227 protein-coding genes, 3 tRNA genes and 1 pseudogene (2 of these 231 running past the window's edge) are annotated in these 222762 nt (G+C 65.7%); 82 read left to right on the top strand and 149 right to left on the bottom strand.

Translation table 11 applies throughout. The features are described from left to right. From HPS01S_RS07595 to HPS01S_RS07545, 11 genes are all read right to left on the bottom strand, one after another. Positions 1-510: the 5' portion of a sigma-E factor negative regulatory protein gene (locus HPS01S_RS07595; protein WP_255284177.1), read on the bottom strand. It extends 141 nt beyond the left edge of the window; the window shows 510 of its 651 coding nt (coding positions 1-510); the start codon lies at positions 508-510; its stop codon lies off the left edge, out of view. 42 nt (positions 511-552) lie between these two features. Beyond that, entirely contained in the window at positions 553-1197 is a 645-nt protein-coding gene (rpoE, locus tag HPS01S_RS07590; protein WP_066153370.1) for an RNA polymerase sigma factor RpoE, read from the bottom strand. Positions 1198-1254: 57 nt separating this feature from the next. After that, on the bottom strand, positions 1255-1710 hold the full coding sequence (locus HPS01S_RS07585) for a hypothetical protein (RefSeq protein ID WP_066153367.1): 456 nt from the start codon (positions 1708-1710) through the stop codon (positions 1255-1257). Between the two features lie 32 nt (positions 1711-1742). Further along, positions 1743-2987: a beta-ketoacyl-ACP synthase II gene (fabF, locus tag HPS01S_RS07580; protein ID WP_066153365.1), complete on the bottom strand. Its 1245-nt coding sequence runs from the start codon at positions 2985-2987 to the stop codon at positions 1743-1745. A gap of 7 nt (positions 2988-2994) precedes the next feature. Next, positions 2995-3234, bottom strand: coding sequence for an acyl carrier protein (gene acpP, locus HPS01S_RS07575; RefSeq protein WP_066153362.1), 240 nt, complete (start codon positions 3232-3234; stop codon positions 2995-2997). 102 nt (positions 3235-3336) lie between these two features. After that, a complete protein-coding gene (gene fabG / locus HPS01S_RS07570) occupies positions 3337-4098 on the bottom strand; it encodes a 3-oxoacyl-ACP reductase FabG (RefSeq protein WP_066153359.1) in 762 nt (253 codons plus the stop codon). A 14-nt stretch (positions 4099-4112) separates the two neighbouring features. Then, positions 4113-5063 (bottom strand): ACP S-malonyltransferase, encoded by a 951-nt coding sequence (fabD, locus tag HPS01S_RS07565; RefSeq protein WP_066153354.1) that lies wholly within the window; start codon positions 5061-5063, stop codon positions 4113-4115. Between the two features lie 59 nt (positions 5064-5122). Beyond that, complete coding sequence (locus HPS01S_RS07560) at positions 5123-6100, bottom strand: beta-ketoacyl-ACP synthase III (RefSeq protein WP_066153351.1); 978 nt, start codon at positions 6098-6100, stop codon at positions 5123-5125. 19 nt (positions 6101-6119) lie between these two features. Further along, positions 6120-7181, bottom strand: coding sequence for a phosphate acyltransferase PlsX (gene plsX / locus HPS01S_RS07555; RefSeq protein WP_066153348.1), 1062 nt, complete (start codon positions 7179-7181; stop codon positions 6120-6122). A 149-nt stretch (positions 7182-7330) separates the two neighbouring features. Next, a complete protein-coding gene (gene rpmF / locus HPS01S_RS07550) occupies positions 7331-7513 on the bottom strand; it encodes a 50S ribosomal protein L32 (RefSeq protein ID WP_011794326.1) in 183 nt (60 codons plus the stop codon). 130 nt (positions 7514-7643) lie between these two features. Next, the gene (locus HPS01S_RS07545) at positions 7644-8198 is read right to left on the bottom strand and encodes a YceD family protein (RefSeq protein WP_066153345.1); all 555 of its coding nucleotides are present in this window, start codon (positions 8196-8198) and stop codon (positions 7644-7646) included. A 47-nt stretch (positions 8199-8245) separates the two neighbouring features. Here HPS01S_RS07545 and HPS01S_RS07540 point away from each other — a divergent pair, with 47 nt between their 5' ends. Together HPS01S_RS07540 and HPS01S_RS07535 are read left to right on the top strand one after the other, a co-directional pair. After that, a complete protein-coding gene (locus HPS01S_RS07540) occupies positions 8246-8860 on the top strand; it encodes a Maf family protein (protein ID WP_066153343.1) in 615 nt (204 codons plus the stop codon). Further along, positions 8857-9654 (top strand): SAM-dependent methyltransferase, encoded by a 798-nt coding sequence (locus HPS01S_RS07535; RefSeq protein WP_066153340.1) that lies wholly within the window; start codon positions 8857-8859, stop codon positions 9652-9654. The genes HPS01S_RS07540 and HPS01S_RS07535 overlap by 4 nt, the downstream gene beginning before the upstream one ends. A 12-nt stretch (positions 9655-9666) precedes the next feature. Here the strand turns inward: HPS01S_RS07535 and galU are convergent, their stop codons facing one another. The 7 genes from galU to HPS01S_RS07500 form a co-directional block, all read right to left on the bottom strand. Further along, positions 9667-10554, bottom strand: coding sequence for a UTP--glucose-1-phosphate uridylyltransferase GalU (gene galU / locus HPS01S_RS07530; RefSeq protein WP_066153337.1), 888 nt, complete (start codon positions 10552-10554; stop codon positions 9667-9669). 26 nt (positions 10555-10580) lie between these two features. After that, positions 10581-11564, bottom strand: coding sequence for a S49 family peptidase (locus HPS01S_RS07525; RefSeq protein ID WP_079365469.1), 984 nt, complete (start codon positions 11562-11564; stop codon positions 10581-10583). Positions 11565-11575: 11 nt separating this feature from the next. Next, positions 11576-11950, bottom strand: coding sequence for a Rieske (2Fe-2S) protein (locus tag HPS01S_RS07520; RefSeq protein ID WP_371836591.1), 375 nt, complete (start codon positions 11948-11950; stop codon positions 11576-11578). A 9-nt stretch (positions 11951-11959) separates the two neighbouring features. Then, complete coding sequence (locus tag HPS01S_RS07515) at positions 11960-12619, bottom strand: HAD family hydrolase (protein WP_066153328.1); 660 nt, start codon at positions 12617-12619, stop codon at positions 11960-11962. Positions 12620-12709: 90 nt separating this feature from the next. After that, positions 12710-13060 carry an H-NS histone family protein gene (locus HPS01S_RS07510; RefSeq protein WP_255284176.1) on the bottom strand — a complete coding sequence of 117 codons (351 nt, stop codon included), beginning with the start codon at positions 13058-13060 and terminating at the stop codon, positions 12710-12712. A 34-nt stretch (positions 13061-13094) separates the two neighbouring features. Further along, positions 13095-14081 carry an RluA family pseudouridine synthase gene (locus HPS01S_RS07505; RefSeq protein WP_066153323.1) on the bottom strand — a complete coding sequence of 329 codons (987 nt, stop codon included), beginning with the start codon at positions 14079-14081 and terminating at the stop codon, positions 13095-13097. Between the two features lie 276 nt (positions 14082-14357). Next, the gene (locus HPS01S_RS07500) at positions 14358-14714 is read right to left on the bottom strand and encodes a hypothetical protein (protein ID WP_066153320.1); all 357 of its coding nucleotides are present in this window, start codon (positions 14712-14714) and stop codon (positions 14358-14360) included. Here HPS01S_RS07500 and HPS01S_RS07495 point away from each other — a divergent pair. Then, positions 14713-17616, top strand: coding sequence for an Rne/Rng family ribonuclease (locus HPS01S_RS07495; protein ID WP_066153317.1), 2904 nt, complete (start codon positions 14713-14715; stop codon positions 17614-17616). The two genes, HPS01S_RS07500 and HPS01S_RS07495, sit on opposite strands and share 2 nt — an antisense overlap. 103 nt (positions 17617-17719) lie before the next feature. Here HPS01S_RS07495 and HPS01S_RS07490 read toward each other — a convergent pair whose 3' ends face one another. The 4 genes from HPS01S_RS07490 to hemC are packed head-to-tail and all read right to left on the bottom strand — an operon-like array spanning position 17720 to position 21977. Next, positions 17720-19033: a heme biosynthesis protein HemY gene (locus HPS01S_RS07490; protein ID WP_307173347.1), complete on the bottom strand. Its 1314-nt coding sequence runs from the start codon at positions 19031-19033 to the stop codon at positions 17720-17722. Continuing rightward, positions 19033-20175 (bottom strand): uroporphyrinogen-III C-methyltransferase, encoded by a 1143-nt coding sequence (locus HPS01S_RS07485; RefSeq protein ID WP_066153311.1) that lies wholly within the window; start codon positions 20173-20175, stop codon positions 19033-19035. Before HPS01S_RS07485 ends, HPS01S_RS07490 begins: the two co-directional genes overlap by 1 nt. Beyond that, positions 20172-21017 (bottom strand): uroporphyrinogen-III synthase, encoded by an 846-nt coding sequence (locus HPS01S_RS07480; RefSeq protein WP_255284175.1) that lies wholly within the window; start codon positions 21015-21017, stop codon positions 20172-20174. The genes HPS01S_RS07485 and HPS01S_RS07480 overlap by 4 nt, the downstream gene beginning before the upstream one ends. Positions 21018-21020: 3 nt before the next feature. Beyond that, positions 21021-21977, bottom strand: a complete 957-nt coding sequence (gene hemC / locus HPS01S_RS07475) for a hydroxymethylbilane synthase (protein WP_084397154.1) — start codon at positions 21975-21977, stop codon at positions 21021-21023. Positions 21978-22126: 149 nt separating this feature from the next. Between hemC and ppc the strand changes: the two genes are divergently transcribed. The 6 genes from ppc (at position 22127) to HPS01S_RS07445 (ending at position 29402) form a co-directional block, all read left to right on the top strand. Beyond that, positions 22127-24958 carry a phosphoenolpyruvate carboxylase gene (gene ppc, locus HPS01S_RS07470; RefSeq protein ID WP_066153305.1) on the top strand — a complete coding sequence of 944 codons (2832 nt, stop codon included), beginning with the start codon at positions 22127-22129 and terminating at the stop codon, positions 24956-24958. 52 nt (positions 24959-25010) lie between these two features. Beyond that, positions 25011-25865, top strand: a complete 855-nt coding sequence (locus HPS01S_RS07465; RefSeq protein WP_066153302.1) for a 3',5'-nucleoside bisphosphate phosphatase — start codon at positions 25011-25013, stop codon at positions 25863-25865. 102 nt (positions 25866-25967) lie between these two features. Further along, the gene (locus tag HPS01S_RS07460) at positions 25968-26609 is read left to right on the top strand and encodes an L-threonylcarbamoyladenylate synthase (protein WP_066153299.1); all 642 of its coding nucleotides are present in this window, start codon (positions 25968-25970) and stop codon (positions 26607-26609) included. Positions 26610-26613: 4 nt separating this feature from the next. Further along, positions 26614-27282 (top strand): site-2 protease family protein, encoded by a 669-nt coding sequence (locus HPS01S_RS07455; protein WP_066153294.1) that lies wholly within the window; start codon positions 26614-26616, stop codon positions 27280-27282. Positions 27283-27300: 18 nt separating this feature from the next. Next, a complete protein-coding gene (locus HPS01S_RS07450) occupies positions 27301-28596 on the top strand; it encodes a tryptophan--tRNA ligase (RefSeq protein ID WP_066153291.1) in 1296 nt (431 codons plus the stop codon). Between the two features lie 212 nt (positions 28597-28808). Next, on the top strand, positions 28809-29402 hold the full coding sequence (locus tag HPS01S_RS07445; RefSeq protein ID WP_079365478.1) for a response regulator transcription factor: 594 nt from the start codon (positions 28809-28811) through the stop codon (positions 29400-29402). 1 nt (position 29403) lies between these two features. Here the strand turns inward: HPS01S_RS07445 and HPS01S_RS07440 are convergent, their stop codons facing one another. Then, a complete protein-coding gene (locus tag HPS01S_RS07440; RefSeq protein ID WP_066153289.1) occupies positions 29404-30822 on the bottom strand; it encodes a sensor histidine kinase in 1419 nt (472 codons plus the stop codon). 102 nt (positions 30823-30924) lie between these two features. Here HPS01S_RS07440 and HPS01S_RS07435 point away from each other — a divergent pair. Further along, a tRNA-Ser gene (locus HPS01S_RS07435) sits at positions 30925-31016 on the top strand. 59 nt (positions 31017-31075) lie between these two features. Here the strand turns inward: HPS01S_RS07435 and HPS01S_RS07430 are convergent. The 3 genes from HPS01S_RS07430 to HPS01S_RS07420 all read right to left on the bottom strand — a co-directional run bounded on the left by HPS01S_RS07430 (position 31076) and on the right by HPS01S_RS07420 (position 33708). After that, positions 31076-31858, bottom strand: a complete 783-nt coding sequence (locus HPS01S_RS07430) for an NUDIX hydrolase (protein WP_066153286.1) — start codon at positions 31856-31858, stop codon at positions 31076-31078. Positions 31859-31863: 5 nt separating this feature from the next. Beyond that, the gene (locus HPS01S_RS07425) at positions 31864-32388 is read right to left on the bottom strand and encodes a DUF2889 domain-containing protein (RefSeq protein ID WP_255284174.1); all 525 of its coding nucleotides are present in this window, start codon (positions 32386-32388) and stop codon (positions 31864-31866) included. Positions 32389-32487: 99 nt separating this feature from the next. After that, positions 32488-33708, bottom strand: a complete 1221-nt coding sequence (locus HPS01S_RS07420) for a multidrug effflux MFS transporter (protein ID WP_066153280.1) — start codon at positions 33706-33708, stop codon at positions 32488-32490. Positions 33709-33780: 72 nt separating this feature from the next. Between HPS01S_RS07420 and HPS01S_RS07415 the strand changes: the two genes are divergently transcribed. Beyond that, entirely contained in the window at positions 33781-34251 is a 471-nt protein-coding gene (locus HPS01S_RS07415) for an EVE domain-containing protein (RefSeq protein ID WP_066153277.1), read from the top strand. Here HPS01S_RS07415 and HPS01S_RS07410 read toward each other — a convergent pair. Then, a complete protein-coding gene (locus HPS01S_RS07410; RefSeq protein ID WP_066153274.1) occupies positions 34226-34759 on the bottom strand; it encodes an Mpo1 family 2-hydroxy fatty acid dioxygenase in 534 nt (177 codons plus the stop codon). The two genes, HPS01S_RS07415 and HPS01S_RS07410, sit on opposite strands and share 26 nt — an antisense overlap. A 125-nt stretch (positions 34760-34884) precedes the next feature. Between HPS01S_RS07410 and HPS01S_RS07405 the strand changes: the two genes are divergently transcribed. After that, the gene (locus HPS01S_RS07405) at positions 34885-35604 is read left to right on the top strand and encodes a Crp/Fnr family transcriptional regulator (protein ID WP_066153272.1); all 720 of its coding nucleotides are present in this window, start codon (positions 34885-34887) and stop codon (positions 35602-35604) included. On the opposite strand, the gene HPS01S_RS07400 is transcribed toward HPS01S_RS07405, so the two are convergent. The 3 genes from HPS01S_RS07400 to imuA are packed head-to-tail and all read right to left on the bottom strand — an operon-like array spanning position 35555 to position 40727. Further along, positions 35555-38677: an error-prone DNA polymerase gene (locus HPS01S_RS07400; RefSeq protein WP_066153269.1), complete on the bottom strand. Its 3123-nt coding sequence runs from the start codon at positions 38675-38677 to the stop codon at positions 35555-35557. The two genes, HPS01S_RS07405 and HPS01S_RS07400, sit on opposite strands and share 50 nt — an antisense overlap. Positions 38678-38686: 9 nt before the next feature. Further along, a complete protein-coding gene (locus HPS01S_RS07395) occupies positions 38687-39994 on the bottom strand; it encodes a Y-family DNA polymerase (protein ID WP_066153266.1) in 1308 nt (435 codons plus the stop codon). Next, positions 39939-40727, bottom strand: a complete 789-nt coding sequence (imuA, locus tag HPS01S_RS07390) for a translesion DNA synthesis-associated protein ImuA (protein ID WP_066153262.1) — start codon at positions 40725-40727, stop codon at positions 39939-39941. Before imuA ends, HPS01S_RS07395 begins: the two co-directional genes overlap by 56 nt. A 155-nt stretch (positions 40728-40882) precedes the next feature. Here imuA and rpoH point away from each other — a divergent pair, with 155 nt between their 5' ends. Beyond that, complete coding sequence (rpoH, locus tag HPS01S_RS07385; protein WP_066153259.1) at positions 40883-41839, top strand: RNA polymerase sigma factor RpoH; 957 nt, start codon at positions 40883-40885, stop codon at positions 41837-41839. Positions 41840-41849: 10 nt separating this feature from the next. Here rpoH and HPS01S_RS07380 read toward each other — a convergent pair whose 3' ends face one another. The 10 genes from HPS01S_RS07380 to HPS01S_RS07335 form a co-directional block, all read right to left on the bottom strand. Continuing rightward, positions 41850-42881 (bottom strand): metallophosphoesterase, encoded by a 1032-nt coding sequence (locus HPS01S_RS07380; protein ID WP_066153256.1) that lies wholly within the window; start codon positions 42879-42881, stop codon positions 41850-41852. 7 nt (positions 42882-42888) lie between these two features. After that, positions 42889-44436, bottom strand: coding sequence for a lysine--tRNA ligase (gene lysS / locus HPS01S_RS07375; RefSeq protein WP_066153435.1), 1548 nt, complete (start codon positions 44434-44436; stop codon positions 42889-42891). A gap of 70 nt (positions 44437-44506) precedes the next feature. Continuing rightward, positions 44507-45223 carry an ABC transporter ATP-binding protein gene (locus HPS01S_RS07370; protein WP_066153253.1) on the bottom strand — a complete coding sequence of 239 codons (717 nt, stop codon included), beginning with the start codon at positions 45221-45223 and terminating at the stop codon, positions 44507-44509. A 19-nt stretch (positions 45224-45242) separates the two neighbouring features. Next, entirely contained in the window at positions 45243-46013 is a 771-nt protein-coding gene (locus tag HPS01S_RS07365) for an ABC transporter ATP-binding protein (RefSeq protein ID WP_066153250.1), read from the bottom strand. A gap of 16 nt (positions 46014-46029) precedes the next feature. Next, positions 46030-47127, bottom strand: coding sequence for a branched-chain amino acid ABC transporter permease (locus tag HPS01S_RS07360; RefSeq protein ID WP_066153246.1), 1098 nt, complete (start codon positions 47125-47127; stop codon positions 46030-46032). Between the two features lie 16 nt (positions 47128-47143). Continuing rightward, a complete protein-coding gene (locus HPS01S_RS07355) occupies positions 47144-48073 on the bottom strand; it encodes a branched-chain amino acid ABC transporter permease (protein ID WP_066153243.1) in 930 nt (309 codons plus the stop codon). A gap of 271 nt (positions 48074-48344) precedes the next feature. After that, on the bottom strand, positions 48345-49637 hold the full coding sequence (locus HPS01S_RS07350; RefSeq protein ID WP_066153240.1) for a replication-associated recombination protein A: 1293 nt from the start codon (positions 49635-49637) through the stop codon (positions 48345-48347). Between the two features lie 10 nt (positions 49638-49647). Beyond that, positions 49648-50286, bottom strand: a complete 639-nt coding sequence (gene lolA, locus HPS01S_RS07345; protein ID WP_066153237.1) for an outer membrane lipoprotein periplasmic chaperone LolA — start codon at positions 50284-50286, stop codon at positions 49648-49650. A 45-nt stretch (positions 50287-50331) separates the two neighbouring features. Then, positions 50332-52686, bottom strand: a complete 2355-nt coding sequence (locus HPS01S_RS07340) for a DNA translocase FtsK (RefSeq protein WP_066153233.1) — start codon at positions 52684-52686, stop codon at positions 50332-50334. A gap of 114 nt (positions 52687-52800) precedes the next feature. Then, entirely contained in the window at positions 52801-53475 is a 675-nt protein-coding gene (locus HPS01S_RS07335) for a Crp/Fnr family transcriptional regulator (protein ID WP_066153230.1), read from the bottom strand. A 150-nt stretch (positions 53476-53625) separates the two neighbouring features. On the opposite strand from HPS01S_RS07335, the gene trxB reads away from it, so the two are divergent. From trxB to rpmG, 3 genes are all read left to right on the top strand, one after another. Next, positions 53626-54573 (top strand): thioredoxin-disulfide reductase, encoded by a 948-nt coding sequence (trxB, locus tag HPS01S_RS07330; protein WP_066153227.1) that lies wholly within the window; start codon positions 53626-53628, stop codon positions 54571-54573. Positions 54574-54808: 235 nt separating this feature from the next. Beyond that, the gene (gene rpmB / locus HPS01S_RS07325; protein WP_056269541.1) at positions 54809-55042 is read left to right on the top strand and encodes a 50S ribosomal protein L28; all 234 of its coding nucleotides are present in this window, start codon (positions 54809-54811) and stop codon (positions 55040-55042) included. Positions 55043-55053: 11 nt separating this feature from the next. Continuing rightward, on the top strand, positions 55054-55224 hold the full coding sequence (gene rpmG, locus HPS01S_RS07320; RefSeq protein WP_056269543.1) for a 50S ribosomal protein L33: 171 nt from the start codon (positions 55054-55056) through the stop codon (positions 55222-55224). Positions 55225-55324: 100 nt separating this feature from the next. Here rpmG and HPS01S_RS07315 read toward each other — a convergent pair whose 3' ends face one another. Further along, positions 55325-56551, bottom strand: coding sequence for a DesA family fatty acid desaturase (locus tag HPS01S_RS07315; RefSeq protein WP_066153224.1), 1227 nt, complete (start codon positions 56549-56551; stop codon positions 55325-55327). 136 nt (positions 56552-56687) lie between these two features. Then, positions 56688-57953 (bottom strand): RsmB/NOP family class I SAM-dependent RNA methyltransferase, encoded by a 1266-nt coding sequence (locus HPS01S_RS07310; RefSeq protein WP_066153222.1) that lies wholly within the window; start codon positions 57951-57953, stop codon positions 56688-56690. 34 nt (positions 57954-57987) lie between these two features. On the opposite strand from HPS01S_RS07310, the gene HPS01S_RS07305 reads away from it, so the two are divergent. Then, positions 57988-59607: a peptide chain release factor 3 gene (locus HPS01S_RS07305; protein ID WP_066153220.1), complete on the top strand. Its 1620-nt coding sequence runs from the start codon at positions 57988-57990 to the stop codon at positions 59605-59607. Here the strand turns inward: HPS01S_RS07305 and purN are convergent, their stop codons facing one another. Continuing rightward, positions 59608-60186, bottom strand: coding sequence for a phosphoribosylglycinamide formyltransferase (purN, locus tag HPS01S_RS07300; RefSeq protein ID WP_084397140.1), 579 nt, complete (start codon positions 60184-60186; stop codon positions 59608-59610). 48 nt (positions 60187-60234) lie between these two features. Here purN and HPS01S_RS07295 point away from each other — a divergent pair, with 48 nt between their 5' ends. The 3 genes from HPS01S_RS07295 to HPS01S_RS07285 all read left to right on the top strand — a co-directional run bounded on the left by HPS01S_RS07295 (position 60235) and on the right by HPS01S_RS07285 (position 63292). Continuing rightward, entirely contained in the window at positions 60235-60906 is a 672-nt protein-coding gene (locus HPS01S_RS07295; RefSeq protein WP_066153218.1) for a YceH family protein, read from the top strand. 78 nt (positions 60907-60984) lie between these two features. Continuing rightward, positions 60985-62166, top strand: coding sequence for an acyl-CoA dehydrogenase family protein (locus tag HPS01S_RS07290; RefSeq protein ID WP_066153215.1), 1182 nt, complete (start codon positions 60985-60987; stop codon positions 62164-62166). A 10-nt stretch (positions 62167-62176) separates the two neighbouring features. Beyond that, entirely contained in the window at positions 62177-63292 is a 1116-nt protein-coding gene (locus HPS01S_RS07285; RefSeq protein ID WP_066153213.1) for an acyl-CoA dehydrogenase family protein, read from the top strand. A 53-nt stretch (positions 63293-63345) separates the two neighbouring features. On the opposite strand, the gene HPS01S_RS07280 is transcribed toward HPS01S_RS07285, so the two are convergent. Beyond that, a complete protein-coding gene (locus HPS01S_RS07280; protein WP_066153207.1) occupies positions 63346-63903 on the bottom strand; it encodes an HNH endonuclease in 558 nt (185 codons plus the stop codon). Between the two features lie 139 nt (positions 63904-64042). Between HPS01S_RS07280 and HPS01S_RS07275 the strand changes: the two genes are divergently transcribed. The 7 genes from HPS01S_RS07275 to HPS01S_RS07245 all read left to right on the top strand — a co-directional run bounded on the left by HPS01S_RS07275 (position 64043) and on the right by HPS01S_RS07245 (position 73078). Then, complete coding sequence (locus HPS01S_RS07275) at positions 64043-65110, top strand: bifunctional riboflavin kinase/FAD synthetase (protein WP_066153204.1); 1068 nt, start codon at positions 64043-64045, stop codon at positions 65108-65110. Positions 65111-65219: 109 nt separating this feature from the next. Continuing rightward, the gene (gene ileS / locus HPS01S_RS07270) at positions 65220-68123 is read left to right on the top strand and encodes an isoleucine--tRNA ligase (RefSeq protein WP_066153196.1); all 2904 of its coding nucleotides are present in this window, start codon (positions 65220-65222) and stop codon (positions 68121-68123) included. Beyond that, positions 68123-68629, top strand: coding sequence for a signal peptidase II (lspA, locus tag HPS01S_RS07265; protein WP_066153194.1), 507 nt, complete (start codon positions 68123-68125; stop codon positions 68627-68629). Before ileS ends, lspA begins: the two co-directional genes overlap by 1 nt. Positions 68630-68662: 33 nt before the next feature. Further along, positions 68663-70336 (top strand): Na/Pi cotransporter family protein, encoded by a 1674-nt coding sequence (locus HPS01S_RS07260; RefSeq protein WP_066153192.1) that lies wholly within the window; start codon positions 68663-68665, stop codon positions 70334-70336. Between the two features lie 134 nt (positions 70337-70470). Then, positions 70471-71607 (top strand): aminotransferase class V-fold PLP-dependent enzyme, encoded by a 1137-nt coding sequence (locus tag HPS01S_RS07255; RefSeq protein WP_066153189.1) that lies wholly within the window; start codon positions 70471-70473, stop codon positions 71605-71607. 116 nt (positions 71608-71723) lie between these two features. Then, positions 71724-72356: a putative outer membrane beta-barrel protein gene (locus HPS01S_RS07250; RefSeq protein ID WP_157576137.1), complete on the top strand. Its 633-nt coding sequence runs from the start codon at positions 71724-71726 to the stop codon at positions 72354-72356. Between the two features lie 182 nt (positions 72357-72538). After that, positions 72539-73078: a porin family protein gene (locus HPS01S_RS07245; RefSeq protein WP_084397138.1), complete on the top strand. Its 540-nt coding sequence runs from the start codon at positions 72539-72541 to the stop codon at positions 73076-73078. A gap of 70 nt (positions 73079-73148) precedes the next feature. On the opposite strand, the gene HPS01S_RS07240 is transcribed toward HPS01S_RS07245, so the two are convergent. Beyond that, complete coding sequence (locus tag HPS01S_RS07240) at positions 73149-74141, bottom strand: quinone oxidoreductase family protein (protein WP_066153181.1); 993 nt, start codon at positions 74139-74141, stop codon at positions 73149-73151. Between the two features lie 119 nt (positions 74142-74260). On the opposite strand from HPS01S_RS07240, the gene HPS01S_RS07235 reads away from it, so the two are divergent. Then, a complete protein-coding gene (locus HPS01S_RS07235; protein ID WP_066153180.1) occupies positions 74261-75196 on the top strand; it encodes a DMT family transporter in 936 nt (311 codons plus the stop codon). Here the strand turns inward: HPS01S_RS07235 and HPS01S_RS07230 are convergent, their stop codons facing one another. The 5 genes from HPS01S_RS07230 to HPS01S_RS07210 form a co-directional block, all read right to left on the bottom strand. Further along, the gene (locus tag HPS01S_RS07230; protein ID WP_066153177.1) at positions 75197-75994 is read right to left on the bottom strand and encodes an SDR family oxidoreductase; all 798 of its coding nucleotides are present in this window, start codon (positions 75992-75994) and stop codon (positions 75197-75199) included. It lies immediately after the preceding gene. Positions 75995-76006: 12 nt separating this feature from the next. Continuing rightward, positions 76007-76948, bottom strand: a complete 942-nt coding sequence (locus HPS01S_RS07225; RefSeq protein ID WP_066153174.1) for a DMT family transporter — start codon at positions 76946-76948, stop codon at positions 76007-76009. 63 nt (positions 76949-77011) lie between these two features. Beyond that, positions 77012-77722 carry a Crp/Fnr family transcriptional regulator gene (locus HPS01S_RS07220; RefSeq protein WP_066153171.1) on the bottom strand — a complete coding sequence of 237 codons (711 nt, stop codon included), beginning with the start codon at positions 77720-77722 and terminating at the stop codon, positions 77012-77014. A 13-nt stretch (positions 77723-77735) separates the two neighbouring features. Then, entirely contained in the window at positions 77736-79550 is a 1815-nt protein-coding gene (tfpB, locus tag HPS01S_RS07215; RefSeq protein WP_157576135.1) for a type IV pilus assembly ATPase TfpB, read from the bottom strand. A gap of 7 nt (positions 79551-79557) precedes the next feature. Beyond that, positions 79558-80322: a class I SAM-dependent methyltransferase gene (locus HPS01S_RS07210; protein ID WP_066153165.1), complete on the bottom strand. Its 765-nt coding sequence runs from the start codon at positions 80320-80322 to the stop codon at positions 79558-79560. A gap of 146 nt (positions 80323-80468) precedes the next feature. Here HPS01S_RS07210 and HPS01S_RS07205 point away from each other — a divergent pair, with 146 nt between their 5' ends. Then, entirely contained in the window at positions 80469-81278 is an 810-nt protein-coding gene (locus tag HPS01S_RS07205; protein ID WP_066153162.1) for a mechanosensitive ion channel family protein, read from the top strand. Positions 81279-81282: 4 nt separating this feature from the next. On the opposite strand, the gene HPS01S_RS07200 is transcribed toward HPS01S_RS07205, so the two are convergent. Both HPS01S_RS07200 and HPS01S_RS07195 read right to left on the bottom strand, forming a co-directional pair. Beyond that, entirely contained in the window at positions 81283-81780 is a 498-nt protein-coding gene (locus tag HPS01S_RS07200; RefSeq protein ID WP_066153161.1) for a DNA-deoxyinosine glycosylase, read from the bottom strand. Continuing rightward, a complete protein-coding gene (locus tag HPS01S_RS07195) occupies positions 81777-82625 on the bottom strand; it encodes a TatD family hydrolase (RefSeq protein ID WP_066153159.1) in 849 nt (282 codons plus the stop codon). Before HPS01S_RS07195 ends, HPS01S_RS07200 begins: the two co-directional genes overlap by 4 nt. 69 nt (positions 82626-82694) lie before the next feature. Between HPS01S_RS07195 and HPS01S_RS07190 the strand changes: the two genes are divergently transcribed. Beyond that, the gene (locus tag HPS01S_RS07190) at positions 82695-83135 is read left to right on the top strand and encodes an META domain-containing protein (RefSeq protein ID WP_066153156.1); all 441 of its coding nucleotides are present in this window, start codon (positions 82695-82697) and stop codon (positions 83133-83135) included. Here HPS01S_RS07190 and lolD read toward each other — a convergent pair. Both lolD and HPS01S_RS07180 read right to left on the bottom strand, forming a co-directional pair. Continuing rightward, positions 83113-83787: a lipoprotein-releasing ABC transporter ATP-binding protein LolD gene (gene lolD / locus HPS01S_RS07185; RefSeq protein WP_066153153.1), complete on the bottom strand. Its 675-nt coding sequence runs from the start codon at positions 83785-83787 to the stop codon at positions 83113-83115. The genes HPS01S_RS07190 and lolD overlap by 23 nt on opposite strands. Continuing rightward, positions 83780-85036, bottom strand: coding sequence for a lipoprotein-releasing ABC transporter permease subunit (locus tag HPS01S_RS07180; RefSeq protein WP_066153150.1), 1257 nt, complete (start codon positions 85034-85036; stop codon positions 83780-83782). Before HPS01S_RS07180 ends, lolD begins: the two co-directional genes overlap by 8 nt. 69 nt (positions 85037-85105) lie before the next feature. On the opposite strand from HPS01S_RS07180, the gene HPS01S_RS07175 reads away from it, so the two are divergent. Then, a complete protein-coding gene (locus HPS01S_RS07175; protein WP_255284180.1) occupies positions 85106-86056 on the top strand; it encodes a phosphoglycerate mutase in 951 nt (316 codons plus the stop codon). Beyond that, positions 86053-87789, top strand: a complete 1737-nt coding sequence (recJ, locus tag HPS01S_RS07170; RefSeq protein WP_066153141.1) for a single-stranded-DNA-specific exonuclease RecJ — start codon at positions 86053-86055, stop codon at positions 87787-87789. Before HPS01S_RS07175 ends, recJ begins: the two co-directional genes overlap by 4 nt. A gap of 315 nt (positions 87790-88104) precedes the next feature. On the opposite strand, the gene HPS01S_RS07165 is transcribed toward recJ, so the two are convergent. Further along, complete coding sequence (locus HPS01S_RS07165) at positions 88105-88842, bottom strand: LytR/AlgR family response regulator transcription factor (protein WP_066153140.1); 738 nt, start codon at positions 88840-88842, stop codon at positions 88105-88107. Between the two features lie 34 nt (positions 88843-88876). Beyond that, complete coding sequence (locus tag HPS01S_RS07160) at positions 88877-89938, bottom strand: histidine kinase (RefSeq protein ID WP_066153137.1); 1062 nt, start codon at positions 89936-89938, stop codon at positions 88877-88879. A gap of 111 nt (positions 89939-90049) precedes the next feature. On the opposite strand from HPS01S_RS07160, the gene argH reads away from it, so the two are divergent. The 5 genes from argH to HPS01S_RS07135 all read left to right on the top strand — a co-directional run bounded on the left by argH (position 90050) and on the right by HPS01S_RS07135 (position 95159). After that, on the top strand, positions 90050-91483 hold the full coding sequence (argH, locus tag HPS01S_RS07155; RefSeq protein ID WP_066153134.1) for an argininosuccinate lyase: 1434 nt from the start codon (positions 90050-90052) through the stop codon (positions 91481-91483). Between the two features lie 106 nt (positions 91484-91589). Continuing rightward, on the top strand, positions 91590-92729 hold the full coding sequence (locus tag HPS01S_RS07150; protein WP_157576133.1) for an HDOD domain-containing protein: 1140 nt from the start codon (positions 91590-91592) through the stop codon (positions 92727-92729). A gap of 47 nt (positions 92730-92776) precedes the next feature. Further along, positions 92777-93286, top strand: coding sequence for a hemerythrin domain-containing protein (locus HPS01S_RS07145; RefSeq protein WP_066153128.1), 510 nt, complete (start codon positions 92777-92779; stop codon positions 93284-93286). Positions 93287-93313: 27 nt separating this feature from the next. Continuing rightward, positions 93314-93829 (top strand): DUF2867 domain-containing protein, encoded by a 516-nt coding sequence (locus HPS01S_RS07140; protein ID WP_066153124.1) that lies wholly within the window; start codon positions 93314-93316, stop codon positions 93827-93829. Between the two features lie 127 nt (positions 93830-93956). Continuing rightward, positions 93957-95159: an ammonium transporter gene (locus HPS01S_RS07135; protein WP_066153121.1), complete on the top strand. Its 1203-nt coding sequence runs from the start codon at positions 93957-93959 to the stop codon at positions 95157-95159. Between the two features lie 25 nt (positions 95160-95184). Here HPS01S_RS07135 and HPS01S_RS07130 read toward each other — a convergent pair whose 3' ends face one another. Next, a complete protein-coding gene (locus HPS01S_RS07130; protein ID WP_066153118.1) occupies positions 95185-95520 on the bottom strand; it encodes an SMR family transporter in 336 nt (111 codons plus the stop codon). 91 nt (positions 95521-95611) lie between these two features. Here HPS01S_RS07130 and HPS01S_RS07125 point away from each other — a divergent pair, with 91 nt between their 5' ends. Both HPS01S_RS07125 and HPS01S_RS07120 read left to right on the top strand, forming a co-directional pair. After that, positions 95612-95953: a low molecular weight protein tyrosine phosphatase family protein gene (locus HPS01S_RS07125; protein WP_066153115.1), complete on the top strand. Its 342-nt coding sequence runs from the start codon at positions 95612-95614 to the stop codon at positions 95951-95953. After that, entirely contained in the window at positions 95950-97443 is a 1494-nt protein-coding gene (locus HPS01S_RS07120; protein ID WP_066153114.1) for an MFS transporter, read from the top strand. The genes HPS01S_RS07125 and HPS01S_RS07120 overlap by 4 nt, the downstream gene beginning before the upstream one ends. A gap of 12 nt (positions 97444-97455) precedes the next feature. Here HPS01S_RS07120 and HPS01S_RS21950 read toward each other — a convergent pair whose 3' ends face one another. Next, a complete protein-coding gene (locus HPS01S_RS21950; RefSeq protein WP_066153112.1) occupies positions 97456-97665 on the bottom strand; it encodes a putative motility protein in 210 nt (69 codons plus the stop codon). 169 nt (positions 97666-97834) lie between these two features. Here HPS01S_RS21950 and HPS01S_RS07110 point away from each other — a divergent pair, with 169 nt between their 5' ends. Both HPS01S_RS07110 and HPS01S_RS21750 read left to right on the top strand, forming a co-directional pair. Further along, complete coding sequence (locus HPS01S_RS07110) at positions 97835-98368, top strand: GNAT family N-acetyltransferase (protein ID WP_066153109.1); 534 nt, start codon at positions 97835-97837, stop codon at positions 98366-98368. Between the two features lie 46 nt (positions 98369-98414). Next, positions 98415-99179, top strand: coding sequence for a hypothetical protein (locus HPS01S_RS21750; protein ID WP_157576129.1), 765 nt, complete (start codon positions 98415-98417; stop codon positions 99177-99179). 111 nt (positions 99180-99290) lie between these two features. Here the strand turns inward: HPS01S_RS21750 and HPS01S_RS07105 are convergent, their stop codons facing one another. Then, positions 99291-100826, bottom strand: a complete 1536-nt coding sequence (locus HPS01S_RS07105; RefSeq protein ID WP_066153106.1) for an AMP-binding protein — start codon at positions 100824-100826, stop codon at positions 99291-99293. 85 nt (positions 100827-100911) lie between these two features. Here HPS01S_RS07105 and HPS01S_RS22355 point away from each other — a divergent pair, with 85 nt between their 5' ends. After that, positions 100912-102456, top strand: coding sequence for a bifunctional aminoglycoside phosphotransferase/ATP-binding protein (locus HPS01S_RS22355; RefSeq protein ID WP_066153105.1), 1545 nt, complete (start codon positions 100912-100914; stop codon positions 102454-102456). 40 nt (positions 102457-102496) lie between these two features. On the opposite strand, the gene HPS01S_RS07095 is transcribed toward HPS01S_RS22355, so the two are convergent. After that, positions 102497-103783, bottom strand: coding sequence for a hypothetical protein (locus tag HPS01S_RS07095; RefSeq protein ID WP_066153431.1), 1287 nt, complete (start codon positions 103781-103783; stop codon positions 102497-102499). A gap of 238 nt (positions 103784-104021) precedes the next feature. On the opposite strand from HPS01S_RS07095, the gene HPS01S_RS07090 reads away from it, so the two are divergent. The 5 genes from HPS01S_RS07090 to HPS01S_RS07075 all read left to right on the top strand — a co-directional run bounded on the left by HPS01S_RS07090 (position 104022) and on the right by HPS01S_RS07075 (position 106944). Further along, positions 104022-105209 (top strand): AI-2E family transporter, encoded by a 1188-nt coding sequence (locus tag HPS01S_RS07090; RefSeq protein ID WP_066153102.1) that lies wholly within the window; start codon positions 104022-104024, stop codon positions 105207-105209. A gap of 86 nt (positions 105210-105295) precedes the next feature. After that, on the top strand, positions 105296-105457 hold the full coding sequence (locus HPS01S_RS21485; RefSeq protein ID WP_084397135.1) for a DUF1328 domain-containing protein: 162 nt from the start codon (positions 105296-105298) through the stop codon (positions 105455-105457). Positions 105458-105512: 55 nt separating this feature from the next. Then, the gene (locus HPS01S_RS07085) at positions 105513-105935 is read left to right on the top strand and encodes a hypothetical protein (protein ID WP_066153099.1); all 423 of its coding nucleotides are present in this window, start codon (positions 105513-105515) and stop codon (positions 105933-105935) included. Positions 105936-105973: 38 nt separating this feature from the next. Further along, positions 105974-106339, top strand: coding sequence for a phage holin family protein (locus HPS01S_RS07080; RefSeq protein ID WP_066153096.1), 366 nt, complete (start codon positions 105974-105976; stop codon positions 106337-106339). Next, a complete protein-coding gene (locus HPS01S_RS07075) occupies positions 106336-106944 on the top strand; it encodes a hypothetical protein (protein ID WP_066153093.1) in 609 nt (202 codons plus the stop codon). Before HPS01S_RS07080 ends, HPS01S_RS07075 begins: the two co-directional genes overlap by 4 nt. Before the next feature lie 21 nt (positions 106945-106965). Here the strand turns inward: HPS01S_RS07075 and HPS01S_RS07070 are convergent, their stop codons facing one another. Beyond that, positions 106966-107598, bottom strand: a complete 633-nt coding sequence (locus HPS01S_RS07070) for a response regulator (RefSeq protein WP_066153090.1) — start codon at positions 107596-107598, stop codon at positions 106966-106968. A 276-nt stretch (positions 107599-107874) separates the two neighbouring features. On the opposite strand from HPS01S_RS07070, the gene HPS01S_RS07065 reads away from it, so the two are divergent. The 5 genes from HPS01S_RS07065 (at position 107875) to HPS01S_RS07045 (ending at position 111778) form a co-directional block, all read left to right on the top strand. Next, positions 107875-108306, top strand: a complete 432-nt coding sequence (locus tag HPS01S_RS07065; protein ID WP_066153088.1) for a BON domain-containing protein — start codon at positions 107875-107877, stop codon at positions 108304-108306. Between the two features lie 53 nt (positions 108307-108359). Beyond that, a complete protein-coding gene (locus tag HPS01S_RS07060) occupies positions 108360-108668 on the top strand; it encodes a BON domain-containing protein (RefSeq protein ID WP_066153086.1) in 309 nt (102 codons plus the stop codon). 75 nt (positions 108669-108743) lie between these two features. Further along, entirely contained in the window at positions 108744-109121 is a 378-nt protein-coding gene (locus tag HPS01S_RS07055) for a response regulator transcription factor (RefSeq protein WP_066153083.1), read from the top strand. Positions 109122-109130: 9 nt separating this feature from the next. Continuing rightward, on the top strand, positions 109131-110513 hold the full coding sequence (locus HPS01S_RS07050; protein WP_066153080.1) for a sensor histidine kinase: 1383 nt from the start codon (positions 109131-109133) through the stop codon (positions 110511-110513). Positions 110514-110623: 110 nt separating this feature from the next. Then, entirely contained in the window at positions 110624-111778 is a 1155-nt protein-coding gene (locus tag HPS01S_RS07045) for an alpha-hydroxy acid oxidase (RefSeq protein WP_066153078.1), read from the top strand. 1 nt (position 111779) lies between these two features. Here the strand turns inward: HPS01S_RS07045 and HPS01S_RS07040 are convergent, their stop codons facing one another. Together HPS01S_RS07040 and HPS01S_RS07035 are read right to left on the bottom strand one after the other, a co-directional pair. Further along, positions 111780-112793, bottom strand: coding sequence for a BLUF domain-containing protein (locus HPS01S_RS07040; protein ID WP_066153075.1), 1014 nt, complete (start codon positions 112791-112793; stop codon positions 111780-111782). Positions 112794-112895: 102 nt separating this feature from the next. Then, on the bottom strand, positions 112896-114152 hold the full coding sequence (locus HPS01S_RS07035; protein ID WP_143434345.1) for a hypothetical protein: 1257 nt from the start codon (positions 114150-114152) through the stop codon (positions 112896-112898). Between the two features lie 151 nt (positions 114153-114303). On the opposite strand from HPS01S_RS07035, the gene HPS01S_RS07030 reads away from it, so the two are divergent. From HPS01S_RS07030 to HPS01S_RS07020, 3 genes are all read left to right on the top strand, one after another. Next, a complete protein-coding gene (locus tag HPS01S_RS07030; RefSeq protein ID WP_066153069.1) occupies positions 114304-114840 on the top strand; it encodes an anti-sigma factor domain-containing protein in 537 nt (178 codons plus the stop codon). 99 nt (positions 114841-114939) lie between these two features. Next, the gene (locus HPS01S_RS07025; protein ID WP_066153426.1) at positions 114940-116178 is read left to right on the top strand and encodes a Y-family DNA polymerase; all 1239 of its coding nucleotides are present in this window, start codon (positions 114940-114942) and stop codon (positions 116176-116178) included. Next, the gene (locus tag HPS01S_RS07020; protein WP_066153066.1) at positions 116141-116986 is read left to right on the top strand and encodes an enoyl-CoA hydratase-related protein; all 846 of its coding nucleotides are present in this window, start codon (positions 116141-116143) and stop codon (positions 116984-116986) included. Before HPS01S_RS07025 ends, HPS01S_RS07020 begins: the two co-directional genes overlap by 38 nt. Before the next feature lie 18 nt (positions 116987-117004). On the opposite strand, the gene HPS01S_RS07015 is transcribed toward HPS01S_RS07020, so the two are convergent. The 19 genes and pseudogenes from HPS01S_RS07015 to HPS01S_RS06930 all read right to left on the bottom strand — a co-directional run bounded on the left by HPS01S_RS07015 (position 117005) and on the right by HPS01S_RS06930 (position 134754). Then, entirely contained in the window at positions 117005-117358 is a 354-nt protein-coding gene (locus HPS01S_RS07015; protein ID WP_066153064.1) for a DUF1161 domain-containing protein, read from the bottom strand. 11 nt (positions 117359-117369) lie between these two features. Next, positions 117370-117870, bottom strand: a complete 501-nt coding sequence (locus HPS01S_RS07010; RefSeq protein ID WP_066153062.1) for a 6,7-dimethyl-8-ribityllumazine synthase — start codon at positions 117868-117870, stop codon at positions 117370-117372. A gap of 23 nt (positions 117871-117893) precedes the next feature. Beyond that, complete coding sequence (locus tag HPS01S_RS07005; RefSeq protein ID WP_066153060.1) at positions 117894-118742, bottom strand: DUF429 domain-containing protein; 849 nt, start codon at positions 118740-118742, stop codon at positions 117894-117896. A gap of 5 nt (positions 118743-118747) precedes the next feature. Continuing rightward, the gene (locus HPS01S_RS07000) at positions 118748-119629 is read right to left on the bottom strand and encodes an EamA family transporter (protein ID WP_066153057.1); all 882 of its coding nucleotides are present in this window, start codon (positions 119627-119629) and stop codon (positions 118748-118750) included. 62 nt (positions 119630-119691) lie between these two features. After that, positions 119692-120117, bottom strand: coding sequence for a BLUF domain-containing protein (locus tag HPS01S_RS06995; RefSeq protein ID WP_066153054.1), 426 nt, complete (start codon positions 120115-120117; stop codon positions 119692-119694). Positions 120118-120127: 10 nt separating this feature from the next. Further along, positions 120128-120862 carry a GTP cyclohydrolase I gene (folE, locus tag HPS01S_RS06990; RefSeq protein ID WP_066153051.1) on the bottom strand — a complete coding sequence of 245 codons (735 nt, stop codon included), beginning with the start codon at positions 120860-120862 and terminating at the stop codon, positions 120128-120130. Between the two features lie 46 nt (positions 120863-120908). Next, entirely contained in the window at positions 120909-122192 is a 1284-nt protein-coding gene (clsB, locus tag HPS01S_RS06985; RefSeq protein WP_066153423.1) for a cardiolipin synthase ClsB, read from the bottom strand. Between the two features lie 44 nt (positions 122193-122236). Continuing rightward, positions 122237-122965, bottom strand: a complete 729-nt coding sequence (locus tag HPS01S_RS06980; RefSeq protein WP_066153048.1) for an endonuclease/exonuclease/phosphatase family protein — start codon at positions 122963-122965, stop codon at positions 122237-122239. Positions 122966-123016: 51 nt separating this feature from the next. Further along, positions 123017-123160, bottom strand: coding sequence for a hypothetical protein (locus HPS01S_RS21745; RefSeq protein WP_157576127.1), 144 nt, complete (start codon positions 123158-123160; stop codon positions 123017-123019). A gap of 166 nt (positions 123161-123326) precedes the next feature. Continuing rightward, entirely contained in the window at positions 123327-123797 is a 471-nt protein-coding gene (gene nudB, locus HPS01S_RS06975; RefSeq protein WP_066153045.1) for a dihydroneopterin triphosphate diphosphatase, read from the bottom strand. A gap of 67 nt (positions 123798-123864) precedes the next feature. Beyond that, positions 123865-125667, bottom strand: coding sequence for an aspartate--tRNA ligase (aspS, locus tag HPS01S_RS06970; protein WP_066153043.1), 1803 nt, complete (start codon positions 125665-125667; stop codon positions 123865-123867). Positions 125668-125715: 48 nt separating this feature from the next. Beyond that, positions 125716-126381: a DUF502 domain-containing protein gene (locus HPS01S_RS06965; protein WP_066153040.1), complete on the bottom strand. Its 666-nt coding sequence runs from the start codon at positions 126379-126381 to the stop codon at positions 125716-125718. Positions 126382-126403: 22 nt separating this feature from the next. Then, positions 126404-126709 (bottom strand): FmdB family zinc ribbon protein, encoded by a 306-nt coding sequence (locus HPS01S_RS06960; RefSeq protein ID WP_066153037.1) that lies wholly within the window; start codon positions 126707-126709, stop codon positions 126404-126406. Positions 126710-126868: 159 nt separating this feature from the next. Beyond that, complete coding sequence (gene ubiB / locus HPS01S_RS06955; protein WP_066153034.1) at positions 126869-128434, bottom strand: ubiquinone biosynthesis regulatory protein kinase UbiB; 1566 nt, start codon at positions 128432-128434, stop codon at positions 126869-126871. After that, positions 128431-128952, bottom strand: a complete 522-nt coding sequence (locus HPS01S_RS06950; protein WP_066153031.1) for a ubiquinone biosynthesis accessory factor UbiJ — start codon at positions 128950-128952, stop codon at positions 128431-128433. The genes ubiB and HPS01S_RS06950 overlap by 4 nt, the downstream gene beginning before the upstream one ends. A gap of 86 nt (positions 128953-129038) precedes the next feature. Further along, positions 129039-129572, bottom strand: a pseudogene (locus HPS01S_RS06945) (Tim44 domain-containing protein); the annotation flags it as partial. A 108-nt stretch (positions 129573-129680) separates the two neighbouring features. Further along, positions 129681-130412 (bottom strand): bifunctional demethylmenaquinone methyltransferase/2-methoxy-6-polyprenyl-1,4-benzoquinol methylase UbiE, encoded by a 732-nt coding sequence (ubiE, locus tag HPS01S_RS06940; RefSeq protein ID WP_066153025.1) that lies wholly within the window; start codon positions 130410-130412, stop codon positions 129681-129683. 20 nt (positions 130413-130432) lie between these two features. Beyond that, the gene (locus tag HPS01S_RS06935) at positions 130433-130846 is read right to left on the bottom strand and encodes a gamma-butyrobetaine hydroxylase family protein (RefSeq protein WP_066153022.1); all 414 of its coding nucleotides are present in this window, start codon (positions 130844-130846) and stop codon (positions 130433-130435) included. Positions 130847-130863: 17 nt separating this feature from the next. Next, on the bottom strand, positions 130864-134754 hold the full coding sequence (locus HPS01S_RS06930; protein WP_066153019.1) for a DUF3683 domain-containing protein: 3891 nt from the start codon (positions 134752-134754) through the stop codon (positions 130864-130866). 196 nt (positions 134755-134950) lie between these two features. On the opposite strand from HPS01S_RS06930, the gene ugpB reads away from it, so the two are divergent. From ugpB to ugpQ, 5 genes are all read left to right on the top strand, one after another. Beyond that, entirely contained in the window at positions 134951-136261 is a 1311-nt protein-coding gene (ugpB, locus tag HPS01S_RS06925; RefSeq protein ID WP_255284178.1) for a sn-glycerol-3-phosphate ABC transporter substrate-binding protein UgpB, read from the top strand. Between the two features lie 102 nt (positions 136262-136363). After that, the gene (gene ugpA, locus HPS01S_RS06920; RefSeq protein ID WP_066153014.1) at positions 136364-137251 is read left to right on the top strand and encodes a sn-glycerol-3-phosphate ABC transporter permease UgpA; all 888 of its coding nucleotides are present in this window, start codon (positions 136364-136366) and stop codon (positions 137249-137251) included. 1 nt (position 137252) lies between these two features. Next, on the top strand, positions 137253-138104 hold the full coding sequence (gene ugpE / locus HPS01S_RS06915) for a sn-glycerol-3-phosphate ABC transporter permease UgpE (protein ID WP_066153011.1): 852 nt from the start codon (positions 137253-137255) through the stop codon (positions 138102-138104). 8 nt (positions 138105-138112) lie between these two features. Beyond that, a complete protein-coding gene (locus HPS01S_RS06910) occupies positions 138113-139117 on the top strand; it encodes a sn-glycerol-3-phosphate import ATP-binding protein UgpC (protein ID WP_066153008.1) in 1005 nt (334 codons plus the stop codon). Then, entirely contained in the window at positions 139114-139860 is a 747-nt protein-coding gene (gene ugpQ / locus HPS01S_RS06905; protein ID WP_066153005.1) for a glycerophosphodiester phosphodiesterase, read from the top strand. Before HPS01S_RS06910 ends, ugpQ begins: the two co-directional genes overlap by 4 nt. A 15-nt stretch (positions 139861-139875) precedes the next feature. On the opposite strand, the gene HPS01S_RS06900 is transcribed toward ugpQ, so the two are convergent. Beyond that, positions 139876-140145 carry a hypothetical protein gene (locus HPS01S_RS06900; protein WP_066153002.1) on the bottom strand — a complete coding sequence of 90 codons (270 nt, stop codon included), beginning with the start codon at positions 140143-140145 and terminating at the stop codon, positions 139876-139878. 50 nt (positions 140146-140195) lie between these two features. Here HPS01S_RS06900 and hemA point away from each other — a divergent pair, with 50 nt between their 5' ends. The 5 genes from hemA (at position 140196) to HPS01S_RS06875 (ending at position 145038) form a co-directional block, all read left to right on the top strand. Next, positions 140196-141470: a glutamyl-tRNA reductase gene (gene hemA, locus HPS01S_RS06895; protein ID WP_066152999.1), complete on the top strand. Its 1275-nt coding sequence runs from the start codon at positions 140196-140198 to the stop codon at positions 141468-141470. Positions 141471-141556: 86 nt separating this feature from the next. Continuing rightward, a complete protein-coding gene (prfA, locus tag HPS01S_RS06890; RefSeq protein ID WP_066152996.1) occupies positions 141557-142657 on the top strand; it encodes a peptide chain release factor 1 in 1101 nt (366 codons plus the stop codon). Further along, on the top strand, positions 142654-143496 hold the full coding sequence (gene prmC, locus HPS01S_RS06885) for a peptide chain release factor N(5)-glutamine methyltransferase (RefSeq protein WP_066152994.1): 843 nt from the start codon (positions 142654-142656) through the stop codon (positions 143494-143496). Before prfA ends, prmC begins: the two co-directional genes overlap by 4 nt. 56 nt (positions 143497-143552) lie before the next feature. Beyond that, a complete protein-coding gene (gene grxD, locus HPS01S_RS06880) occupies positions 143553-143876 on the top strand; it encodes a Grx4 family monothiol glutaredoxin (protein ID WP_066152991.1) in 324 nt (107 codons plus the stop codon). Between the two features lie 157 nt (positions 143877-144033). Then, positions 144034-145038, top strand: a complete 1005-nt coding sequence (locus tag HPS01S_RS06875) for an AAA family ATPase (protein ID WP_066152988.1) — start codon at positions 144034-144036, stop codon at positions 145036-145038. A 12-nt stretch (positions 145039-145050) separates the two neighbouring features. Here HPS01S_RS06875 and HPS01S_RS06870 read toward each other — a convergent pair whose 3' ends face one another. Together HPS01S_RS06870 and HPS01S_RS06865 are read right to left on the bottom strand one after the other, a co-directional pair. Then, complete coding sequence (locus tag HPS01S_RS06870) at positions 145051-145680, bottom strand: lytic transglycosylase domain-containing protein (RefSeq protein ID WP_306292804.1); 630 nt, start codon at positions 145678-145680, stop codon at positions 145051-145053. Positions 145681-145753: 73 nt separating this feature from the next. Beyond that, entirely contained in the window at positions 145754-147499 is a 1746-nt protein-coding gene (locus HPS01S_RS06865; RefSeq protein ID WP_066152981.1) for a proline--tRNA ligase, read from the bottom strand. A gap of 176 nt (positions 147500-147675) precedes the next feature. On the opposite strand from HPS01S_RS06865, the gene HPS01S_RS06860 reads away from it, so the two are divergent. After that, the gene (locus HPS01S_RS06860) at positions 147676-148314 is read left to right on the top strand and encodes an RNA pyrophosphohydrolase (RefSeq protein WP_066152978.1); all 639 of its coding nucleotides are present in this window, start codon (positions 147676-147678) and stop codon (positions 148312-148314) included. Between the two features lie 27 nt (positions 148315-148341). On the opposite strand, the gene proB is transcribed toward HPS01S_RS06860, so the two are convergent. The 4 genes from proB to rplU all read right to left on the bottom strand — a co-directional run bounded on the left by proB (position 148342) and on the right by rplU (position 151294). After that, positions 148342-149517 carry a glutamate 5-kinase gene (gene proB, locus HPS01S_RS06855; RefSeq protein WP_066152970.1) on the bottom strand — a complete coding sequence of 392 codons (1176 nt, stop codon included), beginning with the start codon at positions 149515-149517 and terminating at the stop codon, positions 148342-148344. A gap of 18 nt (positions 149518-149535) precedes the next feature. After that, complete coding sequence (gene cgtA / locus HPS01S_RS06850) at positions 149536-150612, bottom strand: Obg family GTPase CgtA (protein WP_066153420.1); 1077 nt, start codon at positions 150610-150612, stop codon at positions 149536-149538. Positions 150613-150711: 99 nt separating this feature from the next. Continuing rightward, on the bottom strand, positions 150712-150969 hold the full coding sequence (gene rpmA, locus HPS01S_RS06845) for a 50S ribosomal protein L27 (RefSeq protein WP_066152967.1): 258 nt from the start codon (positions 150967-150969) through the stop codon (positions 150712-150714). Between the two features lie 13 nt (positions 150970-150982). After that, the gene (rplU, locus tag HPS01S_RS06840; RefSeq protein WP_066152961.1) at positions 150983-151294 is read right to left on the bottom strand and encodes a 50S ribosomal protein L21; all 312 of its coding nucleotides are present in this window, start codon (positions 151292-151294) and stop codon (positions 150983-150985) included. 282 nt (positions 151295-151576) lie between these two features. Between rplU and HPS01S_RS06835 the strand changes: the two genes are divergently transcribed. From HPS01S_RS06835 to HPS01S_RS06800, 8 genes are all read left to right on the top strand, one after another. After that, positions 151577-152506 (top strand): polyprenyl synthetase family protein, encoded by a 930-nt coding sequence (locus tag HPS01S_RS06835; RefSeq protein ID WP_066152960.1) that lies wholly within the window; start codon positions 151577-151579, stop codon positions 152504-152506. 48 nt (positions 152507-152554) lie between these two features. Next, positions 152555-152631 (top strand) — tRNA-Pro (locus HPS01S_RS06830). A 153-nt stretch (positions 152632-152784) separates the two neighbouring features. Continuing rightward, complete coding sequence (gene pilB / locus HPS01S_RS06825) at positions 152785-154521, top strand: type IV-A pilus assembly ATPase PilB (RefSeq protein WP_066152957.1); 1737 nt, start codon at positions 152785-152787, stop codon at positions 154519-154521. 30 nt (positions 154522-154551) lie between these two features. Further along, the gene (locus HPS01S_RS06820; RefSeq protein WP_066152952.1) at positions 154552-155769 is read left to right on the top strand and encodes a type II secretion system F family protein; all 1218 of its coding nucleotides are present in this window, start codon (positions 154552-154554) and stop codon (positions 155767-155769) included. A 5-nt stretch (positions 155770-155774) separates the two neighbouring features. Continuing rightward, a complete protein-coding gene (locus tag HPS01S_RS06815) occupies positions 155775-156617 on the top strand; it encodes a prepilin peptidase (RefSeq protein WP_066152946.1) in 843 nt (280 codons plus the stop codon). 14 nt (positions 156618-156631) lie between these two features. After that, positions 156632-157222 carry a dephospho-CoA kinase gene (gene coaE / locus HPS01S_RS06810; protein ID WP_066152942.1) on the top strand — a complete coding sequence of 197 codons (591 nt, stop codon included), beginning with the start codon at positions 156632-156634 and terminating at the stop codon, positions 157220-157222. A gap of 40 nt (positions 157223-157262) precedes the next feature. After that, entirely contained in the window at positions 157263-158018 is a 756-nt protein-coding gene (gene zapD, locus HPS01S_RS06805) for a cell division protein ZapD (RefSeq protein ID WP_066152938.1), read from the top strand. Positions 158019-158026: 8 nt separating this feature from the next. Further along, complete coding sequence (locus HPS01S_RS06800) at positions 158027-158215, top strand: DNA gyrase inhibitor YacG (protein ID WP_066152933.1); 189 nt, start codon at positions 158027-158029, stop codon at positions 158213-158215. A gap of 6 nt (positions 158216-158221) precedes the next feature. On the opposite strand, the gene HPS01S_RS06795 is transcribed toward HPS01S_RS06800, so the two are convergent. The 5 genes from HPS01S_RS06795 to HPS01S_RS06775 form a co-directional block, all read right to left on the bottom strand. After that, on the bottom strand, positions 158222-158692 hold the full coding sequence (locus HPS01S_RS06795; RefSeq protein WP_066152930.1) for an NUDIX domain-containing protein: 471 nt from the start codon (positions 158690-158692) through the stop codon (positions 158222-158224). After that, positions 158689-159567 (bottom strand): ATP-binding protein, encoded by an 879-nt coding sequence (locus HPS01S_RS06790; RefSeq protein WP_066152927.1) that lies wholly within the window; start codon positions 159565-159567, stop codon positions 158689-158691. The genes HPS01S_RS06795 and HPS01S_RS06790 overlap by 4 nt, the downstream gene beginning before the upstream one ends. A gap of 16 nt (positions 159568-159583) precedes the next feature. Next, positions 159584-160831 (bottom strand): bifunctional glutamate N-acetyltransferase/amino-acid acetyltransferase ArgJ, encoded by a 1248-nt coding sequence (gene argJ, locus HPS01S_RS06785; protein ID WP_066152924.1) that lies wholly within the window; start codon positions 160829-160831, stop codon positions 159584-159586. Between the two features lie 26 nt (positions 160832-160857). After that, the gene (gene secA, locus HPS01S_RS06780) at positions 160858-163602 is read right to left on the bottom strand and encodes a preprotein translocase subunit SecA (protein ID WP_066152919.1); all 2745 of its coding nucleotides are present in this window, start codon (positions 163600-163602) and stop codon (positions 160858-160860) included. 159 nt (positions 163603-163761) lie between these two features. After that, positions 163762-164712, bottom strand: a complete 951-nt coding sequence (locus HPS01S_RS06775; protein WP_066152916.1) for a M23 family metallopeptidase — start codon at positions 164710-164712, stop codon at positions 163762-163764. A 51-nt stretch (positions 164713-164763) separates the two neighbouring features. Between HPS01S_RS06775 and HPS01S_RS21480 the strand changes: the two genes are divergently transcribed. Beyond that, positions 164764-165084 (top strand): DciA family protein, encoded by a 321-nt coding sequence (locus HPS01S_RS21480; RefSeq protein ID WP_084397131.1) that lies wholly within the window; start codon positions 164764-164766, stop codon positions 165082-165084. 10 nt (positions 165085-165094) lie between these two features. On the opposite strand, the gene HPS01S_RS06770 is transcribed toward HPS01S_RS21480, so the two are convergent. The 6 genes from HPS01S_RS06770 to petA all read right to left on the bottom strand — a co-directional run bounded on the left by HPS01S_RS06770 (position 165095) and on the right by petA (position 169329). Further along, positions 165095-165170: transfer RNA gene (locus HPS01S_RS06770), tRNA-Thr, on the bottom strand. Positions 165171-165185: 15 nt separating this feature from the next. Beyond that, a complete protein-coding gene (locus HPS01S_RS06765) occupies positions 165186-165701 on the bottom strand; it encodes a ClpXP protease specificity-enhancing factor (RefSeq protein ID WP_174545233.1) in 516 nt (171 codons plus the stop codon). Positions 165702-165736: 35 nt separating this feature from the next. Continuing rightward, the gene (locus HPS01S_RS06760) at positions 165737-166348 is read right to left on the bottom strand and encodes a glutathione S-transferase N-terminal domain-containing protein (protein ID WP_066152914.1); all 612 of its coding nucleotides are present in this window, start codon (positions 166346-166348) and stop codon (positions 165737-165739) included. Between the two features lie 117 nt (positions 166349-166465). Then, complete coding sequence (locus tag HPS01S_RS06755) at positions 166466-167221, bottom strand: cytochrome c1 (RefSeq protein ID WP_066152911.1); 756 nt, start codon at positions 167219-167221, stop codon at positions 166466-166468. A 23-nt stretch (positions 167222-167244) separates the two neighbouring features. Beyond that, on the bottom strand, positions 167245-168681 hold the full coding sequence (locus tag HPS01S_RS06750) for a cytochrome b (protein WP_066152905.1): 1437 nt from the start codon (positions 168679-168681) through the stop codon (positions 167245-167247). A 39-nt stretch (positions 168682-168720) separates the two neighbouring features. Beyond that, positions 168721-169329 (bottom strand): ubiquinol-cytochrome c reductase iron-sulfur subunit, encoded by a 609-nt coding sequence (gene petA / locus HPS01S_RS06745; protein WP_066152901.1) that lies wholly within the window; start codon positions 169327-169329, stop codon positions 168721-168723. A 236-nt stretch (positions 169330-169565) separates the two neighbouring features. Between petA and mscL the strand changes: the two genes are divergently transcribed. Next, positions 169566-169979, top strand: a complete 414-nt coding sequence (gene mscL, locus HPS01S_RS06740) for a large conductance mechanosensitive channel protein MscL (protein ID WP_066152898.1) — start codon at positions 169566-169568, stop codon at positions 169977-169979. Positions 169980-170034: 55 nt separating this feature from the next. Here mscL and pdxA read toward each other — a convergent pair whose 3' ends face one another. The 3 genes from pdxA to HPS01S_RS21475 all read right to left on the bottom strand — a co-directional run bounded on the left by pdxA (position 170035) and on the right by HPS01S_RS21475 (position 172134). Further along, positions 170035-171096 (bottom strand): 4-hydroxythreonine-4-phosphate dehydrogenase PdxA, encoded by a 1062-nt coding sequence (gene pdxA, locus HPS01S_RS06735; RefSeq protein ID WP_255284173.1) that lies wholly within the window; start codon positions 171094-171096, stop codon positions 170035-170037. Between the two features lie 4 nt (positions 171097-171100). After that, on the bottom strand, positions 171101-171886 hold the full coding sequence (locus HPS01S_RS06730; protein WP_066153414.1) for a Nif3-like dinuclear metal center hexameric protein: 786 nt from the start codon (positions 171884-171886) through the stop codon (positions 171101-171103). 98 nt (positions 171887-171984) lie between these two features. Beyond that, positions 171985-172134: a DUF3149 domain-containing protein gene (locus HPS01S_RS21475; RefSeq protein WP_079366775.1), complete on the bottom strand. Its 150-nt coding sequence runs from the start codon at positions 172132-172134 to the stop codon at positions 171985-171987. 176 nt (positions 172135-172310) lie between these two features. Here HPS01S_RS21475 and HPS01S_RS06725 point away from each other — a divergent pair, with 176 nt between their 5' ends. Then, positions 172311-173456, top strand: coding sequence for a trypsin-like peptidase domain-containing protein (locus tag HPS01S_RS06725; RefSeq protein WP_066152892.1), 1146 nt, complete (start codon positions 172311-172313; stop codon positions 173454-173456). Here the strand turns inward: HPS01S_RS06725 and tatC are convergent, their stop codons facing one another. The 38 genes from tatC to HPS01S_RS06535 all read right to left on the bottom strand — a co-directional run bounded on the left by tatC (position 173457) and on the right by HPS01S_RS06535 (position 207777). Beyond that, entirely contained in the window at positions 173457-174251 is a 795-nt protein-coding gene (gene tatC / locus HPS01S_RS06720; RefSeq protein WP_066152889.1) for a twin-arginine translocase subunit TatC, read from the bottom strand. After that, positions 174251-174751, bottom strand: a complete 501-nt coding sequence (gene tatB / locus HPS01S_RS06715; RefSeq protein ID WP_066152886.1) for a Sec-independent protein translocase protein TatB — start codon at positions 174749-174751, stop codon at positions 174251-174253. Before tatB ends, tatC begins: the two co-directional genes overlap by 1 nt. A gap of 63 nt (positions 174752-174814) precedes the next feature. Then, positions 174815-175048, bottom strand: coding sequence for a Sec-independent protein translocase subunit TatA (gene tatA / locus HPS01S_RS06710; protein ID WP_066152883.1), 234 nt, complete (start codon positions 175046-175048; stop codon positions 174815-174817). A 71-nt stretch (positions 175049-175119) separates the two neighbouring features. Next, positions 175120-175482 (bottom strand): histidine triad nucleotide-binding protein, encoded by a 363-nt coding sequence (locus HPS01S_RS06705; protein ID WP_066152878.1) that lies wholly within the window; start codon positions 175480-175482, stop codon positions 175120-175122. Positions 175483-175498: 16 nt separating this feature from the next. Then, on the bottom strand, positions 175499-175888 hold the full coding sequence (locus tag HPS01S_RS06700) for a DUF4870 family protein (protein ID WP_066152873.1): 390 nt from the start codon (positions 175886-175888) through the stop codon (positions 175499-175501). Between the two features lie 11 nt (positions 175889-175899). Then, entirely contained in the window at positions 175900-176271 is a 372-nt protein-coding gene (locus HPS01S_RS06695; RefSeq protein ID WP_066152870.1) for a phosphoribosyl-ATP diphosphatase, read from the bottom strand. 5 nt (positions 176272-176276) lie between these two features. Continuing rightward, positions 176277-176666 carry a phosphoribosyl-AMP cyclohydrolase gene (gene hisI / locus HPS01S_RS06690; RefSeq protein ID WP_066152866.1) on the bottom strand — a complete coding sequence of 130 codons (390 nt, stop codon included), beginning with the start codon at positions 176664-176666 and terminating at the stop codon, positions 176277-176279. Next, on the bottom strand, positions 176666-177445 hold the full coding sequence (hisF, locus tag HPS01S_RS06685; protein WP_066152863.1) for an imidazole glycerol phosphate synthase subunit HisF: 780 nt from the start codon (positions 177443-177445) through the stop codon (positions 176666-176668). The genes hisI and hisF overlap by 1 nt, the downstream gene beginning before the upstream one ends. A 7-nt stretch (positions 177446-177452) precedes the next feature. Continuing rightward, positions 177453-178193, bottom strand: coding sequence for a 1-(5-phosphoribosyl)-5-[(5-phosphoribosylamino)methylideneamino]imidazole-4-carboxamide isomerase (gene hisA / locus HPS01S_RS06680; RefSeq protein WP_066152860.1), 741 nt, complete (start codon positions 178191-178193; stop codon positions 177453-177455). Between the two features lie 23 nt (positions 178194-178216). Further along, the gene (gene hisH / locus HPS01S_RS06675) at positions 178217-178879 is read right to left on the bottom strand and encodes an imidazole glycerol phosphate synthase subunit HisH (protein ID WP_066152857.1); all 663 of its coding nucleotides are present in this window, start codon (positions 178877-178879) and stop codon (positions 178217-178219) included. Positions 178880-178901: 22 nt separating this feature from the next. Beyond that, positions 178902-179516 carry an imidazoleglycerol-phosphate dehydratase HisB gene (gene hisB / locus HPS01S_RS06670; protein ID WP_066152854.1) on the bottom strand — a complete coding sequence of 205 codons (615 nt, stop codon included), beginning with the start codon at positions 179514-179516 and terminating at the stop codon, positions 178902-178904. After that, positions 179513-180604: a histidinol-phosphate transaminase gene (gene hisC / locus HPS01S_RS06665; protein WP_066152851.1), complete on the bottom strand. Its 1092-nt coding sequence runs from the start codon at positions 180602-180604 to the stop codon at positions 179513-179515. The genes hisB and hisC overlap by 4 nt, the downstream gene beginning before the upstream one ends. 5 nt (positions 180605-180609) lie before the next feature. Continuing rightward, entirely contained in the window at positions 180610-182001 is a 1392-nt protein-coding gene (gene hisD, locus HPS01S_RS06660; protein ID WP_066152848.1) for a histidinol dehydrogenase, read from the bottom strand. Beyond that, positions 181998-182651 (bottom strand): ATP phosphoribosyltransferase, encoded by a 654-nt coding sequence (gene hisG, locus HPS01S_RS06655; RefSeq protein ID WP_066152846.1) that lies wholly within the window; start codon positions 182649-182651, stop codon positions 181998-182000. The genes hisD and hisG overlap by 4 nt, the downstream gene beginning before the upstream one ends. After that, entirely contained in the window at positions 182648-183916 is a 1269-nt protein-coding gene (gene murA / locus HPS01S_RS06650; RefSeq protein ID WP_066152843.1) for a UDP-N-acetylglucosamine 1-carboxyvinyltransferase, read from the bottom strand. The genes hisG and murA overlap by 4 nt, the downstream gene beginning before the upstream one ends. Positions 183917-183929: 13 nt before the next feature. Continuing rightward, on the bottom strand, positions 183930-184169 hold the full coding sequence (locus HPS01S_RS06645; RefSeq protein ID WP_066152840.1) for a BolA family protein: 240 nt from the start codon (positions 184167-184169) through the stop codon (positions 183930-183932). Positions 184170-184181: 12 nt separating this feature from the next. Further along, complete coding sequence (locus tag HPS01S_RS06640; RefSeq protein WP_066152837.1) at positions 184182-184937, bottom strand: ABC transporter permease; 756 nt, start codon at positions 184935-184937, stop codon at positions 184182-184184. Beyond that, entirely contained in the window at positions 184934-185863 is a 930-nt protein-coding gene (locus HPS01S_RS06635) for an ABC transporter ATP-binding protein (protein ID WP_066152834.1), read from the bottom strand. The genes HPS01S_RS06640 and HPS01S_RS06635 overlap by 4 nt, the downstream gene beginning before the upstream one ends. Before the next feature lie 101 nt (positions 185864-185964). Beyond that, the gene (locus HPS01S_RS06630) at positions 185965-186252 is read right to left on the bottom strand and encodes an STAS domain-containing protein (RefSeq protein ID WP_066152831.1); all 288 of its coding nucleotides are present in this window, start codon (positions 186250-186252) and stop codon (positions 185965-185967) included. Positions 186253-186258: 6 nt separating this feature from the next. Further along, entirely contained in the window at positions 186259-186882 is a 624-nt protein-coding gene (locus tag HPS01S_RS06625) for an MlaC/ttg2D family ABC transporter substrate-binding protein (RefSeq protein WP_066152828.1), read from the bottom strand. Between the two features lie 134 nt (positions 186883-187016). Next, positions 187017-187745, bottom strand: a complete 729-nt coding sequence (locus tag HPS01S_RS06620; protein ID WP_066152825.1) for an MlaA family lipoprotein — start codon at positions 187743-187745, stop codon at positions 187017-187019. A 31-nt stretch (positions 187746-187776) separates the two neighbouring features. After that, positions 187777-188256: an outer membrane lipid asymmetry maintenance protein MlaD gene (gene mlaD / locus HPS01S_RS06615; protein ID WP_066152822.1), complete on the bottom strand. Its 480-nt coding sequence runs from the start codon at positions 188254-188256 to the stop codon at positions 187777-187779. A gap of 13 nt (positions 188257-188269) precedes the next feature. Continuing rightward, positions 188270-189049, bottom strand: coding sequence for a lipid asymmetry maintenance ABC transporter permease subunit MlaE (mlaE, locus tag HPS01S_RS06610; RefSeq protein ID WP_066152819.1), 780 nt, complete (start codon positions 189047-189049; stop codon positions 188270-188272). Then, entirely contained in the window at positions 189046-189861 is an 816-nt protein-coding gene (locus HPS01S_RS06605) for an ABC transporter ATP-binding protein (RefSeq protein ID WP_066152814.1), read from the bottom strand. The genes mlaE and HPS01S_RS06605 overlap by 4 nt, the downstream gene beginning before the upstream one ends. Before the next feature lie 76 nt (positions 189862-189937). Then, positions 189938-191419 carry a glutamate synthase subunit beta gene (locus HPS01S_RS06600; protein WP_066152811.1) on the bottom strand — a complete coding sequence of 494 codons (1482 nt, stop codon included), beginning with the start codon at positions 191417-191419 and terminating at the stop codon, positions 189938-189940. A 30-nt stretch (positions 191420-191449) separates the two neighbouring features. Beyond that, complete coding sequence (locus tag HPS01S_RS06595; RefSeq protein ID WP_066152808.1) at positions 191450-196225, bottom strand: glutamate synthase-related protein; 4776 nt, start codon at positions 196223-196225, stop codon at positions 191450-191452. A 196-nt stretch (positions 196226-196421) separates the two neighbouring features. Further along, a complete protein-coding gene (locus HPS01S_RS06590; protein WP_066152804.1) occupies positions 196422-197114 on the bottom strand; it encodes a transposase in 693 nt (230 codons plus the stop codon). A gap of 54 nt (positions 197115-197168) precedes the next feature. Beyond that, positions 197169-197816 carry a hypothetical protein gene (locus HPS01S_RS06585; RefSeq protein ID WP_066152801.1) on the bottom strand — a complete coding sequence of 216 codons (648 nt, stop codon included), beginning with the start codon at positions 197814-197816 and terminating at the stop codon, positions 197169-197171. 76 nt (positions 197817-197892) lie between these two features. Then, positions 197893-199122: an MFS transporter gene (locus HPS01S_RS06580; protein WP_066152798.1), complete on the bottom strand. Its 1230-nt coding sequence runs from the start codon at positions 199120-199122 to the stop codon at positions 197893-197895. A gap of 6 nt (positions 199123-199128) precedes the next feature. Further along, complete coding sequence (locus HPS01S_RS06575) at positions 199129-200295, bottom strand: deoxyguanosinetriphosphate triphosphohydrolase (RefSeq protein WP_066152795.1); 1167 nt, start codon at positions 200293-200295, stop codon at positions 199129-199131. A gap of 55 nt (positions 200296-200350) precedes the next feature. Further along, positions 200351-201472: a 3-dehydroquinate synthase gene (aroB, locus tag HPS01S_RS06570; protein ID WP_066152792.1), complete on the bottom strand. Its 1122-nt coding sequence runs from the start codon at positions 201470-201472 to the stop codon at positions 200351-200353. Positions 201473-201519: 47 nt separating this feature from the next. Continuing rightward, positions 201520-202065, bottom strand: a complete 546-nt coding sequence (locus tag HPS01S_RS06565; protein WP_066152789.1) for a shikimate kinase — start codon at positions 202063-202065, stop codon at positions 201520-201522. Between the two features lie 113 nt (positions 202066-202178). After that, complete coding sequence (locus tag HPS01S_RS21740) at positions 202179-202604, bottom strand: hypothetical protein (RefSeq protein WP_133157619.1); 426 nt, start codon at positions 202602-202604, stop codon at positions 202179-202181. 24 nt (positions 202605-202628) lie between these two features. Continuing rightward, complete coding sequence (locus HPS01S_RS06555; protein ID WP_066153410.1) at positions 202629-204785, bottom strand: type IV pilus secretin PilQ; 2157 nt, start codon at positions 204783-204785, stop codon at positions 202629-202631. Positions 204786-204790: 5 nt separating this feature from the next. Further along, on the bottom strand, positions 204791-205345 hold the full coding sequence (locus HPS01S_RS06550; RefSeq protein ID WP_066152784.1) for a pilus assembly protein PilP: 555 nt from the start codon (positions 205343-205345) through the stop codon (positions 204791-204793). Next, positions 205342-206046, bottom strand: a complete 705-nt coding sequence (locus HPS01S_RS06545) for a type IV pilus inner membrane component PilO (RefSeq protein WP_066152781.1) — start codon at positions 206044-206046, stop codon at positions 205342-205344. The genes HPS01S_RS06550 and HPS01S_RS06545 overlap by 4 nt, the downstream gene beginning before the upstream one ends. Before the next feature lie 13 nt (positions 206047-206059). Continuing rightward, the gene (locus tag HPS01S_RS06540; RefSeq protein ID WP_066152778.1) at positions 206060-206701 is read right to left on the bottom strand and encodes a PilN domain-containing protein; all 642 of its coding nucleotides are present in this window, start codon (positions 206699-206701) and stop codon (positions 206060-206062) included. Beyond that, the gene (locus tag HPS01S_RS06535) at positions 206698-207777 is read right to left on the bottom strand and encodes a pilus assembly protein PilM (protein WP_066152775.1); all 1080 of its coding nucleotides are present in this window, start codon (positions 207775-207777) and stop codon (positions 206698-206700) included. Before HPS01S_RS06535 ends, HPS01S_RS06540 begins: the two co-directional genes overlap by 4 nt. 270 nt (positions 207778-208047) lie before the next feature. Between HPS01S_RS06535 and HPS01S_RS06530 the strand changes: the two genes are divergently transcribed. Beyond that, a complete protein-coding gene (locus tag HPS01S_RS06530; protein ID WP_066152772.1) occupies positions 208048-210468 on the top strand; it encodes a penicillin-binding protein 1A in 2421 nt (806 codons plus the stop codon). Here the strand turns inward: HPS01S_RS06530 and cyaY are convergent. Then, positions 210458-210787 (bottom strand): iron donor protein CyaY, encoded by a 330-nt coding sequence (cyaY, locus tag HPS01S_RS06525; protein WP_066152769.1) that lies wholly within the window; start codon positions 210785-210787, stop codon positions 210458-210460. The two genes, HPS01S_RS06530 and cyaY, sit on opposite strands and share 11 nt — an antisense overlap. A 15-nt stretch (positions 210788-210802) precedes the next feature. Between cyaY and lptM the strand changes: the two genes are divergently transcribed. Then, a complete protein-coding gene (gene lptM / locus HPS01S_RS22460) occupies positions 210803-211033 on the top strand; it encodes an LPS translocon maturation chaperone LptM (RefSeq protein ID WP_084397130.1) in 231 nt (76 codons plus the stop codon). On the opposite strand, the gene msrQ is transcribed toward lptM, so the two are convergent. The 5 genes from msrQ to HPS01S_RS06500 all read right to left on the bottom strand — a co-directional run bounded on the left by msrQ (position 211014) and on the right by HPS01S_RS06500 (position 217001). After that, complete coding sequence (gene msrQ, locus HPS01S_RS06520; RefSeq protein ID WP_066152767.1) at positions 211014-211652, bottom strand: protein-methionine-sulfoxide reductase heme-binding subunit MsrQ; 639 nt, start codon at positions 211650-211652, stop codon at positions 211014-211016. The two genes, lptM and msrQ, sit on opposite strands and share 20 nt — an antisense overlap. Next, on the bottom strand, positions 211652-212656 hold the full coding sequence (gene msrP / locus HPS01S_RS06515) for a protein-methionine-sulfoxide reductase catalytic subunit MsrP (RefSeq protein WP_066152764.1): 1005 nt from the start codon (positions 212654-212656) through the stop codon (positions 211652-211654). Before msrP ends, msrQ begins: the two co-directional genes overlap by 1 nt. A 61-nt stretch (positions 212657-212717) precedes the next feature. Beyond that, positions 212718-214082 carry a c-type cytochrome biogenesis protein CcsB gene (gene ccsB / locus HPS01S_RS06510; RefSeq protein WP_066152762.1) on the bottom strand — a complete coding sequence of 455 codons (1365 nt, stop codon included), beginning with the start codon at positions 214080-214082 and terminating at the stop codon, positions 212718-212720. Next, a complete protein-coding gene (locus HPS01S_RS06505) occupies positions 214079-216220 on the bottom strand; it encodes a cytochrome c biogenesis protein ResB (protein ID WP_066153406.1) in 2142 nt (713 codons plus the stop codon). Before HPS01S_RS06505 ends, ccsB begins: the two co-directional genes overlap by 4 nt. Positions 216221-216386: 166 nt before the next feature. After that, entirely contained in the window at positions 216387-217001 is a 615-nt protein-coding gene (locus HPS01S_RS06500; protein WP_066152759.1) for a c-type cytochrome, read from the bottom strand. Between the two features lie 103 nt (positions 217002-217104). Between HPS01S_RS06500 and yihA the strand changes: the two genes are divergently transcribed. Next, positions 217105-217833 carry a ribosome biogenesis GTP-binding protein YihA/YsxC gene (gene yihA, locus HPS01S_RS06495; RefSeq protein ID WP_066152755.1) on the top strand — a complete coding sequence of 243 codons (729 nt, stop codon included), beginning with the start codon at positions 217105-217107 and terminating at the stop codon, positions 217831-217833. Here yihA and HPS01S_RS06490 read toward each other — a convergent pair. Continuing rightward, on the bottom strand, positions 217824-218738 hold the full coding sequence (locus HPS01S_RS06490; RefSeq protein WP_084397128.1) for a lysophospholipid acyltransferase family protein: 915 nt from the start codon (positions 218736-218738) through the stop codon (positions 217824-217826). The genes yihA and HPS01S_RS06490 overlap by 10 nt on opposite strands. Next, the gene (locus HPS01S_RS06485; RefSeq protein ID WP_066152750.1) at positions 218735-219610 is read right to left on the bottom strand and encodes a lysophospholipid acyltransferase family protein; all 876 of its coding nucleotides are present in this window, start codon (positions 219608-219610) and stop codon (positions 218735-218737) included. Before HPS01S_RS06485 ends, HPS01S_RS06490 begins: the two co-directional genes overlap by 4 nt. Positions 219611-219749: 139 nt before the next feature. On the opposite strand from HPS01S_RS06485, the gene metK reads away from it, so the two are divergent. After that, complete coding sequence (metK, locus tag HPS01S_RS06480) at positions 219750-220928, top strand: methionine adenosyltransferase (RefSeq protein ID WP_066152748.1); 1179 nt, start codon at positions 219750-219752, stop codon at positions 220926-220928. 165 nt (positions 220929-221093) lie between these two features. After that, positions 221094-222762: the 5' portion of a PAS domain-containing sensor histidine kinase gene (locus tag HPS01S_RS06475; protein WP_084397126.1), read on the top strand. The gene runs 410 nt beyond the window's last position; only the first 1669 of its 2079 coding nucleotides appear in the window; the start codon lies at positions 221094-221096; the stop codon falls past the right edge of the window.

Genomic DNA, 222762 nt, shown 5'->3' with positions numbered 1-222762 from the left:
CTGCACAACCACCGGTTGAATTGTCGACGCGGACTCGGACATCGGGGTGGCGCTGGCCATCTGGGGACCGGCCAACTGACCGTCCTGCCCCCCTGTTCCGATGGTCCAGGTCACGGCGACGACGGCGGCAAGCGAAGCGAGGCCCGCCACCAGCTTCCAGCGAAACACCGCATCATTGGCCGCCACGGGCCGGCCTACTCGAGCCTGTCGCACCACAGGCTGAGGCAGCGCCAAAGGTTCATCGCGCAAACGGGCCATGACCGCCCCAGCAAACGCCGCCCCGCCGACCGAGCCCTGCACGGGTCGCCCACGCAGAGCGTCGCCAATCAGCTCGTAGGTATGCCCATCGGACAGCAGGGCTGCCATCTCCTCGGAGCCAGGCGCGAGCAGCAAATCCAAGTCGTCTGTGCGCACCTCTCCGTCCAGCAGTGCGGAGAGCGCCTCGCGGCTGCGCTCCCGGACAAGCATCTGCCCTGAATCTGTGGTTTCATGGATTGGGACGGCATTCATGTTCGACATCCGATACGGTGTTCCGGCATCAACAAATCAATCTCACCAGCGCTTGCCGGATTGACGCTCCAGCATGGGCTTGATTCGGGAAGAGATCGCTTCGCGGGCTCGGAAGATCCGGGAACGCACCGTTCCGATCGGACAATCGAGCGCCAGGGCAATCTCTTCATAACTCAACCCTTCGATTTCACGCAAAGTGATGGCCATTCGCAACTCGTCTGGCAATGCGTCCATCACCGCGTTCACTGCCTGGGCAATCTCTTTGCTGGCCAACACTGCCTCAGGGGTCTCGGTGTCGGCCACGCTGCTGTTTAGTTCGCGTTCCGCCGAAGAAGTTTCGTCTTCGTCCCCGGAATTGAGCTGGGACTGGAATACCAGCGGGTCCCGCTTGAGCTCCAGCAGCTGCTTCTTGGCGGTGTTGACGGCAATCCGGTAGAGCCAGGTGTAGAACTGGGCATCCCCCCGGAACTGGGCCAGTGCCCGGTAGGCACGGATGAACGTCTCCTGTGCGATGTCCTGAACGAGATCGCTGTCGCGGACCATGCGCCCGATCAGGCGTTCCACACGGCGCTGGTATTTGATGACCAAGAGCTCATAAGCCCGCATTTCCCCGGCCAGTGTGCGCTGGACCAGCATGGCATCGCTGTCGGGAGAGGGTGGGGCTGAGTGGTCGTCGGAAGAAGTCATGCAGAGGGTGTGAGGGCCGCGGAAATATACCCCAAAGGTTCGAGCCGACGCTCGCCGTCAGGCATGTGCCAGGAGCGCCCGCCGGAGATCCAGCCATCGGGACGGCTCCGCCAACCGCTCCACCCAGATCCAGGTGCGCGCACCGTCGGGATTGTGCAGGCGCAGCAACATGGCCCGTTGCAGGTCATACACGCGCTCTACCCTTTTCAGTTCCACACCTTCCCGATACGCCTCACTGGCCCAAGACCAGACACCCGACGAGCCCTGAGGAGCCTCGGGCCGCATCCGATCCGACTGCCATGCGAGCTTTCCTCGCGGCATCCGCCGCCAAGCCCACATCGACCCCAACAGCCACAAGCACCAGACCACGCCACAGAACACGGCCGTCCGCCATGATCCGTAGACGAAGCTCATGAGCACGCCCAGCAAGCCCGATACGCCGGCACCCCACATCAGACGGGCGTAAAAAGACGAACGCCCCACCGGGTACGTGACCGATGGGGCGTTGCGCATGTTCGGGAAGGACCGCGTCCGAACAGAGTTCGTCAGACGCGCTTGAACACCAGGGTGCCGTTGGTACCGCCGAAGCCGAAGTTGTTCTTCACCGCGACATCAATCTTCATGTCCCGCGCAGTATTGGCGCAGTAGTCGAGATCGCACTCGGGATCCTGATTGAAGATGTTGATGGTCGGAGGGCTCTTCTGATGATGCAACGCCAGCACCGTGAACACGCTTTCAATGCCGCCAGCCCCGCCCAGCAAATGACCCGTCATGGACTTGGTCGAGTTCACGACGATCTTGCTGGCATGGTCACCGAGCGCCGCCTTGATCGCATTGCTCTCGTTCACATCGCCCAGCGGCGTCGAGGTTCCGTGGGCATTCAGGTAGTCCACCTGGTCGGCATTGATACCCGCATTGCGCAGCGCATTGACCATCGCGCGACGGGGCCCGTCCATGTTCGGCGCCGTCATGTGGCCGGCATCGGCGCTCATGCCATACCCGATCACTTCGGCGTATATCTTGGCACCGCGCGCCTTGGCGTGCTCGTATTCTTCGAGCACCATCACCCCGGCGCCCTCTCCCAGCACGAAACCGTCGCGGTCCTTGTCCCAGGGTCGTGAGGCCGTTTTGGGATCGTCGTTGCGGGTGGAAAGCGCCCGCATGGCGGCGAAGCCACCCACACCCAGAGGAGAGACCGTGGCTTCGGAGCCACCAGCGACGATCACATCGGCATCCCCGTACTCGATCTTCCGAGCCCCTTCACCGATGCAGTGCAGACCAGTGGTGCAGGCCGTGACCACAGCCAAGTTCGGCCCCTTGAACCCGAAGCGCATCGAGACATGTCCAGAGATCATGTTGATGATCGATGCGGGGACAAAGAACGGCGAGATCCGCCGTGCGCCACGGTTGACATACTCGGCGTGGGTTTCTTCGATCAGCGGAAGCCCGCCGATACCGGACCCGACGATGCAGCCGATGCGCGTGGCCAGTTCGTCATCCAGCGCCTCGCCCGTAGGCAGGCCCGAGTCGACCACGGCCTGGTGGGCTGCGGCGATTCCGTAATGGATGAAGGTGTCCATCGACCGCGCCTCTTTGGCACTGATGTAGGACTCCAGATCAAACCCCTTGACCTCACCAGCGATCTTGCAGGACATGCCCGAGGCATCGAACTTGGTGATCAGGTCAATGCCGGACTGTCCGGCGACAAGGTTGGCCCAGGCTTCTGGCACCGTGTTACCCACGGGCGAGACACAACCCAGGCCGGTCACGACAACGCGACGACGGCTCATGGATGCATCAGGCCTTCTGGTGCGACATCGCGTAGTCGATGGCGTTCTTCACCGTGGTGATCTTCTCGGCGTCTTCGTCGGGGATCTCGATACCGAATTCGTCTTCCAGGGCCATCACCAGTTCCACCGTGTCCAGGGAGTCGGCGCCCAGGTCGGCCACAAAAGCCTTCTCAGGGGTCACTTGCCCTTCTTCCACGCCGAGTTGCTCGGCAATGATTTTCTTCACACGTGCTTCGATATCGCTCATAAGTCCCTCTGAGGGTGGTTGGATGACAAACCGCCATTTTAGCCGGGCTAGGAAGTAGCCCCTAGGTGGCCCGCCGGACGGCTCCGCGGCGGTAAGAGTGGATCAGGCCATGAACATGCCACCGTTGACGTGCAGTTCCTGCCCCGTCACGTAGCCGGCCTGCGGGCTGGCCAGGTAGGCCACTGCATGCGCGATGTCAGAAGGTTTGCCCAGATGCCCCAGGGGAATCTGGCCCAGCAGGGCCTTTTGCTGTTCTTCGGGCAGCGAGGCCGTCATATCGGTCTCAATGAAGCCAGGCGCCACACAGTTGACCGTGATATTGCGGCTGCCGAGTTCGCGCGCCAACGCGCGGGTCATGCCCGCAACGCCTGCCTTCGCAGCGGCGTAGTTCGCCTGGCCAGGGTTGCCAGAGGCGCCGACCACACTGGTGATGCTGATGATGCGCCCATAGCGCTGCTTCATCATGGGTCGGATCACCGCCCGGCTCATACGGAATACTGCCTTGAGGTTGGTGTCGAGCACCGCATCCCAGTCCTCATCTTTGAGGCGCATGGCAAGCATGTCGCGCGTGATGCCGGCGTTGTTGACCAGCACGTGCAGGGCACCATGGGCTTTGGTCATTTCGTCGATCAAGGCCTCGGCGGCAGCGCCATCGTTCACGTCAAGCTTCACCCCCCGGCAGCCCTCAGCCGCTCCAGGCACCGCCTTCAGCGCATTCGAGATCTTGGCTGCCCCCTCATCGGAAGTGGCCGTGCCGACGACGATCAGCCCCTTCGACACCAGTTCGGCCGAGATGGACGCGCCAATGCCACGGGAAGCACCGGTCACCAGGGCCACTTGGCCCGCAAATTTCACTTCGGACATACCAGTCTCTCCCTTCAGGCCAGCAGGTTTTTCACTTCGGCCAGCGTGGCCGGGTCGTAGAGCGCCGCGCCGGTCAGCTCGCCGTCGATGCGCTTGGTCATGCCAGCCAGCACCTTGCCAGGGCCGCATTCGACCAGCGTGGTGATGCCACGTGCTTTGATTGCACGCACGCACTCCACCCATCGAACCGGACCGAACGCCTGGCGAAACAGTGCATCGCGGATGCCGTCCACATCGGACTCCACCGACACATCAATGTTGTTGAGCACCGGAATCCGGGGTGCCGCCAGTGGCATGGTCGCAAGCTTCTCGCGCAGCTTGTAGGCCGCAGGCTTCATCAGGCTGGAATGGAACGGCGCCGACACTGGCAACGGCAGGGCCCGCTTGGCGCCGTTGGCCTTGAGCACCTCGCAAGCCTTCTCAACCGCAGCCTTGCTGCCAGCGATCACGGTCTGAGCCGGGTCGTTGAAATTGACCGCCTCCACGACCTCGCCACTGCCCGGGGGGAAGAAAGCCTGCGCCTCGGCGCAACCCGCGATCACCTTGTCCGAGTCCATGCCCAGGATGGCGGCCATGGCCCCAGTTCCGACCGGCACCGCTTCCTGCATGGCCGCCGCACGAAAACGCACCAGCGGCGCCGCTTGCGCCAGAGTCAGCACGCCAGACGCCACCAGGGCGCTGTATTCACCCAGCGAATGCCCAGCCACCACGGACGGAGCTGCCCCGCCTTCGGCGCACCAGACACGCCAGGCAGCGACCCCCGCCACCAGCATCACGGGCTGGGTGTTGGTGGTCAGCGCCAGCGCCTCCTTGGGGCCTTCCTTGATCAGTAGGCCAACGTCTTCACCCAGGGCATCGGAAGCCTCCTGGACGGCCAGGGCCACCTCCGGATGGTCGCCCCAGGCGTCGAGCATGCCGACTGACTGAGAACCTTGGCCGGGAAAGACGAATGCAAATTCGGTCATGGACGTATCAGCAATGAATCAACAAGAAACGGGGAAAGGAGCCAACCGCCAAAGCGGCGTCAGAAGTCCAGCAGCACCGAACCCCAGGTAAAACCTCCGCCCACACCTTCCAGCAACAAGGTGTCACCTTTCTTGACCTGGCCGTTGCGGACCGCATGATCCAGCGCCAGTGGAATCGAAGCCGCCGAGGTGTTGCCATGCTGGTCAACAGTGACCACCACCTTGTCCATGGGCAGCTTCAGCTTGCGCGCCGTGCCGGTCATGATGCGGATGTTCGCCTGATGAGGAATCAGCCAGTCGATGTCGGCCTCGGTGCGGCCAGCCTTCGCCAGCACAGCACGTGCGGTCTCCTCCAATACACCAACAGCCAGCTTGAAGACGGCCTGACCATCCATCTTCAGCAAAGGATCACCCAGGATCTGGCCACCGCTGACGTGCCCCGGCACACACAGAATGCCCACGTGCTTGCCGTCCGCATGGATATCGGTCGCCAAGATCCCCGGCACATCGCTGGCTTCGAGTACCACGGCGCCGGCACCATCGCCAAACAGCACACAGGTGGTACGGTCATTGAAGTCCAGCAGGCGCGAAAACACTTCGGCCCCCACCACCAGCGCCTTGCTGGCAGATCCTGTGCGGATCATTGCATCGGCAACCGTGAGCGCATAGATGAAGCCGCTGCAAACGGCCTGCACATCGAACACCGGGCAGCCTGCAATGCCCAGTTTGTGCTGGAGGATGGCGGCCGTCGAAGGAAACACCATGTCGGGTGTCGATGTGGCCACGATGATCAGATCGATATCGCCCGGCCCAACCTGGGCGGCCGACAATGCCTTGCGGCAGGCTTCAGCGGCCAGATCGCTCGAGAAGACGCCGTCGCCCACAAAATGCCGCGCTCGGATCCCCGTGCGCTCAACGATCCACTCGTCACTCGTTTCAACACCCCGCGATTTCAAAAGACCCACCATGTCGGCATTGGTCAGGCGCTGAGGCGGCAGGCAACTGCCGGTGCCAGTGATGCGGGCAAAACGTGTCATGCGGGCGGGGGAGAAGGTCTCAGATCGTCGGAATGCTCTTGAGATCGCTGGGGATCGCTTCTGGATCGATGAGCGGTGCTGCGTGTGCAATACGCTCCCGGACCTTCTCGAGCAACTGATTGTGGGCTGCATCATAAGCCCGGGCCAAGGCCTGCTCAAAAGCGAAAGCGTCGGCCGACCCGTGGCTCTTGAACACCAGCCCACGCAAACCCAGCAGTGCTGCGCCGTTGTAGCGGCGATAGTCCATCCGCTTCTTGAATGCAGATATCACTGGATAAGCAAACAATGCCCCCAGTTTCGTGAAAATGCTGCGCGAAAACTCGGCCTTGATGAAACCACCAATCATGGTCGCCAGCCCTTCGCTGGCCTTGAGCGCCACATTGCCGACAAATCCATCGCACACCACGATGTCTGTCGTGCCCTTGAAGATGTCGTTGCCCTCGACATTGCCGAAAAAGTTCAGATCACCGGTGTTGGCCGCGTTTCGCAGCAGAACGCCGGCCTGCTTGATGACCTCGCTACCCTTGATCACCTCCTCACCAACGTTGAGCAGCCCCACCGTCGGATCTTCCCTGCCCGAGATCGCCACGACCAAGGCAGATCCCATGACGGCAAACTGGAGCAGGTGCTCGGCGGTGCAATCCACGTTGGCCCCCAGGTCCAGCACGGTGGTCGCTCCACCACGTGCGTTGGGCATCTGGCTGGCGATGGCTGGGCGGTCAATGCCTTCCATCGTCTTGAGCAGGTACCTGGAGATGGCCATCAGGGCGCCGGTGTTTCCGGCGGACACCGCCGCCTGCGCCACGCCATCCTTGACGTGCTGGATTGCCACGCGCATGGAAGAATCCTTCTTCCGGCGCATGGCCACCTCGACCGGGTCGTCCATCGTGACCACCTCGGACGCATGCACAACCCGGCAACGGACGTTGTTGAGCAACTGGGGCCAAGATTTGAATGCCTCCGGCTGCCCCACCAGAAGCAACTGGGCCTGCGGGTGGCTGGCAAGAAAGGCCGCGCAGGCCGGCAAGGTGGCCGCCGGACCGACGTCTCCTCCCATGCAATCCACGGCAACGGTAATCATGTCAATGTCCCGATGCGGGCACTGCAACGCAGCGCCACCAACAAGAAAAAAGCCCGCATGGTGCTCATGCGGGCCCGTACTGGACCTGTTTGCAGGCGGCAATCACGGCATCCGGCGCTCAGACGCGGCAGGATGGAGCCGCCCAGAACTCAAGCCTCGGACTTGTTCTTCAGCACCTGGCGACCACGGTAGAAGCCGTTGGGGCTGATGTGGTGGCGCAGATGGGTTTCGCCGGTGGTCGGCTCCACGGCGATGCCGGGCACGGTCAGGGCATTGTGCGAACGGTGCATGCCGCGCTTGGAAGGGGACTTTTTGTTTTGCTGGACGGCCATGATGGGCTCCTGGAATCGGTTGGGTGTCGGTGGGTTGCGCCAATCAGCAGTCCTGCCCTCTGATCCGGGCGGCAGCGCAAAGCCAAGGATTATAGCCTGAATGACAGGCGGTGCAAAACTCCGACTGCGATCACTTCTTAAGGCGGCTCAGGGTGGCGAACGGATTGGGGCGCACTTCCGACGCAGCCTCGTCACCGTTCACCGTCCCCGCAGAAAGCAGCAAGGGCTGAGGGCAGACGTCATGCATCGGCACCAGAGGCATCGCCATCAACAACTCGTCTTCGATCAGCGCCAGCAGGTCCGGCTTGGGCTCCAAAGCCAGGACATCCTCCTCGCTCTGGTCATCCTCGGCCTCGGCCTTGGATTCGTCGGCAACGAACCTGAACCAGCGATCCACCTCCAGCGGAACAACCACCGGACCGAGGCATCGCTGACACCCCACAGGCAAATCAAGCGCCGCACGCAGGCGCATCCAGACAGACGACTGGCCGGCAGCGTCCGGGCGAATCTCTCCCTGCACCGACCATCGAACCAGAGCGCCGACCTCGCCGTCAGCATGAATCTCGGCAGACAGACGATCAAAGGATGCCAATGAATCCTCGCTCTCCAGCACACCGCCCGCCTCGGCGAAGGCACGGGCATCGAATCGACGAGGGTTCCAGGACCTGTGGGGAGACACTTTCATACGGCCAGTGTAAAAGATGACACCAGAAAGCCGCGGACAATAGGGCGATGAGCGCTCCTTCCTCTCAAATTCCTGCGCCGCCCCAACGCAAGATCATCCTCGGCTCGACTTCTCGCTACAGACGGGAACTGCTCGAGCGCCTGCGCGTGCCGTTCGACACTGAGCGCCCGAACGTGGACGAAACCCCGCTGCCAGGCGAGGCGCCAGCGACTCTGGCGCGGCGGCTCGCTCTGGCCAAGGCCCGGGAGGTGTCCCAGCGCTTTCCGGAAGCAGTGGTGATCGGCAGCGATCAGGTGGCCGACCTCGGTGGCGAACCGCTTGGCAAGCCCGGCACCCATGATCGGGCGATCGCTCAATTGCGGCGCATGCGCGGGCAAACCGTGGTGTTCCAGACCGCGGTTGCCGTGGTCTGCGCGGCCACGGGCTTCGAACAACTGGACCTGGCTGCAGTCAACGTGGTGTTCCGCGACCTCGACGACCAGGAAATCGAACGCTATCTTCGGGCAGAAGAACCGTACGACTGCGCCGGAAGCGCAAAAAGCGAAGGACTTGGCATCGCCCTGCTGTCCCGGATTGACAACGACGATCCCAGCGCCCTGGTCGGCCTACCGCTGATTCGCACCTGCCACATGCTGCGCGCCGCAGGCGTGTCCATCCTGTGAGCACCCCGGCTGCGCCCAAAGGCGCGCTGTTTCTCGTGCCAACGCCGCTGGACTTCGGATGCAGCCCGCAAGATCCGGTGCCATTGGGGCTGCTGTTGCCCGATGACACCATCCAGGTCGCGGCGCGCCTGGTCCACTGGGTTGCCGAGAATGCAAAGAGCACAAGGGCGTTCCTGAAGCGGGTGGACGCCGCACACGGTCTTGCCACCCCTGTGCAAAACCTTCAAATCGTCGAACTGCCCCGCCAGGCCCACAAGAAAGGGGACCATGCACCCGCCGGCACCGCGGATGCACAGGCCAAGTTGCTGCTCGGCCCCGCGCAGCAAGGACACGACATGGGCCTGGTGAGTGAGGCGGGGATGCCCGCGATTGCCGATCCAGGCAGTTCGGTGGTTCGCGCAGCACATGCCCTGGGCATCGACGTCCGCCCCCTCACGGGCCCCGTGTCCCTGATGCTCGCGCTGGCGGCCAGCGGGTTGAACGGTCAATCGTTTTCTTTCGTGGGCTACGTCCCACAAGACCCTGCCGAACGCAGCCGGCGCTTGCGCGAACTGGAGTCCACCGCCCTCAAAACAGGCCAGACCCAGATCCTGATCGAAACCCCCTATCGCAACGCAGCCCTCCTGCAGGCGCTGCTTCAAACGCTGCACCCTCACACCCGGCTGGCGGTGTCTAGCGGCCTAGGTCTTCCACAGCAACGCACCCGCAGCGCGCTGCTGAGCGAATGGAAATCAGGCGCGCTGGCAGCGCAATTGCCGCTAGATCTGCCGTCGGTGTTCCTGCTAGGGCGCTAATAACGCTCCCGGTCAGGCCGCCAGAGCAGCCTGCATGTGCGCGCGCACCGCAGCGCTCAGAGCCGGGTTGGCCAGCGCCAGGTCGATGGTGGCCTGGAGAAAGCCCTCCTTGCTGCCACAGTCGTAGCGCTTGCCGTCGTAGCGGAAGGCATAGACCTTCTCCTCGCCGATGAGCGCTGCGATGCCATCGGTCAGCTGGATTTCGCCGCCTGCACCACGGGGCTGGCGACGGATGCTCTCGAAAACGCCGGGTGTGAGGATGTAGCGTCCCGCCACTGCGAGCGTGGAAGGCGCCACGGCCGGTTTCGGCTTCTCGACCATGGCGAACACTTCGGCGATCTCGGCGTGGGCGCCATGCACGTCCACCACCCCATACCGCCCAGTCTCTTCCTTGGGAACGTCCTGCACTGCCAGCACCGTACCGGGATGCGACCGGTATGCCTCCACCATCTGCTGAAGCACCGTCGGTCCACCCGCGTTCTGGCGAGTTCCCAACATCAGGTCGTCGGCCAGCAGCACCGCAAACGGCTCGTTGCCGACCACCCGCTCCGCACAAAGCACCGCGTGCCCGAGTCCCAATGGGCGCGGCTGGCGGATGAAGACGCAGTCCATGTCTTCCGGTTTGATATCGTGCACCAGCTTGAGCAGCTCGGTCTTGTTGCCCCGTTCCAGTTCGTATTCCAGCTCGAAAGCCGCATCGAAATGATCTCCGATGGCGCGCTTGTGGCGCCCGGTGATGAAGATCATCTCGCGGATCCCGGCCGCATAAGCTTCTTCGACCGCGTACTGGATCAGCGGCTTGTCCACCACCGGCAGCATCTCTTTGGGAATCGCCTTGGTGGCTGGCAGAAACCGGGTGCCGAGCCCGCCAACCGGGAACACCGCTTTTTGAATGCGCATTACCATTTCCTCTCTTAATTTAACCATCACCGCAGTTCAATACCTGCTCCGCGGGCAGCTTTGAAGATGCCTTCGCCCATGTGCACACCCAACTCGCGAGCCAGTCTCAGCCCCACGTTTTCTCGCTGGGTGTAGTCCACGATTTCCTCGGCCTTCACCAATTCGCGCGCCACATAGTCCAGACTGCCCAGTCCGTCGGCCAACCCCTGCTGCACGGCCTGTTGCCCACTCCAGACCAGCCCCGTGAAAGTGTCCGGCGTTTCCTTGAGTCGCGCGCCCCGCCCCTTCTTGACCACCTCGATGAACTGCGCGTGGATCTCGCCAAGCATCGACTGGATATAGGCCCGTTGCGCCTCGTCCTGCGGACTGAAAGGGTCGAGCATGGCCTTGTTCTGGCCCGCCACCATCAGGCGACGCTCCACCCCCACCTTGTCCATCAACCCGGTGAACCCGAACCCTTCCATCAACACGCCAATACTGCCCACGAGACTGGCCTTGTCGACATAGATTTCGTCGGCTGCTGCGGCGATGTAATAGGCAGCGGAGGCGCAGGTCTCCTCCACCACGGCATAGACCTTCTTCTGGTGCAAGGCCTTCAGTCGCGTAATCTCGTCGTTGATGATGCCCGCCTGCACGGGACTGCCACCCGGGGAGTCGATCAACAACACCACCGCCTGGGCACCTTCGTCGTCGAACGCCGCCCGCACCGAGCTGAGCACGTTGTCGGCGCTGGCTTCTGCACCCGACGCGATCTCGCCCTTGACTTCGATCAGCGCGGTGTGCGGTGCGCTCACGGCCCCGGCCATCTCCGCCTGCTGAAACCAGAGCCAGAGCACCGAGCCGATGATCACCAGCCACACCAGCCGGAAAAACAGCTTCCAGCGGCGTGCGGCCCGCTGTTCGCGCAGCGTCTCGAACATCAGCCTTTCAAGGGTCTCCCGCTCCCAGGATCCCTCTTGCCGGGAGGTCGCCGATGCCGGCACCGGGTTGTCCAGTGGATCGAGGTTCATGGTGGTCCTGGTCAAAACGCCAGCGGCGCAAATGGATATTGTGCCTGCCAGTACACAACGCCCTCCCGTTCCTGCAGAGGTACCGTCACCAGCCCACCGCGACAAGGCCCGCCTTTGCAAGCACCGGTGGCAGGGTCATAGGCGGCGCCGTGGGTAGAGCACAGCAGCCACTGCCCGCTGTCGTCGAAAAAGCGGTTGGGCTGCCAGTCCATTTCCATGGCCACGTGGGAGCAACGGTTCAGATACGCGTGGACCACACCCCGGAACCGGATCGCGAACGCCCTGCAGGTCTGCCCGGCGTACATCACGTCAAAAGGCACGGCCAGCCCGCCATCCAGCAGGTCGCGGCTGTTGCACAGGGCATGGAGGTCGCTTTCACCGCTCATCGCCATCCCTCAGGCATGTGCCTTCAGCCAATCGCTCAGCTCTCCGACCGAGTGGGCGACAAACCTGGGTGACAACGACGCAAACGCGGCGGGTTCGTGGGCGCCATAGCTCACTCCGACGCTGTCACATCCGGCATTGACCGCCATCTGCAGATCGTGGGTCGTGTCACCGATCATCAGGGTGCGGCCAGGGTCGACACCGAACTCGCGCATCAGTTGCTCCAGCATCAGCGGACTGGGCTTGCCGGCTGTTTCATCGGCCGTGCGGGAACCATCAAACACGTCCCGAAGCTCCACGGCGTCCAGCGCCTCATCCAGCCCCCGCCGGCTTTTGCCCGTCGCCACCACCAGCCAGTGGTGACGTTCCTTGAGGGATGCCAGCATGGGCAGCACGCCATCGAACAGGCTGATGTCGTGCTGACGGGACAGGTAGTGATGCCGGTAACGCTCGCCCAGCCGGGGATACAACTCAGGAGGCACGTCGGGCGCCGCGTGGGCAAGGGCCTGCATCAGGCCCATGCCAATCACGTAGCTGGCCGCTGCCTCGCTCGGAACCGCCCCCCCCACGTCCCGCACCGCTGCCTGGATGCTGCGCACGATGATGGCGGTGGAGTCGAACAGAGTGCCGTCCCAGTCGAAGGCGATGAGGTCGTATTGGCGTGGGCGCATGGAAAGGGAGTCGAAAGCAGTCGATTATTGCTGCGGCTCAACAAAAAAGGCACCCGCAGGTGCCCTGTGTGCGTTGGGGCTCTTACACCCTCAAATGCGGTAATCCTCAAGGCTCTTGCCCGCAGCCAGCACCGCGCGCACCCACTCCGGCTTGCGGCCCGGGCCGCCGGCCCACAGTTCCCCGTTGGGGCCACGGTACTTGGCGACAGCCTTGGATTTCGACTTGGCGGCCTTTTTGGCGCCAGCCGCTGCACCACCCAAATCAGCCACCGTGATGCCATATTCCTTCATCTTCGCTTTGATGTCGGCGATAGCGGCGGCCAGTTCGTTCTTGCGCGCCTGCTCGGCCTGACTCATCAATGCCTGCGCCTGTGCCATCAGTTCAGAATAGGTTGCCATTGCGTTTCCTTTGGTATTGGTAAATTTCAGCGATATGGACATCCCAACGATGCCGGCAGAAATTCTAATGGGATTTTCAGGAACCTGCCCAAGGCCCAAGCTCGACAGGCAATTCAGAATGTAACTCCATCGACTGACCAGAAATCGGATGGGTCAGGCGCAATCGCCAGGCATGAAGAAACATGCGGCGCAAACCAGCCTTCGCCAACAGCCGGTTGAAATCAAAATCCCCGTACTTGTCGTCCCCGACGATTGGAAAGCCGGCATGGGACAGATGGACACGAATCTGATGGGTGCGCCCGGTCTTGATAGTGACTTCCAGCAAAGTCAATCCATCCGGGCAAACCGCCTCCAGCCCAGAGGGCGCGGGCAGATGCTTTCGCACCGCCACGAGCGTGACAGCGCGCATGGCATCGGGATGGGCGGCATCGACCACACGCACCCGCCGCTCTCCATCGGGCAGCAGGTATTTGTGCAGCGGCTGGTCTAAAACTTTCAGTTTGGAAGGCCAGCGCCCCCGGACCAGAGCCAAATAGGTTTTACCGGTTTCACGCTCGCGGAACTGATCCTGCAGCGACTTCAGGGCACTTTTCTTTTTTGCGATCAACAGCAGACCGCTGGTTTCGCGATCCAGCCGATGGACCAACTCAAGGAAACGGGCATCCGGACGTGACCTGCGCAACTGTTCAATCACCCCGAAACTGACCCCGCTGCCCCCATGCACAGCCACACCCGCCGGTTTGTCTAGCGCAAGGAAAGCGTCGTCTTCATGGATGACCGGGAAATCGCGCACAGGAACCGGCTGCGCCGCTTTCTCGGCTGGGCGCTCAGATAGACGGATGGGAGGAATGCGCAGCACATCCCCGGCCTGCACCCGGTCGTCCGCCGAGATCCTGCCTTTGTTGCGCCGCACCTCACCCGAACGGATGATCCGGTAGATGTGGGTCTTGGGAACACCCTTGAGCTCACGAAACAGGTAGTTGTCCAGCCGTTGCCCGGCCGAATCCTCGTCCACAAGGAGATGTCGCACGGCCCCGGGACCGTCAGAAACTGGAGAATTCAAGGGAAAAACACCATCAGACCTGCGCCATCATCAGGGGCAGCCCCCTATAATGTGTCACGCCAGTCGCGCGTTGTAAGTGATTGATTTTCCTGAGTTTAAGGCAGTCACGTCCAGCGACCCGGAACAGCAAGGCTGAAACCGGATGCGATTGACGACCCGTGCCACCTGTGGCACCCGGCTCGAACCATCCTGCGCACGACGTCCCAGACGTCTCCATGGCGGGAAACGATCCGGATGGAAGCCACAGGAGAGCCGACAAAAGAGTAGCGAACCAGATTACGGAATACCCCAATCGGTCAGCCCTTCTTGCAACGCCACAGGCGGGCTGGTGCGGCTGACCGAGGACAAAGTGAAGACAGTGACCGAAACGGCAAGATCCATGTCAACGACATCCGTCATGCCCTGCCTGCTCACCCACATCCACGCGCCTACGCCCTGACCCGGCCGCAGGGCCTTGGCGCGCCGCTGTGCGCACAGCCCCTGCCGACAGACCACCCGATGCAGTCGGGACATCACCGGGTCAACGGCTCTCCGGCAATTCCTCCCGTTCGCGTTCTTTCGCTGGCTCACGGCATCCTGGTGTGCGGCCTGTCCGCGCGCCTTGTCAGCGACAGTGAAAAGGAAACGCAACATGAAGCGCATGCTGATCAACGCCACGCAGGCCGAAGAGCGCCGCCTGGCGATCGTGGACGGGCAGAAACTGCTCGACTACGAAATCGAAATCGAAGGGCGCGAACAGCGCAAGGGCAACATCTACAAGGCCGTCGTCACCCGCGTCGAGCCCTCGCTCGAAGCCTGCTTCGTCGATTACGGCGAAGACCGCCACGGCTTCCTGCCGTTCAAGGAAATTTCCAAGCAGTACTTCCAGGGCAATGCCTCGCCCTCCCAGGCCCGCATCAACGACGTGATCAAGGAAGGCCAGGAACTGCTGGTCCAGGTCGAGAAGGAAGAACGCGGCAACAAGGGCGCAGCCCTCACCACCTTCGTGAGCCTGGCCGGCCGCTATGTGGTGCTGATGCCCAACAACCCGCGCGGTGGCGGCGTCAGCCGCCGCATCGAGGGAGAGGACCGCCAGGAACTCAAACAGGCCCTGGACCAGCTCGAATACCCCAACGGCATGAGCATCATCGCCCGCACCGCCGGTATCGGCCGCGAGGCGGCCGAACTGCAGTGGGACCTGAACTACCTGCTCAAGCTGTGGAACGCCATCGACGGCGCCGCCAAGGGCGGCAAGGGCGCCTTCCTGATCTACCAGGAGTCGAGCTTGGTGATCCGCGCCATCCGCGACTACTTCAACAGCGACATCGGCGAGATCCTGATCGACACCGATGACATCTACGAACAGGCTCACCAGTTCATGAGCCACGTGATGCCGGAGCACGGCCACCGCGTCAAGCGCTACCGCGACGACGCGCCGCTGTTCAGCCGCTTCCAGATCGAACACCAGATCGAGACCGCCTACAGCCGCATCGTGCAGCTGCCCAGCGGTGGCGCCATCGTGATCGACCAGACCGAAGCGCTGGTGGCGGTGGACGTGAACTCGGCGCGCGCCATCAAGGGCGGCGACATCGAGGAAACCGCCACCCGCACCAACCTGGAAGCCGCCGACGAAGTGGCGCGCCAGGCCCGCCTGCGCGACCTGGGCGGCCTGATCGTGATCGACTTCATCGACATGGAAGAGTCGAAGAACCGCCGCGAGGTCGAGAACCGCCTGCGCGACGCGCTGCGCCAGGACCGCGCCCGCGTGCAGTTCGGCTCCATCAGTAAGTTCGGCCTGCTCGAAATGAGCCGCCAGCGCCTGAAGCCCACGCTCAGCGAAGGCTCGTCCATCCCCTGCCCGCGCTGCGGCGGTTCCGGCCACATCCGCGACACCGAAAGCTCGGCGCTGCAGATCCTGCGCGTGATCCAGGAAGAGTCACTCAAGGACAGCACGGCCGCCGTACTGGTGCAGGTGCCTGTTGAAGTGGCCAGCTTCCTGCTCAACGAGAAGCGCACCGAGATCACCAAGATCGAACTCAAGCAGCGCATCAACGTGCTGTTGGTGCCCAACAAGTCGCTGGACACGCCGAACTACAAGCTCGAGCGTCTCAAGCACGACGATCCGCGCCTGGACAACCTCGACTCCAGCTACAAGCTGGCCGAGGAAGTGGACGATGTGGCCAGCTTCACGCGCCGCAGCCAGGAGCGCACCAACAAGCAGGAGCCGGTGATCAAGGGTGTGCTGCCCGACGGCCCGGCACCAGTGGCTGCGCCCAAGCCCGAGGTGGCTGCGCCCGCACCGGTGGTCGCGTCCCCTGCGGTGGTGGTCGAGCCCGCGCCAGCGCGTGCCGCCGCCCCCGCCGAAAAAGGCTTCTTTGGCTGGCTCAAGAGCCTGTTCGGCATGGCACCCGCTGCAGCACCAGTGACGCCTGCTCCGGCACCGGCCGCTGCTGAGGCGCCGAAGACAGATCGCGGCGAAGGCAAGTCGTCCAGGGACGGCCGTGGTCGTGGTGGCCGCAATGGCGAAGGTCGCGGTGACCGCGGCGAGCGCCAGGGCAATCGCCCGCCCCGCAGCGAAAACCGGGGAGAGCGCACCGAGATCCAGGGCCGCGGCAATGGTGAAGGCCGCCGTGGTGACCACCGCGCCGAGGGTCGCAGCGGCGAACCGCGGGGTGAACGCGCCGAGGGACAGGGTCGCAACGGAGGTCGTCGCGACAACCGCCGGGACAACCGCCAGGACCAGGTCGCCGACAGCACCGCACTGGAAGGACAGGTCTCCACCACGCCGGCAGGTGAAGCACCTGAGGCCGCCGCCGAAGGCGCTCGCCGCGAACGCCGTGGTGGCCGTGGTGACAACCGCCGGCGCCAGGGGCAGGAGCCCGGCGACAACGCATCACAAGGCGTGGCGGACACCGCGCTGCTCAACGCAGCCCCTGCTGACGCGATGACCTCGGAGCCGTCCGAGGCAGCGCCCGCAGAGATGGCGGAAGGCGATGCCGCCGCACCCCGCGCGCCGCGCGAACGCCGCAGCCGCGACCGCTATGGCCGCGACCGCCGCGAGCGCGCGCCTCGTGACGGTGAAAACAGGGAAGACGTCCCCGCAGGTGCGGAGCCGGTGGCCCCGGTGGCCGCCGACCAGCAGGACGAGCAACGCCCGGTGCGCAGCTACTTCACCCAGCCCGCCAGCGCAGCGCCGTCACAGGTCGAGCCCGCGCCCGTGGTGGTGGCCGAACCGGTCGCGGTGATTCCTGATGTGGTGGCTCCCGCCGCCCCCGCGCCTTCGGTCGCGGCGGCAACCGCCGGCATGCCCAAGGTCGTGCCGTACACGTTGTCGATGGACGACCTGCACCGCGTGGCACAGGCCAGCGGGCTCGAATGGGTCAATTCGGATGCAGCAAAGGTCGCCGAGATCCAGGCCGCCATCGCTGCCGAGCCCAAGCCGATCCATGTGCCCCGCGAACCCAGGCCGGTGGTGCTGGTCGATGAAGGCCCGCTGGTGCTGGTGGAGACCCGCAAGGACCTGCGCGATGTGAGCCTCCCGTTCGAGAACCGCTGATCACGGACTCAGGTTCCCAGCAAAGAAAAAGCCGACCCTGAGGTCGGCTTTTTCTTTGTGTCAATGGTGGCTGCAAGGCAGCGGGCAAACCAGCCCGCCAGCTTCAGTCGCCCAGCAGCGCCGCCCGCTTCCACGCGGCCTGGGCACCCGCCTGGTCCTGGCGTTCCTCCGCCAGCAACGCCAGGGCACACCACGTACGGCGCAGCAGGGCCGGCTCGTGCAGGCTGTGGCTGGCCTGGCCCAGCAACTGGGACGCCTTGCCCCAGAGCTGGCGCTGCCGGCAGGCCTGACCGGTGAGGTACTGCAGGTAGGCGTTGTTGGGCCACTGCCGCTGGCTCTGTTCGAGACGCGCCAGCCCCGTGGCGTCCAGCCGCATCAGCCCGGGTTCCATTGCCAGCGCCAGCTTGTGCTGCAAGCCCTCATCCAGTGCAGCAAATCCCTGCCAGACGGGTTCCAGCCAGCCACCGGTCAATTCGTGGGCCTGTGCTGCCATGTCTTCGTCAGGCGCCAGGGCCACCAGCCGATGGGCACGCTCCACTGCCGCCAGGATCAGCTCGGGCATGGCACGCTCGGACGCATCCAGGCGCGACCACACGGATTGCAGCTGGGCCAGGTCGTGCGCCTCGCGCAGCGCATCCAGCGCCAGACCACGCACGATGCTGCGCGAGGCCTCTGGCGAAAAGGCGCGGTGCTTGGCGAGCAGACGCGCTGTTTCCAGTGCCTCGGCGGTCGCTCCCCCCAGACGCGCCACCCGAAGCTTCAGGCGCAGCGTCTGGATGCGGCGGGACGCTCCCTGGGGAAGTTCGTCCAGGTGGCTGCGGGCCGCCTGGAGGTCACGGTCTTCGACCGCCCAGCGGACCGCCCGCATCAGGGCACCTTCGCGGGCCTCGGCCGACTCCTTGGCCAGCTTCGGATGCAGGGCCTCCTGCAGGTGCTCGTCGCGGGTGCGGCGGTTCTGCAGCGATTGCGCCGCTTCGGCCACCAGCAGGTGGGCCAGCAGCTGGAGTTGTCCACGCCGTGGCCACTGGGCCGCCGGGTGGCTGTTGAGCTGCTCCAGCGCCGACAGCCCGGCCGCCTGCGCCCGGACAAACCGGCCCGCGATCTGGTTGGACAAGGCGTCCATCAGCGCGCCGACCGCCGCCCGCTCCATCTGCTGGCTGCGCCAGCGCTGCGCCTGGCGGGGCAGCTCGCGGAACATGCTCAATGCCCGCAGGGCCAGGTACAGCAGCACGAAACCCGCTACCAGGCAGAACAGGACAAAGTTGAACGAGACATCGAACCGGTAGGGCGGCCAGAACAGGCTCACCATGGCCTGGTTCTGTCCGGTCAGCAGGGCCAGCGCCACCGCCAGGGCGGCCAGACCCAGCAACCAGAAGACATTGCGCATCGCACCCCGCTGGCGCCGCGGCCCGTTCATCAGCGTCCTCCCGCGGCCACCGCGAGCGCCGCCAGGCTCTCTTCGGGCCGGGGCCATTCGGTGAGCACCAGTTCGGCGCGCAGCTGCGTGACAGCGGCCTGTGCGGCGGCCACGTCGGGAGCGGTGGTGTCGAAGTGGCGGGCGAGCGCCGCATCAATGGTCTTGAGGTCGTCCTGCACCGCGTCCATCTGGCGGGCCAGCAGGCCCAGCCGCGCGTTGAGCAGCCGCAGCTTGAGGTTCTCCCGGAGGAAGAACGCCTGCTCCGGCGCCAGCAGCACCGCTTCGGGCCGGTCGATGCGGCTCACCCGCACCAGCTCCCGTCCGCTGCGGGTGGTTTCCTCCCACACGCGCGACCAGAAGCCGGACCAGGTCTGCACCGCGCGGTCCCAGCCGCCGGCCGCGGGCGCGGCAGGTTCGGCAGGGTTCGCGGATGCTGTCGAGGCGCTGCCGGAGCCAGACGCCTTGCGTGCCGCCGGTGAACGGGGGCCGACGTCGTTGGGCACCGGCCACTGGTCCACCCGTTGCACCAGCTCGTCCAGCCGCTGTACCAGCGAGGGCACATCGGCCACCGAGGTGCTGCGGATGCGCTGCACATCGCGCGCAATGGCGCGCTGGACCGGGTTCAGCCGCGGCTGCGCGGCACGGGCGATGCGCTCATCGGCCGACTGCAGGGCCGCGAGCAACGGCTGCACGCTGCCAGTGAGCTGAGACTGTTGCTGGGCCAGGCGCAGGGAGGACTCCAGATCCTGCACCAGGTTGTCGTCCCGGGACCGGGACAGCGCCAGCATCAGCTCTTCGAGCTGGGAGCGCTGCAGACTGACCTCGGACAGGCGGACCTCGGCCACCGCCAGACGCGCCTGCAGTTCCTTGACCTGGGCCTCGGCCTGCGCTGCCACCGTCCGTGTTTCCGACGACTGGGTTTCGCTGACCTGGGTGCGGCGCGCCAGTTCCTTCTGGGTGAAATCCACCTTCTGCCACAGCAGGCCGGCCATCATCAGCGTCAGCACTGCCAGCAGCAGCGCCAGCGCGCCCAGCCAGACCCCACCGCGCCGGGCAGGTGCAGGGGAGCCTGAGCCGGTGGTCACCACGGGAAGAACCGGGGTCGGCGCAGCGGGGGAAGGTTCGGGAGTGTCGTTGCTCATATCGGGCTCCGCACCGATTCTAGGGCGACCAACACATCGGGCAATGACGGGCGGCTGGTGTACACGTGTACAAAGCCCGCCGCCCGCGCCGCCGCCGCGATCCGTTCGTGGGTGCACAAGGCCCCGGCGCGGGACCAGTCGGCCGCTGGCATCGCCGTCCGCAGATGGGCCACAGCCTCTGAACTGCTGAAGAGCCAGAGGGCATCCTGCTCTGCCAGGGCCCGGTCGGACGGGGTCCACCGGGGAGCATGCCGTTCGTAGGCGGCGCAGGCCTCAACCGCGGCCCCGCGTGCGCGGCACTGCTCCATCAGCCACTCGCGCCCACTGCCCTCGGTCCCACCCGTGGGCACGCCGTCGGCCGAGGTGGACACGCCCCGCACCACCAGCAAACGGGCACCAGGCTTCGCCTGAGACGACACCACAGGCCACAGATGCTCGGAATCGAACTGCAGTGCATCGGCCGGTGGCTGGTCGATCCGCTCGGGCCCCAGGCCGAGACGCTGCAAGGCCATCGAGAGCGTTCGCGCCGTGCCCGGCCCCGGCGCCCAGAACCGTGTGCCTGCCCGATGCGTCCCGGCATCAGGAACCACACCGTCGAAAAAGTGCTGCACCGCCGCGGCACTCACGAACATCAGGGCGTCCCATCGGCTCCAGTGCGCCTGCGCGTCGCGCAGCCGAGCCAGCACCTGCGGGTCGCGCGGCGCGCCGATGTCGATCAGGGGCAGGCTGTGCGCCGCCCACCCCCGGGCCTGCAGCGCCGCCACCCATGCACCGGCTTCGCCGGCGGGCCGCGTCACGATCACCCGGGACCAGCGGGACGGCACGGCCGCGTGCCCGGCCAAGGCTCAGCCTCCCGCTGCGCGGGCACCACCGGCGCGCAGGGCCTGCGCCACCCGGTGACCCAGGGACTCCGCCTGTTCGAGCGTCTCGACGCGCGCCTGCTCCTGCACCCTCACCACCGCCAAGCGCCCCTCGGGATCGCCCCAGGCGGCGTCCAGGCGCAGGGTCTGCGGCGCCTCGGCGTCCCAGCGGGCATAGGCGGCCAGCGGCATCGAGCAGCTGCCGCCCATGGTGCGGGAAACCGTGCGTTCGGCCGCCACGCGCAACCAAGTGGGCATATGCACCAGCGGCGCAAGGGCCTGCATCAGATCGGTGCGGTCGCTGCGAATCTCGATGCCCAGCGCGCCCTGCCCGGCGGCGGGCAGCGACTGTTCGGGGTCGAAGATGCCGCGGATGCGCGAAGACAGGCCCAGACGCTTGAGACCTGCGGCCGCCAGCACGATGGCGTGGTACTGGCCTTCGTCGAGTTTGCGCAGGCGGGTGTCGAGGTTGCCGCGCAGCGGTTCGATGCGCACGTCCTGCCGGCCCAGACGGTCCAGCGCCTCGCGCAGCAACACCAGACGGCGCAGGCTGGACGTACCGACCACCCCGTCCCTGGGCAGGTCGGCCAGCGAGGCACAGGAGGCGGACACCCAGGCATCGCGCGGGTCTTCGCGCTCCATCACACAGGCCAGGGCGAACCCGTCGGGCAGGTCCATCGGCACGTCCTTGAGCGAGTGCACGGCGATGTCGGCCCGCCGCTCTTGCAGCGCCACCTCCAGCTCCTTCACGAACAAACCCTTGCCACCCACCTTGGACAGGCTGCGATCCAGGATCTGGTCGCCCTGGGTCGTCATGCCCAGCAGCGTCACGCGGTGGCCCAGAGATTGCAAGAGCGCCTTGACGTGCTCGGCCTGCCACAGCGCCAGACGGCTCTCCCGCGTGGCGATCGTGATGTCAAGCGGGGCGGGCGGGATTGAAATGGACACGGTGCACTATCAAAAAAAGATCAGGCCGGAACCGGCGTTTTCGTACCCCGTTGGTAACGGTGCGGGGAACTTTGGATGCTAGCATGGCCCCTGCCCAAAATTTCAGCAATACCTCTCTCGGCATCCCCTCGCCACCACCCCGCATGAGCCCCTCCCCCGCCCGCAAAGCAGCCCCCGCATCCCGCAGCCGTGCCAGCGCCGACAAGGACCTGCCCCTGGTCGAAGACATTCGCCTGCTGGGCCGCATCCTGGGTGATGTGATCCGGGAACAGGAGGGAAAGGCGATGTTCGAACTGATCGAGCTGATCCGCCAGCTCTCGGTGGCGTTTCGCCGGCACGCCGACGAATCGGCCGACAAGACGCTCAAGAAGCTGCTCAAGGGTCTGTCGGGCCAGCAGACGGTCAGCGTGATCCGCGCCTTCACCTACTTCAGCCACCTGGCCAACCTGGCCGAGGACCGCCACCACATCCGCCGCCGCGCCATCCACGAGCGCGCAGGCGATGTGCAGCCCGGCAGCCTGGCCATGACCCTGCAACGTCTGCACAAGGCCGGCATCGCGCCGCCGCAGATCGTGCAGACCCTGGCCGAAGCGCACATTTCCCCCGTGCTCACAGCCCACCCCACCGAGGTGCAGCGCAAGAGCATCCTGGACGCCGAGCGCGACATCGCCCGCCTGCTGGCCGAGCGCGACCACCTGCTGCCGCGCGAGCTGGCCGACAACGAGCTGCAGCTGCGCGCCCGCGTCACGCAGCTGTGGCAGACCCGCCTGTTGCGCTACACCAAGCTCACCGTGGCCGACGAGATCGAGAACGCGCTCAGCTACTACCAGGCCACCTTCCTGAGCGAGATCCCACGCATCTACCGCGACCTCGAAGAGGGGCTCGGCGAGGCTGCGGCCGAGGGCCTCGCGCCCTTCCTGCGCATGGGCCAGTGGATCGGCGGCGACCGCGACGGCAACCCCAATGTCACCGCACCCACGCTGGACCTGGCCTTGCGCAGCCAGTGCGAGATGGTGCTGCGCCACCACCTGACCCAGATCCACCTGCTCGGCGCCGAACTGTCTGTGTCGGCCATCCTCGCCCAGGTCTCGCCCGCGATGCAGGCGCTGGCCGAGCGCTCGCCCGACCGCAACGCCCACCGCCAGGACGAACCCTACCGCCGCGCCCTCACCGGCATGTACGCACGTCTGGCCGCCACCCTGCAGACGCTCACCGGCGGCGAAGCGGCACGGCATGCCATCGCACCGCAGGACCCCTACAGCGGCCCCGAAGAGCTGCTGGCCGACCTGCGCACCATCGAAGCCTCGCTGCTGGCGCACCACGGCGCCCACCTGGTGCGCGGCCGCCTGCGGCCGCTGATCCGTGCGGTGGAGGTGTTCGGCTTTCACCTCGCCACGGTGGACCTGCGCCAGAGCTCCGACAAACACGAAGAGGTGGTGGCCGAACTGCTGGCCACGGCCCGCATCGAGCCGGACTACAGCGCCCTCGACGAAAACGCCAAACGCACCCTGCTGCTGAAACAGCTCAACGACGCGCGGCCGCTGCGGGTGCCTGGCGTCGACTACTCGGCCCACGCGCAGAGCGAGCTGGCCATATTCGAAACCGCGCGCCTGGCACGACAGCGCTACGGCAATGCGGCGATCCGACACGCCATCATCAGCCACACCGAAACAGTCAGCGACCTGCTCGAAGTCCTGCTGCTGCAGAAAGAAGTCGGACTGGTCCACGGCCTGCTGTCCGAAAACGCGGTGGCCGAACTGATCGTCGTGCCGCTGTTTGAGACCATCGAAGACCTGCGCAACGCCGCACCCATCATGCGCGAGTACTACGCACTGCCGGGCGTGCGCGAGATGGTGCTGCGCGGCGCGGCCGACGGCTATGGCGAGCAGGACATCATGCTCGGCTACTCCGACAGCAACAAGGACGGCGGCATCTTCACCAGCAACTGGGAGCTCTACCGTGCTGAGATCGCGCTGGTCGAGCTGTTCGACCACCTCAACGCGGGGGCCGAGAAGACCATCGGTCTGCGCATGTTCCACGGTCGCGGCGGCACCGTGGGCCGTGGCGGCGGTCCGAGCTACCAGGCCATCCTGGCCCAGCCACCGGGCACGGTGCGCGGCCAGATCCGTCTGACCGAACAGGGCGAGGTCATCGGCTCGAAATACGCCAACCCCGAGATCGGCCGGCGCAACCTCGAAACCCTGGTCGCTGCCACGCTGGAGGCCACGCTGCTGCAGCCCACGCGCAACGCGCCCAAGGCCTTCCTGGACGCCGCCGCCGAGCTGTCCATCGCGAGCATGAAGGCCTACCGCGCGCTGGTTTACGACACGCCGCGCTTCCCCGAGTACTTCTTCGCCGCGACACCGATCCGCGAAATCGCCGAACTCAACATCGGCTCGCGCCCCGCTTCGCGCAAGGCGACGCAGAAGATCGAAGACCTGCGGGCCATCCCCTGGGGCTTCAGCTGGGGCCAGTGCCGCCTGACGCTGCCCGGCTGGTACGGCTTCGGTTCGGCCGTCCAGGCTTTCCTCAAGGGCGGCGGCGCCAAGGGCCAGACCCAGCGCAAGGAGCTGCTGCAGAAGATGTTCAAGCAATGGCCCTTCTTCAGCACCCTGCTGTCCAACATGGACATGGTGATGGCCAAGAGTGACTTGGCCTTGGCCACGCGCTACGCCGAGCTGGTCGAGGACAAGAAGCTGCGCAAGAAGGTGTTCGACGCCATCGAGGCCGAGTGGCACCGCACGGCCGAAGCCCTGACCCTGATCACCGGCGAGAAGCAGCGGCTGGCCAACAACGAAGCCCTGCAGCGCTCGGTGCGCCACCGCTTCCCCTACATCGACCCGCTGCACCACCTGCAGGTCGAACTGGTACAACGCCACCGGTCGGGTGATCTGGACAACGAGGATGAGAAGGTGCGCCGGGGCATCCACCTCTCGATCAACGGCATCGCAGCCGGTCTGCGGAACACCGGCTGAGGCCATCCCCGCGACGACAGCGGGGGCAGAGGGCGGCCACTAAAATGATCAGGTGACCCATTTGACCAACGCCGACCTGCACTGCCACTCCGTTGTCTCGGATGGCACGCTCATGCCCGAGGAGCTCGCGCCCCGGGCCAAGACCAATGGCGTCGAACTCTGGGCGCTGACCGACCACGACGAGGTCGGCGGTCAGGAGCGCGCGGCAGCGGCGGCCCGGCAGGTGGGTCTGCCCTACCTCACCGGCACCGAAATCTCGGTCACGTTCGCCAACGTCACGGTGCACATCGTCGGGCTGGGCTTCGATCCCACCGATCGGGCGCTGGTCAACGGGCTGCGCCAGACCCGTGGCGGCCGCGAGGAACGCGCCCGGCAGATGGGTGTGGAGCTGGCGCGCGCGGGCATCCCCGGCGCCTTCGAAGGCGCGATGAAATACGTCGGCAACCCCGACCTGATCTCGCGCAGCCACTTCGCCCGCTATATCGTCGAGTCAGGCCATTGCCCCGACACCAACGCCGTGTTCCGCAAGTACCTGGCAGAGGGCAAGCCCGGGTTCGTGCCGCACCGTTGGGCCAACCTGGGTGATGCGGTGAAGTGGATCACCGGCGCCGGTGGTGTCGCAGTGATCGCTCATCCCGCCCGCTACAAGTTCACCGCCAACGAAGAATTCGCGCTGTTCAACGAGTTCCGCACGCACGGGGGCCGTGGTGTCGAGGTGGTCACTGGCGCCCACAGCCAGGCCGACTATGTGAAATACGCCGAGTTCTGCAGCGAGTTCGATCTGCTGGCCTCGCGCGGCAGCGACTTCCACAGCCCCGACGAAAGCCACACCGACCTGGGCAAGCTGCCCGACCTGCCGGGCGGCGTCACGCCGGTCTGGTCCCTGCTCGAATCGCGCATCCAGTGACGGCTGCGCTTCCGGTTGTCCACGGCCATTGCGCCGTTGTGGGCTTGGCCTGGCTGCCACCGCAAGGCTGAAACCACGCTCTGTCCAGCGCACAATCGCGTCATGTCCCAGTTCTTTGAAGTCCACCCCGACAACCCCCAGCCGCGACTGCTCAAGCAGGCGGTGCAATTGCTTGAACGGGGCGGCGTGCTCGCCGTGCCGACCGACTCCAGCTACGCCTTGGCCTGCCACCTGGACGACAAGGCTGCGGCCGACCGGCTGCGCCGCATCCGCCAGGTCGACGACAAGCACCACCTGACCCTGCTCTGCCGCGACCTGAGCCAGCTCTCCAGCTACGCCAAGGTTGACAACCGGCAGTACCGGCTGCTGAAGCTGGCCACGCCGGGGCCCTACACCTTCATCCTCGAAGCCAGCAAGGAGGTGCCCCGGCGGGTGAGCCACCCCTCGCGCAAGACCATCGGGCTGCGTGTGCCGCAGCACGCTGCCCTGCTGGCGCTGCTGGACCTGCACAACGCCCCGCTGCTGGCCACCACGCTGATCGCACCGGGCGAAAGCGACCCGATGAACGACGCCAGCGAGATCCGCGAGCGCTTTGAACGCGAGGTCGACGGCGTGATCGATGCGGGCGCTTGCGCTCTGGAACCCACCACCGTGATCGACCTGACCGCGATGGGCGCCGGTGGCGAGCCCGAGGTGGTGCGCGAGGGCCGCGGGGAGCTGCAAATCCTGGGTCTGGGACAATAGGCCGATGGATTTCGCCCAGATCGTTCAAACCGTCGCCATCTACGCCCTGCCCGTGCTGTTCGCCATCACGGTGCACGAGGCGGCCCACGGCTACGCCGCCCGGCACTTCGGCGATGACACCGCCTGGAAGCTGGGCCGCATCACGCTCAACCCGATCAAACACATCGACCCGATCGGCACGATCCTCATGCCACTGGTGCTGTATTTCGCGACGTCCGGGGCCTTCCTGTTCGGCTACGCCAAGCCGGTGCCGGTGCAGTTCGGGCGTCTGAGGAACCCCAAGCGGGACATGGTCTGGGTGGCGCTGGCCGGGCCAGGCGCCAACCTGGCGCAGGCCATCGGCTGGACCCTGGCGCTGTACCTGATGATCTTCTTAGGTGTGGACGAGCGGTTTTTTCTGGAAATGGGCCGCGCTGGCGTGCTGGTGAACCTGGTGATGTTCGCCTTCAACCTGTTTCCAGTGCCGCCCCTGGATGGTGGCCGCATCCTGGTCGGCCTGCTGCCCTGGAAGCAGGCCGTGATGGTCTCGCGCATCGAACCCTGGGGATTCTTCATCGTGATGGGTCTGGTCATCATGGGCGTGATCGGCTCGCTCTGGATGTACCCGCTGATGGGTTTGACCAACTCGCTGATTGAGCTGCTGCTGACACCCGTGCGCGCCCTGCTGTTCTGATTTTTTCCCCGACTGTCCATGAGCCTCCAACGCGTCCTGACCGGCATCACCACGTCCGGCACTCCCCACCTTGGCAACTACGTCGGCGCCGTGCGCCCCACGGTGCGCGCCAGCCGCCTGCCCGACACCCAGAATTTCTACTTCCTGGCCGACTACCACGCGCTCATCAAGACTGGCGGCGACCCGGAACGCGTGCAGCGCTCCACGCTGGAGATCGCGGCTACCTGGCTGGCCTGCGGCCTGGACCCCGAGAAGGTGACCTTTTACCGCCAGTCCGACATCCCCGAGATTCCGGAGCTGACCTGGCTGCTGACCTGTGTCACGGGCAAGGGTCTGCTCAACCGCGCCCATGCCTACAAGGCTTCGGTCGACAAGAACCACGCAGCCGGCGAGGACCCGGATGCGGGCGTGACCGCCGGCCTGTTCATGTACCCGGTGCTGATGGCGGCCGACATCCTGATGTTCAACGCCCACCAGGTGCCGGTGGGCCGCGACCAGATCCAGCACATCGAGATGGCGCGCGACATCGCCTCCAGCTTCAACCACCTCTATGGCGAGCACTTCACGCTGCCAGAAGCGGTGACCGAGGACCATGTGGCCCTGCTGCCCGGCCTGGACGGCCGCAAGATGAGCAAGAGCTACGACAACACGATTCCGCTGTTCGCCCCGAAGGAGCAGTTGCGCAAGCTCATCATGGGCATCCTGACCGACTCGCGGGCGCCGGGCGAGCCCAAGGACACAGCAGGCTCGGCCCTGTTCCAGCTCTACCAGGCCTTCGCCAGCGCCGAAGAAACCGCAGCCCTCGCCCAGGCCTACGCCGACGGCATCGCCTGGGGGGAAGCCAAGCAGGTGCTGTTCGACCGGCTGGAGCGCGAGATCGCGCCGATGCGCGAGGTCTACGACGCCCTCATCCAGAACCCGGCACAGATTGAGAAGACCCTCAAGGCGGGTGCCGAGAAGGCCCGTGCCATCGCGACGCCATTCACCGCCCGGCTGCGCCACGCGGTGGGCCTGCGCTCGCTGGCGGATCTGCCCAGCGGATCGACCACCAAGGCGACCAAGGCGGCTGCGCCAGCCTTCAAGCAGTACCGCGAAAAAGACGGACAGTTCTACTTCAAGCTGGTCGACGCACAAGGCAAACTGCTGATCCAGAGCGCCGGTTTCCCGGCTCCGAGGGACGCGGCGGACGCCATCCGGCAGTTGCAATCGCAGGGAGAGGCCGCACTTGGGGCTCTTCAGGACCGGCTGTCGGTGACCGGGAGCCCCTCCGAGGTCGCCTCGGCCCTGCAGCATTTCGCGGCAACCGTGACCTGAGTCCGGGTTTGGCCGCCCATCCAACCCTCGTCTTTCCCCATGAAATGACCCCGGTGAGACAATGCAGCATGAGGACTGGAGTTTCACGTACAGCGCCTTGAGCCGGGGAAAACTAAAAACAAGGACTGCAACGGGGCGCAAATTGGTATCGCCAAGTACCGTCGATATCTATATGCTGGATCCTCGAAGCACCTATTCCTACCGCATTTGCCATGAGTATCTTTGTCATTGACGACCATCCCCTGATGCGCGAGGCCGTCGTCATGCTGCTTCGCCGCCTGCGGACCTCGACCCAGGTGATTGAACTGGAGCGTCTGGCGACCGTCAGCCGTGCCATCGCCGAACACGGCGAGCCCGAACTGGTGTGCCTGGACCTCAAGCTGCCCGACACCCATGGTGTGTCGGGTGTGCGGGAAATCCGCCAGATGCTGCCCGACACCTCGCTCATCGTGCTCTCGGCTTCCCCGGCTTCCGACTACGAGGACCTGGCCCGCGAAGCCGGCGCCGACGCCTATGTGGAGAAGTCGGCCGGAGCGGCGCAGATCGGTCGCGTGCTGCGCGAATTTCTGGCCGATGAGCCGGAAGACGAGAACGCCCCGACGATTCCCGAGAAGCTATCCAAGCGCCAGAAACAGTTGCTGGTCATGCTCGACCGGGGTCTGTCCAACCGCGACATCGCCGAGCAGCTGCAGATCAGCGAGCACACGGTCAAGGTGCACCTGTGGCGCCTGTTCCGCCGCCTGAACGTCAAGAGCCGCTCGCAGGCCAGCCACCTCGCCCGTACCGCCGGCCTTCTGGACATGTGATTCAGGTCGGCACGTCCGGCACACCCTGCTGCTGGGTGTAGAGCGGGATCATCACCCGGAACACGCTGCCCCGGTTGGCCTCGGAGGAAAGGGCCAGCTGGTAACCCATCATCGTCGCCAGCTTGGAGACGATGGTGAGCCCCAGACCCAGGCTGTCCTCGGTGCCATGGTGCTGCGAAACCCGGAAGAACTCCTGGAAGATGGCCTGCTGGTGCTCGCGGGCGATGCCCACACCGGTGTCCCACACCTCGAACAGCAGCATGTCCTCGCGGTAGCGCAGGCCCAGCAACACGCCCCCCTTGCTCGTGTGCTTGAGGGCATTGGACAGCAGGTTGCCCAGGATGCGCCGCAACACCACAGGATCGGCCCAGATCACGGCAGGACGGGTGTGGGTGCGCAACCGGATCGACTTGCCCGCAGCAACCGGTGCGAATTGCAGCGACAGATCGGCGAACAATTGCTGGACATTCACGTGCTGGAGCCGCACCTTGTAGTTGCCTGCGTCGATGCGTGTGAGGTCGAACAGCGAGTCGAACAGCTCGTTGATCGCCCGGGTGGACTGCAGGATGCGCGGTGAGATGTCGCGCGCCATCTCCGGCTCGGTGGCCAGCCAGTCGGCGTACAGGCTGAGCGCATGCACCGGCTGGCGCAGGTCGTGTGCGGCAGAGGCCAGGAAGCGGTTCTTGGTTGCCACGGCGCGCAGGGAAGCCCGGGTTTGCTGCGTCAGGGAGTCGATCAGCTCCTGGTTTGAAAACTGGAGCTCGAAGCTGGAACGGTAGACCTCGTTGAGGCGTTTGCCGGCAGACATCAGCAACCACCAGAACAGCACCAGCAAGACCAGCAGACCCGCGCTGGTGTCAATGGGCATCGCATTGGGCGACTGCTGGGACACCGTGAAAGGCGCCGCGACCAGAGCGCCCGCAACCACCAGCACCACGGTGTTGGCGTAGACGCGGAACACGGGCAGATAGGGGCTGAACGAAACCAGCGAAATCAGTCCCTGGCCCATCACCAGCATCCCGCAGATGAACTGCACCCCGACACCCGATCGTCCGTAGCTCATTGGCACGACACTGGCCCAGAGGAAGGCGATGGCCACCCAGGACCACTGGTAGCGCCTGATGAAGGTCTTGCGCCGCGAGCCTTCCTGAATGTCAAACTTGAGGCGGTAGACGCCCAGCATGCGGTAGCGGAACCCGATCATGAAGAGCAGCGCGATCACCCAGCCCAGGAGCACGAACAGGTTGACCTCGTTCCACAGCATGAAGACCACCAGGGGAATGGCCATGAGGGCGGCCCCGAGGGTGGACATCACGTTGTCCATGAGCACGGCAATCAACCGGGAATTCACCCACTGGTCTCGTACCTCGGCGGTGGCCGGTACGTGCTGGTAGGTGGCGGGCTGGGTGTCGACAAGCATGTGGTGCGCTCTGGGTGGATGGCATTGTCGCACCGCGCCCGGACCTGTGAGTCGCGGAAAAAGCGACACCCAAGCTGCTGCTAGAATGCAGAGCTTGACCGCGGAGAGGTGGCAGAGTGGTCGAATGCACCGGATTCGAAATCCGGCATACAGGATCTCCTGTATCGAGGGTTCGAATCCCTCCTTCTCCGCCAGGAATTCGTTCCACTTCAGCGCCCACTTCCGAGTGGGCGTTGTCGTTTCTGAGCGTTGTTCAGTCCCCCAGCAGGGCCGCCAGACCGCCCTCTGGCTCGAAGCGCCGGTTGCGGTAGCGCAGCCGTGTCGGCCCGATCCAGGCGGGCTCGCGCACCGGGTGCGCGGGATCACCCGGGTAGCAGATCACGCGCTCGCCGTGGTCGTCGAACGGCTGCGGCTCGATCAGGGCCGGCGGGCGCTGGCGAGCCAGGTCGAGCGCCCCGACCACATCCCGGATGCGCACCAGCTGCACCAGGCTCATGATCTGCGGCGGCGCCAGGTCGATCTCGCCGGCCCAGTAGCGCCGCAAGCCTTCGGCCGGAGGCACCCACACCACCTCGGTGGCCTCGAAGTCGTCGTGCACCGCCTCCTGGTCCGGCGGCGCGACGGCAACGAAGAAGCGGGTGTCGAAGCGCTTGCGGGTCACCGACGGCTTGCGTGGCGTGATCCACCGTGACCAGGGCCACAACGAATCCGCTGGCAGCGCCAGCGCGCATTCCTCGCGGGTCTCGCGCAGCGCCGAGGCGAACAGGCCGCGCGCCACCACCGGCGCCAGACCGGGCTCGGCCAGCGCCTGTGCAAACCAGCCGGCGTCGTGGTCCAGGCCCGGCAGCGCCGCCTCGCTGTCCTGCGCGTCCAGCTTGCCACCCGGGAACACGTGCACGCCACCCAGCACGCCCGAATCCCCGTGGCGGCGCACCATCAGCACCTCCAGGCCGCGCGCGCCATCGCGCAGCACCATCACGGTGGCGGAGTCGATTGGCGCGCAGTCGACCGCGTCGAAGTGGATCTCGATGGCCATGCGGATCAGCCGGCGGCTTTCGGTGGTGGCTGCCAGCGGAAGAACATGGGGTAGACCTTCTCGACCACCGGTCCATCGAAGGCCCAGGCCTTGCACTGGCCCAGGTGCATGGGCGGACGTCCGTCGCCTGCAGGCGCAAACGAGGACGAGCGGGTCTGGAAGGCCGCAGTGGCCAGATTGAACAGCAGCTCGCGCAGGTGGGTGCAGCCGATGGTGCCGCCCAAGTGGCGTTCAATGGTCTTGCGCCAGCCCTTGCCCAGCGTCTCGCCGATCAGGCCCTGCATCGGCGGCATGGCCTGCGGGCAGGGGTCGTGCGGGTGGGCATCCATGCAGACCTGCACATCACGGATCACCATGGCCTCGTCGACCGTGACCCGGATGCTCATGTGGTGGATCGGCTCGTGGGGTGCCCATTCCCCCTCGCCCTCGATCTCGAAGGCGTGCGGCTTGGTGTCGAGCATCTCGCCCTCGATGTCCCACAGGCCGTCGTCGCGGCAGAAGCCGCGGTACTCGACGCGGCGGGTGTGCATGGGGGTGCGGGCAACGGGCGGCGGCAGGGGCAAGGCAGAAGCTCCATCGGGGAACAGACAAACAGACGCCATTGTCTCCGCAGCGCCGGCCCGGTCATGTCACCCGAGGCGCTGCGGAGGTGGCGGCTGCTGGCCGCGGTGCAGGCGCCACTGCGCGGCGGCACCGCACAGCGCCAGGCCCAGCATCAGCCAGCCCAGGTTGACCGCGCCCTCGTGGTGGAACAGGCCGACGGCAAACCCACCGACCGCGCCCATGAGCTGCTGCGACAGGCCGGCCACGGCGGCGGCCGACCCTGCCAGCGCCGGCAGCAAGCCCACCGTGCCGGCCAGCGCCGGCGGCACCAGCAGGCCGTGGCCGATGCCCAGCAGCACCAGCGGCAGCGCAAACGCCAGCGGTGTGTTCAGCCCCATCAGCGCCAGCAGCAGCATCAGCGCCACTCCGCCGACCGTGAGGATCTGTCCAAGCCGCATGATGCGGCGCTCGCTGATTCGGTGCGACAGGTGCGTGGTCAGGTAGTTGCCCAGGATGTAGGAACCCGGGATTGCCATGATGTAGAAGCCGATGCCGTCGGGCTTGACGCCATAGCTGCCCAGCACGATGGGCGCGCCACCGAGGAAGGCGTAAAAGGTGGCGGTGGTCATGGCCAGCAGCAACACGTGCAGCCCGAACGAAGGTTCGCGCGCCAGCTGTGCGTAGGACGAGAGCATGGCCTTGAGCCAGTGCGGCTGCACGCCGGTGCCGCTCTGGTGCTCGGGCAGGCCGCGCCAGGCCGCGATGAACAGCAGCACGGCGAGCACCGCCATGACGACGAAGTTCGACTGCCAGCCCAGGCGCACATGCAGTTGCCCGCCGATGATGGTGGCCAGCGGGGGACACAGGCCCATGGCCATGCCCACGTAGGCCATCACGCGCGTGCGCTCGGGCCCGGCGAACAGGTCCTGCACCAGCGCCCGGCCAATCACCATGCAGGCCGCACTGCCCGCCCCCTGCAGCAGCCGCGCCAGCACCAGGGTCGGCAGGTCGGGCGCGAAGACCGCCATCACCGAACCGGCGAAGGCGATGACCAGTCCGATCATCAGGATGCGCTTGCGGCCCAGCCGATCCGACAGCGGGCCATAGACCAGTTGCAGCGAGCCGTAGGTGACGACGTAGCCGCTGAAGGTCAGCTGCACCGCCGCCTGGCTGGAGCCGAAGATCGCACCCCATTCCTGCATCGACGGCAGGCAGATGGTCATGGCCAACAGGCCGAAGGCAAGCTGAGCCAGCAGGTTGGCGATCAGCAGGCCGTGGGGAGCGGGGCGGGCAGAGGTTTCGGTCATGGAGCCCCGAGGCTACCGTGATTCGGGCAGGCCCCGCGTCCACTGCGAGATACCCCCCGCTAACATGGCGCCATGAACACCCAGTACTGGCTGATGAAGTCCGAGCCCGAGGAGTGCTCGATCGACGACGCCCTGGCCGCGCCCGGCGCCTCCGTGCCCTGGACCGGCGTGCGCAACTACCAGGCGCGCAACTTCATGCGCGACGCGATGCAGGTGGGCGACGGCGTGCTGTTCTACCACTCCAGCTGCGCCGAACCGGGCATCGTGGGCCTGGCGCGTGTGGCGTCCGAGATCCGTCCCGACCCGACACAGTTCGACCCGGCCTCGCCCTACTTCGACCCCAAGTCCTCACCCGACAAACCGCGCTGGCTGCTGCGGGATGTGCAGGCGCTGAAGAAGACCCGGCTGATCGGTCTGCCCGAGTTGCGCGCCACGCCCGAGCTGGCCGAGATGGTGGTGCTGCAGCGCGGCAGCCGGCTCTCGATCACGCCGGTGAGCGAGGCGCACTGGACCTTCATCACTCGGCGGCTGTTGGGCGATTGACAACGCGCATCGGGCCGGCGCCGGCGATCACCGCCGCGCGCACGTCGCGCTGCAAACCCACCGCCATCTGCACCTCGGCCACCAGGAACATCGGGCCCACGAGCAGGCCGCGCAGGTCGTCGAAAAAGGCCGGTTTGCGGCCTTCCCACACATGCCCGACCGCCTGGAACACCCAGCCGACCACAAAGCTGCCCAGCCCCCAGGCGAGCCAGGAGGGCATGTCCGCCTCAGCGAGGGGATCGGCCAGCGCCACCATCGCCCCCAGCACCGCGAGGGTGGGCACCGTCAGCGACCAGCGCCCTTGCCTCAAGTACCAGACGCCTGTCAGCGCCCAGACCAGCCAGTGCGCGCCCGGCAGCAGGGCATCGGCCCCGCCCAGCGGCACGCGCGCCAGTATCACCGCGATGCCGAAGGCGATCAGCGGGATGCCGACAAAGTGGGTCGCGATGTTGCGCGGGTCGCGGTGGTAGCGCGCGTACTCGATCAGCTGGCGGGTGGCGGTGTCCATGCGTGTCTCCTTGTCGTGGCAGCCGTGAAAGCGGCAAGGATGGCGGTACGGCGCCAGGGCGTCTGTCAAAATTTCGACAAACCCCGCCGGCACCGCACCGTCTTGCGGGCAAACCCCTAGCCGCCATGCCCGCATCCACCCCGGCCCCGCCCGGCCTGCACACTGCCCTGGCCAGCGATGAATGGTTCAGCGCCTGCGACCCGGCGCTGCAGGCCGAGTTGCTGCGCCTGGCCCGCATGCGCCACCTGGTGCCCGGTGAACCGCTTTTCGCGCGTGGCGGCGAAGCCGACGGCCTGTGTGCCGTGGTCGCGGGCGCGTTGCGCATTGGCGCCCTCAACGCCGAGGGCCACAACGCCTTGCTCGCCTACCTGGAGCCCTACCAATGGTTCGGCGAGATCTCGCTCATCGACGGTCGCCCGCGCACCCACGACGCCGTGGCCGACGGTCCCACCCAAGTGCTGGTGGTGCCGCGAGAGGCGCTGCTGGCCTGGCTGGACACCCACCCGGCGATGTGGCGCGAACTGGCTCGGCTGGCCTGCCGCAAGCTGCGTGTGCTGTTCATCGCGGTGGAAGAGCTGGCCCAGCTGCCGCTGGAAGAGCGCGTGTGGCGCCGGCTGCAGCTGGTGGCCCGCGGCTACGGCAGCCGCGACGCGCCGCGCCGGCGCATCCGCCTGTCGCAGGAGCTGCTGGCCCAGATGCTGGGCGTGAGCCGCCAGAGCATCAACAAGGCGCTCAAGGCGCTGGAAGCCGGCGGGCGGCTGCGGCTGCACTATGGGGAGATCGAGCTGCCGGCCCCTAGTGAAAATCCCGGCTCCCCGGCGCCAGCCGGCCCAGCAGCGGGTTGAGGTTTTCCAGCCGGCCGGCGATCAGGTTGCAGACCTCCCCTTCGCGCTGCCAGACGCCGTGCACAGCCAGCAGGCGTGAGCCGGTGAGCTCGGCGCGCTGGCGCTCGCGCAGCGCGCGCCAGACGATGACCTGCACCGTACCGGTCTCGTCCTCCAGCGTCACGAAGACCACACCTTGCGAGGTGCCCGGCTGCTGGCGGCAGGTGACGATGCCGCAGGCGCGCACCAGGCGGCCGTCGGGCGCGGCCTTCAGTTGTTCGGCGGTCATGAAGCGGCGCTTTTGCAGCCGCTCGCGCAGCAGGGCCAGCGGGTGCCGGCGCAGGGTCAGGCTGGTGCTCGCGTAGTCCCAGACGATGGCCTCGCCTTCGGGCGCTTCGTCGAGTGCAAGCGTGGCCTCGTTGACCGGCGCGCGGCGCAGGATGGCGGGCGCCGCCTGCAGCGCGGAGGCGTCCCAGACCTGCTGGCGGCGGTGGCCGGCCAGGCTCTGCAGCGCGTCGGCGGCGGCCAGTTGCTGCAGGGTCTGGCGGTCGAGTTGCGCGCGCAGGGCCAGATCCTCGGTGCTGGTGAAGGGCCGTTCGGCGCGGGCGGCGCTGATGCGCAAGGCCTCTTCTTTGGACAGTCCGCTCACCAGCCAAAGCCCCAGCCGCACCACCGGGTGGCCCGGTGCCTCGGGCGCGGGCATGTCTTCGAGCGTGCAGTCCCAGTCGCTGTGGCCCACGTCCACCGGTCGCACCACCACGCCGTGGCGCTGCGCGTCCTGCACCAGCTGGCTGGGGGTGTAGAAGCCCAGCGGCTGGCTGTTGAGCATGGCGGCCAGGAACTCGGCCGGGTGGTGGCGCTTGATCCAGCAGCTGTCGTAGACCAGCAGCGCAAAGCTGACCGCGTGGCTTTCTGGGAAGCCGTAGCTGGAGAAGCCCTTGACCTGTTCGACCACGCGCTGCGCGAATTCGAGCGGGTAGTCGTTGCGCGTCATGCCGTCGATCAGCCGGTGTTCGTAGGCCCCCAGGCCGCCGGTGCGCCGCCAGGCGCCCATGGCGCGGCGCAGGCCGTCGGCCTCGCCGGGGGTGAAGTCGGCCGCGATCATGGCGATCTGCATGCACTGCTCCTGGAACACCGGCACGCCCAGCGTGCGTTCCAGCGCGGCCTCCAGGCCCTTGGGGTAATCGACGTCTTCCTTGCCCTGGCGGCGCCGCAGATACGGATGCACCGCCCCGCCCTGGATCGGGCCGGGCCGCACCAGCGCGACCTCGACCACCAGGTCGTAGAAGGTGCGCGGCCGCAGGCGCGGCAGCATGGCCATCTGCGCGCGGCTTTCGATCTGGAACACGCCCACGGTGTCGGCGGCGCAGATCATGTCGTAGGTGGCCTCGTCCCCGTCGGGGATGGTGTGCATCGGCATGGGCCGTCCACGGCGCTGGCCGATGAAGTCCAGCGACTTGCGGATCGCGGTGAGCATGCCCAGGGCCAGCACGTCCACCTTGAGCAGCCTCATGGCATCCAGGTCGTCCTTGTCCCACTGGATCACCGTGCGGTCGGGCATGGACGCGTTCTCGATCGGCACCAGCCGCGCCAGCGGTCCGCTGGTGAGCACAAAGCCGCCGGTGTGCTGCGAGAGGTGGCGCGGGAAGCCTAGCAACTGCTTGACCAGGGTGACGAACTGGCGCGCCGCCAGGCTGTCCGGGTCCAGCCCGGCCTCGCGCAGCCGCGTGTCGGCCAGGCCGTCCTCGTCCCACCAGCGGTGGTCGCGCGCCAGCCGCTCCAGCAGCTCGTCGTCAAAGCCCAGGGCCTTGCCCACGTCGCGCACCGTGCTGCGCGGGCGGTAGCTGATGACGGTGGCCGTCAGCGCGGCGCGGTCGCGCCCGTACTTTCTGTAGAGGTACTGGATGACCTCTTCGCGCCGCTCGTGTTCGAAGTCCACGTCGATGTCGGGCGGCTCGTTGCGCTCTTTCGAGAGGAAGCGCTCGAACAGCAGCGAGGAGCGCGCCGGGTCCACCGCCGTCACGCCCAGGCAATAGCAGACCGCGCTGTTGGCGGCCGAGCCACGGCCCTGGCAGAGGATGCCTTCGCCACGCGCGAAGGCCACGATGTCGTGCACGGTGAGGAAGTAGTGCTCGTAGCCCAGCTCGGTGATGAGGGCGAGTTCGTGTTCGATCTGGTCGCGCACTTTGCCCGGCACACCCGCCGGCCAGTGCGCGGCGGCGCCGGCTTCGGTGAGCGCACGCAGATGCTGCGCCGGCGTCCGGCCTTCGGGCACCACCTCGGCCGGGTACTGGTAGCGCAGCTCGTCCAGCGACCACTTCGTGCAGCGGCCGGCAATGTGCAGAGTTTCGGCCAGCAGATCGGGCGGAAAGCTCTGTGCCAGCCGCACGCGGGTGCGCAGGTGCTGCTCGGCGTTGGGCGCGAGCGCGAAGCCGCACTCTGTCAGCGGCCGGCCAATGCGGATGGCGGTCAGCACATCCTGCAGCGGCTTTCGCGAGCGCACGTGCATGTGCACATCGCCCACCGCCACCAGCGGCACGGCCGTGAGCGCGCCGGCCTCGCGCAGGCGGTGCAGGTGGATGGCGTCATCCAGCCGGCCCAGCTGCGTCACGCCCAGCCAGCAACGCCCCAGGAAGGCGCCGAGCAACCATTGCGCGGTGGCGTTGCACTGGTCTTGTGTGGTGCCGCGCGGCGGCACGGCGATGGCCAGGCAGTCGGTCAGGGCCTCTGGGTTCACATCGCCGAGCCGCAGTCGGTACGTGCCCTTGTCGGCCGAGCGGCGCAGCCGCGTGATGAGCTCGCAGAGGTTGCCATAGCCGTGGAGATTCGTGGCCAGCAGCAGCAGGGTGAAGTCGCCGCTGGGGCCGCCCTCGGCCTGCACGCGGAACTGGCTGCCCACGATGAGCGGCAGGCCGTGCTTTTTGGCGGCCACGTGCGCCCGTGCGATGCCGGCCATGGAGCATTCGTCGGTGACGGCCAGTGCGGTGTAGCCCATGGCCTGGGCGCGCAGCACCAGTTCCTCGGCGTGGCTGGCGCCGCGCAGGAACGTGAAGTTGGAGCAGCACAGCAGCTCGGCGTAGTCGGGCAGGGACATGGCTGGTCTTCAAGCAAAAAAGCCGTGAAGAAACCAGGCCGGCTCTTGCGCCAGCCGCGTCTGGAACACCCACAGCACCCCCGCCAGCGGCGACTGGGCGACCCAGTAGTCGCGCACCGCGTGGCGGGAGTGACCTGCGGCCTCGTCGCGGTCCCACCAGCCGCCCTCCACGCGCTGGGGACCGAGCAGCAGCTGCAGCTCGCCCTGGTACAGCGGCCGGTGCTGGCGCACCAGCAGCTTCAGCGGCCGGTCCAGCAGCAAGGATGGCTGCGGCCCCGCGGGCACCACCGGCCAGGCCCCGCGCGGCAGCGCCTGCGCGGCCGGCTGCCAGCGGCCCATCGCCTCGGGCCGGTGGTCTTCGCACAGCAGCGGCCGGACCACCCGGTCCTCGCCCAGCCGCACCGCCAACCGCTCCAGCACCAGGGCCAGCGGCTCCCGGCCGCGGGCGTCGTCGGGCAGCCACGACGCGCTCTGCGGCGCCAGCGGCACCACGCCTTCGGCCGTCAGCCGCAGATCACCCACCGGGGCGGCCAGCGCGACATGCGAGAGGTGCTCGGCCAGCAGCCGCGCGAGGTGCCCGGCCTCGCGCGTGGGCTCGGCCGTGCGCACGGTCAGCTGCCCGCCCTCGCTCACCCCGCGCGAGCGCATCGCGTCGTGCGCCCAGTGCAGGGTGAACGCCGTCACGCCGCTGTGCCGCGCCGACAGCCAGGCCGCAAGCTGCAGCAGCAGGCGGCGCGCGCCGAAGACCAGGGCTTCCGCGCTGTCCACCCGGTGCGGCAGCTCCAGCCGCGCATCGAACACCGCCGGCAGCGTGACCCAGACGTGCGTCTCGGGGGCGCGGCCGTAGGCCTGGTCCAGCGCCGCCAGCAGCGCCGCATCGAACCGCCGCGCCAGCCCCGCGCGCGGCAGCCGCCGCAGATCGCCCAGCGTGCGACAGCCGATGCGCGCCAGGGTCGGCTGGTGCGGCCGCACGGCGCTCAGGGTCGCCATCGGCAGCGCGTCCAGCGCGCGCGCCAGCGGCGGCGACACCCCGTCCTCCACCTCCGCGCGCGCCAGCGCCAGCGCGGCCAGGGCGTTGGGTGCCCAGGCCAGGGCCACCGCCCCCAGTTCCTGCGCCTCGCCCCAGAGCCGTTCGCGCAGCGCCGCCCGCCCGCCGAACAGGCGCAGGCTGGCCGCCACCTCCAGCAACACGGCCTCTTCGGCGATGGCGACACGGGGCGTGAACTGCAGCGCCCAGACCGCCAGCGCCTGCAGCGCCGCGTCAGTGGGGGACGGCGGGTCGTCGGTGCTCGGCAGTCGGAGTGCGGACCACAGCATGGTCGGCCTCGCGAGGAACAGGGAAACGGTCGGCGGCTCCATGGCCCAGGTCCAGGTCCAGCAGCCGGGGCGGCAGCACCGCCGACAGCCCGGCCGGCAGCGCCGGCAGCTGCAGCGTGTGCGCCAGTGGTGGGCCCTTGCGCTTGATCACGTCGACCGCCAGGGCCCAGCCGGCACCCGGACGCACCAGCAGGCGCAGGGGCGCCGCCGACGATTCGCGCGCTGAGACTGCCGGCCGGCACAGCCACACCGGGCCTTCGTGCTCACTGGCCAGCACCTGCAGGCGCCTCAGCTGCGCCGGCCGTGCCTGGGGCAGCCAGGCCAGCACCGCCCCGCAGCTGCCGGCCTTGACCAGCTGTTCGGTGGCCCAGAGGCGCTCGGACGGGGTATCGGCCTGCACCCAGACCAGCTGCCGGGCTGTGACGCCGTACGGCAGCAGACCCGGCAGGTGCGGTGGCTGCGGCGGCCCGACCAGCACCACCTCCCGCCCGGTGGCACAGACCCGGCCCAGCGCCGGCCCCAGCAGGCGGAACTCCAGGGCACCCGCTGGGCTCGACAACAGCTCGGTCAGCCCGAATCCGGGCCAGCCCCCGCCCGGCAAGGCTGCGTCAAGCGCCCCGAACCCGCTGGCGCAGCTGGCCGTGACCGGCCGGCCCAGCGCATCGCCGCGCCAGACCATGGCGGACAGGCTGGCCGGCAGATCGCCGGACGGGCGGATGAACGGGGTGGGCATGGTGGCAGCAAGGATTCAAATACTGTTTTTATGTACAGTAAAAGAAATCGAACCGATTGTCCACCCCCGGATATCACGGTCATGGAACCATTCAATTAGCACTCACTCATAGAGAGTGCTAACATTTCTGCAAGACCACTGAGGAGGTTCTTCACATGTCCACCACCCTGCTCGCCCCCGCCGCCCTGCCGACCACCACGCTGGCCGTCGCCAGCCCGTGGAACCGTTCGCTGACGCTGCCGCCGCTGGGCAATCTGGACGCGTACATCTCCGCCGTCAACCGCATGCCGCTGCTGACGCTCGAAGAAGAGCAGTCGGCCGCCCGCCGCCTGCGCGACCACAACGACCTGGAAGCCGCCGGCCAGTTGGTGATGTCGCACCTGCGCCTGGTGGTGTCCATCGCCCGCCAGTACCTGGGCTACGGCCTGCCGCACGGCGACCTGATCCAGGAAGGCAACGTGGGCCTGATGAAGGCCGTCAAGCGCTTCGACCCCGACCAGGGCGTGCGCCTGGTGAGCTACGCGATCCACTGGATCAAGGCCGAGATCCACGAATACATCCTGAAGAACTGGCGCATGGTCAAGGTCGCCACGACCAAGGCCCAGCGAAAGCTGTTCTTCAACCTGCGCTCGATGAAGCAGGGCTTCCGCGCCGAGGCCGCCGAAGGCGACACCCACCGCGAGGCCCTGTCCGACAGCGAGATCGACGTGGTCGCGCGCGACCTCAAGGTCAAGCCCGAGGAAGTGCGCGAGATGGAGACCCGCCTGTCCGGCGGCGACGTGGTGCTCGACCCCTCGCCGGCAGACGACGGCGAAGAGACCTACGGCCCGATCGCCTGGCTGGCCGACGCCAACCACGAGCCAACCGCGATGATCGAATCGGCCCAGCGCGACGTGCTGGCCACCGAAGGCATCGCGCAGGCCATGGGCGAACTGGACGACCGCTCGCGCCGCATCGTGACCGAGCGCTGGCTCAAGGTGAACGACGACGGCTCGGGCGGCATGACGCTGCACGAACTGGCCGCCGAGTACGGCGTGAGCGCCGAGCGCATCCGCCAGATCGAGGTCGCGGCCATGAAGAAGATGCGCAAGGCCCTGGCCGAATTCGCCTGAGCCCGCGTGCTCAGCGCACGAGATCGATGCGGTCGATGGTCGGCCGCACCCCCAGCCGCGCCGGCAGGCCGATCGTGCCCACACCGGGCGTCACCAGCAGCTGCCCGGCCCTTGTGCCGTACAGCCCGTTCCACCAGGGCTGCAGGGAATTGGTCTTGCGCAGGAACCAGGGCGAAAAACCGGGAATCCAGATCTGCCCACCATGGGTGTGCCCGGCCATGGACAGGAACGCCGCGCCCTTCGGCAGCAGGGCCACGGTGTCGGGCTGGTGCACCACCACCAGCCGCCGGGTTGAGTCGTTGCTGAGGCCGCCTGGCCAGAGGCGCTCAATCTGCGGCTGTGGCCGCCCGCCCCACTGATCGTCCAGGCCCACCAGCTCCCAGCCCTTCAAGGGCACGGCCTGCCCTTCGATCAGGCGAACACCGTGCTGCGTCAGCGCTTCGCGCAGCGGCGCGGTGAGTTTCGGCCCCGGCGCCTGCACATCGTGGTTGCCCAGCACGCCCCAGACCGGATGACGCAGACGGGCCAGCGGTGCGAAGCCCGCACGCAGGTCCTGCGTCGGCTCGTGCGTCCAGTCGCCCGCGACGATCACCGCGTCCACATCCATGGCGTTGAGGCGGTTCACCAGATCGTCCAGCTGCCGGTCGCGGAAGAACAGGCCCCAGTGGATGTCGGCGACCAGCGCCAACTTCAGCGGCTGTGCTTCGGCCGGAATGCCGGACAGGGTGGTGTGGCGCACGCGGATCCAGTAAGGCTCGATCCACGACGACCACAGGCCCACCAGCACCAAAGCCGCATAGACCGGGTGGCGCCAGCGGCGCGCGCCACGCTCGATGCGCCAGCGCAGCCACAGGCCCACCAGCAGCGGCAGCCCCGCCAGGCGCGGCGCCCAGTAGAGCCAGAGCATGACGAAGTTGCGCACTTCCAGGCGCGGGGTGTGCCAGCGCCCCCAGTGGTCCCAGGCCGTGATGGCCAGCGACAGCAGCAGCGCCCCGCCGACCAGCCACCAGACGCGGCGGTCCAGGCGCTGCAGGTCGCTCACGGTGGCGTCAGTGTTCGCGGCGCAGCGCGGGGAACAGGATCACGTCGCGGATGCTGGGCGAGTCGGTCAGCAGCATCATCAGGCGGTCGATGCCGATGCCGCAGCCACCGGCCGGCGGCATGCCGTATTCGAGCGCGCGGATGAAGTCGGCGTCGTAGTACATCGCCTCTTCGTCGCCGCCGTCCTTTGCCGCGACCTGGGCGTGGAAGCGCGCGGCCTGGTCCTCGGCGTCGTTCAGCTCGGAGAAGGCGTTGCCGAACTCGCGGCCGGTGATGTAGAGCTCGAAGCGCTCGGTCACCTCGGGCCGGTCGTCGTTGGCCCGGGCCAGCGGCGAAATCTCGGTCGGGTGCTCCATGATGAAGGTCGGGTTCCAGAGCTTCTCTTCCACCGTCTCCTCGAAATACAGCACCTGCAGGCTGGCGAGCGAGCGGGTCGAGAGCTGGTGCTTCTCTTCGCTCATGCCCAGCTTGCGCAGGGCCGGGATCAGCCAGGCCGGGTCGTCCACGCCGGCGCCGGCGTCGGTGTACTTGAGGATGGCTTCGCGTATGGTCAGGCGCTCGAAGGGCGAGAACACGTCCACCGGCTGGCCGTTGTAGGTCAGTGGCGTGTCGCCATGCACTTGCTTCACGACATGACGGATCAGCTGCTCGTTGAAGTCCATCAGGTCCTGGTAGTTCCAGTACGCCGCGTAGAACTCCATCATGGTGAATTCGGGGTTGTGGCGGACCGAGATACCTTCGTTGCGGAAGTTGCGGTTGATCTCGAACACACGCTCGAAGCCGCCGACCAGCAGGCGCTTGAGGTAGAGCTCAGGCGCGATGCGCAGGAACATCTCCTGGTCCAGCGCGTTGTGGTGCGTCTTGAACGGCTTGGCATTGGCGCCGCCGGGGATGGGGTGCAGCATGGGTGTTTCGACTTCGAGGAAGCCGTGACCGACCATGAAGTCGCGGATGCTGGCCAGGGCCTTGCTGCGCGTGACGAAGCGCTTGCGGGCGCCTTCGTCGGTCATCAGGTCCACATAGCGCTGGCGGTATTTGATTTCCTGGTCGGCCACGCCGTGGAACTTGTCGGGCAGCGGGCGCAGGCTCTTGGTGATCAGGCGGATCTGGTCGGCGTGGATGGACAGCTCGCCGGTGCGGGTGCGCATCAGCACACCTTCGGCCGCCACGATGTCGCCCAGGTCCCAGTGCTTGAAGGCGGCCAGCTTCTCTTCACCCACGCTGTCGGTGTTCAGGTAGAGCTGGATGCGGCCGCCGCTGGGGCCGAAGGACGAATCCTGGATGGTCGCAAAACAGGCCTTGCCCATCACGCGCTTGAGCATCATGCGGCCCGAGACACAGGCGCGCACCGGGTTCGCCTCCAGCGCTTCCTTGCTCGATTCGCCGTGCGCGGCGAACAGCGCCTCGGCCGTGTCGCGCGGTTTGAAATCGTTGGGAAACGCCACGCCCTCGCCGCGCTGCTGCGCCTCGCGCAGGCCTTTGAGTTTCTCGCGCCGCTCCGCAATCAGCTGGTTGTCGTCGGCGGCGGGGATGGCGTGGGCGTGTTCGGTGGTCATGGTGTTGGACAAATAAAAACGGGTTGCGCCACAAAAGCGCAACCCGTCATTGTAGTTTTCCGCGAAACGGTCAATGACCGAGGTAGGCCTCTCGCACCTTCGGATCCACCAGCAGGTCCTTGCCGGCGCCCGTCATGGTGATCAGACCGGAGTCCATCACATAGCCGCGGTCGGCGATCTGCAGCGCGCGCTGGGCGTTCTGCTCCACCAGCACGATGGTCACGCCCTGGGCGGAGACGTCGCGCACCACCTCGAAGATCTTGTCGACCATGATCGGCGACAGCCCCATCGATGGCTCGTCCAGCAGCAGCACCTTGGGCTGGCTCATCAGCGCGCGGGCCATCGCCAGCATCTGCTGCTCGCCGCCCGACATGGTGCCTGCCAGCTGGTCCTTGCGCTCTTTCAGGCGCGGGAAGATGCCGAACATGCGCTCGATGTCGGCCTCGATGCCGGCCTTGTCGGTGCGGATGTAGGCGCCCATCAGCAGGTTCTCGGTGATGGTCATGCGGGTGAAGACGCCGCGGCCTTCCGGCACCATCGCCAGGCCCTGCTTGACCAGATCCCAGGCGCCACGGCCCTTGATGCTCTGGCCCAGGTACTCGATGTCGCCGCCTTCGAAGCCCAGAGAGCCGGTGATGGCTTTCATGGTGGTGGTCTTGCCGGCGCCGTTGGAGCCGATCAGGGAAATCAGTTCGCCTTCGCGCACTTCCAGGTCGACGCCTTTGACGGCCTTGATGCCGCCGTACGCCACCTTCAGGCCGCTGACTTTGAGGAGTGTGTTTGCCATGTTGTTCTCGCTCTCTCTTTCAGTGGCCGCCCGTGCCCAGATACGCCTCGATCACCTTGGGATCGCTCTGCACCTCGGCCGGCGTGCCGGACGAGAGCTGCTTGCCGTAGTCGAGCACGGTCACGCGGTCGCACAGGCCCATCACCAGCTTCACGTCGTGTTCGATCAGCAGGATGGTGCGGTTGTCGTTGCGGATGCGGTCGATCAGCTCGCGCAGCTGCACCTTTTCGGTGGCGTTCATGCCGGCCGCCGGCTCGTCCAGCGCGATCAGCTGCGGGTCGGTCGCCAGCGCGCGTGCAATCTCCAGCCGGCGCTGGTCGCCGTAGCTCAGGGTGCGCGACTTGTAGTCGGCCAGCTTGCCGATGCCCACGTAGTCGAGCAGTTCCTTCGCACGGGCGGCGATTTCTGCCTCTTCCTTCTTGAAGCCAGGGGTGCGCAGCACGGCCCCCAGGATGCCCGAGTGGGTGCGCACGTGGCGCCCGACCATCACGTTCTCCAGCGCCGTCATTTCTGCGAACAGGCGGATGTTCTGGAAGGTGCGGGCAATGCCGGCCTTGGCCACTTCGTGCACGGCCGTCGGCGTGTAGGGCTTGCCGGCCAGCTCGAAGGTGCCGCTGTCGGGCGTGTAGAGGCCGGTCAGCACGTTGAAAAAGGTGGTCTTGCCGGCGCCGTTGGGGCCGATCAGGCCATAGACCTGGCCACGCTGGATGGTGATGCCCACATCGCTGAGGGCCTGCAGACCGCCAAAGCGCTTGGAGACGTTGGCGACTTTGAGAATGGTTTCGCTCATGTTCGTGTCCTCTCGCTCACTTGGCCAACGACTTGCCGTGTTCGGGCGCGGGCCAGAGTCCCTTCGGACGCAACAGCATCACCACCACCATCGCCAGGGCGATCAGGAGTTGGCGCAGGATTTCAGGGCCGAGGCGGCCACCGGTCAGTTCGGTCAGCGGGCCGGCCACGTGGCGCAGCACCTCAGGCAGACCAGCCAGCAGCAGCGCCCCCAGGATCACGCCCGGGATGTGGCCGATGCCGCCCACCACCACCATCGCCACCACCATCACCGACTCCATCAGCGAGAAGGATTCGGGCGACACGAAGCGCTGGAACGAGGCGAACAGCACACCCGACATGCCGCCGAAGGTGGCGCCCATGCCGAAGGCCAGCAGCTTGAGGTTGCGCGTGTTCAGGCCCATGGCCTTGGCGGCGATCTCGTCTTCGCGGATGGCCATCCAGGCGCGGCCGACGCGGGAGTCCTGCAGGCGGTAGGACAGGACGATCGACAGGATCACGAAGAACAGGAACAGGTAGTAATAGAGCGTCACCGGCTGAATGGTGTAGCTCCAGTCGCCAATGGTGAGCGTGTGGCGCTGTCCCATGTTGAAACCGAACACGGTGAGCGGATCGATCTGCGCAATGCCCTTGGGTCCGTTGGTGATGTTCACCGGGCGATCCAGGTTGAGCATGAAGATGCGGATGATTTCACCGAACCCCAGCGTGATGATGGCCAGGTAGTCGCCGCGCAGCTTCAGCGTCGGTGCTCCGAGCAGCATGCCGACCACGCCGGCCACGACGGCCGCCAGGAGCATGACCAGCCAGATGTTGACGTGCAGTCCGTTGGGGAACATCGCCTGGATGGCCGGGAAGGTCTCGGCCAGGTGCGGCGAGGCCAGCAGGCCATAGAGATAGGCGCCGACCGCGAAGAACGCGATGTAGCCCAGGTCCAGCAGGCCGGCGTAACCGACCACGATGTTCAGGCCCAGGGCCAGCAGCACATAGAGCAGTGCCAGGTCCACGATGCGGACCCAGGAATTGCTGCCTGTGGCCTGCAGCAGCAGCGGCAGCATGAACAGCGCGATGGCGGCCAGGGCCCAGACTGCAAGTTTGCCGGGAGTGGTCTTCGTCATGATGGTTCTCCCGGGGTCAGGCGCGGTCGGCCACACGCTCACCCAGCAGGCCCGAGGGGCGCAGCGTGAGCACCAGGGCCAGCACGATGAAGGCAAAGATGTCGACGTACTGGCTGCCCAGCACGCCACCGGTGAGCTGGCCCAGGTAACCGGCGCCCAGCGACTCGATCAGGCCCAGCGCGACGCCGCCCACCACGGCACCGGCCAGGTTGCCGATGCCGCCCATCACCGCGGCCACGAAGGCCTTGAGGCCGGGCATGAAGCCCATGGCGTGCTGCACCGTGCCGTAGTTGGAAGCCCACATCACGCCAGCGATGGCGGCCAGCATGGCACCGATGATGAAGGTGGCGGAGATGACCACGTCGGGCTTGATGCCCATCAGCGCGGCGACCCGGGGGTTCTCGGCGGTGGCCCGCATGGCACGGCCCAGGTTGGTCTTGTTCACCAGCCACATCAGGAAGGCCAGCGTGATGGCCGTCGCGGCCAGGATGACGATCTGCGTCACCGAGATCACGGCGCCGGCAAACTCGATCGGCTCACGCGACAGGGTCGCGGGATAGGCCTTGGGGTTGGGTTCCCAGATGATCATCGCGAAAGTCTGCAGCAGCAGCGACATGCCGATGGCGGTGATCAGCGGCGCCAGCCGGGGCGAGTTGCGAAGCGGCCGGTAGGCCAGCTTCTCGATCGTGTAGTTCAGCGCACCGCACACCACCATCGCAATGACCGTGGCCAGCAGCAGCACCATCCAGCCGGGCAGGCCGGGCGAGGCGTTGCTCATCCAGCCTATGATGGTCCAGCTGGTCAGCGCGCCGACCATGAGCACATCACCGTGCGCGAAGTTGATGAGACCGATGATGCCGTACACCATCGTGTACCCAAGCGCCACCAGCGCATACATACTGCCCAGGACCAGACCGTTGATGATCTGCTGCAGCAAGACGTCCATGAAGTTTTCTCCGTGTTTTTGACAGGCCGGGACACCAGACCGGGAAATCCGATCCCGCGCCGTTGTGCAGCGCGGGGTCCCGTGTTCAGACCCGCTTCAACTTAGCAAAAAACCCGCCAGGCCAGACCCTGAAACAGGGCAGACTGCGGGTTGGAGGCGGATTGTAGCCAAGGGTCGGCACACACCTGATGCGGGCGAGCCCTGATTCCGCGCGGGTTTTCCCTCGGTTTTGGCGCTCCAAAAGTGCTGCATCAGCGCGTCAGGCTCTTCATTAGTCTTTTTGATTGTTGAGCCGCTTGAGCTCCCGCAACTTATCACCGATGCGGATCTCCAGTCCCCGGTCGACGGGTCGGTAGAACTGCGTGCCTGCCATGCCGTCGGGCAGATAGGTCTCGCCTGCCGCAAAACCTCCTGCCTCGTCGTGCGCATAGCGGTAGCCCTTGCCGTAGTCGAGATCCTTCATCAGTTTCGTGGGGGCATTGCGCAGATGCATGGGCACCGGGCGGCTGCCGTCTTTCTTGACAAAGGCCTTGGCCTCGTTGAAAGCCTTGTAGACCGCGTTGGACTTGGGTGCCACCGCCAGGTAGACCACACATTCGGCCAGAGCCAGTTCGCCCTCCGGCGACCCCAGGCGTTCGTAGACCTCGGCCGAGTCCAGTGCCAGGCGCAGGGCCCGAGGATCGGCCAGGCCGATGTCCTCGGCCGCCATGCGGATCAGCCGTCGCGCCATGTAGCGCGGGTCCGCACCACCATCGAGCATGCGCACGAACCAGTACAGCGACGCGTCCGGATCAGAGCCGCGCACGCTTTTGTGCAGCGCGCTGATGGTGTCGTAGAACTGCTCGCCGCCCTTGTCGTAGCGGCGCATGCGCTCACCCAGCACGCGCAGCAGCCACACGTCCGTCACCTGCTCCAGCTTTTCACGCTGGGCGGCGACCGCCAGGGTTTCCAGGGTGTTCAGAAGACGCCGTGCATCGCCATCGGCGTAAGCGATCAGACGGTCCTCGGCCGCCTTTTCAATGGCCGGCACGGCACCGATGCCCTGCGCACGTGTCACCAATTGGCGCAGATCGTCCTCACCCAGCGGCTGCAACACATAGACCACTGCCCGCGACAGCAGCGCTGAATTGACCTCGAACGAGGGGTTCTCGGTGGTGGCACCGATGAAAGTGAACAGGCCGCTCTCGACATGCGGCAGGAACGCATCCTGCTGACTCTTGTTGAAGCGGTGCACCTCGTCGACGAAGACGATGGTGCGCTGGGCGTGCAGACCATCGCGGGCCGCCTCCGCGCGCTCCACCGCCTCCCGGATGTCCTTCACGCCGCCCAGCACCGCGCTGATGGTGATGAACTGGGCGTCGAAGGCATCGGCCATGAGCCGCGCGATGGTGGTTTTGCCCACCCCTGGCGGCCCCCAGAGGATGCAGCTGTGCGGCTGACCGGACTCGAAGGCCAGGCGCAGCGCCATGCCCTCCCCCAGCAGGTGCTGCTGGCCGATCACCTCACCCAGCGAGCGCGGGCGCAGGCGCTCGGCCAGCGGTTGGTGGGCGGCAGCGGTGGCCACGCGACTCCGTTCAGGGGCGGATGACGTCGGCACCGGCCGGCGGCTGGAAGCGGAAACGCTCGGGTTTGACCGCCACATTGCCTTGCCATTGCGCAAAGCTCAGCACCGAGCGCTGGCCGAGTCCGTCGACGATCTCCAGCACCGCCAGCTGCCCCTGCCGGAATCCGACCTTCACGCTCTGCAGTTGCCCGTCCTTCGCCTTGGGCTGGGCGTCGACCCATTCCATGCCATCCCTGGCCGCTCCGGCCTTGAGATCGAACGCCTCGAACAGACCCTTGATGTCGGTGCCCGAGGCGATCAGCGCGGCGGGCGTGCTGCCCAACGCATCCTGCTGCTTGCGCGCCGTGACCTGGTTGAGGTCCACGTCGTACAGCCACAGGGTCTGGCCGTCGGCCACGATGGTCTGCTCGAACGGCTTGGTGTACTCGAAGCGGAAGCGCCCCGGGCGCTGGAACTCGAACCGGCCGCTGGACGTCTTGCTGCGCGCGGTGGCTTCGCCCTCTCGCTTGGGCGAGGTCACGACCTGGGTGAAGCTGGCCTGCGCACTCTTCACTTCGCGCAGGAAGGTTTCGAGATCCTGCAGCCCGTCGGCACGGGCAAGCGACGCCGCCAGGGACAGCACGATGGCAAAAATAGTTCTGTGGTTCATGAGCGTATGGGAGCCGCAGGCCCCGCAAAGGTTTCCGTGCGAGCGTCAGTCGCCGCGCGGCGCCACCAGGATGTCGCGCTGGCCGCTGCTGGTGAGCGCACTCACCAGCCCGGCGTTTTCCATGTCTTCGAGCAGGCGGGCGGCCCGGTTGTAGCCGATCTTGAGCTTGCGCTGGACGTAGGAAATGCTGGCCTTGCGGTCCTGCAGCACGATGGCCACCGCCTGGTCGTACAGCGGGTCCTTCTCGCCGCCCTCGCCGCCACCTTCACCAAACATGTCGCCACCCTCGCCATCACCCGCAGCCGACTCCAGCACGCCGTCGATGTAGTTGGGCTCGCCATACTGCTCCTTGAGGTAAGAAGCCACCCGGTGCACCTCGTCGTCGCTGACGAAGGCGCCGTGCACGCGGATCGGGAAGCCGGTGCCCGAAGGCATGTAGAGCATGTCGCCCATGCCCAGCAGGCTCTCGGCGCCCATCTGGTCGAGGATGGTGCGGCTGTCGATCTTGCTGCTGACCTGGAAGGAGATGCGGGTCGGGATGTTGGCCTTGATCAGGCCGGTGATCACGTCCACGCTGGGCCGCTGCGTCGCCAGAATCAGGTGGATGCCGGCGGCGCGCGCCTTCTGCGCCAGGCGCGCGATCAGCTCCTCGATCTTCTTGCCCACCACCATCATCAGGTCGGCCAGTTCGTCGATCACCACCACGATGTGCGGCAGGCGCTCCAGTGGCTCGGGCTGTTCGGGCGTGAGGCTGAAGGGGTTGCCGATGTGCTCGCCGCGCGCCTTGGCCTCGTCGATCTTGGCATTGAAGCCGGCCAGGTTGCGCACACCCATCTTGCTCATGAGCTTGTAACGCTTCTCCATCTCGGCCACGCACCAGTTCAGGCCGTTGGCCGCCTGCTTCATGTCGGTCACCACCGGGCACAGCAGGTGCGGAATGCCTTCGTAGACGCTCAGTTCCAGCATCTTCGGGTCGATCAGCAGCAGCCGCACGTCCTTGGCGTCGGCCTTGTAGAGCAGCGACAGGATCATGGCGTTGATGCCCACCGACTTGCCCGAACCGGTGGTGCCGGCCACCAGACAGTGCGGCATCTTGGCCAGGTCGGCCACCACCGGCAGGCCGGCGATGTCCTTGCCCAGACCCATGGTCAGCAGGCTCCTGGCGTCGTTGTACACCTGCGAGCCCAGGATCTCGCTGAGCTTGATGGTCTGGCGCTTGGCGTTGGGCAGTTCCAGCGCCATCAGGTTCTTGCCCGGTATGGTCTCGATCACGCGGATCGACACCAGCGACAGCGAACGCGCCAGGTCGCGGCTCAGGTTGACAATCTGCGAGCCTTTGACACCCGTGGCCGGCTCGATTTCGTAGCGCGTGATCACCGGGCCCGGCGCAGCCGCCACCACCCGCACCTCGACGCCAAAGTCCTTGAGCTTCTTTTCGATCAGGCGGCTGGTCATCTCCAGCGTCTGAGCGTCCACCCCTTGCTGATGGGACGGCGCGCTGTCCAGCAGGTCCACCTGCGGCAGCTTGCTGTCGGGCATTTCGGTGAACAGCGGCTTCTGGCGCTCCTTGGCCACGCGCTCGCTCTTGGGTACCTCGACCCGCGCAGGTTCGATCACCACCGGGGTCGGGTGCTGCTCCTCGATCACGTCGCGCTCCACCTGGACCACCACCTCGCGTTCGCGCGCAGCCTGCTCGCCGATGCGCTGGTCCTCCACGGCCTCTCGCTTTTCCCTCCGTGACTGGAACCACTCGTCGAACTGGGCACCCAGGCGCTCTGCCCAGTGGCCCCACGAAAACTGGAACACTCTGGGCGCACTCACGACCATCAAGGCCAGAGCGACCAGTGCCGAGCCGGTGAACCCCAGCCAGCGCACACCCCATGGCCCCAAAAGATGTCCCAGCACGCCCCCACCGTGTCCAGGCAGCAGGGATTCAAACCGGTACAGACGACTCCATTCCAACACCACGCTGCCGACCATCAGCGTCACCAGCGCAAGCCCGTAGAGCGCGCGCTGAACAGCAGGGTTGCGCCAGAAAGAGGGCTCGTCGGCGTCGACCGGTTCGACACACTCCGCATCCTGCCCCCGCAAACGATCGGCCAGAGCCGACAGCCACACGCGCCAGCCCGCCAGCAACAGCCACCAGACAGAGAAGCCGAACAGGTAGTAGCTGGCATCGGACAGCCAGGCACCCAGCTGCCCTCCCCAGTTGTGGACATCGCCCTCATTGCCCGTGGTGCTCCAGGCAGGATCGTTCAGGCTGTGGCTGAGCAGAGCGATCAGCCAGAACCCGAGCAGAGCGGCCCCCAGCACCAGGGCCAGCTCATGGGCGAACCGGGAGACGCCACTTGCAGGCGGATTCGCCCGGTCGGCATTGAGCGTGTTGATGGAATACGTCATAGACCTCGACAGATTGCGGCAACGAGCTTACCGCACCGGGTTGCCCGATCCGCGTGGCCGCAGACCGGAATGTGACCAGTCGTGAGTCGACGAAACGTATGGGCGATAGAAGGATCAGCCCAGCGACGTCAGGCGGTCCTTGATGATGGTGCTGCCGTCCTCACCCACCTCGATGAAGCCCCGATCCTCCAGGTCCTTCATCACCCGGCTGACCATTTCTCGCGATGCGCCGATCATCTTGGCCACATCCTGGCGCGAGACCCGCTCGCGGATCACCAGACGACCATCCTTGTCCGGAATCGCAAATTCGAGCAGTGCCCTGGCCACGCGCCCATACACATCCATCAACGCCAGGGATTCGATCTTGCGGTCGGCGTGCCTCAGGCGGAGCACCAAGCCCTTCATGACCGCATAGGCCATCGACGTGTTCTCGGGCAGGCAACGCGCAAACTCCACCCGCCCCAGAATCAGCACATCGGTCTGCACTTCGGCGCGCACCGTGGCCGAATGGGGCTGGTTGTCGATCAGGCTCATCTCGCCCACGTAGTCGCCCGGGTTCATGGTTGCCAGGATCACCTCCCGCCCCCTTGAATCGGTGGTGACCACCCGGGCACGCCCGGTGAGCACGATGGCGAGGAAGTTAGATTTCTTGCCCTGCTCCACGATCACCTCTCCGCGCTTGTAGCGCCGCTTGACCACGGCTTCGGCGACAGATTCGGCCTGGGCCTGCGTGAGCGTCGAAAACAGGGGAACCCGACGGATCAGATCCAGATTGGACAGGATGGCCATGTCTAAAACCTTTGTGTCGAATGCGCCCAAGGCGCGTTTCATACAATGCTGATCAATCCTCAGCGCGGCGATGTGACCACCGGACATCACGACTCTGAGCACACCCACCGACTCTAAACCACTTGCCCTGAAGATCGATGGGCCTCCGAAATGAAGCATACGAAAGTTCTTATTCTGGGATCCGGCCCTGCCGGATATACGGCGGCGGTCTATGCCGCCCGCGCCAACCTGGCCCCTGTGCTGGTCACCGGCATTGCGCAAGGCGGTCAGCTCATGACCACCACCGAGGTGGACAACTGGCCCGCGGACGTGCACGGGGTGCAAGGGCCGGATCTGATGCAGCGCTTCCTGGAGCACGCCGAGCGCTTCAAGACCGAGATCGTGTTCGATCACATCAACGCTGTGGACCTGTCCAAGCGTCCGTTCGTCCTCACGGGTGACAGTGGCCAATACAGCTGCGACACACTGATCATCGCCACCGGCGCATCGGCCCGTTACCTGGGCCTGCCCTCCGAAGAGACCTTCATGGGCAAAGGGGTGAGTGCCTGCGCCACCTGCGACGGGTTCTTCTACCGTGGCCAGGAAGTGGCCGTGGTCGGCGGCGGAAACACCGCTGTCGAAGAAGCGCTGTACCTGTCCAACATCGCCAGCAAGGTCACACTGGTGCACCGGCGGGACAGCTTCCGGGCCGAGGCCATCATGATCGACAAGCTGATGGACAAGGTGAAGGAAGGCAAGATTGAGCTCAAGCTGCACAGCGTGCTTGACGAGGTGCTAGGCGATGCCAGCGGCGTGACCGGGGTGCGGCTGAAGAACGTGAAGGACGGAAGCACCCAGGATGTGGCCGTCAAGGGGTGCTTCATTGCCATCGGACACAGCCCGAACACCGGGATCTTCCAAGGCCAGCTGGCCATGAAGGATGGTTACCTCGTCACCCAGTCGGGCAACAACGGCATGGCCACAATGACCAGCGTCCCCGGGGTGTTCGCTGCGGGTGACGTGCAGGACCACGTCTATCGGCAGGCCATCACCAGCGCGGGCACCGGGTGCATGGCGGCGCTGGACGCGCAGCGCTTCCTGGAACAGAACCCGGCCTGAAACACCAGACCTCGCCCCCGCAAGCCGACTGACGGTGGACCGCCATCCATCGGTCGGTCTATAATGTGCGGCTTTGCTGAGTGGACCGAGCCTGTTTGACTTGGTTTGAGGCAATTTCCCGGGTTACCGCCACCCTTTCCTGGCGAGGTGAGGCTCAACCGCCAGTCGGTCGTTTCTGACGCATCAGATCGGCCGACCCGCTGCGGCAGCTGTATAGAAGTATCGGAGTGTCCTCATGGCACGCGTCTGCGACGTCACGGGCAAGAAGCCCATGGTCGGGAACAACGTTTCCCACGCCAACAACAAAACCAAGCGCCGGTTCCTGCCGAACCTGCAATACCGCCGTTTCTGGGTCGAGAGCGAGAACCGCTGGGTTCGTCTGCGCGTGTCGGGCGCTGCCCTGCGCCTGATCGACAAGAACGGTATCGACGCTGTGCTCGCCGACCTGCGCGCACGTGGCCAGGCTTAAGGAGTCACGACATGGCAACCAAAGGCGCACGCGAGAAGATCAAGCTGGAATCCACTGCTGGAACCGGCCACTTCTACACCACCACCAAGAACAAGAAGACCACACCCGAGAAGATGCTGATCAAGAAATTTGATCCCAAGGCTCGCAAGCACGTGGACTACAAGGAAATCAAGCTGAAGTGATTCGGCCCTGCTTCCGGTTCGACCCAACAAAAAAGCCGCTGTTTTCACAGCGGCTTTTTTGTTGCCCGCGCCACGTCGTGGCACGGGCTGCTCGATTCCGTCAGGCGCGCGCGGAACGCAGCTGGATCGAAAAATCGCGCAGGGCGGCGATGCCGCTCTCTTCGGCACGGCGGCACCAGGCTTGCAGGTCGGCGGCCAGTTGTTCACGTGTGGCGTTCGTACCAGTCCAGAGCGAGCGCAGCTCTTCCCGCATGGTGACCATCTTGTCCAGCACAGGGTGCTCGGCACGGGCCTGTGCCAGCTGAGGCTTCACCGCCGCCGGCACCTTGTCTTCATCTCGGTGCAGCCAGCGGCGGGCCGCTTCGAGCGCGGACACATCGCCACTGCGGCTCTTGAGTGCCTCGACCTCGCGCTGGCAGGCCACACGCAGTTCGCGGGCATAGCCGGCCATGACCTCATAGCGGTTGGCGATGATCGCTTCCAGGGTCTTTTCATCCGCCACCGGCTTGACGGCACCGAAGGCCATCTTGGGCGGCAGCTTCTTCACCGAGGCCAGCCCGAAAGTCTTCAGGATGGTGATGTACATCCAGCCGATGTCGAACTCGTAGGGCTTGACCGAGAGCTTGGCGGACGTCGGGTAGGTGTGATGGTTGTTGTGCAACTCCTCACCACCAATGATGATGCCCCAGGGCGACACGTTGGTGCTGGCATCCGCCGCCTCGAAGTTGCGATAGCCCCACCAGTGACCGATGCCGTTGATGATGCCGGCGGCAGTGATGGGGATCCACGCCATCTGGATCGCCCACACCGTCAGCCCGAGTGCACCGAAAAGTGCCACATCGATGATCAGCATCAGGCTCACGCCCAGCCGCGAGCGACCCGTGTAGAGGTTTCGCTCGATCCAGTCGTCCGGGGTGTTGTGGCCATAGCGGGCCAGGGTCTCCTGGTTCTTGGCCTCGGCACGGTACAGCTCGCTGCCTTCGAAAAACACCTTCTTGATGCCGAACACAACCGGGCTGTGCGGATCGCCCTCGTGTTCACATTTCGCGTGATGCTTGCGGTGGATCGCGGTCCACTCCTTGGTGACCATACCCGTGGTCATCCACAGCCAGAAGCGGAAGAAGTGGGAGGCGATCGGGTGCAGGTCCAGCGAGCGGTGCGCCGAGTGGCGGTGCAGGTAGATCGTGACACTGGCGATGGTGATGTGCGTCATCACCAGCGCCGCGATGATGGCTTGCCACCAGGTGGCCTGGGTAAGGCCGTCGGCCAGAAACTGAATCAGCCCGTCCCAGAGATAGGACAGGAGGCCGTAATCGGAAGAAAACATTGATTTCCTATGTGCGCGCCCGGCGTAACAACATGAAGATCCCGCTGCGGGCGCCTGGCGGGATAGCCTTCAATTTTACTGGTGGGGGTGAAATTCCCCAAGCCGCACACCACAATATGAAATCAACGCGGTCGTGTCAGCCTTTTTTCTGCCATGCGGCGGCGAAGAAGCCGTCCGTGCCGTGCCGGTGCGGCCACAACCTCATGTGCAGCCCATCCGGACTGCACAGGGACGCGGCCTCTCCGACCTGGGCCACGGCGAGCAGATCGGCCACCGACAGAGGCTCGAATTCGGGATGCGCCAACCCGAAGGCCCTCGCCACGGCTTCGTTCTCCTGAAGCAGCAGGCTGCAGGTCGCGTAGACCAGCCGCCCACCGGGTTTGAGCAGACGGGCCGCGCTGAGCAGAATGCGCTGCTGGAGATCCGCCTGCGCCGCCACGGTCTCGGTCGTCTGGCGCCACTTCAGATCCGGGCTGCGGCGCAACGTCCCCAGCCCGGAACACGGTGCGTCGACCAGCACCCGGTCCATTTTCCCGGCCAGCCGCTTGATGCGCTCATCCCGTTCGTGGGCAATCGCCACCGGATGCACGTTCGACAGGCCGCTGCGCGCCAGCCGGGGCTTGATGGCATCGAGTCGGTGGGCCGAGGTGTCGAAAGCATAAAGGCGGCCTGTGTTCTTCATGGACGACCCGATCGCCAGCGTCTTGCCCCCTGCGCCAGCGCAGAAGTCGGCCACCATCTCCCCGCGCTTGGCCCCGAGCAACAGGGCCAGAAGTTGCGAGCCCTCGTCCTGCACCTCCACCTCGCCCGCAGTGAACAGAGGCAGCTTGGACAGATTGGGCTTGCCCTCCAGCCGAATGCCCAGCGGTGAGTACGGCGTCGGCTCGGCAGGCCATCCGGCACTGCGCACACCCGCCAATGCAGCGTCGCGCTTTTGTTTGAGCGCATTCACCCGCAGGTCCAGCGGTGCCGGACGCAGCAGGCTTGCGGCCAGGGCATCGAACTCGTCTCCCAACTGCTCTCGAAGCGCCTGCGCCAGCCACTCGGGCAAGTTGTGGCGATGCGGAGCCAGCAACTGCGCATCGCCCACTTTCCCGCAGGCGTTCCACCATTCCTTCTCTGCATCCGTCAGCGCGCTCTTGAGGTAGTCGTGCTCCCCGGGAAACCCCAGAATGGCCAGTCGACGCCATTTGGACCCGCTGCCGGAACGGGCCAGCCACTCGAACTTCAGGCGTTCGCGCAGCACGGCAAACACGGTGTCCGACAGAGTGGCCCGCTCGCGCGGGCCGAGCGACCTGTTCTCGCGGAAATGGCGCGCCACGATGGCATCGGCCGGGTGGTCGAACTTGAAGACTTTCTCGATCAGGCTGGCGCTTTCGTCCAGAAGGGCTTTCGGGTTCATGCCGGTATTGTCCCACCGGGGATAATCGAGGGTTATGTCCGACATCGCCCAACAGGTGCAGCGCCGCCGCACCTTCGCCATCATTTCGCACCCCGACGCGGGTAAGACCACCCTGACCGAGAAGCTGCTGCTGTTCTCGGGCGCCATCAACATCGCCGGCTCGGTCAAGGCGCGCAAGGCCGCGCGCCACGCCACCTCCGACTGGATGGAGATCGAAAAGCAGCGGGGTATTTCCGTCGCGTCGTCCGTGATGCAGATGGAGTACCGCGACTGCGTCATCAACCTGCTGGACACCCCGGGCCACCAGGACTTCTCGGAAGACACCTACCGCGTGCTCACCGCGGTGGACGCCGCGCTGATGGTGATCGACGCCGGCAACGGCGTGGAACCGCAGACCCGCCGCCTGCTGCAGGTCTGCCGTGCGCGCAACACGCCCATCCTCACCTTCGTCAACAAGATGGACCGCGAGGTCAAGGCCCCGCTGGACCTGATGGATGAGATCGAACGCGAGCTGGGCATGACGGTCGTGCCCTTCACCTGGCCGGTCGGCATGGGCAAGACCTTCCGCGGCGTGTACGACCGCCGCGAAGACCAGATGCGCGTGTTCGCCGCCGGTGAAGACCGCCGCGGCGGCGACGAGGAAGTGCTGGCCGGCCTGGACAACGCCGAGAGCGCCCGCCGCTTTGGCATGGAATGGAGCGCCGCCAAGGATGAGCTAGAGCTGGTCGAGGGCGCCTCACCCGCCTTCGACAAGCAGGCCTTTCTCGACGGTCATCAGACGCCCATGCTGTTCGGCTCGGCCGTCAACAACTTCGGTGTGCGCGAGGTGCTGGATGCGCTGGTCGACCTGGCCCCGTCCCCGGGCGCCAAGGCCGCGATCCAGCGCACGGTGGAGCCGACCGAGCCCAAGTTCACCGGCGTGGTGTTCAAGATCCAGGCCAACATGGACCCGGCGCATCGTGACCGCATCGCCTTCGTGCGCTGCGCCAGCGGCCACTTCGAGCGTGGCATGCGCCTGAAGGTGGTGCGCAGCGGCAAGGAGCTGCGGCCCAACACCGTGGTCAGCTTCCTGTCGCAGCGCCGCGAGCTGCTGGACGAGGCCTTTGCCGGCGACATCATCGGCATACCGAACCACGGCGTGCTGCAGCTGGGCGACACCCTGACTGAGGGAGAGGCCCTGCAGTTCACCGGCCTGCCCTTCTTCGCGCCGGAAATCATCCGCAGCGTGGAAGTGGCCGACCCGCTCAAGACCAAGCAGCTGCGCGCCGGCCTGACCCAGCTGGGCGAAGAAGGCGCGATCCAGGTGTTCCGGCCGATCGCCGGCACGGTGCTGCTGCTGGGCGCTGTCGGTCAGCTGCAGTTCGAAGTGGTGGCCCACCGGCTGGAGCACGAGTACGGCGTCAAGGCCCGCATCACGGGCAGCAACTACAACGTGACGCGCTGGGTGACCTGTGCACCCGAGGACGGCGGCGAACAGGAGCTCAAGCGCTTCATGGACGCCAACGCCCACCGCGTGGCGCTGGACGCCGTGGATGCCCCCACCGTGCTGCTGGACCACATGGCAACGCTGCGCGCGGTCGAGGCCAACTGGCCCAAGATCAGGTTCCACGCCATGCGCGAGCACGCAGGCCTGGTGTTCCACAAGTCGATGTGATCAGCTGATCAGCCGCTCGACCACCCGCGGATAGATCAGGTGTTCCTGCGTGAGCACGCGGGCGGCGAGGGTCTGGGCGGTGTCGCCCGGCAGGATGGGCACCACCGCCTGGTCCAGGTACTCACCGTGGTCCAGCTCGGCCGTCACGCGGTGCACGGTGCAGCCGCCGAACCGGCAGCCGGCGTCGATGGCGCGCTGGTGGGTGTGCAGGCCAGGGAAAGCCGGCAGCAGGCTGGGGTGGATGTTGATCAGCCGGCCGTCATAGTGCTGCACAAAACCGGGCGTGAGGATGCGCATGAAGCCAGCCAGCACAACCAGCGCCGGCTGGTGGCGGTCGATTTCGGTCATCAGGGCCGCATCGAAGGCCTCGCGCGAGGCGTAGGCCTTGTGGTCGAAACTGGCCGTCGGGATGTGGTGTTCGCGGGCCCAGGCCAGCCCACCGGCCTCGGCCTTGTTGCTGATGACGGCCGCCACCTGGGTACCAAAGCGCTCACGCCAGCGGCCCTTTTGGGCCGCCTGGACGATGGCGGCCATGTTGGAGCCGCTGCCTGAGATGAGAATGACGATGTTCTTGTTCACGACCCGATGTACCGACCGATTCAGCGCCCGCTGGGGCCGCCAAGTGTAATGAACCACGATTTCCGCACCCGCCCCCTGTCGCCAGTCGAAGCCCGCGTGTTGGCCACCCTGATGGAAAAGGCCCGCACCGTGCCCGACAGCTACCCGCTCTCGCTCAACAGCCTGCACGGCGGCTGCAACCAGAAGACCGCACGGGAACCGGTGATGAGCCTCAGCGAGGCCCAGATCAGCGACGCCATCGATGTGCTGCGCGACTACAGCATGGTCATCGAGTCCAGCGGCTCGCGCGTGCCGCGCTATGAACACAACCTCCCGCGCGCGGCCGGCGTGCCAGACCAGTCGGCCACCTTGCTGGGCCTGCTGATGCTGCGCGGCCCGCAGACGGCGGGCGAACTGCGCATCAACGCCGACCGCTGGTACAAGTTTCTGGACATCGCCTCGGTGGAGGGCTTCCTGGAAGAAATGCAGGACCGCAGCGACGAGAAGGGTGGCCCGCTGGTCGTCAAGCTGCCGCGCGCGCCCGGTGCCCGCGAGCAACGCTGGACGCACCTGCTGTGTGGCCCGGTGGACATGTCGGCCCCGGCGGTACCCGAAAGCTCACCCGGCGACAGTGCCCTGGTGGAGCGCGTCGCCACTCTGGAAGCCACGGTGGCGACCCTCCAGGCCCAGCTGGCCGACCTTCGGGACCAGCTGGGTTTGTCGCAGCCCGGACAGCCATAAAACGAACGGTCGTGCGAAACTTCGTGGATCGGGCCGCCGCCCCCGGCGACCAACGATCACCCGACCACGGAGACAAGCATGGATTTGGCATTCACGCCGCAAGAGCTGGCGTTCCGCGACGAGATTCGCGGCTGGGTCAAGGACAACCTGCCCGCCGACATCGCCCACAAGGTCCACAACGCGCTGCGCCTCTCGCGCGACGACATGCAGCGCTGGGCCAAGATCCTCGGCAAGAAGGGCTGGCTGGGCTACGGCTGGCCCAAGGAGTTCGGCGGCCCGGGCTGGACAGCCGTGCAGAAGCACCTGTTCGAAGAAGAATGCGCCCTGGCCGGCGCGCCGCGCATCGTGCCCTTCGGCCCGGTGATGGTGGCGCCGGTGATCATGGCGTTCGGCAACAAGGAACAGCAGGAACGTTTCCTGCCCGGCATTGCCAGCGGTGAAGTGTGGTGGAGCCAGGGCTACAGCGAACCCGGCTCGGGCTCGGACCTGGCCTCGGTCAAGACCCGCGCCGAGCGCCAGGGTGACCACTACCTGGTCAACGGCCAGAAGACCTGGACCACGCTGGGCCAATACGGCGAGTGGATCTTCTGCCTCGTGCGCACCAGCACCGAAGGCAAACCGCAGACCGGCATCAGTTTCCTGCTGGTGGACATGAAGTCGCCCGGCGTGACGGTGCGCCCGATCAAGCTGCTGGATGGTGAGTGCGAGGTCAACGAGGTCTTCTTCGACAACGTCAAGGTGCCGGTGGAGAACCTGATCGGCGAAGAGAACAAGGGCTGGACCTACGCCAAGCACCTGCTCTCGCACGAACGCACCAACATCGCCGACGTCAACCGCGCCAAACGCGAGCTGGAACGCCTCAAACGCATCGCCAAAGCCGAAGGTATGTGGGACGACCTGCGCTTCCGCGACCAGATTGCGCTGCTGGAAGTGGACATCGTGGCGCTGGAAATGCTGGTGCTGCGGGTGCTGTCGGCCGAGAAGTCGGGCAAGCAGTCGCTGGACATCGCCGGTCTGCTCAAGATCAAGGGCAGCGAGATCCAGCAGCGCTACGCGGAGCTGATGATGCTGGCCGCCGGCCCGTTCAGCCTGCCCTTCATCGAGGAAGCCATGGAGGCCGGCTGGCAGGGCAACTTCCCGGGCGGGGTGGTGGCCAACGCACCGCTCGCGTCGACCTACTTCAACATGCGCAAGACCACCATCTATGGTGGCTCCAACGAAGTGCAGCGCAACATCGTTGCCCAGACGGTCCTCGGCTAAGGAGACAGACATGGATTTCGATTTCAGCGACGACCAGGAACAGTTGCGCGACGCGGTGCGCAAGTGGGTCGACAAGGGCTACGACTTCGAGCGCCGCCGCGCCATCGTGAAGGCCGGCGGCTTTGACCGCACGGCCTACAACGAGCTGGCCGAACTCGGCCTCGGCGGCCTGTACATCAGCGAAGCCGACGGAGGCCTGGGCATGGGACCGGTCGAAGGCATGGTGGTTATGGAGGAGCTGGGCCGCGGCATCGTGCTTGAACCGTTGGCGCAGACCTTGGTCACCAGCGGCGTGATCGGCGCCTACGGTGGCGCCGAGGTGAAGGCGGCCTGGCTGCCGAAGATCGCAGCGGGCGAGGCCTTGGTGGTGCTGGCGCAGCAGGAGCGCGGTGCGCGCTACCAGCTCGACCTCTGCAAGACCACCGCCGCGCAGGCGGGCAGCGGCTGGACCCTCAGCGGCACCAAAAGCGTGGTGCCCGCGGGCGACCACGCCGACGCCTTCCTCGTGCCGGCCATGGCCAACGGCCAGATCGCCCTCTTCCTGGTCGAGCGCAACGCCGATGGCGTGTCCACTCAAGGGTATGGCACCCAGGATGGCGGCCGTGCGGCCGAGGTGAGCTTGCAGAACGCCGCGGCCACGCTGGTCACGGCGGATGGCCTGACCGCCTTGGAACACGCGGTGGACATCGGCATCGCCTGCGTCTGCGCCGAGGCGGTGGGCGTGATGGACAAGACGGTGGCCGTGACGGCCGACTACCTGAACACACGCAAACAGTTCGGCGTCGCCATCGGCAGCTTCCAGGCCCTGCGCCACCGCATGGCCGACATGAAGATGCAGCTGGAGCTGGCGCGTTCGATGAGCTACTACGCCAGCCTCAAGCTCAACGCCCCGGCGGACGAGCGCCGCCGCGCGCTCTCGCGTGCCAAGGTGCAGCTGGGCCAATCGATGCGCTTTGTGGGCCAGCAGGCGGTGCAGCTGCATGGCGGCATCGGCGTGACCGACGAGTACATCGTCAGCCACTATTTCAAGAAACTCACGCAGCTGGAAATGACCTACGGCGACACACTGCACCACCTGGGCGAGGTGTCGGCGCGGATGGAGGATTCGGCGGGCGTGTTCGCCTGATCGCCAAGTACACCTCACCGAAAGCCCCGCCTGGCGGGGCTTTTTCGTTCCATTCAGGCGTGCAGCCGGGAAGTCTTGGGCAAGTGCGACATCAGGAACTCCATCTGGTCCGCCAGGATGCGGCGGTTGCGCAGGATGAAGTCCTCCCAGAGGCTGGGCACGTAGGGGGCGTACAGCAGCGGCATGTTCGCCTGCTCGGGGGTGCGGTTGCCCTTGCGGTGGTTGCAGGACCTGCAGGCCGTGACCACGTTCATCCAGATGTCGCGGCCGTTCTGGGCCATGGGCAGGATGTGCTCGCGCGTCAGTTCGTCCTCGTGGAACTGGTGGCCGCAGTAGCCGCAGAGGCAGCGGTCGCGAGCGAACAGCTTGGCATTGGTCAGGGTGGGCCGCAGCTCGAAGGGGTTGATGTTGGGAACGCCCTTGGTGCCGATGATCGAGTTGACGGTGATGATCGACTGCAGACCCGTGACTGCGTTGTGCCCGCCATGGAACACCGCGACCTCGGCGCCCATTTCCCAGCGCACCTCGTCCGCGGCGTAGTGCAGCACGGCTTCTTCCAGGCTGATCCACGATTGCGGCAGCCCCTGGGCAGACAGCTTCAAGACCTTCAAGACCTGGCTCCTTCAACGGAAACTGAAGAGGCCAGCCGCACCGTCACCTGCGGCTGGTGCGCCCACAGGCCGGTGCCCGCGGGGCTGTGTCAATATAGCGTGCTTTTGTGACGCCCTCGCGAACCCCGCGCAATCCCTCATGAAAATCCTCCGCGGCCTCTGGAACCGCTCCCTGCCCGCGACCCAGGGCTGCGCACTCACCATCGGCAACTTCGACGGCGTGCACCGTGGCCACCAAGCCATGCTGGCGCTGCTGCAGAACGAGGCGCGCCACCGGGGCGTGCCCACCTGCGCGATGACCTTCGAGCCCCACCCGCGCGACTTCTTCGCCGCAGTGCACCGCAAACCCGAGCTGGCGCCCGCCCGCATCGCCACGCTGCGAGACAAGCTCGAGGAGCTGGAACGCTGTGGTGTGGACCAGTGCGTCGTGCTGCCGTTCAACCAGCGCCTGGCTTCGCTGCCGCCACAGGCCTTCATCGAGGACATCCTGGTGCGCGCGCTGGGGGTCAAGTACGTGCTGGTGGGCGACGATTTCCGTTTCGGCGCCCAGCGGGCCGGTGACTATCGCCTCCTCGACGCCGCCGGTTCGGCCATGGGTTTCGATGTGGCGCGCATGCAGAGCTACGAGGTGCACGGCACCCGTGTCAGCAGTTCGGCGGTGCGAGAGGCCCTGGCGGCCGGCGACATGGAGCGCACCGCCGCGCTGCTGGGCCGGCCCTACGCCATCAGCGGCCACGTGGTCCATGGGCGCAAGCTGGGCCGCCAGCTGGCCGAATCGGCCCCTGGGCGCAGCGACGGCTTCCGCACGCTGAACCTGCGCTTCTCGCACTGGAAGCCCGCTGCCAGCGGCATCTTCGCGGTCCATGTGCACGGCCTCACTCCCTCCGGGGAGCCCTTGGAGGGCGTGGCCAATCTGGGCGTGCGCCCCTCGCTGGACCCGAACGACGTCAACGGCGGCCGTGTGCTGCTGGAAACCCATTGCCTGGACTGGCCAGCCGGGCTCTCGACCACCCTGCCCGGCGGAGAGGCCTACGGTAAAATCATCCGGGTGGAACTGCTGCACAAACTGCACGACGAGCTCAAGTACGACAGCCTGGACGCCCTGACGCAAGGGATTGCCAACGACTGCGACGACGCTCGCGCGTTTTTTGCTTCGCTGCACGCCCAGACCCGCCGCCAGACCACGCGCGACCGAATTCAAGGCTGACCGCCCCGGTCGCCGCCCCTGCACAGGCTCGGGGCGCCCTGCCCCACCCCCTGCGGCCACCGCGCCGCCCACCGAGCCTGCAAGCCCCACCCACCGAAAGCCGAACACCATGGCTGAAAAGAACGAGAACGCCAGCGGCGGCGCCTACCGCGCCACGTTGAACATGCCCGACACGCCCTTCCCGATGCGCGGCGACCTGCCCAAGCGCGAGCCGGGCTGGGTGGCCGACTGGAACAGCGGCGGCCTGTACAAACGCCTGCGCGACGCCCGCCAGGGCGCGCCGCTGTTCGTGCTGCACGACGGCCCGCCCTACGCCAACGGCAAGCTGCACATCGGCCACGCGCTGAACAAGGTGCTCAAGGACATGATCGTCAAGAGCCGCCAACTGGCCGGCTTCGACGCGCAGTACATCCCCGGCTGGGACTGCCACGGCCTGCCGATCGAGAACGCGATCGAGAAACTGCACGGCCGCAATCTCAGCCGCGACGACATGCAGGCCAAGAGCCGCGCCTACGCCACCGAGCAGATCAACCAGCAGCGCGAGGACTTCAAGCGCCTGGGCGTGCTGGGCGACTGGGAGCGTCCCTACCGCACCATGGACCCGGCCAACGAAGCGGGTCAGATCCGTGCCTTCAAGCGCGTGATCGAGCGCGGCTTCGTCTACCGCGGCCTCAAGCCCGTGTATTGGTGCTTCGACTGCGGCAGCTCGCTGGCCGAGTTCGAGATCGAATACGCCGACAAGAAGAGCGACACGCTGGACGTGGCCTTCGAGTCCAACGACGCGGCGGGCCTGGCCCAGGCCTTCGGCCTGAGCGCCCTGCCAGACGGCAAGCAGGCCTTCGCCGTCATCTGGACCACCACCGCCTGGACCATCCCGGCCAACCAGGCGCTCAACGCCCACCCCGAGCTGGAGTACGCCCTGGTCGACACGCCCAAGGGCGTATTGCTGCTGGGCGCCAGCCTGGTCGATAAGTGCCTGGAGCGATTCGGCCTCACCGGAAACGTGCTGGCCACGGCCAAGGGCGAGGCCCTGCGCGGCCAGGTGTTCCGTCACCCGCTGCACGACCTGCCGGACAGCGGCAACGAATACAGCTACCGCCGCCTCTCGCCGCTGTACCTGGCCGATTACGTGAGCGACGGCGACGGCACCGGCATCGTGCACTCCGCGCCCGCCTACGGTGTGGACGACTTCAACAGCTGCGTGGCCCACGGCCTGCGCTACGACCAGATCCTCAACCCGGTGCTGGGCAACGGCGTCTATGCAGAAGAACTGCCGCTGTTCGGCGGTCAACACATCTGGAAGGCCTGCCCGGTCATCATCGAGACCCTGCGCGAGCACGGCCGCCTGATGGCCACGCAAGGCATCACCCACAGCTACCCGCACTGCTGGCGCCACAAGACGCCGGTGATCTACCGCGCCGCCGCGCAGTGGTTCGTGCGCATGGACGAGGGCGAAGGCGTGTTCACCAAGGACAAGGCGCCCAAGACCCTGCGCCAGCTGGCCCTGGACGCGATCGACCACACCAGCTTCTACCCCGAGAATGGCAAGGCCCGCCTGCGCGACATGATCGCCAACCGGCCCGACTGGTGCATCTCGCGCCAGCGGTCGTGGGGCGTGCCGGTGCCCTTCTTCCTGCACAAGGATTCGGGCGAACTGCACCCCAACACCATGGCCATCCTCGACCAGGCGGCCGACATCGTCGAGAAGGGCGGTATCGAGGCCTGGAGCCGCGTGACGGCCGAGGACATCCTGGGCGCCGATGCGCCGCAGTACACCAAGAGCACCGACATCCTCGAAGTCTGGTTCGACTCGGGCTCGACCTTCTGGCACGTGCTGCGCGGCAGCCACGCCAAGGCCTACCCGAACGGCGCCAGCCACGCGCAAGGCCCCGAGGCCGACCTGTACCTGGAAGGCCACGACCAGCACCGCGGCTGGTTCCACAGCTCGCTGCTGCTGGGCTGCGCCATCTACGACCGCGCGCCCTATCGTGGCCTGCTGACCCACGGTTTCGCCACCGACGGCCAGGGCCGCAAGATGAGCAAGTCGCTGGGCAACACGGTGGAGCCGCAGTCGGTGACCACCAAGCTGGGGGCCGAGATCGTGCGCCTGTGGGTGGGTGCGACCGACTACTCTGGCGACCTGAACATCGACGACAAGATCCTGGCCCGCGTGGTGGACGCGTACCGCCGCATCCGCAACACGCTGCGCTTCCTGATGGCCAACACGGTCGATTTCGACCCGACCACCGACGCCGTGCCGCTGGACCAGATGCTGGAGATCGACCGCTACGCGCTGGCCCGCGCCAGCGAACTGCAGGCCGAGATCCTGAAGCACTTCGACGTCTACGAGTTCCACCCCGTGGTCGCCAAGCTGCAGGTCTATTGCTCGGAAGACCTGGGTGCGTTCTACCTCGACGTGCTCAAGGACCGGCTCTACACCACCGCCCCCAAGAGCCTGGCGCGCCGCTCGGCCCAGACCGCCCTGCACCAGATCACGCACGCCATGCTGCGCTGGATGGCGCCCATCCTCAGCTTCACCGCCGAAGAAGCCTGGGCCGTGCTCGCCAAGGACTCGACGCAGGGCTCGATCTTCTTCGAGACCTTCAGCGCCCTGCCCTCAGCCAACGAAGCGCTGCTGGCCAAGTGGGCCCGCATCCGCGAGATCCGCGACGTGGCCAACAAGGCGATCGAAGACCTGCGCACCGAAGGCAAGGTGGGCGCGTCGCTGCAGGCGACGCTGACCATCACCGCCGGTGCGGACGATGCGGCCCTGCTGCGCGCGCTGGGCGCGGACCTGAAGTTCGTGACCATCACCTCGGCCGTGACCGTGGTGGACGGCGCCGAACTGGCGGTGACCGTGACCCCCAGCACCGCCACCAAATGCGAGCGCTGCTGGCACTACGCCGACGATGTGGGCGCACACGCCGAGCACCCCACGCTGTGCGGCCGCTGCGTGGGCAACCTGGCCGAAGCAGCCGGCACCGGCACTGGTGAAACGAGGAGCATCGCCTGATGGCCAAAACCAAGGCAAGCCTCTGGCCATGGCTCGGTCTGGCCGCTGTTGTCTTCCTGCTGGACCAGTTCACCAAGACCCTGATCCTGGGCTACTACCAGCTGGGCGACAGCACCTACGTCACCAGCTTCTTCAACATCGTGCGGGTGCACAACACCGGCGCGGCCTTCTCGTTCCTGGCGTCCGCTGGCGGCTGGCAGCGCTGGCTGTTCACCGGCATCGGCATCGCGGCGGCCGTATTCATTGTGTGGATGTTGCGCTCTCACCCCGGACAGAAGCTGTTCGCCTTCGCTCTGTCCTGCATCCTGGGCGGCGCCATCGGCAACGTGGTGGATCGCGTGCTGCACGGCTACGTGGTCGACATGTTGGATTTCCACTGGTCCTTCCTGTCGGGCCTGTTCCCCGGCGGCCATTTCCCGGCGTTCAACCTGGCCGATGCGGGTATCACTGTCGGCGCGGTCGCACTGATCCTCGACGAAATCCTGCGGGTGAAGAAGAGCCGTTAAACCGATGGCACTCCGGGTATAGTTTTCCCGGACATGAAACACCTGCTGAATCTGCTGGCCGCCATCGCGCTGCTGGTCTGGGGGACCCACCTGGTGCGCACCGGCGTGCTGCGCGTGCTGGGCAGCAAGCTGCGCCAGGTGCTGGCGGCCAGCATGGGCAACCGCCTCACCGCGGCGCTGTCGGGACTGGGCGTCACCGCCCTGGTGCAGTCCAGCACCGCCACCGCCCTCATCACCGCGTCCTTCGTCGGCCGCGGCCTGATCACCCTGCCCGCGGCCCTGGCCGTGATGCTGGGCGCCGACATCGGCACCAGCGTGATGGCGGTGGTGTTCTCCTTCGACCTGTCATGGCTCTCGCCGCTGTTCATCTTTGTGGGCGTTACGCTGTTCATCCTGCGCCAGGGCACCCAGGTCGGTGACGTGGGGCGCGTGCTGATCGGCCTGGGCCTGATGCTGCTGGCCCTGCAGCTGGTGAGCCAGGCCACGCACGTGCTGACCGCCAACCCCGCGGTGCAGCTGATGCTGGAATCGCTGACCAGCGACCGCATGCTGGAGATCCTGGTCGGCGCCACGCTGGCAGTGCTGTCGTACTCCAGCCTGGCCGTGGTGCTGCTGACCGCGACGCTGGCCATCAATGTGGTGGGCATCGACGTGGCGCTGGGCCTGGTGCTGGGAGCCAACCTGGGCAGCGGCCTGCTGGCGGTGCTGACCACGGCCAAAGCCAACCGCGCCACGCGCCAGGTGCCGCTGGGCAACCTGCTTTTCAAGCTGATGGGCGTGGCCATCGCGCCGGCGCTCATTCCGTTCTGGCTGCGCTGGGTGCCGCCCTGGGTACCGGACCCGGCGGCGCAGACCGTGCTGTTCCACCTGTGCTTCAACCTGATGGTCGGCCTGGTCTTCATCGGCCTGACCGGCACCGTGGCCCACTGGGTGGAGAAGCTGCTGCCGCTGCAGAAAGCCGGCAGCGCGCTCGAACGCCCCAATCACCTCGACCCCTCCGCCCTGGCCACGCCATCGCTGGCGATCTCGTGTGCGGCGCGCGAGGCCCTGCACCAGGCCGATGTGGTGGAAACCATGCTGCGTGGCGTGATGACGGTCATCCGGACCAACGACCTGCAGCTGTCGCAGGACCTGCGCAAGATGGACGACACGGTGGACGACCTGTATTCGGCCATCAAGTACTACCTGACCAAGATCTCGCGCGAGCAGCTCAACGAGAAGGAAGGCCGGCGCTGGACCGACATCATCAGCTTCACCATCAACATGGAGCAGATCGGCGACACCGTCGAGCGCGTGCTGCTGGACATCGAGGACAAGAAGATCCGCAAGGGCCGCGAGTTCTCCGAAGCCGGCATGACCGAGATCAGCGCGATGCACGCGCGGCTGCTGGACAACCTGCGCCTGGGCATGAGCGTCTTCCTTGACGGCGACGTGCGGGACGCGCAGCGCCTGCTGGAAGAAAAGGTGCGCTTTCGCGAGATGGAGCGCGAATACGCCAGCAGCCACCTTGAGCGCCTGACCGAACGCGCGGCCCCCAGCATGGAAAGCAGCTCGCTGCACATTGACCTGATCAGCGACCTCAAGCGCATCAACTCGCACATCTGTTCGATCGCCTATCCCATCCTCGACTCGGCCGGCGCGCTGGCGCCCAGCCGCCTGCGCGAAAGCCGGTTGCAGAGCCTGGAGACACCGCACGGCCGGCACTGAACATCCGCCCCACGCTCCGCCGCCACGCGGGTCGCTGCCCCCAAGGGGCTACTTTCATCTTGGGGCGGCCCTGCGATGAAAGTGCTGGGTGCTGTGCTAATCTGGCCGGCACACCTGTTGACGGAGACACCCTCATGCCCGGACTGCTGCCCCACATCGACCCCGACGGACTGCTGGAATTTTCGGTGGTCTACACCGACCGCGCGCTCAACCACATGTCGCGGCGCTTCCAGGGTGTGATGACCGACATCTCGGCCATGCTCAAGCAGGTCTATGGCGCGCACTCGGCGGTGCTGGTGCCCGGCAGTGGCACCTTCGGCATGGAGTCCGTCGCGCGCCAGTTCGCGCACGGAAAACACGTCATGGTGATCCGCAACGGCTGGTTCAGCTACCGCTGGACGCAGATCTTCGACATGGGCTCGATTCCCGCCAGCCACACCGTGCTCAAGGCGCGCAAGACCGCTGACGGTGCGCAGTCGCCCTGGACGCCCTGCCCGATCGAGGAGGTGACCGCAGCGATCGCCAAAGAGAAGCCGGCGCTGGTGTTCGCACCGCACGTGGAGACGGCCGCCGGCATGATGCTGCCCGACGACTACCTGCAGGCGGTGGCCGAGGCCGTGCACGCCGTGGGCGGCCTGTTCGTGCTGGACTGCATCGCCTCCGGCGCCATGTGGGTCGACATGAAGACCACCGGCGTCGACATCCTGATCTCCGCACCGCAGAAGGGCTGGAGCAGCTCGCCCTGCTGCGCCATGGTGATGCTCAGCGAGCGCGCCCGACAGGCCATCGACACCACCCAGAGCACGACCTTCGCCATGGATCTGAAGAAGTGGCTGCAGATCATGGAGACCTACGAAGGCGGCGGCCATGCGTACCACACCACCCTGCCGACCGATGCGCTGCAACGCCTGCGCGACACCATGAAAGAGACCGAGGCCTACGGCTTTGCCAAGGTGCGCGATGAACAGGTCGCTCTGGGCCGCGAGGTGCGTGCGCTGCTGGAGTCGAACGGTTTTGCCAGCGTGGCCGCGCCCAGCTTCCAGGCGCCCGGCGTGGTGGTCAGCTACACCAGCGATCCGGACGTCCAGAACAGCAAGAAGTTCCTCGCCGCCGGCCTGCAGACCGCCGCCGGCGTGCCGCTGCAGTGCGACGAAGGCGCCGACTTCAAGACCTTCCGCATCGGCCTGTTCGGCCTGGACAAGTGGCACGACGTGGCGGGCACCCTCTCGCACCTGCAGGATGCGCTGAAGACGGTAAGTCCAAAGATATAATCCCGCCGCTTTCCACCAGGAAAAGGAGCCCGACAACGGGCTCCTTTTTTCTTGTGTGCCGCCCGTCAAGCGGAAGAAGGCGACCCAGCGTTTTTTTGTTTTTTCAGGGAGTTCCCATGCAAACGATGAAGAAGCTCATCGCGCTCGGCGCGATGGCTGTGATGACCTGCGCCGCCTCGGCGCAGACCGTTCAGAAGAAGGCCAGTGCCGGCGCCGCCAAAGGCGAGGCCTATGTGGAAAAAAGTCTGGCCTCGCAAGGCCTGGACGGACAGGTGTACGGAGAGCTCGGCCTGAGCTTTCTGCACTACAAGATCGCCCGCGCCGGCATCTCGGCCAAGCCCATCATGCTGCGCGCTGTCGCCGGCTACGACTACCACCCCAACCTGGCCGCCGAAGCCATGCTGGGCCTGGGCCTGCGTGGCGCCGATGCCGTGGGGCCCTGGGGCACCGCCTACAGCGTGAGCGCCGGCACCCTGCTGGGCGCCTACGCCAAGCCGCGGCTGCGCATCGGTGGTGAGACCGAGTTCTTCGCCCGCCTGGGCATCGCCAACGCCGGCACCAGCGTCGGCGGCTACACCGGCACCGACGGCGGCGCCGGCCTGTCCTACGGGCTGGGATTCAAGACGGTGACGCCCTGGAAGTCCTTCGGCAACCGCCCGGTCAGCGTGGCCGCCGACTACATGAGCTACTACAGCGGCAGCGGCGTGAAGCTCACCGGCTTCACGCTGGGCGCCGGCGTGGCCTTCTGAAACAAGCGCGCCTTGAGTCCAAGGGCCACCTTCCGGTGGCCTTTTTTGTTGTGCCCACGGCCTACATTTCATTACCTCGTTTGCGCAGCGTTGTCCCAATCACCGGAACCCGCTGTCCCGCGCGTCCCTCCTACTGGGCGTTGGCCTGTCCGGGTCAGCGATCTTCACAACCAGGAGGTTTCATGAAACGACGTCTGCAAACAGTGCTCATCGGCTCCGCTTCGCTGCTCGCCCTCGGCGCGCAGGCCCAGGGGGTGTACGGCGAGGTGGGCTACAGCCAGTTCAACCTCAAGCAGGACAGCCGGGGCTTCGACGCCAAGGTCAAGCCGACCGCCGCCCGCGCCATCGTGGGCGTGGAACTCGCGCCGCACCTGGCCATCGAGGGCCACGCCGCCACCGGCCTGAAGGACGACTCGGTGCGCATCGGGCCGGCCAGGGCCACGGGTGAGGTCGACAACATGCTGGGGGCGTTCGTCAAACCCAAGGTGATGCTGGGCGACACCGTGGAGCTGTACGGCCGGGCCGGCGTGGCCAGCACCAAGGTGAGCACCTCGGCGTTCGGCGTCGGCGACTCGAACCGCACCACCGGCTTCGCCTATGGCGGTGGCGCGAGCTTCAGCCTCACGCCGCAGCTCTCGCTGAACGCCGACTACATGAACTACCTGGACCGCCGCGGGACCAAGGTCGACGGCGTCACCTTCGGCGTCGGCTTCAAGTTCTGACCGTTGCCGGCTCACCATTGAAAAAACCCCGGGGCTGCTGGCTCCGGGGCTTTTTTTATGGCTCTCTGGCTCAGGGCAGGAGCACGGTGCACCCAGTGGTCTGGCGCGCTTCCAGGCTTTCGTGCGCCTTCCTCACATCGGTCAGTGCGAAGCGCTGGTCGATGCGGATCTTCACCGCGCCGCTGCCCACCACGTCGAACAGGTCGTCGGCCATGGCCTGCGTGCGCTCGCGGCTGCTGATGTGGGTGAACAGAGTTTGGCGCGTGACGTAGATCGAGCCCTTGGGACCCAGGATGCCCGGCGCGAACGGCGCCACCGGGCCGCTGGCGTTGCCGAAGCTGACCATCAGGCCGAACGGCCGCAGGCAGTCCAGCGACTTCTCGAAGGTGTCCTTGCCGACCGAGTCGTAGACCACCTTCACACCCTGGCCGCTGGTGATCTCCTTCACGCGCGCGGCGAAGTCTTCGGTGCGGTAGTTGATGGTGAACTCGGCGCCGTGCTCGCGCGCCAGCGCACACTTCTCGTCCGACCCCGCCGTGCCGATCAGGCGCAGGCCCAGGGCCTTGGCCCACTGGCAGGCGATCAGACCGACGCCGCCGGCCGCGGCATGGAACAGCACGAAGTCGCCCTTCTCCAGACCTTCCACCGGCTTGCAGCGCTTGAGCAGGTACTGGGCGGTCAGGCCCTTGAGCATCATGGCCGCGCCGGTTTCGAACGAGATGCCGTCGGGCAGCTGGCAGACGTTCATCGCCGGCATCACGCGCACATCGCAGTAGCTGCCGGGCTTGCCCGCCGCGTAGGCCGCGCGGTCGCCGACCTTGAGATGGGTCACGCCCTCGCCCACCGCCTCGATCACTCCCGCACCTTCCATGCCCAGTGCCAGTGGCATGGGGTTGGGGTAGAGGCCGGTGCGCTGGTAGACGTCGATGAAGTTCAGGCCGATGGCGTGGTGGCGGATGCGGATCTCGCCCGGGCCGGGATCGCCGACCTCGACGGTGTCGACAACAAGCTGTTCGGGGCCGCCATGGGCGTGGATGCGCACGGCGCGGCTGGTCTGGGTCATGCAGGTCTCCTCAGGTTGGCAATGCCGCACATGCTGCCACGATTCGCGACCGTCCCGAGGGTGTCAGGCCGTCAGCCCCAGGCCAGCCAGGGGATGCCACCGGTCGCTACAGTGCAGGCATGTCGAACCCCTCCCAGCGCCTGACCCCGGCCACCGCGGCCCTGCTCCTGATACCGCCGCTGCTGTGGGCTGGCAACGCCGTGGTCGGCCGGCTGATGCAGGGCAGCATCCCGCCCATCACCTTCAACTTCCTGCGCTGGGTGCTGGCCTTCGTGATGCTGCTGCCGCTGGCCGCCTGGGTGCTGGCACCGCGCAGCCCGGTGTGGGCGCATGGCCGGCGCTTCGCCGTGCTGGGCCTGACCAGCGTGGCGCTCTACAACGCGTTGCAGTACATGGCGCTCAAGACCTCGACGCCGATCAACGTCACGCTGGTCGCCGCGAGCATGCCAGTGTGGATGATCCTGCTGGGTCGGCTGTTCTACGGCGTGCCGGTGACAAGGCGCGCTGCCCTGGGCGCCGCGCTGTCGCTGGCCGGGGTGGTCGTGGTGCTGGTGCGCGGCGACTGGCACCAGCTGGGCACCCTGCAGCTGGTGCCGGGCGACGCCTGGATGCTCGCGGCGTCCATCACCTGGGCCTGGTACAGCTGGATGCTCGCCCGCCCGGCGCCCGGCAGCGAGCCGCCCGAGGTGCGGCGCGACTGGGCCGCCTTCCTGCTCGCCCAGGTGGCCTTCGGGCTCACCTGGTCCGCCGCCATGACCACCGGGGAGTGGCTGATGCTGCCGTCCCTGCCCGAGGGCGAACACCACCTGCGCTGGGGCTGGCCGCTGGTGCTGTCGCTGCTGTACGTGGCCATCGGCCCCTCGCTGCTGGCCTACCGGGCCTGGGGCGCGGGTGTGTCTCGGGTCGGTCCGACCGTGGCCGGTTTCTTCAGCAACCTCACCCCGCTGTTCGCCGCGCTGATGTCGGCGACCCTGCTGGGTGAGCCGCCGCACCTCTACCACCTGGCCGGCTTCGTGCTGATCGTGGGCGGGATTCTGGTCAGTTCCCGGCGCTGATCAGTAGGTTCCGGGGTACAGCCCGCCGTCGGGCAGGATGTTCTGGCCGTTGAGGTAGCCCGCCTGCCGGCTGCAGAGGAAGGCGCAGATGGCGCCGAACTCCTCGGGCGTGCCGAAGCGCCGGGCCGGTACCAGCGCCAGCTGCGCGGCGCGCACTTCGTCCACGGTCTGGCCGGTCTTGGACGCCGTGCCCGCGATCGTGCCCTGCAGGCGCTCGGTGGCGAACTTGCCGGGCAACAGGTTGTTGATCGTCACGCCCTTGGCCGCGATGCCACTGCGCGCGACACCGGCCACAAAACCCGTGAGGCCGCTGCGCGCGCCGTTGGAGAGGCCCAGGATGTCGATCGGCGCCTTCACTGCGCTGCTGGTGATGTTGACGATGCGGCCAAAACTGCGCGCCGCCATGCCGTCCACGGTGGCCTTGATGAGCTCGATGGGCGTGAGCATGTTGGCGTCCACCGCCTTGATCCAGGTCTCGCGGTCCCACGAGCGGAAATCGCCCGGCGGCGGGCCACCGGCGTTGGTGACCACGATGTCGAAGGCCGTGCCAGGCCCGCCCGGCGCAGCGAACGCGGCGTCGCGCCCCTCGGGGGTGGTGATGTCGGCGGCCACCGCAATCACGGCCACGCCCGGCGAGGCCGCCCGCAGCGCGGCGGCCGAGGCGTCCAGCACCTCGCGGCCACGCGCCACCATCACCACGTTCACGCCCTCGGCCGCCAGCGCCTGCGCGCAGCCCAGCCCGAGGCCCTTGCTCGCGCCGCACACCAGCGCCCATTTGCCTGCAATGCCCAGATCCATGTTTGATTTCTCCTAGTCCTGTTTGGGTTGCGCCGCCTGGCCGCCGAAGCGCGTCACCAGGAACACGCCCGAGACCACCAGCACCGTGCCGGCCACGATCCAGCCGTTGAAAGACTCTTCCAGAATCAGCACCCCCATGGCGATGGTCGACATCGGCCCGATCATGCCGGTCTGCGCCGCGAGCCCCGCGCCGATGCGCTCGATGGCCATCATCACCATGATCACCGGAGCGAAGGTGCAGGCGGTGGCGTTGAGCACCGACAGCCAGATCACCTCGGGCGCCACCTCGGCGGCGCTCAGCGGCCGCAGCAGCACGAACTGCAGCAGGCACAGCAGACAGGCCACACTGGTCGCCAGCCCCACCAGCCGCATCGATCCCAGGCGCTTGACCATCTCTCCGCTGTAGACGAGGTAGATCGCGTAGCTGATCGCGCTCAGGAACACCAGCAGCGCGCCCAGCGCCGCGCCCGGGCCGGCGAAGTCGGCCTCGTGGCCGAACACCAGCAGCACACCCGCGTAGCTCACCGCCATCGCCACCGCCTGCGTGGCGCTGATGCGGCGGCCATACAGCAGCCAGCCCAGCAGCAGCACCAGGGTGGGGTTGAGGTAGAGGATCAGGCGCTCCAGGCTGGCGCTGATGTAGCTCAGGCCCCAGAAGTCCAGGAAGCTGGCGAGGTAGTAGCCCGTCACGCCCAGGCCCAGGATGCCCAGCCAGTCCCGCCGACTCAGCGGGTGCTTCGCGCCACCGCCCTGCCGGTAGGTGGCCCACCAGGCCAGGGCCAGGAACATCGGCAGCGCGAACAGCATGCGGTACATGATCAGCGTCACCGCATCGACCCCGTGGCGGTACGCGAGCTTGACGATGATGGCCTTGCCGCTGAAGGCGATGGAGCCGGCGCAGGCCAGCAGCAGTCCGGAAACGAGGTGGGGCGGGCGGGAGGCGGTGACCGTCATCCGGGAATTATCGGCAGGCCACGCCGGCGCCGCTGTCGTGTTCGGCGATGGGAGCCTTCGCGCTCAGTCTTTGGGCGCGGTCAGGCGGGCCGCGTCGACGATGCGGTAGGCGCGGCCGATCCGGTCCATCGGCTCGATCAGGCCCTCGCGCACGAAGGCGTTGAGCGTGCGGCTGACGGTCTCCAGCTTGAGGTCGAGCATGGCCCCCATGTCCTCGCGCGAGAACAGCGTGCACAGGGAGGGGTCCTGGTCGGTGCGCATCTTGAGGATCAGACCCGCCAGGCGCTGGCGCGCGTTGCCGAAGTTGAGGTCGGCCAGCCAGTCGTCGGCCTCCTTGAGGCTGCGGTGCCAGCGCTCCAGCAGGCGCTGGTGCAGGCGCGGTGTTTCGCGGTTCAGGCGCTGGATCACCTGCAGCGGCAGGCGGCAGACGCGGACACTGGTCAGCGCGATGGCGTCGGCGTCGTAGGTCGGCCCCATGAGGGCCTCCAGGCCGATCACGTCGCCGCTGCGCAGCACCCGCACGATGCGCTGGCGGCCGTCCACCGTGTTGCGCACCAGCTTGACCATGCCGGCCCGCAGCGTGAACAGCGAGGTGGCGGTTTCGCCCATGCGCACCAGCGCGTGTCCCGGCGCGTATTCGAGGTCGTCGATGGGCGCGTGGATCAGGTTGAAGTCGTCTTCGTGCAGGTCCGCGAACAGCACCATGTCGCGGATGCCGCAGGCGCGGCAGTCGGCGGTGCCGCGCCATGCCGACTCGGTCTTGATGGGGATCATGGTTCTCAGGGTGTCATTGCACCGGCGGTGTGCAGGCCAGCACCTCGTCCAGCGTGGTCAGGCCTTCGGCGACCCGGGCAGCCCCGGCCAGGCGCAGCGGCCGCATGCCGTCGGTCACGCCCTGGCGGCGCAGGCTCTCCATCTTCGGCTCGCGGTTGACCTTGTCCTTGAAGGCCTCGGTGATGGTGAGCAGCTCGTACAGGCCGGTGCGGCCGCGGAAACCGGTCATGCGGCACTCCACGCAGCCCACCGGCTGGTAGGGCCGGTACTTCCCGCTCACCTGCCAGGGCTTGACCAGATCGGCCAGCGACGAGAGCGAGGCCTCGGCCGCCGCATCGTCCTCGCGCACCTTGCACGACGGGCAGAGCGTGCGCACCAGGCGCTGCGCCAGCACCCCGAGCACGGTGGCGTTGATCAGATAAGGCGGAATGCCCAGTTCCATCAGCCGCATGATGGCGCTGGGCGCGTCGTTGGTGTGCAGGGTCGAGAAGACCAGGTGGCCGGTCAGCGCCGCCTGCACCGCCATCTCGGCGGTCGGCAGGTCGCGGATTTCGCCCACCATGATGATGTCCGGGTCCTGGCGCATCAGCGAGCGCAGCCCCTGCGCAAAGTCCAGGTCGAGGTGCGGCTGCACCTGGGTCTGGTTGAAGGCCGGCTCGATCATTTCGATCGGGTCTTCCACCGTGCTGACGTTGACCTCTTCGGTCGCCAGGCGCTTGAGCGTGGCGTACAGCGTGGTGGTCTTGCCCGAGCCGGTCGGACCGGTCACCAGGATGATGCCGTGCGGCCGTTTGGTCAGCGACTCCCAGCGCGGCGCGTCGGTGGCCGAGAAGCCCAGTGCGGCCAGGTCCTTCACCGTCGCGTCGGGGTCGAAGATGCGCATCACCAGCTTCTCGCCGAAGGCGGTGGGCAGGGTCGACAGACGCATTTCGACCTCGTCGCCCTTGCCATTGCCACGCTCAGGCCGCAGCGTCTTGATGCGGCCGTCCTGCGGGCGGCGGCGCTCGACCACGTCCATGCGGCCGAGCAGCTTGATGCGCGCGGTCATGGCGTTCATCACCGTCATCGGCATCTGGTAGACCGGGTGCAACACGCCGTCGATGCGGAAGCGGATCACGCCCTGGTCGCGGCGCGGTTCCAGATGGATGTCGCTGGCGCGCTGGTCGAAGGCGTACTGCCAGAGCCAGTCCACCACCTGCACCACGTGCTGGTCGTTGGCGTCCAGCTTGTTGGCCTTGCCCAGCTCGACCAGCTGCTCGAAGGTGCCGAAGGGGTTGCTCTGGTTGCCCATCTTGCTGGCCGCCCGGACGGACCTGGCCAGCGCGAAGAACTCGGCCGTGTAGCGTGCGACATCCTGCGGCGGCGAGACCACCACGCGCACGCTCTTGCGCGTCTGGCGCTCGACCTCGGGGATCCAGTCGCGCACAAAGGGCTCGGCCGTCGCCACCACCACCTCGGCGGGCCCCACCTGCACCGGCAGCACCTTGTGGCGCTCGGCGTAGGCCGCGCTCATCACGTCGCCCACCTTGCCCACATCGACCTTGAGCGGGTCGATGCGGAAGAACTCCAGACCGCTGCGCGCGGCCAGCCACTGCGTGAGCATCTCCACGTCGAGCACCTGGCCGTCCGACTGGCGCGACATGCCCACCACCGCCAGCCGCACCAGCGGATGCTGGGCGCTGTGGGCCGAAGCGCAGCGGGCGATGGTGCGTGCGGCCTCGTCGGCCGAGATCACGGCGTCCTCGCGCAGCCACCCCACCAGGACACGCCAGTCCAGCGGACCGGCGTCGGCGGTTTTCGGGGCGGCGGGCTTGTGGGTGGTTTTCATGCGGGTCTCATTCAACCGGTTTGAAGATGCGCAGCCATTTCACCGCGGGCAGGTCCCAGCGCGTGCGGATCTCTTCCGCGCGGGCCAGCAGTTCCATGCGCGTGGGTCGCTGGGGGGTGCGCTGCGCCAGGACGATGGTATTGCCTTCGCGCGTGGGCTTGAAGGCCCAGACCGCGTCGCGCCCGAACGCGGCGCAGATGCTTTCCAGCGAGCGCTCGTAGCTGGCATCGCGGCCGAACAGGTTGACCGTCATCGCGCCCTCGTCGGTCAGCAGGGCGCGGCAGTCGGCATAGAAGTCGGGGCTGTCGAGCACGGGCGCCGCCGCCTCGTGGTCGTACAGGTCCACCTGCAGGGCGTCGATGCTGCCCAGGTGCACCGCCTGGCGAACCTCCTGCGCCGCGTCGGCCAGCAGCACGCGCAGGCGTGGCCCGTCGGGCGGCAGCTTGAACCAGCCGCGGCAGGCGGCGACCACCTGCGGGTTGATCTCCACCGCCGTGGTGTCCATGCGCAACTTTTTGTAATGGAACTTGGTCAGCGCGGCCGAGCCCAGGCCCAATTGCATGGCTCGGCGTCTGGACACCGAGTCGGGGTCGACAAACAGCAACCAGGCCATCATGCGCTGCACATAGTCCAGCTCGATGGCGAAGGGGTCGTCGATGATCATCGAGCCCTGGATCCACTCGGTGCCCAGGTGCAGGAAACGCACCTCGCCGTCTTCAGAGAGTGTGACGTCCGGCAGCGCGCCGGCTGCGGCGCGTGAAGAACTCCTCATCGGGGCGCCCTCCACTCACAGGAATGCGACAGCGGCGGCGCAAACGACACGGCGTTGCGCGTCAAGGCGTCGGCCTGTCGAAAAGAGTTCGCATGGGCGAAGGAAGATCGCATCGGGACAAGGTGTTCCAGGAGAAAGGATTCATTATGAACATGGAAGTGGTCTGGAATTTCCTCAGCACCCAGGGGGCCGACTTCGGCCTGAAGATCCTGGGCGCGATTGCGGCCTGGGTGGTCGGGCGCTGGCTGATCGCGCTGGCGGTGCGGCTGATCGGCGCGGCGCTGGAGAAGGGCCGCAAGGTCGACGCCACGCTCACGCAGTACCTCAAGTCCATCATCTCGGTGCTGCTGACCCTGGTACTGGTGCTGGCCATCCTGGACATCTTCGGCATCAAGACCACCTCGTTCGCGGCCCTGCTGGCCGGCGCGGGCCTGGCCATCGGCGCGGCCTGGAGCGGCATGCTGGGCAATTTCGCGGCCGGCCTGTTCCTGCAGGTGCTGCGGCCCTACAAGGTGGGCGACTTCATCAACGCCGGCGGCACGCTGGGCACCGTGAAGGAACTGGGCCTGTTCGCCACCACGGTGCTCACGCCGGACAACGTGCTGACAGTGGTGGGCAACAACAAGGTGTTTGCAGACAACGTGCAGAACTTCAGCGCCGAGCCATACCGCCGCGTGGACTGCGTGGCCAAGGTGGCCAACAGCGTGGACGTGATGGACGCCATGGCGCGCCTGCGGCCGGTGATCGCTGCGATCCCGAACGTCAAGGCCTCACCGGCCCCGGACATCGAGATCCTGCAGTTCACGCCCGAAGGCCCGCTGCTGTGCGTGCGCCCGTACACGCACACAGACCACTACTGGCAGGTCTACTTCGACACCAACAAGGCCATCGTCACGACCTTTGGTGCGGCGGGGTACCCGGTGCCCGAGACGCCCATGGCACACCGCACGGTGTGAGGGCTCAGGCCAGCAGACCGCTGGCCCTGAACACCTCGTCCCACGCCGCCAGCTTGCGCTCGAACGACCAGCTGGCGTTCGCCGGGCTGGTGGACGGCAGCCGGTACACCGGCAGGCCCCACGCCTGCGTGTGCCTCGCATGCCGAAAACTCTCGCCACCGTTGTGGGCAATGGCCACCAGGTTCGGGCACTCGCGAAGCACAAGGCCGAAGTCGTTGAGTTCGGCGTTCCGGATGGCCGTGTCCAGACTGCCCTCGCGCTCGCAGGCGGCATAAACATCCCAGATACCCAGCCCGCGCTCGCGCACCACGGCCAGCCGCTCCGCGTAGCCCAGGGCCACCAGATCCACCGACCAGAGCGCCCCCAGAATCTTCCAGAACTGGTTCTGCGGGTGGCCGTAGTAGCGCTGCTCGCGCAGCGAAGCCACACCCGGGAAGCTGCCCAGCACCAGCAGCCGGGTCTGCGGCCCGATCACCGGCGGCAGGCCGACCAGGCGGGTCATGAGGTCACCGGCGCCAGCGCCGCCAGCCGCGGCAGCACACGACAGGCGTTGGCGCTGGTCGTCGCCGCGAATTCGTCGGGCGCCATGCCCCGCAGCCCGGCGATCACGCCACCGATGCGCGGCAGCTCGGCCGGCGTGTTCAGGCCCTGTGGCCGGCCAGCAGCCCGTTCGGCGGCGGTGGCGTAGAGCCACTGCGGCGGGATGTCCGGCGCGTCGGTCTCCAGCACCACCGCCGACAGCGGCAGTTCGGCCGCCAGCGCGCGCAGGCGCTTGGCCGGCTCGAAGGTGGACGCGCCGCCGAAGCCCAGCGCGAAGCCCAGGTCGGTGAAGGCGCGCGCCTGTTCGGCGCTGCCGCTGAAGGCGTGGGCGATGCCGCCGCCGGTGGGCAGCTCACGCAGGTGCTTGAGCAGCCCATCCGCGCTGCGGCGCACGTGCAGGATCACCGGCAGGCCGTGCTGGCGCGCCAGCCGCAGCTGGGCGCGGTAGAAGCGCTCCTGCCGTTCGCGCATGGCGGGTTCGCACAGGGCCGGCACAAAAAAGTCCAGCCCGATCTCGCCCACCGCCACCAGGCGCGGGTCGTTGCGGTGTTTGGTGAGCGCCGCGTCCAGCGCATCCAGGTCTTCGTCCGCGGCCCGGGGCACGTACAGCGGGTGGATGCCCAGCGCGTAGGCGTCGCCCAGCCGGTGTGCCAGCCGCCGCACCGTGTCCAGGTTCTGCCGCATCACCGCCGGAATCACGCACAGCCCCACGCCGCGCTGCGCCGCCAGCGCGCGCGCCTGCACGGCGAGCGCGTGGTCGGCGCCGAACTCGGGGGCGTCCAGATGGCAGTGCGTGTCGATCCACATCGGGGGTATAACTCCTCGAACGATTGTGCCCCGACCCCCGGGGCCGCTAGGCTCCACGGAGGAATTCCCATGTCACTGCGCACCACCCGTTTGTTTTCCATCGCGACCCTGGCCATCGCCGGCACGCTGGGGGCCTGCGCCGCCCCTGCGCCCTCGTCGGCGCCCGAACCGCTCTGGGGCAGCGAGTGGCGGCTGCAGTCCATCGCCGGTCAGGTCGCGCTACCGCAGCCGGCGGCCACGCTGGTGTTCCCACAGCCGGGGCAGGCAGTGGGCCACGGCTCCTGCAACCGATTTTCCGGCGCGGTCGAGATCGACCGGGACCGCCTGACGTTCGGCCCGCTGATGTCCACCAAGATGGCCTGCCTTGGTGGCGCCAGCGAGCAGGAATCGCGCTACCTGGGCGCGCTGCAGAAAGCCCAGCGCTACGAGGTGCAGGGCGACACGCTGCTGATCCATGCGCAGGGCCTGGACCAGCCGCTGCGCTTGGTCAGGACAGCACCCCGGAAGTGAGTCGCAGCACCCGGCCGCAGCGCGCGGCCAGGGCGTCGTCGTGGGTCACGACGATGAAGGCCGTGCCCTGGTCGCGGGCCAGCTGCATCATCAGCTCGAACACACCGTCGGCCGTGCTGCGGTCCAGGTTGCCGGTGGGTTCGTCGGCCAGCACGCAGGCCGGCTTTGTCACCAGCGCGCGCGCGATGGCGACCCGCTGGCGCTCACCGCCCGAGAGCTCGGCCGGCCGGTGCTGCAGGCGTTCGGACAGCCCGACCTTGGCCAGCACCTGGGCCGCTTGGGCGCCCGCCTCGGCGCGCGGCATGCGGCGAATCCACAGCGGCATCGCCACGTTGTCGCGCGCGCTGAACTCCGGCAGCAAATGGTGGAACTGGTAGACGAAGCCCAGGTGGCGGTTGCGCAGCGCGCCCTGCTGAGCGGCGCTGAGCCCGGCGAGCGGCTGCTTCATCAGCGTGACGCTGCCGGCGGTGGGCGCGTCCAGCCCGCCCAGCAGGTGCAGCAGCGTGCTCTTGCCCGAGCCCGAGGCGCCGACGATGGCCACCGTCTCGCCCGCGCGCACCGTGAGGTCCACACCCTTGAGCACGGTCACGTCCAGCCGGCCCTCGGTGAAGCGCTTGGTCAGGCCTTGCGCCTGCAACACCACATCACTCATAACGCAAAGCCTCAGCAGGATTGACGCGGCTGGCGCGCCAGCTCGGGTAGATCGTGGCCACAAACGAGAGGATCAGCGAGATCACCGCGATCGGCAGGATGTCGGCGCGCTGCGGGTCGCTGGGCATGCGGCTGATGAGGTAGACGTCCTGCGGCAGGAAGCTGGCGCCCAGCGCGCGCTCCAGCGCCGGCACGATGGTGTCGATGTTGAAGGCGATGCCCAGCCCCAGCAGCAGGCCCAGGCCGGTGCCGATCACGCCCACCATGGCGCCCTGCACCATGAACACGCCCATGATGCTTTTCGGGCTCGCGCCCAGGGTGCGCAGGATGGCGATGTCGGCGCGCTTGTCGGTCACCGTCATCACCAGCGTCGACACCAGGTTGAACGCCGCCACCGCCACGATGAGGGTGAGGATGATGAACATCATGCGTTTTTCCAGCTGCACGGCCGCGAACCAGGTGCGGTTCTGGCGCGTCCAGTCCTTCACCAGCATGCCCTCGGGCAACTGGCCGGCCAGCGAGATCGCCACCTCGCGCGCCTGGTGCAGGTCGCGGATCTTGATGCGCACGCCCGTCGGCCCCTCGACGCGGAAGATGCGCGCCGCGTCTTCGACGTGCAGCAGCGCCAGCGCCGAGTCGTACTCGTAGTGGCCCGAGTCGAAGGTGCCGACCACGTTCATCTGCCGCACCCGCGGCACCACGCCGGCCGGTGTGACCTGGCCGCTGGGCGCGATCAGCGTGACCGTGTCGCCCATGCCCACCCCCAGGCTGCGCGCCAGTTCGCCACCCAGGATCACGCCGAAGCCGCCCGGCACCAGCCGCGGCAGTGAAGTCTGCGCAAGGTCTTTCGCCAGGTCGGCCACCTGCGGTTCCTGCGCCGGATCGATGCCGCGCACGATGGCGCCCTTCATGTCCTCGCCGCGCGCCAGCAGCGCCTGCGCGCCCACATAGGGCGCCGCGCCGACCACCTCGGGGTGCTGGCGCACGGTGGTCAGCACCGCATTGAGGTCGGGAATGGCCTGGCCGCTGGCGTCGTACAGCTCGATGTGCGAGAGCACGCCCAGCATGCGGTCGCGCACCTCTTTCTGGAAGCCGTTCATCACCGACAGCACCACGATGAGCGCCGCCACACCGAGCGCGATGCCCAGCATGGACACGCCCGAGATGAAGGAGATGAAGCCGTTGCGCCGGGTGGCGCGGCCGGCGCGCGTGTAGCGCCAGCCGAGGATGAGTTCGTAGGGGGTTTGCATCGATGAAATCCAGCGGCGATTGTGGCATCCCCGACAATCCCGGCTGTTCCCCCGTCCGGCTTGTCCCTCGTGCCCCACCACCTGCTGATCCCCTTTGCCGCCGCCAGCGCCCCCGAATGCCAGGCGCTGCTCCCCGGCCTGAAACTGCCCAACCTGCAGGCCCTGCTGGCGCGCCTGGCCGAGCAGCCCGCCGACCGGGGCGACGACCACAGCCTCACACCCCCGCACGAGCGGGCCCTGGCCCGCGCGCTGGGCCTGCCAGTGGCCGACGGGCAGATTCCCTGGGCGGCCGCTCAGAGCGAAGCACCCACCGCGCCCCAGGCCTGGTTCAGCCTCTGCCACTACCAGGTCGGCATGGAACAGGTCACGCTGCTGCCGGGTGCGCAGCTGGCGCTGGACGACGCCGACTCGCGCGCCCTGTTCGAGGCCTTCGAGCCGCTGTGCGCCGAAGACGGCCTCACGCTGCGCCGGGAGAGCGCCACCGAGTGGCACGCCAGCGGCGAGCCGCTGCGCGGCATCGCCTGCGCCAGCCTGGACCGGGTGAGTGGCCGCATGGTGGACGCCTGGCTGGCCGAGAGCCCCGCCAACGTGGCGGGTGCGCGCCTGCTCAAGCGCCTGCAGAGCGAGGCGCAGATGCTGTTCTACACCCACCCGGCGCATGACGCCCGCACCGCGCGCGGCCTGCTGCCGGTCAACGGTTTCTGGGTGCATGGCGCGGGCGCGCTGGCCGCGCCCCCGGCGCTGGCCGAGGCGCCGGACATGCCCGACACCCTGCGTCAGGCCGCGCTGCGCGGTGACTGGGCCGGCTGGCAGAAGGCCTGGCAGGCGCTGGACGCGGGCGAGATCGCCGCGCTGCTGGCGGCCGCCCAGCGCGGCGAGCCCGTCACCCTCACCCTCTGCGGCGAACGCCACGCCCGCACCTGGACCACCGCCCCGGCCGGCGCCTTCGCGCGCCTCGGCCGTTCGATCAAGCAGCTGTTTGGCACCACGCCGGTCAGCGACACCCTGAAAGACCTATGAAGATCATCACCCGCGATGTGCCACCGCGCGCCGCCTGGGCGCTGGAGCAGGCCGGCCTGCACCCGCTGCTGGCCCGCCTGTTCGCCGCCCGAGGCATCACCGCCAAGGAACAGCTGGACGACGCGTTGTCCCTGCTGATCCCGCCCACGCAGATGCTGAACGCCACCACCGCCGCGAAGCAGCTGGCCGACGCCATGGCCGCTGGCCAGCGCCTGTGCATCGTGGCCGACTACGACTGCGACGGCGCCACCGCCTGCGCCGTCGGCGTGCGCGGGTTGAAACTGCTGGGCGCCCCCATGGGCTGGGACAAGGTCGAATACCTGGTGCCCGACCGCGTGACCGACGGCTACGGCCTCACGCCGTCGATTGCGCAGCGCGTCAAGCAGCGTGACGCGGACTGGCTGGTCACCGTGGACAACGGTATTGCCAGCGTGGCCGGCGTGCGCGCCGCGCGCGAGGCGGGCCTGAACGTGCTGGTGACCGACCACCACCTGCCCGCCGTCATCGACGGCGCGGTCACGCTGCCGACCGACTGCACCATCGTCAACCCCAACCAGCCGGGCTGCGGCTTCGAGAGCAAGAGCATTGCGGGTGTGGGCGTGATGTTCTACGTGCTGCTGGCGCTGCGCGCCGAGCTGCGCGAACGCGGTGTGTTCGACGCAAAAACGCAGCCCAAGATCGACACGCTGCTGCCCCTTGTCGCTCTCGGCACCGTGGCCGATGTGGTCAAACTCGACGCGAACAACCGCCGCCTCGTCGCCCAGGGCCTCAAGCGTGTGCGCGCCAGCGCCATGCCGCCGGGCATGGCCGCGCTGTTCGCCGTGGCCGCGCGCCAGCCGGCCAAGGCCAGCGCCTTCGACTTCGGCTTTGCGCTGGGCCCGCGCCTGAACGCCGCCGGCCGCCTGGCCGACATGACGCTGGGCATCGAATGCCTGCTGACCGACGACCCCGGTCGCGCCGACGAACTGGCGCGCACGCTGGACGGCATCAACCGCGAGCGCAAGACGATTGAAGGCGAGATGCGCGAGCAGGCGCTGATGATCGTGGAGGAGCTGTTCGACGAGAGCGAGGAGCCGCCACCGGCCATCACCGTGTTCGATCCCGACTTCCACGAGGGCGTGGTCGGCATCGTGGCCTCGCGCCTGAAGGACAAGCTGCACCGCCCGACTTTTGTGTTCGCGGCCAGCGGCGCCGAGGGCAAGGAGCACGAGCTCAAGGGCTCGGGCCGCTCGATTCCGGGCTTCCACCTGCGCGATGCGCTCGACCTGGTGGCCAAGCGCCACCCTGGTGTGCTGCTGCGTTTCGGCGGCCACGCCATGGCCGCCGGCTGCACGATTGACGAAGAACACATCGACACCTTCGAGCAAGCCTTTGCACAGGTGGCCCACGAGTGGCTGGACGCGGCCACGCTGCAGCGCCGGCTGGAAGCCGATGGCGTGCTCGACAGGCAGTACCGGCGTCCGGACCTGGTGGACACGCTGCACGCCGAGGTCTGGGGCCAGGGTTTTGCCCCGCCGGTGTTCTGCGAAGAGGTGCAGGTGGTGAGCCAGCGGCTGGTGGGCGAGAAGCACCTGTCGGTGAAGCTCAAGCACCAGGGCGACCAGGTCGACGGGATCTGGTTCGGTCACACGGAACCGCTGCCGCCCTCGGTGAAGATTGCGTTCCGGCTGGATGCGGACGAGTGGCAGGGGCAGCGGCGGGTCCGGTTTTTGATCGAGGCGGCGGAGGTCTGAGGTCCTTTCACGCCGGCACTTGGGCGTTGCTGGGGAGGGCGGCCGGCACTGTTCCGCTCATGTCCCCCGACGGCCTTCGGCCGTCTCCTCCTTTACTTCGCTGCACAGCACTGTCCACCCTCCCCAGCCCGTGACATGGTCTGCGCTCCCCGACTGGCTCCCGCCAGGAGGTCAGCGGTGGCTGGGGTGACCGGCGCAGCGAAGTAAAGGAGGAGGATCGGGCACGGCCCGATCCGGGGGACATGAGCGGAGCCGGTCACCCGAGTCGCCGCTGACCGGAGCTCCGTCAACGCCAACAAAGCGGCGAACGGAAAGTCAGCCGACCAGCGACTCCCGCACCGCCGCCAGCTGACGGCGCGACACCGCCAGGCGCTCGTCGCAGCCATCGAGGCGCACCGTCCAGCCCTCGCCCTCGACCGGATCGTTGTGCTTCTCCACCGCCCGCACACAGCGCCGCGCCACCAGCGCGTTGCGGTGCACGCGCACGAACAGGTGGGCGTACTTCTGCTCCAGATCGCTCAGCGCGCCGTCGTAGATGTGCTCCTTCTCCGCCGTGCGCACGGTGATGTACTTCAGCTCGGCCTTCAGGTAGATCACCTCCGACAGCGCCACCCGCTCGCTGCGGCCCCGCTCCTGGATCAGCAGGCTCTCGGTTCCCCCGCCCGCCTCCGACGGCTCCGCCGTCATCAGCCGCTGCACCTTCTGCAGGGCCTGCTGCAGGCGCTCCAGACGCACCGGCTTGGTCAGGTAGTCGACCGCATCCAACTCGAAGGCATGCACCGCATGCTCGGCGTGCGCGGTCACGAACACCACCCGGGGCGGGGCGGCCATCGAGCGCAGGTTCTCCGCCAGTGCCATGCCGTCCACGCCCGGCATGTGAATGTCCAGCAGCAGCAGGTCGCAGGGCGCGCGCTGGATCTGGTCCATCGCCTGCACCGCGTTGCCAGCCTCGCCGACCACCTCGGCGCGCGGATCGGTGCAGTCGCCCAGCAGCGTGCGCAGCCGCGACCGCGCCAGCGCTTCGTCGTCCACGATCAGTACCTTGAGTGCCATGTCACGCTCCGTTGATCCCTGCGTCCAGACTGTCTTATATCGGTATTTCGAGTCGAACCTGGTACACGCCATTCACCAGCGCCGACTGGAACCGGCCCTCGACATCGTGCAGCAGCGCGAGCCGCTGACGCACATTGTCCTGGGCCAGACCGTGCCCCGGTGGGCCGCTGCCGGCGGGCACGGTGTTCGTCACCTTGATGACCACCATGCCACCGCGGCGCTTGGTGGTGATGCGCACGGTGGCGCCGGTCGGACTCGGTTCGACACCGTGCTTGACCGCATTCTCGACCAGCGGCTGCAGGATCAGTGGTGGCAGCTTCGCGCCGGCCGCTTTCGGGTCCAGGTTCCATTCCAGCCGCAGGCGCTCGCCAAAGCGCACCTGCTCGATCGCCAGGTAGTGCTCGGCCAGCGCCAGCTCCTGCGCCAGCGGCACCGCCTCCTGCGAATCTGCCAGGGCGTGGCGGAACAACTCGCTTAGGTCTTCCAGCAGGGCCTCGGCCTTGGCGGGTTCGGCGCGCACCAGCGCGATCGCGCTGTTGAGCGTGTTGAAGAGAAAGTGCGGGCGGATGCGCGCCTGCAGCTCGGCCAGGCGCGCCGTGGTGCCGGCCGGGGCCTTGGCCCGAAGGCGCCAGACCAGGCCCGCCACGACCACGGTCGCGACCAGCGCGCCGCTGGCGGCGCTGGCCAGCCAGGGGGCCGGAGACACCAGACCGGCCCAGACCAGCATGCCGCAACCGTAGATCGCCGACACCGCGCCCAGGCCGATGCCCGCCGCCCACTGGGCCGGCATGGGCAGGCGCGCCAGTTGCCGCTTGAGGCCGCAGGTCACCAGCAGCCAGATCAGCACCGAGGGCAGCGTGGCCGCTGTCAGCACTGCCAGCGTCTCCAGCCAGTCGACCAGACTCTGCGCACCATACAAGGCCGCCACCCAGGCGATCGCCTGCACGAACAGCACCACGCGCAGCACCACGCCCAGTTGACAGGTGTCGTACACCAGTTCGACGTCGCGCCGGTGCTCGGGCATCTGCGACAGCGGCAGCGCGCCCATGGTCGACGACAGGTCCTGGAAGCTCGATAAAATTCTGGAGTCCCGCATGGCTCGCACTATAGGTTGTCGCCGTCAGACCGCATGGTCCACAGCGCCCGGGGCCATTCCTCCAGGCGCACGCGCCGCCCTCCGATCCTTTCTCTCGCCGCTGGCACCACCATGTCCACCAACCAACTCGACAAGAAATCCGAAGCCTGGTCCGCCCTATTCTCGGAGCCCATGAGCGAGCTGGTCAAGCGCTACACCGCCAGCGTGTTCTTCGACAAGCGCCTCTGGCTGGCCGACATCACCGGCAGCCTAGCCCACGCCGAGATGCTGGCGGCGCAGAACATCATCGCCGCCAGCGACCTGGCCGACATCCAGCGCGGCATGGCGCAGATCCGCTCGGAAATCGAGGCGGGCACCTTCGAGTGGAAGCTGGACCTGGAAGACGTGCACCTGAACATCGAGGCCCGCCTGACCCAGCTGGTGGGCGACGCCGGCAAGCGCCTGCACACCGGCCGCAGCCGCAACGACCAGGTCGCCACCGACGTGCGCCTGTGGCTGCGCGACGAGATCGACCTGATTTCGGATCTGCTGAAAGAACTTCAGGTCGCGCTGGTGGATGTGGCGGAGAAGAATGTGGAGGTGATCCTGCCCGGCTTCACCCACCTGCAGGTGGCGCAGCCGGTGAGCTTTGCGCACCACCTGCTGGCCTACGTGGAAATGTTCAGCCGCGATGCCGAGCGCATGGCCGACGTGCGCCGCCGCACCAACCGCCTGCCGCTGGGCAGCGCCGCGCTGGCCGGCACCACCTACCCGCTCGACCGCGAGCGCGTCGCGAAGACGCTGGGCATGGAAGGCTTGTGCCAGAACAGCCTGGACGGCGTGAGCGACCGCGACTTTGCGATTGAATTCACTGCGGCGGCCAGCCTGTGCATGGTGCACATCAGCCGCTTCTCGGAAGAGCTGATCCTCTGGATGAGCCAGAACTTCGGCTTCGTGAAGATCGCCGACCGCTTCACCACCGGCTCGTCGATCATGCCGCAGAAGAAGAACCCCGATGTGCCAGAGCTCGCGCGCGGCAAGACCGGCCGCGTGGTCGGTCACCTGATGGGCCTGATCACCCTGATGAAGGGTCAGCCCCTGGCCTACAACAAGGACAACCAGGAAGACAAAGAACCGCTGTTCGACACGGTCGACACGCTCAAGGACACGCTGCGCATCTTCTGCGAGATGGTGGGTGGTCAGCTGAACCCGGCCACGGGACAGAAAGAAGGCGGCATCACCGTCAACGCCGCCGCCATGGAGGCCGCCGCCAACAAGGGCTATGCCACCGCGACCGACCTGGCCGACTACCTGGTCAAGAAGGGCCTGCCCTTCCGAGATGCGCACGAAACCGTGGCCCACGCCGTCAAGGCCGCCACCAGCCACAACTGCGACCTGTCCGAACTGCCGCTGGCCGTGCTGCAGGGCTTCAACGCGTTGATCGAAAAAGACGTGTACGAGTGCCTCAGCCTGCGCGGCAGCCTGAACGCCCGCAACACCCTGGGCGGCACCGCGCCTGCCCAAGTCAAGGCGCAGATCACGCGCCACCGCACCCGCCTCGCCTGACAGCGGTCAGCCGGCCAGTTTCCTCAAGACTGGCGCACAGATGCCGATCTACGGGGGGTAAAAAAGTCCGTGGCCCACGGACACTCATCCCTGAACGGAGGTTGTCTTGTCCCTGCTCATGTACTGGATGGCCGGTGTTCTGGCGCTGGCCCTGGCCTGGTGGTTCTTCCGCCGCCCACCGGTGAAAGCGGCGCCCGCACGACCCATCGCTGCACAGCGCAGCAATGCCCCCGCGCTGCGCGCCGCCGCCCCGACACCCGCGCCCGCCGCCCGTGAAACCACCCTGCCGCCGGCCGAAGCCATGCCGGCGGAACTCGCTGGATTCCGCTGGCTGCGGGAACAGGACATCGACCCCGCACGCCGCGACGCCCTGCTGGCCGCCTTCCGCGGCATCCCGCGCCCCCCGCGTTCGATGCAGAAGCTGCTGTCGCCGGATTTCGTGGCCAAGGCCGGTTCCGCCGAGCTCAGCGAACTGGTGATGGGCGAGCCGCTGATCGCCGCCAAAGTGCTTTCAACGGTGAACTCGCCGATGTACGGGCTGCGCACCCCCGTGACCAACATCGGCCATGCGGTGACCTTCCTGGGCATGAACACCGTGCGCAGCATCTGCCTGCAGTACATGCTGGCCGAGGCCTTCAAGCCCAAGCTGGCCGAGGCGCAGCGCTGCTTCGACGCCATCTGGCAGGCCAGCGCCATCGCCAGCGAACTCTGCGTGCGGCTGGGCAAGGCGCTCAACCTGCCCGATGTGGGCAACCTCTCCACCCAGGTCGTGCTCAGCTTCGTGGGGCAACTGGCGGCCGCATCCCTGATTCCCGCCTCGCGCCTGGAGCCGTGGCACCACCAGAACCGGTTGCAGCGCGCCCACACCGAGCAGGAACTGCTGGGCCTGAACGCCAGCGAAATCGGCAGCCTGCTGATGAAGTCCTGGGAGCTGCCCGAGAGCCTGATCGACGAGGTCTGCGGCGTCGGCCGCCAGCTGGCGACGCCTTTCATGGTCACCGACCGCGCCCGGGCACCGCGGTTTGCGCTGGGCTATCTCTGCGCCCGACTGGGCGAGCACTTTGCGCTGGGAGAGCTCGACAGCCTCGAAGGCTACGACCCGGCGCTGGACATTGCCGCCGACACCCACCACCTGCGCGCCAGCCTGGCCCACCCCGCCCTGGCCCGGCTCGATCAGGCGCTGGCCGCGCCCGAACTGCAGGCCGCGCTGGACCAGATGATGGGCCGCGCCACCGCCGAGGCTTGACCCCGGTCAAGCGCCCGGGCAGCGGTTTGCAGCTACAGTGGCACCCCATGGAAGCGACCACCACCCCCGAAGCCCCCGCCCAGGCCACCACCGGGCTGGACTGGACCCCGCAGCTGCAGACCGGCGACGGCCGCATGGACGACACCCATGAAGAGTTCGTGGAGATGCTCAACCGGCTGCTGGCCACCCCGCAAGACCAGCAACTGCCGCTCTACCTCGAGTTCATCGAGCACACCAAGGAGCACTTCGCCCAGGAAGAGCGCTGGATGGTGGCCACCGGCTTCGCGCCCGACAACTGCCACGCCGGCCACCACGCCACCATCATGGAAACGCTGCACGCCGTGGTGGAGCACTACGAAAAAGACGACAAGGAAATCATCACACGCCTGGCCGAGGCGCTGGTCGAGTGGTTCCCGCAGCACGCCGCCACCATGGACGCCGGCCTGGCGCTGCACATGAAGGACGTGGGTTTCGACTCCCGCACCGAAACCCTGGCCGACCCCAGCCGGGTGCGCCCGGCCACCATGAGCGGCTGCGGCAGCGTCAGCTGCTCCTGACCGCCACCGGGCGGCTACAGTGGGTGGATGAACACACCCACCGCCGTCGCCCCGCCCGCGGGCAGCCGCATCGCCCTGCGCCTGGAAGGCGCCGACTTCCACGATGCCTGGGCCATCGACGCCGCCGACCCCTCGCTCAGCGCCCTCGGCCAGTTCCTGAAATCGGCCCGGGCGACGCCGCGCTGGGTCGATGCCTGCATGACGCTGCGCAACCGCGCGGTGCAACTGGTGGGCCTGAAGAACCTGGGCGAACTCTCCGGCATCCACCCCGCCCGCCCCGACGCCGACTACCGGCCTGGCGAGCGCGTGGGCATCTTCACCCTGTTCGAGAACACGCCCGACGAGGTGCTGCTGGGTGACCGCGACAAGCACCTGGACGTGGTGGTCTCGGTGCATTGCGCCCGCCCAGCCGGACAGCCCGTGCGTGTGACGGTCACCACCGTGGTCCACACCAAGAACCGGCTCGGACGGCTCTACATGCTGCCGGTCAGGCCCATGCACAAGCTGATCGCGCCGTCGGTGCTGCGCGCGATCGGTGCATGACGCACCACTCCTGCAGAAGAACCTCTCCATTGGTGCGTTTTTTGCTTTGACATGGTGCGATTCGCCATGCAGATCCTGTTTTGGCGCCAATCACGCACCAAAAACGCTTTCTGCACGGAGATTCCTCATGGACGCACTCAAACAGGGCGCCGACGCCCTGTTCATCCTGCTCGGCGGGATCATGGTTCTGGCCATGCACGCCGGTTTCGCCTTTCTTGAACTCGGCACGGTCCGGAAAAAGAACCAGGTCAACGCCCTGGTCAAGATCCTGGTCGACTTCTCGGTCTCGACCATCGCCTACTTCGTCGTCGGCTACGGCGTCGCCTACGGCACGCACTTCTTCATCGGCGCCGAAACGCTGGCCCAGAAGAACGGCTACGACCTGGTCAAGTTCTTCTTCCTGCTGACCTTTGCCGCCGCCATCCCCGCCATCATCTCGGGCGGCATTGCCGAACGCGCCAAGTTCTGGCCACAACTGATCGCAACGGCCGTCATCGTCGGATTTTTCTATCCGTTCTTCGAGGGCATCGCCTGGAATGGCCACTTCGGCGTGCAGGCCTGGATCGAGGCCACCACCGGCGCCACCTTCCACGACTTCGCCGGCTCCATCGTGGTGCACGCGGTCGGCGGGTGGATCGCGCTGCCCGCGGTCATCTTCCTCGGCGCCCGCGCCAACCGCTACCGCAAGGACGGCGGCATCTCGGCCCACCCGCCCTCGAACATCCCCTTCCTGGCGCTCGGCGCCTGGATCCTTTGCGTGGGCTGGTTTGGCTTCAACGTGATGAGCGCGCAAACACTGGACAAGATCTCGGGTCTGGTCGCGGTCAACTCGCTGATGGCCATGGTCGGCGGCACGCTGGCCGCGCTGATCGCCGGCAAGAACGACCCCGGCTTCGTGCACAACGGCCCGCTGGCCGGTCTGGTGGCTGTGTGCGCGGGCTCTGACCTGATGCACCCGCTGGGAGCGCTGGTGGTGGGTGCCGTGGCCGGCCTGCTGTTCGTGGTGATGTTCACCGCCACGCAGAACCGCTGGAAGATCGACGACGTGCTGGGCGTCTGGCCGCTGCACGGCCTGTGCGGCACCTGGGGCGGCATCGCCGCCGGCATCTTCGGCCAACAGGCGCTGGGCGGCCTGGGTGGCGTCAGCTTCGGTGCGCAACTGCTGGGAACCGCCATGGGCGTGACCTGGGCGCTGCTGGGCGGGACGGTGGTCTACGGGCTACTCAAGCTCACGCTGGGCCTGCGGCTGGACCAGGAAGAGGAATACGACGGCGCCGACTTGAGCATCCACAAGATCAGCGCCACGCCAGACCGCGAAGTCAGCTGGTGAGCGCGGGCCGGTGCGGTGGCGCTCATCAGTGCGCCACCGACTTCGAGAACAGGTTGATCACCACCACGCCGGCAACGATCAGGCCCATGCCGATCAGCACGGGCGCATCCAGCGTCTGGCCGTACACCCACCACGCGATCAGCGAGATCAGCACGATGCCCACGCCCGACCAGATGGCGTAGGCCACGCCGGTCGGCACGCTGCCCAGCGTCTGCGCCAGACAGTAGAACGAGATCGCGTAGCCGATCACCGTGGCCACGCTGGGCCACAGGCGGGTGAAGCCTTGTGAGGTCTTGAGCAGGGAGGTGGCGATCACCTCGGCCAAGATGGCCGCGCCAAGGTAGAGGTAGGCGGCTTTCATGGAGGGAATTTTCCCCAACCGGAACCCCGCAGCCCGGACCACCATGACCCTGACCGCAGGGTCCGCCCGGCGCTTGTCCTACAGTGCACGAATGCCCAGGGATCGACTCAACGTCCTCTTCGTCTGCAGCCGCAACCAGTGGCGCAGCCCCACGGCCGAGCAGGTCTGGCGGCGGCATCCGCTGCTCAACGTGCGCTCGGGCGGCACCAGCCCCAGTGCGCGCCACACGGTCTCGGACACCGACATCGACTGGGCCGACGTGGTGATCGTGATGGAGCAGAAGCACAAGTCGCGGCTCGTCGCGGAGTTCGGTGACCTTCTGGCTGACAAGCCAGTTCACGTGCTCGACATCCCCGACGAGTACAAGTACATGGACCCCGAGCTGGTCGAGCTGCTGGAGCAGTCGGTCGGCAGCCTTCTGAACATCGAATGACCCATCCCGCCAAAGCCACCCCCCGCGAATGGTGGGGCCTGGCCGTCATCGCCCTACCCTGTCTGGTCTATGCCATGGACCTGACGGTGCTCAACCTCGCGGTGCCGGCGCTCAGCCGTGCACTGACGCCCAGCGCGTCGCAGCTGCTGTGGATCATCGACATCTACGGCTTTCTCGTGGCCGGCTTCCTCATCACCATGGGCACGCTGGGCGACCGAATCGGTCGCCGCCGCTTGCTGCTGACCGGCGCGGCCTTCTTTGCCGTGGCCTCGGTGCTGGCCGCGTTCGCGCGCACACCCACCGAGCTGATCGTGCTGCGCGCGCTGCTGGGCATTGCCGGCGCCACGCTGGCGCCGTCCACGCTCTCGCTGATCCGCAACATGTTCCACGACGAGACGCAGCGCCAGTTCGCCATCGGCGTGTGGATCACCGCGTTCTCAGTCGGCAGCGCCATCGGCCCGCTGGTGGGCGGCTGGCTGCTGGAGCACTTCTGGTGGGGCTCGGTGTTCCTGCCCGCGGTGCCGGTGATGGTGTTGCTGCTGGTGCTGGGGCCGCGCCTGCTGCCCGAGTACCGCGACGAGAATGCCGGCCGCATCGACGCGCCGAGCGTGCTGCTCTCGCTGGTGGCCGTGCTCGGCACCATCTACGCGATCAAGGCCATGGCCGAAGCCGGCCCCAGCACGGCGCGGCTGGCGCTGCTCGCTGCGGGCGTGGCGGTGGGCTGGGTGTTCGTGCGGCGCCAGCGCGTCATCGACTACCCGCTGCTGGAGCTGCGGCTGTTCACCATTCCCACCTTCCGAACCGCCATCGTGGCCTACGCGCTGTCGTGCCTGGCCATGTTCGGCGTCTACATCTTCATCGCGCAGTACCTGCAGATGGTGCTGATGCTCACGCCCCTGCAGGCCGGCTGGGCCACCGTGCCCTGGGCGGGTGGCTTCGTGTTCGGCTCGATGGTGCTGGCGCCGCGCATGGCCGCACGCTATGGACCCGGCCCGGTGCTGGTGTGGGGCCTCGCGTCGGCCGCCGTGGGCATGGGGTTGATGGTGGCGGCCGACGGCCCGTGGGCGCTGTGGGTGCTGGTGGCCGGCATGGTGGTGGTCAGCCTGGGCATGGCACCGGTGTTCGCGGTGGGCACCGAACAGATCATCACCTCGGCGCCGCCCGAGCGCGCGGGCGCGGCCTCGTCCATCGCCGAAACGGCATCGGAGTTCAGTGGTGCACTGGGCATCGCGCTGTTCGGCAGCGCGGGCACGCTCATCTACCGCCACCAGCTGGGCGGCGCGGGGTTGGCCGATGTGCCGGCGCAGGCGCAAAGCACGCTCGGTGGCGCCCTGGAAGCCGCGAACCGGCTGCCACCGGACATGGCCCAGACGCTGGTGAGCGCCGCGCAGGCTGCGTTCACCGACGCGCTGCAGTTCACCGCGCTGGCCAGCAGCGTGCTGGTGCTGCTCGCCAGTGTGCTGGCCGCGCGGATGCTGCGGCGGCCGTAGCCGCCCCGCGGGTCACACCATTGTGTTGACCTGCGTGCCCACCGGGCCGCTGCCCGCCAGCGGCAGGTTGCCGGCCACCCCATTGAGCAGCGCGGCCGCGGCCGACTCCTGCGTCTGCATGGCCTCCTTGAGCACCGCGATCTGCACCTGCTGCTCGGCCGCGCCACGGCGCGTCTGGGCCACGCGGTCCACGACCAGGGCGGGAGAAACGGACATGTCCATGGGAAATCCTTTGAAGCTGTTCAGCCTGTATCGGCCGGTGGGACAGGCGGCTTGAACTGGCGGCGCTGCTGGCCCCGGTGCGCCGCTTGCCTCACTGGTAACAAAACGAACAAAATGGCCGCAGAGCCATTCCGGCCAGACCACACGCACCGCCCGGGGAGGGAGCGACATGACAGCAGAGGCACCGCCGCGCCGGTTTCACATCCGCGTTGACCGCGAACTCACGCACCCGCAGGTGCTCAGCCTGCTGGACGAACACCTGGCCGGCATGCGCGCCGCTTCACCGCCCGAATGCGTGTTCGCGCTGGACCTGAACGGCCTGCGCCAGCCCGAGATCACCTTCCTCACCGCCTGGCGCCTGCCAGCGGACGCCCAGCCGGGGGACGAAGGCGAACTGCTCGCCATGGGCGCCCTCAAGGAACTGACGCCCACCACCGCCACCGAAGGCGGGCACGGCGAACTCAAGTCCATGCGCACCAGTGCGCGCCACCTGCGCCAGGGCGCCGCGCAGGCCATCCTCACCGAGTTGCTGACCCTCGCCCGCGAGCGCGGCTACGCGCGGGTCAGCCTGGAAACCGGCAGCACGCCGGCGTTTGAACCGGCGATTGCGATGTACCGGCGGTTCGGGTTTGTGGAATGCGGGCCGTTTTCGGATTACCGGGAGGATCCGTTTAGTCGGTTTATGGAAGTCAATTTTCAATAGCCACAACAATCTGACACAAGCACCCGAAAGAAGATGAGTCAATCAAATGATCAACGACAATAAAAACACAAGCCTCGCCGAGCAGGTAAAGCAAGCCTATGAAAAGCTATTTATAAAAATTCTTGTTTACAGCGAAGCATACATCTTTGTTCTGGAGGGTAGCGTGGAATCAGCAAACAAGCTGATTGAAATAGCCAAAACCAATGCAACTACCTCAAGCCAAGAACTAGATAAAAATACAATTCAAGCTTCATATCTAAGACTAAACAAGCTCTTGTCTCAACACAATACAAATGCGAATGAGTATTTCAGATCAGTTTTATTCATCGACCTCATATCCAGCACTGAAGCATTTTTCGCAGAGATCATCAAGGCAGTAGTGGCAGTTTATCCACAAAAAATAGGGAAAACGCAGTTTGAACTAAAGGATATAGTTGAAACCACATCACTAAACGACCTTATTCAAAGAGCGGCTGATGAGTACGTATACAAGCTAATGTACGAAAAACCCGAAGACTATTTAGAAAAAATATGCACCACACTATCGATAGATAAAAATCTCATTCAAACCAACTGGAGCACCTACATTGAAGCAAAAGCCAGAAGAGATTTAGGTGTACACAACAACTGGAAGTGCAACAAAACTTACCTACGGAAGCTAGACTCACAAAAAATCAAATACACTTGCAAGGAAGGAGAGACTCTCATGCCAATTGATAGAGAATATTGCTCACAAACAAGCAATAAGATACTCGAAATCTGCAAAACAATGACGTCAGCCGTCATTGAGAAACATGGCAAACAAGATTAGCATAACCCTGCACATTTCGACCCAGCAATCTTGAGAAAATAGATTCAATTCAATCAAGCGAAAAACCTACACTCTCCGGCAAATAGAAGCGACCTTTGGCAAAGTCTTGCTTCATACATTTTCCGTCGCCCACCCTCGCAACACCGTCTTCAACACCTTCCCGTAGTTGTTCTTCGGCAGCGCCGCCACAAACTCGTACCGCTTGGGCCGCTTGAAGCGGGCGATCTGGTCGAGGCAGAAAGCGTCCAGCGTCTTCGCATCCAATGCCGCCCCGGGCTGCGGCACCACGAAGGCCACCACGATTTCGCCCCATTCGGGGTCGGGCGCGCCGACCACGGCGACTTCGGCCACGCCGGGCGCGTGCAGCAGCACCTCTTCCACCTCGCGCGGGTAGATGTTTGATCCGCCGCTGATGATGAGGTCCTTGCTGCGGTCCTTGAGGGTCAAAAAGCCGTCGGCGTCGAGCGCGCCCATGTCGCCGGTCCAGAGCCAGCCATCGCGGATGGCGGCTGCGGTGGCCTCGGGGTTGCGCCAGTAGCCGGCCATGACGCTGTCGCCGCGGATCAGCACTTCGCCCACCTCACCCGCGGGCAGCGCTTGGCCGTCCGGCCCCGCGACGCGGATGCACACGGGCGTCTGCGCCACGCCGACGGAGGCGATGCGCGCTTCGTGCTGCGGGTGCGCGGTGTCGGCCAGGTGGGCGCGGCTGAGGGCGGTGCCGGTCATGGGGCTTTCGCCCTGGCCGTAGATCTGCACGAAGCGCGGGCCCATGGTGCGCAGCGCGCGGCGGATGTCGGCGGCGTACATGGGCGCGCCGCCGTAGACTATGGTCTTGAAGCTCTGGCCGCACTGCTCCGGCGTGAGGCCCTGCGCCTCGGCCTCGTCGACGATGCGTTTGACGATGGTCGGGGCAGCGAACAGCGAGAGCGGGCCGAGCTGGCGGCCGAGCTCGAACAGCTCGGCGGCGTCGAAGCCGCCCGAGGCGGGCACCACGTGCCGCGCGCCGGCCATGAGGTGCGGGAGGGCGTAGAGCCCCGCCCCGTGCGACATGGGCGCGGCGTAGGCGATGGCGTCCTGCGCCGCGACGGGATCGACGTCGTTGAAGTAGCCCAGCCCCATGGTGAGCAGGTTGCGGTGCGTGATCATCACGCCCTTGGGCCTGCCGGTGGTGCCGCTGGTGTAGAACAGCCAGGCGGTGTCGTCGGGGGCGCGCTCTTCTATATATGAGAGGCCTTCGCCGTCGTTGATCCAGGCGTCGCATTCGGCGCTGTCCACGTCCGTCACGCCATCCAGCCCAGTGAGTTCGGCCGGGTCCGGCACGATGTCCGACGTGGCGAAGGCCCAGCGCGCGCCGGCGTTCTCCACGATCCACTGCACTTCCTTGAGGTGCAGTTTGGCGTTCACCGGCACCGCCACCAGCCCGGCCCACCAGGCGCCGAACAGCAGTTCCAGGTATCGCGGGTGGTTGCGCATGAACAGCACGACGCGGTCGCCGGGCTGCAGGCCGGCGGCGCACATGTGAGCGCCTACTCTCTCGGCACGCTCGGCCCACTGGCCATGAGTGGCCACGGGCCGGGTGCCGCTGTAGATGGCCGGGCGGTCCGGGTGTTCGAGGGCCTTGCGCTGCAACAGGTGGGCGAGGTTCATGGAGCCGTCTCCGGTGGGGGGCAGGAAAGGGGATTGTCAGCCGGCGTCAGGCAGCCGGAGGGTGTGCGGCCTTACAGTGGTTCGCATGAGCGACACCCTGCCCCCGTTGATCACCGCGCTGCTGGAGCCTGCGCGCTACACACACCCCGTCGACCGCGTCGAGCTGATGGAAACGCACGGCGCCTGGGTGCTGCTGGCGGGCGAGTTCGCCTACAAGGTCAAGAAGCCGGTGCGCTTCGCGTTCATGGACTTCGGCACCCTGGGCGCGCGGCGCCACGCCTGCGAGACCGAGATCCGGGTGAACCGGCGCTTCCAGCAACACGACCGCCCGGCCACCCACCTGTACCTGGGCGTTCTGCCCATCGTCGGCACGCCGGACAACCCGCGCTGGGGCGCGGCGGGCGACGGGCTGCCGGCCATCGAATACGCGGTGCAGATGCGGCGCTTCGACGAAGCGGCGCGGCTGGACCATGTGTGCCGGCGCGGCGAACTGACGGCGGAGCATGTGGCGGGGCTGGCGCGGCGCATGGCGGCGTTCCAGGCGCGCGCGGCGGTGGCCGGCAAGACCCAGCCCTGGGGCCACGCGACGGCGGCGATGCGCTGGCCGCGCGACAACTTCAACACCCTGCGCGCAATGCTGAAGGCGCCCGCCGACGCTGCGCTGGTGCAGGCGCTGAGCGACTGGACCGAGCAGCGCTTCATCGCCATCGAACCCCTGCTCTCGCGGCGGCGGCAGAAGGAGCGTGTGCGCGAGGGCCACGGCGATCTGCACCTGGCCAACCTCGTGCTGGTGGACGATGAGGTCCTGCCCTTCGACGCCATCGAATTCAACGATGAGCTGCGCTGGATCGACGTGACCAGCGACATGGCCTTCTGCTGGATGGACCTGCTGGACCACGGCCAGCCGGGGCTGGCGAACGTGCTGCTGAGCGAGTGGACCGACGCCAGCGGCGACGTGTCGGCGCACACCGTCTGGGGTTTTTTTGCGAGCTACCGGGCGGGCGTGCGCGCCAAGGTGGCGGCGATCCGCGCGGGGCAGCTGGCCGGCACGCCGGAAGCGGACGAACACCTGGCCGAGGCGCGGCGCTACCTGGCGCTGGCGCAGGACATCGCCCACCCGCCCGCGCCGCAGCTGGTCATCACCCACGGCCTGTCGGGCAGTGGCAAGACCTGGGCTTCGGGCCGCTGGCTGCAGACCGAAGCCACGGGCCGCGCGATCCGCCTGCGCTCGGACGTGGAGCGCAAGCGCCTGCACGGCGTGAGCCCGCTGGCGGCCAGCGGCTCGGGCCTGAACACGGGCCTGTACCGTCCGCAGGCGCATGAGGAAACCTACGCCTCGCTGCGCGCGCGCGCCCGCATGCTGCTGCAGGACGGCTGGTCGGTGGTGGTGGACGCGGCCTTTCTGCGCGAAGCCGAGCGGCGCTCGTTCGCCGAGCTGGCCGAGGCCGAGGGCTGCCCCTTCCACATCCTGGCCTGCGAGGCGCCCGCGGACGAGCTGCGGCGGCGCATCAGCGCGCGCCAGGCCAGTGGCAAGGACGCCTCGGAGGCGACGTTGGCGGTGCTGGAGCAGCAGTTCGGCTGGCTGGAGCCGCTGACCGAGGCCGAGCGGGTGCTGGCGCTGCCGGCCTGAGGCCGGCGGGCGCCGCGCAAGCGCCCGACTTCGCGAACGCTCAGCGCCCGAAGATGCCGCGCAGGATGCTGCCGGCCGCGCCGGGCAGGCCGCCCGAGGGCTTTTCTTCCTGCGGCGCCGGGGCGCTGTCGCGGCCGCTGGCCATGCCCGCCATGTCCATGCCGAGCATCGCCATGGTCTGGCTCTTGGCGCGCACGCGCACCGCCCACTCGGGCTGCCAGTTGTTCGGGGCCTTGGGCGGGCGCACCGGGTGGCTGAAGTGGCTCTCGGGGCCGTAAGCGATCATGCGCAGCATCGCGCCGCCGGCCTCGGCCCGGCCGCCGCCGCCCTGCCCACCCGCGAAGATGCCCTGGGGCACGGCGCACTGCGTGGTCTCGGGCGAGAGCAGCACCTTGTCCTTCACCCACTTGGTGGCCGTGGTTTCGGTGAGGTAGTCGAACAGGCCCAGGCCGGCGTCGCCGTTGTCGGCGCTGGACCAGAGCACCATGTCGTCGCCCGCCATGCCCATGGCGTGCAGGTGGTAGGCGGCGGCGCGCGGCACCGGCTGCCAGGCGAGGCGGATGCTCTGCGACGGGTCGCCCTGCTGCTGCAGCTGGATGGCGGGCATCAGGTCCTGCCGCTCGGCCAGGGTGAACTGCATCGACTCGGGCACGCCCTCGCCACGCACCTGGTGCACGCCCTGCAGCGAGGTGTCGGCCTTCGGGTTCACCGTGTTCTTCTCGTTCGGGTAGAGCGCGTGCTGCGCGCCCACACGGGCCGCACGCTCGGGCGCCATGCGGCCAGCCAGCGCACCGGCCCAGGCGGCGGGGTTGTTGGAGAGGTTGATGACCTTGGGCTGGCCGGCACGCACCGCCTCGCCGCAACCCCAGTAGATGAGGATGCGGCCCTTGATCTCGGGCACCTCGGTCGGGCCGCCCTCGCCCGCCTCCTTGAAGCTGGGGCTGGGTGGCACCAGCGGCAGTGATTCGCCCATGCCCATGGTCAGCGGCACGAACAGCGCGGCCTCGGTGCCGGGCTTGCGCGGGTTGTACAGCGCCACGTCGATCACGCGGCTGGGCGGGAAGGCGCCGGTCAGGCCCGGTTGGCTGCCCTGCTGGATGAAGCGGCCGCTGGCGTGGCCGTAGACGTGTGACCCACCACCACCCTTGCCGCCGCCGAACAGCCCGCCGATGACGCCGCCCACGCCGCCCTGCATGAACTCGGGCATGCCGGTCATGGTGGAGGTGGAGAGGTCGATCCAGAGCTGGGTGGGTGCGGTCTGAGCCTGCGCCACCAGTGGTGTGCACGCCAGCGCGGCGACCGCCGCCAGGGGTTGAAGGGATTGCACAAGCTGCTTCGAAAAACGCTGCACCATGGGGTTCCTCCGTTGCGGGCGACGGCCTGCAAAAACCATGATACGCCGCGCCCCTGGCGCTTCCAAGACGGCGTCTGGCGCCGCGCTCCCCCGGGCAAGGCATGCGGGCACCGTGTCGGCGCTGTCCGACACGGCGGCGCGGGCGCGGCCGACAGGCACCCGCGGCCGGCGGCCGGAACATCCGGTCACCTGCGACCTCCGGACCCCCGCCATGAACATCCCCCACACGGTCATTTCCACCACACCCGCACCGGCCCAGCCGGTAATGCCCGGCGTGCAGCGCTTCGTGCTCTGCGGCGTCGCGCTGGCGCTCGGCATCCTGGGTCTGCACTTCGGCAAGGCGCTGCTGATCCCACTGGCGCTGGCGGCGCTGCTGGCGTTCGCGCTCGACCCGGCGGTGAACTGGCTGCAGCGCCGGCGGCTGCCGCGGTGCCTGGCTGTGGGCATGGTGATGACGCTGGCCATGGCCGGGCTGCTGGGTGCGGCGGCCGTGGCGACGGTGCAGGTGGGCGAACTCGGGCAGGAACTGCCCACCCACCGCCAGAACATCCAGAAGAAGCTGCGCGAGCTGCGCCCGGCGCTGACGCCCTCGGGCACCACGCGGGAGGTGACGCGCCTGATGGACATGGTGGCGCGGGAAGTCGAAACCACCACGCGCGCGTTCGAGCCCCCGGGCACCGCGGCCCCCAAGGTGCAGCAGGTGGCGGTGGAAACCCGCAGCGGCAGCGCCCGCACCATCGACCTGGTGATGACGGTGGGCGTGCAGCTGGCCACGGTGGCCTTCGTGCTGATCCTGGCGGTGATCATGCTGCTGCAGCGCGCCGAGCTGCGCGACCGCCTGCTGCGGCTGCTGGGCGGCGACACGCCGCGCATGGCCGAGGCGCTGACGGAGTCGGGCCGGCGCGTGAGCCGCTACCTCACCGCGCAGCTGATGGTGAACCTGGGCTATGGCGTGCCCATGGCCCTGGGGCTGTGGTGCATCGGGGTGCCGGGTGCCTGGCTGTGGGGCGGGCTGGCGACGTTGCTGCGCTTCGTGCCCTACCTGGGACCGGCGCTGGGTGCGGTGTTCCCGCTGGTGCTGGCGTTCGCGGTCGACCCCGGCTGGTCGATGGTGCTGTGGACGCTGGGCCTGATCGCCACGCTGGAGCTGGTCAGCAACAACGTGGTCGAGCCCTTGGCCTACGGCGGCTCCACCGGCGTCTCGCCGCTGGCGGTGCTGCTCTCGGCCGCGTTCTGGGCGCTGCTGTGGGGGCCGGTGGGGCTGGTGCTGGCCACACCGCTGACGGTGTGCCTGGTGGTGATGGGCCGGCACCTCGCGCCGCTGCGCTTCCTGGACGTGCTGTTCAGCAGCGCACCGCCGCGCCAGGCGGTGTCGGCAGCGTCCTACACGCCGCGCTGACCTTGGCCGACACCAGCGCCTGCGACCGGCGCGCACACTGAATCCATCGCAGCCGTGGCGCTGCGGTAACCAACCAGGAGATCGCCATGCTGCATTACGCCGTTGTGTTCTTCGTGATCGCGCTGATCGCCGCCGTGCTGGGCTTTGGAGGCATTGCCGCCAGCGCCGCCGGCATCGCGAAGATTCTGTTCTTCGTGTTCCTGATCATGGCCGCGGCCACCTTCGTCTTCGGACTTTTCAAGCGCTGACGGGTGTTTACACCGCCCGGTTTCATTCCCTTCCTTTCAACCACAGGAGATTCGCATGAGCACCAAAGTCAAGACCACCATGGACAACGCCCAGGACATGATCGACACCGGCGTGGACACCGCACAGCAGGCCGTGGCCCGCACCGCCGACCGGGCCGATGAGCTGCTGAGCGAGTCGCGCCGCGCCGCGGCCGAGGCGGAAGCCAGCATCCAGGCCGGCCTGCGCCAGGTGCGCGACGCCGTGCCGGTGCACCTGAACCGCGCCGCCCACCGCGCCGAAGACCTGGCCCGTGCGGGCATCGACAAGGCCCGCGCCGCGGGCACGGTCGTGGCCAACAAGGCCCACGAGGTGGGCGAGCGCACCACCGACTACGTGCGCCAGGAGCCGGCCAAGGCCCTGCTGATGGCCGCCGCCGCCGGCGCCGCGGCCACGCTGCTGGTGACCTGGGCCGCCCGCCGCCGCGCCGAGCGCTACTGACACCGGCCAGGGCCCGCACGGTGATACACCCCGCCTTCATGGCCCTGGCGCGGCAGCCCGGCCTGGTGCTGGAGCATGCCGACGCCTACGTGGACCTCGCCTCGGCCGAGCTGGACGAGTGGGGCACGCAGTGGAAGCACCGTGCCGGTCTGAACAGCGCCGCTGCCCTGCTGGCGGTGCTGGCCCTGGGGCTCGCGGGTGTGGCAGGCATCGCGGTGGCCGTCGTGCCGCTGGCGGCCATGCCCATGCCCTGGCTGCTGGTGGCCATTCCCGCGGTGCCGCTGCTGCTGGCGGCCCTGCTGGCCTGGCGGGCGCATCGCCTGGAACATTCACCACCCTTCGCAGCCTTGCGCCAGCAGATGGCGCAGGACCTGGCGACGCTGCGCATCCTGGACGAAGAATGAACCCGCAGCCTCCGTTGCCCGAACGACCGCCGACGGCCGCCCAGCGCAAGGCGCTGGCGCTCGCGCGTCTGGATGCCTCGCGCACGCTGCTGATCCAGCGGCTGTACCCGGCACCATCGGAACGCGGCGCTCACGCTGCCAGCGGTGATGCGGGCGTCGTGGGCCTGGTGGCCTCGCTGATGAATTCACTCATGGCCCGCGCCCGGCGCGACGGCCTGCCCCGGGCCGCCTGGCGCACCGCGCGTGCGCTGGCGCGCCGCTGGTGGACGCGCCAGCCCTGGCACGCGTCGGTGGAGCTGGTGGCGGGCACCCTGGCCGACGAGGTGCGGCCGGTGGTGCGGCGGCACCCCTGGGCCAGCCTGGCGGCGGCTGCCGCCGTGGGCGGCGCATTGATGATGGCCCGGCCCTGGGTGGCGACCACGCTGCGCCGCCAGACCCGCGACCTGCCCCACCGCGTGGGCCGCCTGCTGTGGCAGCAGCTGGCGCAGGCGCCGGTGCAGCTGGCCCTGATCGGTGCGCTCACGGCCTGGCTCAAAGGCAGGGGCCAGCCACCGCCCCCTGCACCTACACCAACACCTGCCCCTCCTCCCACCGACGGCCCCTGAGGCCGCCCGGCGCCCGCGGGCTCACTGGATCAGCCCGTTGGTCATCGCGTAGTAGGTGAGTTCGCTGTTGCTGGAGAGCTTGAGCTTTTCCAGCACGCGGGTGCGGTAGGTGCTCACCGTCTTCACGCTCAGGAACATCGCCTCGGCCATGGCGCCGATGGTCTCGCCCTTGGCCAGCCGCAGGAACACCTGCAGCTCGCGCTCGGACAGCAGCTCGTGCGGCGGCCGGTCCAGACCGCCGGCCACACCTTCGGCCAGCAGCGTGGCCACCGCCTGGCTGATGTACTTGCGCCCCATGGACACGGTGCGGATGGCCAGCACGATCTCGTCCGGCTCGCACTCCTTGTTGAGGTAGCCGCTGGCGCCCAGGCGCAGCAGGTTGGTGGCGTAGTGCGCCTCGGGGAAGCCGCTGAGGATGAGCACGGCCAGGTCGGGGAAGCGGGCCTTGATGGCCTTGAGCGCGTCCACGCCGCTCTGGTCGGGCATGGAGATGTCCAGCAGCAGCACGTCCACCTCGCCCGCGCGGGCCAGCTCCAGGGCTTCGGCGCCGTTGGTGGCTTCCCCCGTGACGCGCAGGTCCACATGGTCGGCCAGGTACTGCCGCAGCCCGGCCCTCACCACCGCGTGGTCGTCGACGATGCCAATCCGGATCATGCGTTCTCCTTGAGTCTGGTTCTCTCGTGCGTGCCGCCCGCAGGCGGCTCAACCAATGTAGCGCGGGGTAGCCGCGCTGTCCGTCAGACAGTTCCTACACCCCTCCGACAGCCGGGCGGGGCGCTGTCCTACAGGGGCACAGGGGCCCGACCGACAGCCCGCGGGCGCTGCGTTTTCTACAGTGACCACACAGCGCGGCGAGTCCTTCGCCCTGGCTGTTCCGGGTCGGTCCACGCACCGGCCCGGCCTTCCGCCAACCCATCCAAGGAGCACGAGATGAAACTTTCCAACCGAGCACAAGTGGTCATTGCCACCACCGCCGTTCTGCTGTCGCTGACCGCCTGCGGACAGAAGGAAGAGGCCACGGTCGGCCAGAAGATCGACGGCGCCATGACCAGCACCGAGCAGGCCGCCTTGCAGGCGCGCCAGGACATGGAGAGCACTGCCGCCGACATCAAGCGCGAAGGTGAGCAGGCCGTCCAGTCCGTGACCACCGCGGCCACGGACATGGCCATCACCACCAAGGTCAAGGCCGCACTGGCCGCCGACGACCAGCTCAGCGCCCTCAAGATCGACGTCGACACCGTGCAGGGCGTGGTGTCGCTGACCGGCCCGGCGCCCAGCGCCGAAGCCGCCGAACGGGCCACCACACTGGCCAAGGCCGTCGAAGGCGTGACCGAGGTCCAGAACAAGCTGGTGGTGGGCTGACAGGGCCGACCCTGAACCGACCACCGATCACCCCCCCAACACAGGAGATCCACATGCTCAAGACCATCGCCCTCGCCTCGGCCCTCGCCCTCGGCGCTGTCACCATCACCGGCTGCGCCGTGGCGCGCGACCAGCAGACCGTGGGGTCCTACATCGACGACACCACCATCACCACCCAGGTCAAGGCCCGCTTCGCCGAAGACCCGATCGTCAGCGCCATGTCCATCAAGGTGGAAACGCTCAAGGGTGTGGTGCAGCTCTCGGGCTTTGCCAAGAACAGCGCCGAACGCGATCAGGCCGCCACCATCGCGGCCAACGTGAAAGGTGTCACACGTGTGACCAACGACATCATCGTGAAATAAAGTGTGTCAGACACGTCCTACAGCGGTGGCCGCGCACAGTGGCTATCGTTGCAGGACCTTCCTGGCCCGAGTTCCATGCCGACCCTCAGCGCATTCATCGTCGAAGACAACCCCACCATCCTCAGCAACCTGGTCGCCACCCTGGAGGAGCTGACCGATGTCCGGATCGTGGGGTCTGCGCCGTCCGAAGAGGCCGCGGTGCGCGGGTTGCACGAACATGCCACCGACCTCGACCTGGTGATCGTCGACATCTTCCTGGCCGCCGGCAGCGGCCTGGGCGTGCTGGAAGCGGCGCAGGGCATGCAGATGCGCGCCCAGCGCGTGGTGCTCTCCAACTTCGCGACCCCGGAGGTGCGGCGGCGCTGCCTGGCGCTGGGGGCGGCCGAGGTGTTCGACAAGTCCCGCGACCTCGACGCCCTGATCGACTATTGCGACAAGCTGGCCGAGGCCTGAGACTGCCGCATGCCTCCGCCGCCCAGCCTCACGCCCGACGCCGAACGCGTCCAGCGGTTCCGCCACCGCTTTGAACTGGCCGCCCGCGGCCGCTACACCATGCCCATCGTGATCGCCCTGGGGGTGGTGGGCATGGTGGTCAACGAGAGCGCCTACCAGCACTCCGGGGCCACGCTGGACAACGACATCGCACTCACCGACGCCCGCGTGAAATCGGCCGAGACGCTGCAGCGGCTCACCGAAGTGGGCCTGTACGCCCGCTCCTACATCCTCACCGCCAGCCCCGAGGAGGCCATCCGCTACCGCGCCGCGGTGGAGGAGCTGCAAGCGGTCAAGGACAGCGCCTTCGCCCTGCTCACCCGGGAAGTTCCGGAGGAGACGGTGTCGGTGGAACCGATCGAGCGCCTGATCGACGAACACATCCGCACCACCGAGTCCTGGATCGCCATGGTGGCGCGCGGCGAGCGCGCCCCGGCGATCGCCGCCGCCGCCAGCAGCGCCAGCCTGGAGCGCCGCAACGCCCTGCGCCAGGCCTTTGCCGAGGTGCTGGAACAGACGGCCGCGGTGCAGCAGAAGTCGCGTGTCAACCTCTACGACGCGCTGATGATCAACCGCATGGCCGTGCACCTGCTGGCGCTGGCCACCATGCTCGGCCTGTTCCTGTTCCAGCGCCAGCTGCACCGGGGCGACCAGCAGATGCTCGAAGAAGGACAGCGCCTGGCGGCCCGGGTGAAGGAACGCACCGCCGAGCTGAGCGAGATGGCCACCCACCTGGTCAACGTGCGCGAAGACGAACGCGCCCACATCGCCCGCGAACTGCACGACGAGATGGGCGGGCTGCTGACGTCGATGAAGCTGGACTTTGCCCGGCTGCGCCGCCAGCCCGACCTGCCCGCGAAGGCGGTCGAGCGCATCCTGGCGATCGAGGCCCGCCTGGGCGAGGGCATCGCCCTCAAGCGCCGCATCATCGAAGACCTGCACCCGTCCGCGCTGTCGCAGCTGGGCCTGGTGCAGGCGCTGGAGATCCTGTGCCGCGAGATGGCCGAGCGGCTGGACAGGCCGGTGCACGCCGAACTGCAGGATGTGGCCCTGGACAAGCCGGCGCAGCTCGCGCTCTACCGCATCGCACAGGAGTCGCTGACCAACATCGGCAAGTACGCCGGTTGCACCGAGGCCCGGGTGCGCCTGCAGGCCGAGGGGCCCACGGTGCGCCTGAGCGTTCACGACAACGGCAAGGGCTTCGACCCGCAGCGCGTGCCGCACGGTCGCCACGGTCTGCTGGGCATGCGCGTGCGGGTGGAGTCGCACGGCGGCACGCTGCGGGTGGACAGTGCGCCGGGCGCCGGCACCACCATCGTCGCGACGCTGCCGTCCCGGCCGGTGCCGGCCTGAGCCGGGCCGCCCCCGCAGCAAATTTCAAAGCCGAAAAGCGGTTTTCAATGGGCGCGCGCCACCGCCGCCGCTACGATCCGGTGCATTCAAGCCCACCCCGGAGACAACCCATGCCCGTGATCACCAACATCGAAGACCTGCGCGTCCTGGCCGAGAAGCGCGTGCCGCGCATGTTCTACGACTACGCCGATTCCGGCTCGTGGACCGAGGGCACCTACCGCGCCAACAGCGAGGACTTCCAGAAGATCAAGCTGCGCCAGCGCGTGGCGGTGAACATGGAAAACCGCACCACCGCCACCAAGATGGTGGGGCAGGACGTGAAGATGCCGGTGTGCATCGCGCCCGTGGGCCTGACCGGCATGCAGAGCGCCGACGGCGAGATCAAGGCGGCCAAGGCGGCCGAGCGCTTCGGCATCCCGTTCACGCTCTCGACCATGAGCATCTGCTCGATCGAGGACATCGCGCAGAACACCACGGCGCCGTTCTGGTTCCAGCTCTACATGATGCGCGACCGCGAGGCCATGGCCCGCATGATCGAGCGCGCCCGCGCGGCCCGCTGCAGCGCGCTGGTGCTGACGCTGGACCTGCAGGTGATCGGCCAGCGCCACAAGGACCTGAAGAACGGCCTGACCGCGCCGCCCAGCCCCACCATCGCCAACATCATCAACCTGATGACCAAGCCGCGCTGGTGCCTGGGCATGGCGGGCACCAAGCGCCACAGCTTCGGCAACCTGGTGGGCCACGTGAAGGCGGTGACCAACATGAAGTCGCTGGCCTCCTGGACCAACGAGCAGTTCGACCCCACGCTGTCGTGGGAAGACGTGGCCTGGGTCAAGGCGCAGTGGGGCGGCAAGCTGATCCTCAAGGGCATCATGGACGTGGAGGACGCGAAACTGGCCGTGGCCAGCGGCGCCGACGCCATCGTGGTGAGCAACCACGGCGGCCGCCAGCTCGACGGCGCGCCCAGCAGCATCGAGGCCCTGCCAGCCATCGTGGCCGCGGTGGGGGAGCAGATCGAGGTCTGGATGGACGGCGGCATCCGCAGCGGGCAGGACGTGCTCAAGGCCTGGGCCCTGGGCGCGCGCGGCACCATGATCGGCCGCGCCATGGTCTACGGCCTGGGCGCGATGGGCGAAGAAGGCGTGTTCAAGGCGCTGCAGATCATCCACAAGGAACTGGACATCACCATGGCCTTCTGCGGCCACACCAACATCCAGAACGTGGACACCGGCATCCTGCTGCCGGGCACCTACCCGACCGCCTGAATCAGCTCAGCGCGTCGAGGATTCGTTTGAGGGCCCACCACAGCGTGGCCATGTCGGACGACGGTCCGACCGCGCGGGCCTCGTGCCAGCGCAGGCCACGGGCCTCGGTCGCGCTGCGCAGCGAGTCGCTGAACCAGCTGTCGGCCCCCAGCCCGACGATCACCGGCTGGTGGTGCACGTGCTGGCAGGCCGTCAGCAGCCGGTCCAGCAGGTGTTCGTTGCGTTCGGCGTCGGCATCCAGCAGGATCACCACCGCTGCGTAGTCGGGCAGAAAGGCGTGGGTCATGCCCATCGCCAGGCCCTTGCGGGCATTGACGATCAGCCGCCGGCCGGCGGCGGCCTGCTGCGGCAGGTCGAGGTAGTCGCTTTCCACGTCCAGCGCATCGCGCGCCGCACCAGCAAAGCGCCGGTGCACCACGGCCCGCTGTTCGTGGGCGGACAGCCAGCGCAGCAGATCGAAGGCATCGGTGCGGGCGGCCGACATCATCATCACCCGCTGGTAGCTGCCGTCGTTCGCAGCGGCCACCTCGACGTGTCCCGGCAGCGGTGAACACAGGCAGCGCCAGACGCTGGCCGGCTCATAGCCCTTGCCCTTCTGGTGGCGCTCCTGCAACGCCATCACGCGGCGCGCGAACTCGCCGGTGGTCTCGGTGGTTTGGGCGATGGAGCCGATCCAGGGCTTGAACAGGCGCGGCTTGCCCACGCTCTCGTGCACCACCCGCAGGCTGCGATGGCGCGGGTCAAGCGCGACCCGTTCCAGCAGTGCCCTGATGCCGTCGGGCGGCCCCTCGATCCACTCGACGAACCAGCCGCAGCGGTGCATCAGCGCGACACGGAGGTTGTGGGCCTGGTTGTTGACCACCGCGTGGTCGCGGATGCGGCGCATCTCGTCGAGCACGGGCCCATCGACCTGGCAAATGCTGGCGTAGATCAGGCGGCCGAGCTCCTGGCGCGACAGTTCGCTGCCGCTGTCCGGCCAGTTGGTGTTGTCGGGGTCCTGCAGTACGGAACTCATGCGAAATTGTCCCCCTGCAACGACCGGACGAGCATGCACAGGCTGTGCAGGATGTCATGCCTGCAGGGGTTTTGAAGCCACGGCGAGGGGCGCCAGCCGGGTTCAGAGACTGGCCGGCTGGGTCTCGGCCAGCCAGGGCGACAGCGCCACCGGAGCCTGCGGCCGCAGCACCCAGGTGCGCCGCAGCACCCGCTCGGGCTCGTCGTGTGCATGCAGGGCCAGTTGTTCGGCCAGGTTGATGATGCGGACTGCGGCGGATTCGTCGGTGCCGGCCGGCACGTCGACCACACCGATGGCCACTTCCGGCTGGAACGGCAGCGAGAGCGGATCGGGACCGACGCTGACCGACATGCGCAGTTCGCGCAGCACCCGCTCGGTCACCAGCTCGGCGCGCGTCGGGTCCTGAACGGCCGAGAGGGCCAGCACGAAGCAGCGCTGGTGGTACAGGCCCACGACGTTGCGGAACCCCACCAGTTGCCGGATGCGCGCCGACAGCGCCACGAGGATGTCCCCTTCCGGGTTCATGACCGGCGACTCGCGGTAGGCGTACAGGTTGGACACCGACACCGCGGCCACGAGGCAGGGGCGGCCCATGCGCTGGCTGCGCCAGAGCGCATCCTCCACCCGTGCCACCAGATGGGCGCCGACGGGGAGGCTGGCCGAGGCCATCGCCGGCACCTGGCCCGCAGCCTGGCGCCGCAGGTGCCGGAAGTGGCGGCTGCGCTGGCGCACCAGCACGACCACGGTGGTGAAGTAACCGACGGTGGCACAGGCGGTGAGCGTCCAGTAGGCGTTGCCCATGTCCATGCCCAGGCCCTTGGCGTACAGCCCGGCGGTCATCTGGGCCAGGCAGAGACAGGCCAGCACCATCCAGCGCGAGAGCTGGTCGCCCAGTGTCACGCTGCGCACGGCGATCAGAACGCCCATCAGCACCGCCAGGCTGTTGACCGCGCCGGTCAGCAGGAGCACGGTGTCGGCCGGCAGGCCGGCGACCACCAGGCCCAGCAGGAGGAAGGTGCCGCCCACCAGAAACGACGCACCCGGTCCCATCACGCGCCGCACCAGCAGGTCTTCGCTGCGCAGGCCCGACCACAGCCCGAGGTAGGTCATCGCCAGCGCGCCGCACAGGGGGCCGATCGTGGCCTTCAGCGGCAGCCAGTTGATCTCGTTCCAGGAGGGCCACAGCGCCTCCGGCAGGCCCGACATCAGGATGCAGGCGCCACCGGTGAGCACCAGGCTCAGCCACGAGCGGGCCGACGACAGGCTGGGGCGGGTGGCCACGTCGAACGTCGCCGCCACGGTCAGGGTCACCAGGACACCCGCCATGGCAGACCAGATCGCCATTTCTAGAACTTGCATGTCTGGCCGTGAGTGAAAAAGGACCTCCGCTTCTGTGGCATCGGATGCCGGCGCCGCAGGCGGTGGACGGCGTTCAGTATGCGGCGCAGTGTACCGCCGCTGGTGTCAGACAGCGCCCCGGCCCCCCGCTCCTCGCGGGCATACTTCCGGCATGAACGATCCGCACACCGTCCCGACCGACACCCCCCGCACCCCCGCCAGCCGCCGCGTCTCGCCGTGGTGGCGCGCACTGGCCATCGTCCTGCTTCTGGCGCTGATGCTGGGCTGGGCCGCCAGTGCCAGCCTCTACGAGCAGCTCAAGGCGCAGATCGGCCACCTGCAGGCCAAGGTGGCCAATGTGCCGCAGATCCGCCACATCGCGGTGCTGCTGGACGACCAGGGGACTGCGGCCATGCTGGTGACCATGGACCCGCAGGCCGGTGTGCTGCAGCTGCAGCGCCTGAACGAGGTCAAGGAAGGCCGCGAAGACAGCATGCAGCTGTGGGCGGTGAAGGACGGCCAGGCGCCGCGCTCGCTGGGCGTGATCGAGAGCAAGTTCAAGACCCTGCAGCTGCCGGCGCAGGAGGCGGCGCTGGCGGGCGTGGCCGAGCTGGCGATCAGCGTCGAAGACAAGGGCGGTGTGCCGGAAGCCCAGGGCCCGCGCCTGCCCTGGCTGTTCAAGGGCGCCCTGGTGCACAAGGCCATATAAGGGCCGCTCCGGGGCGGGCTCGGCAGGGCGCTGCGGCGCTATGCTCGCGGCACCGTGACCGAGTCCGCGCCCCGACCCCGCCGCATCGCCCACCTCGACATGGACGCGTTCTACGCGTCGGTCGAGCTGCTGCGCTACCCGCAGCTCAAGGGCCTGCCCATGGTCATCGGCGGCGGGCGCCGGCGCGAAGCCGAAATGTTCGAACGCCTGCGCCAGGCCTGGCCCGAACGCGAGTGGGGCCCGGCCACGCTGGACCGCATCCCGGTGGACTTCTTCCCGCGCCTGAAGGACTACGTGGGCCGTGGCGTGGCCACAACCGCCACCTACGCGGCGCGCCAGTTCGGCGTCGGCTCGGCCATGGGGCTGATGAAGGCCGCCAAACTGTGTCCGGACGCCATCCTGCTGCCGGTGGACTTCGAGGAGGTCAAGCGCCTCTCGCGCCTGTTCAAGCAGACCATCCTGGAGATCGCGCCCGTGATGCAGGACCGCGGCGTGGACGAGGTCTACATCGACTTCACCGACGTGCCCGGCGGCCAGCGCGAGGGCGGGCGCGTGCTGGCGCGGCTGATCCAGAAGTCCATCTTCCAGGCCACGGGACTGACCTGCTCCATCGGCGTGGCGCCCAACAAGCTGCTGGCCAAGATGGCCAGCGAGTTCAACAAGCCCAACGGCATCAGCATCGTGCGGCCCGAGGACCTGGAAGCCATGATCTGGCCCCTGCCCTGCCGCAAGATCAACGGCGTCGGTCCGAAGGCCGACGCGAAGCTGCAGAGCCACGGCATCCACACCATCGGCGAGCTGGCGGCGCGCGAGAAGCCCTGGCTGGTCGAGACCTTCGGCAAGAGCTACGGCGCCTGGCTGCACGATTCCGCCTGGGGTCGCGACGACCGGCCGGTGGAGACCGAGAGCGAGCCGGTCAGCATGAGCCGCGAGACCACGTTCGACCGCGACCTGCACGCGGTGCGCGACCGGGCCGAAGCCGGCGCCGTGCTCACGCGGCTGTGCGAGCAGGTGGCCGCGGACCTGCAGCGCAAGGGCTACACCGGCCGCACCATCGGCATCAAGATCACCTTCGACAACTTCGAGAAGGTCACGCGCGACACCACCATAGCCGTGGCCACCGCCGATGCGGCCGTCATCCGCCGGCACGCGGGCCTGTGCCTCAAGCGGGTGGACCTGTCCCGGCGCTTCCGCCTGCTGGGCGTGCGCGTGGGCAAGCTGGTCAAACCCGGGACAGAAGGTGCCGAGGCGGCGCACTACAGTGGCGCGACCCCTCCCCCCCGACACCCGAAAGCCGACCATGAGCGCACCGACCTGCTTTTCCCTGAACTGGATTGACGGGCACATTGCCCATCTGGTGCTCAGCCGCCCCGAGGCGATGAACACCATGCACCCGACCTTCTGGCGCGAGCTGGACGAGATCGTCACGCAGCTGCACCGAGAGGGCACGGCGCGCGCGCTGGTCATCAGCTCCACCGGCAAACATTTCAGTGCCGGCATGGCACTGGAGACCTTCGCCGGTGCCATCCAGATGGACGACCAGAGCCCGGAAGGCCGCGCCGCCATCTTCGACCTGCTGACCGACATGCAGGCCACGTTCACGAAGATCGAGGCGCTGCGCTGCCCGGTGATCTTCGCCATTCAGGGCGGCTGCATCGGCGGCGCGGTGGACATGGTCACCACCGGCTGCATCCGCTACGCCACGCAGGATGCCTTCTTCTGTATCCAGGAAATCAACATCGGCATGGTGGCCGACGTGGGCACGCTGCAGCGGCTGCCCAAGCTCGTACCCTTCGCCGTGGTCAAGGAGCTGGCCTACACCGGCCGCCGCCTGGGCGCCGCCAAGGCGGAGCAATACGGCCTGGTCAACGCCGTGTTCGACACGCCCGAGGCGATGCTGGCCGCCGCGCTGCAGTGCGCGAAAGAAATTGCCAGCAAGCCGCCCATCGCCATCTGGGGCACCAAGCAGGCCGTGACCTACGCGCGCGACCACAGCGTGGAGGACAGCCTGCGCCAGATGGGCTGGCTGCAGGGCGCGATCTGGAGCAACGCACACGTGCGCGAGTCCATCGCCGCGATGAAGGACAAGCGCGCCGGGCAGTTCACGCCGCTGTCGGCGCTGCAATCCTTCAAGGAACTGGGCTGAGCGCGCGGCGGGCGCCGCTCAGGGCTTGCAGCTGGCGTTGCCGCGCACCACGGTGCCGTCGCGGCACTCGGTGATGATGTCCGCGTCGTCCGTGCGCGAGGCCACGGTGGCGGCCGGCCGGGCCGGACGCCCCGCCGCCGGTGGCGTGCTGGCCCGCACGTAGACCAGCTTGCGCGCGCCGCGGGCGCAGGTGCCGACCACCTTGCCCGCCACCTCGGCGTCCGCGTCCACCACGATCACCGCAAAGCCGGTGGCACCGGTGCTGGCGATCTGGAACTCGATGTGCTCGCGCAGCGGTTCGCAGATGTCGGCGGCAAAAGCACCGCTGCTCACCAGGCCCAGGGCCAGCGCGGCCCAGCGTGTGGATCTCATCGCACGCCCCCTCAGGACGCCAGCAAGCCATCGAGCCGCCGCAAACCGGCCACGGTCTGCAGGCAGGCGTCGGCCGCCTCGGTGCCCTTGACCGCAAAGTGGCGCAGGAAGTACTTGCGATGCTCGGCGTGTTCGCGGAAGTGGTGCGGCGTGTGTACGGCCAGGATGGTCGGCACACCGGTGTCCAGCTGCACGTTCATCATGGCCTGGACCACGGTCTGCATCAGCGCGTCGAACCGGTAGATGCCGTCGTCCACCACCAGCGCGCTGCCGACCACGGCGGCGTAGCGGCCCGAACGGGCCAGGCGCTGGGCGTGCAGCGGAATCTCGAACGCACCGGGCACATCGAACAGGTCGATGCGCTCCGGGCCGATGCCGGCTTCGGCCATGCGGGCGAGGAAGGCGTCGCGCGCCTGCTGGACGATGTCGGCGTGCCAGACGGCTTCGACGAAGGCAAACCGCAGATCGGCAGGCAGACCGGTGGGAAGGGTGGCGGGGGTGGAGGTGCTCATGGGTGCCGGTATTGTCCGGGATGTCAGGCCCCGGTGATCCAGCCTTCGAGCGGGTCGAACGGTGGCAGACCGTAACAGGGGTGACCCGAGGTGTGCTGCTGCAGCGCCCAGGCCGCCTGCAGCAGGCACAGCACTGCGTCGAGGGTGTCGCCGCTGGCGTCGTCGGCCAGGGCGTCGCGCTGGGCGTGGCTGAGCTTGAGGCGCAGGCCGGCGCCGCGCAGCAGCGGCGCGTCGCCCAGCTCCAGCGCGTGGATCAGGGTCTTGCGCGCGATCAGTCGCTCGGGCGTCTGCTTCGCCCGGTCATCGCTCTTGTACGAGGTGCTGCCGAGCACACTGCGCGCCAGCAGGCCGGGGTAGGCCTCCAGCGCCACGCGCCGCGGGTCACCCTCGTGCAGGCCGGGCAGGCTCGCACCGGCGGCGATCAGGCGCGGCACGCCCGCGTGCAGCATGAAGGCCACCGGCGGGTTGACCCACTTCATGCTCGGGCTCGACCCGGCCGGGCCGTCGGTGGCGCGGTGGGCGAACTTGCCACCGGCGGGGCGCGCATCGCAGAAGGCCGCGAAGGTATCGCGGATCTGTTCGCGCGTGAGCGCCGCATAGTGCGCCATGCAGTCGCACCAGGCGGTGGGCCAGCCCAGGGTTTCGACCAGCTCGCGCGGCAGGCCGAACGGCAGGTCGAAACCGCCGACCCAGCCGCCGCCGGGCGACTCGGCCAGCCGGGCCTGCCAGGCGTCCAGGGTCTCGAAGGTCTCGATGCGCTCCAGCAGCACGCGCCCGCGGTCGCTGCGGCCCACGGCCAGTGTGACCGGCTTGCGCTTCGAGGGCGCGCTGGTGAAGTCGCAGCCCAGCAGGGTGACGGGGTGCCTGTCCATCGCCGTCACCCGAGTCCCAGCGCCGCCACGCCCGCCGCGATGCAGCAGGCCCCCAGGATGCGCAGACCGCGTTCGCCCTCACCCAGCAGCTGGCCGCCGATCAGCGCCGCGAACAGCATCGACACCTCGCGCGCAGGCGCCACGTGCGAGAGCGGCGCCTGCTGCATGGCGTAGAGCACCAGCACGTAGGCGATGGGGCTGACCGCAGCGACGGCCAGGGCGTAGCGCCACTGGCGCTGCCACAGCACCCAGGCGGTGGCGCGGTCGCGCAGCACGGCCGGCGTCAGCAGGGCCACGCGCACGAAGTTGCCCATGTAGTCGACCAGGATGGGCGACATCAGCAGCCAGCGCACCGCATAGCCGTCGACCAGGGTGTAGGAGGCGATGAAGGCGCCGGTCAGCACGCCGTAGAACATGCCCTTGCGCACCCGCTTGCGCGCCACCGGGTCGTGCGCCGCGCGCCACAGGCCCGGACCACCGGCGATCAGGAACACGCCGAGCACCACGCCCACAATGCCCGCCGCGCCCAGCGCCGAGATGCGCTCGCCCAGGAAGACGATGGCCACCAGCGACGACAGCAGCGGGCCGCTGCCGCGCGCCAGCGGGTAGACCACGGTCAGGTCGGCCTTGCGGTAGCCGCGCAGCAGGATCACGTAATAGAAGACGTGCAACACGCCGCTGGCCACCACCAGCGCCCACTCGGTGCGACCCCAGGTGGGCACCACGTCGCGCCCCAGCCACCAGCCCAGCGGGGCCCAGAGCAGCATCATGATGAAGGCGGTGAAGAACGCGAAGCGCGCGTCACCCGCCGCCTTCTTGGCGACGATGTTCCAGCCCGCGTGGATCAGGCCGGCAAGCACGATGAGCGCGAAGGCGGTGGGGGTCACTCGAAACCAAAAGAAAGACCGCAGGCCCGTCAGCGGGGCACTGCGGCCTCAGAGGGAAGGGGTCAGGCCCGACCAATGATGCTGGCAGTCGCCATCAGCTCTTCGAGCAAGGCCAGCGACACCTTGCCCGAGACCTGGTACGGGTCGAACTCGGGCCGCTCGGAGTACTTGAGAACGATGGAGGTGTTGAGCTTGGCCAGGTTGACCGTGCCCATGGTCCAGCCGCCGAAGCGGCGCTCGCTGATTTCCTCGTAGTGCAGCAGCGCCACGTCGGTGTGGCGCTTGTCGAGCACGATGTGGTTGTAGAGCGTGTTGACCGCGTCGCGCCCGCCCTCGATGGCTTGCAGGAAGATGCCGCCGCCGTAACACAGCACGCCGGTGATGCCGTGGTGGAGGTTGTGGGCGCGGGAGGTTTCGAGGATCGACTCCATGGACTTGGCGCAGTCCTTGTCGATCGCACGGCTGACGTAGAGCAGGCGTACCAGCATGGTGGCTTCCTCAGGATTTGCGGGGAATGAGGGAGAGGAATTCGCGGCGCAGGTTGGGGTCCTTGAGGAACACGCCGCGCATGACCGAGTTGATCATCTTGCTGTCCATGTCCTTCACGCCGCGCCAGGCCATGCAGTAGTGGCTGGCCTCCATGACGATGGCCAGGCCGTCGGGCTGGGTCTTCTCCTGGATCAGGTCGGCCAGCTGCACCACGGCCTCTTCCTGGATCTGCGGACGGCCCATGATCCACTCGGCCAGCCGCGCGTACTTCGAGAGGCCGATCACGTTGGTGTGTTCGTTGGGCATGACGCCGATCCAGATCTTGCCGATGACCGGGCAGAAGTGGTGGCTGCAGGCGCTGCGCACCGTGATCGGGCCGACGATCATCAGCTCGTTGAGGTGCTCGGCGTTGGGGAATTCGGTGACGCTCGGACCCTTGACGTAACGACCGTTGAAGACCTCCTTGAGGTACATCTTGGCCACGCGGCGCGCGGTGTCGCCGGTGTTGTGGTCGTTCTCGGTGTCGATCACCATGGCGTCGAGCACACCCTGCATCTTGACCGTCACCTCGTCCAGCAGCTTCTCCAGCTCGCCGGGTTCGATGAAGTCGGCGATGTTGTCGTTGGAGTGGAAGCGGTGGCGCGCGGCCTTCAGGCGCTCGCGGATCTTGACCGAGACGGGGGTGCCTTCACCGTCGTCCAGCTGTTCTGAATTGCTCATGGGTGTTCCGGATTTCATCAGCATCGGGCCATGCTAACACCGCACCCCCGGCCCACGGCCCCCAGGGGTTTCAGTACCGGTGGCCGGTCAGGAACAGCAGGGTCCGCATGGCCATGAAGGCGATCCGGTCCAGCAGGCGCTGGTGCCAGGGGCGGCTGTCCAGGGCCCGGGCGTCCAGTTTCTGTCCGGCGTGTTCCAGCAGCACGTCCAGTCGCTGGTGCAGCAGTTCGGCGAACCGCCGGTCGGTGGTCATGACGTTGGCCTCGCGCGCCAGCAGCAGGGACAGCGGGTCCAGATTGGTCGAACCGACCGTGGCCCAGGCGCGGTCCACCACCGCCACCTTGGCGTGCAGGGCGCTGGGCGCGTACTCGCGGATGTCGATGCCGGCGTCCACCAGCCGCTGGTAGACCGGGCGGGCCGCGCGGTACTGGAAGAAGTTCTCGTAGCGGCCCTGCATCATCAGCCGCACCCGCACCCCGCGGGCCGCCGCCATGGTCAGGGCCTTGCGCAGCTTGCGGCCGGGGATGAAATAGGCGTTGGCGATCACGATGTCGTGCCGGGCCGTGCCCAGGGCCTTGAGGTAGGCCCTTTCGATGTCGTGCCGGTGGCCCACGTTGTCGCGCAGCAGCAGGGTGGCCCGCGCGTCGTTGACACCCATCGGACCGTCGCTGACCAGCACCGAACTTCCGCTTTCGGCGTCGGTGTTGACCCGCGACCCGAAGCCGGTGTAGAGCTCGACCTTGCGCAGCAAGCGCGTGAAGTCGCCCACCGGCTGGGCTTCCTTGAACGCCTCCCAGGCGGCCCGGAACTCGCGCTCGCGCGCCTTGCGCACGGCCTGCAGCCGCCACCACAGCGTCTCCATGGTGTCCACCATGTCCTCCACCAGCGGCCCGGCCACGCGCAGCGCGAAATCGAGCCGCGGCACCTCCAGCCGGCCCAGCGACACGTCGTCGCGGTCGTCGATGATGTTGATGCCGCCACAGAATCCGACCAGCCCGTCGACCACACACAGCTTGCGGTGCAGGCGCCGCCAGCTGCTGGGAATCAGCAGACCCAGCCCGCCCAGCGGCGCATACACCCGCCAGCGCACGCCGGCCGCGGCAAAGCGGCGCTGCCACTCCTCTGGCACCCTGGGCGTGCCCACGCCATCGACCACCAGGCGCACCAGCACGCCGCGGCGGGCGGCGCGTTCCATCGCCTCGGCCACACTGAGCGCGGAGCCGGCGAATTCGAAGATGTAGGTTTCCAGGTGCACCACGCGCCGGGCCGCGTCCATCGCCTCGACCAGCGCGGGGAACAGCGCGTCGCCACCTTCGAGCAGCAGCAGCTGGTGGCCAGGTCTGGGCGGCGCCAAGGGCCTGTCGTCGGCCAAAGGGGGGTCGACAGGTCCGTCGGCTTTCACAGTTCCAGCTCGGCGATCAGCGGCAGGTGGTCGGACATGCGCGTCCAGGCCCGGCCGTGCGGCACATGCGCGCTCACCGGCCTGAGCCCGCGCATGTAGATGCGGTCCAGGTGCAGCATCGGCAGGCGCGCCGGGTAGGTCGGCAGCCGGATGCCGTCGAAGGTGCGCAGGTCCAGCGCCGCCATCGGCTTGAGCAGCTGGGCGCCCCAGTCGTTGAAGTCGCCGGCCACGATGAGTGGCGCGTCGGCCGGCACCTCACGGGCCACGTAGCGCCCCAGTCGCTGGACCTGGCGCTCGCGGCTGGCGTGGATGAGGCCGAAGTGAACCACCACCACATGCACCTCGCGCCCGTCGATCAGCAGGTGCACGTGCAGCAGGCCGCGCTGCTCGAAGCGGTGGTCGGACACATCCGAATGGCGGGTGTCCAACACCGGCCAGCGCGACAGCAGCGCGTTGCCGTGTTCGCCGTGGCGCGTCACGGCATTGGTGCGGTAGACCGACTCATAACCCTCGGGCGAGAGGTAGTCGGCCTGCTCCAGGTCGGGCCAGCGGGTGAAGTGCTTTTCCAGCTTGCGGTGGTGGCGCCGCACCTCCTGCAGGCAGACGATGTCGGCGTCGAACTGCTCCACCGCATGCGCCAGGTTGTGGATTTCCAGCCGGCGCACTGGCCCCAGGCCCTGAACGCCCTTGTGGATGTTGTAGGTCGCGACTCGCAGGATGCTCATATACGAATGATCGCACGCCAGCAACCCGCGCAAGCAGCGGAGCTTGGGGGCTTAGAAGCCGCCTTCCCGCACCAGCACAGATGCCACCTTGCGGAACACCCCCGCGGCCAGCGACTCGGCCTCGCCCTCGATGCGCACCCGGAACAGCGCGCCGCGCACCACGTGGCCCCGCCTGCGCCTCTTCGATGCAGGCATCCACCACCCAGCTGCGCCATCGGCTCGCGCGGCTTGACCCAGACGCCGGGCGCCGCTGACAGGTCTTCCTCCAGCCGCAGCAGGTTCAGCGGGGGCGCTGTGACGGCCGTCCCGAAGATTTGGCAAAACAACACAAGATCAGGCCTAGCCGAAGGTTGCAGAAAGCCTATCTTTCTGCTTGAAAGATGCGTGGCAACTGCAGGATGGCCTCCGCGTTGGAGAACGAGTAGCACCGGTCCGCCGCCTCCAGGCGGGGCAGCCAGACCTGCGCCCGGTGTTCCCGCGGGTTCAGCACCACCGGCCGCGCCTCGGGCACGCACAGACCGAACACCCGCTCGGTGTTCAGGACCACGCCGGGCGCATACCGGTGGCGCCACTGCGGATAGATCTCGTAGATGTTCTGCAGGCCCCAGTCGCTGAGCCGGTGACCTGGCGCGGACACATCCAGCCCGGTTTCTTCCGCCACCTCGCGCGCAGCAGTGGCTTCAAAAGGCTCGTCCCACGCATCCTTGGACCCGGTCACCGACTGCCAGAAACCCGGCGACTCGGCCCGCTCGATCAGCAGCACCTGCAGCGCCGGGGTGTGGATCACCACCAGCACCGACTCGGGGATCTTGTAGGGAGGAGAGGACGGCACGGTGGTTCGGTCGATGGCGCAAAAAAAGGCGCCCGCAGGCGCCCTTTCATCCTAGCCGAAGCCCTGTTCAGGCGGACTTGACCGCGTCCGGGTTGCGCAGGCGGATGTGCAGCTCGCGCAGCTGCTTCTCGTCCACCGGGCTGGGCGCCTGGGTCAACAGGCACTGGGCGCGCTGGGTCTTGGGGAAGGCGATCACGTCGCGGATCGACTCGGCGCCGGTCATCAGCGTGACGATGCGGTCCAGGCCGAAGGCCAGGCCGCCGTGCGGGGGGGCGCCGTACTGCAGCGCGTCCAGCAGGAAGCCGAACTTGAGCTGCGCCTCTTCGGGCGTGATCTTCAGCGCGTCGAACACCTTCTGCTGCACATCGGCACGGTGGATGCGGACCGAGCCGCCACCGATTTCCCAGCCGTTGAGCACCATGTCGTAGCCTTTGGCGATGCACTTCTCGGGCGCGGTGACCATCCAGTCCTCGTGGCCGTCCTTGGGTGCGGTGAAGGGGTGGTGCACGGCCGTCCAGCGGTCTTCTTCCTCATCGTGTTCGAACATCGGGAAGTCCACCACCCACATCGGCGCCCAGCGGTCCTCGAACAGGCCGTTCTTCTTGCCCAGTTCGCTGTGGCCGATCTTCAGGCGCAGCGCGCCGATGGCGTCGTTGACGATCTTGGCCTTGTCAGCGCCGAAGAAGATGATGTCGCCGTCCTGCGCACCAGTGCGCGAGAGGATCTCGGCAATCGCCTTGTCGTGCAGGTTCTTGACGATGGGCGACTGCAGGCCGTCCTTGCCCTTGGCCACTTCGTTGACCTTGATCCAGGCCAGGCCCTTGGCGCCGTAGATCTTGACGAACTCGGTGTAGGCGTCGATCTCGCTGCGGCTCATCTCGGCGCCGCCGCGCACGCACAGGGCGACCACGCGGCCGTTCTTCATGGTGGCGGGCGCGCTGAAGACCTTGAAGTCCACGTCGGCCATCACGTCGGTGAGCTCGGTGAACTCCATCTTCACGCGCAGGTCGGGCTTGTCGGAACCGTAGCGGTGCATGGCTTCGCCGTAGGCCATGACCGGGAACTCGCCCAGATCCACGTTCAGCACGTTCTGGAACACCGTCTTGATCATGCCCTGGAACATGTCGCGGATGTCCTGCTCGGTCAGGAACGAGGTCTCGATATCGATCTGGGTGAACTCGGGCTGGCGGTCGGCGCGCAGATCTTCGTCGCGGAAGCACTTGGTGATCTGGTAGTAGCGGTCGAATCCGGCCACCATCAGCAGTTGCTTGAACAGCTGAGGGCTTTGCGGCAGCGCGAAGAAGTGGCCGTCGTGCACGCGGCTGGGCACCAGGTAGTCGCGCGCGCCTTCGGGCGTGCTCTTGGTCAGCATCGGGGTTTCGATGTCGATGAAGCCGTTGGCGTCCAGGAACTTGCGCACTTCCATGGCCACGCGGTAACGCAGCATCAGGTTGTTCTGCATGTACGGGCGGCGCAGGTCGAGCACGCGGTGCGTGAGGCGCGTGGTCTCGCTCAGGTTGTCGTCGTCCAGCTGGAACGGCGGCGTGACCGAGGGGTTGAGCACCTTCAGCTCGTGACAGAGCACCTCGATCTGGCCGCTCTTGAGCTTGTCGTTGGTGGTGCCGGCGGGGCGGGCGCGCACCAGACCGGTGACCTGCACGCAGAATTCGTTGCGCACGTCTTCGGCGGTCTTGAACATGTCCGGGCGGTCCGGATCGCAGACCACCTGCACGTAGCCTTCGCGGTCGCGCAGATCGATGAAGATCACACCGCCATGGTCGCGGCGGCGGTTCACCCAGCCGCAGAGTTGCACGGTTTGCCCCAGCAGGGCTTCGGTCACCAGACCGCAATAGTGGGAACGCATGGCCATATCGGTTCTTCTTTCAGCAGGCGGGCTGCACAGCGGCAGCCCCGGGTATCAGGCGGTCGCGGAAGCGGTCGCCTTGAGGTTGGGGTTCTTGGGTCCACCGGGCACGATCACACCCATGGAGACGATGTAGGTCAGCGCTTCATCCACCGACATCTGCAGCTCCACGCAGTCGCGCGCGCGCACCATGACGAAGTAGCCGCCCGTGGGGTTGGGGGTGGTGGGCACGTAGACGCTGACGAAGTCTTCGTCGGCGGCACTGCCCGGCTTGGTACGCAGCTGCTGCAGCACCTCGCCCTGGGGCGTGCCCGTCAGAAACGCGATGGTCCACATGCCCTCCTGCGGCCACTGCACCAGCAGGGCCTTGCGGAAGGCATTGCCCTTCTCGGAGAACAGGGTGTCGGAGACCTGCTTGACGCCCGAGTAGATGGAGCGCACCACCGGAATGCGGTGCAGCAGGGCGTGCCACCAGTTCACCAACTGGTGGCCGATGATGTTGGACGCCAGGGCGCCGATGGAAAGCACCACCACCAGCGCAAAGATCACGCCCAGGCCGGGCACATGAAAGCCGAACAGCTGGTCCGGCTGCCAGGCACCGGGCAGGATGCGCAAGGTCTGGTCGAGCGTGGACACCACCCAGTCCAGCACCCAGAGGGTGATGATCAGGGGCACCAGGACCAGCAGGCCCGAGAACAGCCACTTGCGCAGGTTGGCCACAGGGAAGGTCTTTCCGTTTCGATCAGTGGCAGGCGCAGGAGCCGCCACAGGCGGCGGCTGGTGCGGCGCTGGCCGTTTCAGCCGGTTTCGAGTCGGTCGAGGACGCGGCTGCCGTGCCAGTGGCCGCGGCGGCCGAGCCACCTGAGCCGCCCTTGAAGTCGGTCGCGTACCAGCCCGAACCCTTGAGCTGGAAACCGGCGGCGGTCAGCTGTTTGCTGAACGTGGCGGCACCACAGGCCGGGCATTCCGTCAGCGGCGCGTCGGAGATTTTCTGCAGGACGTCCTTGGCATGGCCGCAGGACTCGCACTTGTAGGCATAGATCGGCATGGCGTGAACGGTGGAATGGTCCGGCGACCACAGCCCCAAGGGCCCGAAATGCACCGCAGCGGTGCAAAAACGGCAGGGCGCCGGGAAGTTGAACAAAACCCGTCATTATAGGTGGGGTACCCCACCCGCGCCTTCAAGGGCGGCCCGCCGGTCGGCCCCTCACCACAGGCGGATGCGCAGCATGACCTGGGTGACGATCAGCCCCAGCACGAAGCCGATGCCGCCGTAGATGATGTACTGCAGCAGGCGGTTGGTCCGCCGCTGCTCGGCCATCAGTTCGTCCAGTTCGGCACGCAGCTGGTGCGGCCGGTGCTGCAGGTAGTCCTGCAGCAGGCGCGGCAGGGCCGGGAGCAGCTTGGCGTACTGCGGCGCCTCGGCCTTGAGCTGCTGCAGCAGCTTCTGCGGCCCCACCTGCTCCAGCATCCACTTCTCCAGGAAGGGCTTGGCGGTGTTCCACAGATCCAGTTCGGGGTCCAGATCGCGGCCCAGACCCTCGATGTTGAGCAGGGTCTTCTGCAGCAGCACCAGCTGAGGCTGGATTTCGACATGGAAGCGGCGTGAGGTCTGGAACAGGCGCATCAGCACCATGCCCAGCGAGATCTCCTTGAGCGGCCGGTCGAAGTACGGTTCGCACACCGCCCGGATGGCCGACTCCAGCTCGTCCACCCGGGTGTCAGGCGGCACCCAGCCACTCTCGATGTGCAGTTCGGCCACGCGCTTGTAGTCGCGCCGGAAGAAGGCGGTGAAGTTCTGCGCCAGGTATTCCTTGTCGAACTCGGTCAGCGTGCCGACGATGCCGAAATCGAGCGAGATGTAACGACCGAAGGTGGCCGGGTCGACGCTGACCTGGATATTGCCCGGGTGCATGTCAGCGTGGAAAAACCCGTCGCGGAACACCTGGGTGAAGAAGATGGTCACACCATCGCGCGCCAGCTTGGGTATGTCCACGCCTTTCTGGCGCAGCTCGTCCACCCGGTTGATGGGCACCCCATGCATGCGCTCCATCACCATCACCTCGGTGTGGCAGTAGTCCCAGAACATCTCCGGAATCAGCACCAGATTGAGGCCCGCCATGTTGCGGCGCAGCTGGGCCGCGTTGGCGGCTTCCCGCAGCAGGTCCAGCTCGTCGTGCAGGTACTTGTCGAACTCTGCGACCACCTCCAGCGGCTTGAGCCGCTTGCCATCGGCCGAGAGCTTTTCGACCCAGCCGGCCATCATGCGCATCAGGCTCAGGTCTTTCTCGATCACCGGCAGCATGTTGGGCCGCAGCACCTTCACCGCCACCTCGCGCCCGCCGTGGCGTCCGTCCCGCAAGATGGCGAAGTGCACCTGGGCGATCGAGGCGCTGGCCACCGGTGTGTGGTCGAAATGGCTGAACACCGCATCCAGCGGCTTGCCAAAGGCGCGTTCGATGGTGGCCACGGCGATGGCACTGTCGAACGGCGGCACCCGGTCCTGCAAGCGCGCCAGTTCGTCGGCGATGTCGGACGGCAACAGGTCGCGCCGGGTCGAGAGCACCTGACCGAACTTGACGAAGATGGGCCCCAGGCGCTCCAGCGCCTCGCGCAGGCGCTGGCCGCGCGGGGCATCCAGGTTGCGACCAACCGACACAATGCGCGTCAGCAGCCGGATGCCTGGCCGCTGGAAACTGGACAACACCAGCTCGTCCAGGCCGTGGCGCAGCACCACCCAGACGATGAACAAGCCGCGGAACAACCGCGTCATGCCGAGCGTCCGTCGCTGTGACCCGGTTCGGTCGGCGAACGGCGACCGACGAATGCCTTGATGCCGGCCACCGCCGACTTGGCGCCACCCACCAGAGTGTGCGCAGCGGCGTCACCGACCAGCCGCGACAGGTCTTCCTCGACGTCCCAGCGCACGTTGTCCACCAGCCAGGCCACCTCGGCCGCCAGCTGCACATCGCCCTGGATGTCGACATTCGGTCGCTCGCCGCCCAGCACCTGCTGGGCCAGGGCGAAAGGCGAGGTCTGGGTCACGGTCACGTGCAGTTCGGGTTGCCGGTCGCCAGCCGGCCGCTCCAGCAGGCCGGCGGCGGTGGGAGCGAGCGTGAGGTGGAAGTCGCCCCAGGCCACGCGCACCGGCTTGCCCAACTGGCGGCGCAGACGCTGCTGCGCCTGGGGTTCCTGCATCAGGACGTGGTTGAGGAACAGCACCACCCGGTTCTGGACCTCGTCCACCACCCATTCGGGCGGCCGGACACTGCCCAGCAGGGACTGGAGCATGCCCAAAGGAGAACGGGAACTGGTCGAATGGTTGGGGGATTCACTGTTCATGATCCCCCGATTCTGACGGATAACCGTGCCGCCTTTTACCGCAGCGCCTGCACCCCGGCCACCAGCCAGCCAGCATCCCCGGACTTGGGGCGGGTGATGTTCCAGATCTCCCGGAACGGGTTCGGGCCAGCCGACGGGTCCTCGCGGATCAGACCGGAGAACTCGACGCTCGCCAGGTAGGCTTCGTCCTGCTCCTCCAGACCGAGCAACTGCGCTTCCAGCATGACCACCTCGGTCTTGTTCGGGGCGGCACCGGCGCGCTCGCGCTCGGCCAGCTGGGTCTGGATCTCGGCCAACATGCCGCCGGTCATCATGGCGCGCAGGCTGGCAATGTCGGAGCGGTCCCAGGCGTCCTGGAGATTCACGAAGTTCGTCTTGGACGCCCGCAGGAAGCTTTCGGCATCAAACCCTCCGGCATTCTGGCCAGCCGGTTCGGGCGGACGCGGAGCATCCGCCAGAGATTCCCAGGGCCGCGCCGACGCGTCGTTGCCCACGTTCTTGGGGCTGTATCCCCGGGGCGCCGACACCGCGCCGTCCGGCCCCACCCCTGCCAGCAGGCCGGGCGCTCCGGTCGTGGACTCGTTGCGGCGCAGCGTCTTGCGCTGCGCACGGCGCCCCCCAAGCAAATCCGACCACCACCGAGCTTCCATGACGCTGTCCTCCTCTTGTCCCCGTCATCAACACTTGATACCGACGTGGAGTGCCACCACCCCCGCGCTGAGGTTGTGCACGTCCACATGACCAAAGCCCACCGACTTCATCAGCTGGCGCAGTTCCTCCTGCCCGGGATGCATGCGGATCGACTCCGCCAGGTACTGGTAGCTGTGGGCATCGCCCGCCACCATCTGACCCAGCTTCGGCAACACGTTGAACGAATACCAGTCATAAGCCTTTTCCAACGGCTTGGCGACGCGGGAAAACTCCAACACCAGCAATCTGCCCCCCGGCTTGAGGACGCGGCGCATCTCCGACAGGGCCTGGTCTTTGTGCGTCATGTTGCGCAAACCGAAGGCGACCGAAACGAAATCGAAGCTGTTGTCGGCAAATGGCAGCTTCTCGGCGTCGCAGACCATGGTCGGCAGCACCAGGCCTTCATCAAGCAGGCGATTGCGGCCTTCGCGCAACATGGCCTCGTTGATGTCGGTGTGCACCACCCGGCCGGTCGGGCCCACGCGCCGGGCAAATGCACGCGAGAGGTCGCCGGTGCCGCCCGCGATGTCCAGCACCTGCTGGCCCGGTTGCGGGTTGGCCACGGTGATGGTGTAGCGCTTCCAGATGCGGTGCAGGCCGGCCGACATGAGGTCGTTCATCACGTCGTACTTGGGCGCGACCGAATCGAACACGCTGCGCACGTGTTTCGCCTTCTCCTGTTCGTCGACGGTCTGGAAGCCGAAATGGGTCGTGGCCATGGAATGGGTCTCCGTCGGGGTCAGTGGCTGCCGCAGGCGTGCCCGCCCTTTTCCGGCATCGGTGCATCGCGGTCCACCCCCGCGGCCTGAAGCCGCTGGTGGTAATCGTTCCAGAGTTGTTCCTGCTGCGATCCCAGGAAATACAGGTAATCCCAGGCGTAGATCCCGGAATCATGGCCATCCGAGAAGGTGGGCTGCACCGCGTAGTTGCCCACTGGCTCCAGCGCCACCAGGGTCACATCGCGCTTGCCGGTCTGCAGCGTTTCCTGTCCAGGCCCGTGGCCCTGCACCTCGGCCGAAGGCGAGTAGACGCGCATCAGCTCGAACGGGATGCGGAAGTGCGCACCGTCGGAAAACGCCACCTCCAGCACGCGCGAGGCGCTGTGCACGGTGATGTCCTGCGGCGTCGGGGTGTCCTTGTTGAGTCCAGCCATGGGGGCCTCCAATGTGTTCAGACCAGCACGCGCTCGATACCGCCCTGGTTCGCTTTCTCGACGTATTCGGGCAACCAGTTCTCGCCCAGGATCTGGCGCGCCATTTCGACCACGATGTAGTCGGCCTCCAGCAGGCCGTTCTGCAGGTCGTCGGTGTAGCGGGACAGCCCCTGGAGGCAGCTGGGGCAGGACGTGAGCATCTTGACGTTGGCTTTTTCGCCCACCGTACCCGCCGCGCGCAGAGCCGCTTCACCCTTTCGGATTTCCTCTTCTTTTCGGAAGCGCACCTGGGTCGAGATGTCGGGGCGGCTCACGCCCAGCGTGCCGCTCTCACCGCAGCAGCGCTCGCTCTTGATCACGCCATCGCCCACCAGTGCCTTGACGGTCTTCAGGGAATCCTGGATCTTCATCGGGTTGTGGCAGGGCTCGTGGTACAGGTAGCCCCCCTGCCCGGCCGGCAAGGTAATGCCCTTCTCCAGCAGGTACTCGTGGATGTCGATGATGCGGCAGCCGGGGAAAATTTCCTCAAACTTGTAGCCCTGCAGCTGGTCGTAGCACGTGCCGCAGGAGACCACCACCGTCTTGATGTCCAGGTAATTCAGCGTGTTGGCCACACGGTGGAACAGCACCCGGTTGTCGGTGATCATCTTCTCGGCCTTGTCGTACTGGCCCGAGCCGCGCTGCGGGTAGCCGCAGCACAGGTACCCCGGCGGCAGAACGGTCTGAACACCCGCGTGCCACAACATGGCCTGGGTCGCCAGACCGACCTGGCTGAACAGGCGCTCCGAACCACAACCCGGAAAGTAAAACACCGCCTCGGTCTCGCTGGTCGTGCCTTGCGGGTTGCGAATGATCGGAACGTAGTCCTTGTCCTCGATGTCCAGCAGCGCGCGCGCCGTCTTCTTGGGCAGGCCACCCGGCATCTTCTTGTTGATGAAGTGGATTACCTGCTCCTTGACCGGCGCTGGCCCCAGGCTGGCCGGCGGCGCATTGGTCTGCGCCCGTGCGGCGGGCTTGAGCAGGTTGTTGGCCAGGCGCTGGGCCTTGAAACCCACGTCCACCATGGCCGAGCGCATGAACTTGATGGTCTCGGGGTTGGTGGCGTTGAGGAAGAACATGGCCGCCGCGTTGCCCGGCCTCCAGCTCTTCTGGCCCATCTTGCGCAGCAGGTTGCGCATGTTCATCGACACGTCGCCGAAGTCGATCTTCACCGGACAGGGCGTGTAGCACTTGTGGCACACCGTGCAGTGGTCGGCCACGTCTTCGAACTCTTCCCAGTGCTTGATGCTGATGCCGCGGCGCGTCTGCTCTTCATACAGGAAAGCCTCGATCAGCAGCGAGGTCGCCAGGATCTTGTTGCGCGGGCTATAGAGCAGGTTGGCGCGCGGCACGTGGGTGGCGCAGACAGGCTTGCACTTGCCGCAGCGCAGGCAGTCCTTGACCGAATCGGCGATCGCGCCGATGTCGCTCTGCTGCATGATCAGCGACTCGTGGCCCATCAGGCCGAACGAGGGCGTATAGGCATTGGCCAGATCGGCCTGGCGCACGCTGGCATCGCGCGCCACCAGGACCTGGTGCGCGGCACCGCGCAGCAGCTTGCCCTTGTTGAAGCGACCCTCGGGATCGACCTTGGCCTTGTATTCGGCGAACGGGCTCAGCTCGTCGTCGGTCAGGAATTCGAGCTTGGTGATGCCGATGCCGTGCTCACCCGAAATCACGCCGTCCAGGCTGCGCGCCAGCACCATGATGCGGGCCACCGCCTCGTGTGCGGTCTGCAGCATTTCGTAGTCGTCGCTGTTGACCGGGATGTTGGTGTGCACGTTGCCGTCGCCGGCGTGCATGTGCAGCGCCACCCAGACGCGACCCTTGAGCACACGCTTGTGGATGGCATTGCACTCCGCCAGGATGGGGCCGAAAGCCGCGCCGCTGAAGATCTGCTGAAGCGGAGTGCGGATCTGCGTCTTCCAGCTCGCGCGCAGCGAGTGGTCCTGCAGCTGAGGGAACAAAGTGTCGACGTCGCGCAGCCAGCCAGCCCACAGGTCGCGCACCTCGCGCACCATCGCAAGCGCCTGCTGCACGCGGTCTTCCAGCAGCTCGGCGTTGGGCAGGTCGTTGGCGTCGTCGGTCTTGCCCAGCGGCAGGCTGCCCCGGGCAAAGAAGGCCTCCAGCGCATCGCACAGCTTGAGCTTGTTGCGCAGCGAGAGCTCGATGTTGATGCGCTCAATGCCCAGGGTGTACTCGCCCATGCGCGGCAGCGGGATCACCACGTCTTCGTTGATCTTGAAGGCGTTGGTGTGCTTGCTGATGGCCGCGGTGCGCTTGCGGTCGAGCCAGAACTTCTTGCGCGCTTCATAGCTGATGGCGATGAAACCCTCGCCGCTGCGGCCGTTGGCCAAGCGGATCACCTCGCTGGTGGCGCGCGCCACGGCATCAGCGTCGTCACCCACGATGTCGCCGATCAGGACCATCTTGGGCAGGGTGCCGCGCTTGCTCTTGGTCGCGTAACCCACGGCCTTGAGGTAGCGGTCGTCCAGATGCTCCAGGCCGGCCAGCAGGGTGCCGCTGCGCTTCTGCTCGGCAAACATGAAGTCCTTGATCTCGACGATCGAGGGCACGCCATCCTTGGGGTTGCCGAAGAACTCCAGGCACACGGTGCGTGTGTGCTCGGGCATGCGGTGCACCACCCAGCGGCCGCTGGTGATCAGGCCGTCGCAGCCTTCCTTCTGGATGCCCGGCAGGCCGCTGAGGAACTTGTCGGTCACATCCTTGCCCAAGCCTTCCTTGCGGAAGGTCCGGCCCGGAATGGCCAGCTGTTCGGTGCGCAGCGGTGTCTTGCCGTCGGCGGCGAAGTACTTGAGTTCGAAGGTCGCGACCTCGGCGTCGTGGATCTTGCCCAGGTTGTGGTCCAGGCGAGTCACCTCGAGCCACTCGGCCTGCGGCGTCACCATGCGCCAGCTCACCAGATTGTCCAGTGCCGTGCCCCAGAGCACGGCCTTCTTGCCACCGGCGTTCATGGCGATGTTGCCGCCCACGCAGGAGGCCTCGGCCGAGGTCGGGTCCACCGCAAACACATAGCCGGCGCGTTCGGCCGCATCGGCCACGCGCTGGGTGACCACACCGGCCTCGGTCCACACCGTGGCCACGGGTTGCACATGACCCGGAATCGAGACATGCTCGACCTCGGTCATGGCTTCGAGCTTCTCGGTGTTGATGACCACGCTCTTCCAGGTCAGCGGGATGGCGCCCCCGGTGTAGCCGGTGCCGCCCCCGCGCGGGATGATGGTCAGGCCCAGCTCGACACAGCCCTTGACCAGGTGCGCCATCTCGGCCTCTGTGTCGGGCGTGAGCACGACGAAGGGGTACTCCACGCGCCAGTCGGTCGCGTCGGTAACGTGCGACACGCGCGAGAGGCCGTCAAACTTGATGTTGTCCTTGGCGGTCAGCTTGCGCAGCACCTTGTTCGTGCGCTGGCGCAGTTCGGCCATCTCTTCAAAAGAGCGGGCAAACGACTCGACTGCGGCCCTGGCTGCGGCCAGCAGCTGACCCACCGACTCGTCACGCCCCGGGTCGTCCTGCGGCGTGCGGCGCTTCTGCACCTCGCCCAGACGGTGGTGCAGGGCATAAACGAGCGCCGAGCGGCGCTTGGGGTTGTCGAGCAGGTCGTCCTGCAGGTAGGGGTTGCGCTGCACGACCCAGATGTCGCCCAGCACCTCGTACAGCATGCGGGCAGAGCGGCCGGTGCGCCGCTCGCCGCGCAGTTCGTCCAGCAGCGCCCAGGCCCGGGAGCCCAACAACCGCATCACGATTTCACGATCCGAGAACGACGTGTAGTTGTAGGGGATCTCGCGCAAACGGGGTGATTCGTCTGCAGCGGTTTCCAGAAGCGGAAGCGGCGTGGGGGCGTTCATGAGGGAAATGGGCCAGCAAACGGAGCTGAGCCAAGGATGGTACCGCAGCGCAACATGCGCGACACCGTCTCATGGAAAGCCCTTGTTGTCACCTTTCGGAAAGAAAGCTGCAATGCCTTGGTCACATTCGTTGCCTAGGCTGGCTTTTTTTGTGTCATCGAAACCGTTCCCAACCTACAGGAGACCCACCATGCCCATGCGCCAACATCTCTCCACACTCACCGCCGCGCTGCTTGTGTTCGGCTTCAGCAGCAACGCCCAGGCACAGACTGAAATCCAGTGGTGGCATTCGATGACCGGCGGCCTGAACGACTGGGTCACGGACCTGGCCAATGGTTTCAATGCCAGCCAGAAAGACTACAAGGTGATCCCCACCTACAAGGGGACCTACGACGAAACCATGCCGGCCGCCGTGGCCGCCTTCCGGGCCGGCAATGCGCCCCACATCCTGCAGGTCTATGAAGTGGGCACGGCCACGATGATGTCAGCCAAGAGCGCGATCGTGCCCGTGGGCAAGGTGCTGGCCGACGCGGGCTACAAGTTCAACCCCCAGGCCTACATCCCGGCCGTCGTCGGCTACTACACCGCGCCCAACGGCCAGATGCTCAGCTTTCCGCTGAACAGTTCCACGACGGTCTTCAACTACAACAAGGATGCCTTCCGCAAGGCCGGCCTCGACCCGGAGAAGCCGCCTCAGACCTGGCCCGAAGTGGTGCTGGCCGCAGCCAAGCTCAAAGCCGCCGGCGTCAGCTGCCCGTTCACCACCAGCTGGCAGGGCTGGACGCAGCTGGAAAGCTTCTCGACCTGGCACAACACCGAGTTCGCCACCAAGGGCAACGGATTCGGTGGCACCAGCGCACGCCTGAACTTCAACAGTCCGCTGCATGTGCGCCACATCGAGAACCTGGCCAACATGGCCAAACAGGGCCTGTTCGTCTACCGCGGCCGCGGCAATGCGGCGGATGCGCCGTTCTATTCGGGTGAATGCGCGATGGCCACAGCGTCTTCATCGACCTACGCCACCATCAAGAAGAACGCCAAGTTCGATTTCGGCATTGCCCCTCTGCCTTACTACCCGGACGTCGCGGGTGCCCCGCAGAACACCGTGATCGGCGGCGCTTCGCTGTGGGTGATGGCGGGCAAGAAGCCGGACGAGTACAAAGGCGTGGCCGCCTTCTTCAACTACCTGACGAACGCCGAGATCCAGGCCAAGAGCCACCAGCGCACCGGCTATCTGCCCATCACCATGGCCTCCTTCGAAGCCACCGAGAAGTCCGGTTTCTACAAGCAGAACCCCGGAACCGACGTGGCGGTGAACCAGATGATCCGCAAAACCACCGACAAGTCGCGCGGCATCCGACTGGGCAACTTCGTGCAGATCCGCGCGATCGAGGACGAGGAACTCGAGCAGGTGTGGGCGGGCAAGAAGACCGCCAAGGAAGCCCTGGACAGCGCCGTCAAGCGCGGCAACGAGCTGCTGGTGCGCTTCGAGGCCGCCAACAAATAAGCGCAAGCTCGGCGAGCCCGCGGACGGCATGGCAGTGCCGCCGCTGGCCGCCGTTGTGCGGCATCGCCTGCCTGATCCAGTCCACCTCGTCCGACAACCCGAATGGCCTCAGAAAAACGCGTCGTTTTCCGCTCCCGCTGGCTGCCGTGGGTACTGCTCGCGCCCCAGGTCTCGGTCATTCTCGTGTTCTTCTTCTGGCCGGCCGGCCAGGCCTTGCTGCAATCGTTCCAGCAATCCGATGCCTTCGGGACTTCGACGGAGTGGGTCGGCCTGCAGAACTTCGCCAACCTGCTCGAGGACGACACCTACCTGGCATCGTTCAAGACCACGGCCATCTTTTCGGTGCTGGTGGCCGGGCTGGGCATCGGCATCTCGCTTGTGCTGGCCGTGTTTGCCGACCGGGTTGTCAAGGCCACGCTGATCTACCGGACCCTGCTGATCTGGCCCTACGCGGTGGCTCCCGCCGTGGCCGGTGTGCTGTGGCTGTTCATGCTCGCGCCCTCCATCGGCGTCGTGTCCCACGCGCTGCGCGCCCTCGGCATCGAGTGGAACAGCCTGCTCAACAGCAACCACGCCATGATCCTGATCGTGCTGGCGGCCGTCTGGAAGCAGATCTCCTACAACTTCCTGTTCTTCCTCGCAGGTCTGCAGAGCATTCCCAAATCGCTCATCGAGGCCGCCGCCATCGACGGTGCGCACCCCTGGCGGCGCTTCTGGACCATCCAGTTCCCGCTGCTCTCGCCCACCACCTTCTTCCTGTTCGTGATCAACGTGGTGTATGCCTTCTTCGACACTTTCGCCATCGTGGATGCGGCGACCCAGGGCGGTCCCGGCAAGGACACCGCGATCCTGGTCTACAAGGTGTACTACGACGGCTTCAAGGCCCTGGACCTGGGCGGCTCGGCCGCCCAGTCGGTCGTGCTGATGGCGATCGTGATCGCCCTGACGGTGATCCAGTTCCGCTTCGTCGAAAAGAAAGTGCAGTACTGACATGATCGAACGCCGCCCTGGCCTGACCTTTCTGTCGCACGCCGTTCTGATCCTCGGCATCTCGGTGGTCTGCTTTCCGCTCTACCTCACCTTCGTGGCATCGACCCAGACCGCTCAGGAGATCATCCACGCCCCCATGTCCCTGCTGCCAGGCAGTCACCTGATCGAAAACTACGTTGCGGCGCTGCAAGGGTCGGGCATGGGAGCGGCCTCCAACGCCCCGGTGGGCCGGATGATGATGGTGAGCCTGATCACCGCCCTGGTGATCGCCGTGGGCAAGATCGCGATCTCGCTGCTCTCGGCCTTCGCCATTGTCTACTTCCGGTTCCCGTTCCGCATGCTGTTCTTCTGGTGCATCTTCGTCACCTTGATGCTGCCGGTGGAGGTCCGCATCGGCCCGACTTACGCGGTCGTCGCCAACCTGGGCATGCTCAATTCCTACGCAGGCCTGACCGTGCCGCTGATTGCGTCGGCCACCGCCACCTTCCTGTTCCGCCAGTTCTTTCTGACCGTGCCCGACGAGCTGGTCGAGGCCGCGCGCATAGACGGCGCTGGCCCGATGCGCTTTTTCAAGGACGTGCTGATGCCGCTGTCGGCGACCTCGATCGCGGCCCTGTTCGTCATCCAGTTCATCTACGGCTGGAACCAGTATCTGTGGCCACTGCTGGTGACCACCGAGGAAAACATGTACCCGGTCGTCATCGGGATCAAACGCATGATCAGCGGTGGGGACGCGGCCACCGACTGGAATATCGTGATGGCCACCGCCGTGCTGGCCATGATTCCGCCGGCACTGGTCGTCATCCTCATGCAGAAATGGTTCGTCAAGGGCCTGGTCGACACCGAAAAATAAGCACCCTCATGGCTTCCCTCTCCTTCCGAAACGTCGTCAAGCAATACCACCAGGGAAAACAGTCGCTGCAGGTGATCCACGGTGTCAACGCCGAGATCACCGACGGTGAATTCATCGTCATCGTCGGCCCCTCGGGCTGCGGCAAGTCGACGCTGCTGCGCATGGTGGCCGGGCTCGAAGAAATCAGCGGTGGCGAGATCCGCATCGGCGAGCGCGTGGTCAACCAGCTCGAACCCGCCGACCGCGACATCGCCATGGTGTTCCAGAACTACGCGCTCTACCCGCACATGAGCGTGTTCGAGAACATGGCGTACGGGCTGAAGATCAAGAAGCTGCCGGCCGCCGAGATCCGCCAGCGCGTGGACAAGGCCGCCGCCATCCTCGAACTCGGTCACCTGCTGGACCGCAAACCGCGCCAGCTCTCGGGCGGGCAGCGCCAGCGCGTCGCCATGGGCCGCGCCATCGTACGCCAGCCCCAGGTGTTCCTGTTCGACGAACCGCTGTCCAACCTCGACGCCAAGCTGCGCGCCCAGACCCGGCTGGAGATCCAGAAGCTGCACCGCGAGCTGGGCATCACCTCGCTGTTCGTCACCCACGACCAGGTCGAGGCGATGACGCTGGCCCAGCGCATGATCGTGATGAACGCCGGCCGCATGGAGCAGTTCGGCACGCCCGAAGAAGTCTACTCCCGCCCCGCCACCACCTTCGTCGCCAGCTTCATGGGATCGCCCCCGATGAACCTGCTGAACAACGCGCCTGGGGGGCGGCCGGGCTGCACCATGGGCATCCGCCCCGAACACATCGATCTCGCGCAGGAAGGCTGGAGCCTGCAGGTGGAGACGGTGGAATTGCTCGGTGCCGAGCGACTGATCCACGCCCGCCTGGGCGACGAGGCGCTGATCATCCGCACCCACGAGGACCAGGGCGCCCCCGAAGTCGGCAGCACGGTGGTGGCGCGCCCGCGCGAGGACCGGCTGCACTGGTTCGACCAGCAGACTGGAGCACGCCTGTGAAGGACACCCCCACACACTGGCCCTACCCGCGCTGGATCGCCCACCGCGGCGCCGGCAAGCTGGCCCCGGAAAACACCTTGGCCGCGTTCCGCCTGGGCGCGCAGCATGGCTACCGCATGGCCGAGTGCGACGCCAAGCTCAGCGCCGATGGCCAGGTCTTTCTGCTGCACGACGACACGCTGGACCGGACCACCGACGGCCAAGGGATCGCCGGCCACCAGCCCTGGGCGGAACTGAGCCTGCTCGATGCAGGCAGCTGGCACTCGCGCCAGTACGCGGGCGAGCGCCTGCCCACGCTGGAGGGCGTGGCGCGGTTCTGCCGCGCCAATGCCTTCCTGCTCAACATAGAAATCAAGCCCACACCGGGGCTGGAGGAAGAAACCGGGCGGGTCGTCGCGCGGGAAGCAGCCCGTCTATGGGCGGACGCCCCCATCCCGCCGCTGCTGACCTCGTTCCAGCCGCAGGCGCTGGCTGGCGCCGTCGAAAGCGCACCCGAGCTGCCCAGAGGACTGCTGCTGGAGACCCTGTGGGACGGCTGGCTGGAGATGGCGCAGCGGATGGGCTGCGTGGCCGTCGTCTGCGACCAGGTGCTCTGGACTTCCGAGGTGATGGCCACCGTGCACGGCCGCCAGATGCGCGCCCTGGCCTACACGGTGAACGAGCCGCAGGAAGCCGAACGGCTCTGGGGACTGGGCATCGACGGCCTGATCACCGACCGGGTCGACCTGTTCGCGCCCGACTGACCGGGTGGCGCCTGGTCAGCGCCTGCGCAGCCACCAGCCCAGCGAACCCTGGGCCAGCACCAGCGCGGTGTAGCTGAGCATCTTGCCGTCCCTGCCGAAGAGGACCAGCCCGGCCAGCAACACCGCCACCCCCAGCGCGCAGAGCGCCATCAGTTCGTGGCGGGCGCCCCACCGCCCCGCCCGCGCCTTCGGCCAGATCCGGGGCATGCCCCACAGCAACAAGGCCACCCCGATGGCCGGGGCGATGAAGTTGGCAAGGTGCCCGATCAGGGCCAGAAACGACATGGGTGGTGAAATCCGTCCGGGCAGAGGCGGCGAATTTTATAATCGCGGCCATGTCTGTCTGGGCGCTCGGCATCAACCACCACACGGCTCCGCTTGATTTGCGGGGCCGTTTCGCGTTCGCGCTCGACCAGATCCAGCCCACGCTGCACGGCTACCGCAGCAGTCTGGCGCGTCAGCCCGAGGCCACGCTGCTGTCCACCTGCAACCGCACCGAGCTGTACGCCGCGGGCGAACAGTCAGCCGTGGAGCCCACGCTGGAATGGCTCGCACAGACCGGTGGTGTCAGCACCCATGTGCTGAAAGACCACGCCTACATCCTGCGCGAAGGCGAGGCCGCGCGCCACGCCTTCCGCGTCGCCAGCGGCCTGGACAGCATGGTGCTGGGCGAGGCGCAGATCCTGGGACAGATGAAGGACGCGGTGCGTGCCGCCGACGAGGCCGGAGCCCTGGGCACCACGTTGCACCAGCTGTTCCAGCGCTCCTTCGCAGTGGCCAAGCAGGTGCGCACCTCCACCGAGATCGGTGCCCACTCGATCAGCATGACCGCCGCCGCCGTGCGCCTGGCCAGCCAGCTGTTCGAAGACCTGAAGGACATCAAGGTGCTGTTCGTCGGCGCCGGCGAGATGATCGAACTGGCCGCCACGCACTTCGCGGCCAAGACACCCAAGAGCATGGCCATCGCCAACCGCACGCTCGAACGCGGCGAGACCTTGGCCAGCCGCTTCGGCGCCCAGGTCATGCGCCTGGCCGACATTCCCGAGCGCCTGCACGAGTTCGACGCCGTGGTCAGCTGCACCGCCAGCACCCTGCCCATCATCGGCCTGGGCGCGGTCGAACGCGCGCTGAAGAAGCGCAAGCACCGCCCCATGTTCATGGTCGACCTGGCCGTGCCGCGCGACATCGAGATCGAGGTCAAGGGCCTGTCCGACGTGTACCTCTACACCGTGGACGATCTGGCCAGCGTGGTGCAGACCGGCAAGGAAAACCGCCAGGCGGCCGTGGCCCAGGCCGAGGCCATCATCGACGCAGGCGTGCTCAGCTTCATGCACTGGCTCGACCAGCGCGACCCGGCCAAGGGTGGCGTGGTGCCCCTGATCCAGCAGATCAACGCCCAGGCCGACGCCTGGCGCGCCGCCGAACTGGCCCGTGCGAAGAAGCTGCTGGCCAAGGGCGAGCCGGTCGAGAACGTGCTCGAAGCCCTGTCCAAGGGACTGACGCAGAAGATGCTGCACGGCACCCTGGCCGAGCTGCACGCCGGCGACGCCGAGACCCGCGCCGCGACGGCGCAGACCGTCTCGCGCCTGTTCCTGCGCGAAAAGTCCTAGCGACGCCGCCCGGCGCCCTCGGGCGCCCTGCACGGTCCGCCGGCCCCGTGCACCCCTTGCCGCCGTCGCTTCTTGTCCGCTCCCGCATGAAACCCTTCGTCCGCGACACCCTGCTGCGCCAGAAAGCCCGCCTGCACGAGCTGGACGCCCTGCTCTCCGCTCCCGACGTGGTGAGCGACCTCGAGCGCTTCCGCACCCTCAGCCGCGAACACGCCGACGCCTCCGTCATCGGCGAGGCCTTCGACCGCCACCAGCAGCGCGAGGCCGATCTGGCTGCGGCGCAGGAGATGCTGGCCGACCCCGACATGGCCGAGATGGCACAGGAAGAGATTGAGGCGGCCCAAGCCGACCTCGAACGCCTGGACCAGGAGTTGCAGCACCTGCTGCTGCCCAGGGACCCGGACGATGAACGCCCGGCCTTCGTGGAAATCCGTGCCGGCACCGGCGGCGACGAGTCGGCCCTGTTCGCGGGCGACCTGGCCCGCATGTACACCCGCTACGCCGACAGCCAGGGCTGGACCACCGAGATCGTGAGCGAGTCGCCCAGCGAACTCGGCGGCTACAAGGAGTTGGTGCTGCGCATCGCCGGACGCGGCCCAGGCGCCAACGTCTACGGGCAGCTGCGCTTCGAGTCCGGCGGCCACCGCGTGCAGCGCGTGCCCGCGACCGAAACCCAGGGCCGTATCCACACCAGCGCCGCCACCGTGGCCGTGATGCCCGAGCCCGACGAGGCCGAGGCCATCAAACTCAACCCGGCTGATCTGCGCATCGACACCTTCCGCGCCAGCGGTGCGGGCGGTCAGCACATCAACAAGACCGACTCCGCCGTGCGCGTGGTGCACCTGCCCACTGGCATCGTGGCCGAATGCCAGGACGGCCGCAGCCAGCATAACAACAAGGCCAAGGCGCTGCAGGTGCTGCAGGCGCGCATCCAGGAAAAGGAACGCAGCGAGCGCGCGGCCAAGGAAGCCGCCACCCGCAAGGGCCTGGTCGGCAGCGGCGACCGCAGCGACCGCATCCGCACCTACAACTTCCCGCAGGGTCGGCTGACCGACCACCGCATCAACCTCACGCTCTACAAGCTGCTGCAGGTGATGGAGGGCGACCTGGGCGACGTGATCCACGCGCTGCAGGTGGCGCGTGGTGCCGAGCTGCTGGCCGACCTGGAACAGCAGAACAGCCGATGAACACGCTGCAAGACGCCCTGCGGCAGGCCGCCACCGCCAGCCTGGACCGGCTGGATGCCCAGATGCTGCTGCTGCACGCCCTGGGCCGTTCGCCGCACGACAGGGCCTGGCTGATCGCGCACGACAGCGACCCGCTGCCACCGGAAGCGGCGGCTCGCTGGCAGGCGCTGCAGCAGCGCCGCCGGGCGGGCGAGCCGGTGGCCTATCTGCTGGGTGAAAAGGAATTTGGCGGACTCACGCTGAAGGTCGATGCTCGCGTGCTGGTGCCGCGCCCGGACACCGAGGTGCTGGTGGACTGGGCCCTGGACGCACTGCCAAAGCCCGGTGGTGCCGAACCTCCCCGCCTGCTGGACCTGGGCACCGGCAGCGGCGCCATCGCGCTGACGGTCGCCGCCCGCCGCCCGGACGCACAGATCAGCGCCACCGACGCCAGCGCCGACGCCCTGGCGGTCGCGCAGGCCAATGCCCAACGGCTGAACCTGCCGCTGCGCTTCGCCCAAGGCGCCTGGCTGGCGGCGGTGCCGGGCGAGCGCTTTGATGTGATCGCCAGCAACCCTCCCTATATCGCCGAAGGCGACCACCACCTGGTCGCCCTCAGCCACGAACCCCTCACCGCCCTGACCGCCGGCCCCGACGGACTGGACGACATCCGCCAGATCGTGGCGCAGGCCCCCGGCGCGCTGCGCCCCGGTGGCTGGCTGCTGCTCGAGCATGGCCACGACCAGGCCGCCGCCGTGCGGGAACTGCTGGGCACCCAGGGGTTCGAAGAAGTCTGCAGCCGGACCGATCTGGCGGGCATTGAACGCTGCAGCGGCGGCCGCTGGCCCGGCTTGCGATAATCCACCATCGGCCGGCAGCTTCCGGCGCCCTCAACGAACCGACACAGGACAAGCCCATGAGCGACGTGCAAACCCAGATCGACCAACTGGTCAAATCCAACGACATCGTGCTGTTCATGAAGGGCAGCGCCAGTTTCCCCATGTGCGGCTTCTCCGGCCGCGCGATCCAGATCCTCAAGGCCTGCGGCGTGGACACCAAGGCGCTCAAGACCGTCAACGTGCTGGAAGACGACGGCATCCGCCAGGGCATCAAGGAATACAGCAACTGGCCCACCATCCCCCAGCTCTACGTCAAGGGCGAATTCATCGGTGGCTCGGACATCATGATGGAGATGTACGAGTCGGGCGAACTGCAGAAAACCATCTCCGGCCAGGCCTGACCTGCCAAGCCCCTCGCAAAGCCACCTTCGGGTGGCTTTGTGCTTTGCGGGGTGCGATCCTTCACGGTGAGTGGCAACCACAGGGCTTTTCCGACGTTGAGCAGTGGCACGTCTTGTGCTTGAATGAAGCTGTCCTTCGAACCTCCAGGAGAACCGAATGAGCTCTAGCAGCCTGGTCGCTTCCCCCACCCTCGGACTGCCCATCGCCCGGATGCGCAGCGTGTTCAGTGCCGATGCGGTCGAACGCAAGCTCGAACAGCTTCAGGCGAGCGGCAACGAGCGCGAACACGAAGGCCTGCGCAACACCTACCAGCGCATGCTCGAACGGGGTCCCCAGCGTTTTGCCGTCAAGCCTTCGGGCGTGCCCGACATGGCGCCGCTGTACGACCTGCTGCCCAACTTCACCGAGGTGCTCGACGACGTCAAGCGCCATGTGGCCCTGAGCCAGGACAGCCACGACAGCCTGGAAGTCACCCCCATCCTGCTGCTCGGCCCGCCGGGCGTCGGCAAGACCCACTTCGCCAGGCAGATCGCCGACCTGCTGGGCACCGGCATGAGCCTGGTGCCCATGAGCAGCATGACCGCCGGCTGGCTGCTGTCGGGTTCGTCCTCGCAATGGAAGGGTGCCAAGCCCGGCAAGGTGTTCGAAGCGCTGGTGGATGGCCAATACGCCAACCCGGTGATCGTGGTCGACGAGATCGACAAGGCGGCGGCCGACGCGCAGTACGACCCGCTCGGTGCGCTCTACGGCCTGCTGGAGCACGACACGGCGCAGAACTTCATCGACGAGTTCGCGGAGGTGCCGATCGACGCCAGCCAGGTGATCTGGGTCACCACCGCCAACGACGAGCGCAGCATCCCCGACCCCATCCTCAACCGGATGAACGTGTTTGAGATCCAGCCGCCCTCACCCGATGCGGCTCGCCGCATCGCCGCCCACCTCTACGACAGCATCCGGGGCGAACACGACTGGGGCAAGCGCTTCGACCCGGAGCCGGCCGACGATGTGCTGGACTTGCTCGCCACCCTGGCGCCGCGGGAGATGCGTCGGGCGCTGGTCACGGCCTTTGGCAACGCCCGCCTGGCGGACCGGTTCAGCGTGGAAGCAGGGGACCTGCCCAAGGTGGGCAGCGGCAAGACAAGGATCGGTTTCCTGCAGTGAGCGCTCTGGCCCTCAGGCGGCCGGAGGCACCCAGTTTCGGGCCGCCGCGTACACCGCGTTGGGGTACTCGGCGCGGCCACGGCTGCCGTTGTAGCGCCCCAGCGCCATGAAGGTGTCGCCACGCTCGCGGTCCAGGTAGTGGCGCAGGATCACGCAGCCGAAGCGGATGTTGGTCTGCATGTGAAACAGCTTGCCCGGGTCGCCGTCGCCGATCAGGCGCGACCAGAACGGCATGATCTGCATGTAGCCCCGGGCGCCCACGCGGGAGATGGCAAATTTGCGGAACGCGCTCTCGACCTGGATCAGCCCCATCACCATGGTCGTGTCCAGCCCGGCGCGACGGGTCTCGTACCAGACGGTCTGCAGGAACTCGATGCGGGTCTGGAAATCCGGCTTGCGCTTCTTGAGGCGCTCGCTCATCGCGCCCATCCAGCGCAAATAGGCCAGCCGCTTCTCGGTGTCGGTGAACTCGGGCACCGGCGGCGCGCTGTTGGCGATGGCCGAACTGAGCGCCGTGCGCACCGAATCGGCCAGCGGCTCTTCCACCTGACCGCCCGCGTGCACCAGACCTGCGCCGAGCCATCCGGCCGAGCCCAGTGCTGCCGCACGCAGCAGGCACTGGCGGCGATCCAACGAGGACATGGCTGCGGTCATCGAGCAACCTTCCGTGCTGCGCACTGCAGGGCTGAACGCCTTCGGAGCGGCCGTTCGGCGTTCACGCGCCCAGTCGACCCTTGACGAAGGCCAGGGCTTCGGCGGCCGGCACCTTGGTCGCAGCGGCATCGCGGCGGTGCTGGTACTCGACCATGCCCTCCTTGAGACCCCGATCGCCGATGGTCACGCGGTGCGGCACGCCGATCAGCTCCCAGTCCGCGAACATCGCGCCCGGGCGCTCGCCGCGGTCGTCCAGGATCACGTCCACGCCCGCGGCCAGCAGGCTTGCGTAGAGCTCGTCCGCCGCGGCTTTCACAGCTTCGCTGCGGTCGGCACCGACCGGGCAGACGACCACCGTGAACGGTGCGATGGCGTCGGGCCAGACGATGCCGCGCTCATCGTGGTTCTGCTCGATGGCCGCCGCCGGCAGGCGCGTGATGCCGATGCCGTAGCACCCCATCTCGAAATGCTTGGGCTTGCCATCGGTGTCCAGGAAGGTCGCGTTCATGGCCTTGCTGTACTTGGTGCCCAGATAGAACACGTGGCCCACCTCAATGCCGCGCTCGATCGCCAGCGCCCCCTTGCCGTCGGGCGACGGATCGCCTTCAACGACGTTGCGCAGATCCGCCACCAGGTCGGGCTCGGGCAGATCGCGGCCCCAGTTCACGCCCGTGGTGTGGAAATCCGGCTCGTTGGAACCGCAGATCCAGTCGGCCATCACCGCCACCTCGCGGTCGGCCACGATCTTGAGCGGCTGCTTCAGACCGACCGGCCCCAGGTACCCGGGCTTGCAGCCGAAATGCGCGTCGATCTCGGGGATGCTTGCGAAGCGGAAGCCCTTGTCCAGACCCGGCACCTTGCTCACCTTGACCTCGTTCATGTCGTGGTCGCCGCGCAGCAGCAGCAGCCAGACCTGGCTCCTGACGATTTCCCCGGCCTCATTGAGCTCGTCGGTCGCCAGCACCAGCGACTTGACCGTGGTGGCCAGCGGCACGCCCAGGTACTCGGCCACATCGGCGCAGGTGCTCTTGCCCGGCGTGGGCGTCTTCACCATCGGGTTGGCCGGTGCCGGGCGCGGACCCGCGGGCGCCAGCGCCTCGGCCTTCTCCATGTTGGCCGCGTAGTCGCTGGCTGGGCAGTACACGATGGCGTCTTCGCCTGTGGCCGCGATCACCTGGAATTCTTCGCTCAGATCCCCGCCGATGGCACCGCTGTCGGCCGCCACTGCGCGGTACTTCAGGCCGAATCGGTCGAAGATGCGGCGATAGGCCGCCGCCATGACCTGGTAGCTGGCCTTGGCGCCGGCCTCGTCACGATCAAAGGAATAGGCGTCCTTCATGATGAACTCGCGCCCGCGCATCAGGCCAAAACGCGGCCGGCGCTCGTCGCGGAACTTGGTCTGGATCTGGTACAGGTTCTTGGGCAGCTGCTTGTAGCTGCGCAGCTCTTGGCGCGCCACGTCGGTCACCACCTCTTCGCTGGTCGGCTGAATGATGTAGTCGCGCTCATGCCGGTCCTTGATGCGCAGCAGCTCCGGCCCCATCTTCTCGAACCGGCCGGTCTCCTGCCAGAGCTCGGCCGGCTGCACCACCGGCATGGTCATTTCCACCGCGCCGGCGCGGTTCATCTCCTCGCGCACGATGGCTTCCACCTTCTGGATCACGCGCAACCCCATGGGCATGTAGTTGTAGATGCCGGCGCCGAGCTTGCGGATCATGCCGGAACGGGTCATGAGCTGGTGGCTCACCACCTCGGCATCGGCGGGGGCTTCTTTCAGGGTGGTGATGAGGAACTGGGAAGCTTTCATGGGCGAACCACCACAAAGGTGGAAAAGGCATGGGGACAGGTCGGAATGGGGCTGGAGAGCAGCGGCTCCGTCGGTCGGTGTTTACCCGGCGTTGGGCCGATGCCGCATCGCAATTGGTACGCAATTTGTCATGCGCGATGCATAATCCAGACAGTTCAAAAAATTTGGGGTTGATTATGCTTGACAGAGAAGGCTTCAGGCCCAATGTCGGCATCATTCTGCTCAACCAGAGAAACCAGGTGTTCTGGGGCAAGCGCATTCGCTCCCACTCCTGGCAGTTCCCGCAGGGCGGCATTGACCGGGGTGAAACCCCCGAGCAGGCCATGTACCGGGAACTGCACGAAGAGGTGGGGCTCAAGCCCGAACACGTCTGCATCGTCGCCCGCACGCGGGACTGGTTGCGCTACGAAGTGCCAGACCGGTTCATCCGCAGAGATGCACGTGGTCACTACAAGGGTCAGAAGCAGATCTGGTATCTGCTGCGCCTTGTCGCGCAGGACTGGAACCTGAACCTGCGCGCCACCGATCATCCGGAGTTCGATGCCTGGCGTTGGCACGACTATTGGGTACCGCTGGATGTGGTGGTCGAGTTCAAGCGCGGTGTATATGAAATGGCGCTGACCGAGCTGGCCCGTTACCTGCCCAAAAACGACCACCGCAACCGCTACCTGCGCGCTGGTGGTCGCCCTCAGCGGTCAGCCGCAGATCAGGTCCCCCATGTCATGCCTCGCCTGTGCCCGGGCGGGATGGAACTGCCCCCGGGCGCCAGCTTCGACCCCGACCCTCAGGCCCAACCCCGCCCCAGCCTGGACTGAACCGACCCCCTGGGCCGAATCCCCTGCTCAGGTGCGCGTGAGCACCAGGTTGTCCCGGTGGATCATCTCGGGCTCGGCGGCGTAGCCCAGCAGGCGCTCAAAATCTGCCGACGACCTGCGGCAGATCAGGCGCGCTTCCGGGCTGGCGTAGTTCGCAAGGCCGCGCGCGATTTCTGCCCCGTCCGGCCCCCGCACAGCGATCACGTCGCCGCGCGAGAACTCCCCCTCGACGCCGGTCATGCCGATGGGCAGCAGGCTCTTGCCTTCTCCCACGATCTTTTCGACCGCCCCGGCATCGACCACCACCGCACCCCGCATCTGCAAGTGGTCGGCCATCCACTGCTTGCGCGCCTGCTGCTTCGCGGTCTGGGCCACCAGACAGGTGCCGATGGCCTCACCATCACAAAGGCGCTGCAGCACGCGCGGCTCACGCCCCCACGCGATCACGGTGGACGCACCCGAACCGGCGGCACGTTTGGCCGCCAGGATCTTGGTGATCATGCCGCCCTTGCCAATGCCAGAACCCGCGCCACCGGCCATGGCCTCCAGTTGCGGGTCACCTGCGCGCGCCACATGCACAAAGGCCGCCGAAGGATCACGGCGCGGATCTGCGGTGTACAACCCTTTCTGGTCCGTCAGGATGATCAATACATCCGCCTCAACCAGATTGGCCACCAGGGCGCCCAGCGTGTCGTTGTCACCGAACTTGATCTCGTCGTTGACAACGGTGTCGTTTTCGTTGATCACTGGAACCACACCAAGCTGCAGCAAGGTCAGCAGCGTGGACCGTGCGTTGAGGTAGCGCTCGCGATCAGCCAGATCCGCGTGTGTCAGCAGCACCTGCGCACTGCCGACGCCACACTCGCGCAGCTTGGTCTCATACATCTGGACCAGCCCCATTTGCCCGACGGCTGCCGCAGCCTGCAGTTCGTTGATTTCTTTCGGACGGCTCGTCCAGCCCAGCCGCTTCATGCCCTCGGCCACGGCGCCGCTGCTGACCATGATCAGCTCACGCCCGTCTTGAACAAGGGCTGCCAGTTGCTGACTCCAGTGGCCGATGGCCGCCTCGTCCAACCCCCGCCCTTCATTGGTGACCAGACTGGAGCCCACTTTGACGACAATGCGTCGCGCAGACCTCACCACCGAAGGAATACCGCTCAGGTCGTTGATAGGAGCGGTCGCTGGGCTTCCCACATCTGCCATGGTCGTATAGGAGTTTCGTCAATCGGGTTGTTGATCACTGCCTGCGAAGCGCGGGTCCACCACAGCAGGTGCCTGCGCGTCTTCATGAACCTTGGCAATGTGAGCATAGATCTTCTGCACCAGCAGTTCGCAGCCTTCGCGGGTGAGCGCTGAAATCTCGAACACCGGCCCCTTGTGCTTGAGTCTCTTGACGATGTCTTTCACCCGTGATTCCCGCTCTTCGGCCGGGACCATGTCCAGCTTGTTGAGCACCAGCCATCTAGGCTTGGCGTACAGCTCCGGATCGAACTTCTTGAGCTCGGCCGCAATGGCCTTGGCCTGCTGCACGGGATCCACGGTGTCGTCGAACGGAGCCACGTCCACAAGATGCAGCAACAGCCGGGTGCGCTGCAGGTGACGAAGGAACTGATGCCCCAGACCTGCTCCTTCCGAGGCCCCCTCGATCAGACCCGGCACATCGGCCACCACAAAGCTCTTCTCAGGCCCCACACGCACCACACCCAAGTTGGGGTGCAGCGTGGTGAAAGGGTAGTCCGCGATCTTCGGGCGCGCGTTGGAAATGGCCGCAATCAGTGTCGACTTGCCCGCGTTGGGCATGCCCAGCAGACCGACATCCGCCAGAACCTTGAGCTCCAGCTTGAGCGTGCGGCGCTCCCCAGGCCACCCGGGCGTCTTTTGCCGGGGCGCCCGGTTGGTGGAACTCTTGTAATGCATGTTGCCAAAGCCGCCATCACCTCCTTTGGCAATGGTGATCTGCTCGCCCGGCTGGAGCAACTCGAACAGCACTTCACCCGTCTCGGCATCGGAAATGATAGTTCCCACTGGCATCTTGAGGACGATGTCATCCCCCTTGACGCCAAACATGTCGGACCCCTTGCCGTGCTCGCCTCGCTGTGCCTCAAAACGGCGCGTGTAACGGAAATCCACCAGCGTGTTCAGACTGGCATCTGCAAGAGCGTAGACATGGCCGCCACGGCCGCCGTCCCCACCGTCCGGACCACCGAACTCCTTGTACTTCTCATGCCGGAACGACGCGCAGCCGTTGCCGCCATCGCCTGCAGCAACATCGATCGTGGCTTCGTCCACAAACTTCATGATCAGCGCTTCCGAAAAATCAAACAAAAAAGGCCCGCGAACGGCGGGCCTTTCCACGGGATGCTGCCATCCAGCCAGTGGCCCGAGAGGGCCACCGCATCACACCGGCGTGATGCTCACGGTATGGCGGTTCAGTGCACCCTTGGTGGCGAAGGTCACATGCCCGTCCACAGTCGCAAACAGAGTATGGTCCTTGCCCACACCGACGTTGGTACCGGGATGGAACTTGGTACCGCGCTGGCGCACGATGATGGAACCAGCCGACACCAACTCACCACCGAATGCCTTCACGCCAAGCATCTTTGGCTTAGAATCGCGCCCGTTTCGCGTAGAGCCGCCGCCTTTTTTCTGTGCCATTTCAAACTACTCCTCAGGCAGCGATCGCAGCGATCTGCAGCTCGGTGAAATTTTGACGATGACCCTGGCGCTTCTGGTAGTGCTTACGACGACGCATCTTGAAAATGCGCACTTTGTCGTGCCGACCATGAGCCACCACGGTGGCCTTGACTGTCGCGCCAGAGACCAGGGGAGTGCCAACCTTGAGTTCGCTGCCATTGCCGACAGCAAGAACCTGGTCGATCACGATTTCCTGGCCCACTTCCGCAGCAATCTGTTCTACTTTAATTTTTTCGCCGGCAGCAACGCGATATTGCTTGCCACCGGTTTTTATGACCGCGTACATAGGAACCTCATAAAGTTGTTGCCAGCAGGGATTTGCCTGGCACTCGGCAGACGAACCTCCGCCGAACCGCGAATTATAGCACCCTCGCACCTTCTGACAGGAAGAAGTACGATCCCCTCAAACGAGCACCCTGAAGATCGCAACACGGACACGGCATGCCGATCAGGCACACCTTGCTCGGTTCCTATAATCCGCGCACTTCATTCAGCCGAACCGCGGTAGCCGATCTTGACACCAGCCAGCCCTTCCAACGACTCGCCTCTCGACCTGATACGGCTGGACATGCGGGCCGTTGATCTGGTGATCAATGAACGCCTCACCTCCGAGGTCCCCCTGGTCAAGGAAGTATCCCAGTACATCATCTCTGCGGGCGGCAAGCGGCTGCGCCCCGCCCTGCTTCTGCTCGTCAGCGGGGCATTGGGGAGCGACCATCCACACCGTCACACGCTTGCCGCTGTGGTTGAGTTCATCCACACTGCAACCCTTTTGCATGACGATGTGGTTGACGAGTCCACGCTGCGAAGAGGTCGCGCCACTGCCAATGAACGGTTCGGAAATGCGCCCAGCGTACTTGTGGGAGACTTCTTGTACTCCCGCGCATTCCAGATGATGGTAGACGTGAACAACATGCGGGTCATGCAAGTGCTGTCCGATGCAACCAACGTCATTGCCGAAGGGGAAGTACAGCAACTGGTCAACATGCACGACCCCTCCCTCGACGAGGCAGCCTACCTGCGCGTCATCCGGTCAAAGACCGCGAAGCTGTTTGAAGCAAGCGCCCGACTGGCTCCGATCCTTGCAGGAGCACCTACCGAGGTGGAAAGCGCATGCGCCGTTTACGGCCAGGCACTGGGGACCGCGTTCCAGGTGATCGACGATGTCCTGGATTACGAAGGAGACGCCCAAGAGCTGGGCAAGAACCTGGGCGATGACCTGCGCGAAGGAAAAGTGACGCTGCCCATCATTTGTGCACTCAAAAAGGCGTCGCCCGAACAGCATCAACTCCTGCAAGCCGCCATCATTGAAGGCGACGTGGAGCATATGGACGCCATCCAGAACATCATTCGCGAAACAGGCGCCCTTGAGGCAGCCCGATTGAGCGCCATGAAAGAGGCCCGTCGAGCCATGGAGGCCGCCCGAACGCTTCCTGACAATCCGTACCGCTCGGCTTTGCTACAATTGGCGGCTGACTTGTTGGAGCGACGCTCCTGAAAGACAAAAAACAGCGCAGATCGGTTCGCACCAGATCGCGCGCTTCGGCGGGGTGTAGCTTAGCCTGGTAGAGCGCTACGTTCGGGACGTAGAGGCCGGAGGTTCGAATCCTCTCACCCCGACCATCGTTTTTTGTCTGCCCGCCCCGGTTTCCACCGGCTTCGTGGGCATCAATCGACACCTCCATACAACGTACGGCCTGTGCGCAGGTACGATTTCGACACAGTTTGGGTGAATTGTGTCTTCCAAGTCATTGATTTACGATAGATTACGCGGTTATGGCATCTGTCGAAACAGCCCCTCAAGATACACCTTCCATGGCTCTGCCCGGCTTGGGTAGGGCGCTGGTGAGCGCAGGAAAGCTGGGACAAAAGGCCGCCGAAGATCTGTACAAGAAGGCTCAAAGCGGGCGCACCAGTTTCATCGCAGAACTGACCGGTTCCGGGGCCGTTTCTGCTTCCGATCTCGCTCATACGATGTCCACGGCGTTCGCAGCGCCCCTGCTGGATCTTGATGCGATCGACCTACAGAGACTACCCAAAGGCCTGCTCGACCCCAAGATCTGCAGCGACTACCGCATTGTTGTCCTGAGCAAACGCAACAACAGGTTGATGGTCGCTACGGCCGATCCGGCCGATCAACAAGCGGCAGAGAAGATCAAGTTTGCGACCCAACTGGGTGTGGACTGGGTCATCGCCGAGTACGACAAGCTCAGCAAACTCATTGAAGCGCAATCCACCACAGCCAATGAGGCGATGGACCAGATTGTCGGTGGAGAGTTCGAGTTCGACGAATTTGCAGCCGAAGCTGTCACGACGGAAGCCGACAAGACCACATCCTCGGAAGTTGATGACGCGCCAGTGGTCAAGTTCTTGCACAAGATGCTGCTGGACGCATTCAATATGCGGGCGTCTGACCTCCACTTCGAGCCGTACGAGCACAACTACCGGGTGCGTTTTCGCATCGACGGTGAGTTGCGCGAAATCGCCTCACCGCCCGTTGCGATCAAGGACAAGCTCGCTTCCCGTATCAAGGTGATCTCCAGAATGGACATCTCCGAGAAGCGAGTTCCGCAGGATGGCCGCATGAAGCTCAAGGTGGGGCCTGAGCGGGTGATCGACTTCCGTGTCAGCACGTTGCCGACGCTGTTCGGTGAAAAGATCGTGATACGTATTCTCGACCCCAGCAGTGCCAAGGTTGGCATTGATGCCCTTGGGTACGAGCCGGAGGAGAAGGAGCGTCTGCTCAGCGCGATTTCACGCCCATACGGCATGGTGCTCGTCACTGGTCCGACGGGCTCGGGCAAGACAGTTTCGCTTTACACCTGCCTGAATTTGTTGAACAAGCCTGGCATCAATATTTCCACGGCGGAAGACCCGTCGGAAATCAACCTACCAGGAGTCAACCAGGTCAACGTCAATGAAAAGGCGGGGCTGACGTTTGCCGCCGCGCTCAAGGCGTTCCTGCGACAAGATCCGGACGTCATCATGGTCGGCGAAATCCGCGATCTCGAAACGGCGGACATCTCGATCAAGGCTGCCCAGACAGGCCACATGGTCCTGTCGACACTACACACCAACGACGCCCCCACCACCCTCACGCGGATGATGAACATGGGCATTCCCACGTTCAACATTGCTTCCAGCGTGATTCTCATCACCGCCCAGCGACTTGCAAGACGCTTGTGCCCCAATTGCAAGGCGCCGCTGGACGTTCCCCGCAAAGCCTTGCTGGACGCCGGGTACAAGGCGGAAGAACTGGACGGGAGTTGGACTCCGTACAAGCCGGTGGGCTGCTCGTCCTGCAACAACGGCTACAAAGGCCGTGTCGGCATCTATCAGGTGATGCCCATTTCGGAGGAAATCCAGCGAATCATCCTCAAGGGTGGCAGCGCTCTGGACATTGCCCAACAGGCGTCGCGTGAAGGGGTCAGAACCTTGCGTGAGTCCGGGCTCCTCAAGGTCAAGCAGGGTGTGACATCGCTGGACGAAGTGCTCAGCGTCACAAACGAGTAATCGCCATCCGGACCGGGAAACGAGGAACACATGGCTACTGCAGCATCAAAAGGCACCCAGGATTTCGTGTTCGAGTGGGAGGGAAAGGATCGCAACGGAAAAGCGGTTCGGGGCGAGACACGGGCGATTGGAGAAAACCAAGTGCTGGCTGCCATGCGACGCCAAGGCATCGTGGTCACCAAGGTCAAGAAGCGCCGGATGCGTTCGGGCAAGCGGATCAAGCCCAAGGACATCGCCATCTTCACGCGGCAGTTGGCAACCATGATGAAAGCAGGCGTCCCCCTCCTGCAGGCTTTCGACATCGTCGGACGTGGCAACCCCAATCCGAGCCTCTCCAAACTGCTCAACGACATCCGGTCCGACGTCGAAACCGGTACATCCCTCAGCGCAGCCTTCCGCAAGTATCCTCTGTACTTTGACAGCCTGTACTGCAATCTCGTCGAAGCGGGGGAAGCGGCCGGCATCTTGGAAGAGTTGCTGGACCGCCTGGCGACCTACATGGAGAAAACGGAGGCACTGAAGTCGAAGATCAAGTCGGCCCTCATGTACCCGGTCGCGGTGATCATCGTGGCGTTCGTGGTGGTGGCGGTGATCATGATCTTCGTGATTCCGTCCTTCAAACAGGTGTTCACCTCGTTCGGTGCCGATCTGCCTGGCCCCACACTGTTCGTGATTGCGATGAGCGAGTTCTTCACCGAATACTGGTGGTTGATCTTCGGCGGCATCTTCGGCGTCTCGTACTTCTTCATGCAGGCTTGGAAGCGCAATGAAAAAGTGCAAATGTTCATGGACCGACTACTGTTGAAAATACCCATCTTTGGGGCATTGGTGGAGAAGTCGGTAATCGCACGATGGACCCGCACACTGGCCACCATGTTTGCGGCTGGTGTACCGTTGGTCGAGGCACTGGACTCTGTCGGTGGCGCATCGGGCAACTCGGTTTTCTCCAAAGCCACCGAGCGCATCCAGCAGGAGGTATCGACCGGCACCAGCCTGACCAATGCCATGACCAATGCCAACATCTTCCCTTCCATGGTGCTGCAGATGTGTGCCATCGGTGAAGAATCCGGCTCCATCGACCACATGCTGGGCAAGGCCGCGGACTTCTACGAGGCCGAAGTGGACGACATGGTCGCTGGGCTGTCCAGCCTGATGGAACCCATCATCATCGTGGTGCTCGGTACGGTGATCGGTGGCATTGTGGTGTCGATGTACCTGCCAATCTTCAAGCTGGGCCAGGTCGTTTGATCAGCATGGTCAACCTGCTGGACGCTGCACTTCTGGGCGTTCTGGGGCTGCTGGTCGGCAGCTTCCTCAATGTGGTCATCCACCGACTGCCCAAGATGATGGAGTTGCGGTGGGCCGCCGAATGTGCAGAACTGCAAGGCACAGCAACAGACACTGATGCTTCGGCCCCCTACAACCTCATGGTGCCTCGCTCTGCCTGCCCGCATTGCGGACACCAGATCCGGTGGTTTGAAAATGTTCCGGTGGTCAGCTATCTTGCCCTTGGAGGCAAATGCGCCGGCTGCAAAGCGCCCATCAGTCTCCGCTACCCGACAGTGGAGCTCGTTGCGAGCGCTCTGTTCGCCTGGTGCGGCTGGACATGGGGGCTGGGTTGGGAGGCGTTGGTCTGGAGCGGGTTCGCCGCAAGCCTCGTGACACTGACCTGCATCGACTGGGACACCACGCTACTGCCCGACGACATCACTTTGCCGCTGCTTTGGGCAGGCTTGTGTGCGTCGGCGCTTGGACTCACTGGCGTGGCGCTGGCCGAAGCGCTGTGGGGCGCTGTCGGGGGCTATCTGTCACTTTGGCTGGTGTATTGGGGATTCAAGCTGGCGACGGGCAAGGAAGGCATGGGCTACGGCGATTTCAAGCTCTTCGCCGCGCTGGGAGCATGGTTCGGCTGGCAGGCACTCGTGCCGATCATCCTCATGGCATCGGTCATCGGTGCCATCGTTGGCATTGGCATCAAGATGTTTTCCCAACTGCGCGAAGGAGGCTATGTTCCGTTTGGCCCCTTCCTGGCCCTGGCCGGACTCACTTCGCTGTTCTTCGGGCCCCGCGCCATTCTGGCCGCGATTGGCCTCTGAACTGCCCGCCAGCCATGCGTCGCGTGGGCCTGACAGGAGGCATCGGCAGCGGAAAGAGCACCGTGGCCAAGATCCTGCAAACGTGCGGAGCCACCGTTCTGGACGCTGACCACATTGCGCGCATGTGCACCCAAGCCGGCGGTGCAGCCATACCGGACATACGGCACCATTTCGGCGAGACCTTCGTCTCCGCCGACGGCGCTATGGACCGCGACAGGATGAGGACACACGTGTTCGCAAACCCGCAAGCCAAACAGCTGCTGGAGTCGATCATCCATCCACGGGTCCATGAGGAGCTGGAGCGGCTGTTGCAAACAAGCCCTGCTGATTGCGTGGTGTTTGATGTGCCCCTGCTCGTCGAATCGGACCGCTGGCGCCCTCAACTGGATACAGTGCTCGTGGTGGACTGTGAGCACGAAACCCAGATCGCCCGGGTCATGGCTCGCAACGGTTGGCCTCGCCAGCAGGTCGAGAGCGTCATCGCCCAGCAAAGCCAGCGCGCCAAACGACTGGCCAGCGCTGACGGCGTGCTCTGGAACGATGGAATCGATCTACCGGCGCTGCAAGCCTTGGTCCTGGGAATGGCTCGCCGGTTGGGACTATGATGAACAAGCCCATGACTGAACCTCTGCGCCCTTTGACGCTGTGATCCTGTACGAATACCCCTTCAACGAGCGCGTCCGGACTTACCTCCGACTGGAGCATCTGTTCACACGGCTGTCCGAGCTTGTGACTCGCTCTGACGCGCTGGATCACCACTTCGCCATTCAGACCATCTTCGAGATCATGGATGTGGCCGCCCGTGCGGACATGAAGTCAGATGTCCTCAAAGACATTGACCGGCACCGCATCCAGCTCAACGGCTACCGCGGCAACCCTGCCATCTCCGAACGGGTGCTTGACGAAGTCATTGGCCAGCTGGACGCCAGTTTTTCGGAACTCAGCGGTGCAACCGGCAAAACCGGCCAGTCCCTGACCGACAACGACTGGCTGATGGCCATTCGGAGCCGCATCGGCATTCCGGGCGGTACCTGCGAGTTTGACTTGCCCGGTTACTTCCACTGGCAGCACCAGTCAGCGTCGCTGCGCCAAGCAGACCTTCAGCGCTGGGTACAGCCCCTGGCACCGCTGGCTGAAGCCATCATGTTGCTGCTGAAGATGATGCGGGACTCCGGGTCCCCTCACAAAGTGGTGGCTCCCGGCGGCCAGTTCCAGCAAAACCTTCCCCAAGGCCGTACCTACCAGTTGCTGCGCCTTGCCATAGATCCGCGCCTTGGGCTGATCCCAGAGATCAGTGGCAACCGCCTGATGCTGTCGGTCCGATTGCTGCGCTTGGGAGTGGATGAACGCCTGCATCCCGCCGGGGAGGATGCGTCTTTCGAGCTCACGCTCTGCTCCTGAACGCCTTCATGAGCCAGGTACCCAAACAGGTGACATGCCCGACCTGCGGAAGTGCAAGCCTGTACGCCGCCACCAACCCCTACCGACCTTTCTGCAGCGAACGCTGCAAGCAGATGGATCTGGGCGCCTGGGCGAGCGAACAGTTCAAAGTGCCCGAGCAGGCGTCCGATCGCGAGCCTGGCTTCGAAGAACACTGAGTCGTTTCAGCAGGCAGGCGGAGCAGCGGCAGCCTCTTCTTCGGCCAGCCAGGCGAGCACCGGCACCGTCCCCGGCAGCACAGGCTCGCAGCTCACCGGCAACCGCTCCCAGCGATGGCTCTGACCCTCATGCATGTGCAGGTCCCCGGACCACTCGTAGACCTTGCAGAAGTTCAGGCGGACCAGCGCGTGGGGATAGTCGACCAGTGATCGCCGCCAGGCCATGGCCGGGCCAATGGTGACGCCGATCTCCTCCTGCAGCTCCCGTCGCAAGGCCTGCTCCACGCTTTCACCGACCTCCAGCTTGCCGCCCGGGAACTCCCAATAACCAGCGTAGACCTTGCCAGGTGGTCGGGATGTCAGGAGATAGCGGCCCTCTGCATCGACGAGGATGCCGACCGCAACCTCCGTGACCGGGCGCTGCGCGCCCTCGGTGGTGCCGCCGCCATCGACCACCAGCACCGCGGTCTGCCTCATGGCTGCGAACGATGAGAGCCCGCGTAGTCGCGGGCAAACTGGTAGGCCACGCGTCCGCTGCGCGAACCGCGTTCGAGCGCCCAGACCAGGGCCTGCGGTCGCGCCGCTTCGATCTCGGCTGCAGGCACATCAAACGACGCCAGCCACTGGGCCACGATACTCAAGTACTCGTCCTGGCTGAACGGGTAGAAGCTGACCCATAGCCCGAAGCGCTCAGACAGAGAGATCTTTTCCTCCACCACCTCGCCGGGATGCACCTCGCCATCGGCGGTATGGGTGTACGTGAGGTTCTCCTTCATGTACTCCGGCAGGAGGTGCCGTCGATTACTGGTCGCGCAGATCAGGACGTTCTGCCCTGCCGCCGACACCGAACCATCGAGGATGGATTTGAGGGCCTTGTACCCCGCCTCGCCGTCCTCGAAACTCAGGTCATCGCAGAAGACCAGGAAGCGCTCGGGTCTGTCGGCCACCACATCCACGATGTCGGGGAGGTCCACCAGATCGGCCTTGTCCACCTCGATCAGCCTCAAACCCTGCGGCGCATACTCGTTCAGGCAAGCCTTGATCAGAGACGATTTGCCGGTACCACGCGCGCCCGTCAACAACACGTTGTTGGCGGGCAAACCTTGCACGAACTGCTCGGTGTTGCGCTGGATCTTTTCCTTCTGCCCGTCGATTTCCTGCAGGTCGGACAGACGCATCTGGGCCACCTGGCGCACCGGCTCCAGGACGCCATGACCGCTGCTGCGTTTGCGGTAGCGAAATGCGATGGAGGCGTTCCAGTCGGGAGCACCCAACGGCTGGGGCAGCACCGACTCGATGCGGGAGATCAGCTGTTCGGCTCTTTGCAGGAGCCGTTCGAATTGCTCGTTCATGCCCAGCGACCTTGGGTCAGGACCGGTAGTCGGCGTTGATGGTCACGTAGTCGTGGCTGAAGTCGCAGGTCCAGACCGTCTCGGTGGCGCTTCCGCGCCCCAGCCCGATGCGCACCAGGATCTCGGCTGCCTTCATGACGCGCTGCCCGTCTTCTTCGCGGTAGTCGGGGTTGCGACCACCCGCCTTGACGACATGCACATCCCCCAGATGCAATTCAATCTTGGACGCATCTAGGTCGGCGATGCCGGCGTAACCGACGGCGGCAAGAATCCGGCCCAGGTTGGGGTCGCTGGCAAAAAAAGCTGTCTTGACCAGCGGCGAGTGGGCCACGGCGTAGGCCGCCTTCAGGCATTCGTCGCTGCTGGCCCCGCCTTCCACCCGCACCGTGATGAACTTGGTGGCGCCTTCGCCGTCGCGCACGATGGCGTGGGCCAGGAACTGGGCCACTTCTGTCATGGCCGCCAGCAGGGCCCGGCCGTCGGCGCTGGCCAGGTCGGTCACGACCGGATTGCCAGCCTTGCCCGTGGCCACCACAACAAAGGAGTCGTTGGTCGATGTGTCACCGTCCACTGTGACGCGGTTGAAGGAACCGTCGGCCAGCCGTTTGGCCAGGGCCGGCATCAAGGCGGGCGCCACCGCCGCATCGGTGGCCACATAACCCAGCATGGTCGCCATGTTCGGGCGGATCATGCCCGCCCCTTTGGCGATGCCACTCACGGTCACGGTCTGGCCCCCCACCGTCGCCTGGCGGCTGATCGCCTTGGGAAGCGTGTCGGTGGTCATGATCCCCTCGGCCGCCTTGAGCCATTGCGCACCTGTGGCACCGGCGGCACTGCCGGCATCTGACAGAGCGGCAGGCAGTCCGACGAGCAGCCGCTCCAGTGGCAGGGGCTCCATGATCACGCCGGTCGAAAAAGGCAGCACCTGCTCGTGCTGCACACCCAGGGCCAGCGCCAGTGCATTCGTGGTCTGACGGGCGTTCTGCAAACCCGGCTCACCCGTGCCGGCATTGGCGTTGCCCGTGTTGATCACCATGGCCCGGATACCCAGGCCCGCAGCGAGATGGTCCCGGCACACCTGCACGGGCGCAGCCGCGTAGCGGTTCTGCGTGAACACAGCCCCGACGACACTGCCCTCATCCAGCAGAAAAACGGTCAGGTCCTTGCGGTTCGCTTTGCGAATGCCAGCTTCGGCCACGCCGATGCGAACACCCGCGACGGGCAGCAGGTCCTGGGCTTGGGGGGCAATGTAGTTCACAGCCATGGCATCAGATTCCGGTCAAAAGGGCATCAAGTCAGTGCGCCGTGGCAGTGCTTGTACTTCTTGCCGCTGCCGCAGGGGCAGGGGTCGTTGCGCCCCACACGCGGCACCTCGGCCACCGCAGTCGCGGGGTCGACAACGCTCTCGGCTTCGCCGGTTTCGGTCGGCGCGGTGTAGGTCACGTTGGCAATCTGTTCGGCGCTGGCCTCCATCTGCTCGGTGGCTTCAGAGATCTGCTCGGCCGACTGCACGCGCACGTTCATCAGGATGCGGGTCACGTCGTTCTTCACACTGTCGAGCAACTGGCCAAACAGCTGGAAGGCCTCCCTCTTGTACTCCTGCTTGGGCTGCTTCTGGGCGTAGCCCCGCAGGTGGATGCCCTGCCGCAGGTAGTCGAGTGCGGACAGGTGGTCCCGCCACTGGCTGTCGATGGTCTGCAGGAGCACCATGCGCTCGAACTGGGTGAAATTTTCATCGCCGACCAGTGCCACCTTGTCTTCGAACACTTGCTTGGCAGCCTTCTGAACACGCTCGACGATGTCGTCGACCTCGACCGCCTCGGACTCAGACACCCAGCTGGCAACCGGCAGATCCACCGACCACTCTTCGCGCAGCACACGCTCGAGGCCGGGCAGATCCCATTGCTCCTCCACGCTGCCTTCGGGCACGAACTGGTGCACCAGATCCGTCATGCAACCCTCGCGCAATGCGTCGATCTGGGCCCGCAGGCTCTGTGCGTCCAGGATGTCGTTGCGCTGCTGGTAGATCACCTTGCGCTGGTCGTTCGACACATCGTCGTATTCCAGCAGCTGCTTGCGGATATCGAAGTTGCGGGCCTCGACCTTGCGCTGGGCACTTTCGATGCTGCGTGTGACGATGCCGGCCTCAATGGCCTCGCCCTCTGGCATCTTCAGCCGGTCCATGATCGCCCGTACCTTCTCGCCTGCAAAGATCCGCATCAGCGAGTCGTCCAGGCTCAGGTAGAAACGGGACGAACCCGGGTCGCCCTGACGGCCCGATCGGCCCCGCAGCTGGTTGTCAATGCGGCGGCTTTCATGGCGTTCGGTCGCGATGATGCGCAGGCCGCCGAGCGACTTCACCTTCTCGTGGTCCAACTGCCACTGATCACGAAGCGCCTGCACGCGCTGCGCCTTGCTGGCGTCGTCCAGCGACTCGTCGGCATCAACCGCCGCGACCATCTTTTCCAGGTTGCCACCGAGCACGATGTCGGTGCCGCGGCCAGCCATGTTGGTAGCAATGGTGATGGCGCCCGGGCGCCCCGCCTGCACGATGATGTCCGCTTCTCGGGCGTGCTGCTTGGCATTGAGCACCTCGTGCGGCAGCTTTTCGGCGGTGAGCAGACCGGAGATGATCTCCGAGTTCTCGATCGAGGACGTGCCCACCAGCACCGGCTGCCCACGCTCGTGGCACTCGCGGATGTCCTGGATCGCCGCAACGTACTTTTCCTTGGTGGTCTTGTACACACGGTCGAGCTGATCGACGCGCTGGCTGGGGCGGTTCGGCGGGATCACCACGGTCTCCAGACCGTAAATTTCCTGGAATTCGTAGGCCTCCGTGTCGGCGGTACCGGTCATGCCCGACAGCTTGCCGTACAGACGGAAGTAGTTCTGAAAGGTGATCGAAGCCAGCGTCTGGTTCTCGGGCTGGATCGCGACGCCTTCCTTGGCCTCCACCGCCTGGTGCAGTCCGTCGCTCCAGCGGCGACCGGACATCAGCCGGCCGGTGAACTCGTCCACGATGACGATCTCGCCGTTCTGCACCACATAGTGCTGGTCGCGGTGGTAGAGGTGATGAGCCTTGAGCGACGTCACCAGGTGGTGCATCAACGCGATGTTCGCAGGGTCGTACAGCGAAGCGCCCTCTGGCAACAGACCCGCCTGGCTGAGCAGGCGCTCGGCATTTTCGTGCCCCTGTTCGGTCATGTGGATGGAGTGTGCTTTCTCGTCCACCGTGAAGTCACCCGGCTTGATCACGCCTTCGCCGGTGCGGGGATCGGCCTCGCCTTCCTGGCGGGTCAGGTGCGGCACCAATTGCTTGATGGCGGTATAGACCGGCGTCTGATCCTCGGCCTGGCCACTGATGATCAGCGGCGTACGGGCTTCGTCGATCAGGATCGAGTCCACCTCGTCGACGATCGCAAAATTCAGTCCCCGCTGCACGCGGTCCTTGGCCTCGTGCACCATGTTGTCGCGCAAGTAGTCAAAGCCGTACTCATTGTTGGTGCCGTAGGTGATGTCGGCGCCGTACGCGGCTTGCTTTTCCTCGCGCGGTGCCTGGGGCAGGTTGATGCCGACCGACAGCCCGAGAAAGTTGTACAGCCGCCCCATCCACTGGGCATCGCGGCTCGCCAGGTAATCGTTCACGGTCACGACGTGAACGCCTTTGCCAGACAGCGCATTGAGGTAGACCGGCAGCGTGGCGGTCAGTGTCTTGCCTTCACCGGTTCGCATCTCGGCGATTTTCCCGGAGTGCAGCGCAATACCACCAACCAGTTGCACATCGAAGTGACGCATCTTCATCACGCGCTTGCTTGCCTCGCGCACCACAGCGAATGCCTCGGGAAGGATCGCATCGAGGGTGGCGCCGTCGGCCAGGCGGCGCTTGAACACCTCCGTCTGCGCTGTCAACTCGTCGTCGCTGAGCTTCTCGAATTGAGGCTCCAGACTGTTGATGCGTTCCACCGTTTTGCGGTAGGTCTTGAGCAGACGGTCGTTGCGGCTACCGAACAGTTTGGTGAGGAAATTTGTGGCCATAAGTGCGGACCGGCAGCAGGCATGGAAATGCCAGGCAGGCGAAATGATCGAACAACTCCTGCCAGCCGTATCGGCTTGCACGGGCACGCGGAAGGTGCCGGCAAACGCTGCTGTTTCAAGAGCAAAGCCGCAATTTTACCCGGCGGCTTCGGAGGCTGATCAGGGCCTCCGCGGGTTGCCTGGAACCAGTTGAGCCGCCGCGAGTGTCTCTCCTGCAGCCAGGAACCGGGATGGGTCCTGTGGTACGCCCGACACCCACACCTCGAAGTGCAGATGCGGACCCGTCGATCGCCCCGTGGAGCCCACCGCGGCGATGACCTGACCACGCTTGACGATGTCCCCCTTCTTGACGAGCACCCTTGACGCATGGGCGTAGCGGGTGATCAGGTCATTGCCATGATCCACTTCCACCATGTTGCCGTAGGCAGGGTGCATGTCCTGAACCACCACCACGCCTCCTGCGGCAGCCAAGATGGGTGTTCCGGTGTCTGCGGGGAAATCCAAGCCCGTGTGCAGGGCTGAGCGCCCGGTGATGGGGTCAATTCGGAACCCAAATGGCGAGCCAATGCGGCCACCCGCTACCGGCTCTTCGGTCGGGACAAGCGTGCGCTGTATCTTCTGGTCGAACAGTCGCGACTCGATCACCGTCAGCCAATCCACGCCCGCGCCACTGACTCTGTCCAGTTGGTTCATCGCAGACATCAGCTCAGGCAGCGTGATATCCCGCCCAGACACCAAGGCCCCGCCGGATCCCGGCTGTACCTTGAACTCTTCGGGCTTCAGCCCTGCGAGTCCGGCCACACGCTCCCCCAACGACTCGATCTGGAGCATGCGGGCCTGCATTTCGCCGAGCTTGCGCGCCATGGCGTCCAGGTTCTCTCGCATGTACAGCTCTTTGGAGTCGACATCGCCCTGAGTCACCAGACGGGCAACCGAGTTGAAGCCAGGCCACTCCTGACGCACGCCATGCAGGAACACCCAGTGGTATGCGGCCACGGAGCCCAACATGACCAGTATCGACAAAAGAATGCCAGATAGTGCCAGCTTGAGGCCGCTCAAATGGAGTGCTTGGCTTTTGGCCAGCCAGGCATCCGTGATAATGATGTGCACTGTCAGACCACCTCTTTCAACGGCAGCGAAGTGTTGCCAAACCTGCCAAGCATGAGCACCGCCTACCGGTACAACAGACGCGTGTTCAGCCTCGAACAGGCTGTTGGCGAAGAACCCACATTGGCACTTCTGCAGGAGCGCATTCGCGCGTCCCGGAACTGCTTGGAAGCGGTTACGGCATTGATACCAGCACCGCTGCGTTCACAGGTTCAACCTGGCCCGCTGGCGGACGGTGAGTGGTGTTTGCTGGTCAGCAGCGCCGCCGCATCAACCAAACTTCGCCAACTCCTGCCATCCATGCGGCAGCGTCTGGCCCAAAACGGAATGGAGATTACCTCCATTCGTTTGAAAATCCAAACACCAAGACACTGAAGTCCCCGAATGGTGCCGCTTGTCTGACTCGAACAGACGACCTATCGCTTACAAGGCGAGTGCTCTACCAACTGAGCTAAAGCGGCTTCTGGAAGAAAATTCTACTTGACGCGCTTGAGTTGGGGCCGACCGCCACTGCGACCCGCTCCATCTGGCGGAGGCTCCGCTCCGCCATCTTCAGACCCAACAGGCACCGGGACCGACCGGAGTGAAGGCACGCGATCAGCCGCCGCCTGCTCACCAGACTCCGGCGTCATCTGCACGGGTTCCTCGGTGGCCGTTTGCAGTTCATCCGGCGGAGGAAAAGCCATGCCCTCCCCGTTCTCTCGCGCGTAAATCGCGATCACATGGGTCGTCGGCACCACCACGTCTCGTGGAACGCCACCAAACCGCGCCTTGAACTCGATGAACTCATTGCCCAGGCGCAAACCATTGGTCGCGTCAAAGCTCACGTTGAGCACGATCTCGCGGTTGCGAACGTACTCCATCGGAACATTCACCGACCCATCCACACGCACGGCGATATGGGGCGAATACCCGTTGTCAGTGCACCACTCGTGCAAGGCACGTATGAGGTAGGGACGGGTCGAGGTTGATTCCATGTCGTCACGAATCATCGCTGAAGGCTCGCCTCAAGCGAGGCAGAACCTCATCACTTGCGCATCACCTTCTCGGACGGCGTCAGTGCCTCGATATAAGCAGGACGGGAAAAAATCCGCTCGGCGTATTTCAGCAGAGGCGCAGCGTTCTTGCTCAACTCGATGCCATAGAAATCAAGGCGCCAAAGCAAGGGAGCAATTGCCACATCCAGCATGGAGAAGTTGTCTCCCAGCATGAACTTGTTCTTGAGGAACACCGGCGCGAGTTGGGTCAAGCGGTCGCGAATGTGGGCACGTGCCTTTTCGAGCGCCTTTTCGTTGCCCTTGCTGCTCCGAGACTCGAGCACGGACACGTGGGTGAACAGCTCCTTTTCGAAGTTCAGGAGGAACAGGCGAACCCGGGCGCGATCCACAGGGTCACCAGGCATCAGTTGGGGATGCGGAAACCGCTCATCGATGTACTCATTGATGATGTTCGACTCATACAGAATCAGGTCCCGCTCCACCAGGATCGGCACCTGACCGTACGGATTCATGACACTGATGTCTTCTGGCTTGTTGTAGAGGTCCACATCGCGGATCTCGAAATCCATGCCCTTCTCGAAAAGCACGAAGCGGCAGCGGTGAGAATAGGGGCAGGTGGTGCCCGAGTACAAAACCATCATGTGGGAGTCTCCTAAGACAAAACAGTGGTTTGCTAGCCCGCGAACCCGCGGAACCGCAAACCACTGCAAATTTCATGGGTGACCCCGATACAGCTTCGGGGCCCCTGCATGCTCGATTTACTTGACGTCTTTCCAGAACGAAGCGTTCAGTCGCCAAGCCACGATGGTAAATGCCGCCAGGAAAAGAAGCACCCAGACGCCAATGCGCACCCGGCTGTTCTGTGCCGGCTCAGCCATCCACTGCAGGTAGGCCACCAGGTCACCGACGTTTTGATCGTACTGCTCTTGTGACATGGTGCCGGCCTTGCCGGGCTCCCAACTCTTGAACAGTTCGACTTGCTGACCGTGGCTCTCGTGTTTTTCGAAGACAGGCTTGCGTTCGCCCTGCAGTTCCCACAGCGGGTGTGGCATGCCGATGTTCGGGAACACCAGGTTGTTCCAGCCCGTGGGCTTGGTTTCGTCGCGGTAATAGCTGCGCAGCAGGGTGTAGATGTAGTCGGCACCAGTGCCGGCGCCGCTGGAGCGCGAGCGCGCCACCAGGGTCAGGTCGGGTGGATTGGCGCCGAACCAAGCCTTCGCCTGCTTGGGATCGATGGCCGCCTTCATCGTGTCACCGATCTTGTCGGTCGTGAAGGTCAGATTTTCGGCAATCTGCTTGTCGGTCAGGCCGATATCGCGCAGACGGTTGTAACGCATGAACGAGGCCGAATGGCAGCTCAGGCAGTAGTTGACGAACAGCTTGGCACCGTTTTGCAGCGCCGCCATGTCGTTCGTACGGGCTGGCGCCTTGTCCAGCGGAAAGCCAGAGCCAGCGGCCATGGCGACCCCGCTCAGACCGAAGGCCAGCATCAGGCCCAGAAACATCTTTTTCATGTTGGTGATTCTCCGGATCGCACTCAGTGGGGCTTGAAGGTGACGCGGCTGGGCACTTGCTTGAACTCGCCCAGGCGACTCCACCACGGCATCAGAAGGAAGAAGCCGAAGTAGAACAGCGTGCCAACCTGAGAAACACGCTCACCCACGGGGGACGGAGGCTGCACACCCAGATATCCCAGAATGAGGAAGTTGATCACGAAGACGGTGTAGAGCCACTTGTTCCAGCTCGGGCGGTAACGGATCGACTTGACCGGGCTGTTGTCCAGCCACGGCAGGAAGAACAGGATGATCACAGCGCCACCCATGGTCACGACGCCCCAGAACTTGGCATCGATGGCCAGCATCAGCACCACGGTGACCGCAGCGGCACCCAGCACCACCAACTTGAACATCGCCGCAAGCTTGGACTTGAGCACGGCGAACAGGGCGGCAGCCAGCACGCAGGCGATCAGCGCATACATCATCTCGCTGGTGATGGCGCGCAGCATCGAGTAGAAGGGCGTGAAATACCAGACAGGCGCAATGTGCAGCGGCGTGACCAGCGGGTCCGCGGGGATGAAGTTGTTGAACTCCAGAAAGTAGCCGCCAAACTCCGGCGCGAAGAACACAATGGCCGAGAACACCATCAGGAACATCGACACACCGAAGATGTCGTGCACCGTGTAGTACGGATGGAACGGAACACCATCGGCCGGAGCGGACACCGACCAGCGATTGCCCTTGGGGCCCGCCTTGATTTCCACACCGTCGGGATTGTTGGAACCCACATCGTGGAGCGCCATCAAGTGGGCGACCACAAGGCCCAGCAGCACCAGCGGCACGGCGATCACATGGAAGCTGAAGAAGCGGTTGAGCGTGGCGTCACCGACCACATAGTCTCCACGGATCAGCAGCGCCAGATCGGGGCCCACAAACGGAATGGCAGAGAACAGGTTCACGATCACCTGCGCACCCCAGTAAGACATCTGACCCCACGGCAGCAGGTAGCCCATGAAAGCCTCAGCCATCAGCACCAGGAAGATGCCGCAGCCGAACAGCCACACCAGCTCGCGCGGCTTGCGGTAGGACCCGTAGATCAGGCCTCGGAACATGTGCAGGTACACGACCACGAAGAAGGCGGAAGCCCCCGTGGAGTGCATGTAACGGATCAGCCAGCCCCATGGCACGTCGCGCATGATGTATTCGACCGAGGCGAACGCCACCGGCACACCAGCCGCATTGAGGTTGGCGTCGGGCTTGTAGTGCATCACCAGGAAGATGCCCGTCACGATCTGGATCACCAGCACGAGCATTGCCAGCGAGCCGAAGATGTACCACCAGTTGAAGTTCTTCGGCGCGTAGTACTCGGCCATGTCGCGCTTGTAGATGTAGAAGGCGGACGGAATCCGGTTCTCGAACCAGTTCGTGACCTTCTGGACAACGGGCGCGTCGGGGGAAATTTCTTTGAATTCAGCCATGGATGCCTCTGTGGGGTCGTATTGCCTGCTGAAAGCAGGTCAGGCCTTTTTCTCTTCGCCGATCAACAGCGTGGTGTCGGACGTGTAGTAGTGCGGAGGCACTTCAAGGTTGTCCGGTGCCGGCTTGTTCTTGAACACGCGGCCAGCAAGGTCGAACGTCGAGCCATGGCAGGCACAGAGGAAACCACCCACCCAGTCATCGGGCAGCGAGGGCTGGGGACCGGGCGTGAACTTATCGCCAGGCGAACATCCCAGGTGCGTGCAGATACCCACACCGACGAAGACCTCCGGCTTGATGGAACGGTGGCGGTTCTTGGCGTATTCAGGCGTTGGGTAGGCCTTGCGTTCAGAAGTCGGGTCGGCCAGCTGAGGCTCGACCTTCTCAAGAGCCGCCAGTTGCTCGGGACTGCGACGCATGATCCACACAGGCTTGCCGCGCCATTCGACCACGCGCTTCTCACCGGGCTGCAAGGTGGAGATGTCCACTTCGACCGCAGCACCCGCGGCCTTTGCGCGCTCGGACGGCTGAAAACTGCTTACAAAGGGGACGGCGACGGCGGCTGCTCCCACGCCACCCATGGCGGCGGAGGTGATCAGCCAGGTACGGCGGCTGTTGTCCACAGACGCAGCGACGGTTGCTTCACTCATGGGGATCTTTCAAGGAAGTTCAAGACGTGGCCCACTAGGGTCAACCCTGCATTGTACCGGAGCGTTACAAGCCGATTTTTCACTGATCCAGACACGACAAGTCAACCACCTTGCGAGCATCGAGCCTCACTGCCTTCGTCAGGAAAAGGTAATACAAATGTGTTCTGTGCGAGAATTATTTTTCTTGGTCCAAGGGGCCATCGTTTTGTGGAACGACCATTGAAGGAGTTCATCGAATGGCCATGTTGCAAGAGTTCAAAGAATTCGCCCTCAAAGGCAACGTCATGGATCTGGCTGTAGGCGTGATCATTGGTGGCGCCTTCGGAAAGATCGTGGACTCGATCGTGGGCGACCTGATCATGCCCATCGTCAGCAAGGTTTTCGGGGGCCTTGACTTCTCCAACTACTACATTGCCCTGGCGGGCCAGGCCGCAGGCCTTCCGCTGGCAGAGGCAAAAAAAGCGGGGGCGGTGCTCGCGTACGGCAACTTCATCACCATCGCGCTGAACTTCGTGATTCTGGCGTTCATCATTTTCATGATGGTCAAGCAGATGAACCGCATGCGCAAAGAGGCGCCTCCGGCGGCACCGGCCCCGACGCCGGAAGAAGTGGTTCTGCTGAGGGAAATCAGGGACAGCCTGCGCAAGTGAGCCAGCAGCCCAACCCGGGGCGGCCGACGACCCGAACCCAAGACATCCGCAGCCGTTAGGACGGGTTCAAACGGCTCATCTCGATGGCCGCATCCACCGCCTCCAGCAGGCTTGCGGCACTCGCCCGTCCGGTACCGGCCAAATCGAAGGCGGTGCCATGGTCGGGGCTGGTACGAACCATGGGCAAGCCCAGGGTGGTGTTGACACCATGCTCCAGGCCCAGAAGCTTGACCGGAATCAGCCCTTGGTCGTGGTACATCGCTACCACCACATCGAACTCACCTTGGCGAGCCCTCATGAACACGGTGTCGGGCGCGTGCGGGCCGCTGACCTTCAATCCATCGGCACGGGCACGATCCACAGCCGGCTGCAGGATCTCGATTTCTTCCCGACCGAACAGGCCGCCCTCGCCGGCATGAGGATTCAATCCCGCAACGGCGATGCGAACATCTGGCATACCGCAGCGGCGATAGTGCGCTGCCGTGATGCGGATGGTGTCCATCACGCGTTCGGTGGTGACAGCCTCAAGCGCCTGCCGCAACGACATATGGATGCTCACCAGCACGGTGGCCAGCCCAGGCGCACTGAGCATCATGCGCACCGGCATCTCGCTCACAGGCACACCCGCGTGTTCGGCCGCCAGGGCTTGAAGGAACTCTGTGTGCCCCGGGTGTGGCAACCCCGCGACGGCCAGAGACTCCTTGTGCACAGGTGCGGTGACCAATGCCCTCGCCTGACCCGTCAACACCCACCGTGCGGCAGCAGCAATGCTGTCAGCTGCGGCACGGCCGGCTTCGGCGCTGATTCGACCCCATGGCACCATGGCGCCCGGCGCACAGGTCTGTATCAGTGCAAGCCCCTGGCGAGAAGCATGAGCCCATTCCCCGGGGCCATCGAGCACCACCACGTCCAGCGGCGCCCCCCCACACTGCGGCCGAACCACATCCGCTGCGCGCCGCAGGGTGGCCTCGTCACCGGCCACCACCACCTGCCCCCGGAGATCGGGGCGTTCCAGAAGGGCACGGACCACGATCTCGGGCCCGATCCCAGCGGGGTCTCCCATGGTGATCACAAGCGGGCGGTGACGCCCGGGACTCTCGAAAACAGGAGTGGTCACAGTGTTACGCGGGGTTGGGAATGTCGATGAACTGATGCTCAATGCCGAGCAGCTCCGCCACGTGACCAGCCACCGCTGGCGCGCCGTAGCGCTCCGACGCGTGGTGACCACAGGCGATATAGGCCACACCAGCCTCCCGCGCGTAGTGCGTCTGGGGCTCGGATATCTCCCCCGTGATGAATACGTCGGCGCCAGCGGCGATGGCCGCCTCGAAATAGCCTTGGGCACCGCCCGTGCAGATCGCCACGCGCTCCACACGGCGCCCCGGATCGCCGACCAGCAGCGCGGCGCGTCCCAAAGAACACTCGATGTCCTTAAGCAGTTCGGCAGCCGGCGCTGGCGCGCGCAACCCCAGGAAACCCAGCGACTGGTCGCCAAAGCGCCCTTCCCCTGCATCCAGCACGCGCACACCGATTCGGCGTGCCAGCTGCGCGTTGTTGCCCAGCTCGGCATGTGCATCCAGCGGCAGGTGATACGCCAGCAGGTTGATGTCGTGCGACAGCAGGCGCGCCAGACGCTGCTTCATCCAGCCCGTCACCCGCCCGTCCTGGCCACGCCAGAACAGTCCGTGGTGCACGAACAGGGCATCTGCACCGGCGTCGATGGCCGCATCGATGAACGCCAGGCTGGCGGTCACCCCGCTGACCAGCTTGCGCACCCGCACCCGGCCCTCCACCTGAAGACCGTTGGGTCCGTAGTCCTTGAAAAGCGCAGGTTGCAGGAGGCGGTCGCAGGCTGCGAGCAGTTCGTCGCGCGAGACGCCTTGACCGGGAGATGTATCGGGTGGCATGGAGGCGGTGATATCAGAACCGGCCGCCAGGGACATCCTGGCGACAGCGTTCTATTCTGTCATCGCCCACCCGGGGACGCTGCCGCGACAGGTGCTGCTCAGCCGCGCTTGCGCTCGGCGCGCTCGGACTCCACCATCTTGCGGTTGAAGAACCGGTAGAACCAGATCGCCATACCGATCATGAAAGCGATGCCAGCGATGCTGAAAAGACCATAGTCGGTGGAAAAAAGATCTGCAATGGCTTTCATCGTGTGCTCCAGTCCTCTGTGACAACAGACGGCCATTGCATCCCCAAGCCACGCCATCCGCATTGATCTGCATCAATCGGCTTGAACCGGCGAGCCACGTGGTCATATACGTGACAATGTCAGCAGGGATGCCGCGAAACGCTCCCGAGCGCCCGTTCCTTTTGCACCCGTTCACCATGAAACGCATCTGGCTCCTCTTTGCCCAAACCGTCACTGTTGCGGTGGCTGTCATTTTTGTCGTGGGCACGCTCAAACCCCACTGGCTGGACCGACGCAATGTGCTGCCTGCGGTGGTGCCGGTGATTGAATCGCCCGGAACTCTCTCTGGCGAACCGTCGCCCAACAGCTTCAGGGAAGCGGCCAAGCGGGCCTCCCCTGCGGTCGTGAGCATCAACACCAGCAAGGCCCCCGATCAGGCGCAGATGGCCGACCCCTGGTTCCGATTCTTCTTTGGAGAGCAGGGACAGGGACAACCTCAGGCCGGACTGGGCTCCGGAGTGATCGTGAGCGAAGCGGGTTACATCCTCACCAACAACCACGTGATCGAAGAAGCAGACCAGATTGAGGTGGTGCTCAACGATGGCCGGCGAAGCACCGCCCAGGTCATCGGCACCGACCCGGAAACCGATCTGGCCATCCTGAAGATCAATCTCGGTGGCCTGCCCGTGATCACCCTGGGCAATTCCGAGGCGCTGTTCATCGGCGACCAGGTGCTGGCCATCGGCAACCCCTTCGGGGTCGGTCAGACCGTGACGAGCGGCATCGTCAGTGCCCTGGGACGCACCCAGCTGGGCATCAACACGTTCGAGAACTTCATCCAGACCGATGCAGCCATCAACCCGGGCAATTCGGGCGGTGCGCTGGTGGATATCCACGGACACCTGATGGGCATCAATACCGCGATCTATTCGCGTTCGGGCGGGTCGATGGGCATCGGTTTTGCCATCCCCACCTCCACCGCGCGCAGCGTGATGGACGCCATCGTGCGCGATGGCAAGGTCACCCGGGGCTGGATCGGTGTGGAGCCGCAGGATTTGACCCCTGAGCTGGCCGAGAGCTTCTCGATCCCCTCGGGCACGGGTGTCATCATCACCGGCGTGCTGCAGAACGGGCCGGCCGCCCAGGCTGGCATCCGTCCTGGCGATGTGGTGACCCAAGTGGGAGACAAACCGGTCAGCAACGTGTCCCAGTTGCTGTCTGCCGTGGCGGCTCTCGCGCCGGGCGAACCCTCCAGCCTGGAGATCGTGAGGAAGGACGGAAAACAGCGCATCCAGATCACGCCGGGCAAGCGCAACCTGCCCAGGCCCCAGCCCAACCGCTGATCAGGACGCCGCGCTGTCCTTCACGGATTCCTCGGGGGCCTTGGTATTGCGCACAAACCACTGCGAGCCCCAGATGCCCAGCTCGTACAGCAGGCACATGGGCACCGCCAGTGCGAGCTGTGAAATCACGTCCGGCGGGGTCACGACGGCGGCGATCACGAACGCCACCACGATGAAGTAACCCCGGAACTCCTTCAGCTGCTTGACGCTGACCATGTTCATCTTCACCAGCAGCACCACCACGATCGGCACCTGGAACGCCAGGCCAAAAGCAAGATAGAGCGACAGGATGGCTTCCACATACGAGGCAATGTCGGGGGTCGCTGCCACGCTTTGAGGGGTGAACTGCTGGATGAAGCCAAACATCTTGTCCAGCACGAAGAACTGGACAAAAGCGATGCCCACGTACGCAAGCAAGCTGCCCAGGATGATCAGCGGAACCGCAAAACGCTTTTCATGGCTGTAAAGCCCCGGCGCCACAAACGCCCAGATCTGGTACATCCACCAGGGCAGCGAGAGCAGCAATGCTCCCATGGCCAACACCTTGAGCGGCACAAAGAACGGCGAAAACACCCCCACGGCGATCAGCTTGGCATCGGGAGGCATGTGCGCCCGGATGGGCACCGCAATCAGATCAATCAGTCCGCTGGGCCCGGGCCAGATGGCCAGCAGCGCCATGCAGACCCCCAGACCAGCGATGCCATAGAGCAGCCGGTCGCGCAGCTCCATGAGGTGCTGGACAAACGGCTGCTCTGAACCGGCGAGCTCGTCGGTGGATTTGTCAGGATCGGACATCAGCGAGAAGCGGAAGAGGGGCGCGGGCGGAATCGGGCCACGCGGGCCGCACCGGACTGGGCACGCGTGCGCACGCCCGTGCGGGCCTTGTACCACTGGGGCATCGCTTTCTGCTTGATGCGCCAGTTCTTCCGGGGGTGTTTGTAAGACGGGAAACCATCGGTCCCGAGCCGAGAAAGCGCCTCCGAGGTGTCGGAGGAAAACGCCGATCCATCCAGACCCGAGGTGGCTTCGGACCACGACTTCTCGAAATCGCTGGCACCGGAGGCGACCGACGACTCCACGTCGCGCGCCGCCGTCTCCACCGACTCTTTCATTTTCTTGAGCTCTTCAAGCTCCATGGAGCGGCTGACCTCAGCCTTCACGTCGGCCACGTAGCGCTGGGCCTTGCCCAACAGGGTCCCGACCGTGCGAGCCACGCGCGGAAGCTTCTCGGGGCCGATGACAACGAGCGCCACAGCGCCAATCAGCGCAAGCTTGGAGATACCGAGATCAATCATGGACCGGTGTGCGGCAGGACGTCATAAGTGGTTGGCGCCGCAGTGAGCATGCGCCACCTTGAGTCAGCTTTTTTGCTTGGCTTCAACGTCGATGGTGGTCTTTTCGCTCCGAGCGTCCTGGCCCACCTGAGCGGCCGGTGTTGCATCGGCGGCCTGGCCACCGTCCTTCATACCGTCCTTGAAACCTTTGACGGCGCCACCGAGGTCGGAGCCGATGTTCTTCAGTTTTTTGGTGCCGAACACCATCACCACGATCAGCAGCACGATCAGCCAATGCCAAATCGAGAATGAGCCCATGAGTATCTCCAAAACGTTGTGTGAAAGCGCGACCGGCGCCAATACTGGGATTCTACGACCGCGGATTTGGTTCAGCCGCGCGCCCAGGGACGAGGACCGCCCATCACGTGCCAGTGCAGGTGCTGAACCTCCTGGCCACCTTCGATGCCGGTGTTGCACACCATGCGAAAGCCACCTTCGGGATACGGATTGCAGCCCTGTTCCAGTGCCAGCTTCGGCGCCAGCACCATCAAACGCCCCATCCAGCCCTCGTCGGCGGGCGCCAACTGCGCCATGGAGGCAATGTGCCGCTTGGGAATCAGCAGGAAATGCACCGGCGCCCAGGGATGGATGTCGTGAAACGCGTACAGCTCCTCATCCTCATACACCTTCCGGGACGGGATCTGGCCAGCAACGATCTTGCAGAAAATGCAATTGGGGTCTTGATGACTCATGGAGTTTCGGGCGGTTTCAGGAAGGCATGGCCTGGCTGGCATTCATGCGCACCATGCCCCGGACAATGCGGTAGAGGAACCAGATGGAAATGATGGCCCAGGCGATCATGCCCGGCAGCAACAACAGCAGCCACAGAGGCCAGGTGACGACATACAGGATGCCGGCCCAGATCACGGAGCGGATGCGCCAGGAGAAATGACTGGCCTGCCAGGTGCCTTCGGCGTCGCCCTTTTTCACCAGATCGATGATGAGCGCCACCAGCAGGATGCCGACGCCCACCTGCGCGCCCGGCAACACCGCCGCTACCGCCACGATCAGGTGCAGCAGATAGCTGATCCAGCCGACTGTCTTGAGGGATTCTGCCTTTTCGCTGTCCACCGCCTTGACGTCGATGATGTCGCTCATGTCGGCTCCTTTCAGGATTTGGGTTCCGCCTCGCGCGCCACCGCCTTGCGCAGGGCTTTTTCTTCCAGACCACTCAACCCCTCGCGGCGCGCCAGCTCGGCCACCACGTCGGCCGGTGTCTTGCCGTAGTGGGCCAGCGCGATCATGCTGTGGAACCAGAGATCGGCCACCTCGTTGACCAGCTTCTGCACGTCGCCGCCATGGTCACAGTCCTTGGCGGCCATCACCGCCTCGGTGGCTTCTTCACCGATCTTCTTGAGGAAGGCGTCCGGCCCCTTGTGCAGCAGTCGCGCGACATAGCTCTTCTCGGGATCGCCGCCGTTGGCTGGCTTGCGGCTTTCGATGACCGCGGCCAGGCGCGCGAGCGAATCGGTGTCGGACATGGCACTCACTTGTAAATCGATTCCGGGTCCTTGAGCACCGGATCGACCGGCACCCACTGTCCATTCTGGTGGCTCTGGAAGAAGCAGCTGTGACGCCCGGTATGGCAAGCGATACCGGGCTCGTGGCCCAGTTGCGTCACCTTGAGCAGCACCACGTCGTTGTCGCAGTCCAGCCGGATGTCGTGCACCGTCTGCACGTGGCCGGACTCCTCGCCCTTGAACCAGAGCTTGTTGCGCGAACGGCTGAAATACACCGCACGCCCCAGCTCGGCCGTCTTCCGCAGCGCTTCCCGGTTCATCCAGGCGAACATCAGCACGTCGCCGGTGGCCGCTTCCTGCGCGATCACGGGAACCAAGCCCTGCGCATCCCACTTGATGGCGTCGAGCCAGTCCATCACAACCTCACCGGAATGCCGCGTTCGGCCATCCGCTGCTTGGCCTGGGCCACGGTGTACTCGCCGTAGTGGAAGATGCTGGCAGCCAGCACCGCATCCGCCCCACCCTGCTGCACACCGTCGGCCAGGTGGTCGAGATTGCCCACGCCGCCGGACGCGATGACGGGCACGCTGACCGCGTCGGCGACAGCGCGCGTGAGCTCCAGGTCGAAGCCGCTTTTGGTACCGTCGCGGTCCATGCTGGTCAGCAGGATCTCGCCAGCACCGTAGTCGGCCATCTGGCGTGCCCAGGTCACCGCATCCAGCCCGGTGTTCTTGCGGCCGCCGTGGCTGTAGACGTCCCAGCCCTCGCCGCGCGCAGCAGCGTCGTCCCCGTGGCGGCGCTTGGCGTCGATGGCGACCACGATGCACTGCGAGCCGTATTTGTCGGACGCGTCGCGGATCACCTGCGGATTGGCGATGGCCGCCGAATTGAAGCTGGTTTTGTCAGCACCGGCATTGAGCAGTCGGCGCACGTCTTCGACCGTGCGCACGCCGCCACCAACCGTGAGCGGGATGAATACCTGCGAAGCCACCGCCTCGATGATGTGCAGGATCAGGTCGCGCCCGTCGCTGGTGGCGGTGATGTCCAGGAACGTCAACTCGTCGGCACCCTGCTCGTTGTAGCGGGCAGCGATCTCCACCGGGTCACCAGCGTCGCGCAGTTCCACGAAATTGACGCCCTTGACCACGCGACCACCGGTCACGTCCAGGCAGGGGATGATGCGTTTGGCGAGCATCTCGGCCTTATCCGTTCAACTCGTCGGCCAGCGCCTGCGCCGCCTCGAAGTCCAGGTCACCGCTGTAAATCGAACGACCGCAGATCACGCCCTCGACGCCCTCATCTTCCACAGCACACAGCTTGCGGATGTCTTCCAGGTTCGACAGGCCGCCCGAGGCGATCACCGGAATCGACAGCGACTGCGCCAGCTTGACCGTCGCCTCAATGTTGATGCCGCTGAGCATGCCGTCGCGGCCGATGTCGGTGTAGATGATGGATTCGACCCCGTAGTCCTCGAACTTCTTGCCCAGGTCCACCACCTCGTGGCCGGTGAGCTTGCTCCAGCCGTCGGTGGCGACCTTGCCGTCCTTGGCGTCGAGGCCAACGATGATGTGACCGCCGAACGCGGTGCAGGCGTCCTGCAGAAAACCGGGGTTCTTGACCGCGGCGGTGCCGATGATCACGTAGCGCAGACCGGCGTCCAGGTAGCGTTCGATGGTGTCCAGGTCGCGGATGCCACCCCCCAGCTGCACGTCCACCTCGGCGCCGACCTCCTTGAGCACCGCGCGGATCGCCTGTTCGTTCTTGGGCTTGCCCGCGAAGGCGCCGTTGAGATCGACCAGGTGGATGCGCCGCGCACCCTTGTCGACCCAGCTGCGGGCCATGGCTGCCGGGTCCTCTCCGAACACCGTGGTCTGGTCCATGTCCCCCTGCTTGAGGCGAACACACTGGCCGTCTTTCATGTCAATGGCGGGAATCAGCAGCATGATGGTCGAAAAAGTGAGGGCACTCAGGGTTTCCAGGACAGGAAGTTCCGGTACAGCGCCAGGCCCTGATCGGCGCTTTTTTCCGGGTGAAACTGGGTTGCAAAAATGTTATCGCGCGCGATCGCCGACGCAAAGCGGCCGCCAAAGTCGGTCTCGCCCACCACATGCGCCGGATCGGCAGGACGCGCGAAGTAGCTGTGCACAAAGTAGAAATAGGCGCCATCGGCGATGCCGGACCACATCGGGTGCTCTGGCCGGCCAGCCAGGCGGTGGAACACCTGGTTCCAGCCCATCTGGGGCACCTTGAACCGGCTGCCGTCTTCCTGCAGCCGGTTCTGCAACTGGAACCGGACGACCTCGCCGGGCATGAGGCCCAGCCCATCGGTCGGTCCCTCCTCGCTGCGCTCCAGAAGCATCTGCATGCCCACGCAGACACCAAACAGCGGCTTGTGAGCCGCAGCGTGCAACACGGCCTCTTTCAGACCCGAAGAGGCGAGTTCGTTCATGCAATCGGCCATGTGACCCTGCCCGGGCAGCACCACACGGTCGGCATCGAACACGGCCTGCGCATCGGAGGTGACGATCACGTCCACCCCCGAACCGATGGCGGCGTGCATCACCGCCTGCGAGACGGAACGCAGGTTGCCGCTGCCGTAGTCCACCACGGCGACTGTCTTGGATTTCATCAGGACCCTGAAGAGGAAAGACTCAGAGCGAACCTTTGGTCGAGGGGATCACATCGCCCAGGCGTTCGTCACGCTCCAGCGCCATGCGCAGCGCACGGGCGAAGGCCTTGAACACGGTCTCGGCCTGGTGATGGGCATTTTCGCCGTGCAGGTTGTCGATGTGCAGCGTCACACCGGCATGGTTGACAAAGCCCTGGAAGAACTCGAAGGCCAGTTGGGTGTCGAACGCGCCGACCATGCCGGCCTTGAAGGGCACACGCATGTGCAGGCCGGGACGGCCGGAGAAGTCGATCACGACGCGCGAGAGCGCCTCGTCCAGCGGCACGTAGGCGTGGCCGTAGCGGCGGATGCCTTTCTTGTCGCCCACGGCCTTGGCAAAGGCCTGGCCCAGAGTGATGCCCACGTCTTCCACCGTGTGGTGGCCATCGATGTGCAGGTCGCCCTTGGCCTCGATCTCCAGGTCGATCAGCCCGTGGCGGGCGATCTGGTCGAGCATGTGGTCGAAAAAGCCGATGCCGGTGGACAGTTGGGCCTTGCCCGAGCCGTCTAGGTTGATACGCACGCGGATCTGCGTCTCGGACGTGTTGCGCTGGACGTCGGCCACGCGGGGGCTGGCGGCAAAAGAAGGGGTGGTCATAGGCTGGCTTGCAGGGCAGCGATCATCTGCGTGTTCTCGTCGGGGGTGCCGACCGTCAGGCGCAGGCAGTTGCCGAGCAATGAGTGCATTTTAGAAACATTCTTGACCAGCACGCCGCGCGCCTTCAGGCCTTCGAAGGCCTTCTGCGCATCGGGGACCCTCACCAGCACCATGTTGGCCTGGCTCGGGAAGGGCTGCACGCCCGGCATGGCCGCCAGCGCGGCGATCAGGCGCTCGCGCTCGGCGCGGATGGTGGCCGCCTGTTGCGCGAACACGTCGGCATGTTCCAGCGCGAACAGCGCGCATTCGGCATTGAGCACGCTCACGTTGTAGGGTGGGCGCAGCTTGTCGATCTCATGCACCAGCGCCTGCGGGCCGAGCATGTAACCGAGCCGCACGCCCGCCAGGCCGAACTTGGACAGGGTGCGCATGAGCAGCACATTGGCGTTGGCCGCCGGGTGGGCGCGTATCTCGTCCAGCCAGCTGCGGCTTGAAAACGGCTGGTAGGCCTCGTCCATCACCACCAGGCCGCCGAAACTGCCGGCCTCGGCGATCAGGCGCCGGATCACGCACGCGTCCCACAGGTTGGCGGTGGGGTTGTTCGGGTAGGCGATGTAGGTGATGGTGGGCTGGTGCTGGCGCAGCGCGGCCAGCATGGCGTCTTCGTCGAGCTCGAAATCGGCCGTGAGCTGGACGCCGTGGAAGGCCAGACCCTGCAGCTGGGCGCTCATGGCGTACATCACGAAGCCCGGCAGCGGCGCGAGGATGGAGGCACCGGGCACGTCGCAGCCCATGGCCAGCAGCGAGATCAACTCGTCCGAGCCGTTGCCCAGCATCAGGGCGCAGCCCTCAGGCAGATTCACGTAGCGCGCCAGCGCCTGCTTCAAGTCCTCGATGCGCGCGCCAGGGTAGCGGTTGACGGCCACGGCCCCCAGGCGCTCGCCCAGGGCGGCCTGCAGTTCGGGCGGCAGCGCAAACGGGTTTTCCATCGCATCCAGCTTGACCATGCCGGTCGAGTCCTGGATGGCATAGGCGTGCATGGACTGGATGTCCTGCCGGATGTTCTGCAACGGGTTCGGGGTGGTCATCGCGTTCACTTCGTGCCCCGCATCGGTGGCACGGTGGACAGGCGCAGCTCGGCGGCGCGGGCGTGGGCTTGCAGGCCTTCGCCGTAGGCCAGCTCGGCGGCGATGGCACCCAGCGGCTGGGCTCCGGCCTGGCTGACCTCGATCAGGCTGCTGCGCTTCTGGAAGTCGTACACGCCGAGCGGCGACGAGAAGCGGGCCGTGCCGCTGGTGGGCAGCACGTGGTTGGGGCCGGCGCAGTAGTCGCCCAGGCTTTCACTGGTGTAGGCGCCAAGGAAGATGGCCCCCGCGTGCTTGAGCAGCGGCTCCCAGCGGTGCGGGTCGCTGCTGCTCACTTCAAGGTGCTCGGGTGCGATGCGGTTGCTGATGGCGCAGGCCTCCTCCATGTCGCGCGTGAGGATCAGCGCGCCGCGGTCGTTCAGGCTCTTGGCGATGATGGCCGCGCGCGGCATGGTGGGCAACAGGCGGTCGATCTCGCGCTGCACCGCGTCGAGGTAGGCGGCGTCGGGGCACAGCAGGATGCTCTGGGCCAGTTCGTCGTGCTCGGCCTGGCTGAACAGGTCCATCGCCACCCACTCGGCTGGCGTGCTGCCGTCGGCGAGCACCAGGATTTCGCTTGGGCCGGCGATCATGTCGATGCCCACGGTGCCGAACACGCGGCGTTTGGCGCTGGCCACGTAGGCGTTGCCGGGGCCGGTGATCTTGTCGACCTTGGGCACGGTGGCGGTGCCATAGGCCAGCGCGGCCACCGCCTGGGCGCCGCCAATGGTGAAGGCGCGCGTGACGCCGGCTACATAGGCGGCGGCCAGCACCAGCTCGTTGCGCTCGCCACGCGCGGCGGTGGCCGCGCCCGTGCCGCCGGTGGCGACACTGCCGCGCACCGGGGTTGGCACCACCATGATGATTTCGCCCACGCCGGCCACGTGCGCCGGCACCGCGTTCATGATCAGGCTCGACGGGTAGGCCGCCTTGCCGCCGGGCACATAGATGCCCACGCGGTCCAGCGGCGTGACCTTCTGGCCCAGCAGCGTGCCGTCCTCGTCGCGGTAGGTCCAGCTCTCGCCGGAGGCCTTTTTCTGCGCCTCGTGGTAGCTGCGCACGCGACGCGCCGCGCTCTGCAGCGCCTCGCGCTGGGCGGCTGGCAAGCCGTCGAACGCGGCCTTGAAGTCGGCCTGCGTCAGCTCCAGCTCGGCCATCGAGGCGGCCTGCAGGCCGTCGAAGCGCGCCGTGTATTCCAGCACCGCGGCATCACCGCGCTGCTTCACGTCCCCCAGGATGTCCGCCACGCGCTGCTCGATCGCATGGTCCGTGTCCGCCGACCAGTGCAGCCGGGCTGCAAACTGCGCCTCGAAATCGGACGCGGTGGTGTTCAGGCGGGCGGGCTGGGCGGACAGACTCATGATGGAACGGACTGTTTGGAAATGGCTTGTGAGAAAGCGTCAAGGATGGGGCGGATGGCGGCCTGCTTGAGCTTGAGCGCGGCCTGGTTGACCACCAGGCGCGAACTGATGTCCATGATCTGCTCGACCTCGACCAGGTTGTTGGCCTTGAGCGTCTTGCCGGTGGACACCAGGTCGACGATCGCGTCGGCCATGCCGGTCAGCGGCGCCAGTTCCATGCTGCCGTAGAGCTTGATCAGGTCCACGTGCACACCCTTGCTGGCGAAGAACTCGCGCGCGATGGTGGTGTACTTGGTCGCGACCTTCAGGCGCGAGCCCTGGCGCACGGCCGAGGCGTAGTCGAAATCGGCCGGAACCGCCACGCTCATGCGGCACTTGGCGATCTGCAGGTCCAGCGGCTGGTACAGGCCCTGGCCGCCGTGCTCGATCAGGGTGTCCTTGCCCGTCACGCCGAGGTCGGCGCCACCGTATTCCACATAGGTCGGCACGTCGGACGCGCGCACCAGCACCACCCGCACGTCCGGCTGGTTCGTCGGCAGGATCAGCTTGCGGGAGGTTTCCGGGTCTTCCAGCACCTCGATGCCCGCGGCCGCGAGCAGCGGCAGGGTTTCGTCGAAGATGCGGCCTTTGGACAGCGCCAGGGTGATCATTTGATTCTTTCGATATCGGCACCGATGCCACGCAGCTTGGCTTCCATCTGGTCGTAGCCCCGGTCCAGGTGGTAGATGCGGTCGACGATGGTTTCGCCCTCGGCCACCAGGCCGGCGATCACCAGGCTGGCCGAAGCCCGCAGGTCGGTGGCCATGACGGTGGCGCCCTGCAGGCGGTCGATGCCCTCGATCACGGCCACCTTGCCGTCGGTCTGGATCTTGGCGCCCAGACGGACCAGTTCGTTGACGTGCATGAAGCGGTTTTCGAAGATGGTCTCAGTGACCTTGCTGGTGCCGGTGGCGATGCAGTTGAGCGCCATGAATTGCGCCTGCATGTCGGTCGGAAAGCCGGGGTACTCGGTGGTGCGGAAGCTCTGCGCTTTCAGGCGACCGGAGGCGCGCACGCGGATGAAGCCGTCACCGGCCTCGATTTCAGCGCCCGCGTCGCGCAGCTTGTCGATGACCGCGTCGAGGTGGTCGGCGCGGCCGTGGCGCAGCACCACATCGCCTCCGGTAGCGGCCACCGCGCACAGGAAGGTGCCAGCCTCGATGCGGTCGGCCACCACCTGGTGGGTGCAGCCGTGCAACCGGTCCACGCCCTGGATGTGGATGCGGCTGGTGCCATGGCCTTCGATCTTCGCGCCCATGGCGATCAGCATTTCGGCCAGATCGGGAATCTCGGGTTCCTGCGCCGCGTTCTCCAGCACCGTTTCGCCCTCGGCCAGCGCGGCGGCCATCAGGAAGTTCTCGGTGCCGGTGACGGTCACCATGTCGGTGGCGATGCGTGCGCCCTTGAGGCGGCTGCGACCCTGCGGCAGCTGGGCCACCATGTATCCGTGTTCGACCACGATCTCGGCACCCATGGCCTGCAGGCCCTTGATGTGCTGATCCACCGGGCGCGAGCCGATGGCGCAGCCACCCGGCAGCGACACCTTGGCGCGGCCGAACCGAGCCAGCAGTGGGCCCAGCACCAGCACCGAGGCGCGCATGGTTTTCACCAGCTCATAAGGCGCTTCCGGGTTGAGGCTGTCGGGCGCCACGAAACTCATGCCACCGCGCTCGCCATGCGTTTCGGTCTGCACACCCATGTTGTCGAGCAGCAGGCGCATGGTGGCCACGTCGCGCAGACGCGGCACATTGTTCAGGTACACCGGATCAGCGGTGAGCAAGGAGGCACAGATCTCGGGCAGCGCCGCGTTCTTGGCGCCCGAAATGGTGACCTCGCCGTTGAGGGGACGTCCACCGGTGATTCGCAGTTTGTCCATGGTGTCGGGGCGCTCAGTTCTGGGCCGCCCATTCGGCGGGGGTGAAGGTCTTCAAGGACAGGGCGTGCACCTCGTCCGTCTTGATGCGTTCGCCCAATGTGGCATAGACGCGCTGGTGGCGCGCGATCGGCCGCTTGCCCTCGAACTCGGGCGAGACGATCACGGCGGCCCAGTGGCGGCCATCACCGGTGACTTCGATGTGCTCGCAGGACAGGCCGGCGGCGATGAGTTGTTGCAGCTGTTCAGCAGTCATGGAAGGAATCGCTCAGTGACGGATTTTGTAGCCGGTGCGCAGCAGGTGCAGGGCCAGGGCACTGACGGCCACCAGCGCGCCGCCCACCAGACCCAGACTCATCCAGGGCGACACATCGCTCACCCCGAAGAAGCCGTAGCGAAAGCCGTCGATCATGTAGAAGAACGGATTGAGATGGCTCACCGTCTGCCAGAAGTCGGGCAAGGAATGGATGGAATAGAACACGCCCGAGAGAAAGGTCATGGGCATGATGATGAAGTTCTGGAACGCAGCCATCTGGTCGAATTTCTCGGCCCACAGCCCAGCGATCAGGCCCAGCGCCCCCAGCAAGGCGGCCCCCATGAAACCGAACACCAGAATCCACAGCGGCGCCACCAGACTGGGCTGGGCATACCACCAGGTCACGGCCATCACACCCGCGCCCACCGCGAGGCCACGAACCACCGAGGAGCCGACGTAGGCAAAGAACCAGGCGCGGTGGGACAGCGGCGTGAGCAGCAGGAACACCAGGTTGCCCATGATCTTGCTCTGGATCAGTGAAGAGCTGCTGTTGGCAAACGCGTTCTGCAGCACGCTCATCATCACCAGGCCGGGCAGCAGGAAGGCGGTGTAGTTCACCTCGCCGTAGACCTTGGCGCTGCCTTCGAGCACATGCCCGAAGATCATCATGTACAGGATGGCCGTGATGACCGGCGCCGCCACGGTCTGGAAGCCGACCTTCCAGAAGCGCAGCACCTCCTTGTAGAACAGGGTCTGCCAGCCGTTCATGGGGTGGCCTCCTGTACCTGACCGGAGGCTCGCTCCATCACCTCGATGAACACATCCTCAAGGTCGGCCTTGCGGATTTCCACGTCCTCGGCGACCACGCCGGCCTCCCGAGCGCGCGCCAGCCACTGCTCGACCTCGATCGCGTTGTGCGCCGGCAGCTGCACCACCCGACCCGTGACGCGCGCCTGCGCCGCCAGCTCCGGCGGCAGCGCCTGGTCGGTCTTGAACCGCAGCACGTTGGACGAGGCCTGGCGCAGCAGATCGGACGTCTTCTCCAGCGCCACCACCCGGCCCAGCTGCAGCATGGCGATGCGGCCGCACAGGGCCTCCGCCTCTTCCAGATAGTGGGTCGTCAGCAGCACCGTGCTGCCCTGCTTGTTGAGCTGGCTTATGAACTGCCAGAGGGTCTGGCGCAGTTCCACGTCCACACCCGCCGTGGGCTCGTCGAGCACGATCACTGGCGGTTTGTGCACCAGGGCCTGCGCCACAAGCACCCGGCGCTTCATGCCACCCGAGAGCTGGCGCATGTTGGCGCCCGCCTTGTCGGTCAGCCCCAGCCCTTGCAGCAGTTCGTCGATCCAGTCGTCGTTGTGGTGGATGCCGAAGTAGCCGGACTGGAAGCGGAGCGCCTCACGAACGTTGAAGAACGGGTCGAACACCAGCTCCTGGGGCACCACACCGAGCGCCCGCCGCGCGGCCGCGTAGTCGGACTGGACATCGTGCCCCTGCACCAGCACACGACCACCGCTGGCCCGCACCAGTCCGGCCAGCACGCTGATCAGTGTGGTCTTGCCGGCGCCATTGGGACCCAGCAGGCCAAAAAACTCGCCGGGCTGGATGTCAAAGGACACGCCTTTGAGCGCCTGCAGCTCGCCACGGGCCGAAGCGTAGGTCTTGGAAACGTTCTGAAAGGAAACTGCGGGCATTGCGGAAGCGGGCCAGGTCACCGGACGCTGGCAGGACATCTGCTGACCGCGGGTGAGCCGTCGATTTTATGTCGCGGCGCGCAATGCCGCTGGCGAGCGGCTCAGGCGGGCAGCAGCTCGGCCACGCCGTAGAGTGTGACCAGCGCCTGCAGGCGCTGCGGCATGCGGGCCACCTGCAAGGTCTTGCCCTGGGTCAGCAGCGCGTTGCGCAGCTCCAGCAACACCGCCACCGCCGAGGTGTCGAACACCTTCAGCGGGTCGGCGTTCAGCACCACGGTCGGGCCTGCCTGGCGGACCAGCGCGTCCCGGAGCCTTTCCAGCGTCTGGGCGGCACCGGACAGGGTCAGTTGTTCCGGCATGGGGATGGCGGCGGTTTCAGACACGCTCATCTGCCCTCAGCTGGTCTTACCGGCTGCGCTCTTGTTGCGCTGGACCAGGTTGGCAATCAGCCCGTCGATGCCCTTGGTGTTGATCTCCTGGGCAAACTGGGACTTGTAGGTTTCCACCAGCCAGACGCCCAGCACGTTCAGGTCGTAGATCTTCCAGCCGCTGTCCGCCTTTTCGAGGCGGTAATCGAGCTGGATCGGCTCGCCCTTGCCACGCACTTCGCTGCGCACCACAACCTCGGTGTCTTCCGGCTTCGAGCGCATTGGCTTGAAGCTCAGGGTCTGGTCGCGGACTTCGCCGAGGGCACCGGCATAGGTCCGGACCAGCAGGGTCTTGAACTCGTCCTGGAGCTGTTTCTGCTGCTCGGGCGTCGCCTGGCGCCAGGCGCGGCCGACGGCCATGGACGTCATGCGGGAGAAGTTGACGTTCGGCATGATCTTGGCGTCCACCAGTGCAACGATGCGGCTGATGTCCCCCTTCTGGATCGCCGGATCGGCTTTCACGGAGGCGAGCACATCGCTGGAAATGCGCTTGACGAGCGCATCCGGTGCTTCCACCTCTGCCATGGCCAGCGGGCTTGCGAAAACAGCGGCGGCGGTGATGAGGCTGAATATCCAATGACGGCGTTGCATGTGCGATGTCCTTTCAGAAGCGGTGTGTGACCCGGCGCAGTGCCGGATCTTCGGTCCGCATGGGACAGGGACTGTACGGCACCGGTTCCGGGTGAATGTGTCGGAACTGTAATTCAGAGGTATCGGTTTGTGGGTCAGTCGGACCCGTCCTTGAGCCCGATGCCCTTGTCTTTCAGGTCCTCGATCTGGCTTTCCCGGCGCTGCAGATAGAGGTCGCGGGTGAAGCTGTACTTGTCCAGCGCAGCGCCCTCCAGCAAGGTCGTTGCGCGCAACAGGTTGGCCCTGGTTTCCACCGCTCGCAACACATACAGGGAGTTGCGGGTCGGGATATCGGAGATGCCTTGCACCAGGTCGCCACTGGACTCGATGCTGAAGCCCGCCGCGTCGCGCACGGTGGAGGGGCCGAAGATCGGCAGCACGAGGTACGGCCCCGAGGGGACGCCCCATCGGCCCAGCGTCTGACCGAAGTCCAGGCGGGTGCGCTCGATCCCCATTTCAGAGGCCACATCGAAGAGGCCGGCAACGCCAAAGAAGGTGTTGACGTTGAAGCGGAGGAAGTTCTCGGCGGCCTCACGGGGCCGCAGCTGCAGCGAGGCGTTGATGAACGACCAAACGTCGCGCAGATTCTCAAAGAAGTTGTTGACACCTGTGCGGACCGGGTCGGGCGTGACGTCGCGGTACACGGTGGCAACAGGTTTGAGCACCGCCCCATCCACCGCATCATTGAACGCTGTCACCTGCCGGTTCAGGGGTTCCAGCGGGTCGCGTGGGCTTGCGTTCGGACCGCTGGCACAACCCGTCAGCACGCCGACGAGCAGCAGCGATGCCAGCCAGCGCAAGAGACGACGGCCATCGAATCTCATGTCAATCTCCTGGGCACGCACCATGGCGCACTCACTGCGGTTTCTGTTCACCGCCATCGGCGGCCTTGTTGAACAGGAACTGGCCGATCAGGTTTTCCAGCACCACCGCAGACTGGGTTTGCGTGATCACGTCACCCGCTTGCAGATTCTTCTCGTCTCCGCCGGGTTCGATGCCGATGTACTGGTCACCCAGCAGCCCCGAAGTCAGGATCTTGGCCGACGAATCCTTGGGAAAAGCCACCCCCTTGTTGACTTCCATGGTCACCACCCCGAGGTAGGTCTGGGGATCCAGGGTCACGCTGGTCACCCGCCCGACATGGACGCCCGCCGAGCGCACCGGCGCGCGCGCCTTCAGCCCGCCGATGTTGTCGAAGCGCGCCTGCAGCGTGTAGGTGTCGCCACCGTTGGTGAAGCTGGCCAGGTTGGCCGCCTTGAGTGCGAGGAACAGCAGCGACAGAGCGCCGAGCACGACAAACAGGCCAACAAAAATTTCAATGCTTTTCTTGTTCATAGGTTCTCCCGAATCAGGGGGTCGAGAACATCAGGGCGGTCAGGATGAAGTCCATCGCCAGCACACCCAGCGAGGCGGTGACCACCGTTCTTGTGGTTGCATAGGCCACACCCTCGGGGGTGGCTTCGGTTTCATAGCCCTGGTAGAGCGCCACGGCGGTGCAGATGACACCGAACACTGCACTCTTGACGACACCGTTGCCAACGTCCCGCCAGACATCGACGCCGCTTTGCTGGATCGACCAGAAGTTGCCGGAGTCGATGCCGATCAGCAGCACGGCGACCACATAGGCGCCGAGAATACCGACGGTGGAAAACAGGGCGGCAAGCAAGGGCATCGACAGGATGCCGCCCAGGAAGCGCGGTGCCAGCACCCGGGCCTTGGGGTCGATGGCCATCAGCTCCATCGCCGCGATCTGTTCGCCGGCCTTCATCAGTCCGATCTCGGCCGTCAGCGAGGTGCCGGCGCGCCCCGCAAACAGCAGCGCCGTCACAACCGGTCCCAGCTCCCGCACCAGCGCCAGATTGACGATCAGGCCCAGCGACTCGGCGGCACCATAGGTGGTCAGCGCGTAGTACATCTGCAGTGCCAGCACGAAGCCGACGGACAGGCCTGAGGCAACGATGATCACCAGAGAACGGTTGCCGATCGCATGGATCTGCCCGACCACCAGACCGAAGCGCCGCAGCGCCGCCGGCATTGCACGCAACAGGTCCAGAAAAAACAGCGCGCCGTGACCCCAACGCGCCAGCAAGGCCAGCACCAGCTGGCCAATCTTCTGTAACAGGTTCATGCGGCAGCCCTCGGACCATAGTCTTCGGCGACAGACCGGGCCGGGTAGTGGAACTTGACCGGACCGTCCGGTTCGCCACGCACGAACTGGCGCACCTCGGGATCGGTGCTGGCCATGAGTTCGGCGGGCGTGCCCTGCGCCACCACACGACCGCCCGCTGCGAGCAGCACCACATGGTCGCTGATCGCCATGCACTGCGGGATGTCGTGGGAAATCAGCAGCGAGGTGGCACCGGTCACATCGGTCAGGGTGCGGATGAGCTTCGCGGCCACGCCCATGGACACCAGATCGAGGCCTGCAAAGGGTTCGTCGTACATGATCAGCTCCGGATCGAGCGCGATCGCCCGGGCGAGCGCCACGCGACGCGCCATGCCACCGGAGACTTCGCTGATCTTTAGGTGTGCCGCGCCCCGCAAGCCCACCGCATCGAGCTTCATCAGCACGATGTGGCGGATCAGCGGCTCGGGCAGGTCGCTCATCTCGCGCAGGGGAAACGCGACGTTGTCGAACACGTTCAGGTCGGTGAACAGGGCACCGAACTGGAACAGCATGCCCAGGCGGCGGCGCAGCCGGAACAGCTGCGCCTTGTCGGCGGTGTTCACCACCTCACCGTCGAACACCACGCGGCCGCTGTTCGGCGCATGCACGCCGCCGATCAGGCGCAGCAGAGTGGTTTTTCCGCAGCCGGAACCGCCCAGCACGGCCGTGATCTTGCCGCGGGCGAACTGGAGGGAGATGTCGTTGAGGATGGTCCTTCGGCTGTCGTAGCCGAAGGTGACATGGTCGATGTCGATAAAAGGGGTATCGCTCATGAGGCCAGATGTGTGACCGGGCATTGTCGCATGGGCGTCGAAAACGCCCGGCCCGCCTCCGGCAATCCCCCAGGACTCATCGCGGCAGGTCGGACTGCCCCATCAGGAACTCGTCCACCGCCCGCGCCGCCTGGCGTCCTTCGCGGATGGCCCACACCACCAGGGACTGGCCGCGGCGCATGTCACCGGCCGCAAACACCTTGGGCACGTTGGTGACGTAACCACCGGTAAAGTCCGTCGAGGCCTTGGCGTTGCCACGGGCGTCCTTGTCGACACCGAAGGCGTCCAGCACGGTGGACACCGGGTTCACGAAGCCCATGGCCAGCAGCACCAGGTCGGCCTTGTATTCCTTTTCGGTGCCGGCCACCTCGACCATCTTCCCGTCCTTGAACTCCACGTTCACGGTCTTGAGGCCGGTGAGCTTGCCGTTCTTGCCGATGAACTCCTTGGTGGAGATGGCGAATTCGCGCGCGAGGATGCCTTTCTCGGCGCTCTCGTCGTGGCTGGAACTGGTGCGCAGCTTCAGCGGCCAGTAAGGCCACACCAGCGGCTTGTTCTCCTGCTCGGGCGGCTGCGGCATCACCTCGAACTGGGTCACGCTCACGGCGCCGTGGCGGGTGCTGGTGCCCACGCAGTCGGAGCCGGTGTCGCCGCCACCGATCACGATGACGTGCTTGCCGTCGGCGCGCAGCTGGTTCTTCAGCTTGTCGCCGGCGTTGACTTTGTTCTGCTGCGGCAGGAACTCCATCGCGAAGTGCACGCCGTCCAGGTCACGCCCCGGAACTGGCAGGTCACGGCTCTGCTCGGAACCGCCGGTCAGCAACACGGCGTCGAACTGGGCCTTGAGGTCTTCGGCGCTGATCATGGTCTTGGCGTCGTTGGTGACCTTGCTGCCCTCGGGCATGGTGCCGATCAGGGTACTGGTCTTGAACACCACGCCTTCGGCTTCCATCTGCGCGACACGACGGTCGATGTGCGACTTCTCCATCTTGAAGTCGGGGATGCCGTAGCGCAGCAGACCACCGATGCGGCTGTTCTTCTCGAACACCGTCACATCATGACCGGCGCGCGCCAGCTGCTGGGCCGCGGCCAAGCCGGCCGGTCCGGAACCCACCACCGCCACCTTCTTACCGGTCTTGTGCCGGGCCGGCTGCGGCTGGACCCAGCCGTTCTCCCAAGCCTTGTCGATGATCGCGTGCTCGATGGACTTGATGCCCACCGCGTCGCCATTCACGTTGATGGTGCAGGCCGCCTCGCAAGGCGCGGGACAGATGCGGCCGGTGAACTCGGGGAAGTTGTTGGTGCTGTGCAGCACGGTGATGGCGTTCTGCCAGTCGCCCTGGTACACGAGGTCGTTGAAGTCCGGAATGATGTTGTTGACCGGGCAACCGTTGTTGCAGAACGGCGTGCCGCAGTCCATGCAGCGCGCGCCCTGGATCTTGGCCTGGCTGTCGTCCAGCGCAACCACGAATTCCTTGTAGTGCTTCAGGCGTTCGGCAACGGGCTTGTAGCCCTCTTCCAGACGCTCATATTCCATGAAGCCGGTGACTTTTCCCATGATGTTGGTCCTGCGTGGGGTGGTTGCTTCTTACTTGGCGGGGGCCGTTTGCTTCTTGGCACTGCCCTGGGCCTTGCCGGTGGCGGCCACGGCCGCCTTCTTGGCGTTGATCTCGGCCAGGGCGCGCTTGTATTCGGTCGGGAAGACCTTCACGAACTTGGCGCGGGCTTCGGCCCAGTTGTCCAGCAGCTCGCGGGCACGCTTGCTGCCGGTCCAGCGGTTGTGATCCTGCAGCAGCTTCTTGAGCTGGGCTTCGTCGGTCTGGTCGCGGTGCCAGATCGCCTTGTCCGTAGTGGCTTCCTGTTCGGTGGCGGACAGCACCTTCTCCAGCGCGACCTGGGCGGTGTTGCAGCGCTGGGCGAACAGGCCGTCCTCGTCGTAGACGTAGGCGATGCCGCCGCTCATGCCGGCCGCGAAGTTGCGGCCTGTCTTGCCCAGCACCACCACGGTCCCGCCGGTCATGTACTCGCAACCGTGGTCGCCCGTGCCTTCGACTACCGCCGTGGCGCCCGAGAGGCGCACGGCGAAGCGCTCGCCTGCCACGCCGCTGAAGAAGGCTTCACCGGAGGTGGCGCCGTACATCACCGTGTTGCCGACGATGATGTTGCGGGTGGACTCGCCTCGGAAGTCGATGCTCGGACGCACCACCACACGGCCGCCCGACAGGCCCTTGCCGGTGTAGTCGTTGGCGTCGCCGATCAGGTACAGCGTGATGCCGTTGGTCAGGAACGCGCCGAAGGACTGACCGCCCGTGCCTTCGAGCTGGATGCGGATGGTGTCGTCCGGCAGACCCTCGGGGTGCACCTTGGTGACCGCACCCGAGAGCATGGCGCCCACGGAGCGGTTCACGTTGCGCGCCACCTCGATGAACTGGACCTTCTCGCCCTTCTCGATGGCGGCCTTGCTCTTGGCGATCAGCACGTTGTCGAGCGATTTTTCAAGACCATGGTCCTGCTTCTCGACATGCAGGCGCGGCACATCGGCCGGCACCGCCGGCGTGGCCAGCAGACGGCTGAAGTCCAGGCCGCGGGCCTTCCAGTGCTCGATGCCCTTCTTCATGTCCAGCAGATCGGCGCGGCCGATCAGCTCGTCGAACTTGCGGATGCCCAGCTGCGCCATGATCTGGCGCGCTTCTTCGGCGATGAAGAAGAAGTAGTTGACGACGTGCTCGGGCTTGCCCGAGAACTTCTTGCGCAGCTCCGGGTCCTGCGTGGCCACGCCCACCGGGCAGGTGTTCAGGTGGCACTTGCGCATCATGATGCAGCCCTCGACCACCAGCGGCGCGGTGGCGAAACCGAACTCGTCGGCGCCCAGCAGCGCGCCGATGACCACGTCGCGGCCGGTCTTCATCTGCCCGTCGGCCTGCACGCGAATGCGGCTGCGCAGGCGGTTGAGCACCAGGGTCTGCTGGGTTTCGGCCAGGCCGATTTCCCAGGGCGAACCGGCATGCTTGATCGACGACCAGGGCGAAGCGCCCGTGCCACCGTCGTGACCTGCGATCACCACGTGGTCGGCCTTGCACTTGGCCACGCCCGCGGCGATGGTGCCCACGCCCACTTCGGACACCAGCTTGACGCTGATGTCGCTGTGCGGCGCCACGTTCTTGAGGTCGTGGATCAGCTGGGCCAGGTCTTCAATCGAGTAGATGTCGTGGTGCGGCGGCGGGCTGATGAGGCCCACGCCCGGCACGCTGTGGCGCAGCTTGCCGATGTATTCCGACACCTTGCCGCCGGGCAGCTGGCCACCCTCGCCCGGCTTGGCACCCTGGGCCATCTTGATCTGGATCTGGTCAGCGCTGGCCAGGTACTCGGCCGTGACACCGAAGCGGCCCGAGGCGACCTGCTTGATCTTGGAACGCAGCGAGTCGCCGGCTTCGAGCGGGTAGTCCACCTCGAAGATGTTGCCCAGCAGGTCGGACATGGTCTGACCCTGCTTGATCGGGATGCCCTTGAGCTCGTTGCGGTAGCGCAGCGCGTCCTCGCCGCCTTCGCCGGTGTTGCTCTTGCCACCGATGCGGTTCATCGCCACGGCCAGCGTGGCGTGTGCTTCGGTGGAAATGGAACCCAGCGACATGGCGCCGGTGGCAAAGCGCTTGACGATCTCCTTGGCCGGCTCCACCTCGTCGATGGAGATGGCCTTGGACGGGTCGATCTTGAACTCGAACAGGCCGCGCAGCGTCATGTGGCGCCGGCTCTGGTCGTTGATGATCTGGGCGTATTCCTTGTACGTGTTCCAGTTGTTGGCGCGCGTGCTGTGCTGCAGCTTGGCAATCGCGTCGGGCGTCCACATGTGCTCTTCGCCACGGGCGCGCCAGGCGTACTCACCGCCGGTTTCCAGCATGCTGGCCAGCACCGGGTCGTCACCATACGCCGCCTTATGCATGCGGATGGCTTCTTCGGCGATCTCGAACACGCCAATGCCTTCCACGCGGCTGGCGGTGCCGGTGAAGTACTTGGACACGGTCTCGCTGTTCAGGCCGATGGCCTCGAACAGCTGGGCGCCGCAGTAGGACATGTAGGTCGACACGCCCATCTTGGACATGATCTTGGACAGCCCCTTGCCGATCGCCTTGATGTAGTTGTAGATCGCCTTCTCGGCGCTCAGCTCGCCCGGCAGGTCTGCGGCGATCGCCTGCAGGGTTTCCATGGCCAGGTAGGGGTGCACGGCTTCGGCGCCATAGCCCGCCAGCACGGCGAAGTGATGCACCTCGCGCGCGGTGCCGGTTTCGACCACCAGACCGGCGGTCGTGCGCAGGCCTTCGCGCACCAGGTGCTGGTGCACGGCCGACAGCGCCAGCAGCGCCGGCACGGCCACCTGGGTGCGGCTCACGCCACGGTCGCTGATGATCAGGATGTTCTTGCCACCCTTGATCGCGTCCACGGCTTCGGCACACAGCGAGGCCAGCTTGGCTTCCACGCCTTCCTTGCCCCAGCTGACCGGGTAGGTGATGTCCAGCGTGGCGCTCTTGAACTTGCCCTGCGTCACCGACTCGATGTTGCGCAGCTTGGCCATGTCGGCAGCGTCCAGCACCGGCTGGCTCACCTCCAGCCGCATCGGCGGGTTGACCTGGTTGATGTCCAGCAGGTTGGGCTTGGGACCGACGAAGGACACCAGCGACATCACGATCGCTTCGCGGATCGGGTCGATGGGCGGGTTCGTCACCTGGGCGAACAGCTGCTTGAAGTAGTTGTACAGCGGCTTGTTCTTGCCCGAGAGCACGGCCAGCGGACTGTCGTTGCCCATGGAGCCGATGCCCTCTTCGCCGTTGGCGGCCATGGGGCTGAGCAGGAACTTGATGTCTTCCTGCGTGAAGCCGAAGGCCTGCTGCTGGTCCAGCAGCTCGGGCGACACGCGCTCGGCGCCCGTGGACTGGGGCTCGGTTTTGGTGATCGGCAGTTCGACGGCATCTTCGCCGGCCACCGGATGCTCCACATCGTCCAGGCGGATGCGCAGGTTCTCGATCCACTGCTTGTAGGGCTTGCTGTTGGCGAGGTTGGCCTTCAGCTCCTCGTCGTCGATCATGCGCCCCTGCTCCAGGTCGATCAGGAACATCTTGCCGGGCTGCAGGCGCCACTTGCGCACGATCTTGTTTTCCGGGATCGGCAGCACGCCCGACTCGGACCCCATGATCACCAGATCGTCGTCGGTGATGCAGTAACGCGAGGGGCGCAGGCCGTTGCGGTCCAGCGTGGCGCCGATCTGGCGGCCGTCTGTGAACACGATGGAGGCCGGGCCATCCCAGGGCTCCAGCATCGCCGCGTGGTACTCGTAGAACGCGCGGCGGCGCGGGTCCATCATGGTGTGCTGTTCCCAGGGCTCGGGAATCATCATCATCACGGCCTGGCTGATGGGGTAGCCAGCCATGGTCAGCAGTTCGAGGCAGTTGTCGAACGTGGCGGTGTCGGACTGGCTGGCGAAGCTGATCGGGTAGAGCTTCTGCAGGTCGGCGCCCAGCACGGGCGAGGACATCACGCCTTCGCGCGCCTTCATCCAGTTGTAGTTGCCCTTGACGGTGTTGATCTCGCCGTTGTGCGCCACATAGCGGTAGGGGTGCGACAGCGGCCACTCGGGGAAGGTGTTGGTAGAGAAGCGCTGGTGCACAAGACCCAGGGCGGAAACGCAGCGCGGGTCCTGCAGGTCCAGGAAGTAGGTGCCCACCTGGTCGGCCAGCAGCAGGCCCTTGTAGACCACGGTGCGGCTGCTCATGCTGGGCACGTAATACTCTTTGCTGTGCTTGAGCTTGAGCGCCTGGATGTGGGCGCTGGCGGTCTTGCGGATCACGTACAGCTTGCGCTCCAGCGCGTCCTGCACGATCACGTCGTTGCCGCGACCGATGAAGACCTGCCGCATGATCGGCTCTTTCTCGCGCACCGTCGGGGACATCGGCATGTCCTTGTTGACCGGCACGTCGCGCCAGCCCAGCAGCACCTGGCCCTCGGCCTTGATGGCGCGCTCCATTTCCTGTTCGCAGGCCAGGCGGCTGGCGTGCTCCTTGGGCAGGAAGATCATGCCCACACCGTATTCGCCAGCGGGCGGCAGGGTCACACCCTGCTTGGCCATCTCCTCGCGGTACAGCGCGTCCGGCAGCTGGATCAGGATGCCGGCGCCGTCGCCCATCAGCTTGTCGGCGCCGACGGCACCGCGGTGATCGATGTTCTCCAGGATCTTGAGCGCCTGGGTCACGATGTCGTGGCGCTTTTCGCCCTTGATGTGGGCCACGAAACCGACGCCGCAGGCATCGTGCTCGTTGGCCGGGTCGTACAGACCCTGTTGCTGGAACTGCTGTTGTTCGGCTGCCGTGGTCATGGCGCTTCCTTTTCTGGACAAGGGCTTGGCAAAAATGCGCGGGACGCGAAGCTTAATGCACTGCAACATCGGTGCCAAGGAAAATAATTAGGGTCAGATTCTTATAAATTCTAATCAAAGCACTCAAACAATAAATAAGGGTCAGATTAATTTCAGCAAAACAACGCTGATTCCAAAGGATTTTTTCTGAACGCCATCAGGGCGGAGTCTTTTTGGGTCGCCCGGCACGTGCAGGAATCAGCCGACGATCGGTGTCCTTGCTAAGCGAGGCGAGATAGTCCGGGTCACCCAGCGCCCAGCCATGCCACAGCGAGTTGGCGATGGCGCCCATCTGTTGCGCATTCAGTCCGGCACGCACCAAATCGGCGTATGCGGCTTCGCGCGCAAACGGCGTGTTGCCCAGTGCCCAGTACATCGCATGGGGCGTGATGTGGCGGTCCTGCGCCTGGCCCGCGTGGTGGCGGTGACTGGACCAGAGATAGGACTGCGCATCGGCGCACAGCCCCTCCCGCACCGGGTCCAGATCAATGAAGACCATGCAGGACAGCAGGTGGCGCTCCGCCTGGATCAGTGTGGACCGGTAGCGCCCTTCCCACAACGTGCCGCTGCGGCCGTGGCGCCGGTTGAAGCAGCGCACATAGTCCCGGCCCACGCCCTGCATCAGGCGGGGCACGCCGTCGGCGGTCGAGGGCGTGCACAGCAGCTGGAAGTGGTCCGGCATCAGCACATAGGCGTGCACCGCCACCTTCAGCTGTTCGGCCCGAGCCCAGAGCAGGTCCAGCAGGGTGTCGCGGTCGGTGTCGTCCAGCACGATGGCCTGCCGGTTGTTGCCACGGTGCATCACGTGATGGACCTGACCGGGCAGGGTCAGGCGGGCCAGTCGAGCCAAGGCAGTCTCCGTTGAAATCTGTCCCCGATTATGTCCCCGAGGTGTTCAACCGCCTCACAGGAACTGGCTGGGCTCTCCCACAATCAGGCGCGCCAGTTCGTCCAGCCGGGCCGGGTTCACCTGGCCCACCGGCAGTTCGGTCGTCACAACCTCCATGCCGCCGACGCAGGCCAGCCGGAACCTCAGCAGCGCGGCGTCGTGGTCGGCTGTGACCATCACGCTCGCCCGCGCCGCCATGTCGAACTCGAAGACGATGGCCAGAAGGGCATTGGACTCTGGGTGCCGCTGCTCAACGCGCTCATGCACCACATGGCCCGCAGCCAGGCGCTTCTGCACCCGCTCCAGGTCCGGCGGGAAGTTCACACTCACCCGGCCCCGCCGCACCTCGCCCTCGCGGGGGCCCAGCTTCCAGCCCAGCGCCAGGTAGTCGAACACCTCGCGGTCGCGCAGGCGCTTCTTCCGGGCATCGAAACGGAAGTCGTGTTGCCGCATATCGGGCCAGAGATGCTTGTGATCGAGCCCCAGCCGCTGCGCCGGCGGCTGGATGACGCTCAACTGGCGGGCGAGTTCGGACAGGTAGTTCCAGACCACCTGACAGGCCGCTTCCGTCGCCGCCGTGCGGGCTTCCAGCCCGTGCTGCTGCTCGCCCTGCTCGGCCTGCCGGGCCTGCGCCTGTCGTTTGAGCTGCTGGAGATAGCTCATGGGATGCGTTCCGTCCTGTTGGTCCTGCCCTGGGCTGCCGTCGCGAGCGCCCTCGTCGGCGGCAGTGTATCGCCCCTCAATTGGCCGGGGTTCCAGGCCGTACAGTCCACTCCCGCTGCAGCCGCACCGCCAACAGCAGGCCCAGCAGAGAGCACGCCCCCGTCAGCACCCAGGTCCAGTGCCAGCCACCGACACGCGTCACCCACCAGGCCACTGCAGGCGGGCCGATGAACTGACCCAAAGCGGAGAACTGCTGCATCCAGCCGACGGTGGTGGAGACCGTATCCCGGCCCGGGGCCAGCACCACGGCCACGCCAAAGAGCGTGCCCGGGATCAGCCCACCGACCGCCGAAAACAGCAGCACGGCCAGGTACTGCAGCACCGGGTAACCAACAGCACCAAACGCAACCACCGCTCCCGCCGCCATCGCCCCGTACCCCAGCGCCACCAGCACCCCGGGCCGCGCCCCCCTGGCCAGCCACCGCCCGGCGGCCACATTGCCCACCATGTTCACCGCTGCGGCCAGTGCGCTCAGCACCGCCACGTTGGCAGCCCCCAGGCCCGCCTGCACATAGATCGTGGGCAGGAAGCCCACCACCGCCAGCCACTGGCCCGAATACAGAAGAAAGCCCAGCGCCACCAGCCAGGGCCCTGGCGCGCGCAAGGTTCGCTTCAATCGCGGCCAGAGGGACGAAGAAGTGGCCGGTCCGGCATCGCCGGCGACTGTTGCCGGCACCCGCAGCGCCAACCAGGCCGCCGCCGCCAGACTGCACAGCGCCAGCAGCCACCAGGTGGCGCGCCAGCCCGACCAGGCCATCAGCGGCACCCCCAGCAACAGCGCCAGCGCGGTGCCCATCGGCATGTAGGTGCCCCACCAGCCCAGCGCACGGGACAGACGCACCGGGTCGCGCAGGTGCAGCCTCAGCAGGCCTGGCGCCGGCAACACCGTCAGAAGGAATCCGGCACCCTCCACCACCCGGAACACCAGCAACCGGTTCACGTCGAGCGCCAGTGCGCCCCCTGCACTGCCTGCGGCCAGCACACACAGCCCCACAAGCATCACCCGGCGCGGGCCCAGCCGATCGGCCAGCAGGCCGACGAGCAACCCTAGCGAGAGGCCTGCCAGTTGCACCAGCGACAGCAGAAAACCGGCCTGCACCAGGTTCAGCGCCAGCTCGGCCTGGAGGTGCGGGATTGCCACCGGCAACTTGCCCACGTGCAGCGCGGAGCACACGCCCACACCGACCACCACCAGGGCCAGGCCCTGGCCATCGGTGGAGCGCGGGGGGGCTGACGGATGGTTCATGGACACTCAGGGAAACAGCACACGGCCACTGAGACGCTGGTGTTCGCGGATGGCAAAGCGGTCCGTCATGCCGGCGATGTAGTCGGCCACCGCCCGCGCAGGCTGGCGCGCCTTGAGCGGTGAATGCGGCCATTCGTCCAGGCGCTCGAGGTACATCGAAAACAGCTCGGTCACCACCTGGGCCGCCCGCTCCGTGGTGTCCATCACCTGGGGATGGCGGTAGAGGTTGCGCAACAGGAAGTGCTTGAGCTTCTGCGATTCGGCTTTCATCTCGTCGGAGAAACCCACCAGCGGACGCGCCTGCGCGCGCACCTGATCGATGGTCTCCACCCCCGAGGCCGCGATGCGTGCCCGTGTCGTGTCGATCACGTCGTAGACCTGGTCGCTGAGCATCAGCCGGATCGACTCGAACAGCAGCCGACGCCCCCCCAGGTCGGGGTGTGCGCTCAGGGCCTGGCGGAGGTAGCGGTCGAACAGGGGCACCTCGGAGATCTGTTCCAGCGTCAGCAGCCCGGAACGCACGCCATCGTCGATGTCGTGGGCGTTGTAGGCAATCTCGTCGGCCAGGTTGCAAAGCTGCGCCTCCAGCGACGGGCAGCCGCCCGACACAAACCGCTGGGCCACGCCACCCGGTTCGGCTTTCAGCAGGCGTTCCGCATGCATTCTTGAACAGTGCTTGAGGATGCCCTCCCGGGTCTCGAAGGTCAGGTTCAAGCCATCAAATGCCGGGTAGCGCTCTTCCAGCGCATCGACCACCCGCAGGCTCTGCAGGTTGTGCTCGAAGCCCCGGTCCACCTCGTCGGTCAATGGCTCATTCGGGCGCGCGGCTTTCATCGACGCGTTGAGCGCATCCTGGCCGGCATGGCCGAAGGGCGTGTGGCCCAGATCGTGGGCCAGGGCAACCGCCTCGACCAGGTCTTCGTTCAGACCCAGCGTGCGGGCGATGCTGCGCCCCAACTGCGCCACCTCCAGGGAATGCGTCAGACGGGTGCGGAACAGATCGCCTTCGTGGTTCAGGAAGACCTGCGTCTTGTAGACGAGGCGCCGGAACGCGGTGGAGTGAATGATCCGGTCGCGGTCGCGCTGGAACACTGAGCGTGTGGGCGCCTCTGGCTCGGCAAAACGGCGGCCTCGGCTGCTCGCCGGATCGGCCGCGTAGGACGCCAGCAGCATCCGTCCAGGCATTGGCGGAATGACCATCCGGGGCGTCAGCACGAAGACCAGGACCTCACGCGACGCAGCTTTCGGCAATCACCTCGCCCACCACCGCATCGGGCGCCCCCTGCATCAGGGCCTTCCCGCCTCCGTCCACCAGCACGAACCGGATCTCGCCCGCCTCGGACTTTTTGTCCAGTCGCATCAAAGAGAGGTAGCGCGCCACGTTGTCACCTTCGTCCAGCACAGGCGCGCGAACCGGCAATCCGGCCGCCTCAACCACCGCCTTGATGCGCTCGACAAACGCGTTGTCGACCAGCCCCATGCGCGCGGACAGCCGGGTGGCCATCACCATGCCACAGCCCACCGCCTCACCATGCAACCAGGCGCCGTACCCCATGCCCGCCTCGATCGCATGGCCGAAGGTATGGCCGAAGTTCAGGATCGCCCTCAAGCCCGACTCGCGTTCGTCCTGGCCCACCACCTCCGCCTTGATCTGGCAACTGCGCTTGACGGCATGCGCCATGGCCCGGGGATCCCGCGCGCGCAGCGCCCCCATGTTGCGTTCGATCCAGTCCAGAAACGCCATGTCGGCGATCGGCCCGTACTTGATCACCTCGGCCAACCCCGCGCTGAGCTCGCGCTCCGGCAAGGTATCGAGTGTTGCCAGATCGCACAGCACCCGCTGAGGCTGGTAGAAGGCACCTATCATGTTCTTGCCCAGCGGGTGGTTGATCGCCGTCTTGCCCCCCACTGATGAGTCCACCTGCGCCAACAGCGTGGTGGGCACCTGAACAAAGGGCACGCCTCTCATGAACGCAGCAGCGGCAAAGCCGGTCATGTCACCCACCACGCCGCCCCCAAGGGCAAACAGCACGGTCTTTCGGTCACACGCCGCACCCAGCAAGGCATCGAAGATCCGGTTCAGCGTCTCCCAAGTCTTGAAAGCCTCGCCGTCCGGCAACACCACATGCAACACGGTGCGGTAGTGCGGTGCCAGCGAACTCCTGAGGCGCTCCAGGTAGAGGGGCGCCACGGTGTCGTTCGTCACGATCATGGCAACGGATGCCGACGGCAATCCCGAGAAGGCGTCGGCCCGATCAAGCAAGCCTGCCGCGATGTCGATGCAATAGCTGCGTTCGCCCAGGTCGATGATCACCTGTTCGCCGCCAACGGGGGAAAGATCTCTGCGCATGGCCCAAGTGTAGGGCCAGGAATTGCCCGCCCGAAAGACAGGCGAAGTCAAACCGGGCCGGGCCCACCTCGCGTGGCAGCTCCAGGCGCCAGCTCCAGTTGCATGACGATCATGTTCACCAGCGTGGCCACCGAAGGCCGGCCCGTGTCGATGACGTAGTGCGCAGCCTCCCGGTACAGGGGGTCGCGCGCTGAATACAGGTCCTTGAGCCGCTGAAGGGGATCGGCTACCTGCAGCAACGGCCGGTTGCGGTCATGGCGCAAACGCCGAAAAACCTCTTCTGGCGAAGACCGAAGGTAAACCACCTGGCAACGGTCATGAAGCCGCTGCCGGTTGGCTGGGCGCAACACTGCCCCCCCACCCGTGGAGAGCACACGGCCCTGCCCTTGGGACAACTCATCAATCACCGACTCTTCGATGTCCCTGAACCGGTCTTCACCCTCGCGCTCGAAGAACTCTCGAATCGAACATCCCAAGCGATGCTCAATCACATGATCGGAGTCCGAAAAAGACAGAGAAAGCCGGCGCGCCAGTTGCCGGCCGATGGTCGACTTGCCGGAGCCAGGCAAACCGATCAGTGCGATGGAGGACAAGTGATCAACTCATGAAAGACATAAGCGCCCGCCACCGCGGGAGGACAGCAAGCGAATTCAGGTGCCGATCAATTGACAAGAAACCCCAACTGTCCGGGCACAGGCTCGGAGCGTTACTCAGTGGTCGGGGTTTCCGTATCTTCCGGCTCTTCCGATTCCACCGTGATTTCCACCACCGTGGTGCGCGAGTGGTAGTCCAGCACAGTGATGATAAACGGATCGCCACAACGCCCGCGAAGCCAGACATTGAACTTGGGATCCTTACCGGTCGCCTCAGTTTTATCCACTGTCAATGCATCAGGCACAGCGTTGACAATGCGGAAGGGAGCCTGCCCCCCGATGATGGTAAACACATAAGGACCACTTCCATTGAGTCCAGTGCAATTGTTCTTTCCCACCGCCACGGTGGACACCTTCCACTCACTCGGCGAAACGGAAAACTCTGTCGAGTCTCCAGCAATGTCCCCACCTCCACCGCAAGATGCCAACGCGATTGCCACCGCAAGACTTCCCGCAACTCGCGCCGTTTGTTTCAGCATGCGTAACTCCTAAATCCAGTCAGTTCAGCGGCGCGCCATGGCGCCTTCAGTGATCGAACGCGGCGTAATGAAGATCAGCAACTCCTGCTTACGCGACGACTTGTTCTTGTTCTTGAACAGGTTTCCAACAATCGGCAGATCTCCGAACAGGGGAACCTTGGCGACGTCTTCCGTTTCCTCTTCCGTAAAAATGCCACCAATCACCACGGTACCTCCGTTCTCCACCAGCACCTGTGTCTGCACATGTTTGGTGTTGATGGCAATGCCGGCAGCCGTCGTTTCGCCACGGCTGTCTTTGTTGATATCCACATCAAGAATGATGTTGCCTTCCGGGGTGATCTGGGGAGTTACCTCTAGCTTGAGATTGGCCTTGCGGAAAGCCACCGCAGTAGCACCGCTGGATGTGGCGGTCTGGTAGGGGAATTCAGTTCCCTGCTCAATCAGCGCCTTCACCTGATCGGCAGTCACAACACGCGGGCTGGAGACGATCTTGCCTCTGCCATCCGCCTCAAGTGCCGAGATTTCGAGGTTGAGGAATCGATTGGCAGCCGAACTGAACAGCGACACCGCGAAAGCAGCAGGCAGGAAGCCCCCTGCACCCGTCGATGGCAGATTGACAAAGCTTGTATTGACGGTATCCAGGGTATTTTCTGACTCCACAGTGGTGCTGGAAACCGCGTTATAGCTGCCACCAATGGCCACTCTGTTGGGCCCGCTGACAGGATACCCCGCCTCACCTCCACGGACACCACGCAAGTCGCTGCCCCCCAGCCGCACGCCCAGCGACCGGCCAAAACGGTCGTCGGCTTCCACAATGCGCGCCTCGATCAACACTTGGCGAACAGGGATATCCAGTTTGGCGATCAGTTGCTGAACTTGCTCAAGCTTGGAAGGAATATCCGTCACGAATAACTGATTCGTTCGAGGCTCAGCGATGACACTTCCTCGCGGGGAAAGGATGCGGGCACTGGCTCCACCAGCAGCACCAGCACCGGTGATTTGCCCGGCAATGTCACTGGCTTTGGCGTAATTCATCTGGAAACCCTGCGTGCGCAAAGTTTCCAAACTCTCGACAGATGCTTTGGACTCAAGCTCCTGCTTCTCACGCGCGGCAATTTCATCCTTCGGTGCAATCCAGAGCACGTTCCCGCTCTTGCGCATTCCCAGACCCTTGGCTTGGAGAATGATGTCCAAAGCCTGATCCCAAGGCACATCTTTGAGACGCAAGGTCACGGCACCAGAAACGGAGTCGGACGTCACCACGTTGAAGTTGGTGAAATCGGCGATCACCTGCAACAGAGAACGAACCTCGATGTTTTGGAAGTTCAGAGACAACTTTTCCCCGTTGTAACCCGGCCCCTGAGTCAGCTTGGACGGATCCAGTTTCTGTTCCCGAATTTCCAGCACAAACTGGTTGTCACTCTGATAAGCGGAGTGCTCCCACAGCCCCGTGGGGGTCACCAGCATGCGCACCCTATCGCCCACCTGGCTCGTCACAACCGACTGAACCGGGGTGCCAAAATCGGTCACATCCAGTTTCCTCCGCAATCCTTCCGGAAGTGTGGTCTTTAGGAAATCGACCACCAGATCTTTGCCCTGTTGCCGGATATCCACGCCGGTTTGATTGTTTGCAAGCTCAACCACCACCCGACCGGAGTTGCCCACTCCACGACGAAAGTCGATGTCCTTGAGCGCCGCGGGATCCACGTTCCCTGACGGGGCAAATGCCGCCGCAGGAGCCGCCTGCGCCACTGAAGTAGGCGAAGCGGACGATGAACCATCCAGAACCAGCAACAATGTCTTACCATCCAGCTTGGCTTGGTATGTCGATGGCTGTTTGAGATTGATGACTACCCTGGTCCGGTCTCCCGCTTGCACAACATTGGCAGAGCGGATGTTACCTTGGCCGATATCCAGTGCACTGCGTCCGATCCCATTGACGACACCTGGGAAATCCAGCGCGATCCGCGCCGGGGACTGAATCGTGAACCCCGAGGGAACCGCGCTCAGCGGTTCAGCGGTTTCAATGCGAATCACTTCAGCACCCGACTGAACACTGCCTGTCAGCGACTGAATGGAGTTTTGCGCAAAAGCAAAAGTGCAGGCTAGCAAAGAGCCAGCAAACAATGACAAACCACGCAGAACGATCTGACGCCCACCAAGCAACTCTACCTGATGCATTTTTTTCATTTGGTCGATTCCTCTTGTAACTGCAATGCCGCAGGTCGCTCAATCCACTCGCCGGCCGCGTCCTGCACGATTTCGCGCAAAACGATCTGGTTCTCTTCAATCTTCAGGATGCGTCCGTAGTTTTGACCCAGATAACTCCCCGGAGTTACCTGATACAACAGAGCACCGACCTTCAAAAGCCCCACAAGTTGACCGCTTCGATTCAAGCTGCCGACCATCTTCATGGTATCAAGAGGAAACGCCTCAAGCGGCTGCTTCCTCCGGTTGAGTTCCGGCTCAATAAGAGCGGATTGCCCAGAAGGCAATGCCTGCCCGCTTTTCAGGATACTGGCGAGTTTTTCATTGCTGAAAGGCTCAACAAAGCGCTCACCACCATAAGCGTACGGCTCAAATTTGGTCGGCTCGGGAATCGGCTTGACATCTGGCTTTATGGAATTTCGTTCACGCTGCATCCATGCACTCAACTCCTCCTGATCAGAGTCAGCACAGCCCGCAACTCCCAATGTCAACGCCAAAATCAAGCACCCTCCGGCGAAGTATCTAATATTCATTTGGCCGCCCCAGTCGCCTTCTTACCCGCAGGCTTCTTCCCCGGGGTCGCTTTTTGTTGCATAGCGACTTCCTCCGGATCAAGGTACCTGAAAGTCTTGGCTACACAGTCCAGAGTCAAAAAGCCATCCCTGTCTTTCACTGGAACAATCGCCAAGTTGTTCAGTGTCACGATGCGGGACAAATTGGCAATATCCGCTGCAAAGAGTCCGATGTCGTGATAACCACCAGTGACCCTGACAGTGATCGGTAACTCTGCGTAGTACTCCTTGACAGAAACCTGGCCGGGGCGGAACAGCTCAAACTGAAGACTTCGTCCCAAACCCGCCTGGTTGATATCGGACAGCAGCGCATCCATTTCGGCCTTGCTCGGAAGCTGTTTCTCCAGTTGCGCAACATATTGCTGCACCTGCTCAAGCTGCTTCTTCAATGCATCCAGATTGACGGCCTGTACCAGCTTCTTTCGATAGTCATCACGAAGCGTCTGTTCGCGGGCCTGTTCGGTCAGAAGCTCTTCATCAACCGTCTTGAGCCAAGTAAACCAGAGCGCGACAATGACCGCCACACAAACCACAATGAAGAGCAGATTCCTCGGCAGCGCTGGCCATTGAGACGGATCGTTGGGATCCAAGCCAGAGAACTGAGCACGCAGCTTTTCCTGGACCGATTTGAGGTCAAGCGAGATTTTGGAGGGTTTTGCCATTTTGGAGAACCCTTCAGACTTTGCTCGAGGCAGCAGAACGCGCGGCCGGTTTGGACGGTTTCACCACAGTCGATTCAGGCGCCTTGGAGGTACTGGACGGGCGATTCAGCATGGCGCGGATGGTGAAATTGGACACCCTGCGCTGCTCTTTGCTGGATACAGAGGCATTGGCCGCAACGATTTCAACAAGCTCCGGCTTGATCAACCATTTGGTCTTGGTTGAAAGACTTCGGAGGAAATCGGATACCCGCTCCTGTGATTGCGCCGTCCCCGTCAGCAATACACTCTGACTCTCTTGCTTCATGCTTCGCAAATAAATGCCATCAGGCAACTCGCCAACCAACTCTTCCAGCAGATGAACCGGCATGTTACGGTCCGCTTGAAGATCTTCAACTGCTGTCTGTCGGGCGCGAAGCGAGGCGATCTGGGCTTGCAAAGTCGCAATATCCTTGATTTCCGCGTCAAGGCGTGCGGTTTCCTGCTTCAAAAATGAGTTACGAGCCTGCTGATCGGCAATGCGTCCCTGGTACCAAGTGTACACAGCCCCACAAATGATGCCCCCAAGCAGAGCAGACAAGCCCAATTGGGTGAAAAACTGCTCTTTCCGCCGCTTCCGTGTTGCTTCACGGTGCGGTAGCAAGTTGATGAGAATCATTGATGAAACCTCCGCAAGGCCAGACCGGTGGAGGTGAGATAGGAGGGAGCCTCCCTGGCGATCTTTCTTGCTTGGACCGAGGACGCCATTTCCATGCCATCAAACGGATTTATCACCATGCACGCAAAGGAGGTCTGATGGGTAACTGCTTCGGTCAATCCGGGCAGTGCGGCGCTTCCACCAGCCAGCAGGATGTGATCAACCTTGTTGTGCGGCGTGCTGGTAAAGAAAAACTGGAGTGCCCTGCCAACCTCCTGGGCCATGCTCTCAATAAACGGCTCCAAAACGGCAGATCGGTAGTCGTCCGGCAAATCCCCCGAGCGCTTTTTCGCCTCCGCCTCGTCAGCAGAAAACCCGTACTGCCGAACGATCAGCTGCGTCAGCTGTGCACCACCAAATGCCTGGTCCCGCTCGTACAGAACATCATCATTGCGCATCACCTGCATGCTCGTGGTCATCGCTCCCACTTCAAACAACGCCACCAGCGAGTCGACGCCTTGATTGGGAAGTGTCTCGATCACGCGCCCCGCGGCCATTCGAGAGGCAAAGGGTTCCACATCCATGATCACCGGCTTCAGCCCCGCTGCTTCAGCGAGACCTTGGCGATCAGACACCTTTTCCTTGCGAGATGCAGCAATCAGCACCTCGGCATCCCCAACGGAATTGGCACTAGGACCAATCACACAGAAGTCCAAGCTCACTTCGTCAAGTGAAAACGGAATGTACTGGTTGGCTTCGGACTCAACCTGCGCCTCCAGTTCCTTGTCCGACAGGCCTCCAGGAAGAACAATCTTCTTGGTGATGACGGCCGATGCCGGCAAAGCCATGGCGACGTTTTTTGTCTTGCTGCCGCTCTTGCGAACCACCCGACGAACCGCCTCCGCCACCTCGTCAAATTTCTCGATGTTGCCATCGGTGATCCAACCCCGCTCAAGCGGCTCGATGGCACACCGCTCCAGAACCAGATCTCCCGAGCGGTTGCGGCCCAGTTCAACCAGCTTGACGCTCGACGAGCTCACATCAATGCCCAGCAGCGGCGCCGGATCCCGGCTGAAAAACGACCCCAATGAGATCAAGGTGGCCCCCAGAAATGGTGGCGCCAGAGGGCGCCGGACTTAAGAAATCACTTCAATGCTAGCAGCAAGCCCTTTGTGCAGCAAAGAATTTACATGTTTGGCACAAACAGAAACGTTGTCAAAAGCATACGCAAAAAGACAGGGGCAGACCGGGCAACACCCCCCCAGGACCGCGGCAAGCCCTGACCGCCGACAATATGGGGCCAGTGTTCCGGGTCGTCACTCAGGGGCCTGAGTTTTGATGTCCCACCCCAGCTTTCAACCCCACGCATGGCCCAAGAAACCGACGCATCACGACCAGAACATCCGACCGGTGCGCCCCTCGTGCTTCGATGGATTGGCACGGCGCTGGCCACCCTCGCGGGGCTTGCGGTCGCTTCAACGCTGGCATTGCTGATGGGCGTCGGATTGGCGCTGGCGGTGGCCTATCCCAATCTCCCGGACGTGGCCGACCTGGCCGACTACCGCCCGAAGTTGCCGCTGCGCGTGCTCACCGCCGATGGCCAGCTGATCGGGGAGTTCGGAGAGGAGCGTCGCAATCTGCTGTCCATCAAGGACATTCCGGATGTTATGAAGAACGCGGTGCTGGCCATCGAAGACTCCCGGTTTTTCGAGCACAGCGGGGTTGACTACCGAGGCATGCTCAGGGCAGCTCTTGCCAATCTGGGACAGGCCAAAAGCCAAGGCGCTTCCACCATCACGATGCAGGTGGCCCGCAACGTCTACCTCTCGGCAGAAAAAAGCTACACCCGCAAGATCTACGAGGTGTTGCTGACGTTCAAGTTGGAGCACCTGCTGACCAAGGAGCAGATCCTCGAGATCTACATGAACCAAATTTTCTTGGGCCAGCGCGCTTACGGGTTTTCCACCGCCGCGCAAACCTATTTCGGCAAGCAGCTCAAGGATGTCACCATTGCCGAAGCGGCCATGCTGGCTGGCCTGCCCAAGGCACCATCTGCCTACAACCCGATCAGCAATCCGAAGCGGGCCCGCACCCGGCAGCTCTACATCATTGACCGGATGCTGGAAAACGGCTTCATCACGGCCGACGAGGCGCAGCAGGCCAAGGCTGAGGAGCTCAAGCTTCGCCCGATGCACGTCCAGCTGAAGGTCCATGCCGAATACGTGGCCGAGATGGTCCGCCAGGCCATGGTGCAGCAATACGGGGAAGAGGCCTATACCCGAGGTCTGGTGGTCACTACCAGCCTGAAGGCCAACGAACAGGAGGCGGCCTATCGGGCATTGCGCCAGGGCATCCTGGACTACGAGCGTCGCCAGGCGTACCGGGGCCCAGAACAGTTCATCAACCTTCCCGAAGACAAAGCCGCGCAGGCGGATGCAATCGACGATGCTCTCAACGAGCGCCCTGACAACGATGACCTGCTGTCAGCCGTGGTGCTGTCCGCCAGTCCGCGCAAGGTGGTGGCCATCCGGCAGGACGGTGACCCCTTTGAAATCACGGGAGAGGGTTTGCGCCCCGCCGCGTCGGGCCTGAGCGAGCGCGCCGCGCCGAATATCCGTATCCGACCCGGGGCGGTCATTCGAGTGGTCAAGGGGTCGAACAACTCCTGGCGGATTTCCCAGTTGCCCGAAGTCGAGTCTGCGTTTGTGGCGCTGGACCCTCGCAACGGAGCGATTCGGGCCTTGGTGGGTGGCTTCGATTTCCAGAAAAACAAGTTCAACCACGTGACACAGGCCTGGCGCCAACCGGGCTCCAGCTTCAAGCCATTCGTGTATTCGGCGGCCCTGGAGAAGGGGGTGACGCCAGCGACCGTCGTGAACGACGCACCGCTGTTCTATTCCGCAGCCGAGACCGGCGGCAAACCCTGGGAACCCAAGAACTACGACGGTCAGTTTGAAGGACCGATGTCGGTCCGGCGTGCGCTGGCACGCTCCAAGAACATGGTGTCCATCCGTGTGCTGCAGCTCGTGGGCACACAAAGCGCCCAGGAATGGGTGACCCGCTTTGGCTTCGAGGCCGACAAGCACCCGCCGTATCTCACCATGGCCCTGGGAGCCGGAGCCGTCACCCCCATGCAGATGGCAGCCGGATACGCCGTGTTCGCCAATGGCGGCTATCGGGTGACGCCCTCGCTGATCACCAAGGTGGTCGAGCACAAGGGGCGGGTGCTGTACGAAAGCCAACCCGAGGCTCCGGCCGAATCCCAGCGAGCCATCGAGCCGCGCAACGCCTTTGTCATGAGTAATCTGCTGCAGGAGATCACCCGCTCGGGCACGGCAGCGCGTGCTCAGGCGGTGCTCAAGCGCCCCGACCTGTATGGAAAGACTGGCACCACCAACGATTCGATGGATGCCTGGTTCGTCGGCTACCAGCCAACCGTGGTGGCGGCCGCCTGGGTCGGCTACGACACGCCACGCAACCTTGGCAGCCGCGAAACCGGTGGTGGCCTCAGCCTGCCAATCTGGATTTCCTACATGTCAGAGGCACTCAAGGGTGTGCCGGTGGCTGAGGTGGAAGCCCCTCCCGGGGTGATTCACGTTGGCAACGAGTGGTACTACGAAGAATACGGACCAGGCCGTGGCGTGCGCGGATTGGGATTGAACGATCCCTGGCCAGGATCGCCGTCGGCCGGAGACCCCGCTTCCGGCGATCAGGACACCGGAGATGCCGGCAAGCCGCCCGCGGAAGGGGAGGACCGGCGCAGCATCCTGGACCTGTTCAGGAACTGAAGCTCAGCGGTTGCCCCGCCTGTTCGCTGGCGCAGCGCGACAGGTGGTCGAAGAACTCGCCATGTCCTTTGGTGTCCATCCACTGGGCCCCATCCCACCGGTAGTGGAAGCCGCCCGCGCGCGCCGCCATCCAGACTTCATGCAGCGGCTTCTGCAGGTTGATGATGATCTGGCTGCGGTTGGAAAACGTGAGTGTGACCATGCCGCCCACCCGCTGGTTGTCCAGATCGGCATCGCTCTCATCGTTGATGCGGTCACAGCCGCGCTCCACAGCCTTGAGGAGCGCTTCGGCCAGGTCCATGTACTCGGAATCGGTCATTACAATGCCACCACTATGTCGAACAAAACCATTGTAGGTGGCCGTATGTTCCGTTGCAGTGCCTGGTCTGCGGTGGCCTTGCTGGTCGCGTCGACAGCAATCACGGGCTGCGGCCAAAAGGGCCCGCTCTACATGCCTGCCCCGAAGGCATCCGCATCGACTCCGGCAAAACCAGCTCCCACGAATCCCGCCAACAATGCGGCCCCGGCCCAACCAGCCGAACCCGCTACCGATCCCGCGCGCTGACCATTCCCACCGCGCCGTTTCGCATGGGGCGCTTGAGCCAGCGCCACAGACGCCATCCCAGCAGGCCGCCAAGAATGGCTGCGTACACCGCGACCTCCGCAAAGTCCTGCTTGCCAGCCCTCATCCAGAAGAAGTGAAGCACCGCCAGTGCGGCGACGGCATAGACCGAGCGGTGCAGGGCTTGCCAGCGGGCAGCACCAAGCCAGCGGATGGCCCGGTTGAACGACGTGGCCGCCAGCACCAGCAACAGCAACCAGCCCAGTGTCCCGACCAGGATGAAGGGTCGCTTGGGCACGTCGGCCACGATGTCCCGCCACACGAAGCCCATGTCGAACCAGGCATAGGCCAGCCAATGCAGGCTGGCGTAGAAGAACACGAACAGACCCAGCATGCGGCGCAACCGTGCCAGTTGTGGCCAGCCCATCCCCACGCGCAGCGGTGTGACCAGCAACACCAGCACCAGCGCGCGCAGGCTCCAGTCGCCCAGCGAACGGATCAGAGCCTCGGCCGGATTGGCACCGAGCCGGTCATTGAAAGCCGCCCACACCAGCCATGCCGCAGGCAACAGCCACAACACAAACACCACCGGCTTGACCGCCGGATGGCCCAGCCAGCGCATCAGTAGAACTTCTTGAGGTCCATGCCCGCGTACATCGAGCCGACCTGCGCTTCATAGCCGTTGAAACGCTCGGTCTTCCGTCGTTTGGCCAGGAGACCCCCCTCATCGCCGATGCGGCGTTCGGTGGCCTGGCTCCAGCGGGGGTGCGGCACGTCGGGGTTCACGTTCGAATAGAAGCCGTACTCCTGCGGCGCGGCAATGTTCCAAGCCGTCTTCGGCTCTTTTTCCACGAACCGGATCTTCACCAGCGACTTGCCGCTCTTGAAACCGTATTTCCACGGCACGACCAACCGCACCGGCGCGCCGTTCTGATTCGGCAACACCTCGCCATACATGCCAAAGGCCAGCAGGGTCAGCAGGTGGCGGGCCTCGTCCATGCGCAGGCCCTCCACATAGGGCCAGAGCAGCACATTCGAGGTGACTCCGGGCATCGTGTTGCGATCGGCCAAGGTCACGAACTCGACGTACTTGGCGCTGCCTTGGGGCTCCACCTGGCGGATCAGCTCGGCCAGCGAAAAGCCCACCCAGGGAATCACCATCGACCAGCCCTCGACGCAGCGCAGACGGTAGACACGCTCCTCCATCGGTGACAGCTTCATCAGATCGTCGATACCGAACGTCCGCGGTTTGTTGACCAGCCCCTCGACCGACACCGTCCAGGGCCGTGGTTTCAGCGTCTTTGCATACGCCGCAGGGTCGGATTTGTCTGTGCCGAACTCGTAAAAATTGTTGTAGGTGCTCGCGTGCTCGTAGCTGGTTAGCTTGTCGGGGGCTTGGGCACCCGCCACCGTGGACCGCACCGACGGCAGAGGCAGCAGCTTGCCGGGCCGAGTCACCGCCGCCTGCGCGAGCGCATCGCGCGATGCCCACGCAGCGAGGGCTGCGCCGCCGGCACCGAGCGCCATGCGCCGCATCCATTCACGGCGCCCAAGGTATGCGTCGCGTGGCGTGATCTCGCTGGAAAGGGGGTGCTGGAAACCGTTGTCGGTGGACCGGATGATCATGGCGTGCTCCTGAGGATGGACATCCGTCGTGGGAGCCGCCAGTTTCTTACAAGTTCGGCAATCAGAGTTCGCCGTAGCTGTGAAGCCCCGACAGGAACATGTTCACACCCAGGAACGCGAACGTCGTCACGGCCAGGCCGACCAGGGCCCACCAGGCCGCGACCGTGCCGCGCAGGCCCTTCATCAGGCGCATGTGCAGCCACGCCGCGTAGTTCAGCCAGACGATCAGGGCCCAGGTTTCCTTGGGGTCCCAGCTCCAATAACCACCCCAGGCCTCGGCGGCCCAGAAGGCGCCAAGCACCGTGGCGATGGTGAAGAAGGCGAAGCCGACTGCGATCGCCTTGTACATCACGTCGTCCAGCACCTCGAAGCTGGGCAGGCGCGCTGCAATGCGACCACGCACCGCCAGAATGCCACCGACGATCAGGGCCGAAACGCCGAAATAGATGAACCAGTAGCTGCCGCCCTTCTCGGTCGCCCCCTGGCGGAACACGATGGGTTCAAAACACAGCACCACGCCGAGGATGAACAGCGGTGCCAGCTTGTACCAGCGGGTTTCGCTGGCGCTCTGCTTGATCAGGTAGGCAAAGGCCAGCATGGCCGAAATCGCGAAGGTGCCGTAGCCGATGAAGTTGGCCGGCACATGCAGTTTCATCCACCAGCTCTTGAGCGCCGGAACGAGGGGCTGGATCTGGTGGGCTTCGCGCACCACCGTGTACCAGAGCAGGAAACCGACCGCGGCACTGACCACCAGCATCACGAAGGCGCCCATCGCGCGCGTCTTGTACTGGTCTTCGTAGTACAGATAAAAGGCTGCGGTCATCCAGCAGAACAGCACAAACACCTCGTAGAGGTTGCTGACCGGGATGTGACCGATGTCCGGGCCAATCTGGTGGCTCTCGAACCAGCGCACCATGGTGCCGACCAGGGCCAGCGTCACCGCCACCCAGGCCAGGCGCGAGCCCAGAGTCTCGAAAGTGCTGCCGTCGCGCGAGAACATGCCCACCCAGTAGAACGCCGTGCTCATGAAGAACAGCATGCTCATCCACAGGATCGCCGACTGGCTGGAGATGAAGTACTTCAGCAGGAACACCGTGTCGGCGCGCGCCAGCACGGCGGCACCTCCCTCGGGCGGCAAGTACAGCCAGATCGCCAGCAAGGACAGGGCCGCAACCACCGCCATCAGCCGGCTCATCGGGCGCCAGAACCAGCCCAGCCAGATCAGCACCGGGGCGGCCCCCACCAGGATCCACTTTTCGTAGATGTCCATCGCGGCGTCGTAGCGCACAAAAGCCCAGGCGGCGCCACCGATCACCAGGGCGGCGAACAGCCAGTCCCACGCCGTGCGGCTCGCCAGAAAACCCGGACCAAGGCCCGTGCCCTGCCGGTTGTTCTTCAGTTCAAAGGTCTGGGTTGCGGTGTTCATGCATTCACCTTCAGCAATTGGGTCTTCAACTGGTCGAACTCCTGGTCCGACTCCATCGTCTTGCGGTTGGACGACAGGGCCATGGACGCCTGGCTGTGGCCATCCGCACGCGGTGCGAGCCAGATCCAGACGCGCCGTTCACGCACATACAGCATCGCAAACACGCCGAGGATCAGCAACACGCAGCCCAGGTAGACGATGGTCTGGCCGGGTGCACGGGCCACCTGGAACACGCTGGCCTGCACATGCTGGAAATCCTTGAGCTGGAAGGTCATCGGCGCCGGGTAGTAGAAGCTGTCGCTCAAGCTCAGCACCGCGCGCGACATGAACTGTTGGGTGGCGTCGTCCCGGGGCAACGGCGCCAGGCCCGCCTTCTCACGGCCCAGCTGGGCCAGCTCGAACAGCGTGCCGTTGAGGATGCGCACCAGCACCTCGCTGGCGCGTTCGCGCTCGGCCTCGGGCACATTGGATTCAAGGAATGCAGAAACCGCCGGGAGGCCGCCACGGATCTCGGCGTCCGTCCCGGGGGGCATGTCCTTGGCAGGCGGCAACTTCTCGGCACCGGAAAACAGGCTGATGGCCCGTTGCGCCGAAGCCTCCAGCGCCTGGCTGAGCTCTGGCTTGTCGGGCTCGACAGCCAGCGCAGCATATCGCTTGACCGCCTGGGCCCGCATCGCCGGATCGGCCAGCGCCGAGCGCAGGCGCACAAAGCCTTCGATGCCGTCCTTGTCATCCACCGGAACGCGCAAATAGCGCATCGGCTCGGACGGGGTTTCGCGGGCGCCCATCAGATAGACCCGGGCGCCGTCCAGCTCCATCGGCAGCATGTAGTTGTGGAACTCGACCGCCTGACCAGCCGCGTCGCGCAGCTTGTAGGTGATGCTGGGACCGACGTTGCGCAGCTTCTTTTCAGTGACCGTCTTGTGGCCCGAACCCAGCCGGCTCTCGATCGACTCGCGCAGGTCGACCTTTCGCACATCGGTGGCAGCGCTGTCATCCTGGCTGAAGTTCTCGACGTTGATGACCCGAAGCCCGGTGTATTCCAGGGTCAGTCTGCTGTCGCCATTGGTGAGCGAGGACGAACCGCCGATCACACCCGAAATCTCGAACGGAGCGACCACCGCCCCCATCGGGTAGGCCTGCAGACTCACCTTCGATCCACCGTCGTCAAAACTGGACTGGTAGATGTTGATGCCGCGGTGACTGGCCGGGTGGTTGACCTCGACACGCGCGGGTTTCTTCTCACCGGTCTCGTGGTCGTGGATCACGATGTCGCTGGCAAACAGCTTGGGCATGCCGGTGTCGTAGTACTCGACGATGAACTTCTTGAGCTCGACCGAGAACGGGAGATCCTGCAGCAGCACACCGTCGGACTGGCTGAGGATGGCGGTGGACGAACTCGTACCTTCGGTCACCAGCAGGTTGCCCCGGAAGGTCGGGTTGGACGGCGAGAGGCGGTGCTGTGCGGGCACGTCGGCGATCATGCCGCCGCCACTGAACGAGCTCTTGCCGTTGAACCACATCTGGGCACGGACGATCAAGTCACCGTCCAGCAGGCCGCCGATGCACACCAGGACAATGGCGCTGTGCGCGGCCAGATAGCCGATCTTGTTGGCCACACCCTTCTTGGCGGCGACCATCCAGCCCAGCCCTTCCGACAGCGCGCGCGACTGCAACTTCACCCGCCACCCGGAAGCCAGCAGCGTCTGACCAACCCGGTGCGCAGCCGCTTCCGGCGGTTCGGCCAGCGTGCTCTCCGCCCGGTGCGGAAAGGACTTCAGGCTCTGCTCGCGGATGTTCTCCTTGAAGGCCTTGAAGTCGGCAAAGATCTTGGGAGTGTTGCGAAAGATGCACAGGGAGGTGCTGATCACCAGAAACGCCAGGATCAGCAGGAACCACCAGACGCTGTAGACCGTGAACAGACCGGCCTTGCCAAACACCTCGGCCCAGAACGGACCGAACTGGTTGACATAGTTGTTCAGCGGTTCGTGCTGCTTGACCACGGTGCCAATCACCGAAGCGATGCAGATGACCGTCAGCAGCGAGATCGCGAACCGCATCGACGACAGCAGCTCCACCATGTTGCCGAGCACACGGGAACCGGATCGGAGCTGGAAACCTTGGGTGGAAGCGGTCATGAAGGCGTCGAAAACAGAAACAGGGCGGTTCCGGAACAGCCAGAACACACCCTGTTGTGAGTCGTCAGTGGGCTGGCGGTTCAACCGGCATGCAATCGCATCCGCATTTTCTCGCCAAATATTATTGGTCGCTTATATCACCCCCGAGACCTCGGGGGTGTTCCTGTCAACGCAGGCCGGCGATGTAATCCGACACGGCCTTGATTTCCATGTCGTTCATCTTGGCAGCGACGCCGGTCATCTGGGCGTTGTTGTTGCGGGCACCAGCGCGGAACGCGTTGAGCTGGGTGCGGGTGTACTCGGCGTGCTGACCCGACAGGCGCGGGTACTGAGCGGGGATGCCGGACCCGGTGGGGCCGTGGCAGCCGGCACAGGCGGCGATCTGGCGGTCGGGGATGCCGCCGCGGTAGATGCGTTCACCGGCGCGGACCAGGTCCTTTTCAGTGGCGAACCCGGTGGTCGCCTTCTGGTCGGCCAGCCAGTAGGCGATGTTGCGCATGTCCTCATCGGACAGGGCAGAAGCAAACCCCTTCATCACCGCGTTGTCGCGCTTGCCCGACTTGAACTCCTGCAGCTGCTTGACCAGGTACTCGGGATGCTGGCGGGCGATCTTGGGGTTGGCGGGCGTGGTCGAGTTGCCATCGGCCGCGTGACAGGCGACGCACACCTGGCCGTACAGGGCAGCGCCCTTGGCAAGGTCGGGCTTGGCGGTCTGAGCATGAGCGCTGAACGACAGGACGGCCGCTGCGGCGGCGCAAAGAAGTGATGCAGGCAATTTCATGTCTGGGGCTGTCGTCGCAGGGACGGCGTCGGGTTGATTGGAATTCGCAGGGAAACAGAAGACAACCAGGGGATTTTACAATGGCCCATTGGTAATACCCCTGATGACCCACACCCCCACCACCTCCTCCACCGCCCCGCGCCCCACACGCCCGGACCCCAAGATCGCACACAGCTGGCTGCACACGGCGCGATTCCTGACCACCGCGCCACAGCTGGAGCATCTGCCGGCCCTGGATCTGCCGGAAATCGCCTTCGTCGGCCGCTCCAACGCCGGCAAGTCGACTTCGATCAACACGCTGACCCAGCAAAAGCGCCTGGCTTTCGCATCCAAGACGCCGGGCCGCACGCAGAGCATCAACCTGTTCGCACTGGGCAAGCAGGGCGTCACCGATGCGGTGCTGGCCGATCTTCCGGGCTATGGCTACGCCGCTGTGCCCAAGGAAGCCAAGCTGCGCTGGCAGCGCGTGATGGCCAACTACCTCGTCACGCGGGAAAACCTGCGTGCGGTGGTGCTGCTGTGCGACCCGCGCCTGGGACTGACCGAGCTGGACGAGGCCCTGCTGGAGATCATCCGCCCTCGCGTCGAGGACGGTCTGAAGTTTCTGGTGTTGCTGACCAAGGCCGACAAGCTCAACCGGGCGGAAGCCAACAAGGCGCTGTCGATCGCGAAGCTGCAGGCTGGCGGCGGCGAGGTCCGGCTGTTCTCGGCGCTCAAAAAGCAGGGCCTGGACGAAGTCGCGCTGCTGCTCTGGAACTGGGCCCATGAAGCGCCCGCCGCGCCCCCGGCTGCGGACGAAGGCGCCGATGACTCCGACGACGCTCAGCGATAGAACGAGGCTTCACCCGCCGGTCGGGTCTTGAAGCGCTTGTGCACCCAGTAGTACTGCTCGGGTGTTTCGTCGATCCACTCCTGCAGCAGCCGGTTCATGCGCGCGGTGTCGGCCACCACGTCCTCGGTCGGAAAGTCCTGCCAGGGTGGCAGCACCGTGATGTCGTAGCCCTCCGGCGTCAGGCGGCTCAGGATGGGCAGCACGCGAGCACCGCCCATGCGCGCAAAGCGCGAGAGCGAGGGAATCGTCGCCGCCGTCACCCCATAAAACGGCACGAACACAGAATCGCGAGGCCCGTAGTCCATGTCGGGCAGCAGGTACAGCGGCTCCCCGGCCCGCAACGCGCTCACCAGGGCTTTTAGCCCCGCACTCTTGGCCACGATGTGCGGCTCGCCGAAGCGGCGCCGGCCTTCGGCCATCCACTGGTCCATCACCGGGTTGCGCTGGCGTGCATACAAGCCACAGAAGCGCCGCTCCACATGGGCCGTCAGCCCGATCCAGCCCGCGTCCATGCCGACAAAATGCGGCGCAAACAGCAGCGTCGGGGCCGTGCTCTGCAGCTCGTGCACCGCACCACGCAGGCGCAGGCGGCTGCGGACCTGCTCTGCGCTCCCCTCCCACAGCCAGCCCCGGTCCAACCAGGCCTGGGCAAACAGCACGAAATGTTGGCGCACCATGCGCCGGCGCTGGGCAGCGTCATGTTGCGGGAAACAGAGCGCAAGGTTGATTTCTGCGATGCGGCGGCGACGGCCGACCAGGGCATACAGCAACCAGCCCAGCACCGCACCCAGAGCCCGCAGCCAGGACAGCGGCAGATGCCGGGTGATGCGCAACATGCCCAGCACCGCCAGGCTCAGCAAGGTTTTCAGCAAAGGGCCGCGCGAAGGTGTTGTGGAGGCCGTCATGAGGTGCGCTCTGCCTCCAGCCGTGCCGCATGGCTGACGCCTGACGGCGCCTTGTAGCGTTCGTACGACCACAGGTACTGGGCCGGACACTCCCGCACCAGGGACTCCATGGCGAGATTGATCTGGTGCGCCGCTTCCTGCGGGTCGGACGACAGCTGTCCACCCGCTTCCGGGCGGAAGGGCCGCAGGCGCACCCGGTAGCCACGCCCCCAAGACAGGCGTTCGCCCCAGATGAGCAACACGCGGGCCCCCGCCGTCAGCGCCAGCCGGGCCGAGAGGGTCATGGTGTAGGCGTCACGGCCGAAGAAAGGTGCCCAGACCCCTTGCCCTTCGGGCGGCACCTGGTCGGGCAAGAGCCCCACCCCTTGGCGTTGCTTGAGCGCCTTGATCAGCTGCTTGACCCCCGCGAGCGTGGTCGGAGCGGTCAGCAGGCCGGGCCGGCTGCGCGCCTGCTCCATGATCTCGCGCAGCCAGGGCTGGCGCGCCGGCCGGTACAGCACCGTCACCGGCATGCGGTCGCCAAAATGCTGGGCGAACAACTGCGCGGTGACTTCGAAGCACCCCAGGTGCGGCGTCAGGAACAGGACGCCATTGCCCTCGGCGATGGCCTGCTCGATGAGCTCACGGCCTTCCCACTCCAGATGCACAGGAGCGCCCAGCCACAGGCGCGGCAGCTCGGTGACCATCTTGCCAGCCTCGGCCACCGACGCGAGCGCCACCGAACGGGGAAAACCGGCCTGCTCGGCGTGGCTGAACAGCGTGCGCCGGTAGCGACCGGACAAGGCAAAGCTCAGCCAGCCCAACAGCCAGCCAAGGCCATGCAGCAGCGGAAGCGGCAGGCGCGACAGAAACCGGAACAGAAGTGGATACAAAGCTTTAGAACCGGATGGGCGTAAAATCCGCCCATCGCCGAGTTATTGAACTAATTGCGGGGCGATTCACAAATGCCGCTAAAGCGTTCGCCGAACCCAGAAAGACCGGCAACGCCGGTTCAAACACTCTGGAGTTTATATGGCGAACGACTTCCTCTTCACGTCCGAATCCGTCTCCGAAGGCCACCCCGACAAGGTTGCCGACCAGATCTCGGACGCCATCCTCGACGCGATCTTCAAGCAGGACCCGCGCTCGCGCGTGGCCGCCGAGACGCTGTGCAACACGGGCCTCGTGGTGCTGGCCGGTGAAATCACCACCAACGCCCATGTCGACTACATCCAGGTGGCGCGCGACACCATCAAGCGCATCGGCTACGACAACACCGAATACGGCATCGACTACAAGGGCTGCGCGGTCATGGTCTGCTACGACAAGCAGTCCAACGACATCGCCCAGGGTGTGGACCACGCCAGCGACGACCACCTCAACACCGGTGCGGGCGACCAGGGCCTGATGTTCGGCTACGCCTGCGACGAGACGCCAGAGCTGATGCCCGCGCCGATCTACTATGCGCACCGCCTGGTCGAGCGCCAGGCCCAGCTGCGCAAGGACGGCCGCCTGCCCTTCCTGCGCCCGGACGCCAAGAGCCAGGTCACCATGCGCTACGTGGACGGCAAGCCGCACAGCATCGACACCGTGGTGCTGTCCAGCCAGCACGCGCCCGAGTGGAGCCTGGGCAACCAGATGAAGCCCGAGTTCAACGAGGCCATCATCGAAGAGATCATCAAGCCGGTACTGCCCAAGGAATGGCTGCAGAACACCCGCTACCTGATCAACCCGACCGGCCGTTTCGTCGTTGGCGGCCCGCAGGGCGACTGCGGTCTGACGGGTCGCAAGATCATCGTCGACACCTACGGCGGAGCCTGCCCGCACGGTGGCGGCGCCTTCTCGGGCAAGGACCCGTCCAAAGTCGACCGTTCCGCCGCCTACGCCGCGCGCTATGTGGCCAAGAACGTGGTCGCCGCCGGCCTGGCGCGCCAGTGCCAGGTGCAGGTGGCCTACGCCATTGGTGTGGCCAAGCCGATGAACATCACGGTGTACACCGAAGGCACCGGCAAGATCAGCGACGAGAAGCTCAGCGCCATCGTGGCCGAGGTGTTCGACCTGCGTCCGAAGGGCATCATCCAGATGCTGGACCTGCTGCGCCCGATCTACGAGAAGACCGCCGCCTACGGCCACTTCGGCCGCGAGGAACCGGAGTTCAGCTGGGAACGCACCGACAAGGTGGAGGCGCTGCGCGCTGCCGCCGGTCTGTAAGTCCTTTGCCTTCCTCTGGACAAAAGCCCCGCATCGCGGGGCTTTTTTATGGTTCCAAGCAGCGGGTCACAGGTCCACAATGCCTGAAGTTTTCCGTTTGGCCGCCGATACGGGCTGAACGGCAACCCATGCCTATTGCAACGCCACGACCTGGAGCCTGGAACCATGGAACCCCCTGTCTGCCCGGATCGGACCGACAACGCCAGTCCCGAACTTGAACGACTGGTGGCTTTGCGCACGCAGGAGCTCAAGATCGCCCTGGAGCGCGCCCAGTCACTGTATGACCAGGCCCCCTGCGGCTACTTGTCGCTGGATGCCGACCTGCGTTTCGTCAACCTCAACCGCACCTTGCTGGACTGGCTCGGCTACGAGCGCGAAGACCTGATCGACCAGCATCGCGACCTGGCATCGCTGCTGGAGCCGGAGTGGGTGGCGCTCATGCGTGTCCGCATGCAGAACCTGATCGATACAGGCCGCACCGATCCGCTGGAACTTGAGATTCGCCGCAAGGACGGTTCCCGCTTCCACGCCCTGTGCTCCTCGACCGCGGTGGTCGATGAGCAGGGCCGCTTCCTCTACAGCAACACCACGATCACCGACATCAGCGAGCGCAAGGCCGCCGAGCAGCGGCTGGCGGCGCACGACGCCTTCCTGCGCAGCATCACCGACCGCATCCCGACGCACCTGGCCTACTACGACAAGGACCTGATCTGCCGCTTTGCCAACACCGCGCATGCGGCGCGCAGCGGCCGGCTGGTCGGAGAAATGGTGGGCGCGCACCTCAGCCAGCTGGTGGACCCCGAGCAGTTGCCGGACATCCTGCCGCACGTGGCCGACGCCCTCAACGGCCAGAAGCAGACCTTCGAGTCCGAGCGCACCGAAGCCGACGGATCGCGCAGCTTCTACGAAATCCACTACATCCCCGACTTCCAGCTGGGCACTGTCGAAGGCATCTTCATCGAGCTGCACGACATCACCGATCGCCGCCGCACCGAGGAGTTCGTGCTGGAGGCCAACCGCGACCTCGAAGAGCGCGTGCGCGAACGCACCGCCGAGCTGTTCCAGAGCGAGCAGCGCTACCGCCTGATGGTCGACGCCATCCAGGACCACTGCATCTACTTCGTCGACGAGTCCGGCGCCGTCACCGAATGGACGGAAAGCGCCCAGCGCCTGCACGGTTTCACCCGCACCCAGATGATCGGCAAACCCTACCTGCGGCTGCTGGCGGTGGACAACGCCGGTGAGGACGAGGTCGACCCGGCGCAGGTGCTGCGCCTGGCCACGGCCCATGGCCAGTGGGAAACCCGCGGCTGGCGCCTGCGCGACGACGGCTCGCGCTTCTGGGCGCACACGGTGCTGACCGCGCTGCGCAACGAGGCGGGCGAGCTGCAGGGGCTGTCCTGCATCACCCGCGACATGACCGCCGCCAAGAGCCTGGAGGACGTGATGAACGACCTCAACAAGGAACTGGAAAAGCGCGTGGCCGAACGCACCCAGCAGCTGGTGGCGGCCAACAAGGACCTGGACGTGTTCTCGCACATGGTCTCGCACGACCTGCGCGCGCCGCTGCGCCACATCAGCAGCTTTGTCACCCTGCTGCAGGAGCAGCTGGGCGAGGTCAACGACCCGATCGCGCAGCAGTACCTCAACTCGATCAACAAGGCCAGCAAGCGCATGAGCCTCATGATCGAAGGCCTGCTGGAATACGCCCGCCTCGGCCGCGTGGCCATCGAGGCACAGCCGGTGCCGCTGGCACCGCTGCTGGAGGGGCTGATCTCGCACTTGAAACAGGAGAGCCAGGGCCGGACCATCGAATGGGTGGTCGAGGACGACC

Source organism: Hydrogenophaga pseudoflava NBRC 102511 (genome assembly GCF_001592285.1).
GTDB lineage: Bacteria > Pseudomonadota > Gammaproteobacteria > Burkholderiales > Burkholderiaceae_C > Hydrogenophaga > Hydrogenophaga pseudoflava.
Note: the sequence above shows the minus strand (reverse complement) of the source record. Positions and strands in the feature narration are given on the sequence as shown.

Excerpts from the sequence above, each read along its gene's own strand:
- rpoE (WP_066153370.1), bottom strand. The coding sequence starts at position 1,197 with ATGACTTCTTCCGACGACCACTCAGCCCCACCCTCTCCCGACAGCGAT.
- HPS01S_RS07585 (WP_066153367.1), bottom strand. The coding sequence starts at position 1,710 with ATGCGCAACGCCCCATCGGTCACGTACCCGGTGGGGCGTTCGTCTTTT.
- fabF (WP_066153365.1), bottom strand. The coding sequence starts at position 2,987 with ATGAGCCGTCGTCGCGTTGTCGTGACCGGCCTGGGTTGTGTCTCGCCC.
- acpP (WP_066153362.1), bottom strand. The coding sequence starts at position 3,234 with ATGAGCGATATCGAAGCACGTGTGAAGAAAATCATTGCCGAGCAACTC.
- fabG (WP_066153359.1), bottom strand. The coding sequence starts at position 4,098 with ATGTCCGAAGTGAAATTTGCGGGCCAAGTGGCCCTGGTGACCGGTGCT.
- fabD (WP_066153354.1), bottom strand. The coding sequence starts at position 5,063 with ATGACCGAATTTGCATTCGTCTTTCCCGGCCAAGGTTCTCAGTCAGTC.
- HPS01S_RS07560 (WP_066153351.1), bottom strand. The coding sequence starts at position 6,100 with ATGACACGTTTTGCCCGCATCACTGGCACCGGCAGTTGCCTGCCGCCT.
- plsX (WP_066153348.1), bottom strand. The coding sequence starts at position 7,181 with ATGATTACCGTTGCCGTGGATTGCATGGGAGGAGACGTCGGTCCGGCG.
- rpmF (WP_011794326.1), bottom strand. The coding sequence starts at position 7,513 with ATGGCCGTCCAGCAAAACAAAAAGTCCCCTTCCAAGCGCGGCATGCAC.
- HPS01S_RS07545 (WP_066153345.1), bottom strand. The coding sequence starts at position 8,198 with ATGAAAGTGTCTCCCCACAGGTCCTGGAACCCTCGTCGATTCGATGCC.
- HPS01S_RS07540 (WP_066153343.1), top strand. The coding sequence starts at position 8,246 with ATGAGCGCTCCTTCCTCTCAAATTCCTGCGCCGCCCCAACGCAAGATC.
- galU (WP_066153337.1), bottom strand. The coding sequence starts at position 10,554 with ATGCGCATTCAAAAAGCGGTGTTCCCGGTTGGCGGGCTCGGCACCCGG.
- HPS01S_RS07525 (WP_079365469.1), bottom strand. The coding sequence starts at position 11,564 with ATGAACCTCGATCCACTGGACAACCCGGTGCCGGCATCGGCGACCTCC.
- HPS01S_RS07520 (WP_371836591.1), bottom strand. The coding sequence starts at position 11,950 with ATGAGCGGTGAAAGCGACCTCCATGCCCTGTGCAACAGCCGCGACCTG.
- HPS01S_RS07515 (WP_066153328.1), bottom strand. The coding sequence starts at position 12,619 with ATGCGCCCACGCCAATACGACCTCATCGCCTTCGACTGGGACGGCACT.
- HPS01S_RS07510 (WP_255284176.1), bottom strand. The coding sequence starts at position 13,060 with ATGTCCATATCGCTGAAATTTACCAATACCAAAGGAAACGCAATGGCA.
- HPS01S_RS07495 (WP_066153317.1), top strand. The coding sequence starts at position 14,713 with ATGAAGCGCATGCTGATCAACGCCACGCAGGCCGAAGAGCGCCGCCTG.
- HPS01S_RS07500 (WP_066153320.1), bottom strand. The coding sequence starts at position 14,714 with ATGTTGCGTTTCCTTTTCACTGTCGCTGACAAGGCGCGCGGACAGGCC.
- HPS01S_RS07490 (WP_307173347.1), bottom strand. The coding sequence starts at position 19,033 with ATGAACGGGCCGCGGCGCCAGCGGGGTGCGATGCGCAATGTCTTCTGG.
- HPS01S_RS07485 (WP_066153311.1), bottom strand. The coding sequence starts at position 20,175 with ATGAGCAACGACACTCCCGAACCTTCCCCCGCTGCGCCGACCCCGGTT.
- ppc (WP_066153305.1), top strand. The coding sequence starts at position 22,127 with ATGAGCCCCTCCCCCGCCCGCAAAGCAGCCCCCGCATCCCGCAGCCGT.
- HPS01S_RS07460 (WP_066153299.1), top strand. The coding sequence starts at position 25,968 with ATGTCCCAGTTCTTTGAAGTCCACCCCGACAACCCCCAGCCGCGACTG.
- HPS01S_RS07455 (WP_066153294.1), top strand. The coding sequence starts at position 26,614 with ATGGATTTCGCCCAGATCGTTCAAACCGTCGCCATCTACGCCCTGCCC.
- HPS01S_RS07450 (WP_066153291.1), top strand. The coding sequence starts at position 27,301 with ATGAGCCTCCAACGCGTCCTGACCGGCATCACCACGTCCGGCACTCCC.
- HPS01S_RS07445 (WP_079365478.1), top strand. The coding sequence starts at position 28,809 with ATGAGTATCTTTGTCATTGACGACCATCCCCTGATGCGCGAGGCCGTC.
- HPS01S_RS07440 (WP_066153289.1), bottom strand. The coding sequence starts at position 30,822 with ATGCTTGTCGACACCCAGCCCGCCACCTACCAGCACGTACCGGCCACC.
- HPS01S_RS07430 (WP_066153286.1), bottom strand. The coding sequence starts at position 31,858 with ATGGCCATCGAGATCCACTTCGACGCGGTCGACTGCGCGCCAATCGAC.
- HPS01S_RS07425 (WP_255284174.1), bottom strand. The coding sequence starts at position 32,388 with ATGCACACCCGCCGCGTCGAGTACCGCGGCTTCTGCCGCGACGACGGC.
- HPS01S_RS07420 (WP_066153280.1), bottom strand. The coding sequence starts at position 33,708 with ATGACCGAAACCTCTGCCCGCCCCGCTCCCCACGGCCTGCTGATCGCC.
- HPS01S_RS07415 (WP_066153277.1), top strand. The coding sequence starts at position 33,781 with ATGAACACCCAGTACTGGCTGATGAAGTCCGAGCCCGAGGAGTGCTCG.
- HPS01S_RS07410 (WP_066153274.1), bottom strand. The coding sequence starts at position 34,759 with ATGGACACCGCCACCCGCCAGCTGATCGAGTACGCGCGCTACCACCGC.
- HPS01S_RS07405 (WP_066153272.1), top strand. The coding sequence starts at position 34,885 with ATGCCCGCATCCACCCCGGCCCCGCCCGGCCTGCACACTGCCCTGGCC.
- HPS01S_RS07400 (WP_066153269.1), bottom strand. The coding sequence starts at position 38,677 with ATGTCCCTGCCCGACTACGCCGAGCTGCTGTGCTGCTCCAACTTCACG.
- HPS01S_RS07395 (WP_066153266.1), bottom strand. The coding sequence starts at position 39,994 with ATGCTGTGGTCCGCACTCCGACTGCCGAGCACCGACGACCCGCCGTCC.
- imuA (WP_066153262.1), bottom strand. The coding sequence starts at position 40,727 with ATGCCCACCCCGTTCATCCGCCCGTCCGGCGATCTGCCGGCCAGCCTG.
- rpoH (WP_066153259.1), top strand. The coding sequence starts at position 40,883 with ATGTCCACCACCCTGCTCGCCCCCGCCGCCCTGCCGACCACCACGCTG.
- lysS (WP_066153435.1), bottom strand. The coding sequence starts at position 44,436 with ATGACCACCGAACACGCCCACGCCATCCCCGCCGCCGACGACAACCAG.
- HPS01S_RS07370 (WP_066153253.1), bottom strand. The coding sequence starts at position 45,223 with ATGGCAAACACACTCCTCAAAGTCAGCGGCCTGAAGGTGGCGTACGGC.
- HPS01S_RS07365 (WP_066153250.1), bottom strand. The coding sequence starts at position 46,013 with ATGAGCGAAACCATTCTCAAAGTCGCCAACGTCTCCAAGCGCTTTGGC.
- HPS01S_RS07360 (WP_066153246.1), bottom strand. The coding sequence starts at position 47,127 with ATGACGAAGACCACTCCCGGCAAACTTGCAGTCTGGGCCCTGGCCGCC.
- HPS01S_RS07355 (WP_066153243.1), bottom strand. The coding sequence starts at position 48,073 with ATGGACGTCTTGCTGCAGCAGATCATCAACGGTCTGGTCCTGGGCAGT.
- lolA (WP_066153237.1), bottom strand. The coding sequence starts at position 50,286 with ATGAACCACAGAACTATTTTTGCCATCGTGCTGTCCCTGGCGGCGTCG.
- HPS01S_RS07340 (WP_066153233.1), bottom strand. The coding sequence starts at position 52,686 with ATGACGTATTCCATCAACACGCTCAATGCCGACCGGGCGAATCCGCCT.
- HPS01S_RS07335 (WP_066153230.1), bottom strand. The coding sequence starts at position 53,475 with ATGGCCATCCTGTCCAATCTGGATCTGATCCGTCGGGTTCCCCTGTTT.
- trxB (WP_066153227.1), top strand. The coding sequence starts at position 53,626 with ATGAAGCATACGAAAGTTCTTATTCTGGGATCCGGCCCTGCCGGATAT.
- rpmB (WP_056269541.1), top strand. The coding sequence starts at position 54,809 with ATGGCACGCGTCTGCGACGTCACGGGCAAGAAGCCCATGGTCGGGAAC.
- rpmG (WP_056269543.1), top strand. The coding sequence starts at position 55,054 with ATGGCAACCAAAGGCGCACGCGAGAAGATCAAGCTGGAATCCACTGCT.
- HPS01S_RS07315 (WP_066153224.1), bottom strand. The coding sequence starts at position 56,551 with ATGTTTTCTTCCGATTACGGCCTCCTGTCCTATCTCTGGGACGGGCTG.
- HPS01S_RS07310 (WP_066153222.1), bottom strand. The coding sequence starts at position 57,953 with ATGAACCCGAAAGCCCTTCTGGACGAAAGCGCCAGCCTGATCGAGAAA.
- HPS01S_RS07305 (WP_066153220.1), top strand. The coding sequence starts at position 57,988 with ATGTCCGACATCGCCCAACAGGTGCAGCGCCGCCGCACCTTCGCCATC.
- HPS01S_RS07295 (WP_066153218.1), top strand. The coding sequence starts at position 60,235 with ATGAACCACGATTTCCGCACCCGCCCCCTGTCGCCAGTCGAAGCCCGC.
- HPS01S_RS07290 (WP_066153215.1), top strand. The coding sequence starts at position 60,985 with ATGGATTTGGCATTCACGCCGCAAGAGCTGGCGTTCCGCGACGAGATT.
- HPS01S_RS07285 (WP_066153213.1), top strand. The coding sequence starts at position 62,177 with ATGGATTTCGATTTCAGCGACGACCAGGAACAGTTGCGCGACGCGGTG.
- HPS01S_RS07275 (WP_066153204.1), top strand. The coding sequence starts at position 64,043 with ATGAAAATCCTCCGCGGCCTCTGGAACCGCTCCCTGCCCGCGACCCAG.
- ileS (WP_066153196.1), top strand. The coding sequence starts at position 65,220 with ATGGCTGAAAAGAACGAGAACGCCAGCGGCGGCGCCTACCGCGCCACG.
- lspA (WP_066153194.1), top strand. The coding sequence starts at position 68,123 with ATGGCCAAAACCAAGGCAAGCCTCTGGCCATGGCTCGGTCTGGCCGCT.
- HPS01S_RS07260 (WP_066153192.1), top strand. The coding sequence starts at position 68,663 with ATGAAACACCTGCTGAATCTGCTGGCCGCCATCGCGCTGCTGGTCTGG.
- HPS01S_RS07255 (WP_066153189.1), top strand. The coding sequence starts at position 70,471 with ATGCCCGGACTGCTGCCCCACATCGACCCCGACGGACTGCTGGAATTT.
- HPS01S_RS07250 (WP_157576137.1), top strand. The coding sequence starts at position 71,724 with ATGCAAACGATGAAGAAGCTCATCGCGCTCGGCGCGATGGCTGTGATG.
- HPS01S_RS07245 (WP_084397138.1), top strand. The coding sequence starts at position 72,539 with ATGAAACGACGTCTGCAAACAGTGCTCATCGGCTCCGCTTCGCTGCTC.
- HPS01S_RS07240 (WP_066153181.1), bottom strand. The coding sequence starts at position 74,141 with ATGACCCAGACCAGCCGCGCCGTGCGCATCCACGCCCATGGCGGCCCC.
- HPS01S_RS07235 (WP_066153180.1), top strand. The coding sequence starts at position 74,261 with ATGTCGAACCCCTCCCAGCGCCTGACCCCGGCCACCGCGGCCCTGCTC.
- HPS01S_RS07230 (WP_066153177.1), bottom strand. The coding sequence starts at position 75,994 with ATGGATCTGGGCATTGCAGGCAAATGGGCGCTGGTGTGCGGCGCGAGC.
- HPS01S_RS07225 (WP_066153174.1), bottom strand. The coding sequence starts at position 76,948 with ATGACGGTCACCGCCTCCCGCCCGCCCCACCTCGTTTCCGGACTGCTG.
- HPS01S_RS07220 (WP_066153171.1), bottom strand. The coding sequence starts at position 77,722 with ATGATCCCCATCAAGACCGAGTCGGCATGGCGCGGCACCGCCGACTGC.
- tfpB (WP_157576135.1), bottom strand. The coding sequence starts at position 79,550 with ATGAAAACCACCCACAAGCCCGCCGCCCCGAAAACCGCCGACGCCGGT.
- HPS01S_RS07210 (WP_066153165.1), bottom strand. The coding sequence starts at position 80,322 with ATGAGGAGTTCTTCACGCGCCGCAGCCGGCGCGCTGCCGGACGTCACA.
- HPS01S_RS07205 (WP_066153162.1), top strand. The coding sequence starts at position 80,469 with ATGAACATGGAAGTGGTCTGGAATTTCCTCAGCACCCAGGGGGCCGAC.
- HPS01S_RS07200 (WP_066153161.1), bottom strand. The coding sequence starts at position 81,780 with ATGACCCGCCTGGTCGGCCTGCCGCCGGTGATCGGGCCGCAGACCCGG.
- HPS01S_RS07195 (WP_066153159.1), bottom strand. The coding sequence starts at position 82,625 with ATGTGGATCGACACGCACTGCCATCTGGACGCCCCCGAGTTCGGCGCC.
- HPS01S_RS07190 (WP_066153156.1), top strand. The coding sequence starts at position 82,695 with ATGTCACTGCGCACCACCCGTTTGTTTTCCATCGCGACCCTGGCCATC.
- lolD (WP_066153153.1), bottom strand. The coding sequence starts at position 83,787 with ATGAGTGATGTGGTGTTGCAGGCGCAAGGCCTGACCAAGCGCTTCACC.
- HPS01S_RS07180 (WP_066153150.1), bottom strand. The coding sequence starts at position 85,036 with ATGCAAACCCCCTACGAACTCATCCTCGGCTGGCGCTACACGCGCGCC.
- recJ (WP_066153141.1), top strand. The coding sequence starts at position 86,053 with ATGAAGATCATCACCCGCGATGTGCCACCGCGCGCCGCCTGGGCGCTG.
- HPS01S_RS07165 (WP_066153140.1), bottom strand. The coding sequence starts at position 88,842 with ATGGCACTCAAGGTACTGATCGTGGACGACGAAGCGCTGGCGCGGTCG.
- HPS01S_RS07160 (WP_066153137.1), bottom strand. The coding sequence starts at position 89,938 with ATGCGGGACTCCAGAATTTTATCGAGCTTCCAGGACCTGTCGTCGACC.
- argH (WP_066153134.1), top strand. The coding sequence starts at position 90,050 with ATGTCCACCAACCAACTCGACAAGAAATCCGAAGCCTGGTCCGCCCTA.
- HPS01S_RS07145 (WP_066153128.1), top strand. The coding sequence starts at position 92,777 with ATGGAAGCGACCACCACCCCCGAAGCCCCCGCCCAGGCCACCACCGGG.
- HPS01S_RS07140 (WP_066153124.1), top strand. The coding sequence starts at position 93,314 with ATGAACACACCCACCGCCGTCGCCCCGCCCGCGGGCAGCCGCATCGCC.
- HPS01S_RS07135 (WP_066153121.1), top strand. The coding sequence starts at position 93,957 with ATGGACGCACTCAAACAGGGCGCCGACGCCCTGTTCATCCTGCTCGGC.
- HPS01S_RS07130 (WP_066153118.1), bottom strand. The coding sequence starts at position 95,520 with ATGAAAGCCGCCTACCTCTACCTTGGCGCGGCCATCTTGGCCGAGGTG.
- HPS01S_RS07125 (WP_066153115.1), top strand. The coding sequence starts at position 95,612 with ATGCCCAGGGATCGACTCAACGTCCTCTTCGTCTGCAGCCGCAACCAG.
- HPS01S_RS07120 (WP_066153114.1), top strand. The coding sequence starts at position 95,950 with ATGACCCATCCCGCCAAAGCCACCCCCCGCGAATGGTGGGGCCTGGCC.
- HPS01S_RS21950 (WP_066153112.1), bottom strand. The coding sequence starts at position 97,665 with ATGGACATGTCCGTTTCTCCCGCCCTGGTCGTGGACCGCGTGGCCCAG.
- HPS01S_RS07110 (WP_066153109.1), top strand. The coding sequence starts at position 97,835 with ATGACAGCAGAGGCACCGCCGCGCCGGTTTCACATCCGCGTTGACCGC.
- HPS01S_RS21750 (WP_157576129.1), top strand. The coding sequence starts at position 98,415 with ATGATCAACGACAATAAAAACACAAGCCTCGCCGAGCAGGTAAAGCAA.
- HPS01S_RS07105 (WP_066153106.1), bottom strand. The coding sequence starts at position 100,826 with ATGAACCTCGCCCACCTGTTGCAGCGCAAGGCCCTCGAACACCCGGAC.
- HPS01S_RS22355 (WP_066153105.1), top strand. The coding sequence starts at position 100,912 with ATGAGCGACACCCTGCCCCCGTTGATCACCGCGCTGCTGGAGCCTGCG.
- HPS01S_RS07090 (WP_066153102.1), top strand. The coding sequence starts at position 104,022 with ATGAACATCCCCCACACGGTCATTTCCACCACACCCGCACCGGCCCAG.
- HPS01S_RS21485 (WP_084397135.1), top strand. The coding sequence starts at position 105,296 with ATGCTGCATTACGCCGTTGTGTTCTTCGTGATCGCGCTGATCGCCGCC.
- HPS01S_RS07085 (WP_066153099.1), top strand. The coding sequence starts at position 105,513 with ATGAGCACCAAAGTCAAGACCACCATGGACAACGCCCAGGACATGATC.
- HPS01S_RS07080 (WP_066153096.1), top strand. The coding sequence starts at position 105,974 with ATGGCCCTGGCGCGGCAGCCCGGCCTGGTGCTGGAGCATGCCGACGCC.
- HPS01S_RS07075 (WP_066153093.1), top strand. The coding sequence starts at position 106,336 with ATGAACCCGCAGCCTCCGTTGCCCGAACGACCGCCGACGGCCGCCCAG.
- HPS01S_RS07070 (WP_066153090.1), bottom strand. The coding sequence starts at position 107,598 with ATGATCCGGATTGGCATCGTCGACGACCACGCGGTGGTGAGGGCCGGG.
- HPS01S_RS07065 (WP_066153088.1), top strand. The coding sequence starts at position 107,875 with ATGAAACTTTCCAACCGAGCACAAGTGGTCATTGCCACCACCGCCGTT.
- HPS01S_RS07060 (WP_066153086.1), top strand. The coding sequence starts at position 108,360 with ATGCTCAAGACCATCGCCCTCGCCTCGGCCCTCGCCCTCGGCGCTGTC.
- HPS01S_RS07055 (WP_066153083.1), top strand. The coding sequence starts at position 108,744 with ATGCCGACCCTCAGCGCATTCATCGTCGAAGACAACCCCACCATCCTC.
- HPS01S_RS07050 (WP_066153080.1), top strand. The coding sequence starts at position 109,131 with ATGCCTCCGCCGCCCAGCCTCACGCCCGACGCCGAACGCGTCCAGCGG.
- HPS01S_RS07045 (WP_066153078.1), top strand. The coding sequence starts at position 110,624 with ATGCCCGTGATCACCAACATCGAAGACCTGCGCGTCCTGGCCGAGAAG.
- HPS01S_RS07040 (WP_066153075.1), bottom strand. The coding sequence starts at position 112,793 with ATGAGTTCCGTACTGCAGGACCCCGACAACACCAACTGGCCGGACAGC.
- HPS01S_RS07035 (WP_143434345.1), bottom strand. The coding sequence starts at position 114,152 with ATGCAAGTTCTAGAAATGGCGATCTGGTCTGCCATGGCGGGTGTCCTG.
- HPS01S_RS07030 (WP_066153069.1), top strand. The coding sequence starts at position 114,304 with ATGAACGATCCGCACACCGTCCCGACCGACACCCCCCGCACCCCCGCC.
- HPS01S_RS07025 (WP_066153426.1), top strand. The coding sequence starts at position 114,940 with ATGGACGCGTTCTACGCGTCGGTCGAGCTGCTGCGCTACCCGCAGCTC.
- HPS01S_RS07020 (WP_066153066.1), top strand. The coding sequence starts at position 116,141 with ATGAGCGCACCGACCTGCTTTTCCCTGAACTGGATTGACGGGCACATT.
- HPS01S_RS07015 (WP_066153064.1), bottom strand. The coding sequence starts at position 117,358 with ATGAGATCCACACGCTGGGCCGCGCTGGCCCTGGGCCTGGTGAGCAGC.
- HPS01S_RS07010 (WP_066153062.1), bottom strand. The coding sequence starts at position 117,870 with ATGAGCACCTCCACCCCCGCCACCCTTCCCACCGGTCTGCCTGCCGAT.
- HPS01S_RS07005 (WP_066153060.1), bottom strand. The coding sequence starts at position 118,742 with ATGGACAGGCACCCCGTCACCCTGCTGGGCTGCGACTTCACCAGCGCG.
- HPS01S_RS06995 (WP_066153054.1), bottom strand. The coding sequence starts at position 120,117 with ATGCTGGTACGCCTGCTCTACGTCAGCCGTGCGATCGACAAGGACTGC.
- folE (WP_066153051.1), bottom strand. The coding sequence starts at position 120,862 with ATGCTGATGAAATCCGGAACACCCATGAGCAATTCAGAACAGCTGGAC.
- HPS01S_RS06980 (WP_066153048.1), bottom strand. The coding sequence starts at position 122,965 with ATGAGCATCCTGCGAGTCGCGACCTACAACATCCACAAGGGCGTTCAG.
- HPS01S_RS21745 (WP_157576127.1), bottom strand. The coding sequence starts at position 123,160 with ATGCCTGCATCGAAGAGGCGCAGGCGGGGCCACGTGGTGCGCGGCGCG.
- aspS (WP_066153043.1), bottom strand. The coding sequence starts at position 125,667 with ATGGCCATGCGTTCCCACTATTGCGGTCTGGTGACCGAAGCCCTGCTG.
- HPS01S_RS06960 (WP_066153037.1), bottom strand. The coding sequence starts at position 126,709 with ATGCCGATCTATGCCTACAAGTGCGAGTCCTGCGGCCATGCCAAGGAC.
- ubiB (WP_066153034.1), bottom strand. The coding sequence starts at position 128,434 with ATGACGCGGTTGTTCCGCGGCTTGTTCATCGTCTGGGTGGTGCTGCGC.
- HPS01S_RS06950 (WP_066153031.1), bottom strand. The coding sequence starts at position 128,952 with ATGCTCCAGTCCCTGCTGGGCAGTGTCCGGCCGCCCGAATGGGTGGTG.
- ubiE (WP_066153025.1), bottom strand. The coding sequence starts at position 130,412 with ATGGCCACGACCCATTTCGGCTTCCAGACCGTCGACGAACAGGAGAAG.
- HPS01S_RS06935 (WP_066153022.1), bottom strand. The coding sequence starts at position 130,846 with ATGGCTGGACTCAACAAGGACACCCCGACGCCGCAGGACATCACCGTG.
- HPS01S_RS06930 (WP_066153019.1), bottom strand. The coding sequence starts at position 134,754 with ATGAACGCCCCCACGCCGCTTCCGCTTCTGGAAACCGCTGCAGACGAA.
- ugpB (WP_255284178.1), top strand. The coding sequence starts at position 134,951 with ATGCGCCAACATCTCTCCACACTCACCGCCGCGCTGCTTGTGTTCGGC.
- ugpA (WP_066153014.1), top strand. The coding sequence starts at position 136,364 with ATGGCCTCAGAAAAACGCGTCGTTTTCCGCTCCCGCTGGCTGCCGTGG.
- ugpE (WP_066153011.1), top strand. The coding sequence starts at position 137,253 with ATGATCGAACGCCGCCCTGGCCTGACCTTTCTGTCGCACGCCGTTCTG.
- HPS01S_RS06910 (WP_066153008.1), top strand. The coding sequence starts at position 138,113 with ATGGCTTCCCTCTCCTTCCGAAACGTCGTCAAGCAATACCACCAGGGA.
- HPS01S_RS06900 (WP_066153002.1), bottom strand. The coding sequence starts at position 140,145 with ATGTCGTTTCTGGCCCTGATCGGGCACCTTGCCAACTTCATCGCCCCG.
- hemA (WP_066152999.1), top strand. The coding sequence starts at position 140,196 with ATGTCTGTCTGGGCGCTCGGCATCAACCACCACACGGCTCCGCTTGAT.
- prfA (WP_066152996.1), top strand. The coding sequence starts at position 141,557 with ATGAAACCCTTCGTCCGCGACACCCTGCTGCGCCAGAAAGCCCGCCTG.
- prmC (WP_066152994.1), top strand. The coding sequence starts at position 142,654 with ATGAACACGCTGCAAGACGCCCTGCGGCAGGCCGCCACCGCCAGCCTG.
- grxD (WP_066152991.1), top strand. The coding sequence starts at position 143,553 with ATGAGCGACGTGCAAACCCAGATCGACCAACTGGTCAAATCCAACGAC.
- HPS01S_RS06875 (WP_066152988.1), top strand. The coding sequence starts at position 144,034 with ATGAGCTCTAGCAGCCTGGTCGCTTCCCCCACCCTCGGACTGCCCATC.
- HPS01S_RS06870 (WP_306292804.1), bottom strand. The coding sequence starts at position 145,680 with ATGTCCTCGTTGGATCGCCGCCAGTGCCTGCTGCGTGCGGCAGCACTG.
- HPS01S_RS06865 (WP_066152981.1), bottom strand. The coding sequence starts at position 147,499 with ATGAAAGCTTCCCAGTTCCTCATCACCACCCTGAAAGAAGCCCCCGCC.
- HPS01S_RS06860 (WP_066152978.1), top strand. The coding sequence starts at position 147,676 with ATGCTTGACAGAGAAGGCTTCAGGCCCAATGTCGGCATCATTCTGCTC.
- proB (WP_066152970.1), bottom strand. The coding sequence starts at position 149,517 with ATGGCAGATGTGGGAAGCCCAGCGACCGCTCCTATCAACGACCTGAGC.
- cgtA (WP_066153420.1), bottom strand. The coding sequence starts at position 150,612 with ATGAAGTTTGTGGACGAAGCCACGATCGATGTTGCTGCAGGCGATGGC.
- rpmA (WP_066152967.1), bottom strand. The coding sequence starts at position 150,969 with ATGGCACAGAAAAAAGGCGGCGGCTCTACGCGAAACGGGCGCGATTCT.
- rplU (WP_066152961.1), bottom strand. The coding sequence starts at position 151,294 with ATGTACGCGGTCATAAAAACCGGTGGCAAGCAATATCGCGTTGCTGCC.
- HPS01S_RS06835 (WP_066152960.1), top strand. The coding sequence starts at position 151,577 with ATGCGGGCCGTTGATCTGGTGATCAATGAACGCCTCACCTCCGAGGTC.
- pilB (WP_066152957.1), top strand. The coding sequence starts at position 152,785 with ATGGCATCTGTCGAAACAGCCCCTCAAGATACACCTTCCATGGCTCTG.
- HPS01S_RS06820 (WP_066152952.1), top strand. The coding sequence starts at position 154,552 with ATGGCTACTGCAGCATCAAAAGGCACCCAGGATTTCGTGTTCGAGTGG.
- HPS01S_RS06815 (WP_066152946.1), top strand. The coding sequence starts at position 155,775 with ATGGTCAACCTGCTGGACGCTGCACTTCTGGGCGTTCTGGGGCTGCTG.
- coaE (WP_066152942.1), top strand. The coding sequence starts at position 156,632 with ATGCGTCGCGTGGGCCTGACAGGAGGCATCGGCAGCGGAAAGAGCACC.
- HPS01S_RS06800 (WP_066152933.1), top strand. The coding sequence starts at position 158,027 with ATGAGCCAGGTACCCAAACAGGTGACATGCCCGACCTGCGGAAGTGCA.
- HPS01S_RS06795 (WP_066152930.1), bottom strand. The coding sequence starts at position 158,692 with ATGAGGCAGACCGCGGTGCTGGTGGTCGATGGCGGCGGCACCACCGAG.
- HPS01S_RS06790 (WP_066152927.1), bottom strand. The coding sequence starts at position 159,567 with ATGAACGAGCAATTCGAACGGCTCCTGCAAAGAGCCGAACAGCTGATC.
- argJ (WP_066152924.1), bottom strand. The coding sequence starts at position 160,831 with ATGGCTGTGAACTACATTGCCCCCCAAGCCCAGGACCTGCTGCCCGTC.
- secA (WP_066152919.1), bottom strand. The coding sequence starts at position 163,602 with ATGGCCACAAATTTCCTCACCAAACTGTTCGGTAGCCGCAACGACCGT.
- HPS01S_RS21480 (WP_084397131.1), top strand. The coding sequence starts at position 164,764 with ATGAGCACCGCCTACCGGTACAACAGACGCGTGTTCAGCCTCGAACAG.
- HPS01S_RS06765 (WP_174545233.1), bottom strand. The coding sequence starts at position 165,701 with ATGATTCGTGACGACATGGAATCAACCTCGACCCGTCCCTACCTCATA.
- HPS01S_RS06760 (WP_066152914.1), bottom strand. The coding sequence starts at position 166,348 with ATGATGGTTTTGTACTCGGGCACCACCTGCCCCTATTCTCACCGCTGC.
- HPS01S_RS06755 (WP_066152911.1), bottom strand. The coding sequence starts at position 167,221 with ATGAAAAAGATGTTTCTGGGCCTGATGCTGGCCTTCGGTCTGAGCGGG.
- HPS01S_RS06750 (WP_066152905.1), bottom strand. The coding sequence starts at position 168,681 with ATGGCTGAATTCAAAGAAATTTCCCCCGACGCGCCCGTTGTCCAGAAG.
- petA (WP_066152901.1), bottom strand. The coding sequence starts at position 169,329 with ATGAGTGAAGCAACCGTCGCTGCGTCTGTGGACAACAGCCGCCGTACC.
- mscL (WP_066152898.1), top strand. The coding sequence starts at position 169,566 with ATGGCCATGTTGCAAGAGTTCAAAGAATTCGCCCTCAAAGGCAACGTC.
- HPS01S_RS06730 (WP_066153414.1), bottom strand. The coding sequence starts at position 171,886 with ATGCCACCCGATACATCTCCCGGTCAAGGCGTCTCGCGCGACGAACTG.
- HPS01S_RS21475 (WP_079366775.1), bottom strand. The coding sequence starts at position 172,134 with ATGAAAGCCATTGCAGATCTTTTTTCCACCGACTATGGTCTTTTCAGC.
- HPS01S_RS06725 (WP_066152892.1), top strand. The coding sequence starts at position 172,311 with ATGAAACGCATCTGGCTCCTCTTTGCCCAAACCGTCACTGTTGCGGTG.
- tatC (WP_066152889.1), bottom strand. The coding sequence starts at position 174,251 with ATGTCCGATCCTGACAAATCCACCGACGAGCTCGCCGGTTCAGAGCAG.
- tatB (WP_066152886.1), bottom strand. The coding sequence starts at position 174,751 with ATGATTGATCTCGGTATCTCCAAGCTTGCGCTGATTGGCGCTGTGGCG.
- tatA (WP_066152883.1), bottom strand. The coding sequence starts at position 175,048 with ATGGGCTCATTCTCGATTTGGCATTGGCTGATCGTGCTGCTGATCGTG.
- HPS01S_RS06705 (WP_066152878.1), bottom strand. The coding sequence starts at position 175,482 with ATGAGTCATCAAGACCCCAATTGCATTTTCTGCAAGATCGTTGCTGGC.
- HPS01S_RS06700 (WP_066152873.1), bottom strand. The coding sequence starts at position 175,888 with ATGAGCGACATCATCGACGTCAAGGCGGTGGACAGCGAAAAGGCAGAA.
- HPS01S_RS06695 (WP_066152870.1), bottom strand. The coding sequence starts at position 176,271 with ATGTCCGACACCGATTCGCTCGCGCGCCTGGCCGCGGTCATCGAAAGC.
- hisI (WP_066152866.1), bottom strand. The coding sequence starts at position 176,666 with ATGGACTGGCTCGACGCCATCAAGTGGGATGCGCAGGGCTTGGTTCCC.
- hisF (WP_066152863.1), bottom strand. The coding sequence starts at position 177,445 with ATGCTCGCCAAACGCATCATCCCCTGCCTGGACGTGACCGGTGGTCGC.
- hisA (WP_066152860.1), bottom strand. The coding sequence starts at position 178,193 with ATGCTGCTGATTCCCGCCATTGACATGAAAGACGGCCAGTGTGTTCGC.
- hisH (WP_066152857.1), bottom strand. The coding sequence starts at position 178,879 with ATGAAATCCAAGACAGTCGCCGTGGTGGACTACGGCAGCGGCAACCTG.
- hisB (WP_066152854.1), bottom strand. The coding sequence starts at position 179,516 with ATGACCACCCCTTCTTTTGCCGCCAGCCCCCGCGTGGCCGACGTCCAG.
- hisC (WP_066152851.1), bottom strand. The coding sequence starts at position 180,604 with ATGACCACCCCGAACCCGTTGCAGAACATCCGGCAGGACATCCAGTCC.
- hisD (WP_066152848.1), bottom strand. The coding sequence starts at position 182,001 with ATGAGTCTGTCCGCCCAGCCCGCCCGCCTGAACACCACCGCGTCCGAT.
- hisG (WP_066152846.1), bottom strand. The coding sequence starts at position 182,651 with ATGATCACCCTGGCGCTGTCCAAAGGCCGCATCTTCGACGAAACCCTG.
- murA (WP_066152843.1), bottom strand. The coding sequence starts at position 183,916 with ATGGACAAACTGCGAATCACCGGTGGACGTCCCCTCAACGGCGAGGTC.
- HPS01S_RS06645 (WP_066152840.1), bottom strand. The coding sequence starts at position 184,169 with ATGACTGCTGAACAGCTGCAACAACTCATCGCCGCCGGCCTGTCCTGC.
- HPS01S_RS06640 (WP_066152837.1), bottom strand. The coding sequence starts at position 184,937 with ATGAACGGCTGGCAGACCCTGTTCTACAAGGAGGTGCTGCGCTTCTGG.
- HPS01S_RS06635 (WP_066152834.1), bottom strand. The coding sequence starts at position 185,863 with ATGCCCGCAGTTTCCTTTCAGAACGTTTCCAAGACCTACGCTTCGGCC.
- HPS01S_RS06630 (WP_066152831.1), bottom strand. The coding sequence starts at position 186,252 with ATGAGCGTGTCTGAAACCGCCGCCATCCCCATGCCGGAACAACTGACC.
- HPS01S_RS06625 (WP_066152828.1), bottom strand. The coding sequence starts at position 186,882 with ATGCAACGCCGTCATTGGATATTCAGCCTCATCACCGCCGCCGCTGTT.
- HPS01S_RS06620 (WP_066152825.1), bottom strand. The coding sequence starts at position 187,745 with ATGAGATTCGATGGCCGTCGTCTCTTGCGCTGGCTGGCATCGCTGCTG.
- mlaD (WP_066152822.1), bottom strand. The coding sequence starts at position 188,256 with ATGAACAAGAAAAGCATTGAAATTTTTGTTGGCCTGTTTGTCGTGCTC.
- mlaE (WP_066152819.1), bottom strand. The coding sequence starts at position 189,049 with ATGAACCTGTTACAGAAGATTGGCCAGCTGGTGCTGGCCTTGCTGGCG.
- HPS01S_RS06605 (WP_066152814.1), bottom strand. The coding sequence starts at position 189,861 with ATGAGCGATACCCCTTTTATCGACATCGACCATGTCACCTTCGGCTAC.
- HPS01S_RS06600 (WP_066152811.1), bottom strand. The coding sequence starts at position 191,419 with ATGGGAAAAGTCACCGGCTTCATGGAATATGAGCGTCTGGAAGAGGGC.
- HPS01S_RS06595 (WP_066152808.1), bottom strand. The coding sequence starts at position 196,225 with ATGACCACGGCAGCCGAACAACAGCAGTTCCAGCAACAGGGTCTGTAC.
- HPS01S_RS06585 (WP_066152801.1), bottom strand. The coding sequence starts at position 197,816 with ATGAGCTATCTCCAGCAGCTCAAACGACAGGCGCAGGCCCGGCAGGCC.
- HPS01S_RS06580 (WP_066152798.1), bottom strand. The coding sequence starts at position 199,122 with ATGAACCATCCGTCAGCCCCCCCGCGCTCCACCGATGGCCAGGGCCTG.
- HPS01S_RS06575 (WP_066152795.1), bottom strand. The coding sequence starts at position 200,295 with ATGCTGCTGGCGTCCTACGCGGCCGATCCGGCGAGCAGCCGAGGCCGC.
- aroB (WP_066152792.1), bottom strand. The coding sequence starts at position 201,472 with ATGCGCAGAGATCTTTCCCCCGTTGGCGGCGAACAGGTGATCATCGAC.
- HPS01S_RS21740 (WP_133157619.1), bottom strand. The coding sequence starts at position 202,604 with ATGCTGAAACAAACGGCGCGAGTTGCGGGAAGTCTTGCGGTGGCAATC.
- HPS01S_RS06555 (WP_066153410.1), bottom strand. The coding sequence starts at position 204,785 with ATGCATCAGGTAGAGTTGCTTGGTGGGCGTCAGATCGTTCTGCGTGGT.
- HPS01S_RS06550 (WP_066152784.1), bottom strand. The coding sequence starts at position 205,345 with ATGAATATTAGATACTTCGCCGGAGGGTGCTTGATTTTGGCGTTGACA.
- HPS01S_RS06545 (WP_066152781.1), bottom strand. The coding sequence starts at position 206,046 with ATGGCAAAACCCTCCAAAATCTCGCTTGACCTCAAATCGGTCCAGGAA.
- HPS01S_RS06540 (WP_066152778.1), bottom strand. The coding sequence starts at position 206,701 with ATGATTCTCATCAACTTGCTACCGCACCGTGAAGCAACACGGAAGCGG.
- HPS01S_RS06530 (WP_066152772.1), top strand. The coding sequence starts at position 208,048 with ATGGCCCAAGAAACCGACGCATCACGACCAGAACATCCGACCGGTGCG.
- cyaY (WP_066152769.1), bottom strand. The coding sequence starts at position 210,787 with ATGACCGATTCCGAGTACATGGACCTGGCCGAAGCGCTCCTCAAGGCT.
- lptM (WP_084397130.1), top strand. The coding sequence starts at position 210,803 with ATGTCGAACAAAACCATTGTAGGTGGCCGTATGTTCCGTTGCAGTGCC.
- msrQ (WP_066152767.1), bottom strand. The coding sequence starts at position 211,652 with ATGCGCTGGCTGGGCCATCCGGCGGTCAAGCCGGTGGTGTTTGTGTTG.
- msrP (WP_066152764.1), bottom strand. The coding sequence starts at position 212,656 with ATGATCATCCGGTCCACCGACAACGGTTTCCAGCACCCCCTTTCCAGC.
- ccsB (WP_066152762.1), bottom strand. The coding sequence starts at position 214,082 with ATGAACACCGCAACCCAGACCTTTGAACTGAAGAACAACCGGCAGGGC.
- HPS01S_RS06505 (WP_066153406.1), bottom strand. The coding sequence starts at position 216,220 with ATGACCGCTTCCACCCAAGGTTTCCAGCTCCGATCCGGTTCCCGTGTG.
- HPS01S_RS06500 (WP_066152759.1), bottom strand. The coding sequence starts at position 217,001 with ATGAAATTGCCTGCATCACTTCTTTGCGCCGCCGCAGCGGCCGTCCTG.
- yihA (WP_066152755.1), top strand. The coding sequence starts at position 217,105 with ATGACCCACACCCCCACCACCTCCTCCACCGCCCCGCGCCCCACACGC.
- HPS01S_RS06490 (WP_084397128.1), bottom strand. The coding sequence starts at position 218,738 with ATGACGGCCTCCACAACACCTTCGCGCGGCCCTTTGCTGAAAACCTTG.
- metK (WP_066152748.1), top strand. The coding sequence starts at position 219,750 with ATGGCGAACGACTTCCTCTTCACGTCCGAATCCGTCTCCGAAGGCCAC.